Origin of the sequence: Campylobacter lari (assembly GCF_001017575.1) — a bacterium.
Taxonomy (GTDB): Bacteria; Campylobacterota; Campylobacteria; order Campylobacterales; family Campylobacteraceae; genus Campylobacter_D; species Campylobacter_D lari_C.
Genome location: NZ_CP011372.1, coordinates 804,202 through 1,034,887, shown reverse-complemented (window position 1 = coordinate 1,034,887; position 230,686 = coordinate 804,202). Strand labels below are relative to the sequence as shown.

At 29.3% G+C, this 230,686-nt stretch carries 236 protein-coding genes, 1 tRNA gene, 4 pseudogenes and 1 riboswitch (2 of these 242 running past the window's edge); of the genes and pseudogenes, 160 read left to right on the top strand and 81 right to left on the bottom strand.

Features of this window, described 5'->3' with window-relative positions:
* The 3 genes in view from CD56_RS05430 to sstT are tightly spaced (at most 9 nt apart) and all read right to left on the bottom strand, a layout consistent with a single transcriptional unit that may run on beyond the window.
* Positions 1-411, bottom strand: partial view of a M3 family oligoendopeptidase gene (locus tag CD56_RS05430; RefSeq protein ID WP_047208428.1) — the 5' portion only. Its footprint begins 1,311 nt before the window's first position; the window shows 411 of its 1,722 coding nt (coding positions 1-411); it begins with the start codon at positions 409-411; the stop codon falls past the left edge of the window.
* Positions 412-415: 4 nt separating this feature from the next.
* Positions 416-1,294: an aspartate carbamoyltransferase catalytic subunit gene (locus CD56_RS05425; RefSeq protein WP_047208427.1), complete on the bottom strand. Its 879-nt coding sequence runs from the start codon at positions 1,292-1,294 to the stop codon at positions 416-418.
* 9 nt (positions 1,295-1,303) lie between these two features.
* Positions 1,304-2,530, bottom strand: a complete 1,227-nt coding sequence (sstT, locus tag CD56_RS05420) for a serine/threonine transporter SstT (RefSeq protein WP_047208426.1) — start codon at positions 2,528-2,530, stop codon at positions 1,304-1,306.
* Positions 2,531-2,659: 129 nt separating this feature from the next.
* Here sstT and metK point away from each other — a divergent pair, with 129 nt between their 5' ends.
* Entirely contained in the window at positions 2,660-3,853 is a 1,194-nt protein-coding gene (metK, locus tag CD56_RS05415) for a methionine adenosyltransferase (RefSeq protein ID WP_047208425.1), read from the top strand.
* 10 nt (positions 3,854-3,863) lie between these two features.
* Here the strand turns inward: metK and CD56_RS05410 are convergent, their stop codons facing one another.
* Positions 3,864-5,186, bottom strand: coding sequence for an apolipoprotein N-acyltransferase (locus tag CD56_RS05410; RefSeq protein ID WP_047208424.1), 1,323 nt, complete (start codon positions 5,184-5,186; stop codon positions 3,864-3,866).
* Here CD56_RS05410 and yajC point away from each other — a divergent pair.
* The 13 genes from yajC to hpf all read left to right on the top strand — a co-directional run bounded on the left by yajC (position 5,156) and on the right by hpf (position 19,224).
* On the top strand, positions 5,156-5,431 hold the full coding sequence (gene yajC, locus CD56_RS05405) for a preprotein translocase subunit YajC (protein WP_039618686.1): 276 nt from the start codon (positions 5,156-5,158) through the stop codon (positions 5,429-5,431). The two genes, CD56_RS05410 and yajC, sit on opposite strands and share 31 nt — an antisense overlap.
* Positions 5,424-7,004, top strand: coding sequence for a protein translocase subunit SecD (gene secD, locus CD56_RS05400; protein ID WP_047208423.1), 1,581 nt, complete (start codon positions 5,424-5,426; stop codon positions 7,002-7,004). The genes yajC and secD overlap by 8 nt, the downstream gene beginning before the upstream one ends.
* Positions 7,004-7,975: a protein translocase subunit SecF gene (secF, locus tag CD56_RS05395; RefSeq protein ID WP_039668575.1), complete on the top strand. Its 972-nt coding sequence runs from the start codon at positions 7,004-7,006 to the stop codon at positions 7,973-7,975. Before secD ends, secF begins: the two co-directional genes overlap by 1 nt.
* A gap of 2 nt (positions 7,976-7,977) precedes the next feature.
* Positions 7,978-8,319 (top strand): DUF6394 family protein, encoded by a 342-nt coding sequence (locus CD56_RS05390; RefSeq protein ID WP_039618681.1) that lies wholly within the window; start codon positions 7,978-7,980, stop codon positions 8,317-8,319.
* Between the two features lie 8 nt (positions 8,320-8,327).
* Positions 8,328-10,757: a leucine--tRNA ligase gene (gene leuS, locus CD56_RS05385; protein ID WP_047208422.1), complete on the top strand. Its 2,430-nt coding sequence runs from the start codon at positions 8,328-8,330 to the stop codon at positions 10,755-10,757.
* Positions 10,754-11,251: an LPS assembly lipoprotein LptE gene (gene lptE, locus CD56_RS05380; protein ID WP_047208421.1), complete on the top strand. Its 498-nt coding sequence runs from the start codon at positions 10,754-10,756 to the stop codon at positions 11,249-11,251. The genes leuS and lptE overlap by 4 nt, the downstream gene beginning before the upstream one ends.
* Before the next feature lies 1 nt (position 11,252).
* The gene (locus CD56_RS05375) at positions 11,253-12,620 is read left to right on the top strand and encodes a hypothetical protein (RefSeq protein ID WP_047208420.1); all 1,368 of its coding nucleotides are present in this window, start codon (positions 11,253-11,255) and stop codon (positions 12,618-12,620) included.
* A gap of 1 nt (position 12,621) precedes the next feature.
* Positions 12,622-13,791, top strand: coding sequence for a Mur ligase family protein (locus tag CD56_RS05370; RefSeq protein ID WP_047208419.1), 1,170 nt, complete (start codon positions 12,622-12,624; stop codon positions 13,789-13,791).
* Positions 13,778-14,689 (top strand): M23 family metallopeptidase, encoded by a 912-nt coding sequence (locus CD56_RS05365; protein ID WP_235375851.1) that lies wholly within the window; start codon positions 13,778-13,780, stop codon positions 14,687-14,689. Before CD56_RS05370 ends, CD56_RS05365 begins: the two co-directional genes overlap by 14 nt.
* Entirely contained in the window at positions 14,617-15,021 is a 405-nt protein-coding gene (locus CD56_RS05360) for a bactofilin family protein (RefSeq protein ID WP_039618668.1), read from the top strand. The genes CD56_RS05365 and CD56_RS05360 overlap by 73 nt, the downstream gene beginning before the upstream one ends.
* The gene (locus CD56_RS05355; RefSeq protein WP_047208418.1) at positions 15,011-17,950 is read left to right on the top strand and encodes a DEAD/DEAH box helicase; all 2,940 of its coding nucleotides are present in this window, start codon (positions 15,011-15,013) and stop codon (positions 17,948-17,950) included. The genes CD56_RS05360 and CD56_RS05355 overlap by 11 nt, the downstream gene beginning before the upstream one ends.
* Positions 17,947-18,627: a 3-methyladenine DNA glycosylase gene (locus tag CD56_RS05350; RefSeq protein ID WP_047208417.1), complete on the top strand. Its 681-nt coding sequence runs from the start codon at positions 17,947-17,949 to the stop codon at positions 18,625-18,627. Before CD56_RS05355 ends, CD56_RS05350 begins: the two co-directional genes overlap by 4 nt.
* A 78-nt stretch (positions 18,628-18,705) precedes the next feature.
* Positions 18,706-19,224: a ribosome hibernation-promoting factor, HPF/YfiA family gene (gene hpf, locus CD56_RS05345; protein WP_039618662.1), complete on the top strand. Its 519-nt coding sequence runs from the start codon at positions 18,706-18,708 to the stop codon at positions 19,222-19,224.
* Positions 19,225-19,253: 29 nt separating this feature from the next.
* Here the strand turns inward: hpf and CD56_RS05340 are convergent, their stop codons facing one another.
* Positions 19,254-21,797 carry an AsmA family protein gene (locus tag CD56_RS05340; RefSeq protein WP_047208416.1) on the bottom strand — a complete coding sequence of 848 codons (2,544 nt, stop codon included), beginning with the start codon at positions 21,795-21,797 and terminating at the stop codon, positions 19,254-19,256.
* Between the two features lie 161 nt (positions 21,798-21,958).
* Here CD56_RS05340 and groES point away from each other — a divergent pair, with 161 nt between their 5' ends.
* The 3 genes from groES (at position 21,959) to CD56_RS05325 (ending at position 24,556) form a co-directional block, all read left to right on the top strand.
* A complete protein-coding gene (gene groES / locus CD56_RS05335) occupies positions 21,959-22,219 on the top strand; it encodes a co-chaperone GroES (RefSeq protein WP_039618658.1) in 261 nt (86 codons plus the stop codon).
* A gap of 12 nt (positions 22,220-22,231) precedes the next feature.
* Entirely contained in the window at positions 22,232-23,869 is a 1,638-nt protein-coding gene (gene groL, locus CD56_RS05330) for a chaperonin GroEL (RefSeq protein ID WP_039618656.1), read from the top strand.
* A gap of 117 nt (positions 23,870-23,986) precedes the next feature.
* Entirely contained in the window at positions 23,987-24,556 is a 570-nt protein-coding gene (locus tag CD56_RS05325; protein ID WP_047208415.1) for an NUDIX domain-containing protein, read from the top strand.
* Positions 24,557-24,565: 9 nt separating this feature from the next.
* On the opposite strand, the gene CD56_RS08540 is transcribed toward CD56_RS05325, so the two are convergent.
* The 5 genes and pseudogenes from CD56_RS08540 to rpmB form a co-directional block, all read right to left on the bottom strand.
* Complete coding sequence (locus CD56_RS08540) at positions 24,566-24,943, bottom strand: CZB domain-containing protein (protein ID WP_373274208.1); 378 nt, start codon at positions 24,941-24,943, stop codon at positions 24,566-24,568.
* A 66-nt stretch (positions 24,944-25,009) separates the two neighbouring features.
* Positions 25,010-25,297: pseudogene (locus CD56_RS08535) on the bottom strand (methyl-accepting chemotaxis protein); the annotation flags it as partial.
* A 428-nt stretch (positions 25,298-25,725) separates the two neighbouring features.
* Positions 25,726-25,941 (bottom strand): YdcH family protein, encoded by a 216-nt coding sequence (locus CD56_RS05315; protein ID WP_039618650.1) that lies wholly within the window; start codon positions 25,939-25,941, stop codon positions 25,726-25,728.
* A 47-nt stretch (positions 25,942-25,988) separates the two neighbouring features.
* Entirely contained in the window at positions 25,989-27,116 is a 1,128-nt protein-coding gene (locus CD56_RS05310; RefSeq protein ID WP_039628518.1) for a potassium channel family protein, read from the bottom strand.
* 25 nt (positions 27,117-27,141) lie between these two features.
* Complete coding sequence (gene rpmB, locus CD56_RS05305) at positions 27,142-27,336, bottom strand: 50S ribosomal protein L28 (RefSeq protein WP_039618647.1); 195 nt, start codon at positions 27,334-27,336, stop codon at positions 27,142-27,144.
* Between the two features lie 142 nt (positions 27,337-27,478).
* Here rpmB and rpe point away from each other — a divergent pair, with 142 nt between their 5' ends.
* The 3 genes from rpe (at position 27,479) to thiC (ending at position 30,367) form a co-directional block, all read left to right on the top strand.
* Positions 27,479-28,126, top strand: a complete 648-nt coding sequence (gene rpe, locus CD56_RS05300) for a ribulose-phosphate 3-epimerase (RefSeq protein WP_047208413.1) — start codon at positions 27,479-27,481, stop codon at positions 28,124-28,126.
* Complete coding sequence (locus tag CD56_RS05295) at positions 28,123-28,887, top strand: 3'-5' exonuclease (protein ID WP_047208412.1); 765 nt, start codon at positions 28,123-28,125, stop codon at positions 28,885-28,887. Before rpe ends, CD56_RS05295 begins: the two co-directional genes overlap by 4 nt.
* Positions 28,888-28,919: 32 nt before the next feature.
* A riboswitch (TPP riboswitch) is annotated at positions 28,920-29,023 on the top strand.
* 45 nt (positions 29,024-29,068) lie between these two features.
* Positions 29,069-30,367, top strand: a complete 1,299-nt coding sequence (gene thiC / locus CD56_RS05290) for a phosphomethylpyrimidine synthase ThiC (RefSeq protein WP_047208411.1) — start codon at positions 29,069-29,071, stop codon at positions 30,365-30,367.
* A 27-nt stretch (positions 30,368-30,394) separates the two neighbouring features.
* Here thiC and CD56_RS05285 read toward each other — a convergent pair whose 3' ends face one another.
* Both CD56_RS05285 and nrfH read right to left on the bottom strand, forming a co-directional pair.
* Positions 30,395-32,212, bottom strand: coding sequence for an ammonia-forming cytochrome c nitrite reductase subunit c552 (locus CD56_RS05285; RefSeq protein ID WP_039618641.1), 1,818 nt, complete (start codon positions 32,210-32,212; stop codon positions 30,395-30,397).
* Between the two features lie 16 nt (positions 32,213-32,228).
* Positions 32,229-32,723: a cytochrome c nitrite reductase small subunit gene (gene nrfH, locus CD56_RS05280; protein ID WP_039618639.1), complete on the bottom strand. Its 495-nt coding sequence runs from the start codon at positions 32,721-32,723 to the stop codon at positions 32,229-32,231.
* Between the two features lie 227 nt (positions 32,724-32,950).
* Here nrfH and CD56_RS05275 point away from each other — a divergent pair, with 227 nt between their 5' ends.
* Positions 32,951-35,044, top strand: a complete 2,094-nt coding sequence (locus tag CD56_RS05275) for an RNA degradosome polyphosphate kinase (protein ID WP_047208410.1) — start codon at positions 32,951-32,953, stop codon at positions 35,042-35,044.
* Between the two features lie 21 nt (positions 35,045-35,065).
* Here the strand turns inward: CD56_RS05275 and rpoD are convergent, their stop codons facing one another.
* Entirely contained in the window at positions 35,066-36,943 is a 1,878-nt protein-coding gene (gene rpoD, locus CD56_RS05270; RefSeq protein WP_039628509.1) for an RNA polymerase sigma factor RpoD, read from the bottom strand.
* 134 nt (positions 36,944-37,077) lie between these two features.
* Here rpoD and CD56_RS05265 point away from each other — a divergent pair, with 134 nt between their 5' ends.
* The 14 genes from CD56_RS05265 to purU all read left to right on the top strand — a co-directional run bounded on the left by CD56_RS05265 (position 37,078) and on the right by purU (position 48,941).
* Positions 37,078-37,890 (top strand): flagellar hook-basal body protein, encoded by an 813-nt coding sequence (locus CD56_RS05265; RefSeq protein WP_047208409.1) that lies wholly within the window; start codon positions 37,078-37,080, stop codon positions 37,888-37,890.
* Positions 37,891-37,907: 17 nt separating this feature from the next.
* The gene (flgG, locus tag CD56_RS05260) at positions 37,908-38,702 is read left to right on the top strand and encodes a flagellar basal-body rod protein FlgG (protein WP_039626513.1); all 795 of its coding nucleotides are present in this window, start codon (positions 37,908-37,910) and stop codon (positions 38,700-38,702) included.
* A gap of 170 nt (positions 38,703-38,872) precedes the next feature.
* On the top strand, positions 38,873-41,647 hold the full coding sequence (gene napA, locus CD56_RS05255) for a periplasmic nitrate reductase subunit alpha (protein ID WP_047208408.1): 2,775 nt from the start codon (positions 38,873-38,875) through the stop codon (positions 41,645-41,647).
* Positions 41,648-41,649: 2 nt separating this feature from the next.
* The gene (gene napG, locus CD56_RS05250) at positions 41,650-42,399 is read left to right on the top strand and encodes a ferredoxin-type protein NapG (protein WP_047208407.1); all 750 of its coding nucleotides are present in this window, start codon (positions 41,650-41,652) and stop codon (positions 42,397-42,399) included.
* Positions 42,396-43,187, top strand: coding sequence for a quinol dehydrogenase ferredoxin subunit NapH (gene napH, locus CD56_RS05245; protein WP_047208406.1), 792 nt, complete (start codon positions 42,396-42,398; stop codon positions 43,185-43,187). Before napG ends, napH begins: the two co-directional genes overlap by 4 nt.
* Positions 43,177-43,695 carry a nitrate reductase cytochrome c-type subunit gene (locus tag CD56_RS05240; RefSeq protein WP_047208405.1) on the top strand — a complete coding sequence of 173 codons (519 nt, stop codon included), beginning with the start codon at positions 43,177-43,179 and terminating at the stop codon, positions 43,693-43,695. The genes napH and CD56_RS05240 overlap by 11 nt, the downstream gene beginning before the upstream one ends.
* 4 nt (positions 43,696-43,699) lie before the next feature.
* Positions 43,700-44,626: a WD40 repeat domain-containing protein gene (locus tag CD56_RS05235; protein WP_047208404.1), complete on the top strand. Its 927-nt coding sequence runs from the start codon at positions 43,700-43,702 to the stop codon at positions 44,624-44,626.
* Complete coding sequence (locus tag CD56_RS05230) at positions 44,613-44,948, top strand: chaperone NapD (protein WP_039618619.1); 336 nt, start codon at positions 44,613-44,615, stop codon at positions 44,946-44,948. Before CD56_RS05235 ends, CD56_RS05230 begins: the two co-directional genes overlap by 14 nt.
* 2 nt (positions 44,949-44,950) lie before the next feature.
* Complete coding sequence (locus CD56_RS08370; protein WP_200897084.1) at positions 44,951-45,118, top strand: hypothetical protein; 168 nt, start codon at positions 44,951-44,953, stop codon at positions 45,116-45,118.
* A gap of 2 nt (positions 45,119-45,120) precedes the next feature.
* Entirely contained in the window at positions 45,121-46,293 is a 1,173-nt protein-coding gene (locus CD56_RS05225; protein ID WP_047208403.1) for an MFS transporter, read from the top strand.
* 63 nt (positions 46,294-46,356) lie between these two features.
* On the top strand, positions 46,357-46,605 hold the full coding sequence (locus CD56_RS05220; RefSeq protein ID WP_087691144.1) for a hypothetical protein: 249 nt from the start codon (positions 46,357-46,359) through the stop codon (positions 46,603-46,605).
* Positions 46,602-47,039: an effector protein CiaD gene (gene ciaD / locus CD56_RS05215; RefSeq protein WP_047208402.1), complete on the top strand. Its 438-nt coding sequence runs from the start codon at positions 46,602-46,604 to the stop codon at positions 47,037-47,039. Before CD56_RS05220 ends, ciaD begins: the two co-directional genes overlap by 4 nt.
* The gene (locus tag CD56_RS05210) at positions 47,008-48,117 is read left to right on the top strand and encodes a tRNA nucleotidyltransferase/poly(A) polymerase family protein (RefSeq protein ID WP_047208401.1); all 1,110 of its coding nucleotides are present in this window, start codon (positions 47,008-47,010) and stop codon (positions 48,115-48,117) included. The genes ciaD and CD56_RS05210 overlap by 32 nt, the downstream gene beginning before the upstream one ends.
* Entirely contained in the window at positions 48,114-48,941 is an 828-nt protein-coding gene (purU, locus tag CD56_RS05205; protein ID WP_039641779.1) for a formyltetrahydrofolate deformylase, read from the top strand. Before CD56_RS05210 ends, purU begins: the two co-directional genes overlap by 4 nt.
* A 28-nt stretch (positions 48,942-48,969) precedes the next feature.
* On the opposite strand, the gene glnA is transcribed toward purU, so the two are convergent.
* Positions 48,970-50,400, bottom strand: a complete 1,431-nt coding sequence (glnA, locus tag CD56_RS05200; RefSeq protein WP_039628489.1) for a type I glutamate--ammonia ligase — start codon at positions 50,398-50,400, stop codon at positions 48,970-48,972.
* Positions 50,401-50,597: 197 nt separating this feature from the next.
* On the opposite strand from glnA, the gene CD56_RS05195 reads away from it, so the two are divergent.
* From CD56_RS05195 to CD56_RS05110, 18 genes are all read left to right on the top strand, one after another.
* On the top strand, positions 50,598-51,305 hold the full coding sequence (locus CD56_RS05195; RefSeq protein WP_039618606.1) for a hypothetical protein: 708 nt from the start codon (positions 50,598-50,600) through the stop codon (positions 51,303-51,305).
* Entirely contained in the window at positions 51,302-52,558 is a 1,257-nt protein-coding gene (locus CD56_RS05190) for a peptidase U32 family protein (RefSeq protein ID WP_039618604.1), read from the top strand. The genes CD56_RS05195 and CD56_RS05190 overlap by 4 nt, the downstream gene beginning before the upstream one ends.
* Complete coding sequence (gene purE / locus CD56_RS05185; protein WP_039618602.1) at positions 52,555-53,049, top strand: 5-(carboxyamino)imidazole ribonucleotide mutase; 495 nt, start codon at positions 52,555-52,557, stop codon at positions 53,047-53,049. The genes CD56_RS05190 and purE overlap by 4 nt, the downstream gene beginning before the upstream one ends.
* Positions 53,050-53,058: 9 nt before the next feature.
* On the top strand, positions 53,059-53,565 hold the full coding sequence (locus CD56_RS05180; RefSeq protein ID WP_039618600.1) for a DUF3972 domain-containing protein: 507 nt from the start codon (positions 53,059-53,061) through the stop codon (positions 53,563-53,565).
* Entirely contained in the window at positions 53,562-54,422 is an 861-nt protein-coding gene (glyQ, locus tag CD56_RS05175; protein WP_039618598.1) for a glycine--tRNA ligase subunit alpha, read from the top strand. The genes CD56_RS05180 and glyQ overlap by 4 nt, the downstream gene beginning before the upstream one ends.
* Complete coding sequence (locus CD56_RS05170) at positions 54,412-55,137, top strand: Nif3-like dinuclear metal center hexameric protein (RefSeq protein WP_047208400.1); 726 nt, start codon at positions 54,412-54,414, stop codon at positions 55,135-55,137. The genes glyQ and CD56_RS05170 overlap by 11 nt, the downstream gene beginning before the upstream one ends.
* A gap of 11 nt (positions 55,138-55,148) precedes the next feature.
* The gene (locus tag CD56_RS05165; RefSeq protein ID WP_047208399.1) at positions 55,149-55,868 is read left to right on the top strand and encodes a zinc ribbon domain-containing protein; all 720 of its coding nucleotides are present in this window, start codon (positions 55,149-55,151) and stop codon (positions 55,866-55,868) included.
* The gene (gene waaA, locus CD56_RS05160; protein WP_047208804.1) at positions 55,865-57,049 is read left to right on the top strand and encodes a lipid IV(A) 3-deoxy-D-manno-octulosonic acid transferase; all 1,185 of its coding nucleotides are present in this window, start codon (positions 55,865-55,867) and stop codon (positions 57,047-57,049) included. The genes CD56_RS05165 and waaA overlap by 4 nt, the downstream gene beginning before the upstream one ends.
* Complete coding sequence (locus tag CD56_RS05155; RefSeq protein ID WP_039618595.1) at positions 57,030-57,782, top strand: 23S RNA-specific pseudouridylate synthase; 753 nt, start codon at positions 57,030-57,032, stop codon at positions 57,780-57,782. Before waaA ends, CD56_RS05155 begins: the two co-directional genes overlap by 20 nt.
* A 64-nt stretch (positions 57,783-57,846) precedes the next feature.
* Positions 57,847-59,184 (top strand): signal recognition particle protein, encoded by a 1,338-nt coding sequence (gene ffh / locus CD56_RS05150; RefSeq protein ID WP_047208398.1) that lies wholly within the window; start codon positions 57,847-57,849, stop codon positions 59,182-59,184.
* A gap of 71 nt (positions 59,185-59,255) precedes the next feature.
* Positions 59,256-59,483, top strand: coding sequence for a 30S ribosomal protein S16 (gene rpsP / locus CD56_RS05145; protein WP_012661702.1), 228 nt, complete (start codon positions 59,256-59,258; stop codon positions 59,481-59,483).
* 2 nt (positions 59,484-59,485) lie between these two features.
* The gene (locus CD56_RS05140; protein ID WP_012661701.1) at positions 59,486-59,731 is read left to right on the top strand and encodes a KH domain-containing protein; all 246 of its coding nucleotides are present in this window, start codon (positions 59,486-59,488) and stop codon (positions 59,729-59,731) included.
* A complete protein-coding gene (gene rimM, locus CD56_RS05135; protein ID WP_047208397.1) occupies positions 59,721-60,245 on the top strand; it encodes a ribosome maturation factor RimM in 525 nt (174 codons plus the stop codon). Before CD56_RS05140 ends, rimM begins: the two co-directional genes overlap by 11 nt.
* Positions 60,242-60,946 (top strand): tRNA (guanosine(37)-N1)-methyltransferase TrmD, encoded by a 705-nt coding sequence (gene trmD / locus CD56_RS05130; RefSeq protein WP_047208396.1) that lies wholly within the window; start codon positions 60,242-60,244, stop codon positions 60,944-60,946. Before rimM ends, trmD begins: the two co-directional genes overlap by 4 nt.
* 11 nt (positions 60,947-60,957) lie before the next feature.
* A complete protein-coding gene (gene rplS, locus CD56_RS05125) occupies positions 60,958-61,314 on the top strand; it encodes a 50S ribosomal protein L19 (RefSeq protein WP_012661698.1) in 357 nt (118 codons plus the stop codon).
* A gap of 2 nt (positions 61,315-61,316) precedes the next feature.
* The gene (locus CD56_RS05120) at positions 61,317-61,670 is read left to right on the top strand and encodes a cupin domain-containing protein (RefSeq protein WP_052768379.1); all 354 of its coding nucleotides are present in this window, start codon (positions 61,317-61,319) and stop codon (positions 61,668-61,670) included.
* Between the two features lie 52 nt (positions 61,671-61,722).
* Complete coding sequence (locus CD56_RS05115; protein ID WP_047208395.1) at positions 61,723-63,063, top strand: class II 3-deoxy-7-phosphoheptulonate synthase; 1,341 nt, start codon at positions 61,723-61,725, stop codon at positions 63,061-63,063.
* Positions 63,057-63,386: a Spx/MgsR family RNA polymerase-binding regulatory protein gene (locus CD56_RS05110; protein ID WP_047208394.1), complete on the top strand. Its 330-nt coding sequence runs from the start codon at positions 63,057-63,059 to the stop codon at positions 63,384-63,386. The genes CD56_RS05115 and CD56_RS05110 overlap by 7 nt, the downstream gene beginning before the upstream one ends.
* A gap of 574 nt (positions 63,387-63,960) precedes the next feature.
* On the opposite strand, the gene CD56_RS05105 is transcribed toward CD56_RS05110, so the two are convergent.
* The 5 genes from CD56_RS05105 to fliP form a co-directional block, all read right to left on the bottom strand.
* Entirely contained in the window at positions 63,961-67,422 is a 3,462-nt protein-coding gene (locus CD56_RS05105; RefSeq protein ID WP_047208393.1) for an autotransporter outer membrane beta-barrel domain-containing protein, read from the bottom strand.
* Between the two features lie 505 nt (positions 67,423-67,927).
* A complete protein-coding gene (locus CD56_RS05100; RefSeq protein WP_047208392.1) occupies positions 67,928-68,491 on the bottom strand; it encodes an anthranilate synthase component II in 564 nt (187 codons plus the stop codon).
* On the bottom strand, positions 68,488-70,236 hold the full coding sequence (locus CD56_RS05095; RefSeq protein ID WP_047208391.1) for a bifunctional anthranilate synthase component I family protein/class IV aminotransferase: 1,749 nt from the start codon (positions 70,234-70,236) through the stop codon (positions 68,488-68,490). Before CD56_RS05095 ends, CD56_RS05100 begins: the two co-directional genes overlap by 4 nt.
* An 8-nt stretch (positions 70,237-70,244) precedes the next feature.
* A complete protein-coding gene (locus tag CD56_RS05090; protein ID WP_047208390.1) occupies positions 70,245-71,156 on the bottom strand; it encodes an AEC family transporter in 912 nt (303 codons plus the stop codon).
* Between the two features lie 9 nt (positions 71,157-71,165).
* The gene (gene fliP, locus CD56_RS05085) at positions 71,166-71,900 is read right to left on the bottom strand and encodes a flagellar type III secretion system pore protein FliP (protein ID WP_039618571.1); all 735 of its coding nucleotides are present in this window, start codon (positions 71,898-71,900) and stop codon (positions 71,166-71,168) included.
* 137 nt (positions 71,901-72,037) lie between these two features.
* Between fliP and glmU the strand changes: the two genes are divergently transcribed.
* Genes glmU through truA form a run of 7 tightly spaced genes read left to right on the top strand, consistent with a single transcriptional unit; the run spans position 72,038 to position 78,279 of the window.
* Positions 72,038-73,330, top strand: coding sequence for a bifunctional UDP-N-acetylglucosamine diphosphorylase/glucosamine-1-phosphate N-acetyltransferase GlmU (gene glmU, locus CD56_RS05080; RefSeq protein WP_047208389.1), 1,293 nt, complete (start codon positions 72,038-72,040; stop codon positions 73,328-73,330).
* Complete coding sequence (gene coaBC / locus CD56_RS05075) at positions 73,327-74,490, top strand: bifunctional phosphopantothenoylcysteine decarboxylase/phosphopantothenate--cysteine ligase CoaBC (protein ID WP_047208388.1); 1,164 nt, start codon at positions 73,327-73,329, stop codon at positions 74,488-74,490. The genes glmU and coaBC overlap by 4 nt, the downstream gene beginning before the upstream one ends.
* Entirely contained in the window at positions 74,487-75,107 is a 621-nt protein-coding gene (locus tag CD56_RS05070; RefSeq protein ID WP_047208387.1) for a hypothetical protein, read from the top strand. Before coaBC ends, CD56_RS05070 begins: the two co-directional genes overlap by 4 nt.
* Before the next feature lies 1 nt (position 75,108).
* Positions 75,109-75,777, top strand: coding sequence for a polyprenyl diphosphate synthase (gene uppS / locus CD56_RS05065; RefSeq protein ID WP_039618564.1), 669 nt, complete (start codon positions 75,109-75,111; stop codon positions 75,775-75,777).
* Complete coding sequence (locus CD56_RS05060) at positions 75,774-76,523, top strand: prepilin peptidase (protein ID WP_047208386.1); 750 nt, start codon at positions 75,774-75,776, stop codon at positions 76,521-76,523. The genes uppS and CD56_RS05060 overlap by 4 nt, the downstream gene beginning before the upstream one ends.
* Entirely contained in the window at positions 76,520-77,545 is a 1,026-nt protein-coding gene (locus CD56_RS05055; RefSeq protein WP_047208385.1) for an LptF/LptG family permease, read from the top strand. The genes CD56_RS05060 and CD56_RS05055 overlap by 4 nt, the downstream gene beginning before the upstream one ends.
* Positions 77,545-78,279: a tRNA pseudouridine(38-40) synthase TruA gene (gene truA, locus CD56_RS05050; protein WP_047208384.1), complete on the top strand. Its 735-nt coding sequence runs from the start codon at positions 77,545-77,547 to the stop codon at positions 78,277-78,279. The genes CD56_RS05055 and truA overlap by 1 nt, the downstream gene beginning before the upstream one ends.
* Here the strand turns inward: truA and CD56_RS05045 are convergent.
* Complete coding sequence (locus tag CD56_RS05045) at positions 78,233-79,111, bottom strand: EamA family transporter (protein WP_039618556.1); 879 nt, start codon at positions 79,109-79,111, stop codon at positions 78,233-78,235. The genes truA and CD56_RS05045 overlap by 47 nt on opposite strands.
* 1 nt (position 79,112) lies before the next feature.
* Complete coding sequence (locus CD56_RS05040; RefSeq protein ID WP_039618554.1) at positions 79,113-79,565, bottom strand: O-6-alkylguanine-DNA/cysteine-protein-methyltransferase; 453 nt, start codon at positions 79,563-79,565, stop codon at positions 79,113-79,115.
* Positions 79,566-79,675: 110 nt separating this feature from the next.
* Between CD56_RS05040 and CD56_RS05035 the strand changes: the two genes are divergently transcribed.
* From CD56_RS05035 to CD56_RS08485, 11 genes are all read left to right on the top strand, one after another.
* Positions 79,676-80,923 carry an ankyrin repeat domain-containing protein gene (locus tag CD56_RS05035; protein WP_039618552.1) on the top strand — a complete coding sequence of 416 codons (1,248 nt, stop codon included), beginning with the start codon at positions 79,676-79,678 and terminating at the stop codon, positions 80,921-80,923.
* A complete protein-coding gene (locus CD56_RS05030; protein ID WP_039618550.1) occupies positions 80,920-81,666 on the top strand; it encodes a short-chain dehydrogenase/reductase, subgroup 5 in 747 nt (248 codons plus the stop codon). The genes CD56_RS05035 and CD56_RS05030 overlap by 4 nt, the downstream gene beginning before the upstream one ends.
* Before the next feature lie 16 nt (positions 81,667-81,682).
* On the top strand, positions 81,683-83,395 hold the full coding sequence (locus tag CD56_RS05025; protein WP_039628447.1) for a Na+/H+ antiporter NhaC family protein: 1,713 nt from the start codon (positions 81,683-81,685) through the stop codon (positions 83,393-83,395).
* The gene (gene trmA, locus CD56_RS05020) at positions 83,396-84,436 is read left to right on the top strand and encodes a tRNA (uridine(54)-C5)-methyltransferase TrmA (RefSeq protein ID WP_047208383.1); all 1,041 of its coding nucleotides are present in this window, start codon (positions 83,396-83,398) and stop codon (positions 84,434-84,436) included. It abuts the gene before it with no gap.
* Positions 84,437-84,490: 54 nt separating this feature from the next.
* Positions 84,491-84,913: a MarR family winged helix-turn-helix transcriptional regulator gene (locus CD56_RS08200; protein ID WP_144411989.1), complete on the top strand. Its 423-nt coding sequence runs from the start codon at positions 84,491-84,493 to the stop codon at positions 84,911-84,913.
* An 11-nt stretch (positions 84,914-84,924) separates the two neighbouring features.
* Complete coding sequence (locus CD56_RS05010; protein ID WP_047208382.1) at positions 84,925-86,097, top strand: MFS transporter; 1,173 nt, start codon at positions 84,925-84,927, stop codon at positions 86,095-86,097.
* 68 nt (positions 86,098-86,165) lie between these two features.
* Positions 86,166-86,525 (top strand): CoA-binding protein, encoded by a 360-nt coding sequence (locus CD56_RS05005; RefSeq protein ID WP_047208802.1) that lies wholly within the window; start codon positions 86,166-86,168, stop codon positions 86,523-86,525.
* 2 nt (positions 86,526-86,527) lie between these two features.
* Positions 86,528-87,739: a threonine ammonia-lyase gene (ilvA, locus tag CD56_RS05000; protein ID WP_047208381.1), complete on the top strand. Its 1,212-nt coding sequence runs from the start codon at positions 86,528-86,530 to the stop codon at positions 87,737-87,739.
* Positions 87,740-87,783: 44 nt separating this feature from the next.
* Positions 87,784-88,275 (top strand): PAS domain-containing protein, encoded by a 492-nt coding sequence (locus tag CD56_RS04995; RefSeq protein WP_047208380.1) that lies wholly within the window; start codon positions 87,784-87,786, stop codon positions 88,273-88,275.
* Between the two features lie 84 nt (positions 88,276-88,359).
* Positions 88,360-88,851 carry a PAS domain-containing protein gene (locus CD56_RS04990; protein WP_047208379.1) on the top strand — a complete coding sequence of 164 codons (492 nt, stop codon included), beginning with the start codon at positions 88,360-88,362 and terminating at the stop codon, positions 88,849-88,851.
* A gap of 10 nt (positions 88,852-88,861) precedes the next feature.
* The gene (locus tag CD56_RS08485) at positions 88,862-90,235 is read left to right on the top strand and encodes a methyl-accepting chemotaxis protein (RefSeq protein WP_407712411.1); all 1,374 of its coding nucleotides are present in this window, start codon (positions 88,862-88,864) and stop codon (positions 90,233-90,235) included.
* Positions 90,236-90,249: 14 nt separating this feature from the next.
* On the opposite strand, the gene lon is transcribed toward CD56_RS08485, so the two are convergent.
* Together lon and bamD are read right to left on the bottom strand one after the other, a co-directional pair.
* Complete coding sequence (gene lon / locus CD56_RS04980; RefSeq protein ID WP_047208378.1) at positions 90,250-92,628, bottom strand: endopeptidase La; 2,379 nt, start codon at positions 92,626-92,628, stop codon at positions 90,250-90,252.
* A complete protein-coding gene (gene bamD, locus CD56_RS04975; RefSeq protein WP_039618532.1) occupies positions 92,628-93,284 on the bottom strand; it encodes an outer membrane protein assembly factor BamD in 657 nt (218 codons plus the stop codon). The genes lon and bamD overlap by 1 nt, the downstream gene beginning before the upstream one ends.
* Before the next feature lie 176 nt (positions 93,285-93,460).
* Here bamD and fliW point away from each other — a divergent pair, with 176 nt between their 5' ends.
* The 5 genes from fliW to CD56_RS04950 are packed head-to-tail and all read left to right on the top strand — an operon-like array spanning position 93,461 to position 96,008.
* Entirely contained in the window at positions 93,461-93,856 is a 396-nt protein-coding gene (gene fliW, locus CD56_RS04970) for a flagellar assembly protein FliW (RefSeq protein ID WP_012661666.1), read from the top strand.
* Positions 93,856-94,584, top strand: coding sequence for a pyrroline-5-carboxylate reductase (locus tag CD56_RS04965; RefSeq protein WP_047208377.1), 729 nt, complete (start codon positions 93,856-93,858; stop codon positions 94,582-94,584). The genes fliW and CD56_RS04965 overlap by 1 nt, the downstream gene beginning before the upstream one ends.
* Positions 94,581-94,877: a hypothetical protein gene (locus CD56_RS04960; protein WP_039618527.1), complete on the top strand. Its 297-nt coding sequence runs from the start codon at positions 94,581-94,583 to the stop codon at positions 94,875-94,877. Before CD56_RS04965 ends, CD56_RS04960 begins: the two co-directional genes overlap by 4 nt.
* Positions 94,861-95,589: a type II secretion system protein gene (locus CD56_RS04955; protein ID WP_047208376.1), complete on the top strand. Its 729-nt coding sequence runs from the start codon at positions 94,861-94,863 to the stop codon at positions 95,587-95,589. The genes CD56_RS04960 and CD56_RS04955 overlap by 17 nt, the downstream gene beginning before the upstream one ends.
* Positions 95,586-96,008, top strand: coding sequence for a hypothetical protein (locus tag CD56_RS04950; RefSeq protein WP_039619645.1), 423 nt, complete (start codon positions 95,586-95,588; stop codon positions 96,006-96,008). The genes CD56_RS04955 and CD56_RS04950 overlap by 4 nt, the downstream gene beginning before the upstream one ends.
* Here CD56_RS04950 and CD56_RS04945 read toward each other — a convergent pair.
* The 6 genes from CD56_RS04945 to CD56_RS04920 form a co-directional block, all read right to left on the bottom strand.
* On the bottom strand, positions 95,990-96,631 hold the full coding sequence (locus CD56_RS04945; RefSeq protein WP_047208375.1) for a MarC family protein: 642 nt from the start codon (positions 96,629-96,631) through the stop codon (positions 95,990-95,992). The two genes, CD56_RS04950 and CD56_RS04945, sit on opposite strands and share 19 nt — an antisense overlap.
* A 51-nt stretch (positions 96,632-96,682) precedes the next feature.
* A complete protein-coding gene (rpsR, locus tag CD56_RS04940; protein ID WP_039618521.1) occupies positions 96,683-96,943 on the bottom strand; it encodes a 30S ribosomal protein S18 in 261 nt (86 codons plus the stop codon).
* Positions 96,944-96,954: 11 nt separating this feature from the next.
* Entirely contained in the window at positions 96,955-97,482 is a 528-nt protein-coding gene (locus CD56_RS04935) for a single-stranded DNA-binding protein (protein WP_047208374.1), read from the bottom strand.
* 3 nt (positions 97,483-97,485) lie between these two features.
* The gene (rpsF, locus tag CD56_RS04930; protein ID WP_012661658.1) at positions 97,486-97,860 is read right to left on the bottom strand and encodes a 30S ribosomal protein S6; all 375 of its coding nucleotides are present in this window, start codon (positions 97,858-97,860) and stop codon (positions 97,486-97,488) included.
* A 90-nt stretch (positions 97,861-97,950) separates the two neighbouring features.
* Positions 97,951-98,916 (bottom strand): DNA polymerase III subunit delta, encoded by a 966-nt coding sequence (holA, locus tag CD56_RS04925; RefSeq protein WP_039641691.1) that lies wholly within the window; start codon positions 98,914-98,916, stop codon positions 97,951-97,953.
* Positions 98,909-100,849, bottom strand: coding sequence for an RNB domain-containing ribonuclease (locus CD56_RS04920; protein WP_047208373.1), 1,941 nt, complete (start codon positions 100,847-100,849; stop codon positions 98,909-98,911). The genes holA and CD56_RS04920 overlap by 8 nt, the downstream gene beginning before the upstream one ends.
* Before the next feature lie 108 nt (positions 100,850-100,957).
* On the opposite strand from CD56_RS04920, the gene ilvC reads away from it, so the two are divergent.
* The 5 genes from ilvC to CD56_RS04895 are packed head-to-tail and all read left to right on the top strand — an operon-like array spanning position 100,958 to position 105,066.
* The gene (gene ilvC / locus CD56_RS04915; protein ID WP_012661655.1) at positions 100,958-101,980 is read left to right on the top strand and encodes a ketol-acid reductoisomerase; all 1,023 of its coding nucleotides are present in this window, start codon (positions 100,958-100,960) and stop codon (positions 101,978-101,980) included.
* A gap of 1 nt (position 101,981) precedes the next feature.
* Positions 101,982-103,049 (top strand): divergent polysaccharide deacetylase family protein, encoded by a 1,068-nt coding sequence (locus CD56_RS04910; protein ID WP_235375831.1) that lies wholly within the window; start codon positions 101,982-101,984, stop codon positions 103,047-103,049.
* Positions 103,036-103,803: a DNA-processing protein DprA gene (locus tag CD56_RS04905; RefSeq protein WP_047208372.1), complete on the top strand. Its 768-nt coding sequence runs from the start codon at positions 103,036-103,038 to the stop codon at positions 103,801-103,803. The genes CD56_RS04910 and CD56_RS04905 overlap by 14 nt, the downstream gene beginning before the upstream one ends.
* Positions 103,800-104,186, top strand: coding sequence for a Holliday junction resolvase RuvX (ruvX, locus tag CD56_RS04900; protein ID WP_047208371.1), 387 nt, complete (start codon positions 103,800-103,802; stop codon positions 104,184-104,186). Before CD56_RS04905 ends, ruvX begins: the two co-directional genes overlap by 4 nt.
* Positions 104,173-105,066: an RsmB/NOP family class I SAM-dependent RNA methyltransferase gene (locus CD56_RS04895; protein ID WP_047208370.1), complete on the top strand. Its 894-nt coding sequence runs from the start codon at positions 104,173-104,175 to the stop codon at positions 105,064-105,066. The genes ruvX and CD56_RS04895 overlap by 14 nt, the downstream gene beginning before the upstream one ends.
* Positions 105,067-105,257: 191 nt before the next feature.
* On the opposite strand, the gene rpsO is transcribed toward CD56_RS04895, so the two are convergent.
* Entirely contained in the window at positions 105,258-105,530 is a 273-nt protein-coding gene (gene rpsO / locus CD56_RS04890) for a 30S ribosomal protein S15 (RefSeq protein WP_047208369.1), read from the bottom strand.
* Positions 105,531-105,707: 177 nt separating this feature from the next.
* Here rpsO and CD56_RS04885 point away from each other — a divergent pair, with 177 nt between their 5' ends.
* The 5 genes from CD56_RS04885 to CD56_RS04865 are packed head-to-tail and all read left to right on the top strand — an operon-like array spanning position 105,708 to position 110,172.
* A complete protein-coding gene (locus tag CD56_RS04885) occupies positions 105,708-106,112 on the top strand; it encodes an Rrf2 family transcriptional regulator (RefSeq protein ID WP_039618504.1) in 405 nt (134 codons plus the stop codon).
* Complete coding sequence (gene flhA, locus CD56_RS04880) at positions 106,105-108,264, top strand: flagellar biosynthesis protein FlhA (protein ID WP_039618502.1); 2,160 nt, start codon at positions 106,105-106,107, stop codon at positions 108,262-108,264. The genes CD56_RS04885 and flhA overlap by 8 nt, the downstream gene beginning before the upstream one ends.
* 9 nt (positions 108,265-108,273) lie before the next feature.
* A complete protein-coding gene (locus CD56_RS04875; RefSeq protein WP_039618500.1) occupies positions 108,274-109,326 on the top strand; it encodes a DHH family phosphoesterase in 1,053 nt (350 codons plus the stop codon).
* Positions 109,310-109,546: a hypothetical protein gene (locus CD56_RS04870; RefSeq protein ID WP_047208368.1), complete on the top strand. Its 237-nt coding sequence runs from the start codon at positions 109,310-109,312 to the stop codon at positions 109,544-109,546. Before CD56_RS04875 ends, CD56_RS04870 begins: the two co-directional genes overlap by 17 nt.
* Complete coding sequence (locus CD56_RS04865) at positions 109,543-110,172, top strand: hypothetical protein (protein WP_047208367.1); 630 nt, start codon at positions 109,543-109,545, stop codon at positions 110,170-110,172. The genes CD56_RS04870 and CD56_RS04865 overlap by 4 nt, the downstream gene beginning before the upstream one ends.
* Here CD56_RS04865 and CD56_RS08460 read toward each other — a convergent pair.
* Positions 110,161-110,292: a hypothetical protein gene (locus CD56_RS08460; protein ID WP_256374638.1), complete on the bottom strand. Its 132-nt coding sequence runs from the start codon at positions 110,290-110,292 to the stop codon at positions 110,161-110,163. The two genes, CD56_RS04865 and CD56_RS08460, sit on opposite strands and share 12 nt — an antisense overlap.
* Before the next feature lie 238 nt (positions 110,293-110,530).
* On the opposite strand from CD56_RS08460, the gene CD56_RS04860 reads away from it, so the two are divergent.
* The 3 genes from CD56_RS04860 to dnaK are packed head-to-tail and all read left to right on the top strand — an operon-like array spanning position 110,531 to position 113,704.
* A complete protein-coding gene (locus tag CD56_RS04860) occupies positions 110,531-111,313 on the top strand; it encodes an HrcA family transcriptional regulator (protein WP_047208366.1) in 783 nt (260 codons plus the stop codon).
* Entirely contained in the window at positions 111,310-111,819 is a 510-nt protein-coding gene (grpE, locus tag CD56_RS04855; protein ID WP_039628416.1) for a nucleotide exchange factor GrpE, read from the top strand. The genes CD56_RS04860 and grpE overlap by 4 nt, the downstream gene beginning before the upstream one ends.
* A 22-nt stretch (positions 111,820-111,841) precedes the next feature.
* On the top strand, positions 111,842-113,704 hold the full coding sequence (gene dnaK, locus CD56_RS04850; RefSeq protein ID WP_039641669.1) for a molecular chaperone DnaK: 1,863 nt from the start codon (positions 111,842-111,844) through the stop codon (positions 113,702-113,704).
* A 31-nt stretch (positions 113,705-113,735) separates the two neighbouring features.
* On the opposite strand, the gene CD56_RS04845 is transcribed toward dnaK, so the two are convergent.
* The 3 genes from CD56_RS04845 to CD56_RS04835 are packed head-to-tail and all read right to left on the bottom strand — an operon-like array spanning position 113,736 to position 115,799.
* Positions 113,736-114,389, bottom strand: coding sequence for a DNA/RNA non-specific endonuclease (locus CD56_RS04845; protein WP_047208365.1), 654 nt, complete (start codon positions 114,387-114,389; stop codon positions 113,736-113,738).
* Positions 114,386-114,829, bottom strand: a complete 444-nt coding sequence (locus CD56_RS04840) for a GatB/YqeY domain-containing protein (RefSeq protein ID WP_039618486.1) — start codon at positions 114,827-114,829, stop codon at positions 114,386-114,388. The genes CD56_RS04845 and CD56_RS04840 overlap by 4 nt, the downstream gene beginning before the upstream one ends.
* Positions 114,830-114,839: 10 nt before the next feature.
* Positions 114,840-115,799, bottom strand: coding sequence for a Ppx/GppA phosphatase family protein (locus tag CD56_RS04835; RefSeq protein ID WP_047208364.1), 960 nt, complete (start codon positions 115,797-115,799; stop codon positions 114,840-114,842).
* Positions 115,800-115,854: 55 nt separating this feature from the next.
* On the opposite strand from CD56_RS04835, the gene CD56_RS04830 reads away from it, so the two are divergent.
* From CD56_RS04830 to CD56_RS04820, 3 genes are read left to right on the top strand one after another with little or no spacing between them, the layout of a single operon-like run.
* Entirely contained in the window at positions 115,855-116,622 is a 768-nt protein-coding gene (locus CD56_RS04830; protein ID WP_047208363.1) for a pyridoxine 5'-phosphate synthase, read from the top strand.
* Positions 116,619-117,719: a 4-hydroxythreonine-4-phosphate dehydrogenase gene (gene pdxA, locus CD56_RS04825; protein ID WP_047208362.1), complete on the top strand. Its 1,101-nt coding sequence runs from the start codon at positions 116,619-116,621 to the stop codon at positions 117,717-117,719. Before CD56_RS04830 ends, pdxA begins: the two co-directional genes overlap by 4 nt.
* 46 nt (positions 117,720-117,765) lie before the next feature.
* Positions 117,766-119,286 (top strand): inorganic phosphate transporter, encoded by a 1,521-nt coding sequence (locus CD56_RS04820; RefSeq protein ID WP_039628409.1) that lies wholly within the window; start codon positions 117,766-117,768, stop codon positions 119,284-119,286.
* On the opposite strand, the gene mnmH is transcribed toward CD56_RS04820, so the two are convergent.
* Genes mnmH through CD56_RS04785 form a run of 7 tightly spaced genes read right to left on the bottom strand, consistent with a single transcriptional unit; the run spans position 119,281 to position 124,534 of the window.
* Entirely contained in the window at positions 119,281-120,264 is a 984-nt protein-coding gene (gene mnmH / locus CD56_RS04815; protein WP_047208361.1) for a tRNA 2-selenouridine(34) synthase MnmH, read from the bottom strand. The two genes, CD56_RS04820 and mnmH, sit on opposite strands and share 6 nt — an antisense overlap.
* Positions 120,257-120,745 carry an HIT family protein gene (locus tag CD56_RS04810; RefSeq protein WP_047208360.1) on the bottom strand — a complete coding sequence of 163 codons (489 nt, stop codon included), beginning with the start codon at positions 120,743-120,745 and terminating at the stop codon, positions 120,257-120,259. Before CD56_RS04810 ends, mnmH begins: the two co-directional genes overlap by 8 nt.
* Complete coding sequence (locus tag CD56_RS04805; protein ID WP_052768378.1) at positions 120,745-121,347, bottom strand: beta/alpha barrel domain-containing protein; 603 nt, start codon at positions 121,345-121,347, stop codon at positions 120,745-120,747. Before CD56_RS04805 ends, CD56_RS04810 begins: the two co-directional genes overlap by 1 nt.
* Positions 121,332-122,567 (bottom strand): tetratricopeptide repeat protein, encoded by a 1,236-nt coding sequence (locus CD56_RS04800; protein WP_047208359.1) that lies wholly within the window; start codon positions 122,565-122,567, stop codon positions 121,332-121,334. The genes CD56_RS04805 and CD56_RS04800 overlap by 16 nt, the downstream gene beginning before the upstream one ends.
* Positions 122,543-122,914, bottom strand: a complete 372-nt coding sequence (locus CD56_RS04795; RefSeq protein ID WP_047208358.1) for a YkgJ family cysteine cluster protein — start codon at positions 122,912-122,914, stop codon at positions 122,543-122,545. The genes CD56_RS04800 and CD56_RS04795 overlap by 25 nt, the downstream gene beginning before the upstream one ends.
* A complete protein-coding gene (locus CD56_RS04790) occupies positions 122,904-123,596 on the bottom strand; it encodes a tRNA1(Val) (adenine(37)-N6)-methyltransferase (RefSeq protein ID WP_047208357.1) in 693 nt (230 codons plus the stop codon). Before CD56_RS04790 ends, CD56_RS04795 begins: the two co-directional genes overlap by 11 nt.
* On the bottom strand, positions 123,590-124,534 hold the full coding sequence (locus tag CD56_RS04785) for an NAD(P)-binding domain-containing protein (RefSeq protein WP_047208356.1): 945 nt from the start codon (positions 124,532-124,534) through the stop codon (positions 123,590-123,592). Before CD56_RS04785 ends, CD56_RS04790 begins: the two co-directional genes overlap by 7 nt.
* 251 nt (positions 124,535-124,785) lie before the next feature.
* On the opposite strand from CD56_RS04785, the gene CD56_RS04780 reads away from it, so the two are divergent.
* Together CD56_RS04780 and CD56_RS04775 are read left to right on the top strand one after the other, a co-directional pair.
* Positions 124,786-126,036, top strand: coding sequence for an MFS transporter (locus tag CD56_RS04780; protein WP_047208355.1), 1,251 nt, complete (start codon positions 124,786-124,788; stop codon positions 126,034-126,036).
* Positions 126,033-128,042, top strand: a complete 2,010-nt coding sequence (locus CD56_RS04775) for a CocE/NonD family hydrolase (RefSeq protein ID WP_047208354.1) — start codon at positions 126,033-126,035, stop codon at positions 128,040-128,042. The genes CD56_RS04780 and CD56_RS04775 overlap by 4 nt, the downstream gene beginning before the upstream one ends.
* A gap of 29 nt (positions 128,043-128,071) precedes the next feature.
* Here CD56_RS04775 and CD56_RS04770 read toward each other — a convergent pair whose 3' ends face one another.
* Complete coding sequence (locus tag CD56_RS04770) at positions 128,072-131,584, bottom strand: acyl-[ACP]--phospholipid O-acyltransferase (RefSeq protein ID WP_047208353.1); 3,513 nt, start codon at positions 131,582-131,584, stop codon at positions 128,072-128,074.
* 69 nt (positions 131,585-131,653) lie between these two features.
* Entirely contained in the window at positions 131,654-132,262 is a 609-nt protein-coding gene (locus CD56_RS04765; RefSeq protein ID WP_047208352.1) for an NAD(P)H-dependent oxidoreductase, read from the bottom strand.
* A gap of 127 nt (positions 132,263-132,389) precedes the next feature.
* On the opposite strand from CD56_RS04765, the gene CD56_RS04760 reads away from it, so the two are divergent.
* From CD56_RS04760 to gltS, 4 genes are all read left to right on the top strand, one after another.
* Positions 132,390-133,523, top strand: a complete 1,134-nt coding sequence (locus CD56_RS04760; protein ID WP_039628398.1) for an efflux RND transporter periplasmic adaptor subunit — start codon at positions 132,390-132,392, stop codon at positions 133,521-133,523.
* Positions 133,520-135,451 (top strand): ABC transporter permease, encoded by a 1,932-nt coding sequence (locus CD56_RS04755; RefSeq protein ID WP_047208351.1) that lies wholly within the window; start codon positions 133,520-133,522, stop codon positions 135,449-135,451. Before CD56_RS04760 ends, CD56_RS04755 begins: the two co-directional genes overlap by 4 nt.
* 1 nt (position 135,452) lies before the next feature.
* Entirely contained in the window at positions 135,453-136,793 is a 1,341-nt protein-coding gene (locus CD56_RS04750; protein ID WP_047208350.1) for a TolC family protein, read from the top strand.
* 115 nt (positions 136,794-136,908) lie between these two features.
* Positions 136,909-138,117 carry a sodium/glutamate symporter gene (gltS, locus tag CD56_RS04745; RefSeq protein WP_039641630.1) on the top strand — a complete coding sequence of 403 codons (1,209 nt, stop codon included), beginning with the start codon at positions 136,909-136,911 and terminating at the stop codon, positions 138,115-138,117.
* 23 nt (positions 138,118-138,140) lie between these two features.
* Here the strand turns inward: gltS and nth are convergent, their stop codons facing one another.
* Positions 138,141-138,767 carry an endonuclease III gene (nth, locus tag CD56_RS04740; protein ID WP_047208349.1) on the bottom strand — a complete coding sequence of 209 codons (627 nt, stop codon included), beginning with the start codon at positions 138,765-138,767 and terminating at the stop codon, positions 138,141-138,143.
* Positions 138,768-138,846: 79 nt separating this feature from the next.
* On the opposite strand from nth, the gene CD56_RS04735 reads away from it, so the two are divergent.
* The 5 genes from CD56_RS04735 (at position 138,847) to CD56_RS04715 (ending at position 143,941) form a co-directional block, all read left to right on the top strand.
* On the top strand, positions 138,847-139,662 hold the full coding sequence (locus CD56_RS04735; protein ID WP_047208348.1) for a peptidylprolyl isomerase: 816 nt from the start codon (positions 138,847-138,849) through the stop codon (positions 139,660-139,662).
* Positions 139,662-140,726, top strand: coding sequence for a class II fructose-bisphosphate aldolase (gene fbaA / locus CD56_RS04730; RefSeq protein ID WP_047208347.1), 1,065 nt, complete (start codon positions 139,662-139,664; stop codon positions 140,724-140,726). The genes CD56_RS04735 and fbaA overlap by 1 nt, the downstream gene beginning before the upstream one ends.
* Positions 140,727-140,801: 75 nt before the next feature.
* A complete protein-coding gene (locus tag CD56_RS04725; RefSeq protein ID WP_047208346.1) occupies positions 140,802-142,133 on the top strand; it encodes a MotA/TolQ/ExbB proton channel family protein in 1,332 nt (443 codons plus the stop codon).
* The gene (locus CD56_RS04720; protein ID WP_039618447.1) at positions 142,120-143,070 is read left to right on the top strand and encodes an OmpA family protein; all 951 of its coding nucleotides are present in this window, start codon (positions 142,120-142,122) and stop codon (positions 143,068-143,070) included. Before CD56_RS04725 ends, CD56_RS04720 begins: the two co-directional genes overlap by 14 nt.
* Positions 143,057-143,941, top strand: a complete 885-nt coding sequence (locus CD56_RS04715) for a 1-aminocyclopropane-1-carboxylate deaminase (protein WP_047208345.1) — start codon at positions 143,057-143,059, stop codon at positions 143,939-143,941. The genes CD56_RS04720 and CD56_RS04715 overlap by 14 nt, the downstream gene beginning before the upstream one ends.
* On the opposite strand, the gene CD56_RS04710 is transcribed toward CD56_RS04715, so the two are convergent.
* Positions 143,912-145,276, bottom strand: a complete 1,365-nt coding sequence (locus tag CD56_RS04710) for a sodium-dependent transporter (protein ID WP_039618443.1) — start codon at positions 145,274-145,276, stop codon at positions 143,912-143,914. The two genes, CD56_RS04715 and CD56_RS04710, sit on opposite strands and share 30 nt — an antisense overlap.
* A gap of 102 nt (positions 145,277-145,378) precedes the next feature.
* Here CD56_RS04710 and CD56_RS04705 point away from each other — a divergent pair, with 102 nt between their 5' ends.
* The gene (locus CD56_RS04705; protein WP_047208799.1) at positions 145,379-146,554 is read left to right on the top strand and encodes an NAD(P)/FAD-dependent oxidoreductase; all 1,176 of its coding nucleotides are present in this window, start codon (positions 145,379-145,381) and stop codon (positions 146,552-146,554) included.
* 21 nt (positions 146,555-146,575) lie between these two features.
* Here the strand turns inward: CD56_RS04705 and dsbD are convergent, their stop codons facing one another.
* The gene (dsbD, locus tag CD56_RS04700; protein ID WP_047208344.1) at positions 146,576-148,267 is read right to left on the bottom strand and encodes a protein-disulfide reductase DsbD; all 1,692 of its coding nucleotides are present in this window, start codon (positions 148,265-148,267) and stop codon (positions 146,576-146,578) included.
* 92 nt (positions 148,268-148,359) lie between these two features.
* Here dsbD and ppk2 point away from each other — a divergent pair, with 92 nt between their 5' ends.
* Complete coding sequence (gene ppk2, locus CD56_RS04695; RefSeq protein ID WP_047208343.1) at positions 148,360-149,187, top strand: polyphosphate kinase 2; 828 nt, start codon at positions 148,360-148,362, stop codon at positions 149,185-149,187.
* Between the two features lie 9 nt (positions 149,188-149,196).
* On the top strand, positions 149,197-149,979 hold the full coding sequence (locus tag CD56_RS04690) for an amino acid ABC transporter permease (protein WP_052768376.1): 783 nt from the start codon (positions 149,197-149,199) through the stop codon (positions 149,977-149,979).
* Here CD56_RS04690 and CD56_RS04685 read toward each other — a convergent pair.
* From CD56_RS04685 to CD56_RS04660, 6 genes are read right to left on the bottom strand one after another with little or no spacing between them, the layout of a single operon-like run.
* Positions 149,976-150,740, bottom strand: coding sequence for a transporter substrate-binding domain-containing protein (locus CD56_RS04685; RefSeq protein ID WP_047208342.1), 765 nt, complete (start codon positions 150,738-150,740; stop codon positions 149,976-149,978). The two genes, CD56_RS04690 and CD56_RS04685, sit on opposite strands and share 4 nt — an antisense overlap.
* 9 nt (positions 150,741-150,749) lie before the next feature.
* Complete coding sequence (aac(6'), locus tag CD56_RS04680) at positions 150,750-151,196, bottom strand: aminoglycoside 6'-N-acetyltransferase (protein ID WP_052243384.1); 447 nt, start codon at positions 151,194-151,196, stop codon at positions 150,750-150,752.
* Complete coding sequence (gene kdsB, locus CD56_RS04675; RefSeq protein WP_047208341.1) at positions 151,183-151,905, bottom strand: 3-deoxy-manno-octulosonate cytidylyltransferase; 723 nt, start codon at positions 151,903-151,905, stop codon at positions 151,183-151,185. The genes aac(6') and kdsB overlap by 14 nt, the downstream gene beginning before the upstream one ends.
* Positions 151,902-153,311 carry a threonine synthase gene (gene thrC / locus CD56_RS04670; protein WP_047208340.1) on the bottom strand — a complete coding sequence of 470 codons (1,410 nt, stop codon included), beginning with the start codon at positions 153,309-153,311 and terminating at the stop codon, positions 151,902-151,904. The genes kdsB and thrC overlap by 4 nt, the downstream gene beginning before the upstream one ends.
* Complete coding sequence (locus CD56_RS04665) at positions 153,286-154,224, bottom strand: tetraacyldisaccharide 4'-kinase (RefSeq protein WP_047208339.1); 939 nt, start codon at positions 154,222-154,224, stop codon at positions 153,286-153,288. The genes thrC and CD56_RS04665 overlap by 26 nt, the downstream gene beginning before the upstream one ends.
* The gene (locus CD56_RS04660) at positions 154,211-154,951 is read right to left on the bottom strand and encodes an NAD+ synthase (RefSeq protein WP_047208338.1); all 741 of its coding nucleotides are present in this window, start codon (positions 154,949-154,951) and stop codon (positions 154,211-154,213) included. The genes CD56_RS04665 and CD56_RS04660 overlap by 14 nt, the downstream gene beginning before the upstream one ends.
* A 61-nt stretch (positions 154,952-155,012) precedes the next feature.
* On the opposite strand from CD56_RS04660, the gene CD56_RS04655 reads away from it, so the two are divergent.
* From CD56_RS04655 to CD56_RS04630, 6 genes are read left to right on the top strand one after another with little or no spacing between them, the layout of a single operon-like run.
* On the top strand, positions 155,013-155,612 hold the full coding sequence (locus tag CD56_RS04655; protein ID WP_047208337.1) for an MBL fold metallo-hydrolase: 600 nt from the start codon (positions 155,013-155,015) through the stop codon (positions 155,610-155,612).
* A complete protein-coding gene (locus tag CD56_RS04650; protein WP_012661606.1) occupies positions 155,612-155,893 on the top strand; it encodes a hypothetical protein in 282 nt (93 codons plus the stop codon). Before CD56_RS04655 ends, CD56_RS04650 begins: the two co-directional genes overlap by 1 nt.
* A 56-nt stretch (positions 155,894-155,949) precedes the next feature.
* Positions 155,950-156,927 carry an agmatine deiminase family protein gene (locus tag CD56_RS04645; RefSeq protein ID WP_047208336.1) on the top strand — a complete coding sequence of 326 codons (978 nt, stop codon included), beginning with the start codon at positions 155,950-155,952 and terminating at the stop codon, positions 156,925-156,927.
* Positions 156,924-157,838: a cation diffusion facilitator family transporter gene (locus CD56_RS04640; RefSeq protein ID WP_039618421.1), complete on the top strand. Its 915-nt coding sequence runs from the start codon at positions 156,924-156,926 to the stop codon at positions 157,836-157,838. Before CD56_RS04645 ends, CD56_RS04640 begins: the two co-directional genes overlap by 4 nt.
* Positions 157,807-158,679 carry an N-carbamoylputrescine amidohydrolase gene (locus tag CD56_RS04635; protein WP_039618419.1) on the top strand — a complete coding sequence of 291 codons (873 nt, stop codon included), beginning with the start codon at positions 157,807-157,809 and terminating at the stop codon, positions 158,677-158,679. Before CD56_RS04640 ends, CD56_RS04635 begins: the two co-directional genes overlap by 32 nt.
* A gap of 11 nt (positions 158,680-158,690) precedes the next feature.
* Positions 158,691-159,257: a 4-methyl-5(beta-hydroxyethyl)-thiazole monophosphate synthesis protein gene (locus tag CD56_RS04630; RefSeq protein ID WP_039618417.1), complete on the top strand. Its 567-nt coding sequence runs from the start codon at positions 158,691-158,693 to the stop codon at positions 159,255-159,257.
* A 23-nt stretch (positions 159,258-159,280) separates the two neighbouring features.
* Here the strand turns inward: CD56_RS04630 and CD56_RS08455 are convergent, their stop codons facing one another.
* Positions 159,281-159,520: a SelT/SelW/SelH family (seleno)protein gene (locus tag CD56_RS08455; protein ID WP_257396702.1), complete on the bottom strand. Its 240-nt coding sequence runs from the start codon at positions 159,518-159,520 to the stop codon at positions 159,281-159,283.
* Positions 159,521-159,623: 103 nt separating this feature from the next.
* Here CD56_RS08455 and dnaE point away from each other — a divergent pair, with 103 nt between their 5' ends.
* The 5 genes from dnaE to CD56_RS04610 all read left to right on the top strand — a co-directional run bounded on the left by dnaE (position 159,624) and on the right by CD56_RS04610 (position 165,761).
* Positions 159,624-163,217, top strand: coding sequence for a DNA polymerase III subunit alpha (dnaE, locus tag CD56_RS04625; protein WP_047208335.1), 3,594 nt, complete (start codon positions 159,624-159,626; stop codon positions 163,215-163,217).
* 67 nt (positions 163,218-163,284) lie between these two features.
* On the top strand, positions 163,285-163,488 hold the full coding sequence (locus tag CD56_RS08365) for a hypothetical protein (protein WP_200897083.1): 204 nt from the start codon (positions 163,285-163,287) through the stop codon (positions 163,486-163,488).
* 2 nt (positions 163,489-163,490) lie between these two features.
* Positions 163,491-163,712, top strand: a complete 222-nt coding sequence (locus CD56_RS08360) for a hypothetical protein (RefSeq protein ID WP_200897082.1) — start codon at positions 163,491-163,493, stop codon at positions 163,710-163,712.
* Between the two features lie 9 nt (positions 163,713-163,721).
* Positions 163,722-164,549: an SIR2 family NAD-dependent protein deacylase gene (locus tag CD56_RS04615; RefSeq protein ID WP_047208334.1), complete on the top strand. Its 828-nt coding sequence runs from the start codon at positions 163,722-163,724 to the stop codon at positions 164,547-164,549.
* Between the two features lie 27 nt (positions 164,550-164,576).
* Entirely contained in the window at positions 164,577-165,761 is a 1,185-nt protein-coding gene (locus tag CD56_RS04610) for a DUF262 domain-containing protein (RefSeq protein ID WP_047208796.1), read from the top strand.
* Here CD56_RS04610 and CD56_RS04605 read toward each other — a convergent pair.
* The 5 genes from CD56_RS04605 to CD56_RS04585 form a co-directional block, all read right to left on the bottom strand.
* Entirely contained in the window at positions 165,699-166,358 is a 660-nt protein-coding gene (locus tag CD56_RS04605) for an ATP-binding protein (protein WP_144411987.1), read from the bottom strand. The two genes, CD56_RS04610 and CD56_RS04605, sit on opposite strands and share 63 nt — an antisense overlap.
* 167 nt (positions 166,359-166,525) lie before the next feature.
* Positions 166,526-167,563 carry a P-loop NTPase family protein gene (locus CD56_RS04600; protein WP_047208332.1) on the bottom strand — a complete coding sequence of 346 codons (1,038 nt, stop codon included), beginning with the start codon at positions 167,561-167,563 and terminating at the stop codon, positions 166,526-166,528.
* Between the two features lie 66 nt (positions 167,564-167,629).
* Positions 167,630-168,244, bottom strand: a complete 615-nt coding sequence (locus CD56_RS08100) for a hypothetical protein (RefSeq protein ID WP_052768375.1) — start codon at positions 168,242-168,244, stop codon at positions 167,630-167,632.
* Positions 168,245-168,268: 24 nt separating this feature from the next.
* On the bottom strand, positions 168,269-169,036 hold the full coding sequence (locus CD56_RS04590; protein WP_047208331.1) for an agmatine deiminase family protein: 768 nt from the start codon (positions 169,034-169,036) through the stop codon (positions 168,269-168,271).
* Positions 169,033-169,581, bottom strand: a complete 549-nt coding sequence (locus CD56_RS04585; protein ID WP_047208330.1) for a hypothetical protein — start codon at positions 169,579-169,581, stop codon at positions 169,033-169,035. Before CD56_RS04585 ends, CD56_RS04590 begins: the two co-directional genes overlap by 4 nt.
* 106 nt (positions 169,582-169,687) lie before the next feature.
* Between CD56_RS04585 and CD56_RS04580 the strand changes: the two genes are divergently transcribed.
* Complete coding sequence (locus CD56_RS04580) at positions 169,688-171,109, top strand: PDDEXK-like family protein (RefSeq protein WP_047208329.1); 1,422 nt, start codon at positions 169,688-169,690, stop codon at positions 171,107-171,109.
* A 4-nt stretch (positions 171,110-171,113) separates the two neighbouring features.
* Here the strand turns inward: CD56_RS04580 and CD56_RS04575 are convergent, their stop codons facing one another.
* Positions 171,114-172,034 carry a helix-turn-helix transcriptional regulator gene (locus CD56_RS04575; RefSeq protein ID WP_047208328.1) on the bottom strand — a complete coding sequence of 307 codons (921 nt, stop codon included), beginning with the start codon at positions 172,032-172,034 and terminating at the stop codon, positions 171,114-171,116.
* 156 nt (positions 172,035-172,190) lie between these two features.
* On the opposite strand from CD56_RS04575, the pseudogene CD56_RS08630 reads away from it, so the two are divergent.
* Positions 172,191-172,334 (top strand): annotated as a pseudogene (locus tag CD56_RS08630) (DUF5675 family protein); the annotation flags it as partial.
* A gap of 229 nt (positions 172,335-172,563) precedes the next feature.
* Positions 172,564-172,952: pseudogene (locus CD56_RS08410) on the top strand (hypothetical protein).
* Between the two features lie 138 nt (positions 172,953-173,090).
* Here the strand turns inward: CD56_RS08410 and CD56_RS08095 are convergent.
* From CD56_RS08095 to CD56_RS04545, 5 genes are all read right to left on the bottom strand, one after another.
* Positions 173,091-173,912 (bottom strand): hypothetical protein, encoded by an 822-nt coding sequence (locus CD56_RS08095; protein ID WP_052768374.1) that lies wholly within the window; start codon positions 173,910-173,912, stop codon positions 173,091-173,093.
* Between the two features lie 13 nt (positions 173,913-173,925).
* Positions 173,926-174,150, bottom strand: coding sequence for a hypothetical protein (locus CD56_RS04560; protein ID WP_047208327.1), 225 nt, complete (start codon positions 174,148-174,150; stop codon positions 173,926-173,928).
* A gap of 203 nt (positions 174,151-174,353) precedes the next feature.
* A complete protein-coding gene (locus tag CD56_RS08090) occupies positions 174,354-175,733 on the bottom strand; it encodes a 3'-5' exonuclease (protein ID WP_052768373.1) in 1,380 nt (459 codons plus the stop codon).
* Positions 175,734-176,396 carry a S24 family peptidase gene (locus CD56_RS04550; RefSeq protein WP_047208326.1) on the bottom strand — a complete coding sequence of 221 codons (663 nt, stop codon included), beginning with the start codon at positions 176,394-176,396 and terminating at the stop codon, positions 175,734-175,736.
* A gap of 304 nt (positions 176,397-176,700) precedes the next feature.
* Entirely contained in the window at positions 176,701-177,252 is a 552-nt protein-coding gene (locus tag CD56_RS04545; RefSeq protein ID WP_047208325.1) for a hypothetical protein, read from the bottom strand.
* A gap of 284 nt (positions 177,253-177,536) precedes the next feature.
* On the opposite strand from CD56_RS04545, the gene CD56_RS04540 reads away from it, so the two are divergent.
* The 13 genes from CD56_RS04540 (at position 177,537) to CD56_RS04490 (ending at position 182,558) form a co-directional block, all read left to right on the top strand.
* Positions 177,537-177,743: a hypothetical protein gene (locus CD56_RS04540; RefSeq protein ID WP_041570280.1), complete on the top strand. Its 207-nt coding sequence runs from the start codon at positions 177,537-177,539 to the stop codon at positions 177,741-177,743.
* Entirely contained in the window at positions 177,744-178,043 is a 300-nt protein-coding gene (locus CD56_RS04535; RefSeq protein WP_047208324.1) for a hypothetical protein, read from the top strand.
* Between the two features lie 348 nt (positions 178,044-178,391).
* A complete protein-coding gene (locus CD56_RS04530; protein ID WP_047208323.1) occupies positions 178,392-178,571 on the top strand; it encodes a hypothetical protein in 180 nt (59 codons plus the stop codon).
* A gap of 2 nt (positions 178,572-178,573) precedes the next feature.
* Positions 178,574-178,732 (top strand): hypothetical protein, encoded by a 159-nt coding sequence (locus CD56_RS08325; RefSeq protein WP_158339233.1) that lies wholly within the window; start codon positions 178,574-178,576, stop codon positions 178,730-178,732.
* A gap of 20 nt (positions 178,733-178,752) precedes the next feature.
* Positions 178,753-179,619, top strand: coding sequence for a hypothetical protein (locus tag CD56_RS04525; protein WP_080956335.1), 867 nt, complete (start codon positions 178,753-178,755; stop codon positions 179,617-179,619).
* A complete protein-coding gene (locus CD56_RS04520; protein ID WP_047208322.1) occupies positions 179,616-179,990 on the top strand; it encodes a hypothetical protein in 375 nt (124 codons plus the stop codon). Before CD56_RS04525 ends, CD56_RS04520 begins: the two co-directional genes overlap by 4 nt.
* On the top strand, positions 179,974-180,180 hold the full coding sequence (locus tag CD56_RS04515; RefSeq protein WP_047208321.1) for a hypothetical protein: 207 nt from the start codon (positions 179,974-179,976) through the stop codon (positions 180,178-180,180). The genes CD56_RS04520 and CD56_RS04515 overlap by 17 nt, the downstream gene beginning before the upstream one ends.
* 191 nt (positions 180,181-180,371) lie before the next feature.
* The gene (locus CD56_RS04510) at positions 180,372-180,617 is read left to right on the top strand and encodes a hypothetical protein (RefSeq protein WP_047208320.1); all 246 of its coding nucleotides are present in this window, start codon (positions 180,372-180,374) and stop codon (positions 180,615-180,617) included.
* Between the two features lie 9 nt (positions 180,618-180,626).
* On the top strand, positions 180,627-180,851 hold the full coding sequence (locus CD56_RS04505; protein WP_047208319.1) for a helix-turn-helix domain-containing protein: 225 nt from the start codon (positions 180,627-180,629) through the stop codon (positions 180,849-180,851).
* Between the two features lie 188 nt (positions 180,852-181,039).
* Positions 181,040-181,183, top strand: coding sequence for a hypothetical protein (locus tag CD56_RS08320; protein WP_158339230.1), 144 nt, complete (start codon positions 181,040-181,042; stop codon positions 181,181-181,183).
* Between the two features lie 142 nt (positions 181,184-181,325).
* Positions 181,326-182,027: a BRO-N domain-containing protein gene (locus tag CD56_RS04500; RefSeq protein WP_047208318.1), complete on the top strand. Its 702-nt coding sequence runs from the start codon at positions 181,326-181,328 to the stop codon at positions 182,025-182,027.
* A complete protein-coding gene (locus CD56_RS04495) occupies positions 182,015-182,371 on the top strand; it encodes a hypothetical protein (RefSeq protein WP_012661535.1) in 357 nt (118 codons plus the stop codon). Before CD56_RS04500 ends, CD56_RS04495 begins: the two co-directional genes overlap by 13 nt.
* 1 nt (position 182,372) lies before the next feature.
* On the top strand, positions 182,373-182,558 hold the full coding sequence (locus CD56_RS04490; protein WP_012661534.1) for a helix-turn-helix transcriptional regulator: 186 nt from the start codon (positions 182,373-182,375) through the stop codon (positions 182,556-182,558).
* On the opposite strand, the gene CD56_RS04485 is transcribed toward CD56_RS04490, so the two are convergent.
* The gene (locus CD56_RS04485; protein ID WP_047208317.1) at positions 182,551-183,729 is read right to left on the bottom strand and encodes a tyrosine-type recombinase/integrase; all 1,179 of its coding nucleotides are present in this window, start codon (positions 183,727-183,729) and stop codon (positions 182,551-182,553) included. The genes CD56_RS04490 and CD56_RS04485 overlap by 8 nt on opposite strands.
* A 192-nt stretch (positions 183,730-183,921) precedes the next feature.
* Positions 183,922-184,008, bottom strand: a tRNA-Leu gene (locus tag CD56_RS04480).
* Between the two features lie 156 nt (positions 184,009-184,164).
* On the opposite strand from CD56_RS04480, the gene flgL reads away from it, so the two are divergent.
* Positions 184,165-186,399, top strand: a complete 2,235-nt coding sequence (flgL, locus tag CD56_RS04475) for a flagellar hook-associated protein FlgL (protein WP_047208316.1) — start codon at positions 184,165-184,167, stop codon at positions 186,397-186,399.
* Positions 186,400-187,826: 1,427 nt separating this feature from the next.
* Positions 187,827-189,281, top strand: a pseudogene (locus CD56_RS08530) (DNA translocase FtsK); the annotation flags it as partial.
* Here CD56_RS08530 and mltG read toward each other — a convergent pair.
* Entirely contained in the window at positions 189,282-190,235 is a 954-nt protein-coding gene (gene mltG, locus CD56_RS04465) for an endolytic transglycosylase MltG (protein ID WP_047208315.1), read from the bottom strand. It lies immediately after the preceding pseudogene.
* Here mltG and CD56_RS04460 point away from each other — a divergent pair.
* From CD56_RS04460 to CD56_RS04415, 10 genes are all read left to right on the top strand, one after another.
* Positions 190,222-192,723 carry a YhdP family protein gene (locus CD56_RS04460; RefSeq protein WP_047208314.1) on the top strand — a complete coding sequence of 834 codons (2,502 nt, stop codon included), beginning with the start codon at positions 190,222-190,224 and terminating at the stop codon, positions 192,721-192,723. The genes mltG and CD56_RS04460 overlap by 14 nt on opposite strands.
* 19 nt (positions 192,724-192,742) lie before the next feature.
* On the top strand, positions 192,743-193,639 hold the full coding sequence (locus CD56_RS04455) for a malate dehydrogenase (RefSeq protein WP_039628360.1): 897 nt from the start codon (positions 192,743-192,745) through the stop codon (positions 193,637-193,639).
* 170 nt (positions 193,640-193,809) lie between these two features.
* Positions 193,810-194,124 (top strand): 2-oxoglutarate:acceptor oxidoreductase, delta subunit, encoded by a 315-nt coding sequence (locus tag CD56_RS04450; RefSeq protein ID WP_039628359.1) that lies wholly within the window; start codon positions 193,810-193,812, stop codon positions 194,122-194,124.
* Between the two features lie 8 nt (positions 194,125-194,132).
* Positions 194,133-195,257: a 2-oxoglutarate synthase subunit alpha gene (locus tag CD56_RS04445; RefSeq protein WP_047208313.1), complete on the top strand. Its 1,125-nt coding sequence runs from the start codon at positions 194,133-194,135 to the stop codon at positions 195,255-195,257.
* 1 nt (position 195,258) lies between these two features.
* A complete protein-coding gene (locus CD56_RS04440) occupies positions 195,259-196,104 on the top strand; it encodes a 2-oxoglutarate ferredoxin oxidoreductase subunit beta (RefSeq protein ID WP_039628357.1) in 846 nt (281 codons plus the stop codon).
* On the top strand, positions 196,101-196,658 hold the full coding sequence (locus tag CD56_RS04435; protein ID WP_047208312.1) for a 2-oxoacid:acceptor oxidoreductase family protein: 558 nt from the start codon (positions 196,101-196,103) through the stop codon (positions 196,656-196,658). The genes CD56_RS04440 and CD56_RS04435 overlap by 4 nt, the downstream gene beginning before the upstream one ends.
* An 83-nt stretch (positions 196,659-196,741) precedes the next feature.
* Positions 196,742-198,451 (top strand): acetolactate synthase large subunit, encoded by a 1,710-nt coding sequence (locus tag CD56_RS04430; RefSeq protein WP_047208311.1) that lies wholly within the window; start codon positions 196,742-196,744, stop codon positions 198,449-198,451.
* Entirely contained in the window at positions 198,448-198,915 is a 468-nt protein-coding gene (ilvN, locus tag CD56_RS04425) for an acetolactate synthase small subunit (protein WP_047208310.1), read from the top strand. Before CD56_RS04430 ends, ilvN begins: the two co-directional genes overlap by 4 nt.
* Positions 198,912-199,871, top strand: coding sequence for a UDP-3-O-(3-hydroxymyristoyl)glucosamine N-acyltransferase (gene lpxD / locus CD56_RS04420; protein WP_039628355.1), 960 nt, complete (start codon positions 198,912-198,914; stop codon positions 199,869-199,871). The genes ilvN and lpxD overlap by 4 nt, the downstream gene beginning before the upstream one ends.
* Positions 199,864-200,088: a hypothetical protein gene (locus CD56_RS04415; RefSeq protein WP_039618362.1), complete on the top strand. Its 225-nt coding sequence runs from the start codon at positions 199,864-199,866 to the stop codon at positions 200,086-200,088. The genes lpxD and CD56_RS04415 overlap by 8 nt, the downstream gene beginning before the upstream one ends.
* Before the next feature lies 1 nt (position 200,089).
* On the opposite strand, the gene ccsA is transcribed toward CD56_RS04415, so the two are convergent.
* From ccsA to CD56_RS04375, 8 genes are all read right to left on the bottom strand, one after another.
* Positions 200,090-202,789 (bottom strand): cytochrome c biogenesis protein, encoded by a 2,700-nt coding sequence (gene ccsA, locus CD56_RS04410; protein WP_047208309.1) that lies wholly within the window; start codon positions 202,787-202,789, stop codon positions 200,090-200,092.
* Positions 202,790-202,798: 9 nt separating this feature from the next.
* Positions 202,799-203,398, bottom strand: coding sequence for a SoxW family protein (locus CD56_RS04405; protein WP_039628353.1), 600 nt, complete (start codon positions 203,396-203,398; stop codon positions 202,799-202,801).
* A gap of 56 nt (positions 203,399-203,454) precedes the next feature.
* Positions 203,455-205,473, bottom strand: coding sequence for a rhodanese-like domain-containing protein (locus CD56_RS04400; protein WP_047208790.1), 2,019 nt, complete (start codon positions 205,471-205,473; stop codon positions 203,455-203,457).
* Positions 205,474-205,568: 95 nt separating this feature from the next.
* Positions 205,569-207,506: a multiheme c-type cytochrome gene (locus CD56_RS04395; RefSeq protein WP_080749657.1), complete on the bottom strand. Its 1,938-nt coding sequence runs from the start codon at positions 207,504-207,506 to the stop codon at positions 205,569-205,571.
* 167 nt (positions 207,507-207,673) lie between these two features.
* A complete protein-coding gene (locus CD56_RS04390; protein WP_047208308.1) occupies positions 207,674-208,309 on the bottom strand; it encodes a S24 family peptidase in 636 nt (211 codons plus the stop codon).
* A 106-nt stretch (positions 208,310-208,415) separates the two neighbouring features.
* Positions 208,416-208,910: a non-heme ferritin gene (gene ftnA / locus CD56_RS04385; RefSeq protein WP_047208307.1), complete on the bottom strand. Its 495-nt coding sequence runs from the start codon at positions 208,908-208,910 to the stop codon at positions 208,416-208,418.
* A gap of 78 nt (positions 208,911-208,988) precedes the next feature.
* On the bottom strand, positions 208,989-210,215 hold the full coding sequence (locus CD56_RS04380; protein WP_235375830.1) for a sensor histidine kinase: 1,227 nt from the start codon (positions 210,213-210,215) through the stop codon (positions 208,989-208,991).
* 56 nt (positions 210,216-210,271) lie between these two features.
* Entirely contained in the window at positions 210,272-210,931 is a 660-nt protein-coding gene (locus CD56_RS04375) for a response regulator transcription factor (RefSeq protein ID WP_047208305.1), read from the bottom strand.
* Positions 210,932-211,016: 85 nt separating this feature from the next.
* Between CD56_RS04375 and CD56_RS04370 the strand changes: the two genes are divergently transcribed.
* The 15 genes from CD56_RS04370 to msrA all read left to right on the top strand — a co-directional run bounded on the left by CD56_RS04370 (position 211,017) and on the right by msrA (position 225,566).
* Positions 211,017-212,000, top strand: a complete 984-nt coding sequence (locus CD56_RS04370) for a substrate-binding domain-containing protein (RefSeq protein ID WP_047208304.1) — start codon at positions 211,017-211,019, stop codon at positions 211,998-212,000.
* Positions 212,001-212,014: 14 nt separating this feature from the next.
* Positions 212,015-212,929: a phosphate ABC transporter permease subunit PstC gene (gene pstC / locus CD56_RS04365; RefSeq protein ID WP_047208303.1), complete on the top strand. Its 915-nt coding sequence runs from the start codon at positions 212,015-212,017 to the stop codon at positions 212,927-212,929.
* Positions 212,926-214,014 carry a phosphate ABC transporter permease PstA gene (pstA, locus tag CD56_RS04360; RefSeq protein ID WP_047208302.1) on the top strand — a complete coding sequence of 363 codons (1,089 nt, stop codon included), beginning with the start codon at positions 212,926-212,928 and terminating at the stop codon, positions 214,012-214,014. The genes pstC and pstA overlap by 4 nt, the downstream gene beginning before the upstream one ends.
* Entirely contained in the window at positions 214,011-214,751 is a 741-nt protein-coding gene (gene pstB, locus CD56_RS04355; RefSeq protein WP_047208301.1) for a phosphate ABC transporter ATP-binding protein PstB, read from the top strand. The genes pstA and pstB overlap by 4 nt, the downstream gene beginning before the upstream one ends.
* A gap of 164 nt (positions 214,752-214,915) precedes the next feature.
* Entirely contained in the window at positions 214,916-216,232 is a 1,317-nt protein-coding gene (locus CD56_RS04350; protein WP_047208300.1) for an MATE family efflux transporter, read from the top strand.
* Positions 216,208-216,873 (top strand): M48 family metallopeptidase, encoded by a 666-nt coding sequence (locus tag CD56_RS04345; protein ID WP_039618350.1) that lies wholly within the window; start codon positions 216,208-216,210, stop codon positions 216,871-216,873. Before CD56_RS04350 ends, CD56_RS04345 begins: the two co-directional genes overlap by 25 nt.
* A gap of 74 nt (positions 216,874-216,947) precedes the next feature.
* Positions 216,948-217,769, top strand: coding sequence for a dipeptidase PepE (gene pepE, locus CD56_RS04340; protein ID WP_047208299.1), 822 nt, complete (start codon positions 216,948-216,950; stop codon positions 217,767-217,769).
* Between the two features lie 100 nt (positions 217,770-217,869).
* A complete protein-coding gene (locus CD56_RS04335; RefSeq protein WP_047208298.1) occupies positions 217,870-219,384 on the top strand; it encodes a hypothetical protein in 1,515 nt (504 codons plus the stop codon).
* The gene (hypF, locus tag CD56_RS04330; RefSeq protein WP_047208297.1) at positions 219,365-221,563 is read left to right on the top strand and encodes a carbamoyltransferase HypF; all 2,199 of its coding nucleotides are present in this window, start codon (positions 219,365-219,367) and stop codon (positions 221,561-221,563) included. The genes CD56_RS04335 and hypF overlap by 20 nt, the downstream gene beginning before the upstream one ends.
* Positions 221,564-221,626: 63 nt before the next feature.
* Complete coding sequence (gene hypB, locus CD56_RS04325) at positions 221,627-222,361, top strand: hydrogenase nickel incorporation protein HypB (protein WP_039628341.1); 735 nt, start codon at positions 221,627-221,629, stop codon at positions 222,359-222,361.
* Entirely contained in the window at positions 222,361-222,642 is a 282-nt protein-coding gene (locus CD56_RS04320; protein WP_039618343.1) for a HypC/HybG/HupF family hydrogenase formation chaperone, read from the top strand. The genes hypB and CD56_RS04320 overlap by 1 nt, the downstream gene beginning before the upstream one ends.
* Positions 222,629-223,720, top strand: a complete 1,092-nt coding sequence (gene hypD, locus CD56_RS04315; protein WP_047208296.1) for a hydrogenase formation protein HypD — start codon at positions 222,629-222,631, stop codon at positions 223,718-223,720. Before CD56_RS04320 ends, hypD begins: the two co-directional genes overlap by 14 nt.
* A 1-nt stretch (position 223,721) precedes the next feature.
* A complete protein-coding gene (gene hypE, locus CD56_RS04310; RefSeq protein ID WP_047208295.1) occupies positions 223,722-224,693 on the top strand; it encodes a hydrogenase expression/formation protein HypE in 972 nt (323 codons plus the stop codon).
* Complete coding sequence (locus CD56_RS04305) at positions 224,693-225,058, top strand: hydrogenase maturation nickel metallochaperone HypA/HybF (RefSeq protein ID WP_039641489.1); 366 nt, start codon at positions 224,693-224,695, stop codon at positions 225,056-225,058. The genes hypE and CD56_RS04305 overlap by 1 nt, the downstream gene beginning before the upstream one ends.
* The gene (gene msrA, locus CD56_RS04300; protein WP_047208294.1) at positions 225,048-225,566 is read left to right on the top strand and encodes a peptide-methionine (S)-S-oxide reductase MsrA; all 519 of its coding nucleotides are present in this window, start codon (positions 225,048-225,050) and stop codon (positions 225,564-225,566) included. Before CD56_RS04305 ends, msrA begins: the two co-directional genes overlap by 11 nt.
* On the opposite strand, the gene CD56_RS04295 is transcribed toward msrA, so the two are convergent.
* The 6 genes in view from CD56_RS04295 to CD56_RS04270 are tightly spaced (at most 57 nt apart) and all read right to left on the bottom strand, a layout consistent with a single transcriptional unit that may run on beyond the window.
* On the bottom strand, positions 225,550-225,750 hold the full coding sequence (locus tag CD56_RS04295; protein WP_012661495.1) for a YgaP family membrane protein: 201 nt from the start codon (positions 225,748-225,750) through the stop codon (positions 225,550-225,552). The genes msrA and CD56_RS04295 overlap by 17 nt on opposite strands.
* 57 nt (positions 225,751-225,807) lie before the next feature.
* Positions 225,808-226,413: a Crp/Fnr family transcriptional regulator gene (locus CD56_RS04290; protein ID WP_039628336.1), complete on the bottom strand. Its 606-nt coding sequence runs from the start codon at positions 226,411-226,413 to the stop codon at positions 225,808-225,810.
* A 39-nt stretch (positions 226,414-226,452) separates the two neighbouring features.
* Complete coding sequence (tpx, locus tag CD56_RS04285; protein ID WP_039628335.1) at positions 226,453-226,977, bottom strand: thiol peroxidase; 525 nt, start codon at positions 226,975-226,977, stop codon at positions 226,453-226,455.
* Between the two features lie 54 nt (positions 226,978-227,031).
* The gene (locus tag CD56_RS04280) at positions 227,032-229,059 is read right to left on the bottom strand and encodes an ATP-dependent helicase (RefSeq protein ID WP_047208293.1); all 2,028 of its coding nucleotides are present in this window, start codon (positions 229,057-229,059) and stop codon (positions 227,032-227,034) included.
* 7 nt (positions 229,060-229,066) lie between these two features.
* Positions 229,067-230,308: an ArsS family sensor histidine kinase gene (locus CD56_RS04275; RefSeq protein ID WP_039618326.1), complete on the bottom strand. Its 1,242-nt coding sequence runs from the start codon at positions 230,306-230,308 to the stop codon at positions 229,067-229,069.
* Positions 230,305-230,686: the 3' portion of a response regulator transcription factor gene (locus CD56_RS04270; RefSeq protein ID WP_039618324.1), read on the bottom strand. It continues 293 nt past the right edge of the window; the window shows 382 of its 675 coding nt (coding positions 294-675); its start codon lies off the right edge, out of view; it ends in the stop codon at positions 230,305-230,307. The genes CD56_RS04275 and CD56_RS04270 overlap by 4 nt, the downstream gene beginning before the upstream one ends.

Here is a 230,686-nt window from a genome sequence, read left to right as displayed (position 1 = left end):
TTTAGAAAGATTGTGTTTTTTGTGTTTGATAAGATTATTTAAATAAAACTCATAATCTTTGCAAAATGTGATGAAAGTTTTGCTTTTTTCTTCTTTTAATTCGCAAAATTCAAGTTCAAAAAATAAAAGATTTTCTTCTATTTTTTTACTTAAATTTTCATATTTTGCATAAAAAGCACCTTTTGTGGTATCTTGAGCAAAATTTAAATACACATAGGTTAGTATATGAGAAAGTTTTAAGATTAATTCTTCATAATTTTTTAAAGCCTGTAAGAATTGCTCATTGTCTAAACTATGAAGATTATTTTCATATTGTTTTTTAAATTCACAAGCATCATCTTGGGTTTTTTGTAAAAAAAGATTTAATTCTTGCTCATCTTTAAATAATGTACTTAAGTTCCAATTTTGCATGATTTTAACTTTCTAAAATGAGTTTTTTTAATACAGCCATTCTAATGGCAACGCCATTTTTAACTTGAGTTAAAACCTTACATCTTTTATCAGCCATTACTTCATCGCTAATATCAATATTTCTATGCACAGGACCAGGATGTAGGATAATGAGATTTTTATCTTTTATTAAATCTTTACTAATGCAAAAATCATTTGCATAATCTTTAAGCGATGCATAGGTTGGGATATTGTGTCTTTCAGTTTGTGTTCTAAGACTCATGATAATATCAATATCATCAATAACTTCTTTTAGTTTATTTGTTTTTTTAATAGGATAATTTGGCATAAAATGAGGCGGGGCTACTAGGGTAATGTCTATACCAAAACGAGGTAATAATTCTAAATTTGAAGCAGCAACGCGTGAGTTTTTAATATCTCCTACTATTGCTATTTTTTTACCTTTAACATTATAATCAAAATGTTCCATTATAGTAAAAAGATCAAGTAAAGCTTGAGTAGGATGAGCATGCTTGCCATCGCCTCCATTAACTATAGGACAATGAGTATAATTTGCTAAAGTATGAGGCACGCCTGAGTTTTTGTGTCTAACTACAATAGCACTTGGTGCCATTGCATCTAAATTCGCAGCAGTATCAAAAAGTGTTTCGCCTTTACTTGAGCTACTTCTTGAAACATCTAATTTTAAAACTTTAGCACCCAGTCTTCTTGCAGCTGTTTCAAAGCTTGATTGGGTGCGTGTTGAATTTTCAAAGAAAATTGTTGTAACACTTTTTCCTTCTAAAAATGTACGCGGTTTTTCATCTAGGAATTCTTTTGCTTCTTTAAATAAAGCTAAGATTTCATCATTGTTAAAATCTTTTGTAGTGATTAAATGCCTCATAAGCCCTCCTTAAATTTTTAAATTAAGCTCATTATCTGAACAAATGGCGCTAAATAAAACATCCGTTGAGCTATTTAAAGCTGTTTCAACGCTATCTTGAATAACCCCTATGATAAAACCAACCGCAACTACTTGCATAGCTATGTCATAATCAATATTAAACAAAGAGCAAGCAAGTGGTATAAGTAAGAGCGAACCGCCGGCAACCCCGCTAGCTCCACAAGCTGCAAATGCAGCTAAAACACTCAAAAGCATAGCTTGTAAAAAATTTATTTCAATGCCTACTGTGTGAGCTGCTGCAAGACTTAATATAGCAATGGTTACAGCTGCTCCTGCCATATTAATCGTAGCTCCTAGTGGAATGGAGATACTATATAGGTTATTGTTGATATTTAATTTAGAGCAAAGTGCCATATTTACAGGGATGTTTGCTGCAGAACTTCTTGTGAAAAATGCAAAAACAGCACTATGTTTTAAGCAAATAAAAATCAAAGGATAAGGATTTTTCTTTGTATAGGCAAAAACAATTAAAGCATTAATCACAAAGGCTACAAAAAACATAGTTAAAACTAAAATTATCAATAATTTAATATAACTTAAAAGCCCTGCTGCTCCTGTTTGAGCAACTGAATTTGCTACAAGTCCAAAAATTCCAAAAGGAGCAAGTTTGACTATAAATTTAACGATTTTTAACACACCTTCGTTGATATCAGTAAAAAGTTGCTTTGCATCATTAGAGCAATGTCTTAGGGCAAAACCTCCGCCTATAGCCCAAGCTAATATGCTTAAATAATTTCCTGAAGATAAAGCGTGGATAGGATTATCTACGATTTGAAAAAGTAAGGTTTTAAATACTTCGCCTATATGCGCAGGACTTGTGGTGGAAGCTTTTTCAATATCGGTTAATACTAATTCTATGGGAAAGACAAAGCTTATACTAACTGCGCTTAAAGAAGCTAAAAAAGTTCCAAATATATATAAGAAAATGATATGTTTTATTTTTTCACTTCCATGGTTAAATTCTTTTGTGCAAATAGTTGTTAAGATTAAGATAAAAACCAAAATTGGCGCTATAGCTTTTAAAGCTCCTGTAAATAAAGCACCAAAAATATTTGCAAAAATAGCTAAATCTTTAGAAAAAACACCTACTAAAATTCCTAAAACAATACCTATGCAAATTTGTAAAATAAGATTTCCATCTTTATAGCGTTTGATTGCACAAGAAAATAAACTCATTTCTTACCTTTTTTGTAGTGATAAATTTTTAATTTATTCTAACAAAGTAAAGCTTAAATAAGCTTTTTTATTTTTAAGCTAGCTTATGTTAGAATAGAGCTATCATTTTTATGATAAGGAATATAAAATATGTATTTATTTACTTCTGAAGTTGTTAGTGCAGGACATCCTGATAAATGCGCTGATATTATAGCCGATTCTATAGTGGATGCTTTTTTAACTCATGATAAAGACTCAAGGGTTGCTAGTGAGGTTTTTGTAGCAGGAAATAAAGTAGTAATTGGTGGCGAGATTAAATCAAAACATAAGCTAGAAAAACAAGATTATGAAAATATCGTAAAAAAAGCTTTAGCGGATATTGGTTATGATGGACATCCGCATTTTAGTAAAAAGCAATGTTTACATCCTGATGATTTAGATGTAATGGTATTTTTAAATGAGCAAAGCCCTGATATTAATCAAGGTGTTGATCAAGAAGATGGAGAAATTGGAGCAGGTGATCAAGGGATAATGTTTGGTTTTGCAAGTAATGAAGCAAAAGAATATATGCCAGCGGCTATTTCTTATGCTAGAATGCTTTGTGATAAAGTATATGAGTTTGCAAAAAACAATCCTGATAAACTTGGAGTGGATATTAAAACTCAAGTGACAATTGATTATGTAAATAAAGAAAATTTTGAAAATTGCAAACCTCAAAGCATTCATACTATTGTAGTTTCAGCTCCTTGTGTTGAAAGTATGAAAATAGAAGATTTAAGAGCTTTGGTGATGGGTTTGATTTTAGATTCAAATTTACCAAAAGAGCTTTTTTGCCCAGAAAAAACAAGAATTTTAATCAACCCAACGGGAAAATATGTAAATCATAGTTCATTACATGATAGTGGTTTAACAGGAAGAAAGCTTATAGTAGATAGCTTTGGTGGCTATGCTCCAATAGGCGGAGGAGCACAATCTTCTAAAGATTATACTAAGGTTGATAGAAGCGGGCTTTATGCTGCAAGATGGCTTGCTAAAAATATCGTAGCAGCAGGGCTTGCTAAAAAATGCATAGTGCAGCTTTCTTATGCTATAGGTGTAGCTAAACCAACTTCTGTAAGTGTGGATTGTATGGGAACAAATACAAGATTAAATGATGATATTTTAAGTGATTTTGTGATGAAAACTTTCCCATTAACTCCAAATTGGATTAAAAATAAATTCAATCTTGATAAACCAAGTAAAGATACTTTCATGTATGCTGATGTAGCTGCTCGTGGTCAAGTGGGGCAGGCTGATTATCCTTGGGAAAAATTAGACGCTCTTGATGAATTTAAAGCATTATAAAATGAAGCTTTTAAGCTTCATTTTGCTTTAAAAGTTTTTCTTTTATCTTTAAAATCAATATCTCTTTTGGTTTAATTACAGCATTTTCTTTTCCATTAACTGCATGATATATGCTTGCATTATAATTGTTTGCATAAAAACGCATTAGAAAATTTTGTAATTTATATTCACTTGAAAAATTAAACCAAGCATTATTTGAAATAGCGATGATGATTTTTGAGTGTTTGTAAAGTTTTTCTTTTGTAGCTTCAAAGCAGATAGCATTAGTGATGAGTTGATTATTTAAAGTATATTGATTTAATTCTTTTCCTTTTGAAAATTCATCAATATTTAAAAGGTATTTTTTAAAAAAGGTTTTAAATATAGGAATTTCTTCTCCAAAAGGTACAAGATAGTGTTTGTTAAAAACTTGTATATTGCCATTGTCAAATACATAAGTGCTATTGTATAGATGATTAGGTGTGGTGCTTATAGTACCTGTGATGATGATGATTTGTTTTGATAAATCTTTTAAGGCTTGCAAATAACTTGGTGCTTTATTTAAAGCAAAGGCAAAAGCTGTTTCAGGAAAAACAATTACTTCTTTACCTTCTTTTATGGCCTGATTGATTTGATAAAATATATCTTTAGAATGAGTTTGTAAATTTTCTTGTATGAATTTTTGATCTTGGGAGATATTAGTTTGGATTAATTTATAGTCTAAATTTAGTATTTGCGGTTGTTTTTGATTGTATTGAGCTCCGATTAGAATAAGGGTTAAAATAATTGCTATCTTATAATATCTTGAAATGTATTTTTCATAATAAAAATAAGCAATCAAAAACATAGCTATAATGCCTTGATAACTTGCATCAAAGATCCCATATACACTTAAAACACCCCAATTTAGCCAATCAAAACCAAAAGGATGAATAAAACTAAGTAAAAAAATTCCACAAAGTCTTAAAAAATCATATTTAAGAAAAAAACATACTAAAAATAAAAATCCATAAATTAATCCTATTAAGATAATTTCTAAAGGAATTAAATAAGCTAAATCAAAATAAATTGATGATAAAGCTATCCACCAAAACCATAAAATTCCTACAAAAAATCCGGTATAAAAATATCCTACTTTACTTTTATTTCTTAGCAATAAAACCAAACCATATATACTTAAAAATGGAGAAATAAATTCAAAAAGTAAATTTTCAAAAAAAGAAAAATAAATAAAATTTGACAATAAAAGTGCAGAAAAAAAGGCTTTTATTATTTTAAAAGTGGTAGAATTAGAATTTATGAACTTTAAAAAAAGGGGAAGAAATGGCAGAAAACGGAAATATTTGGACTTCATTGTTGCCTCTCATTGTGCTTTTTGCGATTTTTTATTTTTTGGTTATTAGACCACAACAAAAACAAGCAAAAGACCACAAATTAATGGTTTCATCTTTAGAAAAAGGAGATAAAATCATCACAAATGGTGGGATAATTTGCGAGGTGGTAAAACCAGAAGAGGATTTTATCAAAGTTAAGCTTAATGATGAAAATGTAGTTGTAAAAATTTCTAGAGATTTTATAGCAAAGAAAATTGATGCGTAGTGGAAAAATTACTTATAGAAGTATTATTTTCTTTGTAGTTTTTCTTATAGGATTAGTTTTTTCCATACCTTCTTTTATGCAAACCCAAAGTGGTGCTAAGATCAACCTAGGGCTTGATTTGCAAGGTGGTTTGCATATGTTATTAGGTGTAGAAGTAGAAGAGGCGGTTAAATCAAAGGTTAAATCCATAGCCTCTTCTCTTAGTTATTCTATCAATAAAGAAGATATTATTGTTGATAAAATCAAAGTAAATGATACTAGTATTGAATTTAGTTTATTAGATGAAAATGATGTAGCTAAGGTTGATTTGTTGTTAAAAGACATTAAAGGCTTGGCTATTGCACATGAAAATTTACACTACACACTTTCTTTAACCCAAGAAGAAATCAAACTAACTCATGAACAAGCTATTTTACAAGCTGTAGAAACCATTAGAAATAGACTTGATCAATTTGGTCTTGCAGAGCCAAATGTAGCAAGATCAGGTGAGGATAAAATTTTAGTCGAGCTTCCAGGTATTAAAACTGCTGCAGATGAGGCTAGAGCTAGAGAACTTATCGCAAAAGCTGCACATTTGCAATTAATGGAAGTAGATGATGTTAGAATGGATCAAGTAAATAATCTTACTCCAGCCCAAGCTGCTGAATATGGAGATTTGATTTTTGAAGATGCAAAAAATCCTCAAATTAAATATCTAGTAAAATCTATACCTATTCTTGATGGTTCTATGCTAACAGATGCAAAAGTAGGTTTTGCACAAAGTAATAATCTTCCTGTGATTAATTTTAATTTAAATTCAGAAGGTGCGAAAAAATTTGGAGACTATACAGGAAATAATGTAGGCAAACGCTTAGCTATAGTTTTGGATAATAAAGTATATTCAGCTCCAAGAATTAATGAAAGAATAGGCGGGGGTAGTGGCCAAATTAGTGGTAGCTTTACTGTAGAAGAAGCTCATGATGTAGCCATTGCTTTAAGAAGTGGGGCGCTTTTAGCACCGGTTAAAATGCTTGAAAAAAGAAGTGTTGGACCATCTTTGGGTGCTGATAGTATTAAAATGAGTATGATAGCCCTAGCAGGTGCTTCCATATTAGTTATTGCATTTATGGTGATGTATTATGGTATAGCAGGAATTTTTGCTAATATTGCTTTAGTGGCAAATATTTTAGTAATTATTGCTGTAATGGCTATGTTTGGAGCAACCTTAACTTTACCTGGTATGGCAGGACTTGTACTGACTGTGGGTATGGCAGTAGATTCTAATGTTATTATTAATGAAAGAATTAGAGAATTATTGCGAGAAGGTGCTAGCATAAGGCAAAGTGTTGAAAATGGTTATAAACATGCAATGAGTGCGATTTTAGATTCTAACATTACTTCATTAATCACTTCAGTGGTACTTTATGCTTATGGAACAGGTGCAGTAAAAGGTTTTGCGGTGACTTTGAGTATTGGGATTTTAGTTTCGATGATTACTTCTATTGTTGGAACTCATGGTATGTTTGAAATGTTTATGAACCGTATGGAAAAAAGCAATAACACAAGATTATGGTTTGGATATAGGAGACCTTAATGCAATTTTTTAGTCAAAAACATGTTTATGATTTTATGAGAATGAGATTTGCAGCCATCTCTTTGTCTTTTATTTTATTTTTTGGTTCTATTTTTATCCTTTTTACTAAGGGTTTGAATTTTGGTATTGATTTTACCGGTGGAACTTTGGTGCAACTTCAATACGAGCAAAAAGCTCCTTTGGCCGAAATTCGCAAAGCTTTAGCTATCAATGAAAATTTAAAAGGTGCTAGCGTTACTGAATTTGGTAGTGCTAATGAAGTGATTATTCGTTTTTCAGGAAGTAGTGATAGCTTGGGAAGTGATATTGGAGTAAGCATTGCAAATTTATTAAAAGATACAGGTAAATTTGAAGTGCGCCGCGTGGATGTAGTAGGTCCAAAAGTAGGAGATGAACTGCGTAATAAAGGTCTTATGGCGGTTGGAATTTCTTTGATTGCTATTTTGATTTATTTGGCAGTAAGATTTGAATGGCGTTTTGCTATGGCTTCTATTGTGTGTGAAATTCATGATATAGTCATTACTTTAGGTGCTATTGCGTTATTTGAAATAGATGTAAATTTAGATATTTTAGCGGCTGTTTTAACCGTGCTTGGGTATTCTTTAAATGATACGATTATTATTTTTGATAGGATTAGAGAAGGTGTTAAAACAAGTAAAAATTCAAAACTTGATCTAATTATTAATGAATCAGTTTCAGCTACTTTATCAAGAACTACCTTAACAACCGGATTAACTTTAATTACTGTTGTAGTGCTTTATTTCTTTGGTGGATCTATGATAGAAGGTTTTGCTCTAACTATGATAGTAGGTATTATAGCAGGTACTGCAAGTTCTATATTTGTAGCAAGTCCAGCGCTTTTGTGGTTTAAATTCAGCGTTGCACAGTATCGCCAAAAAGAATTAGAAAAAGTAAAGAAAAAACAAGAAAAAGAAAAATTAAGAGCGATGTATGAAAAAGGAACGGTGTAAAAATGAATTGGGGTAAGGTTATTTATATCTTTTTTGCTCTAATGAGCTTAACTACAACCGCAGGATTTTTATATGATCAAAATGAAGTTGCGCTATTTATTGCAGCTTGTGTGAATTTAATTTCTACTTTATTGAAAATTGGAGTTAGAAATTTCTTAGCAGCTGAATTATTTGCTAGCTCTTTGGTGGCTGATTTGCATTTAATTCCTGCTTTTGCTTTGATACAAATTAATCCAGAAGCTAATGTTATGGTTTATACTTTAGCAATTGGTGCTTTGATAGCTAATATCTTTTCAATGATTTTAGTTATAGTTGATTCAGTAAAAAATCAAGAAGAAAATTAGGAGTGAAAATGGCATATGAAGCAGGTAAAATAGAAAAAAAATGGCAAAAAATTTGGCAAGAAAAAGAATATTTTGAACCAAAAGATGATTTTTCTTTACCAAAAAAATACATTTTATCTATGTTTCCATATCCAAGCGGTAGAATTCATATGGGGCATGTGAGAAACTATAGTATAGGTGATGCTATGGCTAGGTATTATAGAAAAAAAGGTTTTAACGTCTTACATCCTATAGGTTTTGATAGTTTTGGTATGCCTGCTGAAAATGCTGCGATTAAACATGGTATCCATCCTAAAAAATGGACTTATGAGAATATTGATTATATGCAAAATGAGCTTACTTCTTTGGGTTTTTCTTTTTCCAAAAAAAGAATGCTTGCTACTTCTGATCCTTTATATACTAAATTTGAGCAAGAATTTTTCATCAAAATGTATGAGAAAGGTTTGATTTATACTAAAGAAGCTGAAGTCAATTGGTGTGAGAATGATAAAACTGTTTTAGCAAATGAGCAAGTTGAAGATGGTAAATGTTGGCGTTGTGGGCATGAAGTCATTAGAAAAAAAATGCCAGGATATTATGTAAAAATCACTGCTTATGCAGATGAATTATTACAAGATCTTAAAAAATTAGAAGGAAAATGGCCAAGTCAAGTTCTAACTATGCAAGAAAATTGGATAGGTAAAAGCACAGGGCTTAGTTTTGATTTTGATATAGAAGAGAATGATAAAATCAGCGCAAAAAAGATCAATGTTTTTACCACAAGAGCTGAGACTATTTATGGAGTATCTTACATTGCTTTAGCGCCTGATCATGAAATAGTAAATGAATTAATTGATAAAAAATTACTAAATCAAGATGTTATAGCTAAAATTCAAAATATACAAAATCAAACACCACGCCAAAGACAGGCCGCACCAAAAGAAGGATATTTTTTAAATCTTTATGTAATCCATCCACTAAGTAAAGAAAAAATTCCTTTATGGGTAGCTAATTTTGTTTTAAGTGATTATGGTAGTGGCGCTGTTATGAGTGTACCTGCTCATGATGAAAGAGATTATGAGTTTGCAAAAACTTATAATTTGGCTATAAAAAAAGTAATTTATAAAGATGAAAATGACGCACAATGCTACACTTTAAAAGAAGGTGTTTTAACTAATAGTGGCGAATTTGATCAACTAGAATGCAATGATGCTAGAGAAAAAATTAGTTTAAAAATTGAATCTTTGGGTATTGGTAAAAGAGTTACTAATTTTAAAATTCGTGATTGGGGTGTTTCTAGACAAAGATATTGGGGGGCTCCTATACCAATGATTAAGTGTGATTCTTGTGGTATAGTTCCTCAAAAAATAGAAAATTTACCTATTACCTTGCCTGAAGATGTGGTGATAAATGGAGAAGGAAATCCACTTGATAAGCATGAAACATGGAAAGAGTGCATTTGCCCAAAATGTGGTAAAAAAGCACAAAAGGAAAGCGATACTTTAGATACTTTCTTTGAAAGTTCTTGGTATTTTGCGCGTTTTGCAAGTGATGATAAAACATGGCAAGAAAAAGCAGTAGATGAAAAAAGTGTTAATTATTGGATGAATGTTGATGAATATATTGGTGGTATTGAACATGCAATATTACATTTACTCTATGCTAGATTTTTTCAAAAAGCACTTAGGGATTTAGGCTATTTAAAAGATGATGAGCCTTTTAATAGGCTTTTAACCCAAGGAATGGTCACTAAAGATGGTGCTAAGATGAGTAAGTCTAAGGGCAATGTAGTTGATCCTGATTATATTATAGAAAAATATGGAGCAGATAGCGCAAGATTGTTTATATTGTTTGCTGCACCACCTGCTAAAGAACTTGAATGGAATGATAGTGCATTAGAGGGTGCGTTTAAATTTATCAATAGGCTTTATGAAAAGGCTATGAGTTTGGAATGTGGAAAATTGCAAGAGATTGATCATCAAAGTTTAAATAAAGAAGAAAAATATGCTAGATTAAAAGTATATGAAGCTTTGAAAAAATCTTTTGAAGTTTATGAAGAAAGTTTTGCCTTTAATACCTTAATAGCTGCATGTATGGAGGCTTTAAATGCCTTAAATGCTATCAATCATAAAGAAGTTACAAAAGAAGCTTTTTATATTATTTTAAATATTTTAGAGCCTATTATCCCTCATGTTTGTTTTGAACTTAGTGAGTTTTTATTTAAATGTGAAAATTTTAAAGTATTAAAAATAAAAGATGAAGTTTTTGTAAAAGATAGTTTTAATATAGCTATTAGTGTTAATGGTAAAAAAAGAGCACAAATTGAAATAAATTCAGAAGCTAAAGAAGATGAGATTTTAGCTTTAGCTAAAGAAAATGTTGCAAAATGGCTAGAAGGAAAAACCATAGTAAAAGAAATTTATATTGATAAGAAATTAGTAAATTTGGTGGTTAAATGAAAAAATATTTAATATCTTTTTTTGCTTTTTTCATCATAGCTTGTGGATATATTCCATCATCTCAAATGGCAAGTAGGGTTTTGGGTGAAAATGTATTTTTAAAAATTAATATCAGTAAGCAAGATCCTGAAAATAGTGTTTACATAACAGATATTTTAAGAGAGGCTATGCTTAATAAGCTTGGTAGAAAAATTACAGATGAGTATAATGCAGATAGTTCTATTATAGTTACGATGAAAAAATTAGAATTTCATCCTATGGTTTATGATAAAAATGGTTATGTGATTAATTATAAAGCAGAGCTTTATTTGGAGTTTATATTGCGTTATAAAAATGGCAAGGAAGAAATTGTAAATACCAAAGGAAGTTATAATTTTGATATTAATCCAAACTCTATCATTAGTGATCAAGCAAGATTTGAAGCGATTAAAAACGCATCAAGTGAGGCTTTTGATGAGTTTGTTTCTATTATAGCTATTAGGGGTTATAAGTAAAATGGCAAGCCATATCAATGAAATTGCAAAAGAAACATTGATAAAATTAAAAGAGCGTAAATTATATCCAACACCTGAAAATTATAGCGAAGTATTTGAAGAATGTGCTAAAAAAGCAGGGGTTATGAGCTCCAATAAAGCTAGAATAGAAAAATATACCAATCTTTTGGATGATTCTTATAAACAAGAATTAAAAGGAAAGAGCATTCGAACTATTGATGAGTTTTTGATGTTTTTAGTCTCTAGACTCAATAGGCAGGTAAGTAGAAAATATGAAGATGTTTATGCTTTACTTGACTTAATTATTCAGCAGCTTAGTATTAGTAAAGATAAAAAAATCAAAGAACTTGCTCAAATTACTCAACACAGATTATCTCAAGCTATGGATTTAGAAACCATATATCTATTAAGAGCTAAATGGAGAGAACTTGAAAAATCTTATGAAGATCATGAGCTTTTAAAAAAATTAGAAGAATTTAATATCCGAGCGTTTTTGGATTTTCACGCTTTAATAGAAAAACTTATCATTATGCTAAAAGAACGCTCTTATGAAAAACAAGCTGAACTTTTACTAGCTTCTTTAGAGCCTTTATTTGGCGAGAGTAAAGAAGTTGAGCAATTTAAACAAAAATTAAAAGAAAATCCTAAATTAATTGCTAGAAAAGAATTTGCACATGAGTACTGTTTGATGCTACAAAAAAAAGAAGCAATAGATAAATACTATATACAAAAAAATCTTTCTTTTTTTAATCAGCACTTAGAAAGCTTAAATGAAATGGTGTCAAAGCTTTATGATAATAGTCAAGAGGATGTAAAATTTATCAATGCTTTAACTAAAGATGAAAATGGTAATGTGCAGATTAATTTTGACACTTTAAAAGATAAACTTTTATATGCAAATGAGCAAATAGCTCAAATTAAAACTCAAATTCAAGCTACAAGTGATGATGAGCAAAGAGAACAATGGAATCTTGCTCAAGAGCTTAAAAAACTTGATGAAAATTATAGGCTTTATGCGGTTAATTATGCCCTATCTTTTTTTAAAATCAATAATATAGAACATGTTATTAATACTTATGGCATTGATAGTTTTAAAACCATCAGTGGAAAATTTAAAAAAATTCTTAAAGATTTATGTAAAAATTTGGCTGAAATTTGGATTTTAGATGAAAGTTCTTATTTAGTTATACTTCCAGGTAAAAATTTAGAAAGTGCTCAAATTTTTACAGAAAAAGCCTTGAAGCTTATAGATGATTATAAATTTATTTATAAAGAAGAAGTGGTTAAGCTTGTTTTATCATCTTCTTGCATAGAAAAAAAAGAATTTCCAGATGGTGATATTTTAAAAGAATTAATACAAAAAGCTTAATATGAAATTTCAACAAACGCTTTCGCAAAAAACTATGTATGTGCAAAAAATTAGTAGATTTTTTATGTTTAGTATGTATGAAAAGTATAAAAAATTTATTCCAAAAACTAAAAATATCCAAATTATTGGCACTAATGGCAAAGGAAGCACGGGTAGATTTTTAGCGCTTTTACTCTTAGGGCAAGGGTATAAAGTAGGACATTACACTAGTCCGCATATTTTTGAATTTAATGAAAGATTTTGGTTAAATGGCAAAATTGTAAGTAATGAGCTTTTGGAAAAGGCGCATGAAGAATTAGAAAGTATTTTTTTGGAAGATATAAAAAAACTTAGTTATTTTGAGTATGCTACTTTTTTAGCTTTTTTTATTTTTAAAGATTGTGATTATGTGATTTTAGAAGCTGGAGTAGGTGGAGAGTATGATGCTACAAGTGTTTTTGAAATAAATTTTAGTGTTTTTACTAAAATAGGTTTTGATCATCAAGATTTATTGGGTAAAAATTTAGAAGAAATAGCAAGAACAAAATTAAAAGCCATGAGCGCTAAAGCTTTAATTAATCATAAGCAAGAAACAAAAGTGTTAAATTTGGCTAAAAAAATAGCTAATTTAAAACAAACCGGTTTAGATATTAGTGCGTTAGATGAAAATAAGGTCATTTATCCTTATGTGCAAGAATATATTCAAAAATATAATTTAGCAACTTTTTTAAAAGATAATCTTTTTTTAGCCTTAGAAGTTTTTTCTAAAATTTGTACCAAAAATGAAAAAGAATTGATTCAAAGTATCAAAAATTTGCCAAAACTCGATTTAAAAGGAAGGTGTGAGCAAATAAGTCAAAATATTTTTGTTGATGTAGGTCATAATGAAATGGCTGCTTTAGCTTTAGCTGAAATTTTCAAGGAAAAAAAAGTTCATTTAGTTTATAATTGCTTTTTAGATAAAGATTCTTATAAAATTTTAAGGGCTTTAAAGCCTATAATAAAAATAGTTGAAATTTATGAGTATGAAAGCAAAGACAGACCTTTGGCAGGCTCTGTTTTGCTAGAAAATTTAGAAAAATTAGATATTGCTTATCAAAAATTTGAACAAATAAAAAAAGATGAGTTGTATTTGGTTTTTGGTTCTTTTGTATTGGTAGAAAATTTTTTAAGAGGCTATAATGAAAGATAAATTTACGCTAACTATCACAGATGTAAATGGTTCTAGGCATTTTTTATTAAGTCAGATTATAAAAAAAGTAATAATTTATTTTACTTCTTTTGTTTTCGTTGTTATAGTTTTGGGTGCTTTATATATTAATTATTTAGCAGATAAGCGTTCAGAGCTTTTAAAAGAACAAGAAGCATTATCTTCAAAAAATACTAAATTATTTTCTCAAAATGAAAGCATGCAAAAAAGTTTAGAAGAAAAAACAGCTTTATATGATGAACTTCAAACTCAACTTGCAGATATTGAAGAAAATTTAGGTTTAAAGCAAGATGAGAGCTTAGACATACCAGAAAGATTAGAAAAAGTTAAACTTACTAACGATCAAGCTTATTTATTTTTAACACAAATTCCAAATGGACATGTGATAGAAGATAATGGAATCACAGGTAATTTTGGATGGCGTCATCATCCTATATTAAATAAAAAAGAATTTCATCCAGGTATTGATTTAAGAGCAGCTTTAAATACCCCAATTTATGCACCTGCAAATGGAGTGGTTGAATATGCTGCATATAGTAATAATGGTTATGGCTATTCGGTAATTTTAATCCATAATTTTGGTTTTAAAACAGTATATGCACACATGATGCGCAAAGATGTTGTTAAAGCAGGACAATTTGTGAAAAAAGGTGATTTATTAGGATATACAGGAAATACTGGTCTTTCTACGGGGCCGCATTTGCATTATGAGGTTAGATTTATTAATAAACTTTTAGATCCTAAAATTTTTATAGATTTAAACCGAAAAAATTATGAACAAATTTTTGAAAAAGAAAGGAGAGTTCCATGGCAATCTTTAATAAAGGCTCTATTGCTACAGTATCCGAAACTACAGTCATTTCAAACGGAGCAAAAATAGAGGGAAAATTTTATTTTGACTCTATGCTTCACTTAGATGGAGAAATTACTGGGGTAATTAATTCTTCTAATGTGATAGTAATAGGCAAAAGTGGTGTTTTAAAAGGACAAGTTAAGGCAAGTAAGATAGTGATTAATGGGGTTTTTGAAGGAGAAATGCAAGTTGATTCTTTAGAAATTTTATCTGGTGGTGTGCTTAATGGCAATATCATAGTTAAACAATTAAGCATTGAAAATGGTGGAAAATTTAACGGAAGTAGTAAAATCATTGAAAAAGATGAAGAACTTGCAACTATTGATGTGAGTATAGAAAATTCAGAAAATGCAAGCTAAATTATATGAATATTTATTAAGCAACAAAACTGAGTTAATAGTTTGTGAGAATGATAAAGAAGCAGATGAATTAGCTCAAGTTTGTTTATTTTTAAATTTAAAAACTTTCATTTTGCCTGATTTTAGAGCAGAATTTGGTAGTGATTTGCGCTCTTTTTCTAAAGAGCTTTTTGAAATTTGTAAAGTATTGAATGCTTATCATAAAGAAGATGAAAATAAAATTTTAATTTCTCCTATAAAAACAATCTTACAAAAACTCCCCGGGAAAAAGCATCTAAAAAACATTATTCTTAAAAGAAATTCACTTCTTGCTTTAGAGAAATTTAAAGAAGAAATTTTACATAGTGGGTATGAGTTTGTAGATATAGTTCAAGATAAGGGTGAAGTTTCAATACGCGGGGATATTATAGATATTTTTGCGATTAACGAAGAGCAACCTTTTAGAATTTTGCTTTTTTCAGATGAGATAGAAAGTATAAGATATTTTGATATTCATACACAAAAATCAATCCCAAATGAACTTTCAAAGATTGAAATTTGTCCATTTTTGAGTGCTTTTAATCAAGAGCAATATGAAAATTTACAAGAAAAAATTCAAAATTTTCAAAGTCAAAGCATTATCAATGATGTTAATTCTTTAGGTTTTTGGTGTATTGATGATTTTTGTGATTATTTAGATCTAAATTTCATAAGCATAAAAAAATTTGATATAAATGATTTTGAAGAAGATATTAGTAAAATCAATCAAAATATTTTACCTGAACCAAGATTTTGTAAAGATTTAGTAAGTTCTTATAATCATGATTTTTTCACTTTTCATAAAGATAAAAAAATTACTGTTTTAGCAAAGAATGAAGCTTTGTTTAAAGCTTTAAATTTACAAGAATTTCCAAATATTAAATTAAAAATATCTCAAGAGAGAATTAATTTAAGCACTCAAGATGAGCTTATCATCTCTTTAAATAAAAAAGAAAAAAGTAAAAGAGTTAGAAAAGCAAGTTTGGTAATAGATGAGCTTAGAGTCGGAGATTTTGTTGTGCATGAAGATTATGGTATAGCTAAATTTTTAGGTCTTGAGATTATTATAATTGCAGGAGCAAAAAAAGAATTTGTAGCTCTTGGGTATTTAAATAATGACAAGCTTTTATTACCTGTTGAAAATTTGTATATGATTGATAAATATATCGGTGCAAGTGGTGGTGTGCCTTTGCTTGATAAGCTTGGAAAAGGAAGTTTTCTAAAAATCAAAGAAAGATTAAAGGAAAAACTATTTGCCATTGCTTCAAATATAGTTTCTTTGGCAGCGGCTAGAGCTTTGATAAAGGCAAAAGAATTAAAAATTTCTCAAGAATTACAAGATGAATTTATCAATAAAGCGGGATTTTTTTATACTAAAGATCAAAGTCAAGTTTGCCAAGAAATCACTCAAGATTTAAAAAGTATGCAGGTAATGGATAGGCTTTTAAGTGGTGATGTGGGTTTTGGTAAAACAGAAGTTGCTATGAATGCTATATTTACTTGTGTAAAAAGTGGCTATACGGCTTTGTTTTTTGTACCAACTACTTTACTTTCAGCTCAGCATTTTAAAACCTTAAAACGAAGATTTGATTCTTTTAATATAGAGGTTTTTAAGCTAGATCGTTTTACTAATGCTAAAGAAAAAAAACAAGTTTTGGCATTTTTAAAAGAAAATAAACCTTGTGTGGTGGTTGGAACGCATTCTCTTTTAGGAGTTGAGTGTGAAAATTTAGGTTTAGTTGTGATAGATGAGGAGCATAAATTTGGTGTAAAACAAAAAGAAAAACTCAAAGAATTAAGTAAAAACTCCCATATTTTATCTATGTCAGCAACGCCTATACCAAGAAGTTTAAATCAAGCTCTTAGTTCTTTAAAATCATATAGTGTTTTACAAACTCCACCTGAGGATCGTTTGGATGTGCGTACCTTTGTTAGAGAAAGTAATGATGCTTTGATTAAAGAGGCTATTTCAAGAGAATTAAGAAGAGCAGGGCAGATTTTTTATATACACAATCATATAGCAAGTATTGATGGGTGTAAAAAATATCTTTTAGATTTATTTCCGAACTTAAAAATTTTAATCTTGCATTCTAAAATTGATGCGAAAACTACCGAAGAAGAAATGATTAAATTTGAAAATAAAGAATATGATTTATTGCTTTGTACTTCTATAGTCGAAAGTGGTATTGATTTGGCAAATGCAAATACTATTATAGTAGAAAATTCAGATCGCTTTGGTATGGCTGATTTGCACCAACTTAGAGGAAGAGTAGGGCGTAGTGCTAAGCAAGGATATTGTTATTTTTTGATTGAAGATAAGGAAAAAATCACAAAAGATTCTTTAAAAAGACTTACGAGTTTAGAGAGTAATTCTTATTTAGGTTCAGGAAGCGTGCTTGCTTATCATGATTTAGAAATTCGTGGTGGTGGAAATTTATTAGGCGTAGATCAAAGTGGGCATATAGAGCAAATTGGTTATAGTTTATATCTTAAAATGTTAGAAGATGAGATTAATAAGCTAAGTAAAAAAGAAGAAATTAAAGAGAAAAAAATAGATTTAAAGCTTAATATCAATGCCTTTTTAAATAGTGAGTATATTAGTGAAGATCGTTTGAGATTAGAACTTTATAGAAGACTTAGTAAGTGTATGAGTGTTAATGAAGTTTATGAGATAGAAAGTGAGATGAATGATCGTTTTGGAAGGCCTGATATCTTCACAAAGCAGTTTTTGGATTTAATCATTATAAAAATTTTAGCTAGCAAGCATTATAAACTAGTGAGTAATTATGAGCAAAATATTTGTTTTGTAAAAGATGATGAGAGCAAGGAAGTCATTAAAGCAAAAAGTAAAGACGATGATGATGTGATCGAGGCTATTTTGATGCATTTAAGAAAGAGTGAAAAAGCATGAGCGGATATGAAATTTTTAAAGCTTTAGTTAATGCAAATATCAACTATAACGATTTTGAGTGGCTAGAAAATAATACTTTAAGCGAGTTTGAAATTTTAATTTCTGTGGTTTTAACCCAAAATACAAACTGGAAAAATGTGTTAAAAGCTTTGATAAATTTAAAACAAGCAAATATTACTAATATAGAAGATTTATCAAAGTTAAGCACTCAAGATTTAGCGCTTTTAATAAAGCCAAGTGGATTTTATAATACCAAAGCAAAATATATTAAAAATTTCGCTCAAAAATATTTCCAAGATTTTAATTCTTTTGAACTTTTTAAAGAAGAAGTAGATAGAGAATGGCTTTTGAGTATTAAAGGTTTGGGTCAAGAAAGTGCAGATGGAATTTTAAATTATATATGTAAAAAAGAAGTTTTAGTAGTTGATGCTTATAGTGCAAAAATAGCTAATTATTTAGGTTATGAGTGTCAAAGTTATGATGAGTTGGCAGATTTTTTTAAAAAAGACATAGTTAAAAATCAACAAGAATTGTGTGTTTTACTAAAAAAAGAATGTAAATTATACGAGCTTTATCAAATTTTTCATGCTTTAATTGTTTCTTTTTGTAAAATGCATTTTCAAGGCAAAAAACTTTCAGCAGATGGTGCGCTTATTTTAGATCCTTTAAAATTTTAAATTTATTTTTTATTTAAAAAGTTAATTTTTTACGATTAAAGTGCTATAATGTATTTAACTTCATAAAAAGGAGAAGTAATGAATACAAGTATAGTTGGAAAGCAATTTGAGCTAACTGAGTCTATAAAAGAGTATGTGGAAAAAAGCTTTGATGCTTTAAGTAAATATGGCTTAGATGTGATTTCTGCACGTTGTGTTATAAGTGCTGATGAAAGGCATGGAAAGAAAGGATTTTGGGCAGAATTTAGCATTAACTTAGCTGGTATTAATACAGTGGTTGTAAAGCAAAAAGATAAAGACTTATATGCTGCTATAGATTTAGCTATTGATAGAATTTCTAAGGTTTTAAGAAGATTGCATGATAAAAATATCACCCATAAGCATCAAGATGAGATAAAAGAAAATTTAGTATTGCCAAGTGTGATTGAAGAAGATGAGATAGTTCCAATGGAGCTTGAACTATATAAACCTTTAGAAATTGAAGAAGCATTAGAAAAGCTAAAAGCAAGTAAAGATATATTTTTAGTTTTTAATGACATAGATGCAAAAATGAGAGTGTTATATAAGAAAAAAGATGGTAAATTTGGTTTATTTTAAAAAATCTAGCCTTTTTAAGGCTAGATGTATTAGAAGAGTTTGTTAAAGATTTTATCTATTGCTTGATCTACTTTTTTACCCGTATTTTTAGCACCATCACTAGCATTTCCGCCTATTGTATTAACAATAGAATTTACCACACTTTTTGTATCAAGACTTACTTTAGGATCTTGTGTTGTTCCTTTTATAATGCCTTTGAAATTTGCTCTATCAATAATGATATTAAAAGGAATGTTTAATTTAGTGCTTTTTGTATCAACTTTGCCTTTACTGATGTTTATGTTACTTCTATCGGCCACTAGGTTTAAATTTAAATCTATAAGATTTTTATTGATATTTATTTTAGCTTCACCGTTGCGATATACATCTTGCGTGATATCTTTTTGTAAAAGTAGCATTAAAGCACTTGTGATGAGGTTTTTCTTAAGTTGTCCATCGGCTAAGTTCATTAGCACCACACCACTTTCTTTTAAAAGATTATAGTCAATACTTAAATTTGATTTTGCTTGATAATAGTCAGGTAAATCTAAACTTTGAGCTAAATTTGAAAGATCAGTATTTTGCATTTTAGCGTTAAAAATATTATTTTTTAAAGTGGCATCTAATGAGCCATTAAATATATTTTTGCTATTAATGCTTGCATCTATTAAAGCATTTTTAAAATCAAATTTTCCTTCAAAATCAGCCTTGCCTTTTAAGTTTCTATCGACTAAAAATCCTAGCTTAGAAAAATCTTGCAATGATATATTATAAGTGCTTGCTAGAGCCATTTGATTAAGATCAAATTTTCCTTTTAATGAATTAATATTTGCAAATGAACTTAGAGCTTTAGCGTTAAAATCAATGATTGATTTAGAAATTTTTCCATCAAGATTGATTTTTGCTGAAGTATTCTTTGGAAATTTTTTCTCTAAAAGCTTGGATAATTCTATTTCATTAAAAGAAGAATTAATAATGGCTTTAAAATCACCATTAATATTGTTAAAATCAAGTGTTTTTAAATCAATATCAGCATTTATATCACCAAATGCTAAAACTTTTTGTCCTATTAAAGGGAAAAGTTGTTCTAATTTTATATTATCAACTTTCGCTTGTAAACTTTTTCCATTAGATTTTGCACTGATAAGCCCTTGCATGATTTTAATATTTGCATCAAGATTTTGAATTTGATTTGCCTTAAGATTAACTTTGGCATCTAAATTTAACGGTCCATTGAGATCTTGTTTGGTTAAAGGTTTTAATTTGTTAAGATTATCTACAAAAGCACTAATTTGTGCATTTAAATCTTTATTTGTAAGATTATATGAGCCTTTTAGCTGAGGTATTTTTGCTATGTTTGAATCAAGCAAAGCTTCATAATCAATCAAAGAATTTTTCGCATTTGCTTTAGCTTGTAGATTAAAAGTTGTTTTTGGAAAATCAAGATTGCTTAGTTTTTTAAATTCTACAACATTTATATTTGCATTGTTTAGCCTAGTATTTAGATTGAAATTTTTAAAATCAAGTCCTTGCGCTTTTAAATCTAAAATTAATTTAGAATTAATAAAAGCAGGCATAGAGATAGTCTTTAAAAGCTCTGCTACTTCTATATTGGTTGTGTTGATGTTAAGATTATTATTTTCTAAAATAGCTTTTAAGTTACCACCAAATCCCAGCAAGTTAGCATCTAATTTTTGTAATTGATTGTTTGCAAAAAGCAAATTACCTTGAATTTGACTTTTACCTTGGAGTTTCATTTTAGCTAAAGATGAAAATTGATTAAAATCATCTATTTTGATGTCAAAATCACTAGTTAAGCTTTGTTTTACTATATCATAAATACTTTTTTGTGTATAAAGTTTAAAAAAATTGCTTAAAATTTCACTTTTAGATATAACTTCATTGTTTTGGATCAAAGATCTTATTTCACCTTTTATATAGCTTTGTTTTGGTAAGCTTAGATTAAAATCTTTTTCAATGAGAGTATTATTGATAGAACTTGTGTAAAAATTAATCAAAGTATTGCCATTTGGTTTTAAATCTTTAGCTTGTATATCACTTATAATACTAATTTTTCCTTGAGCATATCTTGGTAGATTGGCAAAATCTAAAATTTGGGCTAAATCTATATTTTTGCCAATAAATTCAAGATTTATAGGAGAAAAATCAACGATTTTTGCATCTAAGCTAAGATTAGAATCAAATAAAAATCCACTGCCTTTTACTGAAAAATCACTACTTTTACCTACAACATTACCCTTAAATGTAAAATCTTTATCGCTTTTTAAACCAAGTTCTTGAATATAATTTTGTTTAAGTCCTAAAAGATAATTTAAATCAAATCCTAGTCTTAAAGGTGATATACCACCTTCTATATTAGCAAAAAATTTTTCATCAATATTTGCTTTAATGTCAAGTTGTGAAAAACTAATTTTAAAATTTTCAAATTTAACAATCATACCGCTTTTTTGAGCAATAATCGTTTCGATTCTTGGCTTTAAAAAAGCATTACCCATACTTGTAAATAATAATGTATATATGGTTAGCAATACTACACATACTATACCTAAAAGAATGTAAAGAATTTTTTTCATAAGAAACCTTTATAATGATATATCATATAAATTTAGTGTAATAGACTAAACTTATATGATATATTTTACTTAATTTATTGACAATTAACTTTCTTTAATGTATAATTCTATCACTCAAAAACAAAGAGTGCTAAAATGGCACATTTTAGAAAGGATAAAAAATGAATTTTCAACCTCTAGGAAAGCGTATTTTAGTAAAACGCTTAGAAGAAATGAAAACTACTGCTTCTGGGATTATTATACCAGATAATGCTAAAGAAAAACCATTAAATGGTGAAGTTGTTGCAGTAAGCAAAGAAATAGAAGATGTTAAGGTAAATGATAAAGTAATGTTTGCAAAATATGGCGGAACTGAAATAAAACTTGATAATGAAGAGTATTTAGTTCTTAATATTGAAGATGTTTTAGGGATTATTAAATAAAAAGGATAAAAAATGGCAAAAGAAATATTTTTTTCAGACGAAGCAAGAAATAAACTTTATGAAGGTGTTAAAAAACTTAATGATGCAGTAAAAGTTACTATGGGGCCACGCGGTCGTAATGTATTAATCCAAAAAAGTTTTGGCGCTCCAACTATCACAAAAGATGGTGTGAGTGTGGCTAAAGAAGTGGAATTAAAAGATTCTTTAGAAAATATGGGTGCTTCTTTAGTTAGAGAAGTAGCTAGTAAAACAGCTGATCAAGCAGGCGATGGAACAACAACAGCAACAGTTTTAGCGCATGCTATTTTTAAAGAAGGTTTAAGAAACATCACAGCAGGTGCGAATCCTATTGAAGTTAAAAGAGGTATGGATAAAGCTTGCGAAGCTATAGTAGCTGAACTTAAAAAACTTTCTCGTGAGGTTAAAGATAAAAAAGAAATCGCTCAAGTTGCGACAATTTCTGCAAATTCAGATGAGAAAATCGGAAATTTAATCGCTGATGCTATGGAAAAAGTTGGAAAAGATGGTGTTATCACTGTTGAAGAAGCAAAATCAATCAATGATGAATTAAATGTAGTTGAAGGTATGCAATTTGATAGAGGATATTTAAGCCCATATTTCATTACAAATACTGAAAAAATGACAGCTGAATTACAAAATCCATTTATTTTGTTATTTGATAAAAAAATTGCCAACTTAAAAGATTTATTACCAATTTTAGAACAAATTCAAAAAACAGGAAAACCACTTTTAATTATAGCTGAAGACATTGAAGGTGAAGCTTTAGCAACTTTAGTTGTAAATAAATTAAGAGGTGTTTTAAATATTTCAGCAGTTAAAGCTCCTGGTTTTGGCGATAGAAGAAAAGCTATGCTTGAAGATATTGCTATTTTAACAGGTGGTGAAGTGATTTCTGAAGAGCTTGGAAGAACTTTAGAAAGTGCTAGTATCCAAGATTTAGGTCAAGCTTCAAGCGTGATCATTGATAAAGATAATACAACTATTGTAAATGGAGCAGGTGAAAAAGCAAATATTGATGCAAGAATCAACCAAATCAAAGCTCAAATTGCTGAAACAAGCTCAGATTATGATAGAGAAAAATTACAAGAAAGATTAGCTAAATTAAGTGGTGGGGTTGCAGTGATTAAAGTTGGTGCGGCTACAGAAACTGAAATGAAAGAGAAAAAAGATAGAGTTGATGATGCATTAAGCGCTACAAAAGCTGCTGTTGAAGAAGGTATAGTAATAGGTGGTGGCGCTGCATTAATCAAAGCAAAATCAAAAATTAACTTGAATTTAGAAGGCGATGAGGCTATTGGTGCAGCTATTGTAGAAAGAGCTTTAAGAGCACCTTTAAGACAAATTGCTGAAAATGCTGGATTTGATGCTGGTGTAGTTGTAAATACAGTAGAAAATAGTAAAGAAGAAAATACTGGTTTTGACGCTGCAAAAGGTGAATATGTAAATATGCTTGAAAGCGGTATTATTGATCCTGTTAAAGTAGAAAGAGTGGCTTTACTTAATGCAGTTTCAGTAGCTAGTATGCTTTTAACAACTGAAGCTACAATTAGCGAAATCAAAGAAGACAAACCTGCTATGCCTGATATGAGTGGCATGGGTGGTATGGGAGGCATGGGTGGTATGATGTAATACCATCTTTTTGCTGCTTTTGAGTTGCTTTTTATATAAAGCAACTCATTCTTTTTTTATTTTTCTACACCGATTTTTATTTTTGTTATAATAGATGTAAAATTACAAGGATTTTACATGAAAAACTTACAAGAAGAGCAATTTTCTAACTCAAAATACATTAAACCTAAAAGATACACTTATATAGGCAAAGATAATAAAAAATATACTTGGGATTTTATAGAAGCATTAGATAGTGTTTCTGTTTTTTTGTATCATACTCAAAAAGATTCTTTTGTTTTTGTAAAGCAATTTAGAATTCCCTTATGGGATTATCAAAAACGTAATAATTTAAAATTAGAAAAGATGGGCTTTAGTATAGAGCTTTGTTCAGGACTTGTTGATAAAAAATTGAGTTTGGAGGAAATAGCTAAAGAAGAATGTATAGAGGAATTAGGTTATGCTCCTAAATATATAGAAAAAATAGGGGAATTTTATACAGGTTTTGGCTCAGGTGTTAGCAGACAGTTTTTATTCTATGCTGAAATTAGCGAAGGTGATAAAATTGGCCACGGTGGTGGAATTGATGGAGAAGATATTCAAGCAGTGTGGATAAAAAGAAAAGACTTTGAGCAATTTTCTAAAGAAAATCCTATCAAAACCCCTTTACTTGAATATGCGTATTTGTGGTTTAAAGGTAAGAATTAATCTTACCTTTTATTTTTCTTCTTTATTTTCAATATTTGGGTCTTTCTCATTAAGCATTTCTTTGAATATTTCAAATAAATCATCAGAGGCTTTTTCAGCATTAGAGCATTTGTCTAAAATTTGATTTTGTACCAATTTATTATTTGCGTCCTCATCGTGAGCTAAGCTGATAGCATGGTTTATATTTTCATGAACTTTTTGATGTGGCAAATTAAGCTTACCAAAAGCTCTTCCACTAGAAAATCTCTCTTTGCCAACCCCAGCGATCCATTTTGCGAGTCTACAACTTAAATGATCAGATAGTGTTTTACCTGAAGCATGGATTATTTCATTGTAGCCATTAAGTTTAAAAGCGACGTGATCTAACTTAGCTAAAGAAACAAAAATTTCAGAAGCGATACGTTTAGCATGTGAGCTAGTTGAGTTTGCATTTGAAATAAGCTGAGTAAATTTACTAGAAAATTGAACTATATGTTCATTAGATTCCAATGATACTTTTTCTACTTGCTCGCTTTGTCCATACATTTCATCAGCATTTTGCTTGAGTAGATTTATGTTTAATTCTACCTCAGAAGTTGCTTTTTGTGTTTTTTCGGCAAGCTTTCTAACTTCATCTGCAACAACAGCAAATCCTCTACCATGTTCACCTGCTCTAGCAGCTTCAATAGCAGCATTTAATGCCAAAAGATTAGTTTGATCAGATACATCTTTAATTAAGTTTATAACATTGGTTATTTCGTCAACACTGCGATGTAGGTTACCTGCTGTATCTCTTGAGCGATTAGCTGACTCGATGATACTTTGAAGTGAAGATATAATAGAATGAGTAATAGAATTTAACTCTTGCATATCCTCTAAAGAAGAATCAGAATACTGGGAAATCATCTCTGCTTTATTGACATTTTCTTGCATATCGCTTTGTACATTTGCAATACCTTTCAAAACACCAACTAGTAGCATTTCTATAAGATGGATTTCAAGTTCAGTTTTTCCACAGTTAGCTTGAAGTTGTTTTTCACAATTCTCAATTAATTCTTGTTTTTCTAAAAGAAGTTTTTTATTTTCTTCTTCTAATTCCCTGATTTTATTTTGTAAGTCTTCAACTTCCTGCTTTTGGCTGGTTTTTTTTCCAAACATGTTTTATCCTTGAATATAAATTTTACAGAGAATTATTTTTTATAATTTGATAAATAAGTGTTTAACTCATCCTTTAGTCTCAATTTTTCTTTTTTTAGATTAGCTATTTCTAAGCTATCTAGATGAATTCTGCCTTCTTCTGCGTCTTTGATTTTATGGTCAAGCTCATTGTGTTCTTCAAAAAGCTTATCAAAATGTAAATCCTTACCTTTTAATTCAGTAATTAGATCTCTAAATTCGTGTAGCATGTTAGCCTCCTTTTTTAAATTGGTGTTTGATTATAGCTTAAAATAAGTTAAATATATTTTAACTCATCAGGTTTTTGTTTATTTTTGATGATTTTTTTAGCTATTTTTATACTATCAGCTGTACCAACAAGTAGTAATTTTGCCCCTGTGCTTATTAGAGTATCGCCTCTTGGCATGGGAGTGAATTTTTTATTTTCTATAATTCCTACTATACTCACATTTGCCATATCTCTTAAGTGTATTTCTTTTAATCTTTTAAATCTTACCCATGATTCATCAGGTATTTTTATTTCTTCTAAATCAATAGGGCTATTTTTTTTGTAAAGATAATTTTCTAATAAATTTTCCATATCTGGTCTTGCCGACATTGCGCTAAGTCTTTGTGCGACTAATTTTGTGGCAGAAACTATGGAATTAGCTCCAAGTTTTTTCAGTTTTTCTGTCTCATCTTCATTGCTTGAGCTAGCTAATATAAAATAAGGATTAATTCTTTGTAATTCTTTTTCAAATAATCTTACTGAAGCGATGATAGCAATATTATCTGCTATGTTATTACTAAGGGTTATTACGCCTTTTGCACTAGAAAGATTGGTTTTTAAAAAGGCTGTATTAGTATGAGGCGCGCTTTCTATATAATAAGGATAGTTATATTTTTCAGCAATCTCACTAAAATTTTCAACTTCATCAACTACAACAAAAGGAATGTGATTTTCTCTAAATTGCTGTGCTAATTCAATGGTAAAATCATTATGATAACATATTACAAAATGATTTTTTAATCTTGCAACTTTATGAAGCATTCTTCTTTCCTTGATAATCTTAGACAAAACACCTTTTTTTACTATTTCTATTACCAAACCCATGCAAAAAGTAAATATTGTAAAAGTCAACAATACATATACAACGGTAAAAATTCTACCTGCTGTTGGTATGGGATTAACTTCAGTATAACCTAAAGTGGTAAAAGTCATGCCAGCTTGATAAATAGCATCGTTAAGGTTGTAATTACTTGTGAGCATATAACCAAAAGCTCCAATTAATGTCATCATTACAACAGCAATAAGAGGAATTCTTAAAAATTTAAGCTGTTCATAAAGCTCATCGTTAAGATTAATCGAAGGTTTTGGGGATGGGGACCAATTGAGGAATTTTTGTAGCTTTTTCAAAAAAGACATAACAATTCCTCGTTTATATTAAGGATTATTTACCGCTTTGTTTTTTAAGTGTTCTTAAAGTTGAAGCAGCTACTCTAACTTTTCTAGTAGTTCCATCTTCTAAAGTGATACGAACTGTTCTTAAATTTGGCAAAAAGCGTCTTTTAGTTTTATTGTTAGCATGGCTAACATTGTTACCTACCATAGGTCCTTTTCCTGTAATTTGGCAAATTCTTGACATAAATTTTCCTTATGAAATAAAAATAATTTTTAGCATTGTATCTAAAACAAGCTTAAAAAATTCAAATATTACCAAAAATACATAAAGAAAATTTGATAATAAGTATGATAAAATTATTTTTTACTTTTATTGGAGATATGAAATGTATGTAGCACCAAGTTTATTGTCTGCAAATTTTTTAAATTTAGAAAATGAAATTAAAGAAGTGTCTCAAGCAGGGGCTGATTTATTGCATATTGATGTGATGGATGGGCATTTTGTACCAAATCTTACTTTTGGTCCTTGTGTGGTTGAAAATATTTCAAAAATTACTTCAGTGCCTTTAGATGTGCATTTAATGGTACATAATGTTAGCAGTTTTGTAGATTTATTTATCCCAATAAAGCCAAAATTTATCAGCTTTCACTTAGAAGCTGAAAATCATCCTATTAGAGTGTGTGAGTATATAAGAAAAAATGGCATTCATCCTGCCATTGTTTTAAATCCACATACCCCAGTTTCAAGTATAGAGCATATTTTAGAATTTGTAGATATGGTGCTTTTAATGAGTGTTAATCCAGGCTTTGGTGGGCAAAACTTTTTGCCGTTAGTGTATGATAAAATTCGACAGTTAAGAGAAATGATAGATAGAAAAAATCTTAAAGTTTTTATAGAAGTAGATGGTGGGGTAAATGGCTTAAATGCGCCTGATTTGGATGAAGCAGGAGCTGATATTTTAGTCGCAGGTAGTTATATCTTTTCCTCGCAAGATAAAAAAACAGCAATCAATTCTTTAAAGTTTGAATTTTGAGCCAACAACAAATCGATGATTTAATCATCAAGCTAAGTAAAGAAAACAAACCTTTTCCTTGGGTTTTAAAAGAGCTTGCAAAAATAGAAGAACTAAATCATTATGATTTTGATTTATATACTTTTGAGCTTTTAGGACTAGGAGTCGAGCTTAATGCACAAAATTGTTTGTGTTTGAAAAGCAAAAATACAAAAATAAAAGATGAGATTTTTTGTGTTGTAGATATTGAAAGCACCGGTGGGATAAAAAGTGGTCAAATTTTAGAAATAGGTGCAGTGAAAATTCAAAACTGTAAAGAAATTGATAGATTCGAGAGTTTTATAAAAGTAGAAAGCATACCTGAAAATATTACAGAATTAACAGGGATTAGTTTGGATATGGTAGAAAATGCACCTTCTTTAAAAACTGTGTTAAATGATTTTAAATTGTTTTTAAAAGATAGCATTTTTGTAGCACATAATGTGCGTTTTGATTATCATTTTATATCTAAAGCTATGTATGAAAATGATTTTGGAGTGCTTTTAAATAGAAGATTATGTACAATTGATTTAGCTAAAAAATGCATTGAAAGTCCCAAGTACGGCCTTGATGCTCTAAAAGAGTTTTTGTGTATTGAAAGCAAGCATCATAGAGCCTTAAGTGATGCTTTAGCTGCAAGTGAAATTTTAAAATACTGTCTTAAAAAAATTCCTTTTTATATAAAAACTACCGAAGAATTGTTACATTTTAGCAAGCAAGCTAAAAATCAATCTAAAAAATAAACTTTGTTTTAGATTTATCGTTATACTGCATTTGCATAAATGACGGGAGCTTGTGATACAGGCTGAGAGTAAGCTAAAAGCTTAGACCGCACCAGAACTAGGTAATGCTAGCGTTGGGATAATTTATCAACTACTCACATACCCTTCATTTATCCAAATTTTATTTTAAGGATAAATTCAAATGAAAACTCAAATGTCTTATGCAAAAGAAGGAATTTTCACAAAACAAATGCAAATTGTTGCACAAAAAGAACAAGTAGGTGAAGATTTTTTGCTTGAAAATATAGCATGTGGAAAAATCATCATTCCTGCAAATATCAACCATAAAACATTAGATCCAAATGGTATTGGCTATGGACTTAAAACAAAAGTAAATGTAAATTTAGGTGTTTCAAATGATTGTGTAGATTATAGTGAAGAAATGAAAAAGGTAGAGTTGGCTCATAAATTTAATATAGAAGCTATTATGGATCTTAGTAATTATGGTAAAACCAGTCGTTTTAGAGATGAGTTAATTGCTACTTCAAAAGCTATGATAGGTACGGTGCCTGTTTATGATGCGGTTGGGTTTTTAGAGAAAGATCTAAAAGATATTAAAGCAAAAGATTTTTTAGATGTAGTGTATCATCATGCTAAAAGTGGAGTGGATTTTATGACAATTCATGCAGGGATAAATTCTCGTGCTGCTAGGGTTTTTAAAGAGTGCGATAGGATTACTAATATAGTTTCAAGAGGAGGTTCAGTTCTTTATGCTTGGATGCAAATGAATGATGCTGAAAATCCATTCTATGAATATTATGATGATTTACTCGCTATATGCAAGGAATTTGATGTGACACTTTCTTTGGGTGATGCATTAAGACCTGGTTGTACCCATGATGCAAGCGATGCAGCTCAAATTACTGAACTTATAGAACTTTCATTGTTAACAAAAAGAGCATGGGCTCAAGATGTGCAAGTGATGATAGAAGGACCCGGTCATATGGCTATTAATGAAATAGAAGCTAATATGCAACTTGAAAAAAGAATTTGCAACGGGGCACCTTTTTATGTTTTAGGACCATTAGTTGCTGATATAGGCGCAGGATATGATCATATAAGTGGAGCAATCGGTGGAGCAGTTGCAGCAGCAGCTGGTGCTGATATACTTTGCTATGTAACCCCTGCTGAACATTTACGACTTCCAAATTTAGAAGATGTAAGAGATGGTATAGTAGCGACTAAAATAGCAGCTCATGCAGGAGATATAGCTAAACTTCCCAAAGAAAGAAAAATAGATGATGCAATGAGTAAAGCTAGACAAGATATTGATTGGGAAAAAATGTTTAAATTAGCAATCGATGGAGAAAAGGCTAAGAAAATGTTTAATGAAAGAAAACCTGAAGAACTTAATTCTTGCTCAATGTGTGGAAAAATGTGTGCTATGAATACTATGAATAAAATTTTAAAAGGCGAAGATGTAAGTTTGATAAAAGAATAAACCCTCGATTATGAGGGTTTATTTTGATTAATCTATTACTTTATAATTATAAGGTTTTAGATTTTTATCATCTTCAAGAAGTTTTGCTGGTGGATTACCATTTACTTCTTGATGTTTATAGTAGCGATCGCCTGCTTTGTTGCCATTTAGATCTACTTTATAGTGAATTTCACCTGGATTTAATTTTTGAATATCTTCAAAACCTAAATTTGAAGTTTTGAAATCTTTAATACCATTTTTGGCTGCAATTTCTACTAGTTTAGTTTGTCCTTGTCTTGACATATCAACTGATTGTAAAAGCATTCTTGAAGCTTCTCTAGGATTATGGAAACCTGTTGAGTTTTCAGCACCTACAAAGTCTGCTCTTACTTGAGATTTTCTATGTAGTTCTAATACTTCTTTTAATTCAGCTGAAATTTTAGCATCATCTGCTTTGCCATCAGTTTGGAATTTAGGCATTTTTCCAAGCTCTGCGCGAATAGTTTCTACATCTTTAATTAAGCTTACTAAAGAATATTCAGCTGTTCTTAAATCATGAGCTACTGAATTTTGAATATCTTTTACTTGTTTAGCTAAATAGCCTTCGCTTTGAGTATGGCAAGTTTTACAAGCTGAGTTAATATCAACTAAAGGTGATGTGATGTTGTGGTTAGTAACTTTTTTTGCACCTTTTCTAATATAAGGCATATGACAATCTGCACAACTTACACCATTTGCAGCATGTACTCCACCACTATAAAGTTCGCTTTCTGGGTGTTGAATTTTTAACATAGGTGCTTTAGTGATTTTATGAACCCAATCACTTGGGAAATTTTCTCTATTTTTTTCATAATAATCATCAAACATTTCTATTCTAAATGGCTCACCTTTTTTCCACTCACTCCAAGGAAATGCTAGTTCTATACCATCAACTTCGATTTCAATTGGTTTATTTCCATCTCTCCAAGAATCAAACTCATCATAAGTTTTTTGAGTACCATTCCACCATTTTTTAGAGCTATCATTAGCTATGCTTTCTCCGATAGTTTTTACTTTGGTACCTGTTGGTTTGAAGTAGTATTCAACGTGACATTGAGAGCATACTAAAGTTCTCATTTCGCTTCTTGAAGCTTTAATGCCTTGTTTTTCATCTGCTTCATAGCCTCTTGAAATTAATGCTTTGATTAAAGCTGGTCTTGTAAGTCTTAAACTCATATCTGTTGGATTATGACAGTCTGCACATGTTACACCCATTCTTTTTCCACCATGAGGTCCACTGTGCTCAGGTGAGTTTTCTTTAGCTCCATTTACTGCAGGAACTGTTTTAATCATAGTCCAATATTTTGCAGAGTTAAATGCTACCCAATCACCTTTTGCAGTGTTGTTTAAAAGCCAAGGGGTCCATCCGCTATGACAATTCATACAAGCTGTTGGTTGGCCACCAAATCCTGCAAAACCGTGTGCGTTTAAGAAATCTTTATTGTTTCTAGCTGTATCCATTTGATCTACTTGAACCCAAAAGTGACCTCTTTCTTCATTGGCATCAATACTGAATGGATAGCCAGCCCAAAGAACAGTTAATTGTGGATAGCGAATTAGTTTTGAATAAGCTAAATTTCCACCAAATTCTGTTGCATTAGGTGCTTGTTTTTCCACTGTTGTGTGCATATCTAAATAATCAGGAAAATTCTTTCCCCAGTAGTCAAAAGTAGGGTTTTCATCGCCAAGTTTTACAATTTCTTGAGAGATGATTCCACCTACTGAATCGTTTGTTTTGGCTGTGATATCTTGATTTAACCACAATACGCCCGCAATAGCTACTATAGTAGCACTAATAGCACTATATAAAATGCCTTTGTTATTCATTAAATACTCCTTTCATTTAAAATCCTCTCTTATGGCCAACACCTTGGTGACAAGACACACAACTTAAAGCATTATCTTTATGTGGATCTAGAGTAGGGTTGATAGTGTTACTCGCAATTTCTTTGTGACATTCTATACAGTTATTTTGGACTATTTCTTTACTTTTTGCATTTGCACTCAAATGCGTAGGCAAAGAATCAAGTTTGAAAGTAAATGCATAAGCATGTCCTAAGCCACTTTGAGCTTTAGCAATCCATTTTTCAAAAAAGCTATGTGGTAAATGGCAATCATTACAGGTTGCTCTTGGTTTACCATCAACTTCTTTAGAGTGTGAAGCTTTTAAATAATCATTATAAACTTCGTTCATAATGTGACAATTATTACAGCTTTCACTGGCATCACTAAAATAAGAAGTGCCTTTAGCATTATGGAAAGTATACATTCCCACACCTGCTAAAATTACAAGTAAGAAGAGGAAAACAGCAAAAAGTTTTGAGTTTGCTTTTTTCAAAGTCTCTCCTTTGAATGAAGTTTAAGTTACAAGAACTTAAGTGCAATTATATTACGCTATAAAACCTAAAAAGTAAATATAAGTTTATTAACCATTTATTATTTTTTTAATAAGAGAAAAAAAGTATTATTTTTTTATATAATTTTATTTACTATTATAAAAATAAAATAAATTTTAATAAAAGAAATACTAAAATATTAAATACTAGAAAATAAGGTAGGTGTATTATGCAAATTCAACCATCAATGTATATTAATAGAGAACTTTCTTGGCTTGCATTTAACTCCCGTGTTTTAGATCAATGTTCCAAAGATCTTCCTTTGCTCGAAAAACTTAAATTTATTGCTATATATTGTACAAATTTAGATGAGTTTTATATGATAAGAGTGGCTGGATTAAAACAGCTTTTTGTAGCAGGGATAAGCACAGCAAGTAATGATGAAATGACCCCACTTGCGCAACTTAAAGCCATTAGAAATTATTTGCATGAAGAAAAATATGTAGTAGAGCAGTATTTTACTAAAATAACTCAAGATTTAGAAAAAGAAAATTTATTTATTCGTTCTTATGAAGAACTTGATGAGGACTTAAAGCAGCAATGTAATGAGCATTTTTTTTCTAATATTTTTCCTGTGATAGTGCCTATTGCGGTTGATGCAACCCATCCTTTTCCACATTTAAATAATCTTTCGTTTTCTTTGGCGGTAAAGCTTTGTGATCCTATGCATCCTGAGCTTTTAAAATTTGGTATGATACGCATACCTAGGGTTTTACCAAGATTTTATCAAGTAAGTTCGAATATTTATGTGCCTATAGAAAGTATAGTACGTCATCATACAGAGCATATTTTTCCTGGCTATAAGCTTTTATCTTCTGCTGCTTTTAGGGTAACTAGAAATGCAGATATGGAAATAGAAGAAGAAGAGGCTGATGATTTTATGTTGATTTTGGAGCAGGGTTTAAAGCTTCGTAGAAAAGGTGCTTTTATACGCTTACAAATAGAAAAAGGCGCAGATGAGCAGTTGATCGAATTTTTAAGCTCTCATATGAATATTTTTCATAAAGACATTTACGAATACAGCATACTTTTAAATTTACCATCATTGTGGCAAATCATTTCTAATAAAGAATTTACACACTTACTAAGCCCTGTATATACACCAAAGATTTTACCGCCTTTTGGAGATAATGTGTCTATTTTTAGCGCAATTGATAAACAAGATATATTGGCTATACAGCCTTATGAAAGTTTTGAGCCTGTGTATCAATTTATCAAAGAAGCAAGTAAGGATCCTAAGGTTGTTTCTATAAGAATGACTCTTTATAGGGTGGAAAAAAATTCAAACATAGTCCAAGCTTTAATTGATGCAGCAAGCGATGGCAAGCAAGTGACTGTAATGGTAGAATTAAAAGCACGTTTTGATGAGGAAAATAACTTACATTGGGCAAAATCATTAGAAAATGCAGGAGCTCATGTGATATATGGAATTACAGGTTTTAAAGTACATGCAAAAGTGGCTCAAGTGATTAGAAAAGAAGGAGAAAAATTAAAAATTTATAATCATTTAAGTACAGGTAATTATAATGCAAGTTCGGCTAAAATTTATACTGATGTGAGTTATTTTACTTCTAAAGAAGAATACTCTCAAGATACCACAACTTTTTTTCATATACTTTCAGGATATAGCAAAAGCCGTCGCTTAAAGACTTTATCAATGAGTCCAAAGCAAATCAAAGAAAGAATTTTAGATATGATAGCTACTGAAGCAAATCATGGAAAAGATGGAGTAATCATAGCTAAAATGAATGCTTTGGTAGATGGTGATGTGATTAAAGCTTTATATGATGCTTCAAATAAAGGTGTTAAAATAGATCTTATTGTGCGTGGAATTTGTTGTTTAAGACCTGGGGTAAAAGGGTATAGTGAAAATATAAAGGTTAGAAGTATAGTGGGAAAATATTTAGAACATGCTAGAATTTTATATTTTAAACACACTGAGCCAAATTATTTTATTTCAAGTGCTGATTGGATGCCAAGAAATTTAGAAAGAAGACTAGAATTAATGACTCCTATTTTTGATGAGCATTCGCGTGCAAAGTTAGCTCAAATTTTAAAACTACAATTAAGCGATAATGATTTGGCTTATGAGTTAGATAGCGAAGGAAGATATCGCAAGGTTGCTTTAAATGAAGCAGAAAAAGTTAATAATTCTCAACAAATTTTAGAAGAATATATTAGTAGAATTTTCAATACCTTGAAAAAAGATACTGATCATAGTAGAGCAGCGCATTTAGCAACGAAGCTTTTTAGAGATAGCTAATCCTTGCTTTTTTAGCAAGGATTATTTCCAACCTTCTATGTAATTTTTAAGTTTTCTACCAACTTTTGGATGTTTGAGTTTTTTTATAGCTGAGCTTTCTATTTGTCTTACTCTTTCTCTTGTAACATTTAATTCTTTGCCGATTTCTTCTAAGGTTCTATCGCTTTCATCATCCATTAAACCAAAACGCATTCTAATAACAGCTTTTTCTCTATCATTAAGCTGATCTAAAACTTCATCAATTTGTTCTTTTAAATCATCTTTTAAGATATGATCCATAGGAGAAATTGAAGTTCTATCTTCTACAAAATCTCCAAATTTACCATCATCTTCATTGCTAATAGGTGCTTCTAGGGAAATTGGTTCTTTAGTGATTTTAATCACTTGTTTTACTTTATCTACACTAAGTCCTACTTCTTTGGCAATAATGCTTACATCAGGCTCTTTGCCTTCTTTTTGTAAGTATTCACGAATGATTTTATTGATTTGATTAATAGTTTCTATCATATGAATAGGAATTCTAATCGTTCTTGCTTGATCAGCAATTGCTCTTGAAATAGCTTGTCTAATCCACCAAGTTGCATAGGTTGAAAACTTATAACCGCGTTTGTATTCAAATTTATCTACCGCTTTCATTAATCCTATATTGCCCTCTTGGATCAAATCTAAAAATGGCAATCCACGGTTAGTATATCTTTTAGCAATACTTACAACCAAGCGTAAATTTGATTTTGCCATTCTGGTTTTAGCTTCATCTGAGATTTTTTTACCGCGTTTTATTTGCTCTAGAATTTCTTTTAGTTGATCTTTTTCTAAATCAAAAGAATTTTGGCTAGCTTCTTTAGTTTGAATGAGTTTTTTAATCTCCATATAAGTGCTTACCATGGTAGTTTCTAGTGCGCGTTCAGCGATTTCTTCTTTGCTAAGTTTGGTAATATCTTTTAAGATATCTTGATGTCTTTGTTTTAATTCTTCTGAAAACATTGGCAGGCGATATTCTAAGCGTTTTAATTCTTTGTCAAATTCCTCATCGCTTTTTAAAGCTGTTTCCATGGATTTTACGATTTCAGAGATAAGTTTTGAAGTTGGACCTAGATCCATTAGTTTTTCTTTTAGTATATTTTTCTTAAAAGCAATTATGAGTTTATCTAACAATTCATCATCGTTTTTTTCTGCATTAATAGTAGATATGGTTTTCAACCATTCTTTTTTTGCTTTTTCTAAAGCTTTAAAACTTTCTATAACTTTTAAGGTTCTTTCGTCTTCTTTTTTACTTACTTTTTTAGGTTTTTTTTCACTTGAGTTTTCATTTTCCTCATTTTCATTTTCTTCTTCAGAATCTATTTCATCATCACTTTTATCATCATCACTTTTATCATCATCTTCAAAGCTTTTAAAAAGCTCTTTTACTCTTCTTTCTCTATTAATCAAAGGTTCTTTGTAATCAAGTATAAAATCAATCAAATAAGGCACCGAACAAAAAGCATCAATGATAATGTCTTCGCCTAGTTCAATTTTTTTAGAAATTTCAACTTCCTCGTCTTTGTTTAAAAGAGCAATTTGTCCCATTTCTCTTAAATACATTCTCACGGGCGAGTCTGATCTGCTCCATTCTAATAAATCATTTTCATTGGCTAAATCAAATTCATTTTCCAAACTTGTATCTTGTAATTTTTGTTTTTCTTCTTGTAGTTTTTTTGCTTCTTCTAAATTTCTTTTTTTAGCAATTTCGGCTGAAGAGATTAATTCTACTTTGTATTTATCCATTAAATCACGGATTTTTTTTGCACTTGTTGCATTTGGAAGCTTTGCAAAATACTTGACAAGTTTTTCATATGTGATATAATCTTTAGAATTTTCTTTGAAAAGTTCTTCTAAAACATTGGTTTCATTAGCCATGGATACCCCTTGTATTTAAGTAATGAGTGTAAAACTAAATATTATGCCTAAAAATTAATTAAAAACAAATAAAAACATTTTGGAACAACTTTTGCTTTGTTAGTGAAAAATTAAGATTTTAGTTAGGAAAAACAATGCAAAATGGGTATTATCAAGCCACCGGTGCTATGGTTACGCAGTTTAATCGCTTAGATGTTGTAACTAATAACCTAGCAAATGTAAATACAAGTGGCTATAAAAGAGATAATGTTGTTATTGCAGATTTTAAAAGGATTTTTAAAGAAACTCAAGATGAGTTACCTATACAAAATCACACAAGAGATGCTGCAAGATTTGTAAATACAACTATAGATAGAGTTCCACAAGTTAATCATGTCTATACAAATTTTAGCATAGGTTCTATGAAAATGACGCATAATCCTTTGGATTTAGCTCTTACTCGTGAGGATACTTTTTATTTAATTAAAACAAACAATGGCGAGGTAAGATTAAGTCAAGATGGAAATTTCCAGCTTGATGATGAGGGATATTTGGTAAATCGTCAAGGATATAGAGTTTTAAGCAGTGATTATTTTAATAATCCTGAAAATGATGGCATACGCATAGGAGATTCTACTTCTTTTATTAATGTGGATAAAAATGGAATCATCAGTGCGTCTAATCAAGATATAGCAAGATTATTCGTAGCGCAAGTTGATGATTTAAGAGATTTGCAAAAAGATGGCGATAATATGTATAAAATCGATAATTTAAACAAAATCAGAGATTTGCCAAATTCAAATGCCATAAAGCAGGGTTTTACTCAAGGATCTAATGTTAATCCAGTTACAGAAATGGTAGGATTAATCGAAGCAAATAGGATGGTTGAGATGTATCAAAAAGTTATGACATCTCATATGGATGATTTAAATCAAGAAGCTATTAATAAATTAGCAAGTACTAAATAAAACTAAGGATAGGTAAAATGTTAAGATCATTATATACAGCAGCATCAGGGATGGTATCACAACAAACACAAATTGATGTAACATCAAATAATATTTCAAATGTTAATACAGTAGGTTATAAAAAATCGCGTGCAGAATTTGCAGATTTGATGTATCAAACGATGAAATATGCAGGTACTTCAACCTCAAGTACCACAAAACACCCAAGTGGTATAGAAGTGGGTCTTGGCTCAAGAGTGACAGCTGTGAGTAAAATTTTTAGCGAAGGTAGTTTAAAACAAACATCAACTTCAGGTCTTGATATGGCAATTGCAGGTAATAATGGATTTTTCCAAATTCAAATGCCTGATGGAACTATAGCTTATACTAGAAATGGTCAATTTACCAAAGATGCTGAAGGAAATATAGTAAATTCAGATGGTTATAGACTTTTGCCGGAAATGACTATACCTGAGGATGCTACAGCTATTAACGTAGCAAGTGATGGAACGGTTTCAGTAATGCAGCCAGGAAATACAGCTGAAACTCAAATAGGTCAAATTGAACTTGTAAATTTTATTAATCCAGCGGGCTTGCATGCTTTGGGAGATAATCTTTTAGTAGAAACTGATGCAAGTGGAGCGCCTATTGCAGGTATAGCAGGAGAGAATGGATTTTCTGTTATCAAACATGGCTTTGTAGAGCTTAGTAATGTTCAGCTTGTAGAAGAAATGACTGACCTTATCACAGGGCAAAGAGCTTATGAGGCAGGCTCAAAAGCAATCACTACAAGTGATGATATGCTTGGTATAGTAAATCAATTAAAACGCTAGAATTAACTAGCGTTTTATAATATGCAAAAAATATTAAAAAAATACTAAAAAACTCCTATTTATAAATACTTATAAAATATTCTTTATTATAATGTAAATTTAAACTAATCATAGTAATATTATATTCATGTATTCTTTATATACATAAATAAACAATAACGAGGGATATAATGAACAGAAGGGACTTCATTAAAAATACCGCTATTGCTAGTGCTTGTGGTGTTGCAGGTCTTAGTGTTCCAAGTAGTGTGCTTGCAAATACTGAGAATAAATGGCGTTGGGATAAAGCTGTTTGTAGATTTTGTGGTACAGGCTGTGGAATTTTAGTTGCAAGTTTAGATGGTAAAATTGTTGCTGTAAAAGGAGACCCAGCAGCTCCAGTAAATCGTGGGTTAAATTGTATTAAAGGTTATTTTAATGCAAAAATTATGTATGGAGAAGATCGCTTAGTAACACCTTTACTTCGTGTAAATGTAAAAGGTGAGTTTGATAAAAAAGGAAAATTCCAACAAGTTTCTTGGCAAAGAGCTTTTGATGAAATGGAAAAACAATTCAAAAAAGCCTATAAAGAAAAAGGTGCTGAGGGAATTGGAATTTTTGCAAGTGGTCAATATACTATACAAGAAGGATATGCTGCTGCAAAATTAGTAAAAGCTGGTTTTAGATCAAATAATATAGACCCAAATGCACGTCATTGTATGGCTAGTGCAGTTGTTGGTTTTATGCAAACTTTTGGGGTTGATGAGCCTTCTGGTTGTTATGATGATATAGAACTTACTGATACTATTATTACTTGGGGTGCAAATATGGCAGAAATGCATCCGATTTTATGGTCAAGGGTAAGTGATAGAAAATTAAGCAATTTAGATAAAGTTAAAATCGTAAATTTATCTACTTTTTCTAATAGAACTTCTCATATAGCAGATACTGAAATCATTTTCAAGCCAAATACTGATTTAGCTATTTGGAATTATATCGCTAGAGAGATTGTTTATAATCATCCTGAAGCTATGGATAAAGAATTTATTGAAAAACATTGTATTTTTACAACAGGTTATGCTGATATTGGTTATGGAATGAGAAATAATCCAAACCATCCTAAATTTAAAGCAAGTGAAAAAGATACTGTAGCAAAACAAAATGCTATTATTGTAGATGAAGAAGAAGCAGTATCTTTGGCTTATTTGGGGGTAAAAGCAGGCGATAAATTTGAAATGAAACACCAAAATACTCCTGATGCGCATTGGGAAATTTCATTTGAAGATTTCAAAAAAGCTTTAGAGCCTTATACGCTTGATTATGTTGCTAAAGTTGCTAAAGGCAATGAAGATGAAAGCATAGAAGAATTTAAGAAAAAACTTCAAGAATTAGCAAATTTATATATAGAAAAAAATAGAAAAGTTGTAAGTTTTTGGACTATGGGCTTTAATCAACACACAAGAGGTACTTGGGTAAATGAGCAAGCTTATATGGTGCATTTTTTACTTGGCAAACAAGCAAAACCAGGAAGCGGTGCGTTTTCATTGACAGGGCAACCAAGTGCTTGTGGAACCGCAAGAGAAGTAGGGACTTTTTCACATCGTTTACCTGCTGATATGGTGGTTGCAAATCCTAAACACAGAGAAATTAGTGAAAAAATTTGGAAAGTTCCTGCAAAAACAATCAACCCTAAACCAGGTGCTCCATATTTAAAAATCATGAGAGATTTAGAAGATGGAAATATCAAATTTGCTTGGGTGCAAGTAAATAATCCTTGGCAAAACACCGCTAATGCAAATCACTGGATAGCAGCAGCTAGAGAAATGGATAATTTTATTGTTGTGAGTGATTGTTACCCAGGAATTAGTGCTAAGGTGGCAGATTTAATTTTACCAAGTGCTATGATTTATGAAAAATGGGGTGCTTATGGTAATGCTGAAAGAAGAACTCAACACTGGAAACAACAAGTATTACCTGTAGGTGAAGCTATGAGTGATACTTGGCAAATCATGGAATTTGCAAAACGCTTTAAATTAAAAGAAGTTTGGGGTGAAACTAAGGTAAATGATAAACTTACCTTGCCAAGTGTTTTAGAAGAAGCTAAGGCTATGGGTTATAGTGAAGATGATACTTTATATGATGTATTATTTGCCAATAAAGAAGCAAAATCCTTCAAAGCTAAAGATAATATTGCAAAAGGATTTGATAATTCTGAAGTATTTGGTGATGAGAGAAAAGTTATAGGTAGTGATGGTAAAGAATTTAATGGATATGGATTTTTTGTACAAAAATATCTATGGGAAGAATACCGCAAATTTGGTTTAGGTCATGGACATGATTTAGCTGATTTTGATACTTATCATAAAGTAAGGGGCTTAAGATGGCCTGTAGTAAATGGTAAAGAAACTCAATGGAGATTTAATACTAAATTTGATTATTATGCTAAAAAAGCTGCTCCAAATTCAGACTTTGCGTTTTATGGTGATTTTGCTAAAGAATTACCAAAAGGAGATTTACTAGCTCCACAAACTAAAGAAAAATACAGTTTAAAAAACAAAGTAAAAATTTTCTTTAGACCATTTATGAAAGCACCTGAAAGACCAAGTAAAGAATATCCATTCTGGTTATGTACTGGTAGGGTTTTAGAGCATTGGCATAGTGGAACTATGACTATGAGAGTTCCTGAGCTTTTCCGTGCGGTACCTGAAGCACTTTGTTATATGAATGAAGATGATGCTAAGGCCATGAAAATTAATCAAGGCGACATCGTATGGGTAGAATCACGCCGTGGTAAAGTAAAAGCTAGAGTAGATTTTCGCGGTAGAAATAAACCTTCTAAAGGGCTTGTGTATGTGCCTTGGTTTGATGAAAATGTATATATAAATAAAGTTACACTAGATGCAACTTGTCCATTATCTAATCAAACAGATTTCAAAAAATGTGCCGTAAAAATTACTAAAGCATAAAAATGAAAAATAGAAGAGAATTTTTAGCCTTTGCTTTCAAGCTTTTATGTATAGGAAGCGGAAGTGCATTTTTAGCAAGTTTAGCATTTAGCTCAAATCAGGAGTATTTTTTAAGACCTCCTGGAGCAGATGATGAAAAAGAATTTTTATCAAAATGCATACGATGCGGACTTTGCGTAAAAGCTTGTCCTTATGATGTTTTAAAACTAGCAAATTTAGAAAATAGTGCTAAAAACGGCACACCTTTTTTTGTAGCAAGAGAAAATCCTTGCAGATTATGTGAGGATATACCTTGTATAAGAGATTGTCCTGCAAATGCTCTAGATCATAAATATCTAGAGCAAAAAGATGGAATTTATAAAACAAAAATGGGTATAGCTATAATTGATAGTGCAAGTTGTGTTGCTTATTGGGGAATTCAATGTGATGCTTGTTATAGAGCTTGTCCTCTAATGGATAAAGCATTAAAACTTGAAACAAAACGCAATGAAAGAACAGCAAAGCATGCATTTTTACTACCTGTGGTAGATCATGAAGTGTGTGTTGGATGTGGTATTTGTGAAAAAGCTTGTATAACACAAAAAGCAGCCATTAAAGTTTTACCTAGAGAATTTGTTTTAGGAAAAGCTGGGGATAATTACATCAAAGGTTGGGATGAAAAAGATGAAAAACGTTTACAAGATGTAAACACAGATAAAAATTTCAATAAAAATAAGGCTAAAGATTATCTTAATGATGGAGAATTGCTATGAAGTATCTTATTTTAAGAAGAATAGTGCAATTGTCTATTTTAACTTTTTTTTCTTTTGGTGTATTTAATTTTATATTAAAAGGAAATTTAAGCTCTTCGGTTTTATTTTCTTCGGTGCCACTAAGCGATCCTTTTGCATTTATTCAACTTGCTTTAGCAAGTTTGCAAGTAGATTTAATGGCTTTAAGTGGTGCTTTGATAGTGTTTTTATTTTATGCTATTTTTGCTGGAAGAGCTTTTTGTGCTTGGGTTTGTCCTGTAAATATCATTACTGATTTTGCCTATTTTATTAGAAATAAATTAGGCTTTAATCAAGCAAGAGTTTTTAATGTAAATAAAAATTTGCGTTATTATGTTTTGGCTTTTGTTTTGATCTTTTCTTTTCTTTTTTCTTTTCCTGTTTTTGAGGAATTTTCTTATATAGGAATAATCCAAAGAGGGATTATTTTCGGCGGTGTTTCTTGGCTTTTTGTAGCTTTGATTATTTTTTGTACAGATACATTTTTTAGTCCAAGATTTACTTGTTCGCATTTTTGTCCTTTAGGGGCTTTTTGGGCTTTAAGTTCGCATTTTTCATTGCTAAAAGTAAGATACAACTTGCAAAAATGCACTAAGTGTTATAAATGTCTTGGAGTATGTCCTGAAAAGCAAGTACTTTGGATGATAGGTAAAAAAAATCAAGATGTAAAATCAGGTGAATGTATTAGATGTGGGAAATGTATTGATGTTTGCGGTGATGATGCTTTAGGTTTTAGTATAATAAATTTAAGGAGAGAAAATGAAAAATAAAATCTTTTTATCCTTAGCAGCAGCTGTTTTAATAAGTGCTTGTGGGCTTGCTGTTAAAAGTGTTGATTCAAAAGATATAGGTTTAAGAAAAACAAGTTTAGAAAGTGAAAATGTAGAGTTGTTGGATGCTAAATACTCTCAAGCTTTAGCTGGTGAATCTGTTTTGATTGAGAGGTCATTTGAAAACGCTCCGCCATTGATTCCACATACTTTAGAGGATATGCTTCCAATTACTAAAGATAATAATATTTGCTTAAGTTGCCATGATAAAGCAGTAGCAAAAGACTTAGCTGCGACAGCACTTCCAAGTAGCCATTATTTTGATTTAAGAAAAAATAAATCTACTAAAGATATGGTAAGTGATGCAAGATTTAATTGTACGCAATGTCATGTACCACAAAGTGATGCTAAACCTTTAGTGGGAAATAGCTTTGAAGCTAAATTTAAAAGCGAGGAATCAAAGAGAAAATCTAATTTCTTAGATGTTTTAAATGAAGGTGTAAAATAAAATTATGAAAAAAATATTTTTAATCTTGTTAGTGAGTATTTATGTATTTAGCTATGAGCTTAAACTTGATTCAAATTTAAATGCTTTAAAGCTTACTGATAATAGTTTGCTTATAGGACTTGATAATGGAGAAATAAACCAATATTTCATTAAAGATAAAAAAATGCATAAAATTACTCAACTTGATAAGATTAAAAATTTTTACGAAGAAAATCTTAGCCCTAGAATTTATAGTATTGATTACTTAAATGGGGCTATTTTGATTTTAAGTGAAGGTGATTTTGGAAGTAAAAAATTACATGTTTATAAAAATAAACAACTTTTAAGCTATGATTTAGCTAATGATGGGGTAAAAAAGGCTTTGTTTTTAGATGATAATACTATTTTATTGGCCTTGCTAGGTTCTAATATAGAGCTTTTTGATCTAAAAACAAAAAGTGTTGTAAAAAATTTTACTTTTTCTAGTTCAAGCTTAAGTGATGTGGTTTTAAATGAAGCAAAAACTCAATTAGTGGCAGGTTTTGAAAGTGGCGAAATAATACTTTTTGATGTGAAAAAATGGCAAAAAATAAAAAGCTATAAGAGTATTCATAAGGATAATATCTATCAACTTGATTTTAAAAACACAGCTATCGCAAGCTGTAGCACTGATAGAAAATTAGGTATAGTGCAAAATGACCAAGAAAAAAATATAGAAAGAGATTTTTTGATTTATACTTGTGCTTTAAATAAAGATGGCTCAATAGCAGTTTTTGGAGATAATGAAAAAAATATCATAGAACTTATAGATACTAAAAATTTAAAAACGATAAAAAAATTCCAAAATAAAGATTTTTTGCTAGAATATCTTATATTTTTAAACGAGCATGAGTTTATTAGCGCAGGTTATGAAAACAAAATTATATTTTGGAGTATAGATGAATCTTTCTAGTGTGTTGATTTTAACTAAAGAAGAAAAATTAGAAAAACTTAAAAAGCAAATTCAACAAACGCCTTGCTGTAGTGTGGAATTAGCTCAGGATGAAAAAATTATAGTGGTAATAGAAAGTGAAAATTTAGATGATGAGTTAAAAGCATATAAACAATTAGAACAACTTGATGGGGTGGTGAGTATTAATATGGTTTTTTCTTATCAGGATTTAGACGAAGAAAGAGAGAAAATTTTAAAAGCAAATTTTGAGGCAAATACTTTTGATGAGAATTTAAAAAAAGATAATATAGAATATTATGGTAATGTCTTTAGAAAGTATTGATTATGGTTTTTTTAATACCTTTAATAGTAATCATATCTTCTATTTTTATCATTGATCATTTTTATTTTTCTAAAGAAAATGAAGTAGTAAAACAACAAAAGCAAATAGAACAAAAAAATATTAAGCAAGATAAACAAAAATATCTTGAAAATATATTAAATCAAAAATAATCATGCATACGCAAATTTCATATAAAAAATTCTTTTGGATTAATATTTTAGTTGTAATTACCCTTGCTTTAAATTTAAGAGCACCTATAACCTCTATAGGTCCTATGATAGAATATATCCAAGAATATTACAATATCAATTCCGCTTTAGCAGGTATGCTAACAACCTTACCTTTGATAGCTTTTGGTCTTATATCTTTTTTTGTAGCATATTTTTCACAAATTAAGGCTTTGTTTTTTGCTTTGTGTTTAATTGTTTTTGGAGAGCTTATTAGAAGTTATGGAGGTAATATAGGTTTATTTTCTGGGGTTTTTTTAATTGGAGCAGGCATTGCAATAGCTAATGTTTTATTGCCTTCTTTTGTAAAAGAAAAATTTGCAAAAAATGCTTATAAAATAATGGGTTTATACGGATCAATTATAGGTTTATCTTCAATTGCTGGAGTAGCTTTATCACTTCCCTTGCTTAAAATTTTTGAAGTACCTCAAGCTATGTTTTTTTGGGTTGTTTTAGCTTTGATTGCTTTGATTTTTTATTTTCCACATTTGAAAAATAAAAGATTATTGCGTCCTAAAAGGAAAAACATCAATAAAATAAATCTTTTTTTGAATTTAACAGCTTGGAAAGTTACTATTGTAATGGGACTACAAAGTTTCTTATCTTATAGTCTTTTTGCTTGGCTTAGTGTGATGATAAGTGAAAAAGGTTTTGGAATTGATTTTGGTTCTAATGTTTTATTACTTTCTCAAATCATAGGCATGCCTGTGGCGTTTTTATTGCCTATTGTTTTAAGTAAACTTAGAACTCATGCTAAGAGTTTTGTTATTGTGCTGTTGGGATTTTTGTATGTTTTAAGTTTTATCTTGGTGTTTTTCTGTGATGTAAAATTAGTGTTATTATTAGCAGCTATTTTTTTAGGTTTTGCATCTAGTGGGGTTTTTACAATTTCATTATTGTTTATTGCTATAAAAAGTTCAAATTCTTTTATAGCAGCCAAACTTTCTGCTATGTCACAAGGCATAGGGTATTTAATAGCAGCTCAAGCACCTTGGATTATAGGTATGCTTCATGATAGCTTTGGAAATTTTACTTTAGGCTTTATCATGCTTATTACAGTAGCTATAACACTTAATATTTTTGTATTTTTAGCATATAAAGCTCCTGTGATTAAGTAAAAATTAAAATAAATTAAAGTCTTTTTTGTTAGAATTTTGGCACTTTATTTTTTTTGTGAGTTGATAATGCGATATACAGTAACAGAAGCTTCTATTTATGAAGCACAAGGTTTAAAAGATGAAGCTTTGGAGATTTATAAAAATATATTAAAACAAGATCCGCAAAATAAAAATGCCATTGATGCTATAAGGCGTTTAAGTGGTTTGCGTTCTAATCATGAAGATTTAAATTATGATATGCTTGATTTTTTTGTCAATATGAAAAGTGAAGAAGAAATTAATGAATTTAAAAGGTGGTTGATAAAACTATGAATATAGAAGATTTAGCAAAAATGGCCATAAGTGAAGTTAATTCAGAATTAGATAACAAAAAAAGTAAAAATGATGAATTTGCTCCTATGGTAGAAGAAATTACTCAAGAAAAAAGTGTTAATACTCAAGAGAAAAAAATCAAAGAAGAAATTAGCAAGGTTACGCAAGAGCTAATCCAGGAATTAGATGATTTAGAAGTAAAAGTAAAAGATGAGAAGCAAAATGTCGCTATTAAGGTTGAAGCTTTAGAAGAAAAAGAAGAAAGTATTATAAACAATGAAGAATTTTTCTTAAAAAATCTTAGAGAGCGTATCTTGGTTTTATTCGAAGGATTAAAAAATACTAAAGATGAGCATATAGAAAAAAGATTAGATATGACCATTACTTTTTTAGAGTTTTTGCTTGCAAAGATTGAAGATAGACTTAAAAAATGACCAAGATTTTTTAAGGATTAAAAACGCACTTAAACCTTACACGCAAAGAGCTTATTTAGTAGGTGGTTGTGTAAGGAATTCTTTTTTAGATTTATCTAGTGATGATTATGATATAGAAATTTATGATATTGAGCCTAAGCTTTTTGATGAGCTTATGCAAAAACTTGGTGCAAATGGAGTAGGAAAAAGTTTTTTTGTATATAAATACAAAAAATTTGATTTAGCTCTAGCACGTTATGAAAATAAAATTTCTACAGGCCATAGAGGTTTTGAAGTTAAAGTTTGTAATGATGAGCAAGAAGGAGCTAAAAGAAGGGATTTTACCATTAATGCATTGATGGTAAATATTTTTGATTTTGAATTTTTAGATTTTTTTAATGGTTTGCAAGATTTACAAGAAAAGACTATAAGACATATTGATGATAAAAGTTTTATTGAAGATAGTTTAAGAGTGCTTCGTGGAATTTCTTTTGCATGCAGGTTTGATTTAACAATTGCAAAAGAAAGTTTAAAATTAATGCAAACTATGGATATAAGTGATTTATCCAAAGAGCGTATTAATAATGAACTTTATAAAATTTTTAAAACTTCAAGACTAAATAAAGCTTATGAGTATTTCAAAATTTTAAATTTAGAAGAAAAAATATTTTTTCATCAAAGCTGTAATAAAGAATTTGAAAGACTTTTAGAGCAAAGTCAAAAAATAATTTGCGATGAGGCTTTGTTTTTGTATTTGTATTTGAATTTTTTTCATATAAATAAAGAGGAATTTTTTAAAAAAACAAAATTAAAAAAAGAACTATTAAAAAAATGTGAACAAGAATTTATTTTAGGTAAAATTGATGATTTTAATTTAGCTAAAATTGCTTTAAAAATTCCACTTTGTAAATGGCTTGGGCTTTGGGATGATGAGCGTATGGTACAGGCAAAGAAATTAAATTTATATCATCATACTTTTGAAAGTAAAGTTAGTGCAAATGATTTACTAAAGGAAGGATTTAGTGGGAAAGAACTTGGGATTGAGCTTGAAAAAAGAAGATTACAAGAATTAAAAAACTATATAAAGGAGCAAAAATGAATGAATATATTTTAAAAATTTCAAGTAGTGATGAAAAAGGATTGATTTATAGAATTTCAGATGTTATTTTTAAATATAGAATTAATATTATAAAAAATGATGAATTTGTTGGAGAAGATCGTTTTTTCTTTAGAGCACATTTAGAAGGTGAGCTTGATATAAAAGCTTTTAAAGGAACACTAGAAGCTATGCTTCCTGATAATGCACAAATTGAAATTACACCAAAGAGAAAAAAAGATATTATTGTTTTAGCTACTAAAGAAACTCATTGTTTAGGTGAGTTGCTTATCCGTCAATTTAGTGGCGAATTTAATGCAAATATTAAAGCAGTTATTGCAAATTATGAGGTATTAAAACCTTTAGTGGATAAATTTAACATACCTTTTCATACTATTTTGGCACAGGATTTAAGCAGACAGGAGCATGAAGAAAAATTACTAGAGTGTTTAAAACAATATGAATTTGATTATATTGTTTTAGCAAAATATATGAGAATATTATCTCCATCTTTTGTGGAGCATTTTGAAGGAAAAATTATTAATATCCATCATTCTTTTTTACCTGCATTTATAGGAGCTAATCCTTATAAGCAAGCTTATGAAAGAGGAGTGAAGATTATAGGTGCAACAGCACATTTTGTAAATAATAACTTAGATGAGGGACCAATCATTACCCAAGATGTTATACCGGTTACTCATGAATATTCTTGGCAGGCTATGCAACAAGCAGGACGCAATGTGGAAAAAAATGTTTTTTCTAAGGCTTTGGATTTAGTGTTTGATGATAGGATTTTTATACACGAAAATAAAACAATAGTATTTTAAATTTTTGATGCCAAAAAGGCATCAAAAATCAGCAAGAATAACAAGTTTTAAATTCATATGCAGTTGGTCTAGCTTCTACAGGCCATACTTGGGTTTCAAATTTCATATGTTGATAATCATCAATAAACACATCACTCATAACAGGTTTTAAGAAAGCATTTTTTCTAATGAGTGCTTCTAAAGATCCTCTTAAAGTATGAGGTAATTGTTCTATACCTTTTTCTCTAATTTCATCTAGGGTTAGTGCAAATAAATTTTCATCCATAGGGCCAACCGGTATGGTTTTGTTTTTAATGCCATCAAGTCCTGCCATAAGCAAGCTTGTAAAAGCCAAGTAGGGATTAGAAGTACTATCAGGAAATCTTATTTCAACTCTTGCGCTTTTTTCATTAATACCATAAGGCACGCGACAACTTGCAGAGCGATTTTGACAAGAATAAGTTAATATACAAGGTGCTTCAAAACCTGGAACTATTCTTTTATAAGAATTTGAACTAGGATTAGTAAATGCTGCAACACTTCTTGCATTAGCTAAAATTCCACCGATGTAATTAATCGCACATTCGCTTAATTTTCCATAGCCTTCTTTATCATAGAATAAATTTACTCCATCTTTCCAAAGACTCATATGCACATGCATACCACTTCCATTGTCTCCATAGAGTGGTTTTGGCATGAAAGTTGCTGTTTTTCCATTTAAATGTGCTACCATTTTTACTACATATTTGTAAATTTGCACATTATCAGCAGCTTCAACTAAATTTCCAAATTCTACACCAATCTCAGCTTGTCCTTGTGCTACTTCATGGTGATGTACGAAAGTTTTTAAACCCACTCTTTCTAAAACTTGCACCATTTCAGCTCTAATATCCACGCTAGAATCAATAGGACTTACAGGAAAATATCCGCCTTTGTTTCTTGGGCGATGTCCGCTATTATAACTATCTGTGAAGTCTTTATTATCATTCCATTCACCTTCTTCAGTATCTACTTCATATTTTGCACAATGAGAAGAATCAACTATTTTTACATTATCAAAAATAAAAAATTCATTTTCAGGACCAAAATAAGCTGTATCAGCGATATTGCTTGTACTTAAGTGTTGCATTGCCTTTTTGGCAATACTTCTTGGACATTTTTCATACATTTGATCTTTGTAAATATCATATACATCACAAATTACTATGATAGTAGGATCTGCTGTAAAAGGATCTAAAAACGCACTTTCTACATCAGGTTTTAAAATCATATCCGATTTTTCTATAGGTTGCCAACCGTGCAAAGAACTTGCATCAAACGGAATTCCATTTTCGAAAGTTTTATCATCAACTGCTTTTATATTGTAAGTAATATGGTGCCAAGTACCTATCATATCGGTAAATCTAAAATCAACAAACATTACTTCATGCTCTTGACAATAACTAAAAAATTCATCAATATTATTTACAAACTTACCCATTTTCTCTCCTTTTTAAATAGGTTTTTATTTTTAAGATTGTAGTATATTTTTTTTAAATTAAGTTTAAATTAATATTTTTTTTATAGTCAAATGTAAAAAATATAAATTTATATAATTAATTAATAAAATTAATATTGGTTTATATTTTTTTGTAATATAATCTCGCATTAGTTTTTATTATTAAAAAAGGTGTGACAATGACTCAAGAAGAATTAGATGCTTTAATGAATAGCACTGAAGACTTAGATCTTGACTCTGCGGAAGATGTGGAAGCAAAACCTGAGACAGATTATGAAGATGAAGCAAAAAATCAGCAAATTGTAGAAGAAATGATTAATGGTGATTATAAAGCAAGGGCAGATATGGCTTGGCCACCACCACCACCTAGTAAAGAACATAAAGTTGTGCATCAACTTGATGATGTTACAAGAGATAGTGAAATCAAAGCTACTGAAATGATGGAAAAATTAGAAGCTATTAATGATTTTTTTGCAAATTCAGAAAATGAGCTTTGTGTAATTAGTGATGCATTAAATAAAAATATAGAAATTTTTGAAAAACTAAATGCAAAATTTCCTAATGTTGCAAGCTTTAAAGAGGCTATAGAAACTAATAACAATGCTAAAAATATTATAGATGAAATTACAGGTTGTTTGCAAACTGGACAAGATGAGGTTATGATGGCAATGGATGCTATGCAATATCAAGATATCCATCGTCAAAAAATTGAGCGTGTTATTAATGTTATGAGAGCCTTAAGTAGATATATGAGTAGTTTATTTGAGGGTAAAATTGATGATGAAAAACGCGTAGGATCGGCTGTGCATATCCAAGGTGATACAACTACAGATGTTGTAAGCAATGATGATATTGAGGCATTAATCGCAAGTTTAGGAAAAAAATGATTATTCCTGAAATAGTAGCTCCTGCGGGAAATTTCACAAAATTAAAAATAGCATTAGCTTATGGGGCTGATGCTGTTTATGCAGGAGTGAGTAATTTTTCATTAAGAGCAAGAACTGCTAGAGATTTTAATTATGAAACTTTTAAAGAAGCTATTGATTATACGCATGCAAGAGGAAAAAAAATTTATGTAACCATTAATGGTTTTCATTTTAGTTCGCAAATTGAGGGTTTAAAAAGACATATTTTGAAGTTAAAAGAAATGAAACCTGATGCTTTTATAGTAGCTTCTGTGGGTGCTATGCGTTTAGTTAAAGAACTTGCACCTGAAATTAATCTTCATGTATCTACTCAAGCTAATATTTTAAACTATTTAGACGCTCAAGTTTATAAAGATATGGGAGCTAAACGTGTTGTTATAGCAAGGGAGCTAGGTTTAAAAGATGCAAAAGATTTAAAAAATAATTGTGATATCGAGCTTGAAAGTTTTGTGCATGGTTCCATGTGTTTTGCATATTCTGGTAGATGTTTAATAAGTTCAGTGCAAAGTGGGCGTATGAGTAATCGTGGCTCTTGTGCAAATGATTGTAGATTTAATTATGAGCTTTATGCGAAAAATCCAGAAACAAATACGCTTTTTAGATTAGAAGAAGATGAAAATGGCACACATGTATTTAATTCTAAAGATTTAAATTTAAGCTCATATATTCAAAAAATTATGCAAGAAAATTGTATTCATGCTTTTAAAATAGAAGGAAGAACAAAAAGTGAGTATTATGTAGCTTTGACTACAAGAACTTATAAAATGGCAGTGCAAGATGTATTGCAAAATACTTTTGATGCTGCTAAATATGAAAAAGAAATTCACACTTTAAAACACAGAGGTTTTACGGATGGATATTTAGTTTCAAGAGCTTATGAAAAAACCGATTCTATTAATCATGATACAAGCATAGAAGAAGGAACCCATCAAGTACATGCTATTAGTGAAGATGGTGAGTTTTTTAAATGTAAAGGCAAGATAGAGTTAAACAAAGAATATGAAATTTTAGCTCCGGTTAATTCTAATATAGAATTAGGAGAAAATAAACTAGGTTTAATTTATGAAAATGATGGTAAGAAATTTATAGTTTTTAAACAATTATTAGCCAAAAATAATAAAGAATTTAGTGAAATTCATAGTGGTAATGAAAACGAAATTACTTTACCGTTTAAGCTTCCAGAATTTAGCTTTTTAAGAAGGAGTGTTGAATGAAATTTGTTTCTATATTGATGGGAAGTAAGAGTGATTATGATATAGTGAAAGAAGCTTTGGGAATTTTGGAAAAATTTGATGTAAAATATGAAATTTTAATCACTTCAGCTCATAGAAGCCCTCAAAGAACTCAAGAATATATTAAAAATGCAGAAGAAAAAGGTGCTAAAGTATTTATCGCCGCAGCAGGTATGGCAGCACATTTAGCAGGAGCTGTTGCAGCACACACAACAAAACCTGTTTTAGGCATACCTATGCCAGGAAGTAATTTAGCAAGCATGGATTCTTTATTTTCTACTGTGCAAATGCCAAGTGGAATTCCTGTGGCAACTGTAGCTATAGGTAAAGCAGGAGCTATTAATGCAGCTTATTTAGCTGTGCAAATTTTAGCAATAGAAGATGAATCTTTAGCGCAAAAATTATTAGAAGATAGACAAAAGCAACAAGAAAAATTAATCCAAGATTCTAATACAATTGAAGTTTTTCTTTAAGGAGCATATATGCAAACTTACTTGGAATTAAAAGAATTTTGTCAATTAGTGCATTTATCTGAAGATGTTGTAAAAGGAATGATGGCAAATGGTGCTTTAAATTTCAAAGAAGAAGAGGGTAAAATTTATATAGAAGCCAATCAAGGAACTTTTAGTGTGGTACCTATGAGCTCAAAACAACCTGCTATGGTAAACTCTATGACTTTAGCAGGAGAAAGTTTTGTAGAAAAAACCATAGGAACTATTTTAAATTTGCATGAAAAAGTTCTTGATGCTAAGGATGAGACCTTAGAAGCTTTAAAAGGTGAGAATAAATTTTTAAAAGATGCTCTTTATTCTATGCAAGAACTTTATGATGAGGATAGAAAAACTATAGAAAATCTTAACGAGCAACTTAAATATGCGCGCAATGAAGTAGAATTTCTAAAAAGAAAATATAAAATGATGTGGAATAAAACAGTAGAATTATATGCAAATTCGCCTGAAAAGCCAGAAGAAATAAAGGAAGAAAAATGACCTTTTCTCAAATGATATTAAATTTGCAAGAATTTTGGCAAAAGCAAGGTTGTGCTATTATGCAACCTTATGACTTTCCAGCAGGTGCAGGGACTTTTCACCCGGCAACTTTTTTAAGAAGTTTAGGAAAAAAACCATGGGCAACTGCTTATGTGGCACCAAGTAGAAGACCAACTGATGGAAGATATGGTGAAAATCCTAATAGACTAGGTGCTTATTATCAATTTCAAGTTTTGATTAAACCAAGTCCTGACAATATCCAAGAATTATACTTAAAAAGTTTAGAAAATTTAGGATTTGATTTAAAATCACATGATATTCGTTTTGTTGAAGATAACTGGGAAAGTCCAAGTTTAGGTGCTTGGGGTTTAGGTTGGGAAGTTTGGCTTGATGGTATGGAAGTGACACAATTTACTTATTTTCAACAAGTTGGCGGTATAAGCGTAGATTTAGTAAGTGCTGAAATTACTTATGGTTTAGAAAGACTTGCAATGTATTTACAAGATGTAGATAATGTGTATGATATAGTTTGGAATGAATTTAACGGCGAAAAAATTACTTATAAAGATGTCCATAAGCAAGGTGAGTTTGAATTTAGTAAATATAATTTTGAAGTAAGTGATGTTAAAACTTTAAATGTGCAATTTGAAAATGCTTATAATGAGTGTAAAAATGCATTAGAAGCAAAGCTTGCATTACCCGCATATGATTATTGTATGTTAGCAGCACACACTTTTAATTTGCTTGATGCAAGAGGAGCTATTTCAGTAACTCAAAGACAAGACTTTATGCTTAAAATTAGAGAATTATCTAAAAATTGTGCCTTGGTGTATAAAGAAAGTTTAGATGAAAATTAAAGAAATTTATGATTATTTGGATACTATTAGCCCATTTAACACGCAAAGTTCATGGGATAATAGTGGCTTATTACTTGGAACTTTAGATCAAGAAGTAAATCAAATTTATCTTGCTCTTGATGTGGATATACATTTAATTGAAAATGCACGTGAAAATTCACTTTTTATAGTTCATCATCCTTTGATTTTTAAAGGTTTAAAAAACTTAAGTGGGGTGTTTTATCCGCAAAATATTCTTACTAAAATGATACAAAAAAACATGGCCTTAATTGCTATGCATACGAATTTTGATTTAAGTCATTTAAATGCTTATTTCGCTCGTGAAATTTTAGGTTTTAAGATTAAAGAACAAAATGAGTTTTTAATTTATTGTGATGTTGATTTTAAATTTAGTGATTTAATTAATCATGTAAAAAAAAGTTTAAAGCTTGATTGTATAAGAGTTGTAAATGCAGGTAATGAGAAAATTAAAACTTTAGCAATATGCACAGGCAGTGGAGGGGATTTAATTTCTAGTGTTAAGGCAGATTGCTTTTTAAGTGGAGATTTTAAATATCATCAAGCTTTGGAAAGTTATCACAATAAACTTAGTTTGATTGATATAGGACACTATGAAAGCGAATCTTGCTTTGGTAAAATTTTAGCAAAAGATTTGCAAAAATTTCATTTAGAAGTTATAATATCAGTTTCAAAAAATCCATTTCAATATTTTTAAGGAAAATTTCAATGAGTAAATATTTAGAACAACTTATAGCTTTATCGCAAATTGATAAAGAACTTGATGGTTTTGCAAATAAAGTAGAAGATGCTACAAAAGATTTAAAAGAAAAACGCAATTTGCTTGATAAAACAGAAGAGGAAATTGCAGGTTTTGAGAAAGATATTAAAGACATAGAAAATCAAAAAATTCAAAACAACAATCATATTGCAGAATTTGGTGTAAAAATAAAAGAAATAGCAAAAAAAAGTGCAGCAGTAAAAACTGAAAAAGAAGCAAATGCTTTAAAAATTGAAGAGGATATAGCTAAAGAACAACTTGATGCAGCAAACGAAGAAATTGAAAGATTGGATAAAATTTTAGAAAATAAAGAAAAGTTTATACAAGAATTGCAAGCAAAAAGAAGCGAACTTGAAAATGAAGTGGATCAAATCGATGCTCAAACTAAAACTGTTTTGGTAGATATCGAAAAAGAAAGATTACAAATTTATGATAAAAAGGTAAAACTAGTAGGTGAAATAAACCAAAAAGTTTTAACTTTTTATGAAAAAATTAGAAAATGGGCGGGAAATACTGCAGTAGTTCCTGTAAAAAAATATGCTTGTTATGGTTGTTTTATGAGAATTTATGATAAAACTTATTTAGCAGTTTTAAAAGGCGATGAAATCGTAACTTGCCCACATTGTGGAAGAATTTTATACAAAGAAAAAGAAGAAAATCAAAATTGATTTTCTTTTATTATATTTTTGCTGTGATTATATATATAATTGCAGCTCCTTTTTTATTGATTTTAAGTTTTTGCAAGGAAAAGTATAAAATATCATTAAAATCAAGGTTTTTTCTTTACAAAAATTTAAGACAAAAACAAGGTGATGTGTATTTTCATGCTTGTTCCTTTGGTGAGATTAAAAGCCTTATTCCTTTAATAAAACTTTTTCCAACTTGTAAAATTTCAACCATCACGCAAACTGGATTTAATGAAGCTTTAAGATATTCTAAAAATGTAAATTTTTTACCATTTGAAATTTTTGTGCCTTTTTGGATGAGACCTTGCAAAGTTTTGATTATTTTTGAAGCAGAGCTTTGGCTTATGCTTGTGTTTATGGCTAAATTTTATAATGCAAAAGTGATTTTGTTAAATGCTAGAATTAGCGATAGATCTTTAAAAAACTATAGGCGCTTTAGTTTTTTTTATCGTTTGATTTTTAAATATATTGATGTTGTATTTGCACAAAGTCAAAAAGACAAGGAAAGATTAGAGTATTTGGGTGCTAAAAATATTATAGCATATAAAAATATCAAAGCTAATATAAAACAAGAGCAAGTGAAAAACTATTCCAAACCTAAAGCTAGGATTATTATATTTGCTAGTACACATGAAAATGAAGAACGATTATTGCTTGATGAAATTAATTTAGAAGAAAATGATAAATTGATTATTGCTCCAAGACATCCAGAGCGCTTTGGTGAGGTTGAGAAAATTTTAAAAGATTTTTGTCAAAAAAACCACTATAATATGCAAAAATTTTCAGACTTTACTTTAAGTGAAAATGATTTTGCAAATTTTTTTAATGCCAAATGTTTATTGTTAGATACTTTGGGTGAGCTAGAAAATTTTTATAAGATTAGTGATGTGGTTTTTTTATGTGGCTCTTTTGTAGATAATATAGGTGGGCATAATCCCATAGAAGCAGCTAGATGGAATAATGTTATTATCTCAGGGAAATATTTTTTTAATCAAGAAAGTTTATATCAAGAAGTTGATGATTTGTATATTTGTGAGAGTGTAAAAGATATAAATAATTTTTTAAAGCAAAAATTATCACAAGCACAACTTAAAAAACAAAGTGATTTAAGTGAAGTTATATTAAGTATAAAAGAAGGTTTAGATGCAAGAAAAAGCTTATAAATTGCTTGCAATGCAAGAAAAAATTTCTAATAACGCAGCAAAAGATTTGATTGACAAAGGCTGTGTTTTTGCTATGGGCAAAAAGGTTGTTATAGCTAGAGCTTTGATGAGTTCTAAAACAAGATTTGTTGTACAAAAAATAAAAAAAGCAAAAATACTTTTTGAAGATGATAAAATCATAGCTTTAAATAAGCCTTATGGAGAGATTAGTGAGAATTTAGAAAGTGTTTATAATGCTAAATTAATTAACAGGCTTGATAAAGAAACAAGCGGGGTTTTGCTTTTAAGTAAAGATGAGGAATTTAGACTAAAATGTATTCAAGAATATAAAAAGCAAAATGTTTATAAAAGTTATTTGGCTATTGTTGATGGGGTGATTGCTGAAGAACTTGAAATTTGTGAAAAAATAACTACTATAAAAAATAAATCCGGAGCCTTTAGTAAAATCGATAAATTTGGCTTAGAAGCTCATACTCAGGTTATACCTTTAATGGTAAATGCTAAAAAAACCTTAATAAAAGCAGTCATTAAAACAGGTAGAACACATCAAATCAGAGTACATTTAAACCACATAAAACATGGTATTATAGGTGATGAAAAATATGCAAAAATCAATTCATCAAGAATGTATTTGCACTCTTATGAAACGCATATTTTTGATTATCAATTTAAAGCTTTGCTTGATGAGAGCTTTAATGCATATGGTTTTGAAATAAAAAATTTAAATTTTTAAAGGCGTTTAAAGCTAAAAGGGTTTATAATTTAGCTTTTTAAAATTTTAATAAAGGGAAAATAAAGTGTTTGAAATAGTTAGTGAGTCGTTTAAATCCGCAGTTAATAAACTTCGTTTTGTTGATGATGAAAAAGCTTTAAAAAACGCTCTTGACACTTTAAAAAAAGCCCTTTTAAAAGCAGATGTACATCATAAAGTTACTAAAGAATTACTTACTTTAGTAGAAAATGATGTAAAAACTAATGGTATAGGTCAAAAACAATTTTTAGATTCAATTAAGAAAAATTTAGAAGAAATTCTTAGTGTTAAAGGTAAAAATCAAGGTTTTGTATTTGCTAGTAAGCCACCTACGGTTGTTTTGATGTGTGGTTTACAAGGTGGTGGTAAAACTACTACTACGGTAAAAATTGCTAATTACTTAAAACTAAGAAATAAAAAAGTACTAATTGCTGCATGTGACTTGCAAAGATTAGCTGCGGTAGAGCAGTTAAGACAACTCACTCAAGCTAATGAGCTTGATTTGTTTTTTATAGAAAATGAAAGCAATCCTTTAAATGTAGCTAAACAAGCTTTAGAAAAAGCAAAAAATTCTATGTATGATGTTTTGCTTGTAGATACTGCCGGCCGTTTAGCGATCGATACAGCTTTGATGAATGAGCTTAAAGAAGTAAAAACTATTTTAAATCCTAATGAAGTGTTTTATGTAGCTGATGCTATGAGTGGTCAAGATGGTGTTAAAACAGCAAGCAGCTTTAATGAAGCTTTAGAAATTACAGGGGTTATTTTAAGTAAATTTGATGCAGATACTAAAGGCGGTGTTGCACTAGGTATAGCAAAACAAATTGGTGTACCTTTAAGATTTATAGGTGTTGGCGAGAAAGTAGCTGATTTAGAAGTGTTTATCCCTGATAGAATTGTTAATCGTATCATGGGCGAGGGTGATTTAGCGACTTTGGCTGAAAAAACTGCCGCTATTATTGATGAAAAAGAAGCAAAAAAACTTAATAAGAAAATTAAAAAAGGTGAATTTAATTTTAATGACTTTTTAAATCAAATGGAAAGTGTTAAAAAACTTGGTAGTATGAAATCAATCATTGGTATGATACCTGGTTTATCATCTATGGCAGCAAATATTAAAGATATTGATTTGGATAATTCTAAAGAAATTATTCATATTAAGGCAATGATTTCATCAATGACACCAAAAGAAAGAGAAAATCCTGATTTGTTAAATAATGCAAGAAAGCGTCGTATTGCAGAGGGCGCTGGTTTGTCTCAAATGGAAGTAAATCGCTTTTTAAAACAATTTAGCAATGCAGCTAAGTTGGCAAAGAAATTTTCAAACAAAAAAGGAATGGAAAACTTTATGAATATGTTGCAGCAAGCTAAAAGACCACAATAATTAAAGCTTTTTTATGGATATATGAGTTAAAATATCTATAACAAAATTTTAATTTTTTTAGGAGTATTAAAATGACAGTAATCAGACTTACAAAAATGGGACGTAAAAAAAGACCATTTTATCGTATAGTTGTAACTGATAGTAGAAAAAGACGTGATGGTAGCTGGATAGAAAGCATTGGATATTATAATCCTATGGTTGAACCTGAAGTGGTAAAATTTGATGCTGAGCGTTTAGCTTATTGGAAAAGCGTAGGTGCTAAATTAAGCGATAGAGTAGCAGCTATTACAAGCAAATAAAAATGGTTGAAAATTTTTTAAGAGAATACGCAAAATTAATTGTTGATTTTCCTGAAAAAGTTGATATACAAAGACAAAATTTAGAAAACAATTTTGCTGAAATTATCATTTATGTCGATCCATCTGATACTGGTAAGTTGATCGGAAAAAATGGAAAATTAATCAACGCAATAAAAACAGTCATTATGGCTTATAAAGTTAAAGATGCAACTTCATATCGTATAACGGTAAAAGCCATTGAAGAATGATTTAGTCCAAGTTGCTAAACTTGGGAAAAGTGTTGGTTTAAAAGGTTATGTAAAATTACATAATCTTAGTGATTTTTATGAGCAGTTTAAAATAGGTGCTAAATTTTTTGATATTAATCAAAAAATTTACACCATAAAGGCTTTTGATAAAATTAGATCTTTGGTTTTATTTGAAGGCTTTGAGAGTGTTGAGGCTGCTAAAACCTTAACTAATATTACTCTTTTTCAAACTATTGAAGCCACAAAAGAAACCTGCAAATTGAAAAAAGATGAATATTTTTATTTTGACATAATTGGATGTGATGTTATTGAAAATGAGCAAAAACTAGGTGTAGTTGAAGACATTTTAGAAAGTGGAGCAGGATTTTTATTTTGTATAAAATGTGATGAAAAACTACAAACAAAGGTTAAAAACTTTTATATTCCCTATGTTGATAAATATATTCAAAAAGTTGATGTAGAAAATAAAAAGATATTCACACAATCTGCTTTAGATATTTTAGAAAATTCATGAAATATACTTTTGTAAGTTTATTCCCAGAGCTTATTGAGCCTTATTTTCAAACTTCTATTTTAGCAAGAGCAAAAGAAAAAGGGATATTAGAATTTGCTTTTGTTAATCCTAGAAATTTTACCACAAACAAGCACTTTAAAGTAGATGATTATAAAATAGGAGGAGGCGCAGGGCTTTTATTGCAAGCTCAGCCTTTGTATGATTGCTTAAGACATATTAAAAAGCAAGATAAAAATGTTCATTTTGTTTTTCTTTTGCCTTGCGCTAAGACTTTTAAACAAACTGATGCTAAAAGATTAAGCAAGAAAGATCACATTTGCTTTGTAAGTAGTAGATATGAGGGTTTGGATGAGCGTATTGTGGAAGAATTTGCTAATGAGGTATTTTCTATAGGTGACTTTATACTTACAGGTGGAGAATTAGCGTCTTTGGTGATGTGTGATGCTATTAGCAGAAATATTCAAGATGTTCTTGGAAATAGCGAAAGCTTAAGTGAAGAAAGTTTTGAAAATGACTTATTAGAAGCCCCATCGTTTTCTAAACCTTTTATTTTTGAAAAGGAAAATAAAAAATTTTATGTGCCTTCAGAGTTTTTAAAGGGAAATCACGCTAAAATCACAGCTTTAAAAACTACTTTGGCGTCTTGCAAAACGAAATATTTTCGTCCTGATTTGTATCAAAAGCATGAACGCAAATTTTAAGGAATATCGTTATGAAAAATAAATACATTGAGCAATTTGAACAAAAACAAATTGAAGGTAAAAATGTTCCAGAATTTCGTGCTGGAGATACTTTAAGACTTGCTATTCGCATTAAAGAAGGCGATAAAACAAGAATTCAAAACTTTGAAGGTATTTGTATAGCACGTAGAGGAAATGGTGTAGATGAAACTTTCATCGTACGTAAAATCGGTGCTAACAATGTGGGTGTTGAAAGAATTTTCCCTATTTATAGCGAAAGTTTAGAAAGTATTACAGTATTAAGAAGAGGTCGTGTACGCCGTGCTAGATTATTCTACCTAAGAGATAGAAGAGGTAAGGCTGCTCGTATTAAAGAACTTAAAAAATAAAAGTGAAATTTAGAACTCAAATATATGAAGTGATTTCTTGGGAACAAGAAATTCAAAATGGCATAAATATATTTAAGAAAATAGAAAATGCTTATGCTAAAGAAATCTGCATAACTATGTCAAAAGATAGCTTTATGAAAGATCATAAAGCACCTTTTGATATTACCATACAAGTGTTAAAAGGCTCCATTGATTTTGGAGTTTTAAATCAACAAATTCTACTTAAAACACTAGATAGTATAAGTTTAAAAGCTCATGAGATTCATAATCTTTTAGCACTAGAAGATTCTATAGTGCGCTTAACTTTGTATAAGCAAGATAGTCTTGAACGCGTTGAAAGTGTTTTAAAATCTTAATTTAAGCCTCATTTTGTATAATTTTAGCTTACTAAAATGAGGAAGTTAAGCTATGAAATGGACTAAAGATTCTTGGAAAAATTATAAAATTCAACAACAACCACAATATCCTGATGAAAATGAATTGCAAGATGTTGTTAAAAAATTAGAAAAATTACCACCGCTTGTTTTTGCAGGCGAGGTGGATAAATTAAAAAAATCCCTTGCTAAGGTTGTAAATTCTCAAGCATTTTTACTTCAAGGAGGAGATTGTGCTGAGAGTTTTGTAAATTTTGGCGCTGATAATATAAGAGATATGTTTAAAGTTATGCTTCAAATGGCTATAGTGCTTACTTTTGCAGGATCTTGCCCTATCGTTAAAGTAGGGCGCGTTGCAGGGCAATTTGCAAAGCCAAGAAGTAGTGATTTTGAAGAAGTTGATGGGGTAAAGCTTCCAAGTTATCGTGGGGATATTATCAATGGTTTTGAATTTAATGAAAAATCAAGAATAGCTGATCCTAAAAGAATGTTAGAAGCGTATTATCAAAGTGCTACAACTTTAAATTTATTAAGAGCTTTTTCAAGAGGTGGTTTAGCGGATTTAAGAGTAGTGCATAAGTGGAATTTGGGTTTTTTAAAAAAAGCAGAGCTTGGGAGAAAATATGATGAACTTAGTGAAAAAATCACTCAAGCTTTAGCTTTTATGCAAGCTTGTGGTGTTACCGATACTCCAAATCTTTCTCAAACAGCCTTTTATACTTCTCATGAAGCCTTGCTTTTACCTTATGAGGAGGCTTTAACTAGGGTAGATAGTTTAAGCGGGGAAATTTATGATTGTTCAGCTCATATGCTTTGGATAGGTGAGCGTACTAGAAAAGCAGATGAAGCACATGTGCATTTTTTAAGTGGGGTGAAAAATCCACTTGGTGTGAAGCTTAGTGCTAATTATGATTTAGATGAGATTAAAAAGCTAGTAAGTATTTTAAATCCGCATAATGAAGCAGGAAGATTAAATTTCATCATCCGTATGGGGTATGATAAGATAGAAAATGCCTTGCCAAAATTATTTAAAGAGTTAAAACAAGAAGGATTTGATATACTTTATAGCATAGATCCTATGCATGCAAACACAGTTAAATCGGGTAATTTTAAAACAAGAGAATTTGATAAAATCATCCAAGAAGTGCGTGCATTTTTTGAAATAGCTATGAGTGAGGGAGTATATCCTGGTGGGGTACATTTGGAAATGACAGGGCAAAATGTAACAGAATGTGTGGGAGGCTCTTTAAATATCACTCAAGAAGAACTTTCTAAACGTTATGAAACACAATGTGATCCAAGATTAAATGCTGATCAAGCTTTAGAATTAGCATTTATCATAGCAGGCTTAGTTAAAAAGGCAAGAAAATGTTAAAATTTTATGGTATTAAAAATTGTAATAGTGTTAAAAAGGCTGTGGATTATTTAAAATCTAAGCAAATTGAATTTGAATTTTTAGATATTAAAAAGCTAGATGAAAAAACTTTAAATTTTTGGCTTAGTAAAAGAAATGTTTTGGAGCTTGTAAATACAGCGGGTATGAGTGCTAGAAAATTAGGCTTAAATAAAGAAAAACTTCAAAATTTAAACCAAGATGAAATTAAAGCAATGATTTTGCAAAACCCAACACTCATAAAACGCCCATTAATTGTAAAAGATGATGAAGTTTTTATAGCTAAAGAATATGAGAGTTTTTAAAACCAACTAATCCCACTCCCCAGAATCTACTTAATCCACATTAAGCTTAAATTTTTACTTTAAGCTTAATGCAATAGAGTTTGCTTAATAAGGAGTTTATGTTTATACACTTATAAAAACCTTATTTGATTTTTATATCTATTGATTAACACATTAATTTAATTTACTATATCAATTGTGCTTTTTCTTTAATTTTGTTTTTGTCGTTTTATAATTTGTTTTAAGCAAACTCTGGGCAATTGAATTATAATTTTTAATTTATTTATATATTTAATCTTATCCTTTTTTATATTTTTGTTTTGATTTTATATTTTTATATGTCTGTTATTTTTTGTTTTTAAACACTACTTTATATTATTGTTCATAATATTAGCTATTCTATATTATTAATAATATGCAAAGCTAATAAGACTAATATTATCAATATTACTATTATTAGCTTTATGATTGTTTTCATGATTTAACTTATAACCTTATTACTCATTAAATTACATAAATATAACTTTTATTATTTTAAGTATTTGTATTTATTATAGTTTTTCACACTAACTATTACTAGTTAGTGTGAAAGAACTTACCACCACATTCCTAGTTTTAAAAACATAGTATGAGAGGTAGTGTTATCAAATGTAAATGCACCTGCATAGTTTAATGATAAATCAGCATTATCTGCTATAGCATAAGAAAAACCTAATTGCCCAAAGCCATAATACTTAGAAGTTTCTATATCCGAACTTAAAGTGTTTTGACCAAGTTTTAAATTTCCTTTTGCATCTTCATATAAATTAACTATAGCTCCTATAGTAACATTAGATCTTATTTTATCACTCCATGGCTTATACCATTTTAAAGCTGCACTTGCATCAATAAAGTTAAACTGTTCTGCTAAATAATGCTCTCTTAAACCATCTATATGTCTTAAACTAAAGTTTTTATTACTCATACCATAATAACTAAGACCTATTTCTGGAGATATTCTAGCTATATCTAAAGTATTATAATAATTAGCACCTAATTTTACATCTACTCCATAACCATAAGTTTTAGCCTCGCTATCTATAGTAGTAGGAATATTTTTGTAAGATTTCTCTATATCGCTTTTAGTATAATCAAGTCTTGTACTAGCACTAATATAGTATTGATTAATACCATCTCTTGCTAATATTCCATAATAAGTTAAACCACCATAGTAAGTTTTATCATCAAATTTAATTCTTTGAGTGTTTTGTTCTTTAGAGGCATCTTCATAACCTGCATAAAAACCTATAATACCATAATCATTTGGTAATTCTCTAAAAGATCCACCTATCATACCAACAGTATCAACATCAAGTTGACCTATGCTTCTTCCTATTTTAATAGATGAGTGGTTATAGTAAGGAAGTAAGAAAGAATGATTTTTTGCATTTGGATTTTTATTAGGAATAAAGATATCTTCTAATTCAGCTAATAAATCTGCATCATTACCATAAGCTTCTCCTGCTTTAGATAATTGCATATCTAATGTTTGAGAGAATTCTGTTTGGAAGTTTTTAGTGTTTAAATCTCTTAATATATTAGAAATATTAATATTTCTTAATCTAGAAGAATACACCATAGACTTAGCTAGGGTTTTACCACTTAATTCTGACAAATTAACATTAGCTACATACTTACCATTACCCAAACCTACAAAGTCATAAATACCTGATAAACTATAGATATTATTACCATCTACACCTGCACCATTATTGGTTTTATCACCTGCTATATTACCATCTTTATCTGCAAAGAAAGTATTAGCATCATAAATAGTATTTAATTGTAATTTGCTTGTATTAACATAGATTTTATCTGCACTAATACCACCTATATTATCTCCACCTATAATGATAGAATTTTCCAATCTTTGTTCATTGCTTTGAGTGTATTCAAGATCTTTAAAATACCAACCATCTATGCTGATTTTACCTTGACCATTGTTTTCTAATTGGTAGCCATTATTGTTTTTGCCTATAAAACCTGCATGCCATGTAGCTTCTTCATTTGCAGTTGCAGGATGAATGTGTCCATTTGATACAATCAAAGTACCACTATTTGTAATACCACCATGAATATTACCTGTATTAAAAATATCCATATAGCCACTATTGTTTATACCACCATAAATGTGGATATTCTTACCTGCATTAGGATCAGATAAATCACCTGAAGAATTAATAAGCTTTTCTATAGTACCACTGTTATTAATACCATAAGTTATATCTTGAGTAGCTAAAGGTGTAGCTTCATTTCCTATAATACCTGTATTAATGATAGTTCCTATGGTGCTATTTTCTTTGGTATCTTTAGTTTTATTATTAAAAGTGTTAGTGATGCTTGTAATGGTTCCTGCATTGTTAATTATCTCTATAGAACCAGTATTTTCTAAACCTTGTTCTAATATAGCATCTTTGCTGTTTTCAAGAAGTTTCATTTCACCTTCGTTTTTAAACTTACTTTGTAAGTTACCATTATTACCAAAAGCATTTATATGACTAGTATCATCTTTAGTAATTTCCATTTGTCCATTGTTTATTACTAAATCTACTACTGAATTGTTTTTTAAGTCTAAATCAGCTTTAGCACCTTCATTGTTTGTAATAGAACTTACTTGACTTTCATTGTATAGCTTAATACCACCATTTCCTATAGTTCCTGAGTTTTCTATAGAACCTATGGTGCTTTTATCTAAACTTATACCTTGTGAGATGGTTCCACTATTAATAATACTATCTATGTGAGAATCATTTTTTAAATTTATAGAACCTTGAATTTCTTTTTCATTTTTTATAGAACTAGCATAAGAATTATTATTTAAACTGATATTTCCTGTAATGGTGTTTTTATTATTTATAGCACCATAAATATTAGCTTCTTTATCAAGGTTAATATTACCTTTTATAGTTCCTTCATTTAAGATAGCATCGCCTGCTAGATTGTAATTGAAACTGCCATCTTTGTTAGGAGATAATGCTGCTATAGTAGCACCGTTTTGCAAGTCAATTACATTGCCATTATTTACAGAAGCTCCATTGTTATTAGTACCTATAGTTCCTTTATTATGAATACCTGCGGTGCCACCTGCTATGAGGGAATTTGAGCCATCTAATTTAACGTAGTCTTTGATATGTTCTTTGGGTGCACTTATAAATATACCTGCACCACTTTGTCCTAGTATGGTGCCTTTGTTTTCGATAGTGTTGATGTAGAAAGGGACTTCTTGATTACTTGACTTATCTATAAATATACCATGTCTACCTGCTATAATAGAGCCTGTGTTATTAATATGCTTGATTTCGGTTTGGCGTTTCTCGTTAGAGCCTACATCATTTCCTAGAACAATACCATCTTTAATGGCATGGATAGTTCCTAGATTATTTATATTTTCCACTTGAGAGCCTAAGGAAAAATACATCCCGTTGTAAGTATTAATTAATCCACTATTCTCAATGGTGTTGATTTTTGGAATGCCATCCATATTACTTATATAGATACCAGCACCTTGGCCAAAACCTTCATTCTTTTCATTTATCATATCTAAAGATCCGGTATATTCTATAGTTCCTGAATTTTTTAAAGTTTCAACGTTTGAATCACCATTTGTAGCACTACTTAATACACCTATACCTGCATTAGAAGTTAATATTAAACCTTGATTATCAATTGTTTTTATAGAAGTACCCCAAGTTATAACATTGATACCAGCACCAGCTTCATATAAACCTACTCCACTAGCACTTGTTGTAACTATAGTTCCCTTATTAACCACACTAGAAATTTTAGCTTGATTATCAAGATGAATTCCTGATTTATTTCCTTGTATTACACCATCTTTTTGATTTTCTATACTTTCTACAGAGCCACCATTGACATAAACTCCATAGTGACTTCCACCACTTATAGTTCCAGAATTTAATATACTATCTATAGTGCCTTGACTTTTAATACCACTAACTTTCCCATTAATACTACCTTGGTTAACAATAGTTACATTAGAAACTTTATTGTTAACCATAATACCTTGTCCACCACCACTAACACTACCCTTATCGGTTATAGTTAAAGTACCACCACCATTACTTATATTAATTTGACCTGTTTGGCTATCACTTATAGTACAAGTAGTACCACTACAGCTACCACCACTAATATCTCTTGAATTTTTTGTTTGTTTTTCTTTTAGTGTTTTAGAATCTTTAGCTTTGGTTATTTTTATAGAACCATTAGAGGCTTGATCGCTTATAGTAACTATACTAGCATTAGCACAGGTAGCTAGAAAAGATATAGTTGCTAAAGATAAGAAAGTTTTTTTAGTAAAAGAAAAGTTATTGTTTGAATGAGATGAATTTAAAGAGGTATTGTTTGATTGAGAATTTTCAATCCCCCCCCCCCGTAAAATAAGACATTAAAACTCCTTATGTTAAATTTTAATAATGAAAATAAATTGGAATTATAATAAAATTTTATTTATAAAAAGTTTAAATAACCAATATACATAAATATATAATTAATAATTCTACTTATAATGTAAGAAAATTTTTAAGTAGCTTTTTACCATTTTGACTTAGTATGGCTTCGGGGTGGAATTGAACTCCATAAATGTCGTATTTTTTATGTTTTAAAGTCATGATGATATTATCTTCACTATGGGCTAAAATTTCACATTTTTTACCTATATAGCTAACATAAAGAGAGTGATATAAACAAATTTTAAAATTTTGCTTAAGATTTTTAAAAAGTGGGTTTGGTTTAAATTTTATAGTTTTTACCTTACCATGAGTTGGGTTTGGAAGTTTAGAAATTTTACCACCAAAAACATGTGCTATGCATTGGTGTCCTAGACAAATTCCAAGAATTTTTTTATCTTTTTTAAAATATTTTATAGCTTTTAAGCTTAACTTTGATTCTTTTGGAGAATTTGGTCCAGGGGAGATTAAAAGATGTGTAAAATTATATTTTTTAAGCTTTTTTGGATTTTTAAATTTATCGTTTTTGATGATTTTATAAGTAATATTTAATTCTTTTAAATAAAAGGCTATAGTGTAGGTAAAAGAATCATAATTATCTATAATCAAAACTCTCACAAAAACACCCTTTTTAAGCCTCTTAAAGAATTAATAGCATAAATTTCTTTAGCATTTAAAAGCTCATTTTTAGCGATATCTTTTTCTTTAATGAGTTTATGTTTTAAGAGTGCTTGTCTATAAATGCCATTGAGGCAGTTTTTAGCATAAGGAGTAAAATACTCATCATTTAAATTTATAATAATATTAGTTCTTGAACCCTCACAAAGTATGCCTTTTTCATCAAAAAAAACTATATCATAGCAAATATTTTCTTTCCATAGATGTGAATTTGCTTCATATAAACTACGCAGAGATGTTTTATGGTGTGTTAAAAGATTTACTTTTACGATGTCTTTACTTATGAGTAGTTTTTTACTTGAATTTTCTTGTATATTGCTAAAATCAAACTCATAAAGGCCATTTTTAAAAAGTTTTAGCTTAATAGCTTTTGAACCTTTTTGAGTAAAATTACTTTTTGTAAAAAAATGATGATGGTTGAAAACAAAATTATTAAAATTTTGTAAAGATTTAAAATGGAATTTTTTATCTTTACTCTCTAGTATATTTTTAAAATCATGTATTAATCTTTGGGTATCAAAGCCAAAAAAATTAGCTGAGTTTAAAATTCTTTGTAAATGTTCTTTGAAAAATAAAATAGAATGATTTTTATAATACATTGTTTCAAATAAATAAAAGTTAGGTTCTAAAATTTTGCTTTTTAGTTTTAATTCTTCAAATTCATCTTGCTTTTGTGAGTCCCACACAAGCCCACTTCCCACACCATATCTTAAAAAATCATCATTATTTTTTTTCTCTAAAGTGCGTATGGCTACGCTAAATTTTGCTTTGTTTTTATGGATTAAACCTATTGCACCACAATAAACCCCGCGTTTTCTTTGCTCTAAATTTTCTATGAGTTTAATAGTTTCTATTTTGGGTGCTCCTGTGATGGATCCACATGGAAAAAGGGCTTTGAAAATTTTAAAATAATCATTTTTTTGCTTTAATTTTCCTCTTATTTTTGAAATAAGTTGGTGTAAGGTAGGGTAGGTTTTAACCTTAAAAAGTTCGCATTTTAAAGAATGTTTTTTGATGAGTTTTGAAATATCATTGCGTAATAAATCAACTATCATTACATTTTCGCTAATGGTTTTTTCATCGCATTTTAAAAAATTTTTTAGATTTTCATCTTCTTTTGGATTATTTGAGCGTTTGATTGTGCCTTTCATGGGTTTTGTGATGATTTTTTTATTTTTGATTTTAAAAAAAAGCTCAGGTGAAAATGAAGCTAGTTCTAAAAATTCATTTTTCATATAAGCTTTATAAGGGGTATTTTGCTTAGGATAAAGGCTTAAAAAACTCTCGTATAAATTAAGATTTGATTGTAAATGTAATTCTTGAGTGAGATTAACCTGATAACTTTGTCCTTTAGCTATAGCATCTTTAACTTTGTCAAAGTTTTCAAAATACTTTTCTTCGTTTAAATTGGATGAAAAACTTGGATAAAAGTCTAAATTTTTTTCTTCACTTGTAAAGATTTTTCTTGTTTTAAAAGCAAAAAAATATAAAAAAGGCTCTTTGCTTTTATAATTTTTATCTTCTAAATATTTATAAAATTCATATTGGATATAACCTAAAAAATAATATTGATTTTTATATTTTTCTATGGTTTTAAAAGCTTTTTTGCTTTCTTTTTGGGTATAGGCTTTAAGAGCGAAAGCAAGATCATCGTAAAGATATTTTCCAAATATAGCAAATGCCATTTATATCCTTAGCTTAGAAAATATACCCAAATAGGTAAAGAAATAAAGGCAAAAACTATACCAAAAGCCACAGAACTAACTGCTAAATTTGTATCAAGTTTTGCTTTCATAATCATAGCTGCAACCATTGTCATAGTAGGCATAGCTGATTCAAGTAAAGCGATGATAGAGCTAGGATTTAATGTGAAATTTAAAAGCTTTAAAAACACTAAAAAGATTAAAGGTGTGAGTATCATTTTGCCAAAAATGACTATTATAGTTGCTTTATAAGAAGTTTTTATACTTAAAAAGCCTAAATTTAAACCTATGGCAAAAAGCGCTATAGGTGTGGCACTAGCTCCAAGCATACGCAAAGGTTCAAAGATAAAACCAGGAAGTGTAGTAAACTTAAAACAAAGTCCTAAAATCAAAGCAACAAAAGGTGGAAAAGTAAAAACTTTTTTAAGATTTTGTAAAAAGCTTACTTTTTGCTCACTAGCTAAAGAGATGATAAAGGGAGCAAGTAAAGCTACAGGTAAAGAAGTAGCAAGTGCATCATAAAGGATAATCTCGCCTAAAAAATGAGGATTTTGATAAATTCCACTAATGATAGGTATACCTACAAATAAAGTATTTCCAAAGCTAGAAAGTAAAAAAATACTTACAAGGGTGCTTTTGCTAAATTTAAAACAAAGAGCTAAAAATACACAACATAATGCTGAAACAATAGCACAGCCCAACCCAAGCAATATAATAGCAATCAAAGAAAAATCAAAATTTAAATGATAAGCACGCTCAAAAATCAAGCAAGGCAAGGCAAAAATAATAGCAAAATCTAAAAAAGCACGCGCTTGTTTTTGTTTTAAAATTTTGATTTTTTTAGCAAAGTATCCACCAAAAAGTAAGCAAAATATACTAAATAAGGAAGAGAAAATATACATTTTATTCTGCTAAGTTAAAAAGCTTTTGACCAAATTTTGTATGAGTAAATTCCATCCATCTACAAGCACAAATATCAAAAGTTTAAAAGGCATAGAAATCATAACAGGAGGTAGCATCATCATACCCATAGCCATTAATACTGAGCTTACTACCATATCAATAACCAAAAATGGCAAGAAAAGTAAAAAGCCTATTTCAAAAGCAGTTTTAAGTTCGCTTATCATAAAGGCTGGCACTAAAACTGTTAAAGGCACATCATCTATGGTTTTTGGATTTTCTAAATTTCTAATCCTATAAAAAAGCGCTAAGTCTTTTTCCCTAGTGTTTTTTAGCATAAAATCTTTGAAAGGCTTAACACCTTTAGCAAAAGCTTCTTCATAACCTATTTGTTCAGCGATATAGGGTTTTATACCTTCGTTGTATGATTTTGTAGCCACAGGCTCCATAATGAAAAAAGTTAAAATCAAAGCCAAGGTAATTAAAATAGTATTTGGTGGCATAGTTTGAGTGCCAAGGGCTGTTCTTAAAAAAGAAAACACCACAACAAGTCTTAAGAATGAAGTCATTACAAAAATGATAGTAGGCGCAAGAGCTAGTATGGTTAAAACTATGACTATATTTAGGGTTGTTACGAGTTGTTGTGGATTATTTGGCGCACTAAGGCTTAAATTTACAGTTGGTATGGTTGCTTCAGCGCCTAAAAGAGCCAAGCTTGATAAAAATAAAGCTAGTAAAACCCTCAAAATATTTCCTTGGTTGAAATTAAAAGCATTATTTTAACAATTTTACTCTTAAAAGAATAAAAATGATTTTATAAAAAATAATAATTTTTACTTTAGCTTGTTAAAATAAGCAATAATTTTTAAAACAAAGGTAAATTATGAAAATTTCTGTGCTTATTTTGGCTGCTGGACTTGGCACGCGTATGAAATCACAAAATCCAAAAGTACTTCAAAAAATTTGCTCAAAAGCAATGATTTTACATATTTTAAAACAAGCATATAAAATTAGTGATGATGTATGTGTGGTGCTTTCTCATCAAAAAGAAAAGGTTGAACAAGTTGTTTTAGAGCATTTTCCAAATACACGTTTTTTGGAACAAGACTTGCAAAATTTTCCAGGTACTGCAGGGGCTTTAAGGGGCTATGAGAGTAAGCATGAAAAAGTATTGATTTTATGTGGCGATATGCCTTTGGTTAAGGCAGATGATTTAGAAAAAATAGCTTTAAATGAGAGTGATTTTAACGTGGCAGTTTTTGAAGTAAAAGATCCAAAAAGTTATGGAAGAATAGTATTAAAAGAAAATAAAATTCAAAAAATAGTAGAAACAAAAGATGCAAGCAAAGAAGAACTTGCTATAAACATTTGCAATAGCGGTGTTTATGCTATAAAAGCACAAATTATAAAAGAAGTATTGCCTTTGATAAAAAATGATAATAAAGCTAAAGAGTATTATTTAACCGATGCGGTTTATTTAGCAAAAGAAAAGGGCTATGAAATCGATGCAGTGTTTGTAAATGAACAAGATTTTATGGGGGTAAATGATAAAATTGAGCTTTGTCTAGCTCAAGATCTTATGCAAGAAGCTATTAAAAAAGAATGGATGAAGCAAGGAGTGATTTTTCATATGCCTGCGACGACTTTTATTTCAGATGAAGTTGAGTTTGTAGGCGAGTGTGAAGTGTATGAAAATGTGCGTATAGAAGGAAAATCAAAAATCATTAATTCTATCATTAAAAGTTCAAGTGTGATTGAAGATAGTATAGTAGAAAATAGCGATGTAGGGCCTTTAGCGCATTTGCGTCCAAAATGTCAGCTCAAAAATACCCATATAGGAAATTTTGTAGAATGTAAAAATGCTTTATTGAATGGAGTTAAAGCAGGGCATTTGAGTTATTTAGGGGATTGTGAAATAGATGAGGGAACTAATATAGGTTGTGGTACTATCACTTGTAATTATGATGGGGTTAAAAAACATAAAACTAAAATAGGTAAAAATGTTTTTGTGGGTTCAGATACGCAGTTTATTGCTCCGGTTGAGATAAAAGATGAGGTAATCATCGCAGCAGGAAGCACCGTGTGTAAGGATGTAGAAAAAGGTTCTTTGTATATTAATAGAGCAAAGACGCAAATTATAGAAGATTTTTACTATAAAAAACTAGGTAAAAAATGAAAACAATTTTACTAGCAGTAAGTGGAAGTATAGCTTTTTATAAAGCTTATGAGCTTATTTCTTTATTAAAAAAAGAAGGTTTTAGGGTTAAAGTTTTGTTAAGTCAGGGAGTTTTGAAATTTGGTACTAAACTTAGCTTTGAAGCCTTAGTGGATGAAATTTTATGTGAAGATAATGAAAGTTGGCAAAATACTAATAATCATATAGCCTTTAGTAAGACTTGTGATTGTGTGCTTTTTGCGCCTGCTAGTATAAATTCTATTAATAAGCTAAACTATGGTATAGCGGATAATTTATTTATTCAAACTTTAATAGCAGTAGATAAAAATAAACCATTTTTAATCGCACCTGCTGCAAATACAAACATGTATTTACATTTTAGTACTCAAAATTCTTTAAAAAATTTAAAAGAACAAGGTTATATTATCATTGATCCTATAGTTAAAACCCTAGCTTGTAAAGATGAGGGTTTGGGAGCTTTAGCTGAGCTTGATAGCATTATAAATACTTTAAAAAGAAGCTTAATGCAAGAAGATTTTTTTAAAGATAAAAGTTTTGTTATAAGCGGTGGTGGAACTAAAGAAAAAATTGATGATGTAAGATGTATTAGTAATTTTTCAAGTGGAAAAATGGCAAAGGCGGTTGCTGATGCTTTATATTTTTTAGGTGCTAAGGTGGTGCTAGTTAGCTCAGTAGAGTTTAAAACACCTTATAAATTAGAAAAATTTGAATCTTCTTTAGAACTAAAAGAAAAATTGCAAAAATACAAAGATTTTGATGCTTTAATTATGGCTGCTGCTGTGAGTGATTTTACTCTAAAAGCCTACAAGGGTAAGATTAAGAAAGATGAGCATTTAAACGGACTTGATTTAAAATTAAAGCTTAATGAGGATATCTTAAAAAATTTAGATTTTAAAGGTAAAAAAATAGGCTTTAAAATGGAATTTGATGAGCAAAATGCTTTAGAAAATGCTAAAAAATCTTTAGTTAGTAAAAATTTAGATATGGTGTGTTTAAATGTCTTAAATGAGCAAATGAACTTTGGAAGTGATGAAAATAGCATTTGTTTTATCACTAAAGATAGCATTTCTCAAAGTTCTAAACAAAGCAAAGAAAAACTTGGCTTTATTTTAGCGCAAGAATTAAGGAAACTTTGGTGAATATTATCAATTCAACCTTACCTGTAAGAATGCAAATTTTAGAAAAACGCGCATATAATCGCTATGTATTGCTTTTAAATACTAAAAAGCTTGAAACAAAAAGTATGATAGAGCTTGAAGTAGGGGAGGAGTACTTAGCTGAAGTTTATGAAGATAAGGGTGTGATTTCTTTTAAAAATCTTTTGAAAAAACCTAAAATTAGACTTTTTGAAGAGGGAACTGAACTTATAGAAAAGCTTTTACAAGAGGGTGATGAAAAAGCTTGGTATAAAAAATTCATTATCCAAAGACTTATGGAAAGCAAAAGCGCATATGAGTTTGAAATTTATAAGGAAATGTTTTTTGCATTTTTTGAAGGAATTTATCATATACCTTTTGTTTATGAGGGAAATAGGGCTTTGTTTGAAGCTAAGAAAAATGGAAATATTTTAGAAGTGTATTTGTATTTTGAAATTTTTGGTGCTTTAAAAATTATAATTGATAATGGTAAAATCACACGTATACAAACACCTTTTGCCAAAGTAGCACATTTTTTAAACGAGTATTTTAAATTCGAAGTAGTTAATACGCTTAATCCTATGTTTGTTTTTAAAAGATTGATGGATATAAAGGGATAGAATGAATGAGTTAAAACATCTTGCTGTGGTAATGGATGGCAATAGAAGATGGGCTAGAAAAAATGGACTTTTAGAAAAAATTGGCTATAGTCAAGGTGCTAAAGTTGTTGAAAAAATCATAGAAGTGTGCATAGATGAAAAAATTCAAAATCTAACCCTTTATGCTTTTAGTACAGAAAATTGGCAAAGACCAAAAGAAGAAGTGGAGTTTCTTTTTAAGCTATTAAATAAATATCTTGATGAGTCTTTGAATAAATTTATAGCCAATGAAGTGCGTTTTAAAGCCATAGGAAATTTAAATCTTTTAGATGAATTAACCTTAAAAAAAATACAAAATTTTCAAGAACAAACTAAAAATTACACAAAATTATGCGTTAATTTAGCTATTTCTTACGGAGGTAAGGATGAAATAGTTAGAGCGGTTAAAAAGGTGATTGAAAAAAATCTTGAAATTAATGAAGCAAATATACAAGCAAATCTTGACTTAAGCGAGGATGTGGATTTGTTTTTAAGGGTAGGGAGCGCTAAAAGAATTTCAAATTTTTTATTATGGCAGTCAAGTTATGCAGAAATTTATTTTAGTCAAACCTTATTTCCTGCACTTACTAAAAAAGAAATCGCAAATATTATTACTGAGTTTAAAAAACGCAAAAGAACCTTTGGTAAATGATAATTTTCTTTTTATTACTAGGACTTAGTGTAGGTTCTTTTGTCAATGTTTTGATTTTAAGAACGATTAATAAAGAAAGCATAATAAGTCCAAGATCAAAATGCTCTAAGTGTCTTAAAACTTTGAAATTTTATCATCTTTTTCCTTTGTTATCTTTTGTATTTTTAAAAGGCAAATGTGCTTTTTGTAAGGAAAAAATTTCTTTGATTTATCCTTTTAATGAATTTCTTTGCGCGTGTTTGTTTGTCTTTGCTTTTTATTTAATTGAAGATCTTTTTCAAATTTTAATTTTTGCTTGTATGCTAGCTATATTTTTAGCACTTTCTTGGATGGATTATTATCTAAAAGCAGTGAGTGAGCTTTGGCTTTGGATTTTATTTATTTTGGCTTTTTGTTTTGATTTTTTACAAAATGGTTTAAATTTAGAGGATTTTCAAGATAGCTTTTTATTTCGAGTGTGTTTTGGGGCGGGGTTAATTTTCATACTAAAAAGTGTGATTAATTTTATTAAAAATTTTAAAAAAAGAGATGAAATTTTAGAAAGTTTAGGGGAAGGTGATGTTATAATAATAGCTTTGATTTTTGGAATTTTTGACTATGAAAAAGGCTTTTTGATTTTATTTATTGCAAGTTTTTTAAGTCTTTTGATGTTTATAAAAATAGCCAAGAAAGATTATCAAATGCCTATGATTCCTTTTTTATTTTGCGGAATTTTGATTAATCTAAGTGTAGAAAGTATATTATGAAACTAGTTTATAAGTATTTGCTTAATCAGTTTTTAAACACAATGTTGTCTTTATTTTTTACTTTATTTATTATTGTTTCGATTATATTTTTTATACAACTTGCTAAAATTACTGCTTATATTGAAATTACTTTTTTTGAATTAATCAAATTATATATTTTTCTTTTACCAAAGATATTAATTTTTACTCTACCTATATCTTTTTTCATAGCTTTAACTTTAGCCTTTTATAGGCTTTCTAGAGAAAATGAAAGCACGGTGTTGTTTGCTTTGAGTATAGCTCCAAGCATGATAGCAAGTTTTTTTGCAAAAATTGCAGCTTTAGTAAGTGCTTTTATGCTTTTGGTGGTTTTGGTTTTTATACCTATATCTTTTGAACTTTTTGATAATTTTGTAGATTATAAAAAAATTAGCGCCAAAGTAAGCATAAAAACAGGGGAATTTGGACAAAGATATGGAGAATGGCTTGTTTTTATTGATGCTAAAAATTCTGATGAAACTTATAAAAATATCATAATGTATCATCCAAAGAAAAACCTACAAGATAAAGAACAAGTGATTTTAGCCAAAGAAGGAAAGTTAGAAACCAATGATGGAGTTATTACTTTTAAGCTAGATGAGGGAAAAGCTTATGAGATTAAAGAAGAAGATTGGCATATTTCTAGTTTTAAAAATTTATTAATTAAAAGCAAGCTTTCTTCTAAAGAATTAAATACTCAAAGTTTTTATGGGTATTGGTCTGATGTAACAAGTAATAAAGAAAAAGCAAAAGAATTTGTTATTTATATTCTTATAGCTTTATTTCCTTTGGCTAGTGTGCTTTTTGCACTCTCTTTTGGTATAGTAACTTATCGTTATGAAAAAGGTTTTGCTTATTTTGGAATTTTTGTGATTATTTTTGCTTATTTTACGCTTTTGATTAGTTTTTACAATCCTCCTTTTGTAGCTATTGCTGTGATTTTTTCAAGCTTTTTAATTACTTCTTTGTTTTATTTTAAAGCGAAAATTGCAAGTAAGTATTAATGCTTTTAAAATTAACTTTTTCTTATGATGGTTCTAAATTTCAAGGTTCAGCTACCCAGCCACATAAGCTTAGTGTCCAAGATACCTTAGCACAAGTCTTGTCGCATTTGGGTATTTATGAAAAGCCTTTATTTGCTTCAAGAACTGATAAAGGTGTGCATGCATTTAATGCAGTTGCTTGTGTTAAAGCGGGAGAACATTTTAAAGATTTTGTATATTTAAAAAATAAAATCAATCATTTTGCGCACCCATTTATACATATAAAGCATATCCAAAGAATGCAAGAAAATTTCCAAGTGCGTTTTGATGTGCAAAAAAGAGCATATCGCTATATTATAAGTCATGAAAAATATAATCCTTTTTTAGCCTCTTATGTGCATTTTTATCCAAAAATAAATATTAAATTAGCTAAGGAAATTGCTTTTTTATTTGAAGGAGAGCATGATTTTAAACTCTTTCAAAAAGAAGGTTCTGATAATAAAACAAGTACAAGAAAAATGTATAAAACTAGAGTTTATGCTTATAAAAATTACACTGTGTTTTATTTTGAAGCAAATGGTTTTTTAAGATCACAAATTAGAATGATGATGGCAAGTATTTTAAAAGTATTAGAAGGAAAAATGAGCCAAAATGAGCTTTTAGAGCAAATCAACACTAAAAAAGCTCATTGTAGATTTTTAGCTCCTGCTAGTGGTTTGTATTTGAGTAAGATTTCTTATTATAATAATGCATGATTTTTTTATGTATAAAAAATGAAAAAAGAATAATCAAAGTCCCTATGCAAAAAGGTAGTAGCTCTACATCTACTCCAAAAATACTCATATTGATAAAAATACTTATAGGTATAATGGCATTATTCATCAAGGCTAAAACTCCACTATCTACTTCAGTAGAGCCTTTATTCCATAAAAAATATCCAAGTCCTGAGGCAATAGTCCCAAGATAAATTAAGGCTATCCAAGAGCTTAAATTAGATGGTAAATTATTATAATCTCCAAAAAATAAAAATGCAGGTAAGGTTATACTGGTTGCGCCTAGATAAAAATAAGCAAAAGCTTCTTTTTGACTTAAATTTGTATTTTTTTCTAATAAAATTTTATAAAAACTTTGTCCAGCTCCAAATACTAAATTAGCCCCTTGAATAAGTAACAAGCCATATAAAAAATTAGAGTTAATATTATCAAATTTAACTACAAAAGCACCCATAATGCATATAAAAATACTTATAAAATATAAATATCTAAGATTTTTTGAAAAAAGTCCATAAAAAAGCACAACATAAAAAGGTGTAAAAATCGTAAAAAGTGCTACTTCGCTTACACTTAAATATAAAAAAGAATGATAATAAAATAAATTCATTATGCCAAGTTGTAAAGCCCCAATGCTTATGAGTTTTAGTTTTAAATACAAATCTAGCTTAAAATTTAAAAAAGGTAAAAATACCAATAAAGACAAAAAAACTTTTGCAAATGCTGCAAAAAAACTATCCATTTCTAAGGTGATAAAATGCCCAATTAATGGAAAAGAAAAAGCCCAAATAAAACTTGCTAATAATAAACTTGGCATTTTAAAGTACGTCTTCTAATTTAAGTAAAGCTTCTTTGATAAATAAACCACCATTATATCCACCTAAGTGGTTTTTAGCTACCACTCTATGGCAAGGTATAAAAATTGCAAGTTTATTTTTAGAATTTGCATTACCTACTGCTCTAAAAGCTTTTGGGTGATTGATAAAAGAAGCAATTTCTTGATAAGTTTTAGTTTGCCCATAAGGAATTTTTATCAAAGCTTTATATACCTTTTGTTCAAATTCGCTTCCCCAAAGAGTTAGAGGAGTGTTAAAAGCAAAAAGCTTTTTGTTAAAATAAAGGTCTAGCTCTTCTAAGGCTTGTTCTAAAACAGAGTGCTTGTCTTTGGTAAAATCAGGCTTGTATATAGTAAAATCAACATTAACAAGCTTATCTTTATCACTTTGTAAAAGAATATAAGCAAAACTAGCTTTATAAAAACTTTGATACATATTTTTCCTTATTTTAAAAGCAAGCATTGTATGAATTTTAAATTAATTAATTGTTATTAAAGCAAAAATTTAGTTAAAATAGTGATTTAATTTATATTCAAGGAAAATATTTGAAGATTTTATTATTTAGTTTGATTATAAGTTTAAATGCTTTAGCTTTGGATTATACTTGTGAGTATGTTAAGGAAAATAAGGCTGATTTTTTCAAAGAATTTGAGCCAAAAAATACACAAGATTTTGCTCAAGTGGATTTAAATTGTGCTTTTTCTTTAAAAAACCATCAAATCACAAAAAGATTATATGAGCTTGCTAATGAAATTAGAGGAAGCAATAGTGCTTGTATGGGTGGGGAATATTTTAGTGATTTGAGAAAATTTGATTTTAAATTATTAGAAATTGCACTTGATCCACAAGGCTATCAAAAGACTTTACAAGATCCTATAATACTTGAAGAAAAATTTGCAAAATTAAAAGCGTATTTTAGATTTTGGGCTTATCAAAGCATTGGAAATTTTAAACTTTTTAAGGAATTTTGGAAAGAATATAACAATGCGATTAATCCTCTAACAAGATATTTTCAAAAGGAATTTAATTTAGATAAAGCAAGTGCTATTTATTTTGCTAGTAATGCTTTGAATGAATTTTTAAATTGGGCAGTTGGTGAGACTAAAATCTTTAAAGATATTTCAGATTTTGAAAAATTTGTAGCTAATAGAAATAATTCTTTAGAGCAGATTAAAGAGTATATTTATACTAAAAAAATTAGTAATTTGGAATTAAACAATGGTTTTAAATCAGCCTTGTTAAATAATAGAGAAAGTGAGATTATAAGAGAATTTATTAAATTAGGTGTAAAAATAAATGAAGGTTATGAGTCTGCTTTATTTTTTGCACTAGATGATGCAGAAAACGTTAAGCTTTTGCTTGAAAATGAAGCGGTGGTTGATTATAAAAATTCTTTTGGGAAAACACCTTTGTTTTATGCTGTTGAATATAACAACTATAAAGTTGCCAAGATTTTGCTTGAAAATGGTGCAAATGTAAATCAAAAATACATTAATGATAATGAAAAACTTTCTATTGCCAGTATGGGAAGTAATACACCATATTTTATCACCTTATGTGCGCTTGAGCATACTTCTAAAAATATCTTTATGCATGGGGCAAATTATGCAGACGTAAAAATGCTTAAGTTGCTTATAGATTACAAAGCTAATTATAAAGAAATAGATGATTTAGGGTTTAATGCTCTTGATTTTGCCATCATTGCAAAAAAAGAAGAAAATATTAAATTTTTAAAAAAACTTGGTTTAAAAGAAAATGAAAATTTGATGTTATATGAAGAGGCGCAACCATGAAAATTGCTTTAATAACAGGGGTAAGCTCAGGCTTTGGACTAGAAAGTTTAAAAGCTTTGATAGAGCTTGATTATAAGGTTATAGCCATAGCAAGACGCAAAGAAAGATTAGAAAAACTACAAGAGCTTTATGGGGATAAAATTTATCCTATTGTGCTTGATGTTAGGGATAAACAAGCAGTTTTTACAGCAATTGAAAATTTACCTCAAGATTTACAAAATATTTCTTTGCTTGTTAATAATGCAGGTCTTGCTTTGGGTTTAAATGAGTTTGATTCTTTGGATATTGAAGATATTGAAGCCATGGTGGACACTAATATCAAAGGTTTTTTATACATAGCAAGAGCTACTTTACCTTTACTTAGAAAGGCAAAAAATGCTCATGTGATTAATCTTGGTTCAATTGCGGCAAATGTGCCTTATTATGGAGGTAATGTTTATTGTGGTACGAAAGCTTTTGTGGCGCAATTTTCTAAAGCTTTAAGAACGGATTTGCGCGGAAGCAATATAAAAGTAACAAATATCGCTCCAGGGCTTTGTAAAACTGAATTTAGTGAAGTGAGGTTTAAAGGTGATATTAAAAAGGCTGATGAGGTTTATGAAAATACTAAATATATTAAAGCTGAAGATATAGCAAAAATTATTACTTTTATTATTAGCTTGCCTGAGCATATTAATATTAACGAAATTGAACTTATGCCTGTAACTCAAACATGGGCAGGAACTTTTAGCGAAAAAATATAAAAACTTAAGGAAAAATATGAAAATTTTTTATTTATTATTGGCTCCTTTATTGTTATTTGCCGATGCACAAGCAAATGCAGAACTTTTTGGAGTTTGGACGCTTTTGCCACCGGTAATAGCTATTATTTTAGCTTTTATTACTAAAGATGTAGTGCTTTCGTTGTTTATTGGTGCATTAAGTGGTACTTTTATGCTAGGACTTATCGAAAATAGTATTTATCATGCTATCATAGCTTCTTTTACAGGCTTTATTTCTAAAGTGGTAAATGCTATGGCAAGTCCTGGTAATGCAGGAATTTTATTGCAAGTTTTAACTATAGGTGGTGTTGTAGCTCTTATTACCAAAACAGGGGGTACTAAAGCTGTGGCTGTTTGGCTTTCTACTAAAGCTAAGCAGGCAAAAAGCTCACAATTTGCTACTTGGTGTATGGGGATTTTTATTTTCTTTGATGATTATGCTAATTCATTAATCGTAGGTCCTATCATGCGTCCAGTGACAGATAAATTTAGAGTAAGCCGTGAAAAACTTGCCTTTATTATGGATGCAACTGCAGCGCCAATTACTGGTCTTGCTATCATTTCTACTTGGATAGGACTTGAAATTTCTTTAATTCGTAGTGGATATGATCTAATCGATAATGCAACTTTTGCACATTTAGGTATAGTAAAAGAAGAAATCAATGCTTTTGAAATCTTTGTACAAACCTTACCTTATAGATTTTATAATCTTTTTATGTTGATTTTTGTTATTTTAACTATTTATACAGGTAGAGAATTTGGACCTATGTTAAAAGCTGAGCTTAGAGCTAGAGCGGGTAAATTTTCTCATGGTCATGAGCAAATTGATAATATAGAAGATAAGGTTTTAGAGCCAAAAGAGCATGTAAAATTACAAGCTTCTAATGCTATTATACCTTTAGCTGTTTTGATTGTATTTTCATTTATAGGTTTTTATTTTAGTGGTTATAATGCTCTAGATGATGCGAGTATTAAAGCACAAATTGATGCAGCACCGCTTAGTTTATTTGCTTTTAGAGAAACTTTTGGCGCAGCTGATGCTTCTGTTGTATTATTTCAAGCAGCACTTTTAGCTACCATAGTAGCTATTATTTTAGGAATGTATAGAAAAATATTTACTTTAAAAGAAGCTATTGCAGTTTGGACTCATGGTTGGAGAACTATGATTATGACTGTGATTATTTTACTTTGTGCGTGGTCGTTAGCTTCTGTGATTAAGGATTTAGGAACTTCTAAATATTTAATTGATTTATTTTCAGATAAAACACCTATTTACTTACTTCCTACGGCAATTTTTATTTTTGCTTCTATTATTTCTTTTTCAACAGGAACTAGTTATGGGACTATGGGTATTTTAATGCCTTTAGCTATTCCTTTAGCTATGGCTGTTGGTGTTCATAATGAATTAAGTGGAGTAGAGTTGCACCAATATATGATTATTAATATTTCAGGGGTTTTAACAGGAGCTATTTTTGGAGATCATTGCTCGCCAATTTCTGATACTACGATACTTTCATCTATGGGAAGTAAGTGCGATCTTTTAGCTCATGTTAGCACGCAAATGCCTTATGCTTTGAGTGTTTGTGCTATTAGTATACTTTGTGGTTATTTACCGGTAGCACTAGGACTTAATGTATGGCTTGGACTTGTTTTTGGAATCTTAGCTATGATAGCTTTACTTTTTGTAGTTGGTAAAAAGGTAGATGCATAGATGCATTTTGAAGAAAAAATTGCTTTAAATAAAGCATTGTTTTCTTCTTTATATGATAAAGAAATTCAGTGCTTTAAATCACCTTTAAAAGCTTATAGAACTAGGGCAGAATTTTCTATATATCATCATGAAAATGGGGAAATTTCTTATGCAATGTTTGAAAATAAGAAAAAAATTCCTATTGAAAAATTTGATATAGCAGATGAAAAAATTCAAAAACATATGCCTATTTTATTAAATAATCTAAATGAAAATTTAAAACATAAACTTTTTGGAGTAGAGTTTTTAGCTACAAAATTAGATTTAAGTGTAACTTTACTTTTCCATAAAAATATAGAGCTAATTGCACAAGATTTGCAACAATTAGCAGAAAAATTAAATCTCAAACTCATAGCAAGAAGCAGGGGTAAAAAACTCGTATTTAATGGGGAGAATTTAAGACAAGCTTTAAAAATCAATACAAATGAATTTTTATATGAGTTTAATAATGATTGTTTTATCCAGCCTAATACTTTTATCAATGAAAAGATGATTGAATGGGTTATATCTTGTATTGGAAGTGATTTTAAACAAGATTTATTAGAGCTTTATTGTGGTTATGGAAATTTTACCATAGCTTTAGCAAGAAATTTTAACAAAGTTTTAGCAACTGAAATTTCTAAAAAAAATATAGAATTTGCTTTAAAAAATTGTGTTTTAAATTCTATTGAAAATATAGCTTTTACAAGGCTTTCTAGTGAAGAGTTAAGTCAAGCTTTGAAAAAAGAAAGAGAATTTAACCGCTTAAAGGGTATAGATTTAGATAGCTTTAAAATATCTCATGTCTTAGTTGATCCTCCAAGAGCAGGGCTTGATCTAAGTGTGATCGAGCTTATTAAAAATTATGAAAATATCATTTATATTTCGTGCAATCCTATCACTTTAAAAGAAAATCTTGAAATCTTATGTCAAAGTCATGAAATTTTAAATTTAGCCTTTTTTGATCAATTTGCTAATACTCCTCATCTTGAATGTGGGGTACATTTAAGAAAAAAAGCTTAGTATAAGTTAGAATTTATACAAGCTTTGTTATTATAAAAATAGTTGATTTAATCAATTAATTTTTATAAAGGATTTCTTATTTTATTTCAAAAAATTACTTATACAAATAGAAAAATACTCTATCAAGTCAATGAAATTTTAAAACCCTTTGGACTAAAATCAAGTGATTGGAGGGTTTTTGTATATTTAAATCAGCATGATTGTAGCACTTTAGCTCCAATATGTGAGTTTTATCAGATGGATAAAGCTATACTTTCTAGAGTTGTTTCTAAATTAGCAAAACTTGAATATATAGAGTTTTTAAAAGCAGATGATAAAAGGGAAAAAATCATTACTTTAAGTGCTAAAGGTAAAGAAATTTTTTTAGATGCAAATGCCTATATAAGAAAATATGAAAGAAAGATTTTAGATATCTTAGATGTAAAAGATCAAGAAAGACTTTTAAAATTACTTGATTATATCAATGAGAAAATTTAAAAGGTTTTTTCATGGGACTAAGTAAAAAATATAATTTATTTAATGTAAATTTTTTCTGTATTTTTGGGATAAATTTTGCTATTTGTCTTGTTTTTTATATGAGTACTATTTCTAGTACAGATTATGTTTTAGGTGTTTTAAATCTTCAAACTAGTACCGCAGGTCTTATCATGGGAGCTTTTGTTATAGGTGCTTTGCTTTCTAGACTTTATTTTGGTTCTATAATCGATGATGTTAATATAAAAAAGGTTATAGTATTTTCGCTTTTGTTTTATCTTTTTATTAATTTAATGTATTTGAAATTTTATAATGTATATTTTTTAATTTTGATACGCTTTTTAGCAGGGGTTTGTTATGGAATTTGTTCTTGTGCTTGTGGGGCAGCTATTGCTAGGATAATACCTAGCAATAAAAGAGGAGTTGGTATAGGATATTATGCCACAAGCGTTGTTTTAACTTCGGCTTTAGGACCTTTTTTGGCTATAAAACTTGACTCTATCAATCAATTTTGGCTTAGTTTTTTAATAGCTTGTTTGAGTATTGTCTTTGCATTAGTTTTATCTATTTTTTTAAAAGTAAGAAGATTTAAAAAACATCATCATATAAAAAGAAAATTTAGTATTTATAATTATTTTGAAAAATCAGTTTTAAATTTAGCCTTAGCAACCTTTTTGCTTGCATGTCCTTTTGGTGCTATTATAGCTTATATGAGTGCTTATACCCAAAGTTTAAATTTAGCTTTTGCTGGATCTATGTTTTTTGTAATATATGCTGGATTTTCTATGATTTTTAGACCACTTGCTGGTAAAGTGTTTGATAAATATGGTGCTAATATTGTGATGATTTTTTCTTTTTTGAGTTTTATAGTATGTTTGCTTTTGCTTGCTTTTGCATTAAATTTTTATATGATTATTTTAGCTGGAGTTTTTTGTGCGTTAGGTTATGCTAATGCTACTTCAAGTGCTCAAGCTTTAGCTATAAAACTTGCACCTAAAGAAAAAATGGGCTTGGCTAATTCTACATTTTTTATAGCCTTAGATTTTGGTATAGGAGTTAGTCCTTATTTGCTAGGGATTATAGAGCCAAGTATAGGGTTTGCTAATGTTTATGCTTTTTGCACTTTATTAGTTGTAATGGCTTTGATTTTGTATTGTTTATTGGTTGCAAAAAAAGCTTCTTATTAATTTGATTTTAGATACAATGCTTTAAAAAGGAAAAAGCATTGAGTGATAGTCATAAAATACTAAGTACTATGAAAAATATAGCCATCATAGGACTTAGCCCTAATCAAAACAAACCTTCTCATTTTGTAAGTAAATATTTACAAGACTTAGGTTATAAAATTTATCCCATCTATCCTAAAGAAGATTTTATTTTAAATGAAAGAGTTTATAGAAACTTAAAAGAAGTCCCTTTTGAAGTTGATACGGTTGTAATGTTTAGAAAAGCAAGTTTTGCAAATGAAATTTTTGAAGATCTTTTGAGTAAAAAGATTAAAAATTTTTGGATGCAACTTGGCATTATCAATGAAGAAATAATGCAAAAATGTAAAAAATATGGTATAAATTGTGTTCAAGATTGTTGCATTAAAATAGAACTACAAAAAGGATAATCATGGTTGAATTAAATAAAATTTATCAAGCAAAACAAAAAATCGCAGATTTTGTATTAAAAACCCCTTTTGTGCATTCTTCTTTTTTGAGTGAGTTTTTAGAAACTGATGTTTTTTTAAAATGTGAAAATTTGCAAAAAACAGGTGCTTATAAAATCAGAGGAGCTTATAACACAATAGCTAATTTAACTAAAGAACAAAAACAAGCAGGTGTAATAGCTGCAAGCGCAGGAAATCACGCGCAAGGAGTAGCAATTAGTGCTAAAAAATTTGGTATAGAAGCTGTGATTGTTATGCCTGAAGCTACGCCTTTGCTAAAAGTAAGTGCGACTAAAAATTTAGGTGCAAAAGTGATTTTAAAAGGGGATAATTTTGACGAGGCTTATGCTTATGCACTAAATTATGCTAAAGAACATCATTTAAATTTCATTCATCCTTTTGAAAATGAAAGTATTATAGCAGGGCAGGGCACTTTAATGCTTGAAATGCTTGATGAAATAAGTGATTTAGATATGATTTTGGCTCCAGTTGGTGGAGGAGGTTTGATTAGTGGAGTGGCAAGTGCTGCTAAGCAAATTAATCCTGCTATAAAAGTCATTGGAGTGAGTGCTAAGGGAGCTCCTGCTATGTATGAGAGTTTTAAAAGTAAAAAAATAATCAATTCAAAAGCTGTTAGAACTATAGCTGATGGTATAGCAGTACGTGATGTGAATAAAATCAATTTTGACATTATTCTTGAATGTGTTGATGATTTTATTCAAGTTGATGATGAAGAAATAGCTAATGCAGTATTGTATTTGCTTGAAAAGCACAAAATAACAGTTGAAGGAGCAGGAGCATCAGCAGTTGCCGCACTTTTACATAAAAAAATAGATTTAAAAAATCATAAAAAAATTGGCGTGATTTTAAGTGGTGGAAACATTGATGTGCAAATGTTAAATATCATTATAGAGAAAGGCTTGTTTAAAGCTTTTAGAAAAATGCTTATTAATGTTACTTTAGTTGATAAACCAGGGGCTTTGAGTACTTTGAGTGATGCGATCAAAGAAGCTCAAGCTAACATAGTTAAAATTGATTATGATAGATTTTCAACTAAGCTTGACTATGGTGATGCAATGATTTCAATCACTCTAGAAACTAAAGGTAAGGAACATCAAGAATTAGTTAGAAAAATACTTTATGACAAAGGTTTTAATTTTAATGAAATTTTATAATAAATAAAATATAATATTTTATAAATAAAACAACAAGGAAGGCAATGTCGCAAGAAAAAATTTTAGAACCAGATACACTAATAACCTCTAAGACAGATTTAAAAGGGGATATTATCTATGCTAATGATGATTTTTTAAAATACGCAGGTTATAAAATGGAAGAAATTTTATATAAGCCTCACAATATCGTGCGTCATCCTGATATGCCAAGAACGGTTTTTAAATGTTTGTGGGATTATATACAAGATGGAAAAGAAATTTTTGCTTTTGTAAAAAATAAAACTAAACAAAATGATTATTATTGGGTTTTTACTAATGTTACAGCCTCATTTGATGAGCAAGGAAATATTATAAATTATTATTCAGTAAGAAGAAAACCTAAAAGAGAAGCTATACCAACTATAGAACAAGTTTATAAAATTCTTTTAGAAGCAGAAAAGAGTGGTGGTATAAAAGCAGGCGTGGAAGAGCTTATTAGAATAGTTAATTCCTATGGTATGAGTTATAACCAACTAATTTTAGAGCTTCAAAAATGAAAATTAAAAATTTATATTTAAAAAATATTATTATTAAATAAGATAATATTACTCTTTTTAATTTTTAAATTAAGGAGTCAAACTGTGTCGTTGGAAAAATTTTTAACCTCGGATGTCTTAATAACATCAAAAACAAATTTAAAAGGTGAAATTATCTATGCCAATGAGGATTTTTTGAAATATTCTGATTATGAAATTGATGAAATCTTATATAAACCTCACAGTATTATGCGTCATCCTGATATGCCAAGAACGGTTTTTAAATACTTATGGGATAATATCCAATTAAAAAAAGAGGTTTTTGCTTTTGTAAAAAATAAAACTAAATTTAATGATTATTATTGGGTTTTTGCTAATGTTACAGCTTCTTGTGATACTAGTGAAAATATTTTAAATTACTACTCAGTAAGAAGAAAACCCAAGGCAGAAGCTGTAAAAATAATAGAAGAAATTTATAAAGTTCTTATAAGAAAAGAAAAGGAAGGTGGTATAAAAGCAGGGCTTGAAGAATTAAATGCTGTGGTAAAATCCTATGGAATGAGCTACAATGAATTAATAATGCAAATTCAAAAATGAAAGGATATTGATGAAAAATATTGTATTAGTTGGTATTGGTCTGAGTATTTTATCTTGTATCAATTCTATATATTTTATGGATTTTATTTCTTTTGGATTTTCTTTGTCTTTATTTTTATTGTTTGTTTTTACTTTTATTCTTTTAAAAAGAGAAGATCAATTTAGTGATAAAATCTTAGATCTTAGTAGAGAATTAAAAAATGGTAATTTTGATTCAAGAATTGTATATATTAAATATAGCAACAAAAAACTAAAAGAAATTGCTGATAATCTTAATAATACTATAGATGGTTTAGAAGCATATTTGAGAGAAATTAACACTTCTATCGCTTGTTCTCAAAAGGGTGAGTATTTTAGAAGGGCTATTCCTGAAGGATTAAAAGGAATTTTTGTTCATAATATTAATTTTATCAATAAAGCTTTGGATGATATTGAAAAAACAGGAAAATCTGTTTTTAAAAATGCTTTATCAAGAGAATTGATGGATTTGAGTTTGAATAGTCAAAACAAAAATTTAAATGATTTATCTTCCGCTTTGAATAGTATTATTAAATTAATGAGGGAAGTTTTTGGTGATATCAAGATAATATCAGATACCGCTCAAAAGAATGGCTTAGAAGTGGGTAATTTACAAGATTCGATTTCTTCTATGATGCAAGTGGCTGATGAAAGCAAAAATGCTGTTGATACTTTTGCTTCAAATGCTCAAAGCATTAATGCAATTGTAGAAGTTATTAGAGATATAGCAGACCAAACGAATTTACTTGCTTTAAATGCAGCTATTGAGGCTGCTCGTGCAGGAGAACATGGAAGAGGCTTTGCTGTGGTTGCGGATGAAGTAAGACAACTTGCTGAAAAAACTCAAAAAGCAACAGGTGAGATTACTTTAGCAATTCAAGTGATGAATCAAGAAATTAGCTCAATACAAGAAAATAGTGAAAAGGTATTTGATATTGCAAATTCTTCTAATAGTAAAATTGCTGATTTTAGTGAAGCATTTAGAGAATTAGAAGATAAAAGTTCTCATTTAGGAAAAGAATTTGTTAATTTTGCTTCTGATTTAACTTTATCAGCTATGAAAATAGATCATATTTTGTATAAATCTGATGTGTATTTAACACTTAATGGTTCTCAAGAAAAACTGCAAAATTTAGATCCTATTTCTACTTTATGTAAGGATGAAGATGCAAAAAGTATTTTCTGTCCTTTAATTTCTCAAAGTGAAATGGACTCTAAAAGTGAAAAAATACAAAATTCTGCAAATAAAGCTATAGAAGTAGCTAAAAAAGAAAATATATCAAAAGAAGATTATGATTCAATCATTAGTGATATAAGAGAGTTGGAAAAAGATAGTAAATTAATTATGGATAAACTAGAAGCTTGATAAGCTTCTAGTTTTTAAGCAAGAGCTATTTTTAGCACCTCATTTAAAGTTTTTACCCCGATTATTTTCATATTTTTTACTACTTCTTCTGGGATATCTTTTAAATCTCTTTCGTAGTTTTTATGTGGGATGATTGCTGTTTTAATATCAGCTTTATAAGCAGCAATTAATTTTTCCTTTAAGCCACCTATTGGTAAAACATTACCCATTAGGTCAATCTCTCCTGTCATCGCAACATCAGATCTTACTTTTTTGTCACTAAAAATAGATGCAATGGCTGTGGTGATTGTTATACCTGCGCTTGGTCCATCTTTTGGTGTTGCGCCATCTGGAACATGAATGTGAAGATTATATTGGTTGTAAATGCTTTCATCTTCTTTATAAGAAAGATTTTTTGGTGTTTTAATTTGATTTTCATCAATTAAATTTTTAATAAGACTTTGAGCAATTTTTGCTGATTCTTTCATCACATCGCCTAAGCTTCCTGTAAGAGTTAATTCACCTTTACCTTTAATTTTAATAGCTTCTATTTTTAATACATCTCCACCTACTGCAGTCCATGCAAGTCCATTTACTTGACCGATTTTATTTTCTTTTTCGTGCTTTTCTATCTCAAAAACTTTCTTACTTAAAAAATCTTTTAAATTTTCAGTATTAATTTGAATGTGTTTGGTATTTTTCTCTAAAAGAAGTTTTTTAACGCATTTTCTGCAAACTTCAGCAATCTTTCTTCTTAAATTTCTTACACCTGATTCTCTGGTGTATTCATTGACTATTAATTCTATAGCTTCATCATCAAAGTTAATTTCTTTTTCTTTAAGACCATGTTTTTTTATTTCATCAGGTATGAGATAATTTTTGGCTATTTGGAATTTTTCTTGAGGGGTGTAAGAGCTAAGTTCTATAAATTCCATTCTATCTTTTAAGGCAGGTGGGATTAAACTTGCATCATTTGCTGTGGCTATGAAAATGATTTTACTTAAATCGATATTGAAATTTAGATAATAATCTCTAAATTTAGTATTTTGTTCAGGATCTAAGATTTCAAGCAAAACTGCACTTGGATCTCCTCTATGGTTGCGACTTAATTTATCAATTTCATCAAGTACAACAACAGGATTACTTTGTTTAGCTTCTATAAGTCCTTGTATAATGCGTCCTGGCATAGCTCCTATATAGGTTCTTCTATGCCCTCTTAATTCATTCACATCTTCTAAACCACCTAAAGCTATGCGTACTAATTCCCTTTTTAGTGCTTTTGCAACTGAATTTGCTAAAGAAGTCTTACCAACACCTGGAGGTCCAACTAAACACAAGATAACTTTTGCACCATCTCTATCTTTAATTTTACGTTTTTCTAAAAGTTCTTTAACTGCAAAGTATTCTTCAATACGCTCTTTTGGTTTTTCTAATGCATAATGATCACTATTAAGTTGCAAAGATACATCTTTTAAATTAAGTTTTTTCTTTGAAGAGTGTTCAAAAGGTATATCTAAAACTGTTTCTATGTAAGTTTGTACCATAGAGGCTTCTGAGTTATCTTGATGAATTCTTTCATATTTTTGAATTTGTTTTTTGATTTCTTTGTAAGCTTCTTCATACATGAAATCTTTTTTCTTTTCTAGTTTTTTATTGTATTCTTCTACTTCGCTTTCTTTTTGTATATCACTTCCAAGCTCTCTTTGAATTTGCTTGAGTTGTTCTTTTAGGAAATATTCTTTATTGACTTTATCTATTTTAGAATGAACTTTGTTTTTGATTTCTTTTTGGATTTTATTTGCTTCGATTTCCTTAGCTAAATAATCAATTAAATTTAAAAGCTTGGTTTCTAAATTAGTTTCGATAAAAAATTCATATGCTTGTTGTTTTTTGATTTTGATAGAATTTAGTATCAAATCGCAAATTCTACTAGGTTCAACATCTTCTTCTATGGTTCTTAAAAGATCAGGCGGAAAATAGTGGCTCACAGTAGATAAAGCTTTGGCTTTTTCTCTTACCACTTCGATGATTGCTTCTTTTTTTGTGTTGCATAGTGGCTCTTGATGAATTAAATCAACTAACGCAAATAAAGGATCATCTGAGATCTTCTCAAGAATCTTAGCTTTAGCATAGCCTTGAAATAAAATTTTAATTCTACCATCAGGTAGTGGAACTTTTCTCATAATAGTTCCAATAACACCACAATCATAAATATCATCAAAACCACGCCCACCTTCAATTTTTGATGGTGCTACAAAAATCATACTTTCATTTTGTAAAGCAGTATCTAAGGCTTTGATATTTTGCATGTCATTTAAAAAAATTGGTGTTATCATAAAAGGGTATAAAAAAAGCTCATCTTCTACAAGAACAGGAAGTTTTGTTGGATAGTTTTGAGTATTTTCTAATTTCATTACATTATACCTTCTTCAAATATTTTTCTATACCATGGAAGTTCTGGTTTAATCATATCGATTTTATTAAAATCGGAATTTTCTATTTTTTGCTTATAAATCTCATAGCTTTGCTCTCTATTTTTTTTCTCGTATAACTCTGCTATGCTTGTATCAAGGTAAAAAACTGCAAGATTAAATTTAGTAAGCATGGTATCAATTAAATCATTATATTGCACATTAGGGTAATTTTGATTATATTCATTGATTTCTTCTATTGTTTTTAGCATTAGTGCTTGGTTGCGATTTGGTACAGCAAAAGAGTCAAATTTGGCTTTGATTTTTAAATATCTTATATAAGCTACATTTTTTGAGTCACCAAATTTGTTTAAATATTCATCAAGATAAAAATTTGCCATTTCGTATTCTTCTTCACTAATGTGAGCTTGAGCTAATATAAGTAAAGTTTGTTCTAATAATGGATCAGCAATATGCTCAGCTGCCATTGAGGTATAATGTTTATCAGCTGCTTCAAGATTTTTTTCTTGTAAATCTTTTATAATTTGTTGATACCATTCCATTGAACTTAGATTATATAAATCTTCAGCCTTTTTTGAGCTGCATGCTCCTAAAAATAAACCTGCAATAATAAGTGAAAAAATAAAAAGTTTTTTCATGATGTTACCTTATAAATTTATATAGTTTATAATTATAGTGTTTTTATGTTTATGAAAATGTTAATTTTTAAATTAAAATTATAATCAAAAAGTTTTAATTAGCACAATTGAAAAAGTTGGAACTAAAATTGCTTTATGAGTTGTAATTTCTTAGTCAATAGATTTTAGGAGGCAAAATGAACTTAGAAGTTAAATGTCCTATTTTGGGGTTTGAAGATACCAAAAATATGAACTTTTACAAAATAGATGAGGTTTTTTATAGACTTAAAAGCCTTGATGGCAAAGATTTTTCTTTTGTAATGATTGATCCTTATATGATCCGTCCTGATTATGATTTTGAAGTACCTGATTATTATCAAGAATTATTAGCTTTAAATGAACAAACTAATTTTGGTGTATTTGTTATAGTGGCTATTAATGAGCCATTAGAAGAATCTACTGTGAATTTTTTAGCACCTGTTGTGATGAATTATGATAATAATTCTTTAGTGCAAGTGATTTTAGATACAAGTAAATATCCTAATTATTTTCAATCTGAAAAGATTTCAGCTTTTATTAAACAAACAAAATAATGTCTGAAATTTATATTTTAGGAAATGGTGCTATGGCAAGTGCTATAGCTAAAGGTTTAAAAGATACTTATAAAGTAGTTATTGTTGCTAGGGATTTAAAAAAAGCTAGTAGTTTAAATTTAGAAGTTTTATCTTATGAAGAATTTGATTTAGAAGATAAAAATGTTATTTTAGCATTTAAACCTTATGCTTTAGAAGAAGTAGCTGTTAAATTAAAAGGCAAGGCAAGATGGCTTATTTCAGTTTTAGCAAATACTACTTTTGAGCAACTTCATTGTGTTAATGCGCAAAATTATATAAAAATCATGCCAAATACAGCAGCTGAATTTAAAGCCTCAGCGACTGCGTATTTGATGGAAAATGATTCATATAAAGATGAAATTTTATCTTTGTTAAATACTTTTGGTAAAGCCATAAGTTTGCAAAATGAAAAAGAATTTGATGTGGCTATGGTTTTAAGTGGCTGTGCTCCTGCGTTTTTGGCTTTGGTAGCAGAAAGTTTAGCAAATGCAGGTGTTAAAAATGGTTTAAAAAATGAGCTTAGCTATGAGCTTACTCGCGCTTGTTTTGAAAGCTTTAGTGCTTTGTTTAACCATACACATCCTGCTATTATCAAAGAAAAAATTTGTTCTCCAGCAGGGGTAACTATAAGAGGAGTTGAGACTTTAGAAAAAAGAGCTTTGCGCGGTACTTTTTTTGAAGCTTTTAATGCAAGTTTAAACAAATGAAGCAAGCTTTTAGTCTCCTAGAGCTTGCTTTTTGTATTGTAATTTTATCTTTTGTTTTTGGATCTTATTATCTTATATTTGCAAATAAATCTTTAAATATTATATGGCAAAATCAAATCCTTTTTAATGAAGAAAAAGAGTTATTTATGCAAAATCCTTCATATAAAGCAAAAGAAGTAAATATAAATACTTATAACTTTTTAGAATACACTAGTGATGAGTTTAAACTCAAATCTTTAAAAATAAAAGATTTATCCTATAAAGAAGCTTTTATAGATGAAAAAAGCTTTTAGTTTATTAGAGCTTGCGCTAAGCATTGTTATCTTGGGTGTATTGATTGCTATCTTAAGCAATCCAGCTATACATCTTTATAATCATAGTTACAAAATTAAAAATTCCAACACAGTATTTTTAAATTTAAACCAAACTTTGCTTAGTATGGAAAAAATTTATCACTCTTGTTTAAATGCGACATTGACAAGTAGTTCTTTTGAGTGCTATATGAGTGCAAATGATGATATTTTTTATGATTTATCATTAAAAAAATTAAACTTTAGTGGCATTATTTTAGAAAACAATGAAAGTTTTTTTAGTCCAAAAAGCAATTTACATTTTATAGAAAATGGAAGTTCTAAAGGAATTTTAAGTAATTATAAAGATATGCATAGTGAAAAAAAGTTAAAAATATATGCTAATGATTATATGTATTTTTATGATATACAAAATTCAAAAATTTATAAAGCACTAGTTAGTGATAGAGAGAAAATCCATTTTAATAGTGAGAAATTTAGTGGATTTTATACTATTTTATATGCTTATGTTAGAGTATATTTAGAAAATGAAAATATTTATATGCAAATAGATGATTTAAATCATAACAAACGATCTTTTTTACTAGCTCAAAATATTTCAAGGCTTATTTTCAAGCAAGATGATAAGACGTTAAAAGTTCTAATATGCGATAAAAGTCAAAATGAATGTTTATCAAAGTGGATGTTTTTATGAAAAAATCGTTTGCTATGGTTTATACAATATCTTTTATTTTATTTATCTCTTTTGTTATGGCATTTGTGATAAAAATTTCTTCATATTCTCCAAGAATTATGAAAGATTTAACTCTTTATACTCAAGGAAAGATTTTACTTCATGATGTAAAAGAGCTTTCTAAATATTTTTTATATCAAGCCTATTTAGAGGGTAAAGAATGCTTAAATGAATATAATTTTGAATATAATAATATAAAAATACGAATTGATTACGCCTATCCTTTGGGTGAGTGTAAAGGATATAAATTGATAGCAAATGATGCTAATGCAAAAAGCATTATAGCGGTAAATATTAGCGTGTTATTAAATGACAATAAAGCAGTAAATGAAGAAGTGTTTTTACAAAAAAGTTTTTTTGTTTATCCTAAATTAGATTGAATGTAAGTTTGAATTCCAATGGCTATCATTTTTACTCCCATAGCCATAATAAAAACTAAAGCAATACGTGAAAAAACATAAAGCACAAGTTTTCCTATGACTTTTTCAATGGTAGCTGAAAAGTGGAATAAAACAAAAATAAAAGCAAAGGTAAGTAGTACAGAAGCTATAGCTATAGCTAAATTTTGATCTTCTGAAATAACCACTATCGTTGAAAGTGTTCCAGGACCTACTAGCATAGGAAATGCCATTGGGACTATACTTTTTTTCAATAATTCTTTATGACTTAATCCTTGATAATGTTGAAATTGAGAACTTGATGGAGTAAAAAGTAAGTTTTTAGTACTCATAATGATTAAAATCAAACCACCTGCAACTCGTAAATCATTAATATCTATTTTAAATAAATATTTCATGATAAATGGTCCAGAAAGTAAAAAAACTAAAACAATACAAAATGCAGTATAAATGATATTTCTAAAAAGTTTTTTTCTTGTATCAGCATCTAAGCCCTCAGTCATTGCGAGAAATTGAGGAAGATTTCCAAAAGGATTTAAAACTGCTATAATAGCAACAGAAGCAAGCAAGATAACATAAATTTCAGATTCTATATCTGAAAACATAAAACAACCTTTTATTTTCCCAAGCTAAAAAGCTTGGGTTTGATTTAATAATTATAATCCTTCAAAAGGATTAGTAACAACTTCTTTTCTATCTACGATATAAGGGATAAGTGCTACATGTCTTGCACGTTTAATAGCAACTTCAACCATTTCTTGGTGTTTTTTGCTAGTACCTGTTAAACGGCGTGGCATAATTTTAAATCTTTCCGATAAAGCATGTTTTAACAATGCTGTATCTTTATAGTCAATGAAATCAACTTTAGCTTCAGTGTATTTGCAATATTTACGTGAATATTTTCTTTTTTCTGCCATGATTTTTTCCTTTAAAATGGTAATTCTGTATCATCATCATATTTATCAATATCAATTTCCTTCATAGGGGGTTCTTTTTGAGGATTTTGATAAGTATTAGATGGATTTGTTCTAGTTTGTACTTGAGCATAAGGATCAAAACTTTGTTGTTGGTTAAAATTTTGATTATAACCATAATTTTGATTGTCAAAATTGTTTTGTTGGTTATTTTGTACAGTTGAACCTAACATTTCTAAATTCTCAACTTGAATACTGTGTTTTGATCTATTTTGTCCATTTTGATCGCTCCATTGCTCAAATCTTAAACGACCTTCAATTAAAACTTTACTACCTTTGTTAAGGTATTGATTAGCAATCTCTGCTGTTCTACCAAAAAAACTAATGTCGATAAAGCAGGTTTCTTCTCTTTTTTCTCCTGTATTTGTACTAAATCTTCTTGTTACAGCTATAGCAGAAGAGCCTATTGCGCTACCTGATGGAGCATAGCGCATCTCTATATCCCTTGTAAGATTACCTACTAAAACGACTTTATTAAACATTAATTAGCCTTCTGTACTTTCGCTAGCTTTGATTTCTTTTTTATTTTGTTTGATACCTTTGCTTAGTTTTTCCCAAGCCGCAATTTCTTTTTTATTTTCATATTTTACGATTAAAAATCTAATTACTTCTTCAGTGATTCTTAATACCCTTTCAAGCTCTGCTATTAAATTTGTAGGAGCTTTGAAATAAATCACAAAATAAGTTCCTCTTTCGTATTTTTTAATTTTGTACGCAAGTTTTCTTGTTCCCATTGGAACTACGCTTTCAATTTCTGCGCCATTTTTTGTAAGGACTTCTTTTACGAATTCCAACTTAGCACTTACCTCTTCTTCTGTAAGTGTCGGTTTTAATATGAATAAAACTTCATAATGTCTCATTTAATTTCTCCTTATGGATATAAAGCCTAAAATTTTTAGGCAAGGATTTGCATAAAATGCAAATTTTATTTTACCATAAGTTTTCTTAATTTAACTTTTCAATATGGAGCTAAGTTGTAAAAGTGTTGCGATTAAAAACTCTTTTTTTTCTATTTTAGAATTCTTTTTTAATTCATATTCGCAATTACAAAGTGTCAAAAAGATATGTTTATATTGTGATATTTTGATCATAAGAGCTTGTTTTTGAAGATTTTGTGCCACAGAAATAGGCGGGGCATAGCCTAAAATTTCTTTTAAATCTAAATTTCCATAAATTTTAACATGTAATGCAATTTTAAAAAGTCTAGAAAAATTTGCATATAAGGCATTAATCAATGCTATTTCATTATAATTTTCTAAAATATTTTCAAGTTCGTTTCTTAAATCTTGTTTTTGCATTAATTTATCAAAAAAACTTTCAAAACTAATAGTACTTAAACTATAACAATGCTCTTGAATGATTTTTTCATCAATATTTAAACCATTAAATTTATTTAACTCATTAGCTGCTAAATATAAATTTTCATTAAAATTATAAAAAAGAGTATAAAGGGCATTTTGAGTGATGTTAATATTTAACTCTTTAGCTTTTAAAGCTAGTAATTCCATACCTTCTTTGGCTGAATTTACTTTATAAAATCTACAAAAATTATTAGCAAAAATTTTCTCCGCTTCACTTTGTTTAGAGTTTTCATCATAAATTTCAAGTAAAAAATAATTATCTTGTGAATTTTGACAAAGCTGTAAAAGTTGTTTGAGTTCTTTACTTGGGATTTTCTTTTGGGTTTTGATTTCTAGTAGTTTTCTTTCGCTAAATAAGGAAGCACTAGATAAATAATCATAAGCTTGCTTAAAATCATATTCTTCAAAATAAAATCTTAAACTCTCATCAAAAGAGTATTTATCTTTAATAAATTTAGCATAAAGCTCTATTTGGAAATTATCCGCTCCATAAAGCAAGAAATAATTAGGAAAACTATTGCTATTAAGTAAGCTTTGGAGTTGATTTTTATACATTTTGGTTTCTTTCTAAACTAAAATGCTTGGTGATTTTGCCAAAAATTTTAGCACTAACAATATCCACTTCAGTGATTTCTACTTCTACATTTTCTAATAAATTTGCCCTTGAACCTATAATGGTAATCAAAGCTCCCTTAATTTCATCATTTAATTTTACTTGCAATGAACTTTGATTTTCTACCACTAAAGCTTTAAATCTTTTTCCTATATTTTCCTTTGCCCATCTTGCAAATTTTCTATCCATGAAATGCCAAGCAACTTTATCTGCCTCTCTTTCTAGTAAGCTTAATTCCTCACAAGTGCTTTGTATATTTAAAAGCAAATAATTAAACATTTTTTCATCATTGTTAATTTTAGCTTTTAAAAGTCTATGTAAAATAAGATCAGAATACCTTCTAATAGGGCTTGTAAAATGGGTATATTTATCAAAGCCTAAGCCAAAATGTCCTGCATTTTCACTAGAATATTCCGCCTTTTTTTGCGCTTTGATGATGAGCTTATCTACTTCTTCTCTTATATTTAGCTCATTTGCTAAGACTTGAATGTCTTTAAATAATTCTATGACATTATTTTTAGGATTAATATCTATACTAAGTGTTGAAAGATCAGCTAGCAATTGATCTATTTTTTTATAATCAGGACTTAAGTGATTTCTAAAAACTCCTATATCAATGAGTTTTGCTGCAGCTTTATTGGCTAAAAGCATGCAATCTTCGATTAAATTATGTGAGGCTGTGTCATTTTCAAGGCGTGTTTTTATGAGTTTGTTATTTTCATCTAAAGTCATTCTTAGCTCTTGGGTTTTAAACTCACAAGCATTTTTTAGACGTTTTTTACGTAAATTTTGAGTGATTTTAAAAACTTCATAAAGCCAATTAATCGCACCTAAATCTTCTTGCGTTTGTAAATACTCATCAACTTCATCATAATTAAAACGGCGTTTTGAGTTGATAATAGCCTCAAAAAGCTCTTCTTTAATCACTTCATTGTTTTGATCTAAACTTATTTTAAAACAAAATGCTAACCTATCTTCATTAGGTTTTAGTGAGCAAATATTTTCACTCAAAGCTCTTGGCAACATAGGTATGGCAATATGAGGAAAATAAATCGAAAAGCCTCTTGATCTTGCTTCTTTGTCAATAGCACTATAAGCATGCACATAAGCACTTACATCAGCTATGGCTATATAAATGGCATGTTCATTTTTATCATAATAAATTGCATCATCAAAATCTTTTGCATCAATTGGATCAATGGTGCAAAAATTTAAATTTCTAAGATCTTTTCTTGATGGATACATGCTTACATCAACTTTATCTCCATAAGCTTTTGCTTCATTTTCACATAAATTATCAAAAATTGCATTTTTATTAAAAAGTGCTAAGGAAATTTTTTCATCTACAAAATCATCATCAATATGCCCTATCACTTCGGTGATATTATTATCATGATTTTCTATTTTTAAAATAGTTCCTAAAGGCAGAGCTTTTAAAGATTTTTGAGAGGCTTTTAAGGCACATGTAAGCCCTGTTTGAATATTTACTCCAAGGACTGCTTCTCCGTATTTTTTAGTCATAACCAAAGAAGTTTCGTGGGCTCTTTTAAGTATTAAAATAACTTTAGCGCTTGGACGCTTTTTTTTAAGAGGGAGTAATTTTGCCACAACTATATCAGCATAATTTGCTCCTTTTAAATTTTTATTTTCTATGAGTAAATCACGCTTAAAAGCAGGATCAAAACTTTCTAAAAATCCCGTTCCATTAACAGAAATATCAATCTTACCAAAAGTAAAGCCATCTTTTAAATAGTATTTATTTTTATAAAATTTAATAATATCACAAGTTAATAATTCTCTAATGATTTGCTTGTTTTTATTGGTAATTTCATTGGCATTTAGACCATAACTTAGTTGATTAAATAATTCTTTCATAAGACTCTTTATAGTAATTTTTCAAAACTTAAATTTTATCATAAAAGGATTAAATTTATATTTTTTAGTTATAATCTTTGCTTTAATTTTAATTTTTAGGAGTGCATAATGGCTGTATCAATTTATTATGATAAAGATTGTGATATTAATTTAATAAAATCAAAAAAAGTAGCTATTATAGGTTTTGGCTCTCAAGGTCATGCTCATGCTATGAATTTAAGAGATAGTGGCGTAGAAGTGATCATAGGCTTAAAAGAGGGCGGACAAAGTTGGGCAAAAGCTCAAAAAGCAAATTTTATAGTAAAAAGCGTAAAAGAGGCTACTAAAGAAGCAGATTTGATTATGATTTTAGCTCCTGATGAAATTCAAAGTGAAATTTTTAATGAAGAAATTAAACCTGAATTAAAGGCAGGTAAAACTCTAGCATTTGCACATGGATTTAATATCCATTATGGACAAATTGTTGCTCCAAAAGGCATAGATGTGATTATGATAGCTCCTAAAGCTCCTGGTCATACTGTAAGACATGAATTTAGTATAGGTGGGGGTACTCCTTGTTTAATTGCTATTCACCAAGATGAAAGTAAAAATGCTAAAAATTTAGCTTTAAGTTATGCTAGTGCTATAGGTGGTGGTAGAACAGGTATTATAGAAACGACTTTTAAAGCTGAAACTGAAACAGATTTATTTGGTGAGCAAGCAGTGCTTTGTGGAGGACTTAGTGCTTTAATCCAAGCTGGTTTTGAAACCTTAGTTGAAGCAGGATATGAGCCTGAAATGGCGTATTTTGAGTGTTTACATGAAATGAAATTAATTGTAGATTTGATTTATCAAGGCGGTATTGCTGATATGAGATATTCTGTTTCTAATACAGCTGAATATGGAGATTATATCACAGGGCCTAAGATTATTACCAAAGAAACTAAAGAGGCTATGAAAGGTGTTTTAAAAGACATACAAAATGGAAGTTTTGCTAAAGATTTTATCTTAGAAAGAAGAGCAAATTTTGCAAGAATGCACGCAGAGCGTAAATTAATGAATGATTCTTTGATAGAAAAAACAGGACGCGAACTTCGCGCTATGATGCCTTGGATTAGTGCTAAAAAATTAGTTGATAAAGATAAAAACTAATTTGAAAACTATAAATAAAAAATACAAAGTGCTTTTAGCACTTTGTCTTGTTATAATTGGAATTTTTCTTTTTGCATTTGGAGCTTTGTTTTTAAAAAAAGAAGAAAATAAAACCTTAGACTATAATCAAACCATAGTTAAAAAAGAACCATTACCACCTACAAAAGAACAAGAAAATAATTTTAGTTTTAATGATATAAATTTGACTTTAGAAAATGAAAAATTAGAATTTTTAGATAAAAATATTAGTGAAATTTTAAATTTAAACCCTGTAAATACAGAGTTAAATCAAACTAAAGAGGATAATCAAACTTTAATTTTAGAAGTAATAGATCAAAATACAAGCAAAGAATTAATCAATAAAGAGCAAAATATATCAGATAAAAATGAGGATAATAAAACTCAAATCCTAGTGCAAAAAAATAGCAAACCTCGTCTAGCAATTATTATAGATGATATGGCAAGTCACACTCATGTAGATATGCTTAAAAAAACAAATTTAAAATTAATCCCATCTTTTTTTCCACCTGATAAACGCCATCCTTATACAGCTGAGTTTACAAAGGATTTTGACTTTTTTATGGTGCATTTGCCCCTTGCTGCTATAAAATATGACAAGGCAGAATTAAATACCTTGCACCCTAGTGATGATATACAAAAAATAAGCAAACGCATAGCTTTTGTAAAAGAGCAATTTCCAAAAGTAAAATTTATTAACAACCATACAGGAAGTTTATTTACTGCAAATAAACAGGCTATGGAAAAATTATTTAGTGCCTTTAAGCAAAATGATTTTATTTTTGTTGATTCAAGAACCATAGGAAATTCTAAAGCCAAAAACTTAGCAAGTCAGTTTAATCAGCCTTATATAGCTAGAGATGTTTTTTTAGATAATGAAGATGATATAACATATATTAAAAATCAACTCAAACAAGCAGTAGAAGAGGCAAAAAAGAAAGGTTTTGCTATTGCTATTGGTCATCCAAGAGAAAAGACTTTTAAGGCCTTGGTGCAAAGTAAAGATTTGTTAAATTCAGTTGAGCTTGTGTATTTAAATGAAATTTATTGAGAATATTGAAGATTTTAAAAATCTTTTAAATCCGCCTTCAAAGATTTATTATAAAGGCAATTTAGAGCTTTTAAATGCTAGAAAAGTGGCTATTATAGGTTCTAGAAAAATGAGTGTTTATACTAAAAATTGTCTTGTTGAATTGGTGACTTTGTTAAAAAAAACTAAGGTTTGTGTAGTAAGTGGCGGGGCTTTAGGGGTGGATATCCAAGCAGCTAAAATAGCCTATCCTCAAACTATAGCTATATTTGCTAATGGGCTTGATGAGATTTATCCAAAAGCAAACACAAATGAAATTTTAAATATTTATGAAAATGCTTTGGCTTTAAGTGAAAATGAAGGAAATTATAAGGCAAAGCCTTATGATTTTTTATTAAGAAATAGACTTATTATTGCTTTAAGTGAGGTTGTTGTAATAGCCCAGGCTGATTTAAAAAGTGGTTCTATGCAAAGTGCAAGACTTGCTTTAGGTATGAATAAATCTATATATGTATTACCTCATAGGAAAAATGAAAGCGAAGGAACAAATTTGCTTTTAGCCACAAAAAAGGCAAATTTAATTCATGATTTTGATGAATTTGTAAAAATGTTTGGAGAGTTTCATCAAGAGCAAAGCGAAGATGATTTATTAAGTTTTTTAAAACATGAAGATGATTTAGAAAAAGTTTTAAAAAAATTTGGTGATAGAGTTTATGAATATGAACTTGAGGGTTTGGTAGAAATATCTGGAGTGAAAATAAGAGCTTGCTTATGAAAACTTTAGCATTAGATATAGGCTTAAAGCGTATTGGTGTTGCTTTGTGTATTAATAAAAGTATAGCTATGCCACTTGAAGCTATTATTAGAAAAAATCGCAACCAAGCAGCAAATGAGGTAAAAAAGTACATCAAAGAGTATGATGTAAATACTTTGGTGGTAGGAGTTCCTTTAGGTGGATCTAGTGAAGATGAAATGCGAAAAAGGGTAGAACATTTCGTATCTTTACTTGATTTTGACAAAGAAGTTTTTTTTGTCGATGAGAGTTTTAGTTCTAAAAATGCACAAGAACTTGGCATGGTGAATTTAAAGAAAAAAGATGGCAAACTTGATTCTTTAGCTGCGTATTTGTTTTTAAAGGATTTTTATGGCCTTACTTGATTTAAATACAGCTTTAGATGAAATTTATACAAAAGAGCAAAAAGAACAAATCCTTCAAAGTTTTAATCAAGAAAAATATATTAATATTTTTAGAAATTCTTTACTTGTTGATAATGAAAAACTAGAAGAAATTTTAAATAATGAAAATATAGAATTTGAAAAAATTGATCTGAATTGTTATAAAATTCCAAGTATCTTCAAAAGCAAACTAAGCTCAATGAAAGCTTTTAATGAGGGTAAGTTTTATATACAAAATTACTCTTCGTACTTGTGTGCTAAAACTTTGGGTGTTAAAGCTGGTGAGAGTGTATTGGATATGTGTGCAGCTCCTGGTGGAAAAAGCTTAAATTTAGCTAATTTCATGCAAAATGAGGGTTATTTAGCAAGTTGTGAATTATCTAAAACACGTTTTTTTACCTTAAAAAAAACTATGGAAAATTATCAAGTTAAAATTGTAAAATGCTTCTTAAAAGATGCACGTACTATAGGTAAAGCTTGTCCTTTGAAATTTGATAAAATTTTACTTGATGCGCCTTGCTCAACTTTTGCAAAAATGGGTTTTGAAATACAAAAAAATACAAAGGAAATTAAGCAAATTGCAAATTTACAAAAAAAACTTTTACACTCAGCATTGCTAGCTTTAAAACATGGTGGAGAATTAGTGTATAGTACTTGTACATTTTTAAGAGAAGAAAATGAAGCGGTTTTAGAAAATGCATTAAGAAATGAAAATTTTAAATTAGAATTGCTTGATTTTAATCTAGCTAATGTTGATTTTATATATGCAAAGAGTGATGAATTTGATTTATCATTTGCCAAAAGAGTTTTACCGGATGACTATGCGGACGGTTTTTTTATAGCAAAAGTGAAAAAACTTTAAAAATCAATAAAATTAAATGTGAAAAATATTTTTATTCACAAAACTTAAAGTGCTATTTTTAAGTGCTTAGAAGCTAAAATCACATTGTGAAACTCTTGTGAATAAAATATCAAAATTTTGAAAACTTAAATTAAAATAGTAGTAAATAAATATAATAAAAAATATATAAAGAAGATAAATAAGCACGAGGCTTATTTATCTCTTAGGTTTAATTCGTTGATTAATTTAGTGTAAGCTTGATAATCTTTTCTTTTTAGATAAGATAAAAGTCTTTTTCTTTGACCAACAAGCTTTAAAAGACCTAAACGAGAAGAGAAATCTTTTTTGTAGATTTTTAAGTGTTCTGTTAAATCTGAAATTCTTGCACTTAAAAGTGCGATTTGAACTTCTGGAGAACCCGTATCTCCTTCTTTTCTAGCAAATTTTGCAACTATTTCTGCTTTTTTAGCCGAATCTAAAGCCATAATAGACCTCCTGAGCGGTATTTAAATTAAAAGATGTAATTATAACTAAAAAACCAAAAAGAATGCTGAAATTTAAAAAATATGAAATTTAATATTTATCGATACTTATTTTTGATATAATAAAAATTTTTATTAATAACCAAAAATAATATTATATTTATAACTTGAAAGGAACAAATGTTATTTACTAAAGCTAGCGAATATGCTTTATTGTCTTTAATTCATATAGCAAAATCTCAAGAACCACAAGATGTAGATACCATGTCAAATGTCTTAGATATACCTAAAAGTTTTTTAGCAAAAATTTTACAAGCTCTTGCTAAAGACGCACTTTTGAAATCTTATAAGGGTGCTAAAGGTGGATTTATGCTTGTTAAAAAGCCAAGTGAATACACCTTAAAAGAAATTATTAATAGCGTAGAGAAAAAATCCATTAATGTCTTTGAATGTAGTAATGGAATTTGTCCTTCTCAAAAAGAGGATAATTGCAAAATTATGCCAGTTTTGGTGAAACTTCAAAACAAAATCGATGATTTTTTAGTTTCTATCACTTTAGAGGATATTATTCAAAATAATGGCTAAAAGAGATATTTTTAGCTTAGTGTTGCCTTGGGTTGCTCCACTTGTTGCACCTATTTTAAAGGCAAAAAGTTTAACCATAGTAGCTGTAATTATTGCAATTTTAGCAATTATTATAGTACCTTTACCAAGTATAGTTTTAGACTTTTTTCTTGCTTTAAGTATTGCAATTTCAGTTTTAATTATTTTAATTTCTTTGTATATACCAAAGCCTACGGATTTAACGACTTTTCCAACGTTGATTTTGATCATCACACTTTTTAGGCTTTCACTTAATATTGCTACAACGCGTATGATTTTGAGTGAGGGTCATCAAGGTCCAACTGCTGTTAGTGATATAGTGGCAAGTTTTGGAGAATTTGTTGTTGGTGGTAATTATGTTATAGGTATGGTTGTTTTTTGTATTTTGGTTTTGATTAATTTTATGGTTGTAACCAAAGGTAGTACAAGGGTTTCTGAGGTTCAAGCAAGATTTACTCTTGATGCAATGCCAGGTAAGCAAATGGCTATTGATGCGGATTTAAATGCGGGTTTGATTGATGAAAAAACTGCACGCGCAAGACGCCAAGAAATCATAGCTGAAGCAAATTTTTATGGAGCGATGGATGGTTCTTCTAAATTTATAAAAGGGGATGCTGTTGCTGGGATTATTATCACCATTGTAAATTTAATTGGTGGGTTTATGATAGGTTATTTTCAGCATGATATGGAGCTTGGAGAATGTGCTTCAACTTATACTATATTAACAATAGGTGATGGACTTGTTTCTCAAATTCCTGGACTTATAACTTCAACAGCAACTGCAATTATCATCACGCGTGCTAGTAAAGATGAGGATAATTTTGCTGAAGGTTCTATTAATCAGCTTTTAGGGGAATATAAAACCTTATTAATTGTAGGTTTTGTTTTATTTATTTTTGCTTTAGTTCCAGGTTTACCACACTTTTCTTTGGGTTTTATGGCTTTAGTGTTTTTGGGACTTGGTTATATGATAAAACAAGTACAAGAGGGTAAAATTCAAATCAATACAATTTCGGCTAAAAAATCCCAAGAAGCTGATGAACAAGAGCAAGCTAAGCCTCAAAAACGCAGTGAGGAAGAAATTTTAAAAGAAGAAGAAAACAAAATCACAGACATTTTAAAATTAGAAATTTTAGAACTAGAATTAGGCTATGGACTTATTAAATTAGCAGAAAGTGAATTAACAGAGCGTATTAGATCAACAAGACGCAATATAGCTCAAAGCTTAGGCTTTTTAATGCCAAAAATTAGAATTAGAGATAATTTGCAATTAAAGCCTAATGAATATACTTTTAAACTCAAAGGTGTGGGTATAGCTAGTGCTGAAATTTATCCTGATAAATATCTGGCTATGGATAGTGGTTTTATCACTGAACCTATTGAAGGTATAGCTACTAAAGAACCTGCTTTTAATTCTGATGCTTTGTGGATAGAATCATCTTTAAAAGATGAGGCAACACTGAATGGTTATATTGTAATTGATCCAGCAAGTGTGATATCAACCCATATGAGTGAGCTTATAAAAGCTAATGCTTCAGAACTTTTAACTAAACAAGAGGTTCAAAATCTATTAGATAAAATCAAAAATGATTATCCTATCGTAGTAGATGATTGTTTAAGAGTTGCTAGTATAGGTTTAATCCAAAAAGTTTTAAAAGCTTTACTTAAAGAGCATATTCCTATTAAAGATATGCTTACAATTTTAGAATCAATTAGTGATATAGCTGAAGTAAGTAAGAGTTTGGATATGATTATTGAGCATGTAAGGGCCTCTTTAGCAAGAGCAATTACAAATTTATATGTGGATGAAAAAGGGCAAATTAGCTTTTATATTTTTGATGCAGCTGCGGCTGCAAAATTAATGGAGCATGTGCAGTTTAAAGATGGTTCGTATCATTTAATGATAAATGTAGCTCAAACTGGTGCTTTAGTAGAAGCTTTAAAAGCTGAACTTGCAAGTGTGGCAAATACAAGAATTAAACCTTTCTTGCTTTGTGTTGAGCCACAACTTAGAAAATTTATTGCTGATATTTGTTCTAATTTTGGTATTAATATTACAGTTTTAAGTTTTGCTGAGATTGCAGAAAATACCAAATTTGAAACAGAAGGTATCATAAAAGTTGATAATTTATAAAGGAAAAATATGAAAATTTATCATCTTTCACATACAGATTTAGATGGCTATGCTTGTCAGTATGTGCTAGATTTTTATTTTAAGAATTGTTATTTTTATAATTCTAATTATGGTAAAGAGATTAATGAAAATTTTAATGTGATTTTTAAAAATATAGAGGAAGATTTAAAGCAAAATCCTAATGAAGAATTTGTGATTTTAATCACAGATTTAAATTTAACTTTAAGTCAATGTGAAGATTTTCAAAAAGCTATAGAAGGTAAAAAAATCAAACTTTTACTTTTAGATCATCATCAAAGTGGCTTAGAATGTATGCAAAAATATCCTTGGTATTTTTTAGATGATAAAAGATGTGCTACTAAGATTGTTTATGATTTTTTTAGTAAATGTTATGGCGAAAATAAAGCTTTGTCAGAATTTGTAGATGTGGTAAATGCAGTAGATATTTGGTTAAGTGAAGATGAGAATTTTGAACTTGGAAAAGTATTGCTTGGTATGGTTTCTGGAGCAAAAGAAATCAATAGAGTAATGTTTGCACAAGAAAATATTAAATATCTTTTTTATCTTTTTGATGTTTGTAGAAAATACATTCACCAAAAAAATGCTCATATTAATTTAGATGATGATTTGCATGGTTTAAAAAAATCTTTTTTTAAAAAAGAAAATGATGACACCTTAAGCAATTTAATTTCTAAATTTGTGGTAGAAAGACTAAGTGTAAATAAGGAAAAATTTAGTGTATTTTATAAAGGAAGTAAAGGTTTATTAACTTCAAATATAGGCAATACTTCTGTAATTGGAAATGATTTTTTAATGCAAAATCCTGATTTTGATTTTTTTGTTGATCTTAGTTCAAGAAAAACCTTAAGTTTTAGAGCAAACAATAAAATCGATGTGAGTTTGATGGCTAAAAGCTTGGTTAATGGGGGAGGGCATAAAAATGCTAGCGGTGGATTATTTGCTGCGTATAAAGATAGCTCTAATTATGATTTCATAAAAGCACAATTTGTAGATTTGATTAAAAGCAAAGAATTAAAGGAAAATAATGAAAACAAATCATGAATTTAAAGAAGAAATAGAAAATTTACAATATGAATTAAGCATAGTTTTAGAGGCAATGCTTTTGTTTGCTGGGGTAAAAAGAGCAAAATTAGAAAAAGCAATTGGACTTTATATTGATTGTATTGATGAGGTTTGTCAAAATACTCAAAAAGAAGGAGTTGATGAGATCTTAGAAGTAGTAGAGTACTTAAAAAATCATCATAAAGATTTATTTGAATGAAAATTTTATTATTGCTTTTTATGGGAATTTTTTCTTATGCAAATATCTATGAAGATTTAAGTGATTTTGCTTACAATAAACAAAACACGCTAAATTTAAGCTCAAGTCAAGCTTTATTTTTAGAATACAAACAAAACAAACAAGCTTGTGTGGATATAGTGCTTGCTAAAAATAAGGCTTTCGTGGTTAAAATTTATCCATTGTGTGAAAATTTAAACGAAAAAAGTCTAAATGAATACTTAAATACGCAATTTATAAGTTTATACGCTAAAGATTTATCAAAACTAAGAAAAGAAATTGCTGATATTAAAAATATTATGCGTGATTTTATGATTTATTATACCTTACATCAATCTTTTGCAAAAGAAATTAAGAAAATGAGTAAAAATGATAAACTTCAAGCGTATGAACTAGATGAGAAAAAAGGTGGAAAAATTCTTTACAAGGTTAATAATCAAGCTTGTGTAATTTTTGATTTATATTTAGATGAAAATTTGCAAGCTAGTATGCAAGTAAGCGGAATGGAAAATTTGGATAAAACTTGTATGGAGTTAATCTCATCCCCTGATTTTAAAGACTTATCTTTCACAAAAGAGGGTATGAGAAAATATAAATTAAAAAACTAATCTAAAAAATCTTAAATAATACAACTTTAAAATTCTACTTAAAGCCATTTTTTTTCTTTCTATATTGGAAAACACATAAGCTTCAAGATCTTGCTTTTCTCTTAAAGTAAGATTTTTCATTATTGTAAACCTTTTAAAAAATATTGCTAGACGCAATTATATTATCTTTTCTTTTAAAAAAACTGAAAAATAAGTTTTTATATATTATATATAAATGGCTAAATAAACTTTAGTTATATAGACTAAATAATTTTAAATATTTTTATTTAAAAATAACTTGACATTATTATACTAAAGTTGTATAATTATTTTGTCACTTAAAAACATTGAGTGCTAAAATAAATAACTAAGGTTTTATGTGAAGTCTTATAGTAAAAAAGATTTAATTTTAAAAACCATCATTGAGACCTATTTAGAGGGTAATAATCCTGTGGGTTCTAATGAGTTAAATCATAAAGTTAGCATACCTGCTTCTACTATAAGAGTTTATTTTAAAAAATTAAGTGATGAAGGTGTATTAACGCAACTTCATATTAGCAGTGGTCGCATACCAACTTTTAGTGCTATGAAGGCTTATTGGTATGAGCAACTTTGCGAAAATGAGATTGTGATTAATGATCTTGCCTTGTTAGAGTTTTTGCTTGATAAGTTTGAAATTTATACCTTAGTTTATGGTGGCGATGAGCTTATTTTGCAAGATATTACTAAGGTTAATGATAAATTTATCATACTTGATTTTGGACAAAATGAGTTGGTTTTAAGATTTAGTCAAGATAGTTTTATTTTTTTGCAAAGACTTGTAGGACTTGATCTAAAAAGTATTGAAAATTTAGCTTTTAGAGTTGAGTTTAAAGAGTTGTTGGAGAAGATAGCTATGCTAAAAGAAGCTATGGTTTATTATAGATATAATGAGAGCAAGGCTTATCAAATTTATCAAAATGATGAATTTGCTAAGCTTTTATCTCCTCAAATTGGATTTTATTTTAATGATAAATTGCAATTTGATCCTTTGTTTGAAGAGGGTTTTATGGGATTAAAGCTTAAGGGTACATTTTTAGGTAAAGAATCTAATGTAGTTTTTGCCGGTAGTGTGTATTCTGATTTTAAAACAATGTTAAATATTATAAAGGAGGCTGCGTGAGCGAAGAAAAGCAAAATGAGCAAATGCAAGAAGAAGCAGTGGAAAATTCAGAAAATCAAAACAATGAATTAGAAAAACTTCAAGCAGAGTATAATGAGTTAAAAGATACTTATTTAAGAGCAAATGCTGAATTTGAAAATATTAAAAAAAGAATGGAAAAAGAAAAAATTTCAGCAACAATTTATGCAAATGAAAGTTTTGCTAAAGATTTGCTTGATGTAGTTGATGCATTAGAGGCGGCTATTAATGTAGAAGCTAATGATGAATTAAGTTTAAAAATCAAAGAAGGGGTTCAAAACACTTTAGACTTGCTTTTGAAAAAACTTGAAAAACATATGGTTAAAGTTATAGAAGCAAATGGTGAGTTTGATCCAAATTTACATGAAGCGATGTTTCATGTTGAAAGCGCTGATCATGAAAGCAATCATATCGTCCAAATTTTACAAAAGGGCTATATGATGAATGATAGAGTGATTAGATCAGCAAAAGTTAGTGTTGCAAAATAAAATTTAATAAAAAGGATTAAAAATGGCAAAAGTTATAGGTATAGATTTAGGTACAACAAATTCTTGTGTGAGTGTGTATGAAAGAGGTGAGAGTAAAGTTATCCCAAATAAAGAAGGTAAAAATACTACTCCTTCGGTAGTTGCTTTTACAGATAAGGGAGAAGTTTTAGTTGGAGATAGCGCTAAGCGTCAAGCTGTGACTAATCCTGAAAAAACTATTTATTCTATAAAAAGAATTATGGGTTTAATGATCAATGAAGAAGCAGCAAAAGAAGCTAAAAATCGCTTACCTTATCATATTACAGAAAGAAATGGAGCTTGTGCGATTGAAATAGCAGGTAAAATTTATACTCCACAAGAAATTTCAGCAAAAGTTTTAATGAAATTAAAAGAAGATGCAGAGGCTTTCTTGGGTGAAAAAGTAGAAGATGCGGTTATTACTGTTCCTGCGTATTTTAATGATGCACAAAGAAAAGCTACAAAAGAAGCAGGGCAAATTGCAGGATTGAATGTATTAAGAATTATCAACGAACCAACTGCAGCAGCTTTGGCTTACGGACTTGATAAAAAAGAAAGTGAAAAAATTGTAGTTTATGATTTAGGTGGTGGTACATTTGATGTTACTGTGCTTGAAACAGGTGATAATGTTGTAGAAGTTTTAGCAACTGGTGGTAATGCATTTTTAGGTGGTGATGATTTTGATAATAAATTAATCGACTTTTTAGCAAATGAGTTTAAAGATGAAACAGGTATTGATCTTAAAAACGATGTAATGGCTTTACAAAGATTAAAAGAAGCAGCTGAAAATGCTAAAAAAGAATTAAGTTCAGCTAATGAAACTAATATTAACTTACCATTTATCACAGCTGATGCAAGTGGTCCAAAACACTTAACTAAAACTCTAACAAGAGCTAAATTTGAAAGTATGATTGATGGTTTAGTTGCTGAAACTATTAGTAAAATTAACGAAGTAGTAAAAGATGCAGGGCTTGACAAAAATGAAGTAAAAGAAATCGTTATGGTGGGCGGTTCTACTCGTGTTCCACTGGTACAAGAAGAAGTTAAAAAAGCTTTTGGAAAAGAGCTTAATAAATCAGTAAATCCTGATGAAGTTGTTGCAATAGGTGCGGCAATTCAAGGTGCGGTTATTAAAGGTGATGTTAAAGATGTATTATTGCTTGATGTTACTCCACTTTCTTTGGGTATTGAAACTTTAGGTGGGGTGATGACTAAAATCATCGAAAAAGGTACAACTATACCAACTAAAAAAGAGCAAGTTTTCTCAACTGCTGAAGATAACCAAAGCGCAGTTACTATCAATGTTTTACAAGGTGAGAGAGAATTTAGCCGTGATAATAAATCTTTAGGAAATTTCAATCTTGAAGGAATTCCACCAGCACCTCGCGGTATGCCACAAATTGAAGTAACTTTTGATATTGATGCAAATGGTATTTTAACAGTTAGTGCAAAAGATAAAGCTACAGGTAAAGCTCAAGAGATTAAAATCACAGGCTCAAGTGGATTAAGTGAAGAAGAAATCAACAACATGGTAAAAGATGCAGAGCTTCACAAAGAAGAAGATAGAAAACGCAAAGAAGCGGTAGAAGCTAGAAATGCTGCTGATAGCTTAGTACATCAAGTAGAAAAATCTTTAAGTGAGCTTGGAGATAAAGTAGGTGATGATGATAAAGCAAATATTCAAAAAGCTTTAGATGAGTTAAAAGAGACATTGAAAAATGCCAATGCTTCTAAAGAAGAAATTGAAAGCAAAATGAAAGCTTTAAGTGAAGTTTCTCATAAATTAGCAGAAAATATGTACAAAAAAGAAGAACCAAACGCTCAAAAGAAAAAAGACGATGATGTAATCGATGCTGAAGTTGAGTAAAAACTAAACTAGAAGCCTTGTTGCTTCTAGTTTAATCAATATATTTTTTACAATCTTCCTTAAAATAATTTCTATCAAATCTTGCAAAATTATCATTATTTGGCACTTTATAACATTCGCTGAAATTTTTAGCCTTAAGAATTTTGACATAAAAACTAGGAATGGCTATGTTGTTTTTAATGCGTTTTGGCTTATCATCATAAAGTACTAAATTTAAGACTTCTAATTCTTTATTTTTCTTTGCTAAATATCTTTCTCTTTGTTCGATTTCATTCCAAATTTCTGCATTAATATCTTTTTTTTGTGGAGTTATGTTGCTCATTAAAAAAGTGCTAAGTTGGGCTTGTGGGGTCGCATTCATGGATTGATTTGGCACGACATGCCCTCTTGTATAACCACTTCTTAGATAATCCTCCCAATAAGTTCTATATTTTTTAGGTATATTGGTATCTTCTTGAAATCTTGGGCGTTTTTTGATGTGTCCTTGATTTAAAATTTTAGCCTCTAGTTTATAAGCAATAGCCTTAGTACCTTTATAATTATAATCATAACAATTAATATAATAATATTTATCCATCAATAAAGAACAGTCTTTAAAATAAGCTTTAAAGCTAGGATGTAATTCATATTGAGTATAAGCAAAAGAGCTTAAAGCTAAGGCGCAAAGTGTTAAAACTTTTTTCATACTAAAAGCTTTCTTACCATTTCATTAAGTCTTTTACCATCAACGCTTGCGCCAAAAGCTGCTTTAGCTTCTTTCATCAAAATACCTTGTTCTTTTAAAGAGCTAATTTGTAATTTATCTATAAGTTTTTTTAGCTCGCTTTCTAATTCCTCATCGCTAAGTTGTTTTGGCAAATAAGCACTTAAAATAGCTACTTCTTGGAGTTCTTTTTGTGCTAAATCTTCTCTAGAGCCTTTAGAAAAAGCCAAAGCTGCTTCATTTCGTTTTTTAATCTCACTCGCAATGATTTTGTATATTCTTTCATCACTAAGCGCAATTCTCTCATCAACTTCTATTTGTTTAAAGCTAGCATTAAGCGTTCTTAAAGTGTTTCTTTTAAAATCATCTTTATTACGCATAGCTTCTTTGATATCTTCTAAAATTTGATCTTTTAAACTCATTTTTTCTCCTTTAAAATTTGATATTTTTAAAATGTGCTATACACACACCTTCTCTAACACCATCATCAATCACAATGAGCTTTTGCTTATTAAATAAAGCAAAAAGTATCATTGAGCCTGCTATGAGGTATTTTTTTCTATTTTCTCCAAGATAAATTTTAGCTTTTTCTTGTTCTAAATTCCAAATTTTTAATGCAAAATCAAAAAAATCTTTGCGTTTGAGTATTTTACCATTTACACTTTCTTCTAGGTAATCTTTGTATTTTATGTTTTGTTTATAAGCACAAAGTGTGGTGGGTACTCCTGAATTTAGTATGAAAAAATTCCCTTTTAATTTTATATTTTTACTAAGATTAAAAGCTTTTAAGGCAAGTTGTTTTAAATGCGTAGGATAGGGGCTTAGATGAATTTTTAATTTTTCATCTTTAATACGCATAAGATTTTGTGGATATTTTTTAAAAAATCTTACATAAGCACTTGGTTTTATAGCTTTAAAATGCATTCTTTCATAAAAACTAATAATTCCAAAATCATAACTTTTGCTAAACTTTTCATTTGAAATTTCACAAGAAGCACCACCTAAATCACAATAGTTTAGGTCTTTTCTAAAAAGCTTAAGGGCTTTAAGACGCTCTTGCATACCTAAAATACTTAGTTTTGCTTCTGTTTTTGCATCGATTAATTTTACATCAAGTTTAAATTCTTTTTGAATTTTTTCAAAAATAAACTCAGTATTTTTTGCTTTTCTAAAAGCAGCTGTGGCGACTGCTTTGGCTTGACTTAAGTCATAATTTTTTTCTTTTAAGATTTTTAAAGCGCTAAAAATTCTTTCTATGGCTTCATCACTAATGATATCATTTTGCATATTTTTAGCTGCCCCTATGATAAATTCTTCGCTTTTTAATTTATTAAAATTCTCATCCATTAAAACAGCTCTTAATGTATTTGAACCCATATCAATACCTAACACTAGCTCTCCTTAAAAAAATTAAAGTATAATAGCAAAAAACTTATAAGGAAAACTTATGCTTTTAGGGGTTAATATCGATCATATAGCGGTTTTAAGAGAAGCTAGAAAAGTAAATGATCCTGATTTGCTTGAAGCTGCGTTTTTGAGTGCAAATTTAGCTGATCAAATCACTATCCATGTGAGAGAAGATCGTCGCCATGCTAATGAGTTTGATTTAGAAAATATCTTAAAATATTGCAAGTGTGTAGTGAATTTAGAATGCTCTATTGATATGATAGAATATGCTTTAAAATACAAACCCTCGCGCGTTACTTTAGTGCCTGAAAAAAGACAAGAACTTACAACAGAAGGTGGTTTAAATTTAGATAATGAAAAACTACAAGAAGCTATTAATGCTTTAAAGCAAGAGCAAATCGAAGTTTCTTTATTTATTGATCCAAATTTAGAAGATATTAAAAAATCATCTTCTCTAAATGCTGATTTTATAGAGCTTCATACAGGCTTGTATGCTAATATTTATAATGCATTATATACTAATATCAATCAAACTTCTTATGCATTACCTGAATTAATTTTAAGTAAAAATAAACTCAAAAAGCTTTTAGAAAATGAACTCCAAAGACTAAAACAAAGTGCAAGTTTGGCTAAGAGTTTAAATTTAAGAGTGGCAGCTGGACATGGACTTAATTATAAAAATGTAAAAAATATTGTAGATATTTTAGAAATAGAAGAGTTAAATATAGGCCAAAGTATAGTAGCAAGATCGGTTTTTGTAGGCTTGGAAAAAGCTATATTGCAAATGAAAGCTTTGATTAAAAGATGAAAAAAATTGCTATTAGCATAGGGGATTTAAATGGCATAGGTATGCAAATTTTATTAGCTTGTCATGATGAGCTAGTAAAAATTTGCGAGCCATATTATTTTGTACATTATGAATTATTTCAAAAAGCAAGTAAGCTTTTGAAAATAAATCCTAAATCTAAAATCAATTTAGTTGAAATTTCTAATGCTTCAAAACCACAATTTAGTTTTAAAGAAGAAAAAGAAAATTTTTTAATTTATGAGTTTTCATATCAAGCTAGTAAAAGTATTGATTTTGATTTTGAGTTAAATCCTGCAAATTTAGACGCTAAAAGTGGGGTTTATTCTTTTTTAAGTTTTGAAGGGGCTAGTTATTGCACGCATTTGTTTTTAGATGCTTTGGTAACTTTACCGATTAATAAAAAGACTTGGCAAATGGGGGGAGTGAGCTATAAAGGTCATACTGAGGCACTAAGAGATTTTTTCAAACAAGATGCTATTATGATGTTAGGGTGTGATGAGCTTTTTGTGGCTTTATATACTGAGCATATGGCTTTAAGAGATGTTTTTAAAGAGATTAAGGCTTTCAAACTTGCGCAATTTTTAATTAATTTTTATCAATGCACTTTATTTGAGAAAATTGGAGTTTTGAGTTTTAACCCTCATGCAAGTGATAATGGCGTAATAGGCGGAGAAGAAGAGCGGGAAATAAAAAAAGCTATAAGAATGGCAAATGTATTTTTAAAAGATTACACGTTAAATTTGCAAAATTTAGAAAATGAAGATTTTTTAAGTCAAAAAGAAAAAGAACTTTCTTATAAGGAAAATATTTATTTAAGTGAGCCTTTAGTGGCTGATAGTGCTTTTACTCCTTTTGCACTAAGTAAATGTAAGTATTTAGTGAGTATGTACCATGATGTAGGCTTAGCACCTTTAAAGGCTTTGTATTTTGAAAAAAGTATTAATGTGAGTTTAAATTTACCTATAATTCGCACTAGCGTTGATCATGGTACAGCTTATGATAGGGCTTATAAAAATGAAAAAATAAACTTACAAAGTTATATGCAAGCAGTGAAATCTGCTTTGCAATTTTTAAAGATCAAAGAAAAAACTAAGTAAAAGTTACTAAAATTAATTCATTAAAATAAATTCTTAAGGAGAATGCTTGAGTAAAGATAATGCTATTGCATTTTTTATTTTTATTGTGAGTGTTTTATGCTTTTTTGTTTGGGGGTATAATTATATTCCTAATAATTCCATGATATTATTTATCCTTGCTAGCGTATTTGGTATTTTCATGGCCTTTAATGTCGGTGGTAATGATGTTGCAAATTCATTTGGTACTAGCGTGGGTGCTAAAACAGTTACTATAAAACAAGCTTTGATTATTGCAGCGGTATTTGAATTAAGTGGGGCTGTATTTGCAGGAGGAGAAGTAACAAATACTATAAGAAGTGGTATAGTAGTTTTACCTGATGGGATTAATCCTATGGTATTTGTATGCGTAATGCTCTCAGCTTTGCTAAGTTCAGGAATTTGGCTTTTTGTAGCAACTAAAAAAGGACTTCCAGTTTCTACTACTCATAGTATTATAGGAGGTATTGTAGGTTCAAGTATTGCTATGGGCTTTGTATTTTTTGATCAAGATCAAGCATTATCTATGGTAAATTGGAATGGTATTTATAAAATAGCTATGAGTTGGGTTATTTCGCCTTTGCTTGGCGGGCTTGTAGCGTATTTAATTTATGCTTATATTTATAAAAAAATCCTAAAGCCATCAGAAGAAATAACTCTTGTGGTAAAAGAAATCAAAAAAGAAAAAAAAGCATTTAAAGAAGAATATTTTAAAAATTTAAAAAACAAAAGCCAAGAAGAGCAAATCAAAGAACTTAGTGCTATTGTTTTAGATGATGATGAAAAAAGAAGTGAATATAAGTTAAAAATCAAAGAGTTAAAAGAAAAAGAAAAAAACATAGATGTTTTCTCAAGAATGAAATTTCATGTTCCTTTAATAGCAGGTGTAGGTGCATTGACTATTGCTTCTATGTTTTTATTTAAGGGTTTAAATAATGTTTCTACTTTAGATGTAATGCAAAATTTATGGATAGTTTCGATTATTTCTATTTTTGCTTATATTGTTACTTTAGCAGTCGTGAGGTTGATGAAAAAAACTCAGGTTAATAAGACCATAGAAAAGATTTTTTCATGGTTTCAAATTTTTACTGCTTCAAGTTTTGCTTTTTCACATGGAGCTAATGATATAGCTAACGCTCTTGGGCCATTTGCTGCTATTTTAGATGTACTTAAAAATAACACCATTAATCCTAGCTCACCAGTGCCTTTTGCTGTAATGCTTATGTTTGGTATAGCTTTAGTTATTGGGCTTTGGTTTTTAGGTAAAGAAGTTATTCAAACTGTGGGTTCAAAACTTGCTGAAATTAAACCAACAACAGGCTTTAGCGCTGAACTTGGTGCAAGTATTGTTATACTTTTAGCTACCCAGCTTGGAATCCCAGTTAGCTCAACCCATATTTTAATTGGTGCAATTTTAGGTATAGGGGTATTTAATAAAGATGCTAAATGGGCTATGATGAAACCTATTGGTTTAGCATGGGTGATTACCTTACCAGTTGCTGGAATTCTTTCAAGTATTATTTTTATTATCTTTGTAAATACAATCTTATGAGTTTAAACTCATAAGATATTTTTTAGCCTCATTTAAATTAGAACTATTGATAAAATAATCAATTTTTACGGGTTTTTTATATACTTTATCATAATATTCAAAAAGCATTTTTACACAAAGTTCTAAATTATTTTCTTCATAATTTTGACAAAGTCTTAATTTAAAATCCTTGCTGATATAAGGTGATATTTTTTCAACACATTGATAAAATACTTTTTTATCCATTGGAGTATAGTTTTTCAAAACTCTTTGAATGCGTAAATTCATATCACACTCACACCAAATTTTCTTAGCTTTTTGCATGCTATTGTATAAATTTAGCGGGATAGTTAAATTTCCAATTTGTCTGCTTTCAGCTTCTATAAAACAAGTTTTATAAGTATAATCTTTTAAAAAATAAAACAATTCATCTTCAAAAGCTTTTTGACTCGGTTGTTCTCCATAAATTTTACCAAAACTTGATCCTTGGTGGTTGGCTAGTTTTTCTAAATTTAAAGCATTATCTAAAGTTTGGATTAAATCACTTTTGCCACTTGCTGTATTACCACAAAGACATAAAAACTCAATATTTAAATCTTTTCTAAAAAACTCACTCACATAACTTCTATAAGCTTTGTATCCACCTTCTAATCTTACAACCCTATAACCAAGTTCAGCTAAGATTAAAGCAATGGCTTTTGATCTTTTACCACCTCTTGCGCAATAAATTCCCACCAAAGAGCCTATTTTATAATTTTGATAAATTTTATTAATATGCTCACTCATATTTTTACAAATATAACTTGCGCCTTTTGCTTTAGCTAAGCCTTTATTTTTCTTATAAAGTGTGCCTATTTCTTCAAATTCATTATCATTGAGTGCGTAGTAATTTTGTGCAGATTTTATATGAGCAAGTTTGTATTCTTTGGGGCTTCTTGCATCAATTAAAAGATCAAAATTAAATTTTAAAAAATTTTCAAAATCAACTTCTTTATACATAGTCTTTAAAAGCTTTACATAAGGTGGTATAAACTTTTTCTAAATCACTCCCACAAACTCTAGTTTGTCCTATGGTAGTGATAAAATTTGTATCGCCTTGCCATCTTGGGATTAAATGATAATGACAATGCGGTGCTATGCCAGCTCCTGCTGCACTGCCTAAATTCATACCTATATTAACACCCTTAGCATGAAAGTTTTCTTTTAAAATTTTAACTCCAATACGTACAAAATGGCTAATTTCTAGCCATGTATCAGCGCTTAAATCTTCTATATTTTCTAAATGCTCATAAGGGATAATCATAAAATGACCCGGACTATAAGGGTATTTATTCATAATGCCAAAACATTCTTTAGCTCTAAAAATCACCCCAAGTTTTTCATCTTCATTAAGTTCATGCTTACAATGACAAAAAGGGCAAAAATTTTTATCTTTATTGTTAAAATATACATCCCTCCAAGGTGCGTATAAATACTCCATCAACTCTCCTTTATGCAAGCATGTAGATTTTTAATATTTTTACTTATAAGAGCTTTATTTTTTGGTATCAAAGGTAATAGCTTTTCATCTTCTAGTAAAAAAATTCTAGCTCCAGCTAAAATAGCATTATTAAGATCACTTTTGCTTTCAAGGTAAAAAATGGCTTCTAAACCAAGGTGTATTGCAAAATTATAAAGTTTTTTTAGTTGCATGGTTTTTAGCATTTTAGGAAATACAATAAATGCATCAGCCCCATATACTAAGCTTTCTAAAATTTGATATTCATCAAAAATAAAATCAAATTGCACAATAGGTTTTTCATGATAACGCCTAAAAAGGCTTAAATTTTGTATGTCTTGGTTAAGCAAAGGGCTTGTTGGTAAGATGATGGCATCAAAATTTTCATGATCAAAATTTAAATCTTTAGAATATAAAAAATGCGAAAGTTTTCCTTCAAGTAAAAGTGTGTAAATATCTTTAGGATAAAAGGCATTAGAAGCTAGACTTCTGCCTAACATATCATAAGGAAAAATTTCTTTTTTACTTTCAAGAATTTTTTGTGTTTTTGAAAAATGATTTTTTAAATCTATTGCTTTAAACATTTTTCGATGGCCTTTAAATGTTCTTTACTTTCATCTGAGCTTGAAAATTCTTTATCATGCAGTGTTTTTTGCAAAATTTCATAAGCCTTTTTGCAATCTTTAAGTTTATAATACCCCCAAGCCAAAGAATCAAGATAGTAAAGATTTTGTGGTTCTTGTTCAAGCGCCCAGCCTACTAACTCTATACCTTTGGCTATATCAATATCATATTCAATTAAAGCATAGCCATAGTAGTTTTGATATAAAGCATCACTGCGCACATCTACGCTTTGTTCAAATTTTTTCATGATAGAGGCTAGAATTTTTGGGTCCGTGACTTTTTTACTTTTAGGATCCATATGAATTTCAAATTCTAAAACACCTGCCATAGAAAGATATTTTTTATCTTTGCTAAGTTCATAATGTTTTAAAGCTATTTCATAAGCTTTTTCATAATCTTTTGTTTGTGTGTATAAGAAAATTTTAGTATCAGGATCTATGTTATATTTTTGGGTTAAATTTAGAGCCTGAGTATAATTTTTTTCTTGTATTAGTAATTCTATCATAGCATATATATATTTAATATCATTGTTGAGTTTATATAGCTTTTCAAGGGTTTGGATGCTTGCTTTATAATCTTTTTGTTCTTGATAAATTTTTAAAAGTAGGGTGCACGTTTTAAGGGTACAGTGTGAGTTTTTTACAAATTCTTCTAAAGCTTTTTTGGCTTGGTTGATATTTTTATTTTTGATATTAACTTCAACTATTTTAAGCAATAAATTTTCATGTTCAAAAAGTTTATAAGCAAGATTATATTGCTCTAAAGCTTTAGTATATAAAGCTTTTTTAGCAAAAATATCGCCTAATATTTCATAATTTCTATAATCTTGTTCTTCTTTAATGAGTTTATAAAGTATAGCTTCAGCTTGTTTATAATCTCCTATTTCAAAAAAATATAAAGCATTTAATCTTGCAATAGCTGTGTGTTCTAAAAAGTCTTTAGAAGCTTTTAAAAGCTCGTCTTTTTGTTTTAAATTAGCACTTAAAGCTAAAAGTAAAGCCTTTTGCAAATAAATACTTTCATTATTTTCATGAAATAAATTTGTATAAATATCACATGCTTTTTGAAATTGTCCATGCTCTTCATAAATAAGTGCTTGTAGGATTTTATCTTCACCTTTAGCTAAAGCAAGGCTTGTTAAGATAAAAACTATAATTAGTGAAAGCAAACCCCTATACATTCTTTTTTTAACTCCTCTTTGTGTGTTTTAAAATACTCCCAAAATGGAAAAGTTCTACATTGTTTTGGTCTATGCTTGTAAATTAAACATTTTTTATACATTGTATCAAAAAAAATACAACGATAGCCATTTTCATACTTTGCTTCTTTAAAGCTATATTTAAACCCAACTTTGATGAGGTATTGCTCTTTAAATACTTCAAAGCTTAAATTTAAAAAACTAGCAATAGCTTCTAGTTCTTCTTTGCTAGCATAGATATACCCACTTTCTCCAGTGCAACACTTCCCGCCGCATTTTTCACAAGCACTTTCATCAAAAGAATAATCAAAACCTTTTTCACACATCATAGCTTACAGTTCCTGTATTTTCATAAATTTCACTAATTTTTGGATTTAAAACATCATTTTCATACATAAAAAGTGTAGGCATTATCGCGCAAGGACTTTTGCTATTTTTTTTAATATGCATTAAAACAAGTCTTGCGTTAGTTTGTGCATTAGTATGAACACATTGAAGTGAAACTAGTTTTAATTTAAATTGTTTTAAATAAGCGCAAATTTCATCCAAAAAACTTGCCTCATAACACATAAAAAAACTACCATTTGGTTTGATTAAAGTATTTATTTTAGCAAGCATCTTCTCAAGTGGCATAAATTCTTGATATCTTGATATACATAAATGCAAATCTTGGCTTTTTTGTGTATTTTTTTTATAAAATGGAGGATTAGAGATCAAAAAATCAAATTTTATATCAATTTTATAGTTTAAAAAATCTTCGCAAATGCCTTGAATTTCAAGTTTATTTTCTTTGGCATTTTTATAACTTAGTTTGATATTTTGCTCTTGGATATCTAGTAGATAAACTTTTGAATTTGGAAATTTTTGCTTTATCAAAAGTCCTAAAATTCCACATCCGCATCCTATATCAAGGATATTTCCTTTTAAATTATATTTAGATAAAAAGTCAAAAAGTAAAAGACTATCGTTATTATAGCGATAGCCTTTTGAATATTGAAAGAGTTTTAGCATTTATAAAGATGATCGCAGATTTTAAATGAATCATTTAAACCTACTACAATAGAAGCTCCGTTTTTACTCGCTATATCGCCTGCTACAAATAATCCTTTTACATTGCTTTCTTTATTTTCATCAAAGCTTGGCACGCCTTTTTCATCAACTTCTATAGAGCATTTTTGTAAGAAATCAAGTGGAGTTGAACCCCCAATAGCATAAATAATACGATCATAAATTTCATTTGTGTCGTTAGTGAAATTTACTTTAGCTTTACCGCCTTCATCTTCAATATTAGTTATATCTATGCCAAGTTTTGCTTTTACACTACCTTGTTCAAAAGCTTTTTGAATATCTTCTAGATTAATATCGTTTAATCTTGAGAAGGTTTCTCTTCTATAGCAAAGCGTCACATCGTTATTTTTAGCTAAATCTATAGCGTATTCTGCTGCTGAATTTCCACCACCTACAACTAAGATTTTTTCACCTTGGCTTGCTGAATTTGCATTAAAATTGATGATTTTAGTTAAAGTTATAGGTAAAGTATAGCTTGGCTTATTTGGCTTACCCATTCTACCTATGGCAATAACTGCATTTTTACAAATATAATTTTCATTTGCAGTGCTAACGATGAAATTTTCTCCATCTTTTTTAACACTTTCAACTTCACTAGAAAGCTTTACTTCAAGATTGTGCTCTTTAATGGCATTTTGGAAAGTTTCTATCGTACTTTCTCTAGTTCCATCTTCAAAATTTATATGTCCGTGATTTGTGCTATCACAACCTTTATAAGCTTTGTCTACTCTTTTACCTTCTTTGTAAAATTTTACTAAGGTTTGACAAATCGCATCAGCTTTTTCTAAAACAATAACTTCTTTATTTTTTATTTTAGCTTCTACTCCTGCTGCAATACCTGCAGGACCAGCACCAATAACTACCATATCAAAAATTTTCATTATTTCCCTTTTTAATATTTTTAATGTGTAAATGTATCAAAAAAATGATAATGAAATATAAAAATTATGGATAATTTTTATATTTCATAGAATTTTTATCACAATTATATTTTATTTGATTAATAATTTTTTATAAAAAATATCTTAAATGTGTAAAAAAATATATCAATTTTTATTTTTTGTCTAAAAATATTTATTTTTGAATAAAAAAATAAAAAAATCATATATAGTATAAAAAAGGAGGTTGATTGATGTATCAAAATGAAAAGCAAAGTTTAAAAAATAACTTTTTTACACTTTTACTGTTATCTTTTTGTGGATCTATTATTTACGGTTTGCCTTATTTTAGAAAATATTATTATGATGATTATATGAGTCTTTATCATTTAAATAATTTTGAAATGGGGCTTTTGGGTAGTGCTTATGGATTGCTTGGTTTGTTTTCTTATGCCTTAGGAGGGTATTTAGCAGATCGTTTTGCGCCAAAAAAATTATTGATTTTTTCTTTAATTGCTACAGGGCTTGGTGGTTTGTTGCACTTATATTTTACTTCTTTAAATGCACTTTTGATTATTTATGGAATTTGGGGGATTACTTCATTATTAACTTTTTGGCCTTCTTTGATGAAAATAGTAAGAAGCTTGGCAAATTCTAAAGAGCAAGCAAAAGCTTATGGAATTTTTGAAGGTGGTAGAGGTGTTGTTGGTGCTGCGCATTTGGCTATAGCTACAAGTATTTTTGGATATTTTCAAACAAAAGCTTTAGCCGCACAAGGTATAGAAATGGTTATTATTTTTTATTCTATAGCTCCTATTGCAAGTGCTGTTTTATTATTTTTTCTTTTAAAAGATGAGGTTAATGAACAAAGTGAGAAGATTAAAATCAAAGATTTAGTTTTTCTTTTAAAAAATTCTGCTCTTTGGCTTGTGGTTGCTATTACTTTTTGTACCTATTTTTTTAATATGAGCTTTTATTATTTTACTCCTTATGCAAGTAATGTGATAGGAGCTTCTGCTGTTTTTGCAGCTATTTTAACAGTATTAGCTCAATACATTCGTCCTGTTTCTTCTGTGGTAGGTGGGTTTATAGCAGATGGATATGGAAAGGCTAAAATAATGATGATAGGCTTTATTTTAATGGGAATTGGTGTTATTTTTTTAATGCTTAGTTCAAAATTAAATGGATTTTTGCAAATGAGTGTTTTAACTTCTGCTTGTGTGGTAATTTATGTAGCTATGTATTCTAATTTTGGAATTTATTATTCTTTACTTAGTGAGGGAAAAATTCCTATTCATTTAGCAGGTATGGCCATAGGTATTGTATCTACTTTTGGATATTTACCTGAGGTTTTTGCACCTTTGCTTGCTGGAGATTTATTAGATAGATATCCAGGTGTAAAAGGTTTTCATATATATTTTACTATTATGGTAGCTATGGCTATTTTGGGTGTAATGTTTTGTTTGATTTGGATTAAAAAATACAATAAAAAGGAGATGAAATGAAAGAAATTATTCTTGATTTTAAAAACAAGGTTAAAGTGATAGAAAATGAATGGATAGTTTTAAAAGATGGCACCAAGCTTTCATCACGAATTTGGCTTCCTCAGGTAAAAGAAAAAGTTCCTGCTATATTAGAATACATTCCTTATAGAAAAAATGATGGAACAAGAGGTAGAGATGAGCCTATGCATGGATATTTTAGCGGTAATGGCTATGCGGTTGTTAGAGTTGATATTAGAGGAAGTGGGGAATCTGATGGTTTATTAGAAGATGAATATTTAAAGCAAGAACAAGATGATGCATTAGAAGTTATTGAGTGGATAGCAAAGCAAGAATGGTGTGATGGGAATATTGGTATGATGGGTAAATCTTGGGGTGGATTTAATTCTTTACAAGTTGCAGCAAGAAAACCTAAAAATTTAAAAGCTATTATAGTAGTAGGTTTTACTGATGATAGATTTAATGAAGATATTCATTATAAAGGTGGATGTTTGCTTAATGATAATTTTTGGTGGGGTAATATCATGCTTGCATATCAATCACGTTTTGTTGATCCAAAAATTGATCCAAATGGTAGAAATAAATGGCTCAATAGGCTTGAGAATATGCCTTTATGGCCCATATTATGGCTTGAGCATACTTTAAAAGATGATTATTGGAAGCATGGATCTGTTGGAGAAAATTATGATGATATACAAGTTCCTGTTTTTGCATTAGATGGGTGGGCTGATTCTTATACTAATCCTGTTTTTACTCTAATGAATGCTTTGAAAGTTCCAAAAAAAGCTATTGTTGGTCCTTGGGCTCATGTTTATCCTCATGATGGATCTCCTTTACCTGCAATGGGCTTTTTACAAGAAGCACTTAAATGGTGGGACAAATGGCTTAAAAATGAAGAAAATGATGTGCTTGAAGCTCCTATGATACAAGCATATATTGAAAATAGTTCTAAGCCAAATTCAAAAACAGAGAAAGTAGAAGGTCGTTTTGTTGCTTTAAATGATTTTAAAAATGATATTAACTATAAAAAATACTATTTAAATCCGTATAAACTAACATGCAAAAAATCAAGTGAATTTATCAAAATTAACACTCCATTAAATCATGGGCTTTTATCAGGAGAGTGGATGGGAGCTGGTGTTTTAGGAGAAAGTCCTAGCGACCAAAGGCTAGATGATGGGATGGCGGTTGTTTTTGAAAGTGATTTTTTAGAACAAGATTTAGATATTTTGGGTTTTCCAGTTTTAAATGTAAAAATTGCAAGTGATCAAGAAAAAGCTATGCTCTTTGCTCAGCTTAGTGAAGTTAGAGCTGATGGTTTTGTAAAAAGAGTAAGTTATGGAGTGATCAATCTTGCATTAAGTGATGATAAAGAGCAATTTGTACCTTTAAAAAAAGATGAATTTATCCAAAAGCAAATCAAACTTGATGCTTGTGGATATAGATTTGCTAAGGGTTCTAAGATAAGATTATCATTAGCTAATTCTTTTTGGCCTATGTTTTGGCCTATGCCAAAAATTTCAACATTAACTTTAGATCTAAATGAGTGTGAATTTAATTTACCATGTTTTAGTGGTCAAGATAGCGATAAAATCAATATGCAACCACAAAGTGCTCCTTTAACTCCAATAACACTTTTAGAAGAAGGTAGGGTAGATAGAAGCATTTCTTATGATATTTTAAATGATACTTGGACTTGTATTACAGATGGTGTTGGTGGAGTTTTTGGAGAAGGTGTTTATAGATTTGATGAGGTTGATGTTTTAGTAAAGCACAATTTAAAAAGAGAATTAAAACTTCAAAATGAAAACCCATTAAGCGCAGAGTATACTATTACTCAAACAATGCAAATAGGACGCGAGGGTTGTATGATGGAGGCTGATATAATCTTAACACAAACTAGTGATTTGGAGTATTTTTATATTAAAGGAAAAATAGCAGTCAAAGAAAACGACAAGCTTGTTTTTGATAAAAAATATAATTATAAAACTAAAAGAAATAGTTTGTAAAATTTCCCAAAGTAAAATTACTTTGGGAATTAATTTTCTTGTAAGATTTTAGCTAAATCTTTAGCGCCTTTTAAATCTACTTTACCAGAGCCTAAAAGTGGAATTTGTTCTACTTTAAAATATTTACTTGGTTTAAAAATAGCAGGCATAGTAGAGTTTTTAATCGCTTCGCAAATTCCATCAAAGTCTTGCTCTTGACATTCTACTAATAAGCATACCATTTCACCTTTTTTATCATCATCTAGCGCAACTGCGCAAAATTTTACTATATCTGTATTGATAAATTTAGCAATTTCTTCTTCTAAAGCTCCTAAAGATATCATTTCTCCACCAATTTTTGCAAAACGAGAATAACGATCTACTATATATAAAAAGCCATCCTCATCTACATGACCTTTATCGCCGGTATTATACCAACGTATACCATCGATTTCTTTGATAACTTCATCGGTTTTTTCTTTATTGTTTAAATAACCTACCATAACCTGATGACCACCAATGAGTATTAATCCATCTTCTCCATGATTTAAACTTTCATAAGTAGATGGATCTACTATGCGTATAGCACTTCCTGGTAAAGGCATACCTACGCTACCTTCTTTATTTGCACGATGTAAAATCCAATAATCAGGATCAAATTTATTTGGTAAATTCACACTTGCAACCGGAGTGGTTTCAGTAGCTCCATAACCTTCAAAAATAGGTTTTTTAAATTTCATTTCAAAGGCGCTTCTTACTTCACTTTTGAGTTTTTCAGCACCTGAGACGATAATCCTTAAGCTTTCAAACATAATCGCATCAAGTTTTTTATTTCTTGCATAAATACCTAGAAAAGTTGAAGTAGCACACATAATGCTAACATTATTTTTTACTATAGCTTTTGCTACACCTAGCGCATCAGTTGGATCAGCATGTGTTATGCTTTTAATCCCTTCTAATAAAGGCATAAAAGTAGTTACAGTTAATCCAAAAGCATGAAAAGGCGGTAAAGAAGATAAGACAACATCTTCATTTTTTGCACATAATACATCTGAAATTTGAGCTATATTGCTTAAAATATTGCGATTATTTAGCATTACTCCTTTAGGTGTTCCCTCGCTACCACTACTAAATAATATAGCAGCTATGGCAAGGTTTTGTTTGTTAGGTGCAAATAATGCTTTTATTAAACAAGTAGGTAAAATACTTACTAAAGCAAGCATAGAAAAGATTTTGAGTTTTTGTTTTTTAAAGCTTGTAATAATATCTTCCATAAAAATGATTCTAACATGCTCTTCAAATTCTAGTTTTATACCTTTATTTTCTAATTTTTCCATAAATTTTCTAGAAGTATAAATTTGTTGAATTTGAGAACTTTGAATGGCTTGATTAATCGCTTTTGCACCTGCTGTGAAGTTTAAATTTACTACGATTTTATTTGCAAGCAATACAGCTAGATTACAAAGAGAGCTAGCCATAGAAGCTGGGAGTAAAATTCCAACGCATTCTTCTTTTGGAGCATAGCTTCCTTGGGTAGGTTGTATATTTAGCTCATATGATCTATTTTTTATGAAAGAGCTAAAAACTAAACTTAAAGCAAGCATTTTTCTATAGGTAATACCACCTATTAAAGGATCAACAATAGCTATTTGACTTAAATTTCTTTTAGCGCTATCTATCCAAGCTCTAGCTATAGTATGCATACTTTCACATTGAGATTTCCAAGCAATAAAAGAAAGTTCAAAAACTTTTGTTTTAACCACTTCTTTTTTAGTGTGTATTGGCAAGCTTTTTCCAAAAGCAATGGCGATTTTTCTTTTGCTTATTTTGCGGTTTCTTGCTGAAAATTCTTCATCACTTCTTGAAAAAGCACTTCCCCAAAGTCCTCTAATATAAAAAGGCAAAATCACTCCATCTTGTTCTTCTAATTTTGAGCAAACTAGCTCAAATCCACCTTTAAATTCATTAAGCTGCCCATGGCGTGAAAGTACTCCTTCTGGGAAAAGGCAAACTAAATTTCCGTTTTTAATATGCATAGCAATAAGCTCTAAGCTTGATTTGCTAGAAGCACTTGAAACAGGAATAACTCCAAATTTATCAAGAAAAATTTTAATATACCACTTAGAATAAATGCTTTTTTCCATAACAAAATAAATTTTTCTTGGTATAGCCATTTGCACAATAGCCCAATCTATAAAAGATATATGATTACCAAGTAATAACGCTCCACCTTTTTCAGGAATATTCTCAAAACCTTCTACTAATAAACGATAGCGTTGAAAAAACGCTATACTCATTAATAAACGCACTAAAGAAAAAGGTAGTTTACTTAGTACATAAATGCTTCCAAAAAATGCTACAGCGATGATAAAATAAAATAAATTTATCACTTCAAATTCAGCATATGCAGCAAAAGTAGCTAGTGCCAAAAAGCCTAACATAAAAATATTTTGTATGAAATTATTTCCTGCTAAGACTTTTCCTAGTTCATTTTCTTTTGAATGAAATTGTATGAGAGAATTTAAAGGTATGATAAAAAATGCCCCGCTTAAACCAAAAATAAAAAACACCACACTATAGCTTAGTAAGTTTTCTAAAAATGGCATTAAAATACTCATTAGAAAAATCCCTAAAGCACCTAGTGGTATAAGACCTAATTCAATGTAATTTTTAGAGAATTTACCACTAATAAGCGATCCTATGATCACTCCTATACCAGAAAAAGCTAAAGAGCATTGTACATAAAAGGTATTTTCTATGAAAAGATCATTTTTTGCATATACAGGAAAACTTACTAAGTAAAGTTGTGATATGGCCCAAAAAAGTGAAATTCCTACAATGCAAAGCCAAATGATTTTATGAGAAAATATTGTTTTTAAATTAGAGGCTAAAAGCTTTCCTTGGAAATATTGTTTTTTATCAAAACTTAAACTTTTATCTTCTTCTTTTAAACAAGGAAGTTTATAAGCTAAAAAAAGTTCTAATAAAGCAAAAGCTATTAATACAAAACCCAAAGGTGCAATTTGTATTAAAATATCTGAAGGAGTGTTAAAATTTGGATTAAAAAGCATTTCAAAGCTTAGAGAAAATACTGCCATACCCGCTAAAATAGCCACAATACTTACTGCGTTTACAGCTCCATTTCCCATAGCTAAAAGCTCTTTTCCTACTAATTCTTTTATAAAACCATATTTTGCAGGAGAGTATAAGGCAGATTGTACTCCCATGATAAAAGTCATTACAAAAGCAAGCCAAAATGCTCCAAGATAATAACACAAACAAATAATACAAGTTAATATTACTGAAAATAATGCAGATATTTTCATGATTTTATTTTTAGGAAATTTATCTGCTAAAAATCCAGAAGGTGAAAGCATAAGGATAAAAGGTAAAAGCATCAAAGCATTAACAATAGCAGTCAGAAAAAGTTGAGTGCTATCTTCATAAAATTTATAAATGGTATTTTGTATGATGATCTTGTGTCCTAAATCCACAAAAGCGTTAATAAAAGCTACTGCTAAAAATGGCAATACGCCAAAAATCTTTAAGAAATTTCCTTGCATTTAAAACTCCATTTTATTTTAAAAATATTATTTTATTATATAAAATTTAAATGGAGTTTTGATATTTGATTAATCTTTAAATTCTACCACTTCATCAAATGCAAAACGAGCTTTTTCTACGCTAGTATTTTCTTGGGTATGTCCTAAAGTAATGAGCATAGAAACTCTTTGTTTAGTGGTGTCTAAATTTAAATATTGATTGATTTTATCTTTATCAAAGCCACCGATAATACATGAGCCTAAATTTAAACTATAAGCAGCATTGATAATATTTGCAATAGCAAGATAGCTTTGTTCTTTAGCATAAATAAAACTTTGTTCTAAATTCATTGCATCTAAAAACGGCTTATAAGTTTGCAAGCGTTTGTTTAATTCTTCTTGGTTTAAACCTCTTTTTTTTAGTTTTTCTTCAAAATAATCTTTAAAATCAGCCCTTGAAATTACAACTATAATAACAGCACAATTTGCTACATGGCTTTGATTATTAGCTATTTTAGCAATTTCTTTTTTATGTTCATCTTTTTGAAAAACTAAGAATTTCCAAGGTTCAAGTCCTAAGGAGCTAGGAGATAATCTAGCACATTCTAAGATATATTCTAAATTCTCTTTAGAAATTTTTTCTTGGGTGTAAGCTCTAATAGAAGAGCGATTTTGCATTAAATTTAAATAATCTTGCATTATTTTTCCTTTTTTTGATTTATCTTATATCTTATAAGCTTTAAAATTGTTAAAATTATATTTTATTGTTACAATTTTATTTTTACTTCATACAAATGTTTTATTATATGATTTTTAAAGGATTAAAATGAAAAAAATAATTTATTTAAGCATATTTTTGATTATACTCATTATAGGGGTGTATTTTTTCTTTTTTGCAAATAAGGAAGAATATAATTATCTAACTTATGAAGTTAAAAAACAAGATATTACTCAAAGTATAGAAGCAATAGGCGAAGTTTATGCAAAAACACAAGTTGATGTTGGTGCGCAAGTTAGTGGGCAAATTACTAAACTTTATGTAAAATTAGGTGATCATGTTAATGAGGGTGATTTAATCGCACAAATTGATAAAGATAAGCAACAAAATGATTTAGATATTACCAAAGCTCAGCTTGAAAGTGCAAAGGCAAATTTAGAAAGTAAAAAAATCGCTCTTGATATAGCTACTAAACAATACCAAAGAGAACAAAAGCTTTATGCTAAAAAGGCTACTTCCTTAGAAAATCTTGAAAATCTTAAAAATACTTTTTATGCTCTAAGGGCAAATGTGGCTGATTTAAAAGCTCAAACTACTCAACTTGAAATTTCTTTAAAAAATGCTCAAAAAGATTTAGCTTACACTACTATAACTGCACCTAGTAAGGGTGAGATTATTAATGTAGCAGTTGAAGAAGGTCAAACTGTAAATGCAAACCAAAATACACCAAGTATAGTGCGTTTGGCTGATTTAAGTGAAATGGAAATTCGTATGCAAATAGCTGAAGCTGATATTAATAAAATTAGTGTTGGAAAAAAGGTTAAATTTAGTATTTTAAATGAGCCTGATAAAAAATACGAAGCAATTATTTCAAGTATAGATCCAGCAAATACTACCATAAGTGATGCAACAAGCAATACAAATTTAAACTCAAACTCAAGTACTAGCGCTAGTGCTGTGTATTATTATGCAAGGGTTTTTGTAAAAAATGATAATAATTTTTTACGCATAGGTATGAGTACAGAAAATGAAATTGCTATTAAAACAGAAAATAATACCTTAGTTATACCAACTTTGGCTATAAAAAGTGATGCAAGTGGTTATTATGTAGAAATTTTAAAAGCAAATAATATAAGTGTGAAAACACCTATTAAATTAGGTATTAAAGATAGTTTAAATACTCAAATTTTAGATGGTATTAATGAGGGTGATTTAGTTATCATAGGTAAAAATAAAAAATGATACGCTTAGAAAATATACAAAAAAAGATTAATAATACAACTATTTTAGAAAATATTAATCTTTATATTCAAAAGGGAGAATTTGTAGCCATTATAGGGCAATCAGGTAGTGGAAAAACCTCTCTTTTAAATATTATAGGAACACTTGATGAACCAAGTAGTGGAAAATATTTTTTAGATGCATATGAAGTAACTAATTTAAGTAAAGATGAAAAAGCAAGGATTAGACGTGAAAAAATAGGTTTTATATTCCAAAGATATAATTTACTTAGTCTTTTAAATGCTAAAGATAATGTAGCCTTGCCTGCTGTTTATGCAGGCAAAAACAAACAAGAAAGATCGCAAAAGGCTAAAGAATTACTTTCTTTTTTAGAGCTTGATCATAAAGAATTATCAAAGCCAAATGAGCTAAGCGGGGGACAACAGCAAAGAGTTTCCATAGCAAGAGCTTTGATGAATGGTGGTGAGCTTATTTTAGCAGATGAGCCAACGGGTGCGCTTGATTCTAAAAGCGGTAAGATAGTTTTAGAAATTTTAAATAAACTAAATGAGCAAGGACACACCGTAGTTTTAGTCACTCATGATAGGGAAATAGCTGCTAGAGCAAAAAGAGTTATAGAAATTAAAGATGGTAAGATTATAAGCGATAATGGTGCAAAAAAAGCAGATGAAATAAAAGCTAAGTTAATGCCAAAAGAGAAAAAAAGCTTTAATTTGCTTAAAAATCAGCTTTTTGAAAGTTTAAAAATGTCCATAGCTTCCATTGTAGCACACAAACTACGTTCTTTGCTTACTATGCTTGGTATTATCATAGGCATAGCTTCAGTAGTTTGCGTGGTTGCTTTAGGACTTGGAGCTCAACAAAATATACTTGCTTCTATTAGCTCTATTGGAACTAATACCATAGAAGTTGTTTCAGGGCGTGGTTTGGGGGATATTCGATCAGGTAGAACAAGGTTAAATTTAAGTGATTTAAAAACCTTAAGTTCTTTGCCTTATTTAGAAGCAGTAGAAGCAGATATGGGTAAAGTAGGGGTAGTAACTTATAAGAATAATTCTTTGCAAGCTAGAATTCATGGAGTAGGGCCAAATCATCTAAGACTTAGAGGTTTTGTAATGGTAGATGGTAGGTTTATTAATAATGAAGATATAAAAGATAATACTAATATTTGTATAGTTGATGAAAATGCTCTGAGATTTTTATTTGATAATGATGGTGCTAAAAATATTTTAGGTAAAAGTATTATCTTTAACAAGCAACCTTTAACTATAGTCGGTGTTTTGAAAAAAGAAAGAGATAATAAAGACTTTAAACCAGATGAAAATACTATTAAAATTTATACTCCTTATTCTACTTTGATGAATAAAATCACAGGGGATAAGCAAATAAGAGCTATAGTAACTAAGGTAAAAGATGAGATAAATCCTGCTTTAGCTGAAGAGGCTATGGTAAAAATTTTAGAGATTAAACGCGGAAAAAAAGATTTTTTCACTATAAATTCTGATGCAATTAAAAATGCTATTGAGGAAAATACTGCTACTTTGACTTTACTTATTTCTTCTATTGCGGTAGTGTCTTTAATAGTAGGTGGTATTGGTGTGATGAATATCATGCTTGTTTCAGTAAGTGAGCGTACAAGGGAAATTGGAGTTAGAATGGCTATTGGAGCTAGAAAAGAAGATATTTTGATGCAGTTTTTAATCGAAGCTGTGTTGATTTGTTCTTTAGGGGCTATTTTTGGAGTAATGCTTTCTTTTATTATCATTGAAGTATTTAATTCTTTAAATTTTGGTTTTACGATGATACTTTCATTGAATTCGGTATTTTTAGGGCTTTTAAGTTCGGTTTTAATCGGAGTGGTTTTTGGATTTTTCCCAGCAAAAAATGCAGCAAATTTAAATCCTATTAGTGCTTTATCAAAGGAATGAGATGAGAATATTTTTATTATTTTTTATAGCCTTTTTTTTAAATGCTTGTGTAGGAGTAAAATTAGAGCAAGTGTCTCAAGAGCAAATAAAAAAAGAATATTTTGAAGATTTTAATGCAAGTAAGGCTTGGTGGGAAAAATATAATAATCAAGATTTAAACAATATCTTAAAAGCTATTATTGACAATAACAAAGATCTAAATATAGCAAGAGTTAATTTTTTAAGCACTTTAGCTAGATATAAGCTTTTAAATTTAGATCTTTATCCTGCTTTGAGTGGAAATTTAGGTGCAAATATAAGAAAAAATTTAAACAATGACACAGAAATGCATAGCTTTTCAAATGGTATTATGTTAAATTATGAGCTTGATATATATGGCAAAATTTCAGATCAAGTTGCTAGTTCTGAATTTTTAGCAAAAGCAAGTGAATATGAGTTGCGCTCTTTGGAGCTTGATACGATTAATTTAGCAATTAATAGTATTTTTGAATTGATTTATTTTAACGATGTAGATCACTTGCTAAACAATCATTTAAAAAATCTTGAGCAAATGCTAGAAATTTATACTACTAAATTTGATTATGGCAAGGTTGAGTATATTGATCTTTTAAATATCAAAAAGTCTTTATTAAATACTAAACAAAATATCATCACAAATTTGCAAAATAAAGACTTAACACTTAAAAATATAAAAGATTTACTAGGTAAAGATGATGAGCGTTTGATTAATAAAATGCTAAATTATACACTTGAAGATTTTTCATTGCAAAAAATTAATTTTGATATAGAGTTAAAAATGCTTGCTTATAAACCACAAGTTCAAGCAAAACTAAATCAACTTATGGCTTCTTATAAGGATTATGCAAGTGTGCAAAAAAGCATTTTACCTAGTATAAAAATATTAGGAAATTTAGATGGGAGTGATAAAAATTTTGATGAGAGTTTTAAATTTTTAATCTTAGGTGGAAATGTTGTTATTGACTTACCATTTTTGGACTTTTATAGAGTAAGACAAAATGTAAAAATTTCTGAATTTGCATACCAAGCACGCTTATATGAGTATAAAGATGCATTGCAAAGAGCCATTCATGAGTTTAAACTTTGTTATGAGAACGATAAATACTACAATGATTTGTTAAATTTGGTAAAAGACATTAATACTAATCAAGCAAAAATTACACAATTATATTTTGAAAAATATGAATTAGGGCGTAATGAGCTAAAAGATTATCTTGATGCGGATGCTTTGCTTATTAATTCACTTCAAGAACTTAGTAGAGCGAAACTATCTTTGCTTAAAAATGTTAATTTATATCATAATATAGTATTGATTTCAGAGTAAAATAGACTTAAAAATGTTTCATTTTGTAATATTTTAGTAAAGAGTAGTGTTTATTTGCGTTGTTTTTAAAGTCATTTAGATTACAATTGATAAGTAAATCAAACAAAGGAGAGGTATGAAATTTGATTTTTATGCAACGCTAGTTACTATGGTTATAGTACTGCTTTTGGGCGTTTTTGTCATTAAAAGGGTAAAATTTCTTCGTGATTATAATATCCCTGAGCCAGTTGTTGGTGGTGGAATAGCTGCGATTATTCTTTTAATCTTACATAGTTCTTTTTCACTAGACATTAAATTTGATGAATCTATGAAAGATCCGTTAATGCTTGCATTCTTTTCAAGTATTGGTTTGTTAGCTGATTTTGCTTCATTAAAAAAAGGTGGTAGAAAATTAGCAGTTTTTTTAGTTGTAGTTGTAGCTTTACTATTTGCGCAAAATATAGTTGGTATAGGTGTAGCAACTGCCATGGGACAAAATCCACTTATGGGGCTTATAGCAGGTTCTGTTACAATGAGTGGTGGTCATGGTACAGGTGCAGCTTGGGCGGCTGAATTTATTAAAGAGCCTTATTTGTATTCTAGTGCAACTACTGTTGCTATTGCTTGTGCGACTTTTGGACTTATTTCAGGTGGTATCATAGGTGGTCCTGTTGCAAGATATTTGGTTAATAAGCATAAATTAGTGGTTCCAAAACAAAATGATGATAAAGATGCAATTTTAAATTTCCAATCTCCAGAAAAAGAAAGATTGATCACCCCTTCTTCTTTTATAGAGTCTTTAGCATTGATTGCTTTGTGTTTATTAATAGGTAGTGCTTTATCTACTTATATTAAAACAAATACAGGTTTTACTTTACCAACTTTTGTGTATTGTCTTTTTGTGGGTGTTGTTTTAAGAAATGTTTTATCAGCTACAAAAATTCACCATGTGTTTGATAGAGAAGTATCAGTTTTAGGTAATGTAAGCTTGTCTTTATTCTTGGCTTTAGCGTTAATGACTATTAATCTTTGGGATCTAGTTACCCTTGCTCTACCGATGTTGGTAATTTTAGTAGTGCAAGTTGCTATGATGGCTGCTTTTGCTATATTTGTAACCTTTAGGGTATGTGGAAAAGACTATGATGCAGCGGTTTTAGCAGCAGGTCATTGTGGTTTTGGTTTAGGTGCTACTCCAACAGCTATGGTAAATATGCAAACTGTAACAAATCACTATGGCATGAGTCATATGGCATTTATTATTGTGCCTTTAGTAGGTGCGTTTTTCATAGATATAGTAAATGCCTTAGTGATTAATGCTTTCTTATATCTACCATTCTTTCATTAAAATCATCTAGCACTAATTTAGTGCTAGATTAACTTTTTATCTTTACTCTTACATAAATGATTTAAAAAACACTCTTTACATAAAGGATTTTTAGCCTTGCATGTATAACGTCCAAAAAGCACCATAGCTTGATGAAGATAGTTTAGATTATCTTTAAAAATTTTAGTTAAGTCTTTTTCAGTTTCTTCAGGTGTTTTGGCTTTGCTAAGATTAAGTCTGTGTGAAACTCTAAATACATGAGTATCTACAGCCATGCAATTAGTCCCACACCATTCTATCATCACTACATGTGCAGTTTTTTGTCCTACTCCTGCTAGAGTTTTTAAATCTTGCTCATTCATAGGGATTTCACCATTAAATTGCTCGCAAACTGCTTGAGCCATTTTGATTAAATTTTGTGCTTTATTATTGTAAAATGAGCAAGAATTGATCAAAAGCTTCAAAGATGATAAGTTTGCCTTAGCCAAATCTTGCACACTAGGATAAGCTTCAAATAAAGCCGGTGTGATGAGATTAACCCTTTTATCAGTACATTGAGCTGAAAGCATAACACAAACTATAAGTTCATAAGCATTACTAAAAACTAATTCTGTTTTTGCTTGTCCAAAATGCTCTAAAAATAATTTTTTAATTTCTAAATTTCTTTTCATAAACTTATTGTATGTTAATCGGCTTTAAATAAAGTTTAGATATAATAAAATCAACAAAACTATTTCAAAAGGAAAAACAATGAAAAAAATTTCTTTAGTTGCTGCGGCTTTATTAACAGGTTTGAGTTTAAATGCTGCGGTGGTTGCAACCCTTGATGGAAACAATATCAGCGATACAGAAGTGAATGAGTTTTTTGCTCCTATGCTAAGAGGTGCTAAAATCACTGATTTACCAGCTGAGCAAAAAAAAGCAATTATTGATCAATATATCGTTCAACAACTTGTATTAAAAGATGCTAAAGCTCAAAAAATAGAAAACGATCCTTCATATAAAGAAGAATTAGAGCGTGCTAAAGAAGCTATTTTAGTAAATATCTATCAAAAGAAAATTTTTGATTCAATTAAAAATAACGATGCTAAAGCTAAAAAATTCTATGAAGCAAATAAAGATAAATTCACCAAACCAGCTCAGGTAAAAGCTAAGCATATTTTGGTAACTAGCGAAAAAGAAGCTAAAGATATTATTGCCGAGCTTAGTAAGCTAAGTGGAAAAGCTTTAAATGATAAATTTGCTCAACTTGCAAAAGAAAAATCAATCGACAAAGGTTCTTCAGCTCAAGGTGGTGATCTTGGTTGGTTTGCTGAATCAACTATGGTAAAACCATTTGCTGATGCAGCTTTTTCTATGAAAAAAGGTACTATTTCTAAAACACCTATAAAGAGTGATTTTGGATATCATGTTATCTTAAAAGAAGATGCTAGAGCAAAAAGTACTATGAGCTATAATGAAGTAAAAGCAGGTATTGAAAGCAATATTAAAATGGAAGAATTTAAAGAACTTATGAATAAAAAAGCTCAAGAACTTCTTCAAAAAGCAAAAGTGGAATACAAATAATGGGTGTATTAGATCTTGTTAAACCAGGTGTTTTAAGTGGTGATGATCTAAATATCGTATATAATCATGCAAAAAAAGAAGGATTTGCTATCCCTGCGGTGAATGTCGTAGGGACAAATTCTATCAATGCGGTTTTAGAAAGCGCTAAAAAAGTTAATTCGCCTGTGATTATTCAATTTTCAAATGGTGGAGCTAAATTTGTAGCGGGAAAAGCTTGTCCAAAAGCTGATGTACTTGGTGCAATAAGTGGTGCAAGACATGTGCATTTAATGGCAAAAGCTTATGGCGTGCCTGTGATTTTACATACAGATCATGCTGCTAGAAAATTACTTCCTTGGATTGATGCTTTGATTGAAGCAAATATTGAGTTTAAAAAAGAAACAGGTAAGCCTTTGTTTAGCTCTCATATGATTGACTTAAGTGAAGAGGATTTAGAAAGTAATCTAAGCACTTGCGAAAATTATCTAAAACAAATGTCTGAGCTTGGGATTTCTTTGGAGCTTGAGTTAGGGTGTACAGGTGGAGAAGAAGATGGAGTGGATAATACCAACATCGATAATGCAAAATTATACACTCAGCCTGAAGATGTAGCTTTAGCTTATGAAAGACTTTCTAAGATTAGTGATAGGTTTTCGATCGCGGCAAGTTTTGGTAATGTGCATGGAGTGTATAAACCAGGCAATGTAATTTTAAGACCTGAAATTCTTAAAAATTCTCAAAATTATGTAAAAGAAAAATTTGGCTTAAGTGAAGAAAAACCGATCAATTTTGTCTTTCATGGCGGTAGTGGAAGTGATATAGAAGATATCAAAGCAGCGCTTAGCTATGGCGTGATTAAGATGAATATAGACACAGATACTCAATGGGCTTTTTGGGATGGTGTTAGAGAGTATGAGTTTAAAAATAAAGCTTATTTACAAGGGCAAATTGGCAATCCCGAGGGCGATGATAAGCCAAATAAAAAATACTACGATCCAAGAGTATGGCTTAGAGCGGGCGAAGAAAGTATGATCAAACGCTTAGAGTGTGCTTTTAGCGATTTAAATTGTATCGATAGAAACTAAGAGTTTTATAACTCTTAGTTGATTTTCCTGTGAAGATTTTCAATTTTTAGAGTAAAATTAACAAAGGTTTATAAAATGGAAGTTAAAACAACTGATGATTTTTCTGATCTTGTATTGCCTGAAGGAAAAGGTAGTACAGGGATTGTTGCGTATTTAAAGATTATATTTATCCCTGCTATGTTGTATATTTTGGTTCTTTTGGGGTATTTTGGTAAGATTGATTTTAAAGTAGAATTACATAGTGTTGTAATGATAGGGATTATCTTTTTAGTGGCTTTGATTTTTGCAAGACATAGTGCTGATTATGCTTCGAGTATTTTCGAGCAGCAAAAAGATGAATTTAAGCTTATTTTAAAACGCTACATTATGAAGCATTTTTTAGTTATAGGTAAAGAGACAAAATCTAACGCGAGTTTTGATGATTTTGCTTATGCTTATGTGAAAGATCTAAGAAATGAAAATTTTGCTTCTGTAGGCGCAGCTATTTTTCCTATGCTTGGTATTTTGGGGACTTTTATAAGTATAGCAATATCTATGCCTAATTTTAATTCAAGTGATACAGCAGGCTTAGAGCAAGAAATTTCAGTTTTACTCAATGGAGTAGGAACTGCCTTTTATGTTTCAATCTATGGAATTTTTTTAGCACTTTGGTGGATATTTTTCGAAAAATATGGCAGTAGTAAATTTCAAAAACTCTTAAATCGTCAAAAAAATGCAACAAGTGATTTTTTCTGGTCTAAAGAAGAAATTGATAGAAAGTATCTTCAAGAAAGTTTGCAACACTTTGAAAAAATTGGCACGATTTTTGAGCATGTTAGCAATGAAGAGTTTTTCAAAGAATTAGATCATACAATAGATAGAAAATTTAAGGTTTTTCAAGAACTTGTAAATGCTGAAGAAAAGGCTGTAAGATTAAGTAGTGAGCATGTGAAACAAACTATGAGCGATTTATCTAAAACCCAAAGAGAACAAAAAGATATAGTTAAAACTTACAGCGAGATTGCAAATGCGGTAAATATGTTAAATTCAAACATAAAAGATTTAACTTTAAGAATTTCAGAGCAATATAATAGACTTTTAGATGTGAGTTCGGATAAAATTGTGCATTTAGATAAAAGCGTGAGTGCTTTAGATGAGAAGGTGAATAATTTTTCAAACAATATTGAAAAATATCAAAATCTTATGCTTGATAATCAAACTAAACTTTTCGAGGGCTTTAGGGCAAGTATTATAGAAGGTATGCATACTTTTAAAGAAGCTTATGAAGATGAAAAAAATATCGATGAAAAAATTTCACTGATGCAAGAATTTAAAGAAGAAAGTAAAGAATTAGATGAGCAAACCACACAAGTTATTGCAAAGCTTGAAAATCAAAAAGAAGATGAAAAAATAGATGATAAAAAATAATTCTAACAATGAAGAAAATAATTTTTGGATAGCTTATGCAGATTTAATGGCGGGCTTGCTTTTTGTATTTATTTTGCTTATTGGAGCTATAGTTGTTAAGTATGTTTTAACTCAAAGTGATTTGCAAATCATAAAAGAAAATCTACAAAAACAAGAAGAGCGCTTAAGAGAGAATAAAGAAGAATTAAACCAAAAAGAAGATATTTTAAAAAATCTTAGCCAAAAACTAAATAATACTTCAAGCACGCTTGATGATGTTAATAAGCAAAAACAGGCTTTAGAGGCTAATATTACTAAACTCAATCAAGATTTAAATTCAAGTTTAGATGAAAAAGATCAGCAAATTTTTGCTTTGCTTGAGAGATTAAACAAAAAAGATGAAGAAATCAAAGAATTAGAGCGTAATTTTGATGAGGCAAAAAGTAAGATCAAAGAACTAGGTTTAATCAAAGAAAATACCATCAAAAATCTTCAAGCAAAATTTGATACTAACATTACTCTAGATTCTAATACAGGGGCGATAGTATTGCCTTCTGAAGTGCTTTTTGATACAAATTCTTTTACGCTAAAAGCTCAAGCAAAAGAGAATTTGAAAACGATTTTAACGCAGTATTTTGACAATATTTTAAAAGATGAAAATATCTTAAACAGTATAGAAAATATAGTCATAGAAGGCCATACAGATAGTGCAGGCTCTTATATATATAATCTTGATTTATCACAAAAAAGAGCTTATGCTGTGATGAGTTTTATACACTCATTTTATAAAGATCCAAGATTGCAAAAACTTTTAATGGCAAGTGGTAGGTCTTATTCTGATGTAATTATGAAAGATGGCAAAGAAGATAAAGAAGCAAGTCGTAGAATAGAGATTAAGTTTAATATCAATACAAATAATGCTTTAGAAAAGGTTGAAAAATACCTTGATAGCAAGTAAAATTGATGTTTTAAAATACAAAGATTTTGAATTTTTACTCAAAAGAGATGATTTACTAGGTTATATCAATGGTAATAAGGCTAGAAAACTAGCCTTTTTTGAAAAAAACAAACATTTATTTAAAAAAGGACAAAGATTTATTTCTTTTGGTTCTTCTCAAAGTAATGCTTTAGTTGCTTTAGCAAAGTTTTGTTATGAAAATGATTTTTTGCTCATTTTTGTTTGTGAAAAAATGAGTTCTTTTTTAAAAGAAAATCCCCATGGAAATTTAGAATTTGCATTAAAACACAATGTTGAGTTGATAGAAAATATAAATTATCCCACAAGAAGACTGCAAGCTTTAGCCTTGAAAAAAGATGATGATGTTTTTATAGAAGAGGGTGTGGCTATAAAAGAAGCTGAATTTGGATACCAACAACTGGCTTTAGAGCTTAGTGAGCAATTGAATGAAAATGTAAGTATTTTCTTACCCTCAGGCACAGGAACTTCTGCGGCTTTTTTGGCTAAACATAGCAAATTTAAAGTTTTTACATGTGCTTGTGTGGGAGATAGTGCGTATTTAAAAGAGCAAATTTTAAGCTTAGAACCAAATTATGATTTTGATAATTTAACCATATTAAATCCGCCAAAAAAATATCATTTTGCTAAGCCTTATTTGGAATTTTATGAGCTTTATCAAGATCTAAAAAAAGAATGTGGAGTAGAGTTTGATTTGCTTTATGATATGGTGGGTTTTAAAACTTTATTAGCTCATAAAGAGCAATTTGGTGGAAAAATCTTATATATCCATCAAGGAGGCCTTGAAGGAAATATAAGCATGTTAAAGCGTTATGAGTATAAATTAAAAAATACCAAAATAAAAAATCACTAAGATAATCAAAGGTATGATAAACTTAACATAGTAATACCATAGTTTAAAAATACTTCCTTTTAGGGTATTTTGATTAGAAAGCTCATAAATTGCATCTTTTTTAAGCACCCAACCTACATATATACAACAAAAAAATGCGGTTAAAACAAAGAATATGTTTCCACTAATAAAATCAAAGCTATCAAAAATATTTTTTCCCTTGATGATAGTAATATCTTTTAAAGGGCCATAAGTAAGTATGCATGGTAAATTTCCCAAGACAAAGATACTTCCAAGCGTTAGATTGATAGCAGTATTTTTAGCTAGTTTAAATTTTTCTTCTAAAACACTGATAATTACTTGATAAATTGGCAAGCTTGTAGTAAGTGCAGCGATGATTAAAAGCAAAAAGAAAAACACGCAAATTATACTTCCAAAAGGTATATGTGAAAATGCAACAGGTAAGGTTTTAAAAACCAAAGATGGCCCACTATCAGGGGTTAAACCTACGCTAAATAAAGCCGGGAAAATCATAAAACCAGCAAGTACTGCTATGAGGGTATTTAAAATTCCTGTATAAACAGAAGTTTTGATTAAATTCTCATTTTTTTTAAGGTGAGATGATAAGGTTATCATTACCCCAAAGCCTAAAGATAGGGCAAAAAATACTTGTCCTAAAACATCTATAAACAATTTAGGAGTGATTTTGGAAAGATCAGGGGTAAGGTAAAATTTCACGCCCTCACTTGCTCCTTCAAGTGTTAAATTGCGTGCAACAACAACCAAAAGGCAGATAAATAAAAATGGCATAAGGTATTTTACTGACTTTTCTATGCCATCAATCACACCTTTTTTTAAGATAATCCAGTTAATTATTACAAATATAGTAGTAAAAATTCCTATTAATAAAGGATTATTTTCTATAGTAGAGCTATAAAATTCGCTTGTATATTGAGCATTAATGGGACTTGAAAGATTAAAATCACCTATGATGATTTTAAAAATATAAGCTAAAACCCATCCGCCTATTACCATATAATAAGCCATGATTCCAAAACTACCTAAAAGTCCCATGTAGCCAACACCTTGCCAAGAATTAGATATTTTAACTCCATCACTTGTTTTTCCACCAAAAGCATCAACTGAATTTAGCATTCTGCGTCTTCCTATAACATTTTCAACCAAAATCACAGGAATTCCTATAAAAATCATAGCTATACAAAAGGCTAAAACATAAGCACCACCCCCATTTTCACCTACTAAGTATGGAAAACGCCAAGTGGCTCCAAAACCAATAGTCGCTCCTGCTACTGTAAGGATATAAGTTAGCGTATTGCTCCAAGTTTGTCTTTGCATGCTTTTTCCTTGCTAAATTTAAATAAAAAATATTTTAAGATAAAAAATAATACCATTATGCCAAATTTTTATTTATTTTTTTATCAAATTAAAGGAAAATCCATGCAAAAAAAGAAAATTTTATTTTTAGGTGCAGGATATGCTACTTTATCGGCTATAAAAGCCTTATCTGATGAGTTTTTTGAAAAAGCACAAGTGAGTTTGATTAATAACAATTCTTATCATTATCATACTATTTTACTACACAAAGTAGCTTCAAATGAAGATATTTATAGCTCAAAATATGATCTTTTACCTTTATTAAATCCAAAAATTAACTTTATCCAAGATGAAGTTTTAAAAATTTCTAAAGATAAAGTTTTTACTAAAAATAATGAATTTGACTTTGATATTTTAGTATGTGGGCTTGGTTTTGCTAAAGAAACTTTTGGTATTAAAGGTATGCAAGAATATGCTTTGAGTATAGACAATTATGAAAATGCTTTAAAAATTAATGAAATTATATATGAGAAAATAAAAAATTATAAAACCGCCCAAAATGAAGATGATTTAAAAATCACAGTTTGTGGTGGGGGTTTAAGCGGGGTTGAATTTGTAGCTTCTTTAGCTAAAGAGCTTAAATTCTTTTGCCAAAAAGAGCAAATTGCTTATGAGAAATTAGAACTTTCTATTATTGAAGCTATGGATCAAATTTTACCTATGTTTGATAAAAGTTTGGCTTTAAAAGCAAGGCAAAGGTTAGAGACACTTGGTGTGAAAGTATATGAAAAATCTAAAATCATAGAATGTAAAAAAAATGGTATAAGACTTGATGGGGGAGAATTTGTTAAAGCTAATACTATCATTTGGACTGCAGGGGTTAGAGGTAATAGTGTTATAGAAAATAGCTCAGATTTTCCAAGTGCAAGATCGCGTATAGAAGTAGATGCTTTTATGCATCCTTTAAATGTTGAAAATGCGTCAAGATATTTTTTTATAGGTGATAATAGTTTATTTAAAAATCCTAAAACCAATACCCCTTATCCTCCAACAGCCCAGCTTGCATTAAGAGAAGGAGCTTATGTAGCCAAAGCTTTAATGGCTATGATTGATGAGAAAGATTTTAAACAAGAATTTTCTTTTGTGAGTGGAAATACTGTTTGTTCTATCGGAAAGGATTATGCAGTTGGCACGGTTTTACATAAACCAATTAGTGGTTTTTTAGCAATAAAACTTAAAATTTTTATAGAAAAACTATGGCAGTATCAACTTGAAGGTTTTGGGGGGTTTTTGAAGTAAAATTAATTTTAAATAGAGTTTTTAAGGAACTCTATTTAAAAACTCATTTGCATCTACATAGCCTATAATACGTCCTTTTTCCTCGCCTTTGTTAAAAAATATCATTACAGGAGGCCCAAAAACTCCAAATTCTTTCATAAGAGCTAAATCTTCTTGGCTATTGTGTGTTACATCTGCTTTTAAAAGTGTGTAATTAGCAAGCAAATTTTGTACTTTTGTATCTGTAAAAGTATATTCTTCTAAGAGTTTGCAGTTTTCACACCAAGCGGCTGTAAATTCAAGCATGACTGGTTTGGTAGAATTTTGTAATTCTTGCTCAAGCTCTTTTAAATTTTTGATGGTTTTAAAACTTAAACTAGAGCTATTTTCTTTTGAAGCAAGGTTAAGTTCAAGAGGTTTTAGCAAGCTTTTTGAGTCCATTGAGCCGCCTAAAATCAGACTTAAACTATAAGCTAAAATTAAAATCATACTTGCTTTTTTAAATTTACCAAAATTAGTTTTTGCTTCATCAAATAACCCCATAAAGCTAGTAAAAAATACCCCTATAACCCCATAAAGTATTAAAATGATGTTTGCATTAAGTATTCTTTCTAGCATCCAAACTGCCATGATGAGCATGATAAAGCCAAAGAAAATCTTTATCTTAAGCATCCAAGCTCCGCTTTTTAAAAAACTTCCTCCAAGTCCTATTAAAAGTAAAGGCATACCCATACCAAAACTCATCACAAATAAAGAAAGCCCTCCTAAAAATACATCGCCACTATTAGTAATATAAAGCAAAGCCCCTGCTAAAGGTGCAGCTACGCAAGGTCCTACAATAAGAGCCGATAAAAAGCCCATAATAGCTATACCAAAAACTCCGTTTTTGCCTTCTATTTTTTTATTGATAAAATTTTGAAATTTAAGTGGCAGTTGTAATTCATAAAGGCCAAACATAGAAAGTGAGAGCAATACAAAAATACCCGCAAAAGTAATGATAATCCAAGGTTGTTGTAATAAACCTTGCACATTAGCTCCTGCAAGGCCTACTAAAGCACCTGCTATAGCATAAGCTAAAGACATAAAAAAGACATAGATAAAAGATAAATAAAAGCTATGTTTTTTAGATGGTTTATCTTTGAGTTTCATTGCAATTAATGAAGAAAGAATAGGTATCATTGGTAAAATACAAGGAGTAAGTGCTAATAATAAGCCATAACCAAAAAAAGTTAAAAGTGTGATAAATATATTTTGTGTGCTTAAATCATTGGCAATTTGCTCATCTTCATTTTGCTTTTTAAATTGATCTTTGGTTGATTTTATAGTATAAATTCCATTTTGTCTATCAAGTTCATAATTTACATATACAGGACGATAGCATAAACCTTCTTCTGAGCAACCCTGATAAGCTAGGGAAAGTTTTGCTTTGTTATTTTTAATAAAATCATCTAATAATAATTGAGGTATAAAAAGTTCAAGTTGGTTAAAGATTACTTCTTTGTTTTCTCTCGTTTGAGTTTGTGGGAAATTTAATAAAGAAGTAATATCATTAGAGTCTAATTCTACTTTGATTTGATCTTTGTAAAGATAAATTCTATCTGCGAGATTGATTTTTAAAAAAATTCCTTGATTGTTGCTATGGGTATTGAGTTTAAAAGCTTCATTGAGTGATAATATTCCATTATTAGCAAAAGCTAAATTGAAAAAAATAAAAAATACCGCTAAAAAACGCATTTTTCTCCTTGAAATTGAAAATTAAATTTGTTTTATTTTACTTATTTGTGGTAAATTTAAGTTAATAATTATCCTAAATTAAGGAGCCTGTTATGGACAAGGACAAATTTACTCTCATTAAGGTAAAAAAATCAACGCTTGAGTATGAAAGCGAGCTTAAAAGATTGCAAATTGAGCTTTTGAAATTTCAAAATCATGTTAAAGATAAGGGTTTAAAGGTTTTGATTTTAATCGAAGGACGCGATGCGGCAGGAAAGGGTGGTGCTATTAAAAGATTAATTGAGCATTTAAACCCTAGAGGTTGTCGTGTAGTAGCGCTTGAAAAACCAAGTGATGTAGAGAAAACTCAGTGGTATTTTCAACGTTATGTAACACATTTACCTGCAGCAGGAGAAATAGTGATTTTTGATCGATCATGGTATAATAGAGCAGGTGTTGAACCTGTGATGGGTTTTTGTACTCCAAATGAGCATAAAAAATTCTTGCGCGAGGTGTCTTCTTTTGAAGAGATGTTGCTTGATAGTGGAATTTTATTTTTTAAATTTTATTTTTCAGTTTCTAAGCAAGAGCAAAAAAGACGTTTTGAACAAAGAAGAACAGATCCACTAAAACAATACAAATTATCTCCGGTCGATGAAAAATCCCAAGAATTGTGGGACAAATATACCCTAGCAAAATATTCTATGCTTTTAGCTTCTAATACACCAAAATGTCCTTGGGTGATTATTAATTCAGATAGTAAAAAGAAAGCAAGAATTAATTTATTTAAGTATTTACTTAGTGTTTTAGAATATCCAAATAAAATTAAAGATAAGTATTTTAAATACGATAAAAAATTAGTGCGTAGTGGTGAGGAGGAAATTCGCAAAATGGAGCTTAGTTTAAATGATGAAAAACTTAAAAAATTTGATAAAAAATAAGGGATAGAATTGAATCATCTTTTTATAGTACGCAGTAAATTTAATGAACATAAAAAAAATAATCTAAAAGTATTTTTATTCAATGCTTTTTTGTTGGTTTTTTTATTGTTTTTATTTTTTTATCTGTCTTTTTTAAGTGCTAGTTATAATTTTGATTTTGGGGCAATTTATGAATATAAAGACAAAATGATACAAGGTTTTTTTACAAGTTTTTTTATTAGTGTTTTATCTTTGATTGTAGGTGTGATTTTTGCTTTGATTTTATGCTATATGAGTCTTTGTAAAATCGTGCTTTTTAATATGTTCGCAAGGGTTTTTATAGAACTTATCAGGGGTACGCCTTTGCTAGTGCAAATTTTATTAATTTATTACATTTTTGCAGATAATTTGGGGCTTGATAATCGCTATGTTTGTGGAGTTTTGATTTTAGCTTTATTTGCTAGTGCTTATATTTGTGAGATATTTAGAGCAGGGATTTTAAGTGTTGATAAAATGCAATATGAAAGTGCTAAGGCTCTGGGTCTGAGTGAGTTTGAAATTTATAAAAGTGTTATTTTTCCCCAAGCTTTAAAAAATATCTTAGCACCACTAAGTGGACAACTTAGTAATTTGATCAAAGATAGCTCTCTTTTAAGTGTTATAGCTATTTCAGAACTAACTCAAAATGCTCAAGAAATCAATGCTTTTACTTTTTCAACTTTAGAAATTTACATTCCTTTAGCACTTTGCTATTTGGTTTTAACTTTGCCTATTTCTATGTTTTCAAGAAAGCTTGAAAAGAGTTTTTCTTAAAAGAAAAACTCAAGCTTTTGTTCTTTGAAAACTTCTTGCATATCTTTGAGGTATTTTTGACTTAGCTTATCAAAAAGACCATTTTCTTTAGATTTTAAAATAAACTCATTGAGTTCTTCTTTTAATTTGGTATTGTTTTTATTTAAAGCTATGGCCCATTGCTCAGGTGTTTTTTCAAAAGGAGTAAAAATAGCTTTTGTTTGTTCAGGATGTTTTTTCCATGCTTTATAAATGCTCATTTGATCATAAATAAAAGCATCAGCTTTTGCTTGAATGACTTCTAAAATAGCCGCATTTTCTTTATCAAATACTAAGATTTTTGCATTTTTAAGTTTTTTTTGAGCATATAAATGTGCACTTGAACCTCTTTTTAAAGCAAGTATTTTCCCTTTTTGATTTAAATCTTCTATGGAATTAATATTTGATTTTTTAGCGCTTAATATCGCTAAATTTGCCTTAGCATAAGGTAAGGTAAAATCTATTACTTTTTTTCTTTGTTCACTTATACTCATAGAAGACATGATGAGATCTATTTTTTGAGTTCTTAAAGCAGGTATAAGTCCATCCCAAGCTATGTTTTGGATTTTTAAATCATAGTTTTTTTCTTTGGCAAAGGCTTGTAAAAACTCTACACTAATACCACTTGGATTACCTTTAGTATCACTCATTTCAAAAGGAGGATAAGCTAATTCCATACCTACAATTAATTCTTTTGCATTGAGTGTAAAAAACAATGCAAGTAGTAAAATAATTTTTTTCATGTTTTTTCCTTAATTTAGTTTTTTTATAAAACAAATAATTTTATTAACTTCTTTGAAGCCACATTGCATATGGAAATTAAAACTATCAATATTTTGTAATTCGCAATCGCTAGCAAATTCACTAATTTTTTGATTTAAAATCCATTGTTCGCAATATGTTAGTAGTTTTTTTGCATAATATTTTTTTCTGAAATTTTCTCTAATGTAAATTCCTTCTAGATATCCTACTGGAGTGCTAGAGCTACCTTCTACATAATCATACCTTATACTAACATATGCTAAGCCTATGCATAATTGCTGTATTTTAAGTAAAAATACAGCATATTTTTGATCTTTTAATATATTTTCAAATTCATGCTTTAATTTTACAATGGGTTTATTAAACAATAAACTTGCTAATATTAATACATCTTCTAAATCATTAATGTTTGCTTGGTAAATTTTAAAATGATCCAAATTTAGCTAAAGCCCTTTCATAATCTTCTTTTGTGTCTATACCTATGCTTTGGCTTTGTATTTTTAACATTTTGATTTTTTTGCCATTTTCTAAGGCTCTTAATTGTTCTAATTTTTCGCATTCTTCTAAAGCTGAGTTTTTCAAAGTGCAAAATTCTTGTAAATTTTTAACCCTATATGCATAAATTCCAAGATGAGCTTTAAAATTTTGTTTATAATTTGCTCTTTCATAAGGAATTTTAGATCTTGAAAAATATAAAGCATAATCATTACTATCAGTAACTACTTTAACCAAATTAGGATCATCGCAAGCTTTCGCATCTACTTCTTTGTAGCAGCTACTCATAAAACAAAGCTCATTTTCAAAAGCTTTTTGGCTAAATTCCTTAAAATCTTTAATATTTTGTGTTTCTATAAAAGGCTCATCAGCTTGGACATTAATGATTAACTCATTTTCATTTAGTTTTAAAATTTGACAAGCTTCATTGATCCTATCAGTGCCACTTTCGTGATTTTTACTTGTTAAAACTGCTTTTACATTATGTTTTTGCGCTATTTTTAAAACCTCTTCATCATCAAGCGCCACACACACTTCATCAACTTCTTGCATTTTTTTAGCTGTATAAATAAACATAGGTAAATTATCAATTTCACATAAAATTTTATTTTCAAAACGACTTGATTTTAATCTTGCTGGTATGATTATCATTGTTTTATCCATTCTATAATAGTTTGTTTTAGATTTTTGAGTTTGCAAACTTGATTTTGCTTTTGTGTGCATGTAAATAAACTTGCAATATTTGGATGAATTTCTTGTTTAAATTCTTTTGCAAGTTCTTGCATGCAAGCTTGTTCATCTTGGCATTCTTTATTATAAATTGCTTGATACATGCTTGGAGTAAATTTACTCCATTGTGCTGTGGAAGTGATAAGCGTAGTAATGTTAGAATCAAGCATTTTAAAGCAAGTGCAAGTGTGAGGATCTAAAAGTCCTAAGTGGCTGTATTGTTTGATATATTGCATACACTCATCATCATTACAAAAATCAGCTTCAAAGTCTTCTTGTAAAAGCTCTAGTTCTTTTTGGCTAAGCTCATAATATTTTTCATTCTTTAAAGCTTGCATTAACTCTTTGGTGCGTTCATCTTTAAATTTATCAAAAAGTAAGCGTTCTATATTTGATGATATAAGTATATCCATAGCAGGAGAAATAGTCTTTTGCAAGCTTTTATTTCTTAAATCATATTTGCCTGTATTAAAAAACTCACTTAAGATATTGTTTGAATTGGAAGCAATTTTAATTTTACCTATATTTGCTCCCATTTTTTTAGCATAATAAGCTCCCAAAGCATCGCCAAAATTTCCACTTGGAACAATAATGTCTATTGTTTTATCGATTTTTAAACTAGCATAGTAATGATAGATGATTTGAAAAAGTATTCTTCCAAAATTAACTGAATTTGCGGCACTTAGATTTAACTTTTCTTCTTTTAAAGTATTTTTAAAATCCTCATCATTTAAAAGTGTTTTTAGAGCATTTTGCGCATCATCAAAATTACCTTCAATGGCTATGGATTTTAAATTGCTTGCATTTGAATGTGTCATTTGTAAAGCTTGAGTTTTACTTGTGCCTTCATTTGGGTAAATACAAACTACTTTTATACCTTTTTTATTTTCAAAGCTTTTTAATGTTGCAGGCCCTGTATCACCACTTGTAGCGCACATGATTAAAAAATCATCATCTTTTTTTAAGTGTTCTAAAAGCACGCCAAAAGGTTGTAAAGCCATATCTTTAAAAGCTCTTGTTGGTCCATGGAATAATTCATTAATATAAAGCTTATCATTGATTTTTTTCAAATTAATAGGGCAGGTTTTATCATCAAAACTCTCATAAGTTTTCAAAGCTTTTTTAAAAACTTCAAGCTCTAAATCAAATTCAAATGCAGCGATGATTTTTAAAGCTAATTCTTTGTAGCTTAAATTTTTTAAAGCTTCATTATTAAGCTTTGGTAGATTAAGTGGCGCATATAAAGCATTATTAGGTGCACTAGGGCTAAGTAAGGCTTTTGAAAAGCTTATTTGGTGGTTTTTATCTTGGGTTGAGTGTAGCAACATTTTCTTCCTTTTTGTTAAATTTATCAATATAATTTTGCAAAACTTGCTTAAAGTTATCTTTTAAAACAATATCAAGATGAATAAGTTCAGTTTTAAAGCCAAAATCTTTTACTTTCACATAGTCTTTAAAGGTTAGCATCAAGGTATCACAATTGTGTTTTTTTAAAAGTTTTTCTAATTCTTCTTTTTTGAAAGTATAATGATCGGCAAAAAAATAACAAGCCCTAGCTTTGATAAAATGCTCATATAACCTAAAAGGTTTTGCAATAGAGCTTATTAAAACTGCTTTTTGATTTTCTTTTACATGAGAATAACGCACAAAATCTTCATTTTCTTTAGCTATAAAATCAGCCCTTTTAGCAAAAGATTTTGGCAAACGATAAGCCCCGCTAGGTAGGGTAAAATCAAAAAATGGCTCATCTTTACTTTGCAATAAAATATTAAGTTTTTTAATATGAAATTTAGAAAAAGCATCGTCTAAAAGTATGATTTTTGCTCCAAGTTCGATAGCTTTTTGTATGCCTTTAACCCTATCTTCGCTTACTATCACTCCACTAATGTGTTTTGTAAGTGCATACTCCATAGCTTCATCGCCACTTTCTTTAATATTACATAAAATTTCATCTTTATGTTTAACGATGATTAAGCCTTTACTTTGTCTTTTATAGCCTCTTAAGATGATAAAACAATTTTCAAACTCAGCTGCTATGGCTTTACAAATGGGAGTTTTTCCATTGCCTCCTAGGGTTAGATTACCTATGCTTATAATGGGTAAATTAAAATCAAGTTCTTTTTTAAATTTAGTATTTAAAATAGCTATAATCATATATAAAAAGCTAAAAGGCAAAAGCAAAAAGGCTAGAGTTTTTTGCAAAAAATTAGGTTTAAAAAAATAGCGATCAAGCCAAGTCATATGTATTCTTTAATGTTGTTGGAAGTTTTCTTTTAAAGGCATTATTTTGCACACGCTCTAAGACTAAATTTTTTAAATTCTCATCAAATTTTTCCAAGCTTTGATTATTTTCTAAAGCTTTTAAAACTTCATCTAAAACTTCATATTTATAGCCAAGATCTTTTTCATCGCTTTGATTTGGCCAAAGATCAGCACTAGGGGCTTTTTGTATGAAATTTTCATGCACACCCATAAAATTAGCAAGCTCAAAAACTTCACTTTTATAAAGTGTAGCCAAAGGATTAAAAGCACAAGCTAAATCCCCATAAATAGTTCCATAACCAAGCATAAGTTCGCTTTTATTAGAAGTACCTACTACCAATGCATTATGCAAGGCTGAATAATCATAAAGCAAGCTCATACGCACTCTTGCAGCTAAATTCCCAAAGCGTAAAGGGTTTAAGTCTTGACAAATTTTTTCATAAGCACAAAGTACTTCATCAATATAAACAATCTTATGATGAATTTGTAAATCTTTACAAAGCATTAATGCATCATCTAAATTTTCTTTTTTAGAATGTTTTGTAGGCATTAAAAGCACAAAAAGTTTTTCACCTACTGCTTTTTTGCAAAGATGAGCTACTAAAGCTGAATCTATCCCACCGCTTAAACCTAAGATGAGATTTTTATCTCTTGCTTGTTCTTTTATAAAATTGATCAATAATTCTTGTAATTTTGTATAATTCATAAAAAATCTTTAAATATTAATTTTTTAAAATTATATTTGATTTAGTTAAAAGGAAGTTTATATGCGTATTTTAAAACAACCATGCGGAATGTATGAAACAAATTGTTATATTATAGATCATAATAACAAGCAAATCATCATCGACCCAGGTGAAAATGCTTATGAGTTTATCAAAGAAAACGCAAGCAAACCTTTAGCTATTTTAAATACTCATGGTCATTATGATCATGTTTATGATAATGCTAAAGTTAAAAAGGTTTATGAAATTCCACTTTTTATCCATAAAGATGATGCTTTTATGTTAAAAGATCCTTTTAATTATGGTTTTGAGTATTCAAATGCTGATGTGTTAATAGAAAATGAAAATGAATTTAGTATAGATGAGTTTAAGTTTAAATTTCATCATTTCCCAGGGCATACTCCAGGGTGTTGTATGATAGAACTTGTGGGTGAAGATGTGCTTTTTAGTGGAGATTTTTTATTTTACCGTAGTATTGGTAGATGGGACTTTCCTTACTCAGATGCAACTAAGATGAAAGAGAGTTTGCTTAAAGTTTTAGCTTATGAAAAAGATTTTAGATTGCTTCCAGGGCATGGAGAAGAAAGCACTTTAAAAGAAGAGCAAAGTGCAATTCCTGCTTGGTTAAGGTATTTTCACTAATGGATAAGGTTTTATATTTTTTAAGTTTTTTGCTGATTTTAAGTGCGGTTTTGAGTTTTTTTAAACCCAAAGAAGCAAAAAAGAAATTTTTTCACAAATGCCCATGTTTTAGAGCGGTGGAAAATGGTTTAATGAGTAGAATTTGCATTTATGCAGGAAGTTTTGGTTTTATGTATTCTGTGCTTTATATAGGATTTGGAGTGTATGATAAAAAGCTTTTTATGATTTTGCTTTTATCTTTTGCGATATGGTATTTTGCTTGGGTTTTAAAAAAAGAGTAAAAAACTATCATTAAAAATGTTAAAATACTTTTTTAATTATCAAAAAGGGTATCAAAATGAGAAAAAGCATAGCAGAATGGCAAAAACAAGAGCTACTTTTACTTTCCTTGCCTCATGAAAATAGCGATTGGAAGCCTTATTTAGAAGAGATTTTGCAAAGCTATGAAGAATTTGTTAAAGCTGTGGCAAATTTTCAAAAAGTTTTACTTATAGCACCAAGTGAAAAAGACTTTCAAAGATTTAAGCATATAAAAAACATTGATTTTTTTAAGTGCGATACTAATGATACTTGGATTAGAGATTTTGGTGCAATTGATGTGTGTGAAGATGATAAACTCATAGGGCTTGATTTTATTTTTAATGCTTGGGGTGATAAATTTCAAAGCACTTTAGATAATGCGGTAAATTCAAAACTTTTTGCACAAAAATTATCTGGAAAATTAGAAAAAATTGATCTTATCTTAGAAGGTGGGAGTATTGATTTTAATGGGCAAGGGGTAATGCTTACAACGAGTGCTTGTTTATTAAATGAAAATAGAAATTCACATTTAAATAAAGAGCAAATTGAAACCAAGTTAAAAGAAATTTTTGGCTTAAAACAAATTATATGGTTAAATCATGGTTATATAAAAGGTGATGATACTGATCATCATATAGATACTCTAGCAAGATTTATCAATGAAAAAACCATTGCTTATTGTGTATGTAAAGATGAAAATGATGAGCATTATGCACCTTTAAAGGCTATGGAAGAGGAGCTTAAAAAAACAGGATTTGATTTATTAGAGCTTCCTTTACCTAAGCCTTTGTATTTTGAAGGTAAAAGACTTGGTGCTACTTATGCAAATTTTGTTTTTGTTAATGGTGGCTTGATAGTGCCAACTTATAATGATGAAAATGATGCTTTGGTATTAGAAAATTTACAAAAAGCATGTAAAGATAGAAAAGTAGTAGGGGTTGATGCAAGAGTGTTTTTAAGACAAAATGGTTCTTTGCATTGTTCTTGTCAAAACCGCTATGAAGGTCAAAGATGAATTTGCAAAAAAGCGCAACCATCATCGCAAGTGTATGTGCTGTTTTTTTAGCTATTGTTAAATTTATAGTAGGTTTAGCTTCGGGTTCTGTTGCGGTGCTTTCTAGTGCGATTGATTCTTTACTTGATTGTGTGATTTCGGGTTTAAATTTTTTAGCTTTGAAAAAAAGCTCTCAAGGCTCTAGTAAAGAATATAATTTTGGCCTTAGTAAAATTGAAGCCTTAATGGGGCTTTTTGAAGGTCTTGTGATTAGCGGGATTGGGGTTTATATTTTTTATGAGAGTGTTTTAAAAATTCATAATCAAGAAAGTGTAGAAAAACTTGATCTTGGAATTTATGTCATGGCTTTTGCTATGGCTGTGACTTTGTGTTTGGTAGTTTTTTTAAATTATGTTGCCAAAAAAACAAAAAGCTTGATTATAAAAGCTGATAGCTTACACTATAAAATAGACTTTTTAACTAATGCCCTAACGCTTTTAGCACTTGTGATTATAGCTTTTACAAATTATCATTTTATTGATGGTTTATTTGGCATAGCTATAAGTTTATATACGATTTTTTCAGCTTTTAAAATTATAAAAGAAAGTTCTAAAATTTTATTAGATGTGGCAATTGATAAAGAGCAAGTTGAAGTGATTAAGCAAATTATAAGTGCAAATAAAGAGGTCAAAAGCTTTCATCATTTAAAAACCAGAAAAAGCCCTGATATACTTTATGTTAGTGTGCATTTAGTTTTTGAACCTACAATATCACTTTTAAAAGCTCATAAAATCGGTGATGAGATTGAAGATAGTATAAGGGAGCATTTTAAAGATGATTTTTGGAATATCCATATACACTTAGACCCTTATGATGATTCAGAAGAAGAAAGGAGTAAAAATGAAATTAGCACTCATACAGCAAGAATTTAAACAAAATAAAGAAAAAACTATAGAAAAAACATGCGAACTTATCAAACAAGCAGCAAAAGAAAAAGCTGAACTTGTATGCTTGCAAGAGCTTCATCAAACGCAGTATTTTTGTCAAAGTGAAAATACAGACTTTTTTGATTTGGCAAATGACTATGAAGAAGATGTTAAATTTTGGTCTAATGTAGCTAGGGAAAATAATGTTGTTTTGGTAACTTCTTTATTTGAAAAAAGAAGTGCAGGGCTTTATCATAATACTAGCGTGGTATTTGAAAAAGATGGTTCCATAGCAGGTAAATACCGCAAAATGCATATTCCTGATGATCCTTGTTTTTATGAAAAATTCTATTTTACTCCAGGTGATTTGGGTTTTGAACCTATACAAACAAGCGTTGGAAAGCTTGGGGTTTTAATATGTTGGGATCAATGGTATCCTGAAGCTGCTAGGTTAATGGCATTAAAAGGGGCTCAAATTTTGATTTATCCTACTGCTATAGGTTGGTTTGATAAGGATGAAAAAGAAGAAAAACAAAGACAACTTGAAGCTTGGATAGGTGTACAAAGAGGCCATGCTATAGCTAATGGCTTGCCTGTGGTAGCTATTAATAGAGTGGGTTTTGAAAAAGATGAAAGCGGTGTGGAAGATGGCATAAGATTTTGGGGGAATTCTTTTGTCTTTGGGGCTCAAGGCGAAGAGCTTTTTAGAGCCGATGATAAACAAGAGCTTTGTAAAATCGTTGAAATTGACATGCAAAGATGTGAAAATGTGCGTAGATGGTGGCCATTTTTACGCGATAGACGCATAGAGTATTTTCATGAATTAAATAAAAGATTTATTGACTAAAAGGAGAAAAAATGAAAAAAGTTTTAGTGCCTTTGGCAAAAGGTTTTGAAGAAGCTGAATTTATAGGTATAGCTGATGTTTTAAAAAGAGCAGGAGAAGCTAGTGGAAATTTAGAAGTAATTATTGCTTCGCTAGATGATGAGCTTTTAGTACAAGGAGCTAATGGAATTTGTATAAGGGCTGATGTGAGTTTAGCTAGTGTTGATCAAGAAAATTTAGACGCAATTGCTTTGGCAGGTGGCTTTGAAGGTATGATGAATTTAAAAAACAATCAAGCTATCATAAAAATCATACAAGATTTACATGCTAAGAAAAAAATCGTAGCGGCTATTTGTGCTTCACCTATGGTATTGGCAAAAGCAGGGGTGATTAATGGAGAGTTTTCTTGCTATCCTGGTTGTGAAGTGGGTATTGAAGGAACTAGAATAAATAAAGCAGTTGTGGTAAATGAAAATGTCATCACAGCAGCTGGACCTGCTACGGCTATTTTATTTGGTTTAGAGCTTGCTAAGCATTTATGCTCAGAAGAAATTTATCAAAAACTTTATGAAGGTATGCTTATTCCTTTGACAAAATAAACCCTCGCTAATGAGGGTTTAGCTTACATTTGTTTCATAAGCTTGGTGATTTCACCCTCATGAGGAAATCTATCTACTTCGCAGTTAAACAAGTCTTTTTTTGAGTAAATGATTTTACCATCTACTTCTACTATAAAATGCCCACCACCTTTTTCTATGGTAGAAATTTGCGCATCTTTGAATTCATTTTGTATTTCTTCTGCAACCCTTGCAGCTTGTGGTTTGTAATTTCAAAGATTACAATAATAAATTTTTACTTCCATTTTTTACTCCTTTTTTGAAAGTAAGCTATTATACATTTTTTATGCTTGTAAGTTTTAAATTTAAGGTTTTTTTTTATAATAATAAAAAAATACAAGGGAAAATATGAGCCAATTTACACATTTGCATTTACATACAGAATACTCTTTACTTGATGGAGCAAATAAACTCAAAGAGCTAGCTAAAACTCTAAAAGCGCAAGGTGCAACAAGTGTTGCTATGACTGATCATGGAAATATGTTTGGTGCTATTGATTTTTATAAAACGATGAGAGCTGAAGGGATTAAACCTATCATAGGGCTTGAAGCGTATTTGCATAATCATGATGATTTAAGTGATAAAAGCTCAAGACAACGCTTTCATATTTGTTTGTTTGCTAAAAATGAAGTTGGCTATAAAAATTTGATGTATTTAAGCTCGCAAAGCTATATACATGGCTTGTATTATTACCCAAGGATTAATAAAAAGCTATTAGAAGCACATAGTGAGGGTTTGATTTGTTCTTCTGCATGTTTGCAAGGTGAGGTTAATTGGCATTTAAATACCAAAAATGAAAGAAATTTAAAATTTGGCGCAAAAGGTTATGAAGGCGCAAAAGAAGCTGCGCTTTGGTATAAAAAGGTTTTTGGAGATGATTTTTACCTTGAGATTATGCGTCATGGTATTGATGATCAAAAATTTATCGATGATTCTATCATCAAACTTGCTAAAGAGCTTGATATAAAAATCATCGCAACGAATGATACACATTATACTTTTAAAGAAAGAGCAGCTGCACATGAAGTATTTATGTGCATAGCTATGGGGGTTAAGCTTGATGATCCAGGGCGTTTAAGACATGAAGTGCATGAGTTTTATGTGAAAACACCAGAGCAAATGAGTGAGCTTTTTGCTGATATTCCTGAAGCTATTGAAAATACTCAAGAAATAGCTAATAAATGTAATTTAGAATTAAAACTAGGTGATCCAACACCACCAAATTTTAAATTTACCCGTGAATATGCAAAAAAATATGGCTTAAGTTTAAGTCAAGAAGATCAAGAATTTAGCTTTGATAATGATGATATAGTTTTTGAGTATCTTTGTAAAAAGGGCTTAGAAGAAAGACTTCAATTTATCGATGAGAGTAAACACCAAGAGTATAAAGATAGACTTGATTTAGAAATTAGTATTATTAAAAATATGAAATTTTCAGGTTATATGTTAATCGTTCATGATTTTATCGCCGCAGCTAAGGAAAAAGATATACCAGTTGGCCCAGGGCGTGGGAGTGCTGCGGGGAGTTTGGTTTCGTATTGTTTGAAAATTACAGATTTAGATCCTATACCTTATAATCTTCTTTTTGAGAGATTTTTAAATCCTGAGCGTGTATCAATGCCCGATATTGACGTGGATTTTTGTCAAGATAGAAGAGGGGAGGTGATTGATTATGTTATTGATAAATACGGAGCTGAAAAGGTTGCACAAGTCATTACCTTTGGTAAGCTTTTAGCAAAGGGAGTAATCCGTGATGTAGCTAGGGTTTGTGATATGAGTATACCTGATGCAGATGCTTTAGCAAAATTAGTTCCTGAAGAGCTAAAAATCACTTTAGAAAAAGCCTATGAGCAAGAACCAAAAATAGCTGAATTTGTAAATTCTCATCCAAAAGGACGTCAAGTTTGGGACTTTGCTAAAGCATTAGAGGGTTTAAATAGAAATGCAGGTATGCACGCAGCCGGAGTTGTGATATCTAATGAAGCTTTGTGGAATAAAGCTCCACTTTTTAGACAAAGCAAAAACGATGAGCGTCATTTAGTTACGCAGTATTCTAAAGAATATCTTGAAGATGTAGATTTAATCAAATTTGACTTTTTGGGTTTAAAAACTCTTACGGTGATTGATAATGCGATTAAGCTAGTAAAAAAGCGTTATGGTAAAGATGTAATTTGGGAAAAGATTGATATGAATGATCCTAAGGTTTATAAAACCATACAAAGTGGTAATACCTTGGGCATTTTCCAAATAGAATCAGGCGGTATGCAAAGTTTAAATGCTAGGTTAAAGCCTGAAAGATTTGAGGATTTAATCGCGGTTTTAGCTTTATATAGACCAGGCCCACTTGATAGTGGGATGGTGGATGATTTTATCGATATCAAGCATGGTAGAAAGGCTGCAACTTATGCATTTGAAGATTTAAAACCTATACTTGAAAATACTTATGGGGTTATAGTTTATCAAGAACAAGTTATGCAAATAGTGCAAAAAATCGGTGGTTTTTCTTTGGGCGGGGCTGATAATGTGCGCCGTGCTATGGGTAAGAAAAAAAGAGAAATTTTGGATAATCTTAAAGCAGAGTATCTAGAAGGTGCTAAAAAACAAGGCTATGATGAGAAAAAGGCTGATGATTTGTTTGAGCTTATTTTGAAATTTGCTGAATATGGTTTTAACAAATCTCACTCGGCTGCTTACGCACTTATAACCTTTCAAACAGCGTATTTAAAGACTTATTATCCAAGTGAGTTTATGGCTGCGCTTTTAACAAGTGAAGAAAGCAATGTAGATAAGGTCGCAAAATACATTGAAGAAATGAAAAGAATGAATATCAAGCTTTTGCCGCCAAGTATTAACAAAGCTCAAAGAGAATTTAGTGCAACTAAGCTTGAAGATGGTTCTGAAGCTATTATTTATGGGCTTGGAGCGATTAAGAGTGTGGGAATTCCTGCGATAGAAAATATCATGGCAATTCGTAAGGAAGAGGGCTTTAGTGATTTTGATGATTTTATAAGTTCGATTGATCCTACTAAGATTAACAAAAAAACCATAGAAAATTTAGCTAAATCAGGAGCTTTTGATGAGTTTGGCTATACTAGAAAATGTTTAGTAGATAATCTTGAGCTTATTTCAGAAACAAGTAGGAAAATCGCTGAAGTTAAAAGAAATTCTACTGCTTCACTTTTTGGAGAAGAGGAAATAGCTGCAGATATCAAAGTAGGGCTTCATGATAGTAAAATCGAATTTGAACTAATGGAAAAGCTAGGCTATGAAAAAGAAATCTTAGGAATTTATGTATCAGGCCACCCTTTGGATAAATTTGCAAGTCAAATAGAAGGCATAGAGTATTTTAAAAGTATGGATTTTGAAACACTCAAAGGCGAAGGCGAGCTTTTAGTTGTAGGAAAGATCGAAGATTTTAAATCGATGATGAGTAAAAGTGGTAAAAGATACGCTAAGGCTGTGGTTTTAGACTTTTATTCTACTTTTGATATGATTATCTTTGAAGCTCAAGTAGAAAAAGTTGAAGCGCTTTTTAAAGAAAGCAAAGATGAAGCCTTTGCCTTTTTACTAAGATATAAAAACAACGACAATGACTTAAGCTTTAGTCTAAATGAAATTTACACCCTAGAAGAAGCAAAGGAAAATGAGCTAAAATCTTTTAGTAAGAAAAAAAGCTTTGCAAAAAAAGAAAATAAAGAAGAATTTACCCAAGAGCCTATGAAATTTGAAGAAAATATCATAGAACTTGATATTAACAAGCTTAGTAAAGATATGGTGTATGAAATTTATGATCTAGCTAATACAAGGCACAATCCAAAAGATACTAATAACAAAAAGCTTGTGCTAAAAGTACTTGATATGGGTAGTTGCTTGCTTTATCATACAAATTTTGTTCTCTCACAAGAAGCTATGGATGTGATAGCTCAAAAATGTAAAAGTTAAAATATAGACATCAAAAGTCCATTTTATACAGTTAGTTATATCAATACAATATAAAAAGGAATAAAAAATGGCTTTAGTGCTTGAGACTATTCAAGATTATACCATCCAAAAAGATTTTTTAGCTTTTTGGATGTGTTTTAACACTCCAAACAATGATTTTCATGTCAATAAAACAAAACATAGTGATTTGTTTGATAAAGACAAGACAGATTATAAAGCTAGAGATGAAATTTTAGCTTTTAGAAAGAAAATTTTCCAAAAACAAAACTAACTATGGTATTTGATACGGCTCCGGTGGGGTATTTGTTGTATCCTTATTTGGGTAGTCTTGCTGTTGATTGTGAGGAAAATGATGAGGTTTATAAGGTTATAAACAAAAAATACGAAGATGAAAACTGCATGCCAAAATCTATGAATGCAGTTTTTTGGGAAATGAGCCTTGAAGTAGCTAAAGAGCTACATGAGGCTAGGAAATTTGATTATGAAAATTTTTAAAGGTAAAAAATGCAAATACAAACTTATATAAAAGAAGCTTTAGACAAAGCAGAGGTAATCATCATCACAGCTGGAGCTGGCATGGGGGTAGATAGTGGTTTGCCTGATTTTAGAGGAAAAGATGGTTTTTGGAGGGCTTATCCGCATTTGCAAAAACTAGATATAGACTTTGAACGCATGGCTAATCCTACAAATTTTTATACAAATGCACAGCTTGCTTGGGCTTTTTATGGACATAGATTTAAATTATACAAAGATACTATGCCACATAAAGGTTATGAGATACTTTTAAAACTTGCAAAAAGCAAACAAGATTATTATGTCGTTACGACTAATGTAGATGGGTATTTTAAAAAAGCTGGTTTTGATGAGAATAAAATTTATGAATTTCATGGAAATATAAATTACTTGCAATGTTTTAATTATGCATGTGGTGATTTGATCTGGCAAATGCAAGAGGAATTAGATATAGATATGGAAAATTTCAAAGCCTTATCTTTGCCAAAATGTCCTAGGTGTCAAGGTTTGGCAAGACCAAATATCTTGATGTTTAATGATGGTAGTTTTAATGATAGCCGTTATTTTTTACAAAAGCAAAGTTATAAAAACTGGCTTAAACCCTTAGAGGATAAAAACATCTTACTTATAGAGCTTGGAGCTGGTAAGGCTGTACCTAGTATGCGTATATTTGGCGAGAATTTTTGTAAAAAAAGCAAAGCTAGAACACTTTTAAGGATCAATCCAAATGAGTGTGATTTTCCAAAGTTTTTTAGAAATGGCATAGGGCTTAAGATGAAAGCTTTGGAAGCTTTGGAAATGATAGATAGCTTGATATAATAAGCTTAAAATTTAGAAAGGCTATAAATGATTGAAAAAGAAAACGAAGTAAAATCTTGCGTTGTGAGTTTGAAAGAGTTGGTGCAGGGTGAAGTGGATAATAAAAATACCCAAAAAACAGATATATTTTTAAAAGAAGCTTTTTCTTTAAACATACCTGATTATCAACGCCCTTATTCTTGGGGTATAGAGCAAGTTAAAATTCTTTTAAAAGATATAAGCGAACAAATAAATAAAAACCAAAATAAACAAGATGTTGAAAAACAAAAATATCTTTTAGGAAGTTTGATATTGCATAAGGGAAATGCAGAAATAGTAGATGGCCAACAACGCCTTACTACTTTGGCTTTGATTTTAAGAGTTTTATGTAAATGTAATTTTTTAAATAATGTTGAATACTCTCATAATGAGTCAAAATACCATATCAAAGAAAATTACGAGTATATAAAAGCTTATTTTGAAAGTTGTAGTGATAAAGAATGCGAGTTTTTAAATTTTCTTTTAGAGAATATAGAATTTATCTGCGTTTTAGCTCCAAGCGAAGATGATGCGTTTTTGTTTTTTGATAGTGCAAATTCAAAAGGTAAAGGTTTAAAATCATATGATCTTATAAAGGCTTTTCATTTGCATTCTTTAGAGAAAAAACAAGGTAGTATGCTAGGTTATTATGCAAGGAAATTTGAAAATCTTGCAAAAGATGAAAGGAAAATCACTATTTTATTTGATGAGCTTTTAGCACCTGCTAGAGCATGGTTAAAGCACAAAAGCATTAATGCTAATGATATTAAAGCATACGAAGAGTTTTGTAAAGAATTTTTTAGTGATAAATTCCTTTATAGCAAGGAAGATTTAGGGGTTTTAAGTAGTTTTGCTAATGGGGTGGATTTTTTTGAGTATTTGTTTAAATACAATGAGTTTTTTGATAAGTTATCAAATAATGCTTTATACCAAGAGCTAGATGAAATATATTACACAGGATTTATTTATAACAAATACATTTATGCCATTGCTGTGATGATTTATTTTTCTAAATTTCCAAATGGTAATAGTGATTATTTCTTAGCCTTGCTTGCAAGAGCTGCTTTTAGCTTAAGAGTTTATAGACCAAGTATTTATAGAGCTACTCAAAGAGATTATGCTTTGGAATTTTTAGAAAAAGTGTATTTTGTATCTTTTGATGATTTTAAAAATTTTATTTTGTCTAAGAATTAGCGCAAAATCGCCCAAACAAATGTTTTGAAGCCTTAAGAGCCTTTTTGCAATTTGTTTTTTATCAAAGCTTAAATTTAATTCTTTAGCAAAAAATTCAAAAGCCTTTAAAAGCTTTTCTTGCTTTAATGCTTGAAATTCTATCTTTAGATCAAATCTTCTTATGCTAGCTTTGTCAAGGCTTTGTAGGTAATTTGTAGAAGCTATGAAAATACCTTCAAAATTTTCCATTTGCATAAGCATTTCATTGACTAAGCTTTTTTCCCAGCTTTTATTTGCTTCATCTCTACTATAAATTAACGCATCGATTTCATCAAGTTGTAAGATAGCATTATCATTAGAAGCTTTTTTGAAAATGTTTGCGATATTTTTTTCATTATTGCCCACAAAAGGATCTAAAATATCACTAAGTTTATAAGAATGTAAAGTTTTATTTAAAACATTGGCTAGTTCTTTGCCAAATTCGCTTTTTCCACTACCTGCTATGCCATAGCTTAAAATTCTCAAACTTGAATTTTTATCGATATTGTTTATTAGTTCTTGTAAATTTAAATCACATTCTATCAAGCTTAAATCGTATTTTTTGTCTTTTTTTGGCATTGAAATGCCCTGAAGTGATCTTGCTTTTAAATTTTCATTGATCAACCTTACAAATACTTCTTGGCTTTTGCTTTTAAAGATCTTAGCATTGTTTGCACATTTTAAAATAACCCCTTGAGAAAGTTCAGGATGAGAAGCTATATTTTCTATAATGGCTTCATCTATTTTTATATTTTTTTATTAAATAGCTTTTTTATATTTTGAATTTTCTTTTCTTTAGGCATACTTTCAAGCTCTAAAATCACATCAAAACGTCTCAAATACGCTTCATCCATGTCTTTAGAATTTGATAAAAATACACAAATGCCATTTTCTTCATCTAAGATTTTATTGATTTTTAATTTTTCTTTTAAAGAATTATAGCAAAGGCTATCTTCACACTCATCAAAGACTACCATTTGTTTTTTTGGATTGAGTATCTTTTTAAGTGCGTAAAAATTTGAAATTCTATTTGATTTTTTATCATTTTCGCAATCTTTAACGCACAATGCTTCTTTATCAAGCTCTTTAGCTATGAGTGCGCTAAGCTCATTTTTGCCTACGCCTGCTTTTCCGTATATAAAAATATTTCCTTTTTGGCGTTTTTTTAAAAAAGTAATGATAGTATTTAATTCTTCTTGTATATAGTCAAAATCACTCAAATTTAGTCTAGTTTTAGGTAAAAAATACGAAAACTCACCCATAAGTGTAGTTTTGCTAATATCTTGAGTGAAAATGCTTTCAAAATTGTTTACATCTATACCAAAGGCATCACTATCATAATAGCACAAGGCATCTAGTTTAAAAAGCATAGAATCATCACTTAAAGCTTTATTGACATCTTTTGAAGTGTGGTTGAAAATTTTTTCTATGATCTTTTTGCCCAAAGCAGTGCTATAACCTTGGTGTAAAGCAAATCTACCTTTGTTTGCATAGTAAAAAAACGCAAACGCATCACATTCTGCTTGAGTAAAATTTAAGTATTTTTTAAGATAACTTAGATTTTTCTTTAAAAAACTAGGATAGATAAATTTGGAGTATTGTTTATAGATAAAACTAGGGATTTTACCATCTTTTTCTAGTGTATCTTCAAATTCGATGTAAAAATCTTTTTTGATTTGTTTGCTGTTTGAGAGCATTTGTGTGTGTAGTGAGATGACTTTTACATTGTGTGAGTAATAATCAAAATCCGCAATGTGAGTAAGGGTAGAAGTATTTGTTTGCATTATAAACCTTTAAACTAAGATATATAATGCAATTATAAACAAAATAACTAGACTTTAGTTGTCTAGTTATGAAAAATTATTTGTTGTTTTGTTTTCTAATAAGTCTTTATAGAAATTTTTAACACTATTACTAAAATATTTTTCAAAATCACTAGCGCTTATCATATCGCTTTTTGCATTATTGCAAATACAGCAGGCTAAAACACAATTTTCTTCATTGTAGCCTTTATCTGGATCTAATCTTTCAATTTGCAATGAGCTATTAAAAGATGGTTTTTTGGAAGTTATAAGCTTGTTTTTAAATAGATTTGCTATATCACTTTGCGCTATTTTGCAGTAATAACATTCTTTCTCTTGTTTTTTATACCATGATATAAATTTTCTAGCACTTCCAAATGGTTCTTTATTATCATTTCTTCTTTTTGTAGAGCGATATCTGCTTTTTAAATCTTTTAATGAGCTTTGCATTTTTTTATAAAGTTTATCATATTCCTCATTGTCAAATTCTCCATGCGACTCATTTAACTTAAAAACTATATAGTCTTTAAGTAACTTATGCTTTTTCTTTAATTCACTCTTTGTTTCTTTTTCATTAAGTTCGTTTATCGCTTTATCCCATTCTGATAAAGCACTTTTTAGATAAAGCTCTTCAAATTTTTCTTCTAATGTTTGATTTTCCATTTTTAATCCTTTAAATAAATTTAATCATTGTAAAATATTAGCACCAATGCAATGCAAAGCACCACCTTTTTTGATAATAGGCTTTAGATATATACCTATGATTTGTTTATTTTTATAGATATTTTGTAAAAAGCTTAAAACTCTCTCATCCTCATCAATATTATAAGTTGGCACAAAAATCACCTTATCAAACTCTAAAAAATTTAAATACGCACCCCATTTGTATTTTTGCATAAATTCTTTAGAATAGCTCATTTTTGTAACTTTAAAATCTTTTAAAGCGGTGTTTAATTTCTCAAAAAATTGTACATTTTCTAAAGAAAAATCATTGATTAGCACATGATCTTTGCTTATAAATCTTACCATACTATCGCTATGCGCATATCTATCATAAGCTAGTCTTGGTAAAAAGACTATGTGTTTTAAATTTAGACTTTGTTTTAAAGTATGGATAATGCTTTCCTTGCTAAGTGTTGGATTTTGGCTAAAAATTTTCTCACACATAAAGGCAATATCATGTTTTCTTATGAAATTACCTCCATCAAGGATTAAATTTAAGTGATTTTTTAGAGGTTTTATAGTGGTTTTTAAATGTGGATAATTTCTAAGATAATCAGGATCATAAATATAACTTGTCGCTGTATTTTCATACACTAAAGGCATGAAATCTCTTAACCATATATCATTACTTGGTATTTCTTTAAAAGCGATGTTAAATTTAGCAAAAATTCGCACAAGATTTTGATAAATTCTTTTATATTTTGATGATAAAAGTGTAGAAATAGCTATCATTCATCGCTCTTTAGCATGCTTAAAACTAACAACTCATCATCATAAATAATGTCATATTGTAAGATATCTCCCCAAAGCTTTAATTTGCCTTGTGAATTTTCATAATGCTTCATAGCTAGTTCTTTGAGTTTTTGCATGATTTGCGTTTTATCAAGATAGAGCATATCATTGCTAATAGGAAATTTAAGCACGCGTAAATGAGATAAAAACATTAAAGTATGCAAAGGCTCGCTTTTACGTTTAAAATTTGTTTTTATGATGGCTTTTGCTTCTTGTAATTTTATGTGTTTATCTTTTAATAAAATACTTTGTTCTAAAATTGAATTTAAAATTTCTTTATCTAAGATAAAATCAAATTTTTGTATAAATTCTAAAGAGGAATTTACCATATCATAATGTCCTTTTAAAAGCCATTCTTGTATGCTTTCGCATTCTAAAAACAAAGTTTTTGTTTTGGTAAATTTTTCTACATTGTTATAGCCAAATTTCTTTGCAAGCAAAGTCTCATCGGTGTGAGTTAGGATGTGTTTCATGGTTTGAAGCATTTTTATCCTTTTTAAATGATTTGAAAAATCATAGCTAAAAAAAACAGACAATGGTAGTCTATATTTTTGTAGTATAATTGTGAAAATTATTTTAAAGGCATTGTAAATGAAAAATTTTATTGAAGAATTATTAAGGGTTAATGATAAATTTGAAGAAAATACCAAAAAAGGCATGAGTGATATAAATATTTTCGAAGCTTTGGGAGTTGAGTATAAAGAAAACTATCATTCTAAATTTATAGCTTATTTGATCGATCCGCATGGTGATCATTATCAAGAGCTTTTTGCAAATGAGTTTTTAAAAAAGCTTGGAAGATACACAAAAGCTAAGAAATTTAAAAATCTTACAGCCCATGACATAGAAAGCGTAGAAACAGAAGCTTGTGCTAAAGATAATAGAAGAATCGATATACTCATAAGTTTAAAAGATAAAAGATATATCATCATAGAAAATAAACTTTATGCAAAAGATCAACCAGATCAACTCAAAGACTACATAAAACACATAAGAGAAAAAGTTAAAAACATAGATGATTTTCATGAAAATATACTTACTATTTATTTGCATAAAAATGAAGATACCGAGCCTAGCAAATATAGCTTAGGCATAAAAAATGGATTTAAAATAAATGATGATCTTATATATGATAGCAATGATAAAAAAATGAGTTTTTATCTAAAAATGGATTATAAATGGATAAAAGAGTGGATTAATGCTTGTATAGGTGTGTGTGAGAATAAAGTTAAAAACAATGAAATTGATAAAAAATTTAAAAATGATATGCAAAATGTGATTTTTACTTTAAATCAGTATAAAACTCTTTTAACTTGGTATGTAGCTATAGATGATTATGTGGCTAAAGATTATGTCATGGAATTTTTGAGATCGAGCAAAGAAAATTTAAACAATGCTACAAATTTGTATAGATATACCAAAAATAAAAGTGATTTTAAAGATGTAGATAATGATAAATATAAAAAAGCAAAAGAAATAATAAGAGAGAAGTGGGATGAAATTTGTGAAGAATTAGTAAATGATTTTTTTAATGAGCTTGAAAAAGAATTTGAAAAAGAACGAACTATATGTGATGAAAAATGGTTTGGATATAAGCTTGATGAGAAAAGAGTTAATTACGATTGGTTTGATTTTTATCCAAAAATTTATGAAGATGATAATGATGTGTGGCCTAGTGTGGGTGTTTTTTTTGGAAAAAGTGATTATGATAATTTCGGATTGACTTTTAAAATGAATTATAATGAAGATAAAAATAAGTATGAAAAATGCTTAGAATGTTTTCAAAACTCAAATATAAGAAATGATAATATCCGCAGAAGTGGCGATCATTATTACTATGATGTATTTGAAAATTTTAACTTTAAAGAAAAATATGCTTTTGCGTATTGGCTTATAGAAAATTATGGAGAATGGACGAAAAAATTTTGTGAAATTTTAAAAGAATTTTTAGACAAGAATACCATAAAAAACACTTTAGAAAAGATTAACAATAAATTAAAACCAAACAAATAAGCAATCATTTGCTTATTTGATCAAGGTATTCTCCAACTACTTCTTTGACTTTATTTGCTATAAAATCAGGTTCTAAAACCTTTACATAAGGTATGTAATAATACACCAAAGGTAAAATTTCCATTTCATGAGTTATCTCAAGCTCTATTTCTATGGAGCCATCTTTGTCTTTACCGGTGATGATTTGTGAATTTAGAGGCTTTCTTTCAAAGTATTTTCGTATCGGTTCTTCTACTAAAAGCCTTACTGTAAAAGGCTTATCAAGGCTAAACCATATAGAATTTACTCTTTGAAGTTTTACTTCTAAACTCTCATCGGTTTGAAAATGCTCTTGGGTTAGGGTGATGTTTTGGATATTTTTTAAATAAAATTTTTTGAAAATATCACGTTTTTTCATATCAAAAGCAAGCAAATACCAAAACCCACTAAAAAAGGCTAGTTTTAGAGGTTTTACTTGGAAAAGTTTATTTTCATATTTAAAGACAATTTGTGTTTTGGTGTTGATGGCTTGTTCGAGGATTTGAAAATTGCTTAAATCTTTTTCTTCTAGCTTTTCTGCATCTAAACTAGTATGGATGGGGTTAGAGATATTTTGAGAAAGCTTAGAAAGTAGGGGGTGAGCCTTAGCATAAAAGCTGTTTCCAGCACTTTTTGCCATGGTATCAAGCACTTCAAGGATTATTTTTTCATCATCTTGCACTTGAATGTCTTTGCTTGTATCAATACGCCATTTTCTTCCATTTTTAATAAGCCCCATAGGCTCAAAAACCCCTTGCATATCTCTTTTTATGGTTTTAGCGCTTACATTGAGTTCTTGGGCTAGTTCTTTTATGGTTATGCCATTTTCAGACTTTACTAATTTTTCATATAAAACTTCAAGGCGTGTTAGTTTGGAATTTGCGATGTATTTTTTAAGATCTTTCATGATTTTTCTCTAAATTTTTTCAAAATATTAGCAACAATTGCTTTATAAACAAATAAAGTCTAGTTTATAAACGCTGCAAAACTTATAGTTTGGAAATGAAAGTTTATTTAGAAAACAATGTTTGAGAGTAAAAGATGATAAATATATAATTATTAGAATACAAAAGGTTGTATTTTACTAGGTTTAACCAAGAGCGATGAAAGTGTCGGTCAAAGCAGACAAGCTTGTAAAAAATTATATGACTTGCTATATCAGCAAAATTTATCAAATATAAAATTAGAAATTACAAACAAATTTTAGAAAGGAGTAAGCTTAGAGTAGGTTACCACATAATCCCCTTAAAAAAGGGGACAAGGTTAATAAGCCTTGACTATAATCATACTTAGTAGTATAATTATAAAGATTATGTGGATTATATAGCTCAAATTTAATCACCTACTTTCTAGGGTTAGATTAAGCCATAGGGGGTCAGACCTACGGCTAACCCTTGAAAGTATTATACAAAAACCTACTTTAAACTACAAACAATATGTCATTTTTATTTAACAATACAAAGCTTTATATTGCTTTAGCCTTAATGCTTATGCTTAATGTATTCTTATATCTTAAGCTAGATAGCACAAACGCAAAATTAGAAAAAAGTCAAAGTGATTTAAATTTAGCTTTGGGTGTAAATAATGAACTCACAAGGATTACTCAGGAATTGAAAACAAGACACGAGCAAGAGCTAAAAGCACTCTTTCATGTAAATACTCAAAAAAATCAAATCAAAACAAGGGTTGATGATGTTAAAAACTATATATCCAAAAGCAATGAAACTAATACTACTAAGCTTTTTAATGCTATGCTTGATAGGCTGTGGGAGCAAAACACAAGATTAACCAAAATACAAATTCAAAAAGTGCAAATACCAAATGAGCTTTTAGAATTTGATAGAGCGCATAAACCTATAGTGCAAGATGAAAAAGATATATTAAAAGCTTATAGTGAGCTTTTTTATCACTATAAGCAATGTGAGATCAATATGGATAAAATTAAGGAGTTGAATCAGTGATTTTATGGAGTGGATTGAAGTTCTGATTTAATTTTTTTAAATTCTTCTAAGATATCGTTTTGCAAACAGCCATCTCCTAAGCCACAGTATTCTTTTAGCCTAACATCAAACAACATTTTAATACAATTTTTATTGACAACTTCATTGCAGATAAAGTAGTCTTTTATTATTATTTTATAAAGATCTAAAGAACCTCTATAAAGATGATTTTTGGCTCTTTCGATATTTTTGTTTTGGATTATAATATTTTTGGTAGTATAAGCAGAACAAATATGTGACATAAAGTTGTGAAATTCTATCAAAACTTGTTTTGGTATGTTAATTAAATTATCTTTACTATAAATTTGAGATATGATTTGATCTATTAAGGTATAGTTATCAAAATCAAAATAATATTTCAATCTTTTTTTTAAATTCACTGCAGCAATTTTTTTCTTTTCTTCCTTAGTTAAGGATTGCCTAAAGACTATAAAATCAGCTATAGATTGTGAAAAATTTTTTATATCTTTCATGCATTCTAAAAATTTTTTATTATTAATTTGTGCTTTAGGCACCTTGGAACTAAAAAGATATCCATATTTTTTTTCGCAGTATATAATATAACTTTCTACATCTGTCCTTAATTGTTCAAAATTAGCAAACTTATCTTTCTCGCTAATTTTTTTAGAACTTAAACTATTTAAGTAAAAAATCATCATTTGTTTGATTAAATTTAAATTTTTCCCATGATGTGTTAAAGAAAGAGCTGTATCTGCTTGGGCAAATAAATCATATGTTGTATAAAAAACCTTTTCTATTTCAGCTAAATTTCTAGTATCTATCATTACAAAATGAAACTTATGAAAAAATTCTTTTTCTAAAATTATCTATATCATTTTGAGTTATTTTTAAGTCTGAAAAAGACATTTCGCAGTCATTGCTGACATTTCCCTTTGAATATATTTCTGAATCATCAATTATATTTGTTTTTTCAGTGCCCATGGAATTTAAAATTTCCAAAACTTGATCATCATATTCAATTTGTGGAGTTATTGTGTATGTATTTGTATTAGCCACTGTCATTTTTCCTTAAGTCAAATAAATTAATCTAATAAATAATTTTAGATTTCAAAGCAAATTAAAATTAATTTAATTAAATTAATTTAATATACATGATAAAGTATAGTAAAAAATTAATTAATTTTTATTTAAAAAATTAATTTTCATATTATTGCAACCTTTTTTATGTAGATATTAAGTAGTAATTTTACTATCAAATAAAAAATTTATTCGACAATAAATGAATTTATAATCTCTTTTAATTTTTTCTTTTGTCTTATAAAAAACTTTTCATCAACTTTTCTAAATTTTGAATTTGGAATATTTAAAAGAGCTTTTTGGGCTTTTGCATTTTCATTAAAATAGACTTTCATAATCCATTTTTTTTGATTTTTTATATAAAAAGTCGCATAGGAATTATGAATGATTTTTGAAATTTTTACATCACTGCCTAAAGTTGCGATCATCTCATTATATAATTTATCAACATTATCTTTTATATCTGATTTAAGCTTTTGTTTGTTTAATTCTTCCTCTTCTTTTTTTAAAAAGTCTTGATAAAATAAATCAATTATTCTGTTAAAACCCAATCTTTTTCTAAAATTTTTATAATTAGGTGTAGAAGATAAGGTTTGCTCTAATTTTGTTAATACATATAAAGTAGCCCTAGCATCTTCGAGTGTTCCGTGTGCTCCATGAAAATTTAAAGGATTTAGTGCATTAGGGTTTTTAAAATGCCATGCTGCAAAGGTAAGTTTTTTACAACTATAACCACAGTCGACATTTGGAAGTATAGAACTTTCCTCATGATAGTAACTTGTAAAAAGTTTCATTACATCAATACAAAACATAGGTTTTTCAAAATCTATTACGCGTTTTATAAATTTTAAATCAAAATCTAAGTTATAGCCTATTATTACATCAGCATCATTAAAAATTTTCTCTAGTTGAATTTTATAGTTATCTATAGAGGCTTTATTTTGGACAAAAGCAGGTTTTATACCATGAATTTTTTGAGCCTCTATCCAGGTAGATTTATATTTGGGTTTGAAATATTTATCAAAGATTAGATATCCCGTTTCATCTATGATTGAAAGTTGAAGTATTTCATCTTCCCATTTTCTTAAACCTGTTGTCTCGGTGTCTATTACTATAACATTAAGTTTTAAGTCATCTTTTGTAAAATACTCTTTTGGGTTTGTTTGAAGGTAGCACGGAATTAATTCAGAATAATTATAAGGATACATTTCATCGTTTTTATTTGGTTTATATTCTATCTTGTTTCTTGATCTTGGTAAAATTCTTTCTTGGAAATTTTGATTGATATTACTACTATCGTTAAAGGATTTTTTATAAGCATTTGTTTTTTGATTAAAAGGTGTTTGAGTAAAATTAAGTGTGGTATTATAAAGATTATCTTTTGAAGCGCGATTGTCTTCTTGATTTTTTGTTTTTTGTGGTTTGTGTTTAAAAGTATTAACAAATACTGTTAATAACCAAAGACAAAATAAAATGAATGAGGATATTAAAAAAGCTTTGACAAAATCATCAAAACAATAATAAAATAAAATTAAAAGCCAAATTGCTATAGCGCCCCAAACAAGCATTTATATTCTTTCTATTTGATTTAAGAATATTTTAGTGTTACACGAGCAAATTACAACACCTAAAAATACATAGTCTTTTAATGCAGATTTTTTAATTTTTTTGTCTTCAAAACCTATATTATCACTACTTATGATAATTTCATCATCAAGGACATTTTTTCTTATGCGTTTGCAAAATAATTCACCATCGTATCTAAAAATAGCCACATCAGCATTTTTGATCTTATCGAGAGAATTTTTACTAGTATCAACTATAACAAAACTTCCATTTTGTATAAAAGGTTCCATGCTATCGCCAAATATTTTTATCATATCATATTGTGTTTTGTAAGGAATACCTAATATTTCTACTAAAAAATTTTTATCAAGATATATAGTTTGAAAGTTTTCATCGCTGTTATCGTTTCCAAAACCTGCACTAGCATAAACATTAGGAAAATATCTGATTTTAACTGTATTTTCTATATTGCTTGTTTTAATTATATGTTTTTTGTTGTTTTTTAAATCGTAATATTTCTTAAGTGCTTGAGCAGAAAGTTGTTTATTGTTACGCCAATTGTTTGCGTTATTTTTTTTATATCCTAATTTTTCAGCTACTTCTTCTAAACTTTTTACATTGAAAAAAGTTTTTAACTCTTCTACTAATTCATAATAATCTTTCATGGATATAAACCTTAAAAAATATATTGACATATATTAAAAATTAATATATAATTTTATTAACAACTTAAAAAATAAATTATTAATTTAAGAAAGCATAAAGTATGCCAAGTTTTAGATTAAATTTATATTATGATATTGTAATGGCTTAAAAATGGAGTATTGGTTTATATTTGTGTTTTTCTTTTTTGGGTATTATATTTTGTTTAATTAAGGCTTAAATAGCCTTAATCTTTCTTATCATCTCTGGTTTGTGTTGGAGTAGGTGATCTATTTCAACGCTTTCTTTATCATCTGCCAAGCATACTCACCCCCTTTCTATAAAATTTGGAAATAATGTAATTAAAAATATTATAAAAAAAGACAAGCAAAGAACAATGCTATAAAAAGATAAACGCAATTGTTTTGTAGTTTTTAAGATTTCGTCTTTATTTGCTTTTATAGCTTTATAGGTTGCGTTTATCATTCTTTCTAAGCCTTTTATGTGTTCGTATTTATCTTTTGGAAACTCTTCAAATACCTTTTTTAATTCAGCTGGGTGATAGATGATAGCTCCTTTTAAAATCGCTTTTAGTGAAAAAAAGATACAAGCTAAACCATATATAAAAGTTAGGACAAAAAAAGATATTCGCAAGATTTCCAAGTTTGAAACAGTAGGATAAATTTTAATCATCTTGCCTGATATAGTTAAAAGCCCTGATATTATAAGAGTAGCAAACCAAAAATAAAGTTTTATCATTTGTGTTTGTCCTGGTATAATTTGTGAAATTTGACTATCTAAATCTTTTCTTTTATTTTCTAATTCTAGCTTTAAATTCTTTTCATAATTTTCATATGAAATATTTTCTTTTTCTGACATTTTCAATCCTTGTATAGTATTTTTTATAATTATGGTAAAAATTTTAACGTATTTATAATTAATATAAAAATTAAAAATATATATTGACATATATTAAAAATTAATATATAATTTCACAAAATAATTAATTTTAAAACATAAAAATAATTATTTTTCAGCAAAAAGAATACCAATTTTTTGCTTAAGTATAAAAAAGGATACATAATGCAAGATTGGATTATAGCTGGCGTGATTATAGCTATCTTATCGGTTATGTTTGTAATCATAAAGATAAAGGAAACAAAATGATAAGAGCATATGCAAACACCATATCAAATATACTCAGCAATGAAAAATCTATAAAAAAAGACACACTTTTTAAAAGAATGAACATAAAAGAAAGTGAATTTAATGAAGCTTTGAATTTTTTACTTGATCATAATTTTGTAAAACTAGAAGCTATTAGTGATGGTTTATTTGAAACCATCATAGTTCATTATGAGGGTAATTGAATGTGTATTAATGACAAAATTAAAGAAAAGTTAGGGTTAAAAACTTTTGATGAAGTAGAAAGAAAACTCAATTTGAAAAATCAAACTTTAAAGGTTTGGCTTAGCAATAAAAGCAAAACAAATTCTAAAGTAGAAAAAGCACTTTTAAGACTTGGTTTTTTGAATGAGGATTTGAGATTATCTAAGAGATTGAAAGATTTAAAACTAAAGCATAAAAAATTTACAGCTTTGGTAGAAGAAAAAACAAAAACCATACAAGAGATTTCTGAACTTTTAAAAGAAATTGATGAGGTAGCTTGAAAACCTCATTAAGCACATTTTCTAAGTGTGCTTAAAAGGTTTTTAAAAGCTTGAAACTAGGTTTTAAGTGAATTTCCTTATAGCTAGCTTGGTGATCAAGCTAGCGTGTTCTTTATTTATCACACTCCACGGCGACGGGTGGGAAAGTGGGCTTTTTTAAAAAGCTTTGTTAAATTGTCAAAATACCAAAAGTTTAAATAACTTTGAATGCAGGCTCTATGTTTTGACATAAGTAGTGTTTAAATGGGAGTTAAACTCCCTTATAAGCCATATTAGCTTTCTTTATTTTGAGTAACCACCTTTATGGTGGTTTTTAACTTCCATTTATGCACTATAAAAAGGAAGAAAATGTCTTTTAAAGAAAAAATTAACACAGCCATAGAACACACAAGGGCTTTGGCTTTAATTAACAAAGAATGCTTAGATTTAATTGACTACATGGAAGAGTGCGATGAGGATGAATTAAGATCTAACTTAGATGACTTAAAAAAACTCTTGATAAAAGCAAAAGAATTATTGAAAGGATAGTAATGAATTTTAAGCCCATACAAAAAGAAAATGATGCATTTAAAAAAGCAAGAGAAATAGAAAGTTTAATAAGTGAGCTTAGCTCAAAAGGATTTAAACTTACAAAGGCAAATTCAAAATCTTTAGTTATGAAAAAAGGTTTTGATAAGGTAGTAAAATAACAAAAAAAGAAAGGAATAAAATGCAAAACATAGGCTATGATAGTATCAAATTTGTAATCCCAAAATTTGCATTTTATAAATTTCTTAAAAAACATGATTTACACACAAAACTTAGAAAAACAAACCGCAATAAAGCTATAGAAAAATACACAAAAGAGAAGTTTAAAAATATCAAAACAAAAGATAAGTTTTATGAGTTTAAGGTTAGGTATATAAACATCAAACCTAGAAATAAAAGTTTATCAAATACCATAATAGTGATAGAAAATTCAAAAGACACCCATGAAGTTGCTAGAAAAAATAAAAAGAAAAAAGACTTTTATGTAGAAGTACAGTTTAATGGTCTTTTTCAGCCTAGCAAAAGTGTGGTAGCTGATGTGTATAAGGTGTTAAGTAAAATGGTTAAGAGGTTTAAGGCTTATAGTTTTGATATAGCTTGTGATTTTTGTGATGAAAGTGCTTCTATGAGAAAATATGAAGAACATTTGCATGAGTTGTCTTTAAATAAAAAAATCAAAGGCGAAATGGTTTTTTATAAAAAATATCTTTATGTAAATGGGGTGCATAATAAGTTTTTTGATCTTGATAGAATTTTGATTTATGATAAGTATGAAAAGCAGACTAGTTATCACAAAGAAAAAATCAAAGAAGAATTTAAAGACTGGAAAAGATTAGAATTAACTTTCAAACTAAACTATAAATTTTTAAAATACATACAGCATAAACACATTCATGATGCTTTAGATTTTATATATGATTTTATAGCTTTACTAGGTAAAACATATAGCTTTACAAAAGAATTATTACTTATTAAACAAACAAAATATTTAATCAATCCAAGATGGACAAAAGATATAAAACCATATGCATTAAAGGATGTTGCATGAGTATCATAACACATATAATTGAGGCTAATGAAATAGCTCGTGCATGTTTAAAAAATGACTTAAAATATAGTTTGAAAGAAGCAAGGATTATCAATAGTGCAAATGAAAGAATGTTGTGTTTTTATTTTGATAATCCTTTTGCTATAGATTTGTTTGAAAGAAACAAAGAAAGTATCAAAAATGACTTAAGATGTGAATACAAGAAAAAAATCAAACTTTATAAACGCATTGATTTTGTATTTTACGATATTTGCTCAAAAAACACTAATGAGCTTAAATCAAGAACAACAGAAGAAAAACAAATACTTCAAAGGGGTATAGATATGCTGGAAAATATTATAAAAAGGAGTAAAAATGGAAAACATAGATAATCAAAATAATCTAAAAGAGCTATCTATGAAAATTGTATCTTTACATAAAGCTATAGAGCACGCAGAGTATGAAAGAAGTGCTTTAAATTCAGCCATTAAAGAATATAAAGAAGATTTAAAAACAACCATAAGAGAGCTTGAGAAAATGAAAGAACCTAATCTTTTTAATCAAGAAAATAAAGAGGGATAAAATGTATACATTAGAAAATATAGATTTAAAAGAAAAATTAAAAGTATTAGATACGCTTTCAACCCATTATAAAGCAGCTTTTTAAATAATACAATCCATTTTGTAATATATATTTCAGATTTTTTGGTTTATAATAAATATTAAGTAGTGTTTAAAATTTTAAACACTACAAATAAAATCAAGGAGACTACATGACATTAAATCAATATGAATATGATAAACTATTTTCTTTAAAAAGTGATGTTCCTAAATTTTCAGAAAAAATTAAAATACTATTAAAGAATAAAGGAGAGGAAACTTTATTAAATGAAGTATTAAAAGCTGATGAATGTGGTGGAAAATATAATTTTACTATAAATTGTGATACTCATAATGGTTTTTTAGACATAAAAATAACCAATGGTTATTGGATGATTGGATATAAAGGTCCTCAATAAAGGAGTAATATGGCAGAAGAAAACATCGTTAAAGAAGTTTGCAAGGAGTTAAATATCACACAAAAGGAACTAAGCGAGATTTTGGGGGTGCCACAAACAACTATATCGGGTTGGGCTACTACGAAAATTCCAAAAATGGCAGAACTTGCTTTAAATCTTTTGATTGAAAACAAAGCTTTAAAAGAAAAACTAGAGATTTTTAAAAAGGCTTATAAAATAGCAAGTGAGTTATAAGGTATCCACAAAATGAATATACCTTATAAATACTAATTTTAGAAATTATTTTAATTATTTTACTAAAATTAGTTTTATTTACTTGACTTTATCCTAAAAATAGTATATAATTCTTACATAATTACTAAAATTAGTAATTTATGTTCTTTGAATTAGGGTTGTTTAAGATTTTTGTGTTAGAATTAATTATGAGAGAATTATTAAGAAATATAGGTTTAGGGCTTTTTGTAAATGGCTCTTATGCTATAATGAACTTAAGCACAGATATAGCACCTTATATTATAACTGCACTTAGTGTTTATACAATGTATATCACACGAAAGGATAAATAATGGGACAATACATCATCTTAGCCTTTGCGGTAGTAGTTGCAATTTATGCGACTTATTATGTAAATAAAAAAGACAAAACAAAAGAAAGCAAACACTAAAATCACAAACAACCCTTTCAAAGCATAATAATGAAAGGGTTGATATGCTATCACAAATACAAAATAATACTTCGATACAAGTTGCTTCATTTTACAAAGTTACAAAAAATGCAATTTTAAGTCATTTTTCAAGAAACGCCGATGAACTCATAGAAAATATTCATTATTTCTACGATTATGAGCAAACAAAAGGTGGAAGACAAAGAGTAATCAAATGGACTTTAGAAGGTGTTTATATGCTTGGATTTTTTATCAAAAGTCCTAAGGCTAAAGAATACCGCAAAAAAGTAGCTAAGCTTTTAAGAGAGCAAACACAAGCTAGATTTAAAACTTTAAGCGATGAAAATCAAAGACTAAATTCTTTAAATCATCATCAAAAGATAGGCTATAAATCTCAACTAGTACAGCAAAAAACTAATTTCAAAAATCAAATTAAAGCTTTAAAGTATGATCTAAATCAAACAAAAGATGAATTAGATATTTGTAAAGGTGCATTAGAGGTTTTAAAAAGAAGAAAGGATTTTAGCAATGAAGAAAATTTAAGGCTTTTACAAAAAGAGTTAGCTAAGTATGGTTTGGTAATTTTTAATGAGCTAGATTTCGCTTTATGGAGCGAAAATCTTACTAAAAACATCATAGGTGAAACAAAACGAAGACTTGATGATTTAATAAATTATAATTATCAGATTTTAAAAGATAAATTCAATAAAAGATTAAATATAAAGGAGACAAAATGCTGCAAATGATGAAAGATTTTTTAGATCAAAGAAATTTGATAGAAAAACACTTAGAAGAAATAAAACAACAATTATCAAAAATGCTTAAAGAATTTCTTTCTATAAGAAATGATCTTTCATTTTCTAATGGATGTAACTCTTTAGAAGAAGAAATTAGACATTATTGGAAGATAGAGGCTTGGCTTGATGTAGAGCTTAAAAGAATATGTATAAAGCTTATAGATACAAGAGTTTCTTATAATAGTTTTGATTTTGAGAATGTCAAAGTATTATTAGCACATACTTTAAGTTATGAAGAGCAAAAAGCCATTATAAAATCACTCAATTTAGAAACAAACATTAAAAAGGATTAATATGAAATTATTAAGTACAAAAGAAGTTGCACAGTATTTGGGTTTTAGCGTTGATAGGATAAGAAAAATGAGAATGAGAAAAAATCAAGCTATTTATAACTTTCCAAAGGGTGTTAGAGTGGGAAAAGTTTTAATGTATGAAAAGAAAGAAATCGATGATTGGATAAAATATTGCAAGGTTAGCTAAGCTTTCCTGCAAGTTTTTCTATATAATCTCCCCACCACTGCATTAATCTTCTTTTTAATTCTATATTTTTACTTCTATTGTAAGCTTTCAATATTGCATTTTTTTGCTCATGAGCTAAGCATTGCTCTGCTATATCCATACTTACTCCATGTTCCAATTGCTTTTCGTTTGCAATGCTTCTAAACATAGCACGAAATCCATGCGCGCTTTGAATTCCTTTATATCCTAAGCGTTTATTGGTATTGCATGTGATATTTTCACTATTACATCCTTTTTTAGAAGAACCAGCAAAAACATAATCATTGACTTTAATCGCATATTGATTTTTTAATATACTTATGGCTTGTTTGCTTAATGCTATATTATGCTCTTTACGCATTTTCATTTTTTGAGCTGATATAGTCCAAATTTCATTTTTAAAGTCTATCTCATCCCAAGTAGCTTTTATAACATTGCCAGGTCTTTGGGCTGTTAAAAGCACAAAAAGCATTAAATTTTTATGACTTTGTTTGATATCTGAATGTATTAGAGTATTTATATATTCTTTAATATCAGATTCATCTAATAGGGTAGGTTGGTGTATAACCTGATTTGGTTTTTTAAATACAATATTGTTTTTGATAGAAGCTACGGGATTGTTTTCTATGATCTCAAGTTGCAAAGCATATTCAAATACTTTATTTATCCATATCTTTGCTTTTTGAAGCGTAGCGCTTTTATGCTCTATGGTCTTTAAAATATTAACAATATCTACTCTTTTTATATCATTAATATTTTTATATTCTAAAGATTTAAAAATACCTTCTTTGTAGCTTAGTCCTCTTTGGATTGTTTTCGCTGCTAAATTACTCTTTCTTGCATTTTCTAATACTTCATCATATAATACGCCAAATTTCAATCTTTTTGCATTGCTTATGTTTTGACCCTTGGCTTTTAGTTTGTGTGAATTTATAGCTATTTCTCTAAGTTCTGCTAGGGAAAGCAAGGGATATTCCCCAAGTGTTATATAAGTATCATTAGCTTGTCTTGTTTTAAATAGTTTTCTACCACTAGGATAAACAAAAACATACAATCCTTTTATACTAGGATCGCTAAATTTTATAAATTTTTTACCATTATCGCATTTTACGCTTTTCAAGAAACTATCTGTAAGTTTATTAATTTTTGCCATTTTTATTCTTTGTATTATTGTAAAAAGTAACCCATTTAGTAGCCCACTTTTTTAAAAGTAACCCACTTTTTTTGCAATATTTTAACACAAAAAATAACAAAATAGAATAAAAAAGAATGTTTATATAATCCCTTAAATATAGGATTTTAAAGATAATTTATTGAAAAATAACACTTGGGAGTAAAAAACAAATGGTGCCCGAGGTCGGACTCGAACCGACACAAGGTTGCCCTTACCAGATTTTGAGTCTGGCGCGTCTACCAGTTTCACCACTCGGGCTTTTTAAGATTTTAAATTAAAAATATAGAATGTGAAATTATACTAAAAAAAAATTAAAGCAATATAAAAATATTTATATAGTAAATTAAAATATCTTTAAAATTGGAACTTTTTTTGCTTGCAAATAATTAAAAAATTTATTTGCGGAGCAAAATAATGAGAATCAGTAACCAGTATAACTACTACACTTCTATACAAAATTACACGGATGGTCAGTCTTTACTTAATAAATATAATTTGCAATTGCAAACAGGTCAGCTTATACAGCACTCTTGGGAAAATGCTAATATTTATATTAATGGTTCAAGATTGGAATATGAGATGGCAAATATAGGTCAGATTATTCAAGGAACGCAAGCAGCGCAAGAAATGGCAAAAAATACAGATACAGCTTTAAAAAACATTACCGAGCTTTTGGAAAAATTTAAAACACTTTTAGTAAAAGCTTCTAGTGATGGAAATTCTCAAACTTCAAGAGAAGCTATTGCAAAAGAGCTTAAACTTGTAAGAGATTCTATTGTAAATATTGCAAATACTAGTATTAATGGGCAATATTTATTTGCAGGATCTAATACAGCTACAAAACCTTTTGATAAATATGGAAATTATACTGGTAACAAAGATAATATTTTCGTAGTAAGTGGTGCTGGAACTCAAATTCCTTATAACATACCTGGTTGGGATTTATTTTTTAAACCTGATTCAAATATTAGTAAGATTATCTCTACAAATGTATCTATGATAGATGGTAGATACGATGTTAATTCTAATCCTGAGCAAAAAAAATATTTAGATGAAGAATCTAAATTTTCTTATCTTATAGGTCAAAATTATGTGAAAAATGGTGGACTTGACCCTGATAAAGATTTTGATTATGCAGATAGCAAACTACCTTTTCCAAGCTCATCTATGTATATTCAAGGTGTTAGACCTGATGGAACAAGCTTTAAAGCAACTATTAATGTAGGGCCTGAAGATAAAATAGGCGATGTTTTAGAAAATATTGGTAAATTATATGGTAATACGGATGCAAATAAAGTTGTTGAAGTAACTATGAATGATAGTGGCCAAATAGAAATTAAAAATTTACAAGAGGGTAATAGCTCTTTAGATTTTCATGCAGTTGCTATGACACCGCAACTTCAGGATGCGGAACAAATCAAAGCTTTAAGTGAAGCTGCTGCTGCTGAGGGTATTAGTATGGATGAAGTGACTAATCGTATCATGCAAGCAGCACATGGTGGAGATTTGAATAATACCAAAAGTCCAGTTACTATTGAGGTAAATGGTGAACAATTTACTGTAGATATACATAAAACAGATTTTATAAAAAGTAATATCAATGGTAATAAAACCAATGGAGCTGATTTTGATGTGCCTTTTGAAAAAGATGGCAATACTGTTTTTGGTAATGTTTCTCAAGTGATTAAAGGCACTAGTGAGTATGCTACTGATAGTACAAAACTTAGTGAAGTTTTAGCAAATGCTAATGGGGACATGAAGGGTCAAAAACTTGAAATGGAGATTACTTCTAAAAGTGGTCAAAAATATAAGGTTGAAATTGACTTAGAAAATTCCAAAGTTAGCTACCAAGATCCAAATGATCCTACTAAAACTATAAGTTTTCCTATTACTCACTCTCAATATAATGAAGCAACAGGAACTTCAGTAGGTATGCAAACAAGACCTGAGGATATTACTTATGGTCAATTAAATGATATTATAGGTATGTTTGCAAGTGATAAGGTTCCAACTACTACAATTAATGCAAATGCAAACGGAACAATAAATAATGGTGATTTTCAAACTATTCAACAAAATATAAATGATTCTAAAGATTTTGTAGAAGTTAGTATGGATTATAAGGGTCGTATAAGTATTACTGATAAATTTTCAACTAATACAAATATAGGTCTTACTTTAAAAGATTCAAATTCAAACAGTGGTTTTCCTCCAGCAGGCGAGGTAAGCAATGGTTCTGGTTTTGTATTTAGTGCAAATAACTCTTTAACTATTGATGACCCAAATATTGATTTAATTAAAGATTTAGATGAGATGATAGATGCTGTTTTAAATGGTAATATGAGAGCTGACTCAGAAGGAAGTGATCCTAGAAATACAGGTTTGCAAGGAGCATTAGAAAGGATTGATCATTTGCAAGATCATGTTAGAAAAATGCAAACAACCATAGGCGCTTACACTAATAATATAGAAGAAACAAATAAAAGAATGACTTTTTTAAATATCAATGTAGCTTCTATAAAAAGTGGTGTAACTGATGCTGATTATGGTCAGACTTATATGCAGTTTATGCAAACTATGGTTTCTTATCAAGCTATGCTTTCAGCAACCTCTAAAATTTCTCAAATTAGTTTATTAAACTACTTATAATTTTTTGATATAATAGCTTTTTTCTTTATAAAGGATATGTTATAAAAAAAGAAGCTATTTTTATTATTTTTAATATTTTTATTTTTTATTTTTGCTTAAGTTCTTTGATACCTGATCAAGCTTTAGTAAGTATTATAGGGTATTCTTTGGCAAAACTTAGTTATTTTTTATTTGGTTCATTGACTAAATTTTATCCTTTTGTCTTTTTTTGGTTTAATTATCTTTTGTATAAAAATGATTATAATTTTGAACTTATTGAGCGTAGATTTAGCGTGGCTATTTTTGCTTGTATTTTTGCTTCGCTTGTTTTTGCTTCGGCATTTTTACAAGATAAAGGTTATATAGCTTCTGCTATGTTTGTGATTTTAGATGGACTTTTTGGAAAAATAGGAAGTTTAATCTTAGTGATTTTGTTTTTAGCTTTTGCTTTTAGTATTTCTTTTCCGCAAATTATCAAAGAAGTATTTAAAATAGAGCTTGATTTTGATTTTTATTTAAAACTTGAAACTTTAATTAAAAATAAAATTTTTGGATTTTTTGGTGGTGATAAATACGAAAATGAAACCAAAGAAGAACAAGAAAAACTTAAGCAAGAGCTTTTAATCAAAGAAAAAAAAGAAGAACTCATTGAGAAAGAAGAGTTGCCAAAACAAGAGGCTCAAGAAAGTAAAAAATTCAATCTCGAAGATTTAAAAAACCAAGAATTAGAAGAAGTGGTAATTAGCGAAGAGGATAAAAAGTTAAGTTCAAGCTATATTCATGAGCTTTCAGAGCCTATTGCAAGTTTTGCTCAAAAAGCAAGTCAAATAAATATAAAGGAAGATGAAATGACCCCTGAAGAGTATTTATTAAAATACAAAAACAAAAGTGAAGATATTTATACTCAAACCTTAAAAAGTAAAAATTTAGATGAACCAAGCTATAAAAGACGTAATATAGATTTAAATGAAAATAAAGAAGAAACAATAGAAGAAAATTCCTTATTTGCCAAAGAGCTTAAAGAGCGTGAGCAAATGCTACAAAAAGCTAAATTGCTAGAAGAGTATAAAGCCTTGCAAAAAGAAAAAATTTTAGAAGAGCTTAATGAGGATTTTAAAAAAATTGAAGAATTAAATGCCATAGAAGCACAAAAAGAAGCTGAGTTTAAAAAAATTCAAAACAAAACTAGCTTTTTAGGGGTGAAAGATTTTAAAGATGAGGATTTTATCCCGCAAAATGAAGTAAAAGAATTAGATTTTAGTGAGGATGATTTTAATAAGCCTGTTAGTATAGAAGAGTTAAGAAGTAAAAAAAATTATGAAAGTCCTTTTGTAGTAGAAGAAATGCAAAATGAAGTTAAAGAAGAAAAAGTTCCATTTGAAGTTACTCAAGAGCCTATAACGGAAGTAGTAGAAAATAAAACACACTATTCTATTACTAATGAAGTGAGTGAAAATAAAGCTTTATTAAAAGATCTTGACTTTGGAAATTTTGAAAAACCAAAAGATTTTTCTTTACCACCTTTAGATTTTTTAACTATGCCAAAAGAAGGCAAAAGTGAAATCAATGAAGAAGAGATTGATAGAAAAATTTATGATTTATTGGAAAAATTAAGACGTTTTAAAATAGGTGGTGATGTAGTTAGAACTTACACAGGTCCTGTTGTGACTACTTTTGAATTTCGTCCAGCAGCAGATGTCAAAGTGAGTAAAATTTTATCTTTACAAGATGATTTAGCTATGGCTTTAAAAGCTCAAACTATAAGAATTCAAGCTCCAATTCCAGGTAAAGATGTAGTAGGGATTGAAGTACCAAATGAAAAAATTGATACGATTTACTTAAGAGAAATTTTAGAAAGTGAGGTATTTAAAAATTCTAGCTCACCTTTAACCATAGCTTTGGGTAAAGATATAGTAGGCGATCCTTTCATTACAGATCTTAAAAAACTTCCCCATCTTTTAATAGCAGGAACTACAGGAAGTGGTAAAAGTGTGGGAATTAACTCTATGCTTTTGTCTTTGCTTTATAGAAATTCACCAAAAACCTTAAGACTTATGATGATAGATCCTAAGATGCTTGAATTTAGTATTTATAATGATATACCACATTTACTTACACCGGTAATTACTGATCCCAAAAAGGCGGTAAATGCTTTATCGAATATGGTAGCTGAAATGGAGCGCAGGTATCGTTTGATGGCTGAAGCAAAAACTAAAAATATAGAAAATTACAATGAAAAAATCAAAGAACAAGGTGGCGAAATCTTACCATTTATCGTAGTGATTATTGATGAGTTGGCTGATTTAATGATGACTGCGGGTAAGGATGTAGAGTTTTATATAGGTCGTTTAGCGCAAATGGCAAGAGCAAGTGGAATTCACTTAATTGTAGCTACGCAACGCCCTTCAGTAGATGTTGTTACTGGTGTTGTAAAAGCAAATTTACCAAGTAGAATTTCTTATAAAGTAGGGCAAAAGATAGATTCTAAGGTTATTTTAGATTCTATGGGCGCTGAAAGCTTACTAGGGCGCGGGGATTGTTTATTTACCCCTCCTGGTATGAGTGGTTTAGTGCGTTTACATGCACCTTTTGCAAGTGAAAATGAAATTGAAAATATTGTAGAGTTTTTAAAAGCTCAACAAGTAGTAGAATATGATGAGAGTTTTTTAAAAGATGATAGTCAAGATGGAGCTTATAAAAGAAGTGAATTTGATGATGGGGATTTAGATGAGCTTTATGAAGAGGCAAAGGCTGTGATCTTAGAAGATAGAAAAACTAGTATTTCTTATTTGCAAAGACGCTTAAAAATAGGTTACAACCGCGCAGCAAATATCATAGAACAACTTTCACAAACAGGTGTTTTAAGTGAACCTGATGCAAAAGGGCAAAGAGAAATTTTATAATCAATTTCTTATTGCCTTATTATGATCTTTTAAAGTAGAGGTAAAAATATGCTTATTGGTTTTTTTATCTCTTACAAAGTATAAATATTCTGTTTTAGCAGGAAAAATGGCTGCCTTAATAGCTTCAAATGAAACATTACACACAGCTTCTTTTGGTATGCCATTAAATTTATAAGTATTATAAGAACTATTATCTGATCTTATTCTTTGTGGAGTAATTTTTTCATGAGAGTATTTTCCATAATTTAATGTTCCATCCATTTGAAGCTTCATACCTTTTCTTAAACGATTTCTAATCACAGATGAAACTATAGGCATTTCTTCATTGCTCGCTGCTTCTTTTTGTATAATGGACGCTATAATGATATACTCATGCCATTTTTTTTCATTATATTCTCTAAAAATTTTATAAGAAAGTTTTTTAAATTCATTTGTAGAATAAGCTAAAAGATATTTTACCAAAAGCTCTTCTGTGATACCTTTTGGAATTTTATAAGTTTCAGGAAAAAGCATACCTTCTTTAAAAGGACTTTGTTTGTAAAATTCCTGCATTAAAGTCTTGGCATTTAAATTTAATTTTGGTGCTAATTCTTCAAAGAAAATTTCAGTCGTTTCTCCAGGAATTAAAGTAATAGTTTCAAGCGCTGCTTTAGCAACGGTAAGCTTATGTAAAAATTCAACTCTATTTAATTCTTTTGTGCCTATATTTATCCAGCCAGATTGCGGATGGCCCAAAAAATATAAAGTATATTTATCAATACTGCTCATTTTATAGTTATTTTTATCTAATTGCGTTATAATCTTGCTAACAGAACCTTGTGGTATAAAAACTACAGAGTTTGTTTTTATAGGTAAAAGTAGATAATAAAAAATGGATAAAAGAAAAATTAAAATCAAATCACAACATATTAAAAAAATTCTTAAATTTTTAGCATTACCTATGATACTTTTCATTGCTTTGTTTATTTACCTCAAAAATGGAATTTACATAGAAAAATTAGAATTTTCTTCTATTAATTTGGAGAAATTATATATTAAATTAGATAAAAAACTCATTTTAAATGCTAAAAAAGTCGTAGTAAATTCTCAAAGTCAAAGTACTCAAAATGAAACTAGCGCAAGTAAAGCTGTGCAGCTTATCAAAGATGTAAAATATATTTATTGGTTTTTTCAAGAAATCAATATCGATGAAATTTTTGTTAATAACTATCCTGTGGAGTTAATTTATAAAAATAATCTATTCTTTGTAAATAGTAAAAATCTTTTAGTAAAAGTGAATTTAAAAATTAGTGATAAAAATATACAAGCTAATATTGATAATTTTCTTTTAAAAGATCACAATCTTAGTGTAATTGGTTCCCTGCTTATTAATCCTAAGACAAAATTTTATACTTTTAAAGGTAAAATTGATAGTGATTTTTTAAGAAGTGATGTTAAATTTTCACTCAAAAGAGAAGAGATTGCTTATGAATTAGAAAATATAAGCTCAAATAACATTTCACAAATTTTTGATATTTTAGTAGAAAATGGAGTGGATTTACCTTCTAATCTTGCTCTTTGGGTGGGTGGTAAGGTAAAGGCTGATTTTTATTTTATAGAAAAATTAACCGGTTTTGCAGATTTTGGAAAACATAGATATTATTTAAATGATATCAACGCTAAAGGTTATGTAAATAATTTAAAAGTAGTTTTAGATAAAGGAATAGATCCTATCGTAAGTCCTTTTGTAAGACTTGAATTTGCAAAACAAAGACTTGATTTTATTTACGATGAATTGCGTTTTAATAATTATGATTTAGCTCAAAGCCAAATTTACATAGATAATATGCTAAATGAAAAAGCAGGAATTTATATACGCATTAAAAGTGATAATGCTAGAGCTGATTATAGGGTTAATAAAATTTTGCTTTTATACGATATAAAATTACCATTTTTACAAAATAATGGTGTCACAAAGACTGATTTAACACTGAAAATTCCTTTTGATCATCCTGAGAAAACTACTTATAATGGTAGTTTTAATATTATTAATTCAAATATAAATATAAGTGATTTTAAGATAGCTCAAGCAAATGTTACTTTAAAAAAAGATAAGCTAGATATACAAAATGCAAGTGTGCAAAGTAGTATGATTAATGGTGATTTTAATGCAAGTGTTGATTTGAAGCAAAAAAAAGGTGATTTTAAAACCTTTATAACAAACTTAGAACTACCACAAGAGAGTTTAAAAATGGAAAATAAATTTCTTGATTTAAGCCTTGATTTTGATAAAAATATTAGTTTATATAATAAAGAATTTACCACAACTTTAAATTTTGATCAAGGTATGTCTGTTTATGTTGAAAAACTTGCAAAATATAAAAATTATTCTAAATTAATGCAAAAAAATAAAGTGCATGGCGGGGAATTATCTTTAAACACTTTAAATTTCCAAGATTTTAATGTAGATATTAATAATACTACTTTTGAATCATTTTTACTCTATAAAGATAACAATCCTTATGAATATGATAGTTTTAGCATAAAAATAAAAGGTAATGATTTTAATTTAACTAGTGCAAGTGGTAGTGTTTTTGCACAAAAAGATAATGATGATGTGAATATTACTTTAAATAATATTAATTTGTTAATTTCTCAGCAAGATACGGAAAATACTTTAGATACCCTTGAAAATTCAACTTATAATATTAGCGGGAAAAATATAGATTTAATTTTGAAAGATTTTAATAAAACCTTAGATTTTGATCAATTTGACGCTAAAATTAAAAAAGATTATGTGAAAGCTTGGGCAAATAGAAATGAATCTAAATTTGATTTTTTGCTTAAAGAAAATCAAATGCAAATTAGAGCTTTAAAAATGGATGATGATTTTCTAAACACCTTTATGCGTCAAAATGTTTTTGAAAAAGGTGAGTTTAATCTTTATATAGATGGTAATAGTACTGATTTTTTTAAAGGTAAGTTCTTATTTAAAGATACTTATTTAAAAGATTTGAAATTCCATCAACAGCTTTTAAGCTTTATTGATACCATACCTAGTTTGCTTTTATTTAAAGCTCCAACTTTTAATGAAAAAGGCTTTAGTGTTGAAAATGCTGGTATAAGTTTTAATCGTAAAAAAGATCTTTTTGAGATAGACGCACTTAATTTTAATGGCGATAGTGCAGATGTGCTAGGTCAAGTTAAAATCAACTTAAGAAATAATCAAGTGGACGGTTTGTTAGAGCTTAGAACGTTAAAATCGGCAAGTTCAGTTATTTCTAAAGTTCCTATCATTAATCAAATTATATTAGGCAAAGATAGACAAATTAGCACGCAAATTAAATTAAGCGGAACAGTAGAAAACCCTGAGTTTAAAACTCAACTTATTGCGCAAAGCTTGCAACTTCCTTATCATTTAATTAAAAATATTTTTGAATTGCCGGCTAATTTAGTGAAATAAATACAAAAAAGGAGAAAAAATGAAAATCACCATCATAGGTGCAGGAAATGTTGGTGTAAGCACTGCTTATGCTTTGATTTTAAGAGAGTTGGTTGATGAGCTTGTTTTAATTGATATTAATAAAGATTTGCTTTTTGCTAGAGAATTAGAATTAAGTCAGAGTATAGCCGCTTTTAATTTTGATATTAAAATAACTTGTACAGATGATTATGCACATTCAAAAGATTCTCAAGTGGTTATTTTTAGTGCGGGAGTAGCTAGAAAAGAAGGTCAAAGTAGAGATGAGCTTTTTGCTATTAATTCTAAAATTATGCTTGAGTGTGCAAAAAATATTAAAAAATTTAACAACGATCCTTTGTTTATCATAGTAAGTAACCCTGTGGATTTTTTACTTAATGCTCTTTATGAAAGCAAATTATTTTCATCAAAAAAAATCATTGCCATGGCAGGTGTTTTAGATAATGCTAGATTTAAATATGAAGTGGGTAAAAAACTAAATATAAAAACTTCTTATATAGATACTAAGCTTATAGGTTTTCACAATGATAGCATGGTTTTAGTAAAATCTCAAAGTAAAGTGCAAAATAAAGCATTAAATGAGGTTTTAAATGAATATGATCTTGCTCAAATTGAACAAGAAGTTAAAACCGGTGGTGCTAAAGTTATAAAACACTTAAAAACTTCAGCATATTTAGCCCCTGCAAGTGCTTGTGTAAGAATGATAGAAGCTTTAAAAAGTGGAGAATTTTTACCAATATGTGTGATTTTAGATGGAGAATATAATATAAAAGAAAAAGCTTTTGGTGTTATGGCAAGGATTAGTCTTGATGGGGTACTTGAAATTTTGGAGTTACAGTTAGATAACCAAGAGCAAAATATCTTAGAAAATTCTCTCATTCAGTATAATTACAAATAATTTTTAGGAGTTTTTTACTCCTAATGTTACTTTGCGTTATAAATACTTATTTGTTTTGCTTTATATTTTAAATAATATTTACTCATATTATAAATTCGCTATAATAAAAAGTTTGTTTTAAAGATAACTTTTAATAAAAAATCATTGAAAATAACAAAAATTAGAAAGGAATTTTAATGGTAGCCCCAGAAAATACACCGGTTTGGGTTGATGAAGCAAGATGTAAAGCTTGTAATATCTGTGTTAGTTATTGTCCAGCTGGAGTTTTAGCAATGAGAGATGAAATCAGCGCAGTTTTAGGACAGATGATAGAAGTGGTTCATCCTGATTCTTGTATAGGCTGTAGTGAATGTGAAAGTCATTGTCCTGATTTTGCAATTTTTGTTGCTAAAAGAGATGAATTTAAATTTGCAAAACTTACGCCAGAAGCTAAAGAAAGAGCACAAGCTATTAAAGAAAATAAATATAAAAAATTAAACGCATAGGAAAAATAATGAGAGAAGTGATATCAACAGGTAATGTTTTAGTAGCAAAAGCTGCAATTGATTGTGGCTGTAAATTTTTTGGTGGTTATCCAATTACCCCAAGTTCTGAAATAGCACATGAATTAAGTCATATGCTACCAAAAAATGATGGTACTTTTATACAAATGGAAGATGAAATTTCAGGTATTAGTGTGGCTTTGGGTGCTTCTATGAGCGGGGTAAAATCCATGACAGCAAGTAGTGGACCTGGAATTTCTTTAAAAGCTGAGCAAATTGGTTTGGGTTTTATAGCTGAAATTCCACTAGTAATTGTAAATGTTATGAGAGGTGGTCCATCAACTGGTCTTCCAACAAGAGTTGCACAAGGAGATTTATTTCAAGCAAAAGCTCCAACACACGGAGATTATGCAAGCATAGCTTTAGCTCCTGCTTCATTGGAAGAAGCTTACACTGAAACCATTAGAGCTTTTAATCTAGCTGAAAAATACATGACACCAGTATTTTTACTTTTAGATGAAACTATAGGACATATGAATGGTAAGGCAAAATTACCTGATTTAGAAGAATTAGAAATTATCAACCGTAAAAAATTTACGGGCGATAAAAAAGATTATAAACCTTATGCAGCAGGGGAAAATGAAGCTGCTACGCTAAATCCTTTCTTTGAAGGTTATCGTTATCATATCACAGGGCTTCATCATGGAGATATAGGTTTTCCAACTGAAGATGGAGCGATAGTAGATAAAAATATAAAAAGATTATTTGGTAAAATCAAAAATAATACCGATGAAATTTGCACTTATGAAGAGTTTATGTGTGATGATGCGCAGTTTTTAATCATTGCTTATGGAAGCGTTGCAAGATCTGCCAAAGAAGCTATCTTAAGACTTAGAGAAGAGGGTTTAAAAGTAGGACTTTTTAGACCAATCACGCTTTATCCAGTAGCTGAGAAAAAAATAACTCAAGTGGTATCTAAATTTGAAAAAGTTATGGTAAGTGAGCTTAATATGGGGCAATATTTAGAAGAAATTCAAAGAGTAAGTAAAAGAGATGATTTTATTAGCTTGCACCGTGCAAATGGTCGCCCTATAACCCCAAGTGAAATTATTGCTAAAGTAAAGGAGAATATGTAAAATGGCTTTTAATTATGATGAATATTTAAGAGTAGATAAACTTCCAACACAATGGTGCTGGGGTTGTGGGGATGGCGTTGTTTTAAAAGCTATTATTAGAGCTATTCAAAAACTTGGCTGGAATATGGATGATGTTTGCTTAGTTTCTGGTATAGGTTGTAGTGGTAGAATGAGTTCTTATGTAAATTGTAATACAGTGCATACTACCCATGGTAGAGCTATTGCTTATGCAACAGGGATTAAACTAGCAAATCCTAAAAAACATGTAATTGTAGTAAGCGGAGATGGTGATACGTTAGCAATTGGTGGAAATCACACCATTCATGGATGTAGAAGAAATATAGATTTAACCCATATTTTAATCAATAATTTTATTTATGGTCTTACAAATTCACAAACTTCGCCAACTACCCCGCAAGGCTTTTATACTGTTACTGCTCAAGCAGGTAATATAGACCCAAATTTTGATGCTTGTGAGCTTACTAAAGCTGCAGGAGCTTCTTTTGTAGCAAGAACAAATGTTATAGAGGCAAATAAACTTGAAAATATCATTTTTAAAGCTTTATCGCACAAGGGTTATAGTTTTGTAGATGTATTTTCAAACTGCCATATTAATCTTGGTAGAAAAAATAAAATGGGCGAAGCTGTAAGCATGCTTGATTGGATTAAAAATCGTTGTGTTGAAAAGTCTAAATTTGAACAATTAGACTATGAGCAAAAAGCAGATAAATTTCCTACAGGAATTTTACACCAAGATGAAAGCAAGGTAGAATATTGTGAAGCTTATGAAGAGGTTAGAAGAGCTTTGAAAGAAAAAAGAATGGTTGATTTAGGAGCATTAAAATGAAATATCAATTAAGATTTTGCGGTGAAGGTGGACAAGGGGTTATCACTGCAGGTGAAATTTTAGCTAAAGCTGCCATTAAAGAAGGACGCAATGCTTTTAAAGCTTCTACTTATACTTCTCAAGTTAGAGGTGGGCCAACTAAGGTTGATATTATCATTGATGAAAATGAAATCTTTTTTCCTTATGCAGTAGAAGGTGAAGTTAGTTTTATGCTTTCAACTGCTGATAAGGGTTATCATAGTTTTAAAGATGGTGTTAGTAATGGTGGCGTTATAATTGTAGAGCCAAATTTAGTTCATCCAAGCAAAGAAGATTATGCTAGATGGAAAATTTTTGAAATTCCTATTATTACTATAGCTAAAGAAGAAGTAGGTAATGTAGCTACTCAATCAGTTGTTGCTCTAGCTATAGCTGCTTATATGAGTAAATGTATTGATATTGATGCATTAAAACAAACTATGCTTGATATGGTACCTGCAAAAACTAAAGAAGCAAATGCTAAAGCTTTTGATTTAGGTATAGAATACGCTAAAAAAGCACAAGTAGTTTCTTGATTTTTCAAGAAACTCTCCTTATAAAATAATATTTATTAAATTATCGTTATAATATTTTCCATTTTAAGCAAAAAGGTAAAATAATGAAAGAGCTAAATGGCTCGCAAATGATTTGTGAAGCATTAAAAGAAGAAAATGTTAAAGTAGTTTTTGGTTATCCCGGTGGTGCGGCTTTAAATATTTATGATGAAATTTATAAGCAAACTCATTTTAAACACATTTTAGTAAGACACGAGCAAGCAGCCTTGCATAGTGCTGATGCTTATGCTAGAATGAGTGGTGAGGTTGGTGTGGCAGTAGTTACAAGTGGACCTGGTTTTACTAATACAGTTACAGGTTTAGCTACTGCTTATAGTGATTCTATACCTTTAGTTTTAATTTCAGCTCAAGTTGCAAATTCTTTAATAGGAACAGATGCTTTTCAAGAAATTGATGCTATAGGTATTTCAAGACCTTGTGTAAAGCATAATTATTTAGTAAAAAATATCGAAGAATTACCTAAAATTTTAAAAGAAGCTTTTTATATTGCTACAACAGGTAGAAAAGGGCCTGTGCATATTGATATACCAAAAGATGTTACTGCTGCTATAGGTAAATGGCATTATCCTAAAGAAATTTCTATGAAAACTTATAAACCAACCTATAAAGGAAATATCAAACAAATTAAAAAATTAGTAAGTTTGATTAAAAATGCTCAAAAACCTTTATTTTACTTAGGTGGAGGTTGTATAGCTTCTAATGCTAGTGATGAATTAAGAGAATTAATTCATTTTTGTCAAATTCCTGCAGTTGAAACCTTGATGGCTCTAGGAACTTTAAGAAGTGATGATGAGCTTAATTTAAAAATGGCAGGCATGCATGGGAGTTATTGTGCAAATATTGCTTTAAGTGAGTGTGATTTACTCATTGCTGTGGGCGCTAGGTTTGATGATAGGATTACTGGTAAAACAAGTGAATTTGCTAAGGGTGCAAAAATCGTTCATATTGATATAGATCCAAGCTCTATTTCTAAAATCATCGAAGCGCATTTTCCTATAGTTGGGGATATTAAAAGTGTTATTTTAGATACCTTAGAAGAATTAAAAAAAGAAAGTTTTGATAATACAAAATACCAAGAATGGTTTAAAACTTTACAAAGATATCAGCAATTATATCCTTTAATCTATGAAGACAGTGATGAAGTTTTAAAACCTCAATGGGTTATAGAAGAATGTGCTAGATTAGCTCCTGATGCAAGGATAATTACTGATGTAGGACAGCATCAAATGTGGGTAGCACAATTTTATCCGTTTAATTATGCAAGACAACTTGCAACAAGTGGTGGGCAAGGAACTATGGGGTATTCTTTACCAGCTGCGCTTGGAGCTAAATTAGCTGTGGATGAAGAAGTGGTGGTAAATTTTGTAGGCGATGGTTCTTTTTTAATGAATATCCAAGAGCTAATGACAGCAAGTGCTTATGGAATTAAAGTGATTAATATCATTTTAAATAATTCTTTTTTAGGCATGGTAAGACAATGGCAAAGTATGTTCTATAAAGAAAGATTTTCTAATACAGATTTAACAAGCCAGCCTGATTTTGTCACTATTGCTAAAGGTTTTCATTGTGAGGGTTATAATGTCTTTAGTAAAGAAGAATTTCAAAAAGCTTTTAAAGTAGCCTTAGAATCTAAAAAAACTTGTGTTTTAAATGTAGCTATAGATCGTTATGAAGATGTATTGCCTATGGTACCTGCAGGTGGAGCTATTTATAATATGATTTTACCTAGCTATAAAAACAAGGATAAAAAATGAAAAGAAGAGTAATTTCTGTCATTGTATTAAATGAGCATGGGGTATTATCACGCGTTGTTGGACTTTTTTCAGGACGTGGTTATAATATAGAATCTCTTACAGTTGCACCACTTGATGATAAAGAATTTTCAAGAATAAATATCGTTACTTTAGGTAATGAAAAAGTTTTTGAGCAAATTATTAAACAACTTCATAAACTCATACCTACTTATAAGGTGATTGATTCTAGTGATTTTATAGAAAAAGAAACAGCTTTGGTAAAGATTGCTTTAAATGAAAATTTTGCAGGCTTAGATGCTATATTAAAAGCTTATAATGGCAGTGTAACTTATAGTGATGATGAGTTTATTATAGTAATGGCAAGTGATAATGCAAAAAATATCGATAACTTTTTAAAAACCATGAAAAAGTATAATCCTATTAGTGTAGTTAGAAGTGGTTCTATTTTAATGGAGGTAAAATGAAAATTAGTGAAATTGCTAAATTTTTAGGCATAGAATATTGTGGAGATGATATAGAAATTACAGCTTTAAATTCATTAAATAATGCAAGTTTTACTGAACTTAGTTATTGTGATGGAGAAAAAAACTCTAAAAAAATTGCAAGTAGTGGAGCTGGGGCTATATTAGTCTCCAAAGAATTTGAAAATTTAGTTTCAAAAGATTGCATTAAGCTAGTCGTTGATAATCCACATTTATCTTTTGCGCTTTTAAGTAAGCTTTTTGCCAAACCTTTAATCTCTAGTGAAAAGAAAAATTCTAAAATTGCCAAAAGTGCCAAGATTATGCCAAATGTTTATATAGGCGAAAATGTCCAAATAGCTGATCATGTGGTGATAATGGCAGGTGCTTATATAGGCGATAATGTAAGTATAGGTGAATATACTATAATCCATCCAAATGTTGTGATTTATAATGATACTAAAATAGGTAAAAAATGTCATTTACTGGCAAATTGTGTTATAGGTAGTGATGGTTTTGGTTATGCGCATACAAAAAATGGCGAGCATTATAAGATTTATCATAATGGAAATGTTATTTTAGAAGATTTTGTGGAAGTTGGAGCTTGTACGACTATCGATAGAGCGGTTTTTGAAAGTACTATCATAAAGCAAGGCACAAAGATTGATAATCTTGTTCAAGTAGGGCATAATTGTGAAGTAGGGGAGAATTGTCTTATAGTGGCTCAAAGTGGAATTTCAGGCTCAAGTATTTTAGGTAAAAATGTCACTATGGGTGGACAAAGTGCTACAAGTGGGCATTTAGAAATAGGAGATTTTGCTACCATAGCCGCAAGAGGTGGGGTCACTAAAAATTTAGAAGGTGCTAGGGTTTATGGTGGTTTTCCTATTATGCTTCAAAAAGATTGGTTGAAATTTCAAGCAAAAATTATCACAGCTTTTAGGGATAAACATGAGTAAAAAAGTATTTAAAACTATAGAGTTACATGGTAGCAAAAGTGGAGAAATAAGTCTTTGTAATCTTTCTAATCCTTATGGTATAGGAAGTAATGATGTCTTAAGTATAGGTGTGGCTTTAAAAAAAGAAAATGGAATAGATTGGAAAGTTCATATTCCTTATGAAAATTTAAAAGATCTTATTCTAGCACTTCAAGAAATAGAAAAAAGTAAAGCCTAGTTTAAAAACTAGGCGTATTTAAATCCCGTTTTCTTCCTGCACTTACAATTAAAACAAAATTAAGTACAATCAAAACATATACAAAAGTTGGTATAGGAAAAGCATCGCCATTTGCATAAGAATGAAGCCCAGAAAGGTAAAAATTTACTCCAAAATAAGTCATTAATATACTATAAAAGGCTAAAACGCTAGCACTTGCAAAAACAAAAATAAAATAAGTTTTGAAAATAAATCTTAAGTGTAATACCATGGTATAAACTACAATAGAAATCAAAGCCCAAGTTTCTTTTGGATCCCAACCCCAATATCTTCCCCAGCTTTCATTGGCCCAAACTCCACCTAAAAAATTTCCTATCGTGAGCATTGCAAGTCCTATTATCATAGACATTTCATTAACGCAGTGTAGTTTAGTGATGTTTAAATCTATGTTTTTATTTTTACCTCTTAAGGTAAAAAGAATCAAACTTAAAATCCCTATAATAAAACAAAGCGCTAAAAATCCATAGCTTGCTGTTATAATTGAAACATGAATATTAAGCCAATATGATTTTAAAACAGGTACTAAATTCCCAATTTGAGGATCCATAAAGCCAAGATGAGCTACAAAAAGTGAAATACCTGCTAAAAAGCTCGCACCACATAAGGCTAAGAGTGATTTTCTAAAAAATATCACAGCACTTATCGCACAAGCAAAAGCTATGTAAATCATACTTTCATAAGCATTACTCCAAGGAGCGTGCCCACCTACATACCAACGAATGATTAAAGCTAGTGCATGTATGATTACACATATGCTTAAAATGATGTAAAAAAATCTATATACAAAGGCAGATAAAGAAATATTTTTTAATATAGTATAAAAACTTAAGAAGAAAAATACTAATGCAAAGCTAATATAAACAAAAGTTAGATTATCAAAGATATTATAATGATTAAGCAACATTTCAAGATCTAATCTTTCTTTTGGCGGTAAAACATTGCTTCCATAATGATTTTGAAAGTCTTTTAAAGATTGTAAAATTTCATTTGCATCTTGCCATTGATTATTTTCAATACCATTGCGAACTTGTAAAAAATAGCTAACTAAAAGCATTTGCAAACGTTCTACATCTTCTTTTGCAAAAGGTAAAATTTGTACCGGTGAGTACCATTTTAAACTTTGCTCATTAATATCAGGAAAAATAGTTAAAGCTTGACCACTATAAATATAATATGCATGATTTATTTTTTCATCTAAAGCTAGCAAATCTTTATCAAAGCTAGTTCTTAGTGAGGGCTTTTTGCGATTAGCTTCCTCAACATAATTGCTAAGCTTATATATCCCATTATCAAACACATCATCAAATGCTATGTATTTTTCATTTATATCTGTGCCTATTAATTCTCTTAGCTTGCCTGTTTTTGTAGCTATCATTTTGATTTTTCTAAATTCTTTAGGATAAATCATCATTGCTAGAAAAATTTGATCATAGTGAAGATTTAAAAATTTTTCTTTTTGAGTGATTTTATAAACAAACTCCATTGCCAAAGTATCTAAAGGTTTGATTCTACCATTATGATCTTGCGCAAGTAATCTTGCAAAATTTAAAGAATGTTCATAGGAATTTTTTTGCAAATTTGAGATTAAATTTAAAATTTCATTTTTATTTTCTTGTGCAAAAAGTGGAGTTTGTAAATTTGCAAAAAGCAAAATAAACAATACAAAACTTTGACCTTTTTTTAAATAAATGCTTAAACGATGAAATCTTGAGTTTTCATCAAATAAAACCCATAAAAATCCCAAAATCAATAAAGTATAGCCTATATAAGTAGGGATTTTACCAGGATCTTTATTGACTGAGAGTATAGTGCCTTGCTCATCTTGATCATAAGAACTTTGAAAAAATCTATATCCACCATAATCAAGAACATTATTCATAAAAATATCATAATCTAATTTAATATTATTTTGCTCATCTATGATTTGAATTTTTGAAGTATAAGAAGATGGACTCATAGAGCCTAAATAACGCTCTAGTATAAAATCTTTTAAGTGTAATGCAAAAGGAAGCTTAATTTCTCTTGGCCCCCAATTGATAGTAAAATCTTTTCCTTGTAGGTTAAAATGCACTGCTTGTTTGTTTGTAAAATTTGGATTTAAGGTTATTTGCGTATTTGCTTTTTGATAAGTAATATTTAATTTTAAGCTAGCAGGTGTGATAGAATCTTTTTGTGGAATATATTTGATAGAACTTATGATTAATTTTTCGCCATTTAAGTCTATAGTTTTTTCAAAATGCTTTTGAGTTAGCGGGGTAAAGCTAATAGGAAATTCAAAACTAGCATTAGTATCAAAATCAGTAATTTTTATAAATTCTTCTCTAGTAACTATGGTGCTAGAGCTTTGATTTTCTCTTATATGCATTCCACCTTCTAAGCCAAAATATCTAGTAAGTCCAGCACCGATTAAAATCACTATAAAAGATAAGTGTAAAAGCAAGATAGAGTATTTTTTCTTTTGAAAAAGCTTATTATAAAATATCACTCCGATTAAATTTAAACCTAGTAATAAATGCAACATATCAAACCAAGCATTATTATAAATTAAAGCTTTAGCCGCGCTAATACCAAAATCATTTTCTATGAAAGTTGCTACAGCACAAGCTATAGCATATATACTCATTAGTAAAAAACTCATTGCAAAAGAAAAAAAATACTGCATTTTTAACCTTTAAATATTATTTTCTTTATAAAAATGTATAAGTTTTTGTGCTATGGTTGCTTCGTCTAAATTTTGATTTTCTTTTTGGTTTAAAAACTCCATTGTAGCGCTTAATCTTTTTGCGCTAATAAAACCAGGATAATTTAGCAAAGTTTGGCTGTTTTTGTTTAAAATTACAATAGTAGGGGTGGCTACTATATCATAAATACTAGAAAGTTCGGCTGTACTTAAGTCGCTTTTGTGATTTTTATAAAATGTATGAATTTTTTTATAGCTTATATTTATATAATATGAGCTGTATTTTTCTTTTATAAGTTCTTGTATTTTTTTATCATTCTTAATTTCTTCTTTTAATTTATCACAATAAAGGCAATGATTTGCGCTGAAAATGATTAAAATGTTTTTATCATCACTTTTTATATTTGCATTATCTTTAAATAAATGAGCTATTTCTTCATAAGATTTTTTATCTAAATCATTTGCTTTTTGCAAATTTTCTTTAGAAAATTGTGTGCCACTTGAGATTAAATTAGAATCAAGTTTTTCTTCATTAGAACAAGCTATAAAAAAAATACTTAAAAAACTAAGTGTGAGTATTGTTTTAAACATTTAAAATCCTTGAAAAAGTTAGGAAAAGTCCTTATTCGCTATTATAGCGAATAAGGTTATAAGATAGTGTTAAAGAAAGTATAAAGCATTAAAAATAAAAATACCAAACCAGTGATTAGCATTGCAAAACCTGCAAGTTTAGCTAGCCATTGATATGCTTTGAAGTTACTTTTATTTTCATATAACGTGCTTAATTTTCCACTTTCTTTTAAGCGTTTATACCATACGCTTCTTTCTTGTTTAATCTCTTCTTCACTAATACTTCCTGAGAAAATCACCATATCCATAGGGAAGCGATCTGCTCTAAAATGTGTATTAAAGAAGTGAATTGCAAAAATAAATCCTGTAGCAAGTAAAGCTTCATCAGAGTGAAGTAGGGTTGCTAAGTTGATTGCTTCACCTGGTAAAAATTTACCAAAGAAAGCAGGAAACCATAAAATAAGCCCTGAAATACCAATGATAAACATACCCCAAAATACTGCTAAATAATCAAATTTTTCCCAATAAGTCCAGCGGTCAAATTGCGGTCTTGGTCCAAAACCAAAAAACCATTTAAAATGATCTTTCATATCTTTAAAATCTTGCCAATTTGGCATTAAAGAATCAGGACCAAAAGTAGCTTTTAAAACTTTCATAAAGCTTATTTTACCAGTGATTGGATCTCTTGCTACATCACGGCGTTTCCAATTTACAATGATGATTTCTCCAATGTGAGAGAAAAATACTGCAAACATTACTATAGCTGAAATATGATGTATGGTTGCTGCATTAATGATATCTCCACCCATTAAATCAATCATAGGTTTAGCCCACGCTGAATCATAGAATTTTTGTGGTAAGCCTGAGAAAGCAAGACCCAAAAAGCTAGCTGCCATAAAGAAATGTTGAATTCTATGGAAAGTACTAAATCTTCTTACTCTTACTTTATCTTCATGCGCTGCTTTTCTTGCTTCTTTCCATTCTTTAGGATATTTTATACGCATAGTAATTAAACGCAAGCACCAAAGTATAGTATGGGCTCCAAAGAAAACAAATACAGAAATCACCAAAATAGTCATGAATATATAAGCACCATGTAACCCAGGATATTTTTCACCATCGCTATGATCAGCATGCGCCATCCAATTTACGAAATTTTCATTTGCATTTGGATGACATGATTTACAAGTTTGAACACGGTTTATTGGCGAGAGGGTTGAGTTTCTTTCGCTTGATTTTAATATATTGTGTTTACCATGACAATCAGAACAAGTAGCAACACTTGGAGTTTCACCTGGTGTGCTTAATACCATACCTTTACCATGGAAAGTCATATGAAAAGTTGTGCTTTTTTGTTTATGGCATTGTGCGCACTTTTGATCGACTAATTGTTTTTGTGAATAAATTCCTGAATGTTTTGGAGTGATATGAACAGAGTGACAAGTCGCACAAGATGGTTTTTCTTTTTTCTTTTGTGTATCTTGAGCAGGTAAGAACTCTTGCACCCCATGAGCACTCTTTGCTAAAGCATTACTTGCTTTTTCATGGCAAGTTGCGCATTTTTGATTGATTAAGTTTTTACTTGCTGCAATATCAACTCTAATGCCTTTACCTTTTTGAGCATGACAATCACGACAAGATGGGGTATTGCTAAATTTAAATCTTGAGTGAATAGTATCTTTAAACTCGATAATTTCTTTAGCTTTTTCCCATTTAACTGTATCTATTTTTTCAACTTTTCTACCTGAAGTTACCCATGATTCAATGCCATCAAGCATTACAACAGAGTTCTTATAGCCAAGTTCTATAGCAACTGCGGCAGCTTGAGAAGCTTCAAATCTAAAACGATTTAAACCATAAAATACTAAATTTGCATTTTTATCATTAGGTAGTAAATTTTGCCAATTTTCCACATAGGTTGATATGGAATTAGGTATATATCCATTAGCTTGTCTATCTTGCTCTGAATTGACATCAAAAAAATAAGTATTGTTTTGATCTAGCATTTCTTGAGCTTGCGCTAAGCTAATACTTTTTACACCTTCTATTGAGCCTATTTCTCCATTAGCCTCAGCAAAAATAAATCCTGATGGCATAAAAAGAGTAAAAAGGACAATAAAAAGTCGAGTGATTAAATTTTTCAAGACTAGCTCCTTATTTGAAGGAAGAATTTTTTATTCTTCCTTTGTTTTTATTTACCATTTAGGATATTTTGTGCTTCTTGGATATAAATTAAAGCTTCTTCTATGATTTTCTTAGAATAAGCAGGTCCATGAACACCCCAAGAACCATCTTTTTCTAGTCTATCAGCTATGGCTTGAGCTTGATTTGTTAGGCTTAGTACTTTTGATTTTTGCTCTACTGAAAGTTTGGTTTTTTCAGCAAAAGTTTTATCAATATTTGCTATGCCTTTTCTAATTTTCTCATAGCCTTCTTTAACAGGGTTTTGCCACTCCATTACCTTATCATAAATCATTTCTTGATTGCTAAAGTGAAGTTTTTCAGGTAAGGTTGATTGCACAGGACTATGACAACCACTTGCGCCAGGGCCCATTAGATTAATATCACTAAAACTAGTTCTACCACAACTCCACATTAAATCAAGGAAAAATCTACCTTCATCATCTCTAGCTATAGTCCAACCACCAACTTTAGGTGATCTTTCTTTGCCTTCTGGTGGGTTAAGTGTTTTTGCTGTTTTATCTACTTTGATATTCCAAATATGTGAAGCTCTAACATTATCAAACCCGCCTTTATCAGGGTTTTGAACCGCTCCAAAGTTTTCACAACTCATCATATTTGGCATGTGACAAGCTGTACAATTATCTTTTGCATGAATTCCGCCTTTTTTGAAAAAGCTTGCTTGAGTTTCATGACAGTCTTTACAAGTTTTTTTAAGTTTTGTTTTAGTATAACCGCTTTTCCAATCATTAAAAGTTACTTCATGTGGATCATGACAAGTATTACATCTCATACCCTTATCATAGTGTGCTGAAGAATACATTTGAGCACCTTCTGTTCCACACGCAGGACAACTTGATTTAAAATATGCGTTGAAAGGTTTTCTAGGATTGATTTTAGCATCGGTTTCATTATATGAAAATCTTTGATGACATCTTTCACAATTTGATGGCATACCCGCACCTCTTGCTCCATAAAGATGTGCTCCAGCCCCATGGCATTCCTCGCAAGTAATACCTTTTGAGATGGTATGTTTTTGAAGTTCTTTTGGATTGCCCAGTGCTTTATAAAATTCTTCCTTACTTTTAAAGTCAAATTTAAAAGTATGACAGGTTTCACAATATGCAGTAGCAGGTTGGAAAACAGCTTTTTCTTTATAGGTTGCAGCATAAGAGTTTGTTCCCCATACTTGAGAGCCATTTCCTCCAAAATCTTCCATTTTAGTAGGAAAACCAGGTGCAAATGCAGCTATTTTTTGTGCCATTTCAGGGGTTAAAAACTCACTCCAAAGTCTTGAGAATTGATTACCTCCAGCGGTTAATTTACCACTTAAATCACTCAAATTTCCATCTTCAACATGGTAGGTTCCACGCACAAGCCATCTATCTATAAAACCATATTTTGTTCTTGGTGTTCCAATGAGAGCATAAACATCATTTGGATAAATTCCATCAGGTAAAATAGTAGCTTGAGAATTATACATAGGTTTTTTCAAACCATCAGCTCCACCAACTTCTTCCATTTCATGCGGAAAACGCACGGTTTTTGCATGACGAGAACGCTCCCAAGAGGCATATTGTGCAGGGTGACACTCACCGCATTTTTTTGGACCTACAAATTTGTTTGGAAAATCCAAAAAAGACTCATAAGGCAAACGATAAGTAATAGAAGCTTGTTTTAAATCATGCTCAGCAGCAAATTTAGCTCCATTTTGATTTAAAACCCAGTTTTCAGTTCTATCACTATGGGTAAATTTACCCACCAAACGCCCTTCTTTTTCATATTTAAAAATAGGGTGGTGTTTGTAAAGATAGTCAAAAAATGCATCTTCTTGAGCTACATATCCATCAAGGGTTCTAGGCTCTGAAGAAGCAAAAGCTTGCGAACTCAAACTTATGCCTAAAGCTAAACAGGCATAGGTAGCAACCTTAGCTAATTTGTGTTTCATAACTTCCCTTTCATGTAGTTTGTTAAAAGATAAAAATACTCTTATTTATTATCTATTAACTATTAAAGTATAATTTTGACTATTTTTTAATAAAAAATAACTTAAATTTACACTTTAATTAATTATTTATTAATATAAATATTAAAAAAAGAAGTTTCTTGAAAGTGTTAAATTCTACTTATAGTTCCCACTACCTTACCCACGATTAAAAAATCACCATTTTGATAATGAACATCTGCATAACTTAGATTAAAAGAGTGTAGATAAACTCCACCTTTATTACTTTTAAAAATTTGTTTGATAAACAAACCATCTCGAGTATTTACCGCAAAAACCCCGCCTTCTTTAAAGCTTTTACTTTTATCTATTAAGCACAAAGAATCATCTTTGATTTCAGGTTCCATGCTATCGCCTATACATGGGATGATATCACAATCTTTAGAGCCAAAAAAATCACTTAGTTTTTCATCTATAATCACTTCTGAAAAACTCACATTATCATTTAAAGCTCCACCTCCCATAGAAGCATTAACATCATAATATTTTAAAACATTATAGTTTAAATCAAGTGCTGGAGTATTGCTCTCAAGAGAATCTTCATAAAAAAATGCATTAATATTGATATTTCTTTCATTTAAAAAATGAAGTATTTGTTTATAAGGTATGGAATTTCTAAATTTCATACTATAAAAGGTATCAGGATTAATATTTAGCATTTTAGCTACATCAGAATCTTTGGCGTTTTTTATGCCTTCTTTTTGGAGTATAAATTTAAGTTTATCAGTAATTTCGTTCATTTGCATAAAAATCCTTTTAAATAAAAAGTATTTTAGCAAATTTACTTTTATTTTGCAAGAATTCTTTTAAATTAAAAGATATTTAGCTTCCAAATTTATGGAAGCTAAAAAATTATTTATTGATTAAGTTTTTGATGTATTGATCTACCATGTATAAGCCATTGCCATTATCGCTTATGAGTTTGATTTTATCTACTATACCTCTAAAAAGCGCTTCTTCTTCGTGTTGTTCGCTTACATACCATTGCAAGAAATTAAAAGTAGAATAATCTTTACTTGAAAGCATAAAATCTACAAGATTGTTAATAGAAGCAGTAATGCTTTGCTCATGCTCAAAAGTTTTTTCAAACACATCAAGCAATGATTTAAATTCACTATCAGGTTTTTTAACTTCTTTTAATTCTACTTTAGAATCAGTTTCATTTAAATAAGTGATGAGTTTTCTTGCATGATCACTTTCTTCTCTTGCATGCTCAAACAAAAACGCTCCAGCGCCATCAAAGCTATGCTCATAGCACCATGAACTCATACTCAAATACAAATTTGCCGCATACATTTCTTTATTGATTTGTTCATTTAATAAAGCCACTACTTCTTTTGAAAGCATTTTTTCTCCTTGTGAATTATTTTTTTATTATATTAGTTAGAACTACATTAAAAATACATTAATAAGCGTATTTATAAATTATAAATTAATATTAAAAGAAAAAACACTACCTTTTTGTGGGCTAGATTGAATTTTTAAAGAACTTTTGTGTAAAGAAAGTATTTTTTTAACTAAAAACAATCCTAATCCAAAAGAGTTATTTTGTGTTGAGTTTGCTTTGTAGAATTTTTTTGTTATAAATTTAAGATGTTTTTCTTCTATGCCTACACCTTGATCTATGATAGTAAAATTTTGATTTTCTACAATGATTAACACTTCCTTTTTGCTGTATTTTAAGGCATTATCTATTAGATTAATCATGACTTGTTCTATGAGAAATTTATCCGCTTTGATAAAGCTTGTTTGGCCTTGAATTTTCAACCTATCATCTCTAAAACTTTCTAACAAATTTTTACTTAAAGCATATAGGTCGAATTTTTCTAAATTTAAAGAATCAAAATTAAGATTAAAAACAAAATTGAGTTTGTGTGTTAGTTGGTTGATTTTTACGCTTTGTTTGTGAATTTTTTCAAGTAAAAATAATTTCATATTTTCATCATTGGTTTCTTTTAAAGATTGCAAGCTTAAATCTATAACGCTTATAGGGTTTTTAAGCTCATGTGATATAGCGCTGATTACATTACTTAGTTGGGTGTTTTTGGTTTGAATTTTCTTTGCTTGTTTTTTGTTTTTTAATTCTTGCTTGATGAGTAATTTTTTAATTTTCAATAAGCGTAAATTTAAATTTTTTAATTCATAAACAAAATTATATTTTAAAATAAAATTAGTGTTTGATTTGATACTTTTAACAAACAATAATAATTCTTGAAAATAATTTTTGAAAAAATTAAATACAACAAAATAAAACACAACAAGTACAAGTAAAAAGAAAGAAAAAATAATAATATTTTTAATCCAAAAATTTTGCACCAAAGAGTGTATTTTAGGATATACAATGATGATGTATTGATAGTTTTTATAAGTATAAGCTTTAAAATAAATTTCTTTTTGCTTATAAAAATCATGAGTAAAATTAGACTTAAAATGATTTAGAAAATAAGAATAATCTTTTAATGATGAAAAAATATCATTATTTTGTTTAATGATAAAATCCGCTCTGGTATTTTGAGCAAATTGCTTGATGTTATTGGAATTTAGTGTATCTAATAACTGAAATTGTAAAACATCATTGAGTGTTTTTAGTTTTTGCTCATAAGTATTTTTTACCGTAGTATTGATATAGCTTTCATTGAAAAAATAAAACAATATAAAAAAAGCAATACAAAAAAATCCAAGTGTAAAAAGGAAAAATGTTTTTATTTTTAGCACAATTTATAGCCCACCGAGCGCACTGAAATGATATTTTCTTTAATTTGTGGAATTTTTTGTTTTAATCTTAAAATAGCCGTATTGATTGTCTTATCACTTGTTGTGTCATTTTTCCATACTTGCTCACTTAAAAATTGACGGCTTAGAAGTTGATTTTTGTGATTAAAAAAACACTTGAGTAGTTCTGCATCTAGGGTTGATAAATTTTCAAATGTATTTGTTTTATAGGTTAATTTTCTCTCTTCTATATATAAGGTAAAATCTTGATAAGAAATTTGTTCTTTTGGAGCTTTATTTCTTTTAGTTACGGCTTTGATTCTAAATAAAAGCTCATTAAAATCAAAGGGTTTACATATATAATCATCACAGCCTTGCTCAAAACCTTCTAAAATATCTTTTTGTAAAGTCTTTGCACTAAGAAAAATCACAGGCTCCATATAACCTTTTTTTCTTAATTGTTTTATCATCTCTACACTATCGCCACTTGGTAAATTTCTATCCATGATGATTAAGTCTATTTCATTTGTATCTAGAAAGGTTTCTAAGTCAAAAAAATCAAAATAATTATAAATTTTTATATTTTCTTGACTAAGTCTTAGTGTGATTAATTCGTTTAAGTCTTTATCATCTTCTATCAAAATAATATTTAACATATAAAAATTATATCAAAAAATATATGTATCCAAAATGTTTCCAAGTTTTTTTAAATTTTCATTACTTTTTAACTAAGGAGATAAAATGAAAAAACTTTTAGCTTTAAGTGTAGCTTGCTTTGTTAGTTTAAACGCAGCAGAATTAAAAATAGCAGGTTCATCTACTGTCTATCCTTTTACTTCTTTTGTTGCTGAAGAATATGCTGTTATAAGAAATACAAAAACACCTATAGTTGAAAGTCTTGGTACAGGTGGTGGTTTTAAAGTGTTTTGTGAGGGTATTACTGATATTTCTAATGCTTCAAGAGCAATCAAGCCAAGTGAATTTGAAGCTTGTAAAAAATCAGGTGTGAGTGATATAGTCGGTATTATGATAGGTTATGATGGCATAGTTTTAGCTCAAAATAAAATCAATGCTCCATTAAATATAAGCTTACATGAGTTATTTTTAGCTTTGGCTAAAGAAATTCCACAAGATGGAAAATTAGTCCCAAATCCTTACACAAATTGGCAACAAATCAATAAAAATTTACCAAATAGAAAAATTACAATCTATGGTCCTCCATCAAGTTCAGGAACAAGAGATAGTATAGAAGAGCTTGTAATGGTAGATATTTCTAAAAAAATTCCAGAATACAAAGGTGTATATAAAACTATACGTCAAGATGGAGTATTTATACCAAGTGGCGAAAATGATAATTTAATTGTTTCAAAACTTTCTGTTGATAAAGAAGCTTTTGGGCTTTTTGGATACGGATTTTTAGCTAGCAATGATGATAAGATTAATGCTGCTTACATTGATGGTGTAAAAGCTGATGAGAAAAATATATCTGAAGGAAAATATAAACTAGCTCGTTCTTTGTTTATATATATGAATGCTAAGAAAAATCCAGAAGTATTTGAATTTGCAAAAATTTACATGAGTGATGATTTAGCTAAAAGCGGAGCAGAATTAGAAAAAATAGGATTAGTTCCTTTGGATGAAAAAACTTTAAAACAAACCCAAAAACATATAGAAGAAAAAGGTTTATTAACTGATGAGCTTGTTAGAGCAGGGAAAGTTTTTTGATTTAGGATGAAAAATTGATAAAAGAAAAAATAATAAAATTAACGCTTTTTCTTTGTGCTTTTGTTAGCGTAGTAGTAAGCTTTGCTATTATGCTAACTATTTTAATTGAAGCATTAAAATTTTTTCAAAAAGAAAGTGTATTTACTTTTTTATTTTCAAGTCAGTGGGCAGCAGATGCTGCATTTGTAGGTGCTGATGGAAGTAGCAAGCATGGGGTTTTTGGTGCTTTGAGTTTATTTTGGGGAACTTTTTATATTTCATTAATAGCAATGCTAACAGCCTTACCTTTAGGTGTAATGTGTGCCATTTATCTTGGAGTATTTGCAGGTAAAAAATCTAAAAACTATTTAAAGCCTATTTTAGAAATCATAGCAGGAATTCCTACTGTAGTTTTTGGATTTTTCGCAGCCATAGTTGTAGCTCCTTTTATAGTATGGTTTTTCTCTCTCTTTGGCATAGAAGCTAGTTTTCAAAGTGCTTTAGGTGCAGGTTTTATCATGGGTATTATGATAGTTCCTATAGTGGCTTCACTCTCACAAGATTGCATTGAAGCTGTAAGTTTAAAAAGAATCAATGGAGCTTATGCTTTAGGTATGACTAAAAAAGAAGTCGTTTTTGCAGTAATTTTACCAGAAGCAATGCCAGGTATAGTTGCAGCTTGTCTTTTAGGACTTTCAAGAGCTTTAGGTGAAACAATGATTGTTGTTATGGCTGCTTCATTGCGTCCAAATTTAACTATGAATTTTTTAGAAGATATGACAACAGTGACTGTAAAAATAGTAGAAGCATTAAGCGGTGATCAAGCTTTTGATAGTTCTTTAGCTTTAAGTGCATTTTCTTTAGGGCTTGTGCTTTTTATTATTACATTAATCATTAATATTTTTAGCGTTTATTTGATAAATCGCTTCCATAAAAGGAAAAATTTATGAAAAAACTTTTTAAACAAAGAAAAAAAGCTTCAAAAAATTTCAAAAGATTCTGTAAAATGGGACTTTATGTAAACCTTATTTTTCTTTGTATTTTTTTATCAAGTGTGGGGTATCTTGGGATAGGAGCTTTTAAGCAAACTTATATTTATGCCCATACTGATAGAAATAGCCCTTCGTATGAGCTTTTATCGCGCGCTGAACAAAGGAAAATAAGAACAGGTCAAATCAAAGAAAAATCTTGGCTTTTAGCAAATTCTGAAGTTGATCAATATATGAAAAAAAACTACAATAAATTAAGTGATGAACAAAAGGCTTTAGTTGATGAATTAGTTCAAAAACAAGAAATTAAGCTAAGTTTTAATACGAATTTTTTCCTTAATGGAGACTCTAAATCACCTGAAAATTCAGGAATCTTTGCTTCTGTGGTTGGAACTTTGCTTGTGATGTTAGTATGTATGGCTGTGAGTATCCCGATAGGAGTTGGAGCGGCTATTTATTTAGAAGAATTTGCTCCGCAAAATGTATTTACGCATTTTATAGAAGTATGTATAAATAATTTAGCTAGTATTCCTAGTATTTTATTTGGACTTTTAGGTCTTGGAGTGTTTATTAATCTTTTTGGCATGCCTCGTTCTAGTGCTTTAGTCGGGGGACTTACTTTAGCTATTATGAGTTTACCTATTATTATTGTATCAACTAAAGTTGCCTTAAAAAGTGTGGATATTAATATGAAAAATGCAGCATATGCTTTAGGTATGACTAAAATTCAAATGATAAAAGGTATTATGCTGCCTTTGGCAATGCCTATGATTTTAACAGGTTCTATTTTAACTTTAGCAGGGGCTATTGGCGAAACTGCACCTTTAATGATTATAGGTATGATAGCTTTTATACCTGATGTAGCAAACTCAATTTTTGCGCCAACAAGTGTTTTGCCTGCTCAAATTTTTTCATGGTCAGCTATGCCAGAGCGTGCATTTTTAGAAAGAACAGCAGCAGGGATTATAGTGCTTTTATCTCTTTTGGTGATTTTAAATTTAGCAGCAATACTTTTAAGAAGATATTTTCAAGGAAAATTAAAATGATAGCAAAAACAACAAATTTAAATTTATTTTATGGTAAAAAACAAGCTTTATTTGATATTAATATGGAAATTCAAAAAAATAAAATAACAGCTTTAATAGGTGCTTCAGGCTGTGGAAAATCCACATTTTTGCGTTGTTTTAATAGGATGAATGATAAAATAGCAAAAATCGATGGTCTTGTTGAGATTGGTGGAAAAGATGTTAAAAATCAAGATTTAGTTGTGCTTAGAAAAAAAGTTGGAATGGTATTTCAACAACCTAATGTTTTTGTAAAAAGTATTTATGATAATATTTCTTATGCTCCAAAACTCCATGGGATGATCAAAAACAAAGATGAAGAAGATGCATTAGTGGAAGATTGTCTTAAAAAGGTTGGTCTTTTTGAAGAGGTTAAAGATAAACTAAAACAAAATGCTCTAGCACTTTCAGGTGGTCAGCAACAACGCCTTTGTATTGCAAGAGCTTTAGCTATAAAGCCAAAATTATTACTTTTAGATGAACCAACTTCTGCACTTGATCCTATATCTTCAAGTGTTATAGAAGAGCTTATCAAAGAATTAAGTCATAATCTTTCCATGATCATGGTAACACATAACATGCAACAAGCTAAGCGCGTGGCTGATTATACTGCGTTTTTTTATTTAGGAGAACTTGTAGAATTTGGAGAGAGTAGGGAATTTTTTGAAAATCCCAAAGAAGAAAAAACAAAAGCTTATTTAAACGGAGCTTTTGGGTAATTTTTATTTATTTAGAAATTTTGATGATGTAATTAATCAAAATTTCTAAAATATATTTGTTTATTCTTAAAATCAGTATAATTAAAAATATATTTATCTTTAAAAAAGCAATTTTTAAGTAAAATTACTTTTACTTTCAAAAATTATTATCAAAAAGAGTATTTATGGCCAGCAAACAACTTTCACTCAAGCATCTTAGTATGCCTATACTACTTGAAATGTTTTTAAGATATTTTTCATTGATTATCAATACCGTTATGGTTTCGCAGTATTCTAATTTTTTAGTTGGAGCTATGGGTGCAGGTAATCAAGTAGCAGATTTATTTATTATTATTTTTAGTTTTTTAAGTGTGGGTTGTAGTGTGGTGATTGCTCAAGCTTTAGGAGCTAAAAATTATACTTTAGCTAGAAAAGTAATCCATCAAAGTTTATTTTTAAATGGCTTAATCGGACTTGTGTGTGGAAGTTTGATTTTATGGCATGGAGAGTTTTTGCTTTACCTTTTACAAATTCCAAATGAACTTTTAAAAGACAGTGAAATTTACTTGCATATGCTTGGAATTTGTTTGTTTTTTGATGCTATGGGTATAGTTTTGGCCGCTATTATTAGGGTGTATAATATGGCTTATTGGGTTATGTTTACAACCTTATTGATGAATGTTGTGATATTTATAGGAAATTTTTATGTGTTACATTTTACCAAATTAGAGCTTTTTGGAGTAGGGCTTAGCAATATATTAGGACGTTTAGTAGCTTTTGGTATGCTAGTGGCAATACTTAGTTTTAAACTTAAAATTTATCTTAAAATTAAAGAGATGGTAAGCCTTGAAAAAACTGTACTTAAAAAGATTTTAAATATCGGTGGGTTTGCTGCTGGTGAAAATTTAATATGGTTTATACAATACACCATAGCTTTTGCTTTTGTAGCAAGTTTAGGTAAAGAAAACTTAAGTGTTCAAACGATTTATTTTCAAATTTCTTTACTTATTATGTTAGTAGGGCAAGCTATAAGTGTGGCAAATGAGATTATCATAGGTAAATTAGTTGGCGCAAAATACTTAAATGTAGCTTATAAACATACTTGGATAGCTTTGTATTTTAGCGTGGTAGCAAGTGCTTTTGTGGCTTTACTTAATTATGTTTTGCAAGATTTTACTATGGGTGTAGTAAAACTTGAGGAAAGTTTAAAAGAGCTTATGATACCACTTTTTACTCTTTCTATTTTTTTAGAAATTTCAAGAACTTTTAATATAGTCATGGTGAATTCTCTAAGAGCAAGTGGTGATGCGAGGTTTCCGTTTTTAAGTGGAGTGGTGTTTATGCTTGGGGTTTCTTTACCGGTTGGTTATGTGCTTTGTTTTTATGTTGGGCTTGGAATTTTAGGAGTTTGGATAGGTTTTTGTGCGGATGAGTTTTTACGTGGTATTGTAAATTCATATAGATGGAAAAGTAAAAAATGGCAAGGCAAAGCTCTAGTATAAAAGGAATTTTAGAATTTAAAGAATTTTGTTTTGCTTTTGAAAAGAAAAAACTTAAATATCTAAGACTTAGGATAGATAGAGATTTAAATTTCAAGCTTAGCATACCGCTATATTATGAGCAAAGAGATGTTTTAAGATTTTTAGAAAAAAATGAAAGTTGGATTAGAGCCAAAGAAAAAGAACTTTCTTTAAAAAGGGTAGTTATAGCAAGTGATGAGCTATATTTTTTAGGTAGAAAATACAAGTTAGTCTTTGATGAAAATTATAAAAAAGTATTTATTAAAAAAGGTAAAATCTTTGCAAAAAATCAAAAAGCCTTAGATCTTTTCTTAAGGCGTAGTGCTAGAGTGATTTTTGAGTTTTATATAAAAAAATGGGAATTTGCTTTTGAAAGAAAGGTGCAAAGAATTTGTATTAAGGAAATGATTTCAAGATGGGGTTCTTGCAATCATCAAAAAGCATACATAAACTTAAATTTAAAACTTATGCAAAAGCCTATAAAAGCTATAGAATATGTGATTTTGCATGAACTTACACATTTAATTTATCCACATCATCAAAAAGAATTTTATGATTTTTTATATAAATTAATGCCTGATTATAAAGCATGTGAAGCTCTTTTAAAAAGTTTTATTTATTAATAAAAATTTATTTTATTTTAAATAATTATTTATTAAAATAAATAGTTTTTAAATATTTCTTTAAAGGAGAAACAATGAAAAGAAGAAGTTTATTGAAAGTAGGTGCTATTGGTTTAGCTGCTATGCTTTTTAGCGGGGTAGCTTTAAATGCCAATGATGTAGTTAATTTCCCAAAAGATAAACAAAAAGCTTTGTTGCTCTCAAGTTCAGGTTATAAAGATACTGGATATTTAAATCATGCTTTACCTTGGCTTAAAGAATTTGTTGAAAAAAACAACTTAAAAGGTAAAAAAGTAGCTTTTATACCTTATGCAGGTGTTAGAAAAACTTATGAGCAATATGAAGCACAAGTTGCTAAAGCTTTAGAAAGTTTAGGACTTCAAATAATTAGTGTACATAGGGGTAATGCTGTTGATATTGTTAAAAGTGCTGATGCGATTTTTGTAGGAGGCGGAAATACTTTTGAACTTGTAAATCAACTTTATAATAATAACCTAGTAGAACTCATTGCAAAAAGAGTAAGTGAAGGTGTGCCTTATGTTGGTTGGTCAGCAGGCTCAAACGTAGCAGGTGCAACTATGATGACAACTAATGATATGCCTATAGTTGAACCAAAATCATTCAATACTTTTAATATCTTCCCTCATCAAATCAACCCACATTTTATCTCAGGCAAACCAGTAGGACACAATGGTGAAAGCCGTGAAGAAAGACTTGAAGAGTTTTTGATTGTTAATCCTAAAGTAGTTGTTTATGCTTTACCAGAAGGTGTTGCGTTATTACTTGATGGCAAAAAAGCAAAAGTTTTAGGTATGGATAAAAATGCTCCACTTTTAAAACTTGAAAATAAAAAAGAAATTCAAAAAATCGCTATCGGTTCTGAATTTAACTACTGAAATAACAAGCTATCTATATTTTAGATAGCTTGTTTAAGCTTTCCTTAGAATTAAAATTGTTATATTTATGCTTTAAAAATTTAATTTTAAGGTTTTAAACTTGCTTTTAGAAATTACTTTTGATTATAAATCTAAAAACGATATTTTTGAGTATTTGTTAGCTTATTATGCTAAAGATTATGTGTATAATTATGAGCAAAAAGATGAAAAAATCATTATTAAAGTTAAAGGCGAAAAAGATGAAATTCAAGCCTTTTGTTCTAATTTAGAAAATATCAGCCACAGTGTTTTTTTAAACAAATTCGACTTAAAAGTTATAGAAGAAGATTTTACACCTATAAAAAAAGAAAAAAACTTCACTAAAAGAAGCTTTTTAACAAGACTTAATGCAAATGCTTATACTAATGGCGAGCTTTTAGAAAATGAATGGGGTGTTTTTGTAGAAGAAGAGTTTAAGATAGAAGAAGATTTTATAAAAATCACTAAAGAAAATTTCTGCGATAATTTAAAAAAAGCCTTAGAAAAATTAAAAAACAAAGAAAAAATATATTTTAAAAGCTCAAAAGGAATATATGCTTTTGAAATTTTTAATGAAGCATTAGATGATTTTTTAATGCCAAGTGATCCAAAGCATATCAATGCATTTTTTTCTTGTAATAACGAGCAGTTTAAAATCTTAGCAGGGGTTGAAAAGCCTCTAATGAAACTTAAATTTAATGCTATTTTTAGACAAAATCATCAATTAAATCATGAGTATTTTAAAATAAAAATATACGATAATCTTTTCTTGTTTGCCTTATGTTTTGAGCTTGAAAAAGAAGGAATTAAGTTTTTAAATTTTAAAAAGCTAGAACATTTTGAGGATGATTTTGAAGTGGCTTTAATCGAAAATGAGCTAGTAGTTTGCAGGGGTTATGATTATATTTTACCTGAGTTTAAAAATTTGATTTTTCAAAAAGAAGATAAAAATTTTGCAAGAATTTCTTGTATATTGTCTGATTTTAAAGAAAAAAAGCCTTTGCTTTTAGAACTTAGTAAAAGAAATGATGATATTATTTTACTCGATAAAGAAATCAATCTTTTAAAACTAAATTTACCAAAAAGCTTTGATGAGTTTTATGAAGCTATAAGTCAAGATGATGTTGCTAAGAGATTATTAGCTAATTATGAAAAAGAATTTACCCTAGTACGAAAAAAACTAAATATGGCTAATAATTTTTTTAATCTTTTTGGCATGGTAGGGATGATTTTAGAGCTTGATGAAGATGTGCAAAGTGCCGCATTAGCGCTTTTGGCTTTAGCGGATGAGAGTAAAATGGCAAAAGGCGTTAGGATAGACTTTAAGCTTAATGAGCAAAAAGAATTTGATTATACTAAAACACTAAGAAGTGTGATGAGTTTTAAGCTTGCTGGAGTAGAAAATCAAATCATAGCCTTAGGTGTTGTTGAGAGTTTGGCGTATTTTTTAAGAGATTTATTTGATGATTTAAAGGCTAAAGAACAAGTTGATTGTGCCGTGCTTAGTGGAAGTTTGTTTGAGCACAAAAGCCTTAGTAAAAATGTATTTAAACACATACCATTTTTTAAGTTAAGTGATGTCCCACTTTGGATATGAAATTCATATTAAAGGGCTAGTGCAAGGCGTTGGCTTTCGTCCTTTTGTTTTTAATATAGCTAAAGAGCTTAATTTAAAAGGTGAAGTTTATAATAATAGCTTAGGTGTTGTTATAATCCTTGAGTGTAACAATGTTGAATTAGAAATTTTTAAAGAAAAACTTTTTACTAATTTACCACCTTTAGCTAGGATAGATGATTTTAATTTTTCTTATAAAAAACTTCAAAAAACTTATAATGAATTTAGCATAAGTACTTCAAAAGATAGTGAAAAATTTAGTCCGATTTTGAGTGATTTTGCTCTTTGTGGGGATTGCTATAATGAATTTTATGATGAGAAAAATCCACGTTTTAAATACCCTTTCATCACTTGCACAAATTGTGGACCAAGATTTTCTATTATAAAAAAACTCCCATATGATAGAGCTAATACGACTATGGATGAGTTTAAAATGTGTTCTTTTTGTCAAAGTGAATATGAAGATCCCGCTAATCGTCGCTTTCATGCTCAACCACTTTCATGTCCAAAATGTAAAATTACTATCTTTTTAAAAGATAAAAATCAAAATATTTTAGCCAAAGATGAAAAAGCTTTTATCTTGCTTGCAAAGCTTTTAGAAGAAGGTAAAATCATAGCTTTTAAAGGTATGGGTGGGTTTCATTTAATTTGTGATAGCACAAATGAAAATGCTATAAATGAACTTAGAATACGTAAAAATCGCCCTAAAAAGCCTTTTGCTATTATGGTAAAAGATCTTAAAATGGCTCAGGAATTAGCTTTTATCAATGAGGCCGAGGCAAAACTTTTAACTTCAAATTTAAAACCCATAGTTATTTTAAATAGCAAAAATATCCATAAAAGCTTAGCGCCAGATACTAATAAAATAGGTATTATGTTAGCTTATATGGGAACACATTTAATGCTTTTTGAGCATTTTAAAAAACCTATCATTGCAACAAGTGCTAATTTAAGCTCACAAAGCATTATTTATGAAGAAACAAAACTCTTAGAACAACTTAGTGATGTATTTGATTTTTATCTTGATTATGATAGAGCAATACACAATTCAAGCGATGATAGTATTGCTCAAGTTATTGATAAAGAAGTAATGTTTTTAAGGACTTCAAGAGGCCTTAACCCACTTTATATCAACACAGCAGGTATTTTTAATGTAAAAGAAAATATTCTAGCTCTAGGAAGTGAGCTAAAAAATGAATTTGCATGTTTTTTTAAAAATCAAATTTTTATTTCTCCTTATATAGGCGATATGAAAAGTTTAGACATACAAGAGAGATTTTTTAAAATTTTAACTTTCTTTCAAAACTCTTATAAACTAAATTTTGATCATATTTTAAGTGATAAACACCCACAATTTAACTATGTAAAAGAATTTAGAGATTATAAAAATTTTCGTGTGCAACATCACTATGCACATTTGTGTGCTTGTTTATTTGAACACAAAATTTACAAAAATGATGTTTTGGCCTTTGTTTTTGATGGAACGGGTTATGGGGATGATGGAAAAATTTGGGGTGGGGAGATTTTTAGAGCGAGTTTAAAAAGCTATGAAAGGCTAAATCATTTTAAAAATTTCAAACTAATTAATGCAGATATTAAAAATATCGCAAATTTAGCTTTAGCTTTGATTTTTGATTTTAATTTAGAAAGCAAAGCTAGCGAGTTTTTAGCTAAATTTTCTCAAGTAAAATTAAACAATCTTAAAAAAATTCACACTCAAAGCTCTTTATATACAAGTTCTCTTGGTAGGATTATTGATGCTTTTGGCGCTTTTGCTTTTGATATACAAAGGCTTGATTATGAAGCGCAAATTGGACTTTTGATGGAAAAATATTATGATAAAAATCTTGATTATAGTTACAAATTTGATATCAAAGAAAAAGAAATTTACTTTAAAAATGCTTTTTTACAAGCTTTAGAAGATAAAGATAAGGTTAAAATTAGCACAGGTTTGCTTAATGGCATTGCAAATTTAATTATAGAATATTCAAAAGATTTTAAAGAAGAAGTGCTTTTGTGTGGCGGAGTATTTCAAAACAAAACCTTACTTGAAATTTTAGATCGAAAAAAATTTGCTTATAAAACTTCTTTGCAATTTCCTTGCAATGATAGTTCTATTGCACTTGGACAACTTGTACATTATTTATCTTTAAAAACTTAATAAAACTCATATTTTTTTAATACTTTTTTATATACAATAAAATAAAAATATAAAGGAAAGATTATGTGTAAAGATTGCGGCTGTTCTATTAATGGACATGAACATCATCATGATCACCATCATGAAAATCCGGCTTTAAAAGATGAAAAAACTATTAATGTTATTAGTAAAATTTTATCAAAAAATGATCATCAAGCAGCTCATAATAGAGAGCATTTTAATGAGTATAATACTCTTTGTATTAATCTAATGAGTTCTCCAGGAAGCGGTAAAACAACGCTTTTAGAAGAAACTATAAAAACTTTAAAAGATGATTTAAAAATAGCCGTGGTTGAAGGGGATTTAGAAACTAACAATGATGCAAATCGCATTATTAAAGCAGGAGGCTTAGCTCATCAAATCACCACAGGACAAACTTGTCATTTAGATGCTTTTATGGTGCATGAAGCTTTACATCATTTTAAACTTAGCGAACTTGATATAGTTTTTGTTGAAAATGTAGGAAATTTAGTATGTCCTGCAAGTTATGATTTGGGCGAGCATTTAAATGTAGTTTTACTTTCAGTAACAGAAGGTAGCGATAAGGTAGAAAAATATCCAGTGATGTTTAGAAAGGCTGATTTATTAGTCATTACTAAAGCTGATTTAGCTCAGCATTTTGACTTTGATTTTAAAGCAGCTTCTATGGCTGCTAAAAGGCTAAATCCTAAAATAGATATTATGATTTTAGATAGCAAAACAAAAACAGGATTTGATCTTTGGATAAATTATCTAAAAATGAAAAAGGAGCTTAACTAATGTGTCTTTCTATACCTTCTAAAATTTTAGAAATTGATGAGCTAAATTCAGCCATAGTAGAAACTTTAGGGGTTAAAAGAAGAGTAAGTTTGGATTTAATAAGTGAGCCTTTAAAAGTAGGTGATTATGTGCTTATACATGTAGGTTTTGCTATGGAAAAAATCGACACTCAAGCTGCGCAAGAGAGTTTAAAAATTTATACTGATATAGCAGAGAAAATGCAAAATGGACAAATTGATGAAAATGAAGGCGATATGGGGCTAAAAAATGGATTTAATTAATGATTTTAGAGATAAAGAAAGAATTTTAGCCCTAAAAGAACTTATTGCTTCTAAAATTACTAAGCCTATTAATATCATGGAAATTTGTGGTGGACATACGCATAGTATTATGAAATTTGGTTTGCCTGATTTATTACCCAAAGAAATTAATTTTGTTCATGGCCCAGGCTGTCCTGTGTGTGTTATGCCAAGAGAGCGTATTGATGTGGCTTTAAAGCTTGCAAGTATGCCAAATACTATCTTTTGTGTATTAGGCGATATGCTTAAAGTGCCAGGAAGTTATGAAAGCTTAATTGACCTTAGAGCTAAAGGAGCTGATGTTAGAGCGCTTTATACACCTTTGGATGTGATAGATATAGCTTTAAAAAACCCTGAAAAAAATATAATCTTTTTTGCCATAGGTTTTGAGACAACTACACCTATGAGTGGAGTGATTATAGAAAAAAGCATGGCTTTAAATTTAAAAAATTTATTTTTTCATATCAATCATGTTTTGGTTCCACCCGCAGTAGAAGCTATCATGCAAGATGAAAATGTAAAAATTGACGCCTTTTTAGGACCTTCTCATGTAAGTGTCATCACAGGATCAAACATTTATGAACCTATTGCTAAAAAATACCAAACACCTATAGCAGTAAGTGGATTTGAACCGGTTGATATAATGCTTAGCGTGTTAAATATAGTAGAGCAAATGAATGCAAATACTTTTGAAGTTTATAATGAATATCACAGAGTAGTTAGCAAAGAGGGAAATTTAAAAGCTAAGTCTTTGGTGGAAAAATACTTTAAACCTTGTGATTTTGAATTTAGAGGTCTTGGAGTGATTGTAAATGGTGGGCTTTGTTTAAAAGATGAATTTGCACACTTAGATGCTAGCAAAGTGTTTGATTGTAAAGTGCAAAGTAAAGATGAAAGCAAAGCTTGTATTTGTGGTCAAATTTTAAGAGGCTTAGCTAAGCCTTATGATTGCAAGGTATTTGCAAAAGCTTGTACTCCAAAAAATCCCATAGGTAGCTGTATGGTTTCTAGTGAAGGAGCTTGTGCGGCTTATTATAAATACTATCAAGATAAGGCATAAAATGAAACAAATTACTTTAGCCCACGGTGGTGGTGGCGAAGAAATGAATGCTTTGATAAGTGAAATTTTTTCTATTTTTGAAAATGATGTTTTAAAAGAAGCAAATGACGCTGCTATTTTAGATGATTTGGCTTTTAGCACCGATTCTTTTGTACTAAATCCTATCTTTTTAAAAGATATAAATATAGGAAAATTAGCAGTTTGTGGTAGCGTAAATGATGTATTAATGGTGGGAGCAAAACCGCTATATTTATCACTAGCTTTGATTTTAGAAGAGGGTTTTGAGGTAGAAAAGTTAAAAATTATACTAAAATCTATAAAAGAAGAATGCGATAAAGCAGGAGTAAAACTAGTTTGCGGGGATACTAAAGTTGTTCCTAAAAATAAAGGCGATGAGATATATATTAACACTTCATGTATAGGTAAAAATATACAAAAAATCAACACCAAAGACTTAAAAAGTGGTTGTAGTATATTAGTTTCAAGGGATATTGGAGCTCATGGTTGTGCGGTTTTGGTTGAAAGAAATAATTTAGAGGCAAATATCCAAAGTGATTGCAAAAGTTTAAAAGATGAAGTTTTAGCACTTTTAAATGCAGATATTTCTATAAAAGCAATGCGTGATGCTACGCGCGGTGGGCTTAGTGCGGTTTTAAATGAATGGGCTAAATTAAGTAATTTAGAGCTTTTAATATATGAAGAAAAAATTCCAGTTTGTGATGAAGTTTTAGGGGTTTGTGAGCTTTTTGGGTATGAGCCTTATGAGCTTGCAAATGAAGGAACTTTTATTATTTGTGTAGATAAAAAAGATAAGCAAAAAGCATTAGAAATTTTAAAACAATTTAATGCTAATGCGGCCATTATAGGTGAAATCACAGCTAATGAAAAAGCAAGAGTGGTTTTAGAAAATGCTTATGGAGCAAAACGTATTTTAGAAGCTCCAAAAGGCGAACTTTTACCAAGAATTTGCTAATGCATGAGTTAAGTATTACAGAATCTTTGCTAGAGCTTTGCGAAGAATACGCTCAAGGAAAAATTATTGAAGAAGTGCATGTTAAAATAGGGCGCTTAAGTGGGGTTGAGCCTCCACTTTTGCAAAGAAGCTTTGAAACTTTTAAAGAAAATAGTCCTTTGTGTAAGAATGCTAAATTTATTATGCATATTCAAGAAGTAGTAGTTGAGTGTCAAAAATGCCATTTTAGTGGAGTGCTTGAAAATAATATCTTTTGGTGCCCAAAATGCGAAGATAAAGATTTAAAAATCATAGATGGAGAAGAACTTTATCTTATGCAACTTGTTTTAAAAGAAAACGAGGATTTAGAAAACAATGACAAATAAAGAAATCATCTTAGGTGCGGGTTGTTTTTGGTGTACTCAAGCTGTGTTTGATGAAATTAAAGGCGTAGTTTATACAGAAGTAGGTTATAGTGGTGGTAAGCCAAATCCAAGTTATGAAAGCGTGATAAATGGTGATGGAAATATAGAAGTAGCTAAGATAATTTATGATGAAAAACAAATTTCATTAGAAAAAATTTTAGAAATTTTTCTCAAAATGCATGATCCAACAAGCCTAGATAAACAAGGTGCTGATGAGGGGATGCAATATAGATCAGTTATTTTTTATCAAACTAATGAGGAATTAAAAATCATTAGTGATTTTTTACAAAAAGTACAAAAATATTACACTAAAACTATAATTACACAAGTTTTAAAATTAGAAAAATTTTATAAGGCTGAGGATTATCATCAAAAATATTTTAAAAATAATCCCAGCCAAGCTTATTGTAGATTTATCATCGCACCAAAGCTAGAAAAACTAGCAAATCATTCTAATTTTTCTTTTTAGAAATAGGGCAAACCCCAAGTGGACAAGCTTGTTTTCCACTAAGCACTCTTATAGGACAAACAGCAAAAATACCTGTTAATAAAGGAATTAAACCCAATAATCCCCACCAAGTTGAAAAATAAACTCCTAAAGAAAATGCCACTATGGCTAAAGCTATTCTTAGCACTCTTTCTAATTTACTCATAATTTCTCCTTTTTGTTGATATTATAAATAAATTTTAAAAGTATTTCTGTGATAAAGTTACAAAGAAATTAGTATTATTTTAGATCTTTCAAGTTTGATTTTACCTTCTTTTTCTAATTCTTTTAAAATTCTTGAAACAGCTTCTCTAGCGCTTCCTAAGTGATTAGCTAAAGCTTCATGGGTAATTTTTAAAGTATTATTACTAGCATTTTCTTTTAAAAAATCACAAATTCTAGAAGATAAAGGCATAAATAAAGCTTGTTCTAAAACTTTGATTAAGGTATTAAAACGCTTGGTAATTAAACTTAAAACATAATTATTAATTTTTGGGTATTTTTCTTTTAAAATTTGAAAAATTGATGAGGGGATGATGGCTATACTTGTATTTTGGGTACTTTGTATAAAAACATCATAAGATATACCATCCATATTACACTCAGAGCAAATAACGCATTCATCATTTTCTTTAAGGTGAAAAAGTGTTATTTCTTTTGCATTTGGAGTTAGAATAAAAGCTCTAAGTTCGCCTTTTAAAATTTTTATAAATCCTAAACATTTATCATTGACCTTAAAGTCTTTTTCAATGTTTATTATTTGTAAGTGCTCTTGTATAAGTTTGAGATCTTGTTTTTCTATTTCAAAATGAGAAAGAAAATTTTCCATATTTTTAAGTTTTAAAAGCCTATAAAAGGCTTTTAAATTTTAGTGGCAACCACAACCACCACATCCACAACTTTGACCAAAGAAGCTTTCTAAAGCTTGCATATTTGGAAGTTCTGTTACTTCATTTACCAATTCTTTATAAGCAACCACACCATCTTTAACTACAAACACTGCTCTAGCTAAAATTCCCTCAAGTGGACCATCAGCCATTAAAACACCATATTTTTCACCAAATTCTTTAGAAACAAAATCACTTGCAACAGTTAAATTATCTATACCTTCAGTTGAGCAAAAACGACCCATAGCAAATGGTAAGTCCATGCTAACTACGATTACTTCTACACCGCTTGCTGCTGCTTTTTTGTTAAATTCTCTAGCTTCAGTTGCACATACTGGAGTATCAAGGCTTGGTACGCTAATAATAATTTGAGTTTTGTCTTTTGGAGCAATTTCAACACCTGAAAGATCTTTAGCTTTTAAGGTGATATTTGGAGCCATATCGCCAACTTGGATGTTATTTCCTTTTAAATTTACTTTATTTCCTTTGAATAATACACTATTCATTTTTTCTCCTTGAATGATTTTTATTAATCATAATATAAAAAGATTAATAAAGTCTTATTTTTGTTCTTCTTTGCACATACCTGCTTCGATTAGAAAACATGAAGGTTGATAATTGCTTTTTTTAATCTTGTCATATTTTGCATAGCTTAAGTATAAAGTATCCTTAGCTCTAGTTACAGCTACATAAAAAAGTCTTCTTTCTTCTTCTAAACTTCCACCCATGCTCATGAGTTTTTGATTAGGAAATCTTCCTTGTGCAAGATCAATTACAAATACAAGCTCAAACTCAAGTCCCTTACTAGCATGTATGCTTAAAAGATTGACCCCACTACCACTACTCATTTCACTAGCGCCAAGAGTAAGAAAATTATAATATTTATAATTATCACTGTAATTTTTAGCAAGTTCTTTTAATACAAACATTTTTGCATTGATTTTTTCTAAAATTTCACTTTTTTTATTTAAGTCAACATTGGAGTTTTTATTAGTCGCTCTTTTGGTTGCTAAAATATCACAAATTTCTTTAAAGTAATCATTTTCTAAGATCAAATTTACAAGTTGAGTTGAAACTTTACACTCACTTGCTTTTTTAATAAAAAGATAAATTTTTTCAAGATTTTTCGCACAAAACTCGTTAATTTTAGGAAGGCTTAAAATAGGGTGGGTGTTAAATTCACTTTCTAAGTTAAACCTTGAAGGCAAGGCTAGCTCCTCAATATCATCAAAAAGTCCTAGTTGGTAACTTTGCTTTTTGTATTTTTTTAAACTCACACTACTATCAGGATTTAAAAAGCCTTTAATCAAACTAGAATGCCCCAGTTTTAATAAAGCATCAAAAATATCTTTTGCTAAAACCCCACCAACTCCTTTGGTGTATTCAAGCAAGTGTATAAAAGCCATGATATCTTTTGGATTAAGCACGATTGCAAGCATAGAGCAAAAGTTTTTAACTTCCAAGCTTTCAAAAAAGCTTCCCCCACCTTTTCTTTTGCTTGCTATACCAAGTTCTCTTAAGGCAACTTCTACTCCATCTGCACTAGAATTGTTTCTAAAAATAACAGCAATTTCATCAAGATTAACCCCGCTTTGTAAGATTATTTTTGCTATGGTAGAGTATTGATCAAATAATTCATTGAAAGTTAGTAAACTTGGTGCTTTAAAATCTCCTTCCCTAGTTACAATTAATTCTTTAGGATATAATCTTTCATTGTTTAAAATCACTTTATTAGCTAGTGCAAGTATATTTTTACTAGAACGATAGTTTTTATTTAAAGTAAAAATATTTGCATCGACAAATCTATCTTTAAAACTTCCTATAATAGAAATATCAGCCCCATTAAAAGCATAGATACTTTGATCATAATCACCCACACAAAATAAACTTTTACTTTTAAAAGCATCAATTAATGAACCTTGTAAAGTATTAGTATCTTGGTACTCATCTACTAAAATCTCATCAAATTCAAAATGATGTGAAGCTAAAACATGTTTTAATTTGATCAATAAATCATTAAAATCCACATAATTAAAACGTGCTTTTTCTTCTTCGTATTCTTTTAAAATATCCTCATAAATTTCAGCATAAACAGCTTGTTCATCATAATTTTGACAAAACCAATTATAAAATTCATCTAAATTTGCATTAGTATTTTGAAATAAAGAATACACATCATACAAATAACTTGGCATATAAGGTTTAGTATCACTTAGATGATGAAAAGTACGTTTTTCAAAAATGGAACGTAAAAGAATTTTAAGCTCACTTGCAGGTTTTAAAATAATATCATGATTTAACTCTTTAAGTAGGGAATAAGCAGTGCTATGAAAGGTTCCTGCTGTGATTTTTGAAGTAATGCTTTTATCAAAATATTTACCAAGTCTTTCTATCATTTCCTTACTAGCTTTGTTTGTAAAGGTTAAAAGCATAATTTTTTCAGGCTTTATACCATTTTGAAGTAAAAAGGCTATTCTTGCAACTATGGTTGAAGTTTTACCCGTGCCTGCACTTGCTATGATTAGATTGTGTCCAAAAGGAGCACTAGCAGCTTTGTATTGTTCTTCATTTAAACGCGATAAGGGCATGAGTTTCCTAGTTTAAAATTATATTTTGTATATCGTTAAAATAAAAATGATTGATACCATCTTTATATTCATAATAAAGCGTAAGTTTATGAGAATCTAAAATAGTCTTAACAATGTATAAACCAAGTCCAAAACTATCTTTATTTTTCTTGCCTTGCGTAAAGGCTTGAGTGTAGTATTTTAAGTCTTTATCTAAGGCTTTTCCTTTGTTTTTAAAACAAAGATAATCTTTAGTTATTTCTATGGTAACGCAATTTTCATCAGAGTATTTTGTCGCATTATCTATCATATTTTTCATCGCAGTAGTAAAGAGTTTAAAATCCACATTGACACTAAAACTTTCTTTTATACTAATTTTTACCTTTTCGTCATCACTCATAGCTATATCTTTAGCTTCATCTAAAAGATCTAAGATATTGTATTTTTTTAAATTAATCAAACCAGCACCTGAGGTAATTTGTTCAATGGCTGCAAATTCATTAATCAAAATTTCCAAACGATTAAAAGCGCCTACTAATCTTTCTTTATATTTGCTATCTTCAAGCATTTCTAAAGTAATTAAACCTTTAGTGATAGGAGTTTTTAACTCATGCATAATATTTCTTAAGAAAAACTGCCTTGAAGTGTTTAGTTTTTGAATTCTTAAAATAGATTCATAAAAGGCTGTTGCTACTTGAGAAATTTCATCATTACCTTTACTGACATTTTGAATTTCATTGAGTTTATTTTCGCCAAATTTATCTATTTGTCTTTTTAAAGCTCTAAGTGGTTTTAATTTTCTAATGATAAAAATATATAAAATCAATAAAACCATTACAACTATACTAGCAATAAGCTTAATCACAAAATAACGATAACCTTGATATTCTAAATCTTTGTACAAATAAAGTTTTCCATCAAAGATGATTTTTAAATACACATTATCTTCTAAAGTAATAATTTCAACTACACCCGTGCTAGTTTGAGCACGTGCTATAGTTTCAGCCTTGTAAATAATTTTTCTTATAGAAGATGGCGCGGTTAGTTCTATCATTTTGTAATTTTTTGTTTGCTCATAAAATTCTTTTTCACTAATTACACGATTAAAATACAACAATCTTGCATTAGCTATAAAAGAATATTTCGCATTAAGCTCATTAGTGTAATTTTGCTGATCATATTTTATAAGCCATAAAAATGCCAAAATCACACTAACACTAGCAAGCAAGAAAACAAAGGTTATAGTATAAAAAATCGATGATTTGTTCATTGAGTTAATTTATATCCTATGCCTCTGATTGAATGAATATACTTTGGAGTTTTAGGATCATCTCCGATTTTTTGTCTGATTCTGCTAATGATTACATCTATGCTTTTATTGCTAGAATCTTCACTAATAGAGCTACAATTATACACAAGTTCTTCACGGCTTACCACTCCACCTTCTTTTTTAATCAAATAACTCAAAATATCAAATTCAGCATTAGTAAAGCTAATTTCTTGATCTTTCATAGTGATAGTATGTTTGTATTTATCATATACAAGATCTTTTTTAACTTGAGTTTGAGCGGTTTTGGTGTTTGAAATTCTTCTTAAATGACTTTTAATTCTTGCTTGAAGTTCTTGAGGATTATATGGTTTTGGTAAA

Coding starts and splice junctions, on each gene's coding strand:
- CD56_RS05425 (WP_047208427.1), bottom strand. CDS start 1,294: ATGAGGCATTTAATCACTACAAAAGATTTTAACAATGATGAAATCTTA.
- sstT (WP_047208426.1), bottom strand. CDS start 2,530: ATGAGTTTATTTTCTTGTGCAATCAAACGCTATAAAGATGGAAATCTT.
- metK (WP_047208425.1), top strand. CDS start 2,660: ATGTATTTATTTACTTCTGAAGTTGTTAGTGCAGGACATCCTGATAAA.
- yajC (WP_039618686.1), top strand. CDS start 5,156: ATGGCAGAAAACGGAAATATTTGGACTTCATTGTTGCCTCTCATTGTG.
- CD56_RS05410 (WP_047208424.1), bottom strand. CDS start 5,186: ATGAAGTCCAAATATTTCCGTTTTCTGCCATTTCTTCCCCTTTTTTTA.
- secD (WP_047208423.1), top strand. CDS start 5,424: ATGCGTAGTGGAAAAATTACTTATAGAAGTATTATTTTCTTTGTAGTT.
- secF (WP_039668575.1), top strand. CDS start 7,004: ATGCAATTTTTTAGTCAAAAACATGTTTATGATTTTATGAGAATGAGA.
- CD56_RS05390 (WP_039618681.1), top strand. CDS start 7,978: ATGAATTGGGGTAAGGTTATTTATATCTTTTTTGCTCTAATGAGCTTA.
- leuS (WP_047208422.1), top strand. CDS start 8,328: ATGGCATATGAAGCAGGTAAAATAGAAAAAAAATGGCAAAAAATTTGG.
- lptE (WP_047208421.1), top strand. CDS start 10,754: ATGAAAAAATATTTAATATCTTTTTTTGCTTTTTTCATCATAGCTTGT.
- CD56_RS05375 (WP_047208420.1), top strand. CDS start 11,253: ATGGCAAGCCATATCAATGAAATTGCAAAAGAAACATTGATAAAATTA.
- CD56_RS05370 (WP_047208419.1), top strand. CDS start 12,622: ATGAAATTTCAACAAACGCTTTCGCAAAAAACTATGTATGTGCAAAAA.
- CD56_RS05360 (WP_039618668.1), top strand. CDS start 14,617: ATGGCAATCTTTAATAAAGGCTCTATTGCTACAGTATCCGAAACTACA.
- CD56_RS05355 (WP_047208418.1), top strand. CDS start 15,011: ATGCAAGCTAAATTATATGAATATTTATTAAGCAACAAAACTGAGTTA.
- CD56_RS05350 (WP_047208417.1), top strand. CDS start 17,947: ATGAGCGGATATGAAATTTTTAAAGCTTTAGTTAATGCAAATATCAAC.
- hpf (WP_039618662.1), top strand. CDS start 18,706: ATGAATACAAGTATAGTTGGAAAGCAATTTGAGCTAACTGAGTCTATA.
- CD56_RS05340 (WP_047208416.1), bottom strand. CDS start 21,797: ATGAAAAAAATTCTTTACATTCTTTTAGGTATAGTATGTGTAGTATTG.
- groES (WP_039618658.1), top strand. CDS start 21,959: ATGAATTTTCAACCTCTAGGAAAGCGTATTTTAGTAAAACGCTTAGAA.
- groL (WP_039618656.1), top strand. CDS start 22,232: ATGGCAAAAGAAATATTTTTTTCAGACGAAGCAAGAAATAAACTTTAT.
- CD56_RS05325 (WP_047208415.1), top strand. CDS start 23,987: ATGAAAAACTTACAAGAAGAGCAATTTTCTAACTCAAAATACATTAAA.
- CD56_RS05315 (WP_039618650.1), bottom strand. CDS start 25,941: ATGCTACACGAATTTAGAGATCTAATTACTGAATTAAAAGGTAAGGAT.
- CD56_RS05310 (WP_039628518.1), bottom strand. CDS start 27,116: ATGTCTTTTTTGAAAAAGCTACAAAAATTCCTCAATTGGTCCCCATCC.
- rpmB (WP_039618647.1), bottom strand. CDS start 27,336: ATGTCAAGAATTTGCCAAATTACAGGAAAAGGACCTATGGTAGGTAAC.
- rpe (WP_047208413.1), top strand. CDS start 27,479: ATGTATGTAGCACCAAGTTTATTGTCTGCAAATTTTTTAAATTTAGAA.
- thiC (WP_047208411.1), top strand. CDS start 29,069: ATGAAAACTCAAATGTCTTATGCAAAAGAAGGAATTTTCACAAAACAA.
- CD56_RS05285 (WP_039618641.1), bottom strand. CDS start 32,212: ATGAATAACAAAGGCATTTTATATAGTGCTATTAGTGCTACTATAGTA.
- CD56_RS05275 (WP_047208410.1), top strand. CDS start 32,951: ATGCAAATTCAACCATCAATGTATATTAATAGAGAACTTTCTTGGCTT.
- rpoD (WP_039628509.1), bottom strand. CDS start 36,943: ATGGCTAATGAAACCAATGTTTTAGAAGAACTTTTCAAAGAAAATTCT.
- CD56_RS05265 (WP_047208409.1), top strand. CDS start 37,078: ATGCAAAATGGGTATTATCAAGCCACCGGTGCTATGGTTACGCAGTTT.
- flgG (WP_039626513.1), top strand. CDS start 37,908: ATGTTAAGATCATTATATACAGCAGCATCAGGGATGGTATCACAACAA.
- napA (WP_047208408.1), top strand. CDS start 38,873: ATGAACAGAAGGGACTTCATTAAAAATACCGCTATTGCTAGTGCTTGT.
- napG (WP_047208407.1), top strand. CDS start 41,650: ATGAAAAATAGAAGAGAATTTTTAGCCTTTGCTTTCAAGCTTTTATGT.
- napH (WP_047208406.1), top strand. CDS start 42,396: ATGAAGTATCTTATTTTAAGAAGAATAGTGCAATTGTCTATTTTAACT.
- CD56_RS05240 (WP_047208405.1), top strand. CDS start 43,177: ATGAAAAATAAAATCTTTTTATCCTTAGCAGCAGCTGTTTTAATAAGT.
- CD56_RS05235 (WP_047208404.1), top strand. CDS start 43,700: ATGAAAAAAATATTTTTAATCTTGTTAGTGAGTATTTATGTATTTAGC.
- CD56_RS05230 (WP_039618619.1), top strand. CDS start 44,613: ATGAATCTTTCTAGTGTGTTGATTTTAACTAAAGAAGAAAAATTAGAA.
- CD56_RS08370 (WP_200897084.1), top strand. CDS start 44,951: ATGGTTTTTTTAATACCTTTAATAGTAATCATATCTTCTATTTTTATC.
- CD56_RS05225 (WP_047208403.1), top strand. CDS start 45,121: ATGCATACGCAAATTTCATATAAAAAATTCTTTTGGATTAATATTTTA.
- ciaD (WP_047208402.1), top strand. CDS start 46,602: ATGAATATAGAAGATTTAGCAAAAATGGCCATAAGTGAAGTTAATTCA.
- purU (WP_039641779.1), top strand. CDS start 48,114: ATGAATGAATATATTTTAAAAATTTCAAGTAGTGATGAAAAAGGATTG.
- glnA (WP_039628489.1), bottom strand. CDS start 50,400: ATGGGTAAGTTTGTAAATAATATTGATGAATTTTTTAGTTATTGTCAA.
- CD56_RS05195 (WP_039618606.1), top strand. CDS start 50,598: ATGACTCAAGAAGAATTAGATGCTTTAATGAATAGCACTGAAGACTTA.
- CD56_RS05190 (WP_039618604.1), top strand. CDS start 51,302: ATGATTATTCCTGAAATAGTAGCTCCTGCGGGAAATTTCACAAAATTA.
- purE (WP_039618602.1), top strand. CDS start 52,555: ATGAAATTTGTTTCTATATTGATGGGAAGTAAGAGTGATTATGATATA.
- CD56_RS05180 (WP_039618600.1), top strand. CDS start 53,059: ATGCAAACTTACTTGGAATTAAAAGAATTTTGTCAATTAGTGCATTTA.
- glyQ (WP_039618598.1), top strand. CDS start 53,562: ATGACCTTTTCTCAAATGATATTAAATTTGCAAGAATTTTGGCAAAAG.
- CD56_RS05170 (WP_047208400.1), top strand. CDS start 54,412: ATGAAAATTAAAGAAATTTATGATTATTTGGATACTATTAGCCCATTT.
- CD56_RS05165 (WP_047208399.1), top strand. CDS start 55,149: ATGAGTAAATATTTAGAACAACTTATAGCTTTATCGCAAATTGATAAA.
- CD56_RS05155 (WP_039618595.1), top strand. CDS start 57,030: ATGCAAGAAAAAGCTTATAAATTGCTTGCAATGCAAGAAAAAATTTCT.
- rpsP (WP_012661702.1), top strand. CDS start 59,256: ATGACAGTAATCAGACTTACAAAAATGGGACGTAAAAAAAGACCATTT.
- CD56_RS05140 (WP_012661701.1), top strand. CDS start 59,486: ATGGTTGAAAATTTTTTAAGAGAATACGCAAAATTAATTGTTGATTTT.
- trmD (WP_047208396.1), top strand. CDS start 60,242: ATGAAATATACTTTTGTAAGTTTATTCCCAGAGCTTATTGAGCCTTAT.
- rplS (WP_012661698.1), top strand. CDS start 60,958: ATGAAAAATAAATACATTGAGCAATTTGAACAAAAACAAATTGAAGGT.
- CD56_RS05115 (WP_047208395.1), top strand. CDS start 61,723: ATGAAATGGACTAAAGATTCTTGGAAAAATTATAAAATTCAACAACAA.
- CD56_RS05110 (WP_047208394.1), top strand. CDS start 63,057: ATGTTAAAATTTTATGGTATTAAAAATTGTAATAGTGTTAAAAAGGCT.
- CD56_RS05105 (WP_047208393.1), bottom strand. CDS start 67,422: ATGGTTAACAATAAAGTTTCTAATGTAACTATTGTTAACCAAGGTAGT.
- CD56_RS05095 (WP_047208391.1), bottom strand. CDS start 70,236: ATGGCATTTGCTATATTTGGAAAATATCTTTACGATGATCTTGCTTTC.
- CD56_RS05090 (WP_047208390.1), bottom strand. CDS start 71,156: ATGTATATTTTCTCTTCCTTATTTAGTATATTTTGCTTACTTTTTGGT.
- glmU (WP_047208389.1), top strand. CDS start 72,038: ATGAAAATTTCTGTGCTTATTTTGGCTGCTGGACTTGGCACGCGTATG.
- coaBC (WP_047208388.1), top strand. CDS start 73,327: ATGAAAACAATTTTACTAGCAGTAAGTGGAAGTATAGCTTTTTATAAA.
- uppS (WP_039618564.1), top strand. CDS start 75,109: ATGAATGAGTTAAAACATCTTGCTGTGGTAATGGATGGCAATAGAAGA.
- CD56_RS05060 (WP_047208386.1), top strand. CDS start 75,774: ATGATAATTTTCTTTTTATTACTAGGACTTAGTGTAGGTTCTTTTGTC.
- CD56_RS05055 (WP_047208385.1), top strand. CDS start 76,520: ATGAAACTAGTTTATAAGTATTTGCTTAATCAGTTTTTAAACACAATG.
- truA (WP_047208384.1), top strand. CDS start 77,545: ATGCTTTTAAAATTAACTTTTTCTTATGATGGTTCTAAATTTCAAGGT.
- CD56_RS05045 (WP_039618556.1), bottom strand. CDS start 79,111: ATGCCAAGTTTATTATTAGCAAGTTTTATTTGGGCTTTTTCTTTTCCA.
- CD56_RS05040 (WP_039618554.1), bottom strand. CDS start 79,565: ATGTATCAAAGTTTTTATAAAGCTAGTTTTGCTTATATTCTTTTACAA.
- CD56_RS05030 (WP_039618550.1), top strand. CDS start 80,920: ATGAAAATTGCTTTAATAACAGGGGTAAGCTCAGGCTTTGGACTAGAA.
- CD56_RS05025 (WP_039628447.1), top strand. CDS start 81,683: ATGAAAATTTTTTATTTATTATTGGCTCCTTTATTGTTATTTGCCGAT.
- trmA (WP_047208383.1), top strand. CDS start 83,396: ATGCATTTTGAAGAAAAAATTGCTTTAAATAAAGCATTGTTTTCTTCT.
- CD56_RS05010 (WP_047208382.1), top strand. CDS start 84,925: ATGGGACTAAGTAAAAAATATAATTTATTTAATGTAAATTTTTTCTGT.
- CD56_RS05005 (WP_047208802.1), top strand. CDS start 86,166: ATGAAAAATATAGCCATCATAGGACTTAGCCCTAATCAAAACAAACCT.
- ilvA (WP_047208381.1), top strand. CDS start 86,528: ATGGTTGAATTAAATAAAATTTATCAAGCAAAACAAAAAATCGCAGAT.
- CD56_RS04995 (WP_047208380.1), top strand. CDS start 87,784: ATGTCGCAAGAAAAAATTTTAGAACCAGATACACTAATAACCTCTAAG.
- CD56_RS08485 (WP_407712411.1), top strand. CDS start 88,862: ATGAAAAATATTGTATTAGTTGGTATTGGTCTGAGTATTTTATCTTGT.
- lon (WP_047208378.1), bottom strand. CDS start 92,628: ATGAAATTAGAAAATACTCAAAACTATCCAACAAAACTTCCTGTTCTT.
- bamD (WP_039618532.1), bottom strand. CDS start 93,284: ATGAAAAAACTTTTTATTTTTTCACTTATTATTGCAGGTTTATTTTTA.
- fliW (WP_012661666.1), top strand. CDS start 93,461: ATGAACTTAGAAGTTAAATGTCCTATTTTGGGGTTTGAAGATACCAAA.
- CD56_RS04965 (WP_047208377.1), top strand. CDS start 93,856: ATGTCTGAAATTTATATTTTAGGAAATGGTGCTATGGCAAGTGCTATA.
- CD56_RS04960 (WP_039618527.1), top strand. CDS start 94,581: ATGAAGCAAGCTTTTAGTCTCCTAGAGCTTGCTTTTTGTATTGTAATT.
- CD56_RS04955 (WP_047208376.1), top strand. CDS start 94,861: ATGAAAAAAGCTTTTAGTTTATTAGAGCTTGCGCTAAGCATTGTTATC.
- CD56_RS04950 (WP_039619645.1), top strand. CDS start 95,586: ATGAAAAAATCGTTTGCTATGGTTTATACAATATCTTTTATTTTATTT.
- CD56_RS04945 (WP_047208375.1), bottom strand. CDS start 96,631: ATGTTTTCAGATATAGAATCTGAAATTTATGTTATCTTGCTTGCTTCT.
- rpsR (WP_039618521.1), bottom strand. CDS start 96,943: ATGGCAGAAAAAAGAAAATATTCACGTAAATATTGCAAATACACTGAA.
- CD56_RS04935 (WP_047208374.1), bottom strand. CDS start 97,482: ATGTTTAATAAAGTCGTTTTAGTAGGTAATCTTACAAGGGATATAGAG.
- rpsF (WP_012661658.1), bottom strand. CDS start 97,860: ATGAGACATTATGAAGTTTTATTCATATTAAAACCGACACTTACAGAA.
- holA (WP_039641691.1), bottom strand. CDS start 98,916: ATGTATAAAAATCAACTCCAAAGCTTACTTAATAGCAATAGTTTTCCT.
- CD56_RS04920 (WP_047208373.1), bottom strand. CDS start 100,849: ATGAAAGAATTATTTAATCAACTAAGTTATGGTCTAAATGCCAATGAA.
- ilvC (WP_012661655.1), top strand. CDS start 100,958: ATGGCTGTATCAATTTATTATGATAAAGATTGTGATATTAATTTAATA.
- CD56_RS04905 (WP_047208372.1), top strand. CDS start 103,036: ATGAAATTTATTGAGAATATTGAAGATTTTAAAAATCTTTTAAATCCG.
- ruvX (WP_047208371.1), top strand. CDS start 103,800: ATGAAAACTTTAGCATTAGATATAGGCTTAAAGCGTATTGGTGTTGCT.
- CD56_RS04895 (WP_047208370.1), top strand. CDS start 104,173: ATGGCCTTACTTGATTTAAATACAGCTTTAGATGAAATTTATACAAAA.
- rpsO (WP_047208369.1), bottom strand. CDS start 105,530: ATGGCTTTAGATTCGGCTAAAAAAGCAGAAATAGTTGCAAAATTTGCT.
- CD56_RS04885 (WP_039618504.1), top strand. CDS start 105,708: ATGTTATTTACTAAAGCTAGCGAATATGCTTTATTGTCTTTAATTCAT.
- flhA (WP_039618502.1), top strand. CDS start 106,105: ATGGCTAAAAGAGATATTTTTAGCTTAGTGTTGCCTTGGGTTGCTCCA.
- CD56_RS04875 (WP_039618500.1), top strand. CDS start 108,274: ATGAAAATTTATCATCTTTCACATACAGATTTAGATGGCTATGCTTGT.
- CD56_RS04870 (WP_047208368.1), top strand. CDS start 109,310: ATGAAAACAAATCATGAATTTAAAGAAGAAATAGAAAATTTACAATAT.
- CD56_RS04865 (WP_047208367.1), top strand. CDS start 109,543: ATGAAAATTTTATTATTGCTTTTTATGGGAATTTTTTCTTATGCAAAT.
- CD56_RS08460 (WP_256374638.1), bottom strand. CDS start 110,292: ATGAAAAATCTTACTTTAAGAGAAAAGCAAGATCTTGAAGCTTATGTG.
- dnaK (WP_039641669.1), top strand. CDS start 111,842: ATGGCAAAAGTTATAGGTATAGATTTAGGTACAACAAATTCTTGTGTG.
- CD56_RS04845 (WP_047208365.1), bottom strand. CDS start 114,389: ATGAAAAAAGTTTTAACACTTTGCGCCTTAGCTTTAAGCTCTTTTGCT.
- CD56_RS04840 (WP_039618486.1), bottom strand. CDS start 114,829: ATGAGTTTAAAAGATCAAATTTTAGAAGATATCAAAGAAGCTATGCGT.
- CD56_RS04830 (WP_047208363.1), top strand. CDS start 115,855: ATGCTTTTAGGGGTTAATATCGATCATATAGCGGTTTTAAGAGAAGCT.
- pdxA (WP_047208362.1), top strand. CDS start 116,619: ATGAAAAAAATTGCTATTAGCATAGGGGATTTAAATGGCATAGGTATG.
- mnmH (WP_047208361.1), bottom strand. CDS start 120,264: ATGTATAAAGAAGTTGATTTTGAAAATTTTTTAAAATTTAATTTTGAT.
- CD56_RS04810 (WP_047208360.1), bottom strand. CDS start 120,745: ATGGAGTATTTATACGCACCTTGGAGGGATGTATATTTTAACAATAAA.
- CD56_RS04805 (WP_052768378.1), bottom strand. CDS start 121,347: ATGTTTAAAGCAATAGATTTAAAAAATCATTTTTCAAAAACACAAAAA.
- CD56_RS04800 (WP_047208359.1), bottom strand. CDS start 122,567: ATGTATAGGGGTTTGCTTTCACTAATTATAGTTTTTATCTTAACAAGC.
- CD56_RS04795 (WP_047208358.1), bottom strand. CDS start 122,914: ATGATGTGTGAAAAAGGTTTTGATTATTCTTTTGATGAAAGTGCTTGT.
- CD56_RS04790 (WP_047208357.1), bottom strand. CDS start 123,596: ATGCTAAAACTCTTTCAATATTCAAAAGGCTATCGCTATAATAACGAT.
- CD56_RS04785 (WP_047208356.1), bottom strand. CDS start 124,534: ATGAAAATTTTTGATATGGTAGTTATTGGTGCTGGTCCTGCAGGTATT.
- CD56_RS04780 (WP_047208355.1), top strand. CDS start 124,786: ATGTATCAAAATGAAAAGCAAAGTTTAAAAAATAACTTTTTTACACTT.
- CD56_RS04775 (WP_047208354.1), top strand. CDS start 126,033: ATGAAAGAAATTATTCTTGATTTTAAAAACAAGGTTAAAGTGATAGAA.
- CD56_RS04770 (WP_047208353.1), bottom strand. CDS start 131,584: ATGCAAGGAAATTTCTTAAAGATTTTTGGCGTATTGCCATTTTTAGCA.
- CD56_RS04765 (WP_047208352.1), bottom strand. CDS start 132,262: ATGCAAGATTATTTAAATTTAATGCAAAATCGCTCTTCTATTAGAGCT.
- CD56_RS04760 (WP_039628398.1), top strand. CDS start 132,390: ATGAAAAAAATAATTTATTTAAGCATATTTTTGATTATACTCATTATA.
- CD56_RS04755 (WP_047208351.1), top strand. CDS start 133,520: ATGATACGCTTAGAAAATATACAAAAAAAGATTAATAATACAACTATT.
- CD56_RS04750 (WP_047208350.1), top strand. CDS start 135,453: ATGAGAATATTTTTATTATTTTTTATAGCCTTTTTTTTAAATGCTTGT.
- gltS (WP_039641630.1), top strand. CDS start 136,909: ATGAAATTTGATTTTTATGCAACGCTAGTTACTATGGTTATAGTACTG.
- nth (WP_047208349.1), bottom strand. CDS start 138,767: ATGAAAAGAAATTTAGAAATTAAAAAATTATTTTTAGAGCATTTTGGA.
- CD56_RS04735 (WP_047208348.1), top strand. CDS start 138,847: ATGAAAAAAATTTCTTTAGTTGCTGCGGCTTTATTAACAGGTTTGAGT.
- fbaA (WP_047208347.1), top strand. CDS start 139,662: ATGGGTGTATTAGATCTTGTTAAACCAGGTGTTTTAAGTGGTGATGAT.
- CD56_RS04725 (WP_047208346.1), top strand. CDS start 140,802: ATGGAAGTTAAAACAACTGATGATTTTTCTGATCTTGTATTGCCTGAA.
- CD56_RS04720 (WP_039618447.1), top strand. CDS start 142,120: ATGATAAAAAATAATTCTAACAATGAAGAAAATAATTTTTGGATAGCT.
- CD56_RS04710 (WP_039618443.1), bottom strand. CDS start 145,276: ATGCAAAGACAAACTTGGAGCAATACGCTAACTTATATCCTTACAGTA.
- CD56_RS04705 (WP_047208799.1), top strand. CDS start 145,379: ATGCAAAAAAAGAAAATTTTATTTTTAGGTGCAGGATATGCTACTTTA.
- dsbD (WP_047208344.1), bottom strand. CDS start 148,267: ATGCGTTTTTTAGCGGTATTTTTTATTTTTTTCAATTTAGCTTTTGCT.
- ppk2 (WP_047208343.1), top strand. CDS start 148,360: ATGGACAAGGACAAATTTACTCTCATTAAGGTAAAAAAATCAACGCTT.
- CD56_RS04685 (WP_047208342.1), bottom strand. CDS start 150,740: ATGAAAAAAATTATTTTACTACTTGCATTGTTTTTTACACTCAATGCA.
- kdsB (WP_047208341.1), bottom strand. CDS start 151,905: ATGATAATCATACCAGCAAGATTAAAATCAAGTCGTTTTGAAAATAAA.
- thrC (WP_047208340.1), bottom strand. CDS start 153,311: ATGTTGCTACACTCAACCCAAGATAAAAACCACCAAATAAGCTTTTCA.
- CD56_RS04665 (WP_047208339.1), bottom strand. CDS start 154,224: ATGACTTGGCTTGATCGCTATTTTTTTAAACCTAATTTTTTGCAAAAA.
- CD56_RS04660 (WP_047208338.1), bottom strand. CDS start 154,951: ATGAATTATACAAAATTACAAGAATTATTGATCAATTTTATAAAAGAA.
- CD56_RS04655 (WP_047208337.1), top strand. CDS start 155,013: ATGCGTATTTTAAAACAACCATGCGGAATGTATGAAACAAATTGTTAT.
- CD56_RS04650 (WP_012661606.1), top strand. CDS start 155,612: ATGGATAAGGTTTTATATTTTTTAAGTTTTTTGCTGATTTTAAGTGCG.
- CD56_RS04645 (WP_047208336.1), top strand. CDS start 155,950: ATGAGAAAAAGCATAGCAGAATGGCAAAAACAAGAGCTACTTTTACTT.
- CD56_RS04640 (WP_039618421.1), top strand. CDS start 156,924: ATGAATTTGCAAAAAAGCGCAACCATCATCGCAAGTGTATGTGCTGTT.
- CD56_RS04635 (WP_039618419.1), top strand. CDS start 157,807: ATGAAATTAGCACTCATACAGCAAGAATTTAAACAAAATAAAGAAAAA.
- CD56_RS04630 (WP_039618417.1), top strand. CDS start 158,691: ATGAAAAAAGTTTTAGTGCCTTTGGCAAAAGGTTTTGAAGAAGCTGAA.
- dnaE (WP_047208335.1), top strand. CDS start 159,624: ATGAGCCAATTTACACATTTGCATTTACATACAGAATACTCTTTACTT.
- CD56_RS08365 (WP_200897083.1), top strand. CDS start 163,285: ATGGCTTTAGTGCTTGAGACTATTCAAGATTATACCATCCAAAAAGAT.
- CD56_RS08360 (WP_200897082.1), top strand. CDS start 163,491: ATGGTATTTGATACGGCTCCGGTGGGGTATTTGTTGTATCCTTATTTG.
- CD56_RS04615 (WP_047208334.1), top strand. CDS start 163,722: ATGCAAATACAAACTTATATAAAAGAAGCTTTAGACAAAGCAGAGGTA.
- CD56_RS04610 (WP_047208796.1), top strand. CDS start 164,577: ATGATTGAAAAAGAAAACGAAGTAAAATCTTGCGTTGTGAGTTTGAAA.
- CD56_RS04605 (WP_144411987.1), bottom strand. CDS start 166,358: ATGCCAAAAAAAGACAAAAAATACGATTTAAGCTTGATAGAATGTGAT.
- CD56_RS04600 (WP_047208332.1), bottom strand. CDS start 167,563: ATGCAAACAAATACTTCTACCCTTACTCACATTGCGGATTTTGATTAT.
- CD56_RS08100 (WP_052768375.1), bottom strand. CDS start 168,244: ATGGAAAATCAAACATTAGAAGAAAAATTTGAAGAGCTTTATCTAAAA.
- CD56_RS04590 (WP_047208331.1), bottom strand. CDS start 169,036: ATGATAGCTATTTCTACACTTTTATCATCAAAATATAAAAGAATTTAT.
- CD56_RS04585 (WP_047208330.1), bottom strand. CDS start 169,581: ATGCTTCAAACCATGAAACACATCCTAACTCACACCGATGAGACTTTG.
- CD56_RS04580 (WP_047208329.1), top strand. CDS start 169,688: ATGAAAAATTTTATTGAAGAATTATTAAGGGTTAATGATAAATTTGAA.
- CD56_RS04575 (WP_047208328.1), bottom strand. CDS start 172,034: ATGAAAGATCTTAAAAAATACATCGCAAATTCCAAACTAACACGCCTT.
- CD56_RS08095 (WP_052768374.1), bottom strand. CDS start 173,912: ATGATAGATACTAGAAATTTAGCTGAAATAGAAAAGGTTTTTTATACA.
- CD56_RS04560 (WP_047208327.1), bottom strand. CDS start 174,150: ATGACAGTGGCTAATACAAATACATACACAATAACTCCACAAATTGAA.
- CD56_RS08090 (WP_052768373.1), bottom strand. CDS start 175,733: ATGCTTGTTTGGGGCGCTATAGCAATTTGGCTTTTAATTTTATTTTAT.
- CD56_RS04550 (WP_047208326.1), bottom strand. CDS start 176,396: ATGAAAGATTATTATGAATTAGTAGAAGAGTTAAAAACTTTTTTCAAT.
- CD56_RS04545 (WP_047208325.1), bottom strand. CDS start 177,252: ATGTCAGAAAAAGAAAATATTTCATATGAAAATTATGAAAAGAATTTA.
- CD56_RS04540 (WP_041570280.1), top strand. CDS start 177,537: ATGATAAGAGCATATGCAAACACCATATCAAATATACTCAGCAATGAA.
- CD56_RS04535 (WP_047208324.1), top strand. CDS start 177,744: ATGTGTATTAATGACAAAATTAAAGAAAAGTTAGGGTTAAAAACTTTT.
- CD56_RS04530 (WP_047208323.1), top strand. CDS start 178,392: ATGTCTTTTAAAGAAAAAATTAACACAGCCATAGAACACACAAGGGCT.
- CD56_RS08325 (WP_158339233.1), top strand. CDS start 178,574: ATGAATTTTAAGCCCATACAAAAAGAAAATGATGCATTTAAAAAAGCA.
- CD56_RS04525 (WP_080956335.1), top strand. CDS start 178,753: ATGCAAAACATAGGCTATGATAGTATCAAATTTGTAATCCCAAAATTT.
- CD56_RS04520 (WP_047208322.1), top strand. CDS start 179,616: ATGAGTATCATAACACATATAATTGAGGCTAATGAAATAGCTCGTGCA.
- CD56_RS04515 (WP_047208321.1), top strand. CDS start 179,974: ATGGAAAACATAGATAATCAAAATAATCTAAAAGAGCTATCTATGAAA.
- CD56_RS04510 (WP_047208320.1), top strand. CDS start 180,372: ATGACATTAAATCAATATGAATATGATAAACTATTTTCTTTAAAAAGT.
- CD56_RS04505 (WP_047208319.1), top strand. CDS start 180,627: ATGGCAGAAGAAAACATCGTTAAAGAAGTTTGCAAGGAGTTAAATATC.
- CD56_RS08320 (WP_158339230.1), top strand. CDS start 181,040: ATGAGAGAATTATTAAGAAATATAGGTTTAGGGCTTTTTGTAAATGGC.
- CD56_RS04500 (WP_047208318.1), top strand. CDS start 181,326: ATGCTATCACAAATACAAAATAATACTTCGATACAAGTTGCTTCATTT.
- CD56_RS04495 (WP_012661535.1), top strand. CDS start 182,015: ATGCTGCAAATGATGAAAGATTTTTTAGATCAAAGAAATTTGATAGAA.
- CD56_RS04490 (WP_012661534.1), top strand. CDS start 182,373: ATGAAATTATTAAGTACAAAAGAAGTTGCACAGTATTTGGGTTTTAGC.
- CD56_RS04485 (WP_047208317.1), bottom strand. CDS start 183,729: ATGGCAAAAATTAATAAACTTACAGATAGTTTCTTGAAAAGCGTAAAA.
- flgL (WP_047208316.1), top strand. CDS start 184,165: ATGAGAATCAGTAACCAGTATAACTACTACACTTCTATACAAAATTAC.
- CD56_RS04460 (WP_047208314.1), top strand. CDS start 190,222: ATGATACTTTTCATTGCTTTGTTTATTTACCTCAAAAATGGAATTTAC.
- mltG (WP_047208315.1), bottom strand. CDS start 190,235: ATGAAAAGTATCATAGGTAATGCTAAAAATTTAAGAATTTTTTTAATA.
- CD56_RS04455 (WP_039628360.1), top strand. CDS start 192,743: ATGAAAATCACCATCATAGGTGCAGGAAATGTTGGTGTAAGCACTGCT.
- CD56_RS04445 (WP_047208313.1), top strand. CDS start 194,133: ATGAGAGAAGTGATATCAACAGGTAATGTTTTAGTAGCAAAAGCTGCA.
- CD56_RS04440 (WP_039628357.1), top strand. CDS start 195,259: ATGGCTTTTAATTATGATGAATATTTAAGAGTAGATAAACTTCCAACA.
- CD56_RS04435 (WP_047208312.1), top strand. CDS start 196,101: ATGAAATATCAATTAAGATTTTGCGGTGAAGGTGGACAAGGGGTTATC.
- CD56_RS04430 (WP_047208311.1), top strand. CDS start 196,742: ATGAAAGAGCTAAATGGCTCGCAAATGATTTGTGAAGCATTAAAAGAA.
- ilvN (WP_047208310.1), top strand. CDS start 198,448: ATGAAAAGAAGAGTAATTTCTGTCATTGTATTAAATGAGCATGGGGTA.
- lpxD (WP_039628355.1), top strand. CDS start 198,912: ATGAAAATTAGTGAAATTGCTAAATTTTTAGGCATAGAATATTGTGGA.
- CD56_RS04415 (WP_039618362.1), top strand. CDS start 199,864: ATGAGTAAAAAAGTATTTAAAACTATAGAGTTACATGGTAGCAAAAGT.
- ccsA (WP_047208309.1), bottom strand. CDS start 202,789: ATGCAGTATTTTTTTTCTTTTGCAATGAGTTTTTTACTAATGAGTATA.
- CD56_RS04405 (WP_039628353.1), bottom strand. CDS start 203,398: ATGTTTAAAACAATACTCACACTTAGTTTTTTAAGTATTTTTTTTATA.
- CD56_RS04400 (WP_047208790.1), bottom strand. CDS start 205,473: ATGCCATCAGGATTTATTTTTGCTGAGGCTAATGGAGAAATAGGCTCA.
- CD56_RS04395 (WP_080749657.1), bottom strand. CDS start 207,506: ATGAAACACAAATTAGCTAAGGTTGCTACCTATGCCTGTTTAGCTTTA.
- CD56_RS04390 (WP_047208308.1), bottom strand. CDS start 208,309: ATGCAAATGAACGAAATTACTGATAAACTTAAATTTATACTCCAAAAA.
- ftnA (WP_047208307.1), bottom strand. CDS start 208,910: ATGCTTTCAAAAGAAGTAGTGGCTTTATTAAATGAACAAATCAATAAA.
- CD56_RS04375 (WP_047208305.1), bottom strand. CDS start 210,931: ATGTTAAATATTATTTTGATAGAAGATGATAAAGACTTAAACGAATTA.
- CD56_RS04370 (WP_047208304.1), top strand. CDS start 211,017: ATGAAAAAACTTTTAGCTTTAAGTGTAGCTTGCTTTGTTAGTTTAAAC.
- pstA (WP_047208302.1), top strand. CDS start 212,926: ATGAAAAAACTTTTTAAACAAAGAAAAAAAGCTTCAAAAAATTTCAAA.
- pstB (WP_047208301.1), top strand. CDS start 214,011: ATGATAGCAAAAACAACAAATTTAAATTTATTTTATGGTAAAAAACAA.
- CD56_RS04350 (WP_047208300.1), top strand. CDS start 214,916: ATGGCCAGCAAACAACTTTCACTCAAGCATCTTAGTATGCCTATACTA.
- CD56_RS04345 (WP_039618350.1), top strand. CDS start 216,208: ATGGCAAGGCAAAGCTCTAGTATAAAAGGAATTTTAGAATTTAAAGAA.
- pepE (WP_047208299.1), top strand. CDS start 216,948: ATGAAAAGAAGAAGTTTATTGAAAGTAGGTGCTATTGGTTTAGCTGCT.
- hypF (WP_047208297.1), top strand. CDS start 219,365: ATGTCCCACTTTGGATATGAAATTCATATTAAAGGGCTAGTGCAAGGC.
- hypB (WP_039628341.1), top strand. CDS start 221,627: ATGTGTAAAGATTGCGGCTGTTCTATTAATGGACATGAACATCATCAT.
- CD56_RS04320 (WP_039618343.1), top strand. CDS start 222,361: ATGTGTCTTTCTATACCTTCTAAAATTTTAGAAATTGATGAGCTAAAT.
- hypD (WP_047208296.1), top strand. CDS start 222,629: ATGGATTTAATTAATGATTTTAGAGATAAAGAAAGAATTTTAGCCCTA.
- hypE (WP_047208295.1), top strand. CDS start 223,722: ATGAAACAAATTACTTTAGCCCACGGTGGTGGTGGCGAAGAAATGAAT.
- CD56_RS04305 (WP_039641489.1), top strand. CDS start 224,693: ATGCATGAGTTAAGTATTACAGAATCTTTGCTAGAGCTTTGCGAAGAA.
- msrA (WP_047208294.1), top strand. CDS start 225,048: ATGACAAATAAAGAAATCATCTTAGGTGCGGGTTGTTTTTGGTGTACT.
- CD56_RS04295 (WP_012661495.1), bottom strand. CDS start 225,750: ATGAGTAAATTAGAAAGAGTGCTAAGAATAGCTTTAGCCATAGTGGCA.
- CD56_RS04290 (WP_039628336.1), bottom strand. CDS start 226,413: ATGGAAAATTTTCTTTCTCATTTTGAAATAGAAAAACAAGATCTCAAA.
- tpx (WP_039628335.1), bottom strand. CDS start 226,977: ATGAATAGTGTATTATTCAAAGGAAATAAAGTAAATTTAAAAGGAAAT.
- CD56_RS04280 (WP_047208293.1), bottom strand. CDS start 229,059: ATGCCCTTATCGCGTTTAAATGAAGAACAATACAAAGCTGCTAGTGCT.
- CD56_RS04275 (WP_039618326.1), bottom strand. CDS start 230,308: ATGAACAAATCATCGATTTTTTATACTATAACCTTTGTTTTCTTGCTT.